Origin of the sequence: Amycolatopsis halotolerans (assembly GCF_042647905.1) — a bacterium.
GTDB classification, from domain to species: Bacteria; Actinomycetota; Actinomycetes; order Mycobacteriales; family Pseudonocardiaceae; genus Amycolatopsis; species Amycolatopsis halotolerans.
Genome location: NZ_JBHRWI010000022.1, coordinates 1 through 229,011, shown reverse-complemented (window position 1 = coordinate 229,011; position 229,011 = coordinate 1). Strand labels below are relative to the sequence as shown.

Annotated in this window: 204 protein-coding genes and 2 pseudogenes; 84 read left to right on the top strand and 122 right to left on the bottom strand. The window is 70.0% G+C overall.

Annotated elements, in window-relative coordinates; all coding sequences use genetic code 11:
• Positions 1–153 precede the first annotated feature (153 nt).
• Positions 154–2,121: a TIM-barrel domain-containing protein gene (locus ACFORO_RS19590; protein ID WP_377870763.1), complete on the top strand. Its 1,968-nt coding sequence runs from the start codon at positions 154–156 to the stop codon at positions 2,119–2,121.
• Between the two features lie 79 nt (positions 2,122–2,200).
• Here ACFORO_RS19590 and ACFORO_RS19585 read toward each other — a convergent pair whose 3' ends face one another.
• A complete protein-coding gene (locus tag ACFORO_RS19585) occupies positions 2,201–3,184 on the bottom strand; it encodes a S1 family peptidase (protein WP_377870765.1) in 984 nt (327 codons plus the stop codon).
• A gap of 650 nt (positions 3,185–3,834) precedes the next feature.
• Here ACFORO_RS19585 and ACFORO_RS19580 point away from each other — a divergent pair.
• Entirely contained in the window at positions 3,835–4,113 is a 279-nt protein-coding gene (locus ACFORO_RS19580) for a hypothetical protein (protein WP_377870766.1), read from the top strand.
• 18 nt (positions 4,114–4,131) lie between these two features.
• Here the strand turns inward: ACFORO_RS19580 and ACFORO_RS19575 are convergent, their stop codons facing one another.
• The gene (locus tag ACFORO_RS19575) at positions 4,132–5,073 is read right to left on the bottom strand and encodes a hypothetical protein (protein ID WP_377870767.1); all 942 of its coding nucleotides are present in this window, start codon (positions 5,071–5,073) and stop codon (positions 4,132–4,134) included.
• A 480-nt stretch (positions 5,074–5,553) separates the two neighbouring features.
• Between ACFORO_RS19575 and ACFORO_RS19570 the strand changes: the two genes are divergently transcribed.
• Entirely contained in the window at positions 5,554–7,068 is a 1,515-nt protein-coding gene (locus tag ACFORO_RS19570; protein WP_377870768.1) for a hypothetical protein, read from the top strand.
• Positions 7,069–7,281: 213 nt separating this feature from the next.
• Here the strand turns inward: ACFORO_RS19570 and ACFORO_RS19565 are convergent, their stop codons facing one another.
• Together ACFORO_RS19565 and ACFORO_RS19560 are read right to left on the bottom strand one after the other, a co-directional pair.
• The gene (locus ACFORO_RS19565; RefSeq protein ID WP_377870769.1) at positions 7,282–9,141 is read right to left on the bottom strand and encodes a hypothetical protein; all 1,860 of its coding nucleotides are present in this window, start codon (positions 9,139–9,141) and stop codon (positions 7,282–7,284) included.
• 365 nt (positions 9,142–9,506) lie between these two features.
• A complete protein-coding gene (locus ACFORO_RS19560; RefSeq protein WP_377870770.1) occupies positions 9,507–10,502 on the bottom strand; it encodes a hypothetical protein in 996 nt (331 codons plus the stop codon).
• A 213-nt stretch (positions 10,503–10,715) separates the two neighbouring features.
• Between ACFORO_RS19560 and ACFORO_RS19555 the strand changes: the two genes are divergently transcribed.
• Complete coding sequence (locus ACFORO_RS19555) at positions 10,716–13,649, top strand: AfsR/SARP family transcriptional regulator (RefSeq protein ID WP_377870771.1); 2,934 nt, start codon at positions 10,716–10,718, stop codon at positions 13,647–13,649.
• A 3-nt stretch (positions 13,650–13,652) separates the two neighbouring features.
• Here ACFORO_RS19555 and ACFORO_RS19550 read toward each other — a convergent pair whose 3' ends face one another.
• A complete protein-coding gene (locus ACFORO_RS19550) occupies positions 13,653–14,846 on the bottom strand; it encodes a helix-turn-helix transcriptional regulator (protein ID WP_377870772.1) in 1,194 nt (397 codons plus the stop codon).
• A gap of 114 nt (positions 14,847–14,960) precedes the next feature.
• Positions 14,961–15,134, bottom strand: a complete 174-nt coding sequence (locus ACFORO_RS19545; RefSeq protein WP_377870773.1) for a hypothetical protein — start codon at positions 15,132–15,134, stop codon at positions 14,961–14,963.
• Between the two features lie 236 nt (positions 15,135–15,370).
• Between ACFORO_RS19545 and ACFORO_RS19540 the strand changes: the two genes are divergently transcribed.
• Positions 15,371–16,273, top strand: coding sequence for a hypothetical protein (locus tag ACFORO_RS19540; protein ID WP_377870774.1), 903 nt, complete (start codon positions 15,371–15,373; stop codon positions 16,271–16,273).
• A gap of 57 nt (positions 16,274–16,330) precedes the next feature.
• Here ACFORO_RS19540 and ACFORO_RS19535 read toward each other — a convergent pair whose 3' ends face one another.
• The 5 genes from ACFORO_RS19535 to ACFORO_RS19515 all read right to left on the bottom strand — a co-directional run bounded on the left by ACFORO_RS19535 (position 16,331) and on the right by ACFORO_RS19515 (position 24,640).
• The gene (locus ACFORO_RS19535) at positions 16,331–19,504 is read right to left on the bottom strand and encodes a helicase HerA domain-containing protein (protein WP_377870775.1); all 3,174 of its coding nucleotides are present in this window, start codon (positions 19,502–19,504) and stop codon (positions 16,331–16,333) included.
• Positions 19,501–20,106 (bottom strand): hypothetical protein, encoded by a 606-nt coding sequence (locus tag ACFORO_RS19530; RefSeq protein WP_377870777.1) that lies wholly within the window; start codon positions 20,104–20,106, stop codon positions 19,501–19,503. The genes ACFORO_RS19535 and ACFORO_RS19530 overlap by 4 nt, the downstream gene beginning before the upstream one ends.
• A gap of 11 nt (positions 20,107–20,117) precedes the next feature.
• Entirely contained in the window at positions 20,118–21,767 is a 1,650-nt protein-coding gene (locus tag ACFORO_RS19525) for a KGGVGR-motif variant AAA ATPase (RefSeq protein WP_377870778.1), read from the bottom strand.
• Positions 21,764–22,357, bottom strand: a complete 594-nt coding sequence (locus ACFORO_RS19520) for a TIR domain-containing protein (RefSeq protein WP_377870779.1) — start codon at positions 22,355–22,357, stop codon at positions 21,764–21,766. The genes ACFORO_RS19525 and ACFORO_RS19520 overlap by 4 nt, the downstream gene beginning before the upstream one ends.
• Before the next feature lie 492 nt (positions 22,358–22,849).
• The gene (locus tag ACFORO_RS19515) at positions 22,850–24,640 is read right to left on the bottom strand and encodes a dihydroxy-acid dehydratase domain-containing protein (RefSeq protein ID WP_377870780.1); all 1,791 of its coding nucleotides are present in this window, start codon (positions 24,638–24,640) and stop codon (positions 22,850–22,852) included.
• A 303-nt stretch (positions 24,641–24,943) separates the two neighbouring features.
• Between ACFORO_RS19515 and ACFORO_RS19510 the strand changes: the two genes are divergently transcribed.
• Positions 24,944–25,489, top strand: a complete 546-nt coding sequence (locus ACFORO_RS19510) for a DUF2165 domain-containing protein (RefSeq protein WP_377870781.1) — start codon at positions 24,944–24,946, stop codon at positions 25,487–25,489.
• A gap of 230 nt (positions 25,490–25,719) precedes the next feature.
• Here the strand turns inward: ACFORO_RS19510 and ACFORO_RS19505 are convergent, their stop codons facing one another.
• Together ACFORO_RS19505 and ACFORO_RS19500 are read right to left on the bottom strand one after the other, a co-directional pair.
• Complete coding sequence (locus ACFORO_RS19505; protein WP_377870959.1) at positions 25,720–26,373, bottom strand: hypothetical protein; 654 nt, start codon at positions 26,371–26,373, stop codon at positions 25,720–25,722.
• A gap of 366 nt (positions 26,374–26,739) precedes the next feature.
• Positions 26,740–27,579, bottom strand: coding sequence for an outer membrane protein assembly factor BamB family protein (locus ACFORO_RS19500; RefSeq protein WP_377870782.1), 840 nt, complete (start codon positions 27,577–27,579; stop codon positions 26,740–26,742).
• 26 nt (positions 27,580–27,605) lie between these two features.
• Here ACFORO_RS19500 and ACFORO_RS19495 point away from each other — a divergent pair, with 26 nt between their 5' ends.
• On the top strand, positions 27,606–27,746 hold the full coding sequence (locus tag ACFORO_RS19495; RefSeq protein WP_377870783.1) for a hypothetical protein: 141 nt from the start codon (positions 27,606–27,608) through the stop codon (positions 27,744–27,746).
• Between the two features lie 104 nt (positions 27,747–27,850).
• On the opposite strand, the gene ACFORO_RS19490 is transcribed toward ACFORO_RS19495, so the two are convergent.
• The 3 genes from ACFORO_RS19490 to ACFORO_RS19480 all read right to left on the bottom strand — a co-directional run bounded on the left by ACFORO_RS19490 (position 27,851) and on the right by ACFORO_RS19480 (position 30,559).
• Positions 27,851–28,300 (bottom strand): DUF4240 domain-containing protein, encoded by a 450-nt coding sequence (locus ACFORO_RS19490; RefSeq protein WP_377870784.1) that lies wholly within the window; start codon positions 28,298–28,300, stop codon positions 27,851–27,853.
• A 157-nt stretch (positions 28,301–28,457) separates the two neighbouring features.
• Positions 28,458–29,903: a hypothetical protein gene (locus tag ACFORO_RS19485; protein ID WP_377870785.1), complete on the bottom strand. Its 1,446-nt coding sequence runs from the start codon at positions 29,901–29,903 to the stop codon at positions 28,458–28,460.
• Positions 29,904–30,262: 359 nt separating this feature from the next.
• A complete protein-coding gene (locus tag ACFORO_RS19480) occupies positions 30,263–30,559 on the bottom strand; it encodes a hypothetical protein (RefSeq protein ID WP_377870786.1) in 297 nt (98 codons plus the stop codon).
• Between the two features lie 239 nt (positions 30,560–30,798).
• Here ACFORO_RS19480 and ACFORO_RS19475 point away from each other — a divergent pair, with 239 nt between their 5' ends.
• From ACFORO_RS19475 to ACFORO_RS19465, 3 genes are all read left to right on the top strand, one after another.
• Positions 30,799–33,345 (top strand): Pls/PosA family non-ribosomal peptide synthetase, encoded by a 2,547-nt coding sequence (locus ACFORO_RS19475; RefSeq protein WP_377870787.1) that lies wholly within the window; start codon positions 30,799–30,801, stop codon positions 33,343–33,345.
• Between the two features lie 208 nt (positions 33,346–33,553).
• The gene (locus ACFORO_RS19470) at positions 33,554–34,855 is read left to right on the top strand and encodes a lanthionine synthetase LanC family protein (RefSeq protein ID WP_377870788.1); all 1,302 of its coding nucleotides are present in this window, start codon (positions 33,554–33,556) and stop codon (positions 34,853–34,855) included.
• A gap of 319 nt (positions 34,856–35,174) precedes the next feature.
• Positions 35,175–35,918, top strand: coding sequence for a hypothetical protein (locus ACFORO_RS19465; protein ID WP_377870790.1), 744 nt, complete (start codon positions 35,175–35,177; stop codon positions 35,916–35,918).
• Positions 35,919–36,070: 152 nt separating this feature from the next.
• Here ACFORO_RS19465 and ACFORO_RS19460 read toward each other — a convergent pair whose 3' ends face one another.
• The 5 genes from ACFORO_RS19460 to ACFORO_RS19440 all read right to left on the bottom strand — a co-directional run bounded on the left by ACFORO_RS19460 (position 36,071) and on the right by ACFORO_RS19440 (position 39,688).
• Positions 36,071–36,583, bottom strand: coding sequence for a hypothetical protein (locus ACFORO_RS19460; RefSeq protein WP_377870791.1), 513 nt, complete (start codon positions 36,581–36,583; stop codon positions 36,071–36,073).
• A 110-nt stretch (positions 36,584–36,693) separates the two neighbouring features.
• A complete protein-coding gene (locus ACFORO_RS19455; protein WP_377870793.1) occupies positions 36,694–36,918 on the bottom strand; it encodes a hypothetical protein in 225 nt (74 codons plus the stop codon).
• Positions 36,919–36,948: 30 nt separating this feature from the next.
• The gene (locus tag ACFORO_RS19450) at positions 36,949–37,989 is read right to left on the bottom strand and encodes an ABC transporter substrate-binding protein (protein ID WP_377870794.1); all 1,041 of its coding nucleotides are present in this window, start codon (positions 37,987–37,989) and stop codon (positions 36,949–36,951) included.
• A gap of 35 nt (positions 37,990–38,024) precedes the next feature.
• Positions 38,025–38,891, bottom strand: a complete 867-nt coding sequence (locus tag ACFORO_RS19445; RefSeq protein WP_354735297.1) for an ABC transporter permease — start codon at positions 38,889–38,891, stop codon at positions 38,025–38,027.
• The gene (locus ACFORO_RS19440; RefSeq protein ID WP_377870960.1) at positions 38,888–39,688 is read right to left on the bottom strand and encodes an ABC transporter ATP-binding protein; all 801 of its coding nucleotides are present in this window, start codon (positions 39,686–39,688) and stop codon (positions 38,888–38,890) included. The genes ACFORO_RS19445 and ACFORO_RS19440 overlap by 4 nt, the downstream gene beginning before the upstream one ends.
• 274 nt (positions 39,689–39,962) lie before the next feature.
• Here ACFORO_RS19440 and ACFORO_RS19435 point away from each other — a divergent pair, with 274 nt between their 5' ends.
• The 5 genes from ACFORO_RS19435 to ACFORO_RS19415 all read left to right on the top strand — a co-directional run bounded on the left by ACFORO_RS19435 (position 39,963) and on the right by ACFORO_RS19415 (position 44,529).
• Positions 39,963–41,564 carry an ATP-binding protein gene (locus ACFORO_RS19435; RefSeq protein WP_377870795.1) on the top strand — a complete coding sequence of 534 codons (1,602 nt, stop codon included), beginning with the start codon at positions 39,963–39,965 and terminating at the stop codon, positions 41,562–41,564.
• On the top strand, positions 41,561–42,232 hold the full coding sequence (locus ACFORO_RS19430) for a response regulator (protein WP_377870796.1): 672 nt from the start codon (positions 41,561–41,563) through the stop codon (positions 42,230–42,232). The genes ACFORO_RS19435 and ACFORO_RS19430 overlap by 4 nt, the downstream gene beginning before the upstream one ends.
• 203 nt (positions 42,233–42,435) lie before the next feature.
• Positions 42,436–43,575, top strand: coding sequence for an alkaline phosphatase family protein (locus ACFORO_RS19425; protein ID WP_377870797.1), 1,140 nt, complete (start codon positions 42,436–42,438; stop codon positions 43,573–43,575).
• 165 nt (positions 43,576–43,740) lie between these two features.
• Positions 43,741–44,211, top strand: a complete 471-nt coding sequence (locus ACFORO_RS19420; protein ID WP_377870798.1) for a hypothetical protein — start codon at positions 43,741–43,743, stop codon at positions 44,209–44,211.
• 3 nt (positions 44,212–44,214) lie between these two features.
• Positions 44,215–44,529, top strand: coding sequence for a winged helix-turn-helix domain-containing protein (locus tag ACFORO_RS19415; RefSeq protein WP_354735307.1), 315 nt, complete (start codon positions 44,215–44,217; stop codon positions 44,527–44,529).
• Between the two features lie 40 nt (positions 44,530–44,569).
• Here the strand turns inward: ACFORO_RS19415 and ACFORO_RS19410 are convergent, their stop codons facing one another.
• Positions 44,570–47,482 (bottom strand): AfsR/SARP family transcriptional regulator, encoded by a 2,913-nt coding sequence (locus ACFORO_RS19410; RefSeq protein ID WP_377870799.1) that lies wholly within the window; start codon positions 47,480–47,482, stop codon positions 44,570–44,572.
• 179 nt (positions 47,483–47,661) lie between these two features.
• Between ACFORO_RS19410 and ACFORO_RS19405 the strand changes: the two genes are divergently transcribed.
• Positions 47,662–49,359, top strand: coding sequence for a CHAP domain-containing protein (locus tag ACFORO_RS19405; protein ID WP_377870800.1), 1,698 nt, complete (start codon positions 47,662–47,664; stop codon positions 49,357–49,359).
• A gap of 65 nt (positions 49,360–49,424) precedes the next feature.
• Here ACFORO_RS19405 and ACFORO_RS19400 read toward each other — a convergent pair whose 3' ends face one another.
• Positions 49,425–50,237 carry an oxidoreductase gene (locus ACFORO_RS19400; protein ID WP_377870801.1) on the bottom strand — a complete coding sequence of 271 codons (813 nt, stop codon included), beginning with the start codon at positions 50,235–50,237 and terminating at the stop codon, positions 49,425–49,427.
• Between the two features lie 3 nt (positions 50,238–50,240).
• A complete protein-coding gene (locus tag ACFORO_RS19395) occupies positions 50,241–51,422 on the bottom strand; it encodes a cytochrome P450 (RefSeq protein ID WP_377870802.1) in 1,182 nt (393 codons plus the stop codon).
• A gap of 162 nt (positions 51,423–51,584) precedes the next feature.
• Here ACFORO_RS19395 and ACFORO_RS19390 point away from each other — a divergent pair, with 162 nt between their 5' ends.
• Positions 51,585–52,286 (top strand): helix-turn-helix domain-containing protein, encoded by a 702-nt coding sequence (locus ACFORO_RS19390; RefSeq protein WP_377870803.1) that lies wholly within the window; start codon positions 51,585–51,587, stop codon positions 52,284–52,286.
• A 33-nt stretch (positions 52,287–52,319) separates the two neighbouring features.
• Positions 52,320–53,132, top strand: a complete 813-nt coding sequence (locus ACFORO_RS19385; RefSeq protein ID WP_377870804.1) for a hydrolase — start codon at positions 52,320–52,322, stop codon at positions 53,130–53,132.
• Positions 53,133–53,242: 110 nt separating this feature from the next.
• Here the strand turns inward: ACFORO_RS19385 and ACFORO_RS19380 are convergent, their stop codons facing one another.
• From ACFORO_RS19380 to ACFORO_RS19370, 3 genes are all read right to left on the bottom strand, one after another.
• Positions 53,243–53,671 carry a BP74-related protein gene (locus tag ACFORO_RS19380; RefSeq protein WP_377870805.1) on the bottom strand — a complete coding sequence of 143 codons (429 nt, stop codon included), beginning with the start codon at positions 53,669–53,671 and terminating at the stop codon, positions 53,243–53,245.
• 275 nt (positions 53,672–53,946) lie between these two features.
• Positions 53,947–54,348 carry a hypothetical protein gene (locus tag ACFORO_RS19375; protein ID WP_377870806.1) on the bottom strand — a complete coding sequence of 134 codons (402 nt, stop codon included), beginning with the start codon at positions 54,346–54,348 and terminating at the stop codon, positions 53,947–53,949.
• A 31-nt stretch (positions 54,349–54,379) separates the two neighbouring features.
• A complete protein-coding gene (locus ACFORO_RS19370) occupies positions 54,380–57,070 on the bottom strand; it encodes a hypothetical protein (protein WP_377870808.1) in 2,691 nt (896 codons plus the stop codon).
• Between the two features lie 335 nt (positions 57,071–57,405).
• Here ACFORO_RS19370 and ACFORO_RS19365 point away from each other — a divergent pair, with 335 nt between their 5' ends.
• A complete protein-coding gene (locus tag ACFORO_RS19365) occupies positions 57,406–57,576 on the top strand; it encodes a hypothetical protein (protein WP_377870809.1) in 171 nt (56 codons plus the stop codon).
• 26 nt (positions 57,577–57,602) lie between these two features.
• Here ACFORO_RS19365 and ACFORO_RS19360 read toward each other — a convergent pair whose 3' ends face one another.
• A complete protein-coding gene (locus ACFORO_RS19360) occupies positions 57,603–58,328 on the bottom strand; it encodes an alpha/beta fold hydrolase (protein WP_377870810.1) in 726 nt (241 codons plus the stop codon).
• 217 nt (positions 58,329–58,545) lie between these two features.
• On the opposite strand from ACFORO_RS19360, the gene ACFORO_RS19355 reads away from it, so the two are divergent.
• Entirely contained in the window at positions 58,546–58,959 is a 414-nt protein-coding gene (locus tag ACFORO_RS19355) for a hypothetical protein (protein WP_377870811.1), read from the top strand.
• An 18-nt stretch (positions 58,960–58,977) separates the two neighbouring features.
• Here ACFORO_RS19355 and ACFORO_RS19350 read toward each other — a convergent pair whose 3' ends face one another.
• Entirely contained in the window at positions 58,978–62,094 is a 3,117-nt protein-coding gene (locus ACFORO_RS19350) for an AfsR/SARP family transcriptional regulator (protein ID WP_377870812.1), read from the bottom strand.
• A gap of 371 nt (positions 62,095–62,465) precedes the next feature.
• Between ACFORO_RS19350 and ACFORO_RS19345 the strand changes: the two genes are divergently transcribed.
• From ACFORO_RS19345 to ACFORO_RS19325, 5 genes are all read left to right on the top strand, one after another.
• The gene (locus ACFORO_RS19345) at positions 62,466–63,086 is read left to right on the top strand and encodes a hypothetical protein (RefSeq protein ID WP_377870813.1); all 621 of its coding nucleotides are present in this window, start codon (positions 62,466–62,468) and stop codon (positions 63,084–63,086) included.
• A 125-nt stretch (positions 63,087–63,211) separates the two neighbouring features.
• The gene (locus ACFORO_RS19340; RefSeq protein ID WP_377870814.1) at positions 63,212–63,706 is read left to right on the top strand and encodes a hypothetical protein; all 495 of its coding nucleotides are present in this window, start codon (positions 63,212–63,214) and stop codon (positions 63,704–63,706) included.
• A 218-nt stretch (positions 63,707–63,924) separates the two neighbouring features.
• On the top strand, positions 63,925–66,291 hold the full coding sequence (locus ACFORO_RS19335; protein WP_377870816.1) for an eCIS core domain-containing protein: 2,367 nt from the start codon (positions 63,925–63,927) through the stop codon (positions 66,289–66,291).
• 5 nt (positions 66,292–66,296) lie between these two features.
• Complete coding sequence (locus ACFORO_RS19330) at positions 66,297–67,751, top strand: hypothetical protein (RefSeq protein WP_377870818.1); 1,455 nt, start codon at positions 66,297–66,299, stop codon at positions 67,749–67,751.
• A 5-nt stretch (positions 67,752–67,756) separates the two neighbouring features.
• Positions 67,757–68,212 (top strand): hypothetical protein, encoded by a 456-nt coding sequence (locus ACFORO_RS19325; RefSeq protein WP_377870819.1) that lies wholly within the window; start codon positions 67,757–67,759, stop codon positions 68,210–68,212.
• A gap of 237 nt (positions 68,213–68,449) precedes the next feature.
• On the opposite strand, the gene ACFORO_RS19320 is transcribed toward ACFORO_RS19325, so the two are convergent.
• Positions 68,450–69,124 carry a DNA alkylation repair protein gene (locus tag ACFORO_RS19320; RefSeq protein WP_377870820.1) on the bottom strand — a complete coding sequence of 225 codons (675 nt, stop codon included), beginning with the start codon at positions 69,122–69,124 and terminating at the stop codon, positions 68,450–68,452.
• Positions 69,121–70,563 (bottom strand): MFS transporter, encoded by a 1,443-nt coding sequence (locus ACFORO_RS19315; RefSeq protein WP_377870821.1) that lies wholly within the window; start codon positions 70,561–70,563, stop codon positions 69,121–69,123. Before ACFORO_RS19315 ends, ACFORO_RS19320 begins: the two co-directional genes overlap by 4 nt.
• A 683-nt stretch (positions 70,564–71,246) precedes the next feature.
• Between ACFORO_RS19315 and ACFORO_RS19310 the strand changes: the two genes are divergently transcribed.
• Positions 71,247–75,200 (top strand): Pls/PosA family non-ribosomal peptide synthetase, encoded by a 3,954-nt coding sequence (locus tag ACFORO_RS19310; RefSeq protein ID WP_377870822.1) that lies wholly within the window; start codon positions 71,247–71,249, stop codon positions 75,198–75,200.
• Here the strand turns inward: ACFORO_RS19310 and ACFORO_RS19305 are convergent.
• A complete protein-coding gene (locus ACFORO_RS19305) occupies positions 75,197–76,033 on the bottom strand; it encodes an SDR family oxidoreductase (RefSeq protein WP_377870823.1) in 837 nt (278 codons plus the stop codon). The genes ACFORO_RS19310 and ACFORO_RS19305 overlap by 4 nt on opposite strands.
• A gap of 106 nt (positions 76,034–76,139) precedes the next feature.
• On the opposite strand from ACFORO_RS19305, the gene ACFORO_RS19300 reads away from it, so the two are divergent.
• On the top strand, positions 76,140–77,072 hold the full coding sequence (locus ACFORO_RS19300) for a LysR family transcriptional regulator (RefSeq protein ID WP_377870824.1): 933 nt from the start codon (positions 76,140–76,142) through the stop codon (positions 77,070–77,072).
• Between the two features lie 149 nt (positions 77,073–77,221).
• A complete protein-coding gene (locus tag ACFORO_RS19295) occupies positions 77,222–77,689 on the top strand; it encodes a hypothetical protein (protein ID WP_377870825.1) in 468 nt (155 codons plus the stop codon).
• A 47-nt stretch (positions 77,690–77,736) separates the two neighbouring features.
• Here the strand turns inward: ACFORO_RS19295 and ACFORO_RS19290 are convergent, their stop codons facing one another.
• The 4 genes and pseudogenes from ACFORO_RS19290 to ACFORO_RS19275 all read right to left on the bottom strand — a co-directional run bounded on the left by ACFORO_RS19290 (position 77,737) and on the right by ACFORO_RS19275 (position 83,182).
• Complete coding sequence (locus ACFORO_RS19290) at positions 77,737–77,895, bottom strand: hypothetical protein (RefSeq protein WP_377896602.1); 159 nt, start codon at positions 77,893–77,895, stop codon at positions 77,737–77,739.
• Complete coding sequence (locus ACFORO_RS19285; protein ID WP_377896608.1) at positions 77,886–79,871, bottom strand: WD40 repeat domain-containing protein; 1,986 nt, start codon at positions 79,869–79,871, stop codon at positions 77,886–77,888. The genes ACFORO_RS19290 and ACFORO_RS19285 overlap by 10 nt, the downstream gene beginning before the upstream one ends.
• Before the next feature lie 369 nt (positions 79,872–80,240).
• Positions 80,241–81,692: pseudogene (locus tag ACFORO_RS19280) on the bottom strand (nSTAND1 domain-containing NTPase); the annotation flags it as partial.
• A 515-nt stretch (positions 81,693–82,207) separates the two neighbouring features.
• On the bottom strand, positions 82,208–83,182 hold the full coding sequence (locus ACFORO_RS19275; RefSeq protein ID WP_377870826.1) for an alpha/beta hydrolase family protein: 975 nt from the start codon (positions 83,180–83,182) through the stop codon (positions 82,208–82,210).
• A gap of 95 nt (positions 83,183–83,277) precedes the next feature.
• On the opposite strand from ACFORO_RS19275, the gene ACFORO_RS19270 reads away from it, so the two are divergent.
• Positions 83,278–83,901: a transglycosylase SLT domain-containing protein gene (locus tag ACFORO_RS19270; protein ID WP_377870827.1), complete on the top strand. Its 624-nt coding sequence runs from the start codon at positions 83,278–83,280 to the stop codon at positions 83,899–83,901.
• 9 nt (positions 83,902–83,910) lie between these two features.
• On the opposite strand, the gene ACFORO_RS19265 is transcribed toward ACFORO_RS19270, so the two are convergent.
• From ACFORO_RS19265 to ACFORO_RS19250, 4 genes are read right to left on the bottom strand one after another with little or no spacing between them, the layout of a single operon-like run.
• Positions 83,911–84,624, bottom strand: coding sequence for a hypothetical protein (locus ACFORO_RS19265; protein ID WP_377870829.1), 714 nt, complete (start codon positions 84,622–84,624; stop codon positions 83,911–83,913).
• Positions 84,621–85,043: a hypothetical protein gene (locus ACFORO_RS19260; protein ID WP_377870830.1), complete on the bottom strand. Its 423-nt coding sequence runs from the start codon at positions 85,041–85,043 to the stop codon at positions 84,621–84,623. The genes ACFORO_RS19265 and ACFORO_RS19260 overlap by 4 nt, the downstream gene beginning before the upstream one ends.
• Positions 85,040–85,438, bottom strand: coding sequence for a DUF6389 family protein (locus tag ACFORO_RS19255; RefSeq protein ID WP_377870832.1), 399 nt, complete (start codon positions 85,436–85,438; stop codon positions 85,040–85,042). The genes ACFORO_RS19260 and ACFORO_RS19255 overlap by 4 nt, the downstream gene beginning before the upstream one ends.
• 23 nt (positions 85,439–85,461) lie before the next feature.
• Positions 85,462–87,117, bottom strand: a complete 1,656-nt coding sequence (locus ACFORO_RS19250; protein WP_377870833.1) for a hypothetical protein — start codon at positions 87,115–87,117, stop codon at positions 85,462–85,464.
• A 298-nt stretch (positions 87,118–87,415) separates the two neighbouring features.
• On the opposite strand from ACFORO_RS19250, the gene ACFORO_RS19245 reads away from it, so the two are divergent.
• Entirely contained in the window at positions 87,416–88,600 is a 1,185-nt protein-coding gene (locus ACFORO_RS19245; RefSeq protein ID WP_377870834.1) for an epoxide hydrolase family protein, read from the top strand.
• An 11-nt stretch (positions 88,601–88,611) separates the two neighbouring features.
• Here the strand turns inward: ACFORO_RS19245 and ACFORO_RS19240 are convergent, their stop codons facing one another.
• On the bottom strand, positions 88,612–89,502 hold the full coding sequence (locus ACFORO_RS19240) for a helix-turn-helix domain-containing protein (RefSeq protein WP_377870963.1): 891 nt from the start codon (positions 89,500–89,502) through the stop codon (positions 88,612–88,614).
• A gap of 38 nt (positions 89,503–89,540) precedes the next feature.
• Here ACFORO_RS19240 and ACFORO_RS19235 point away from each other — a divergent pair, with 38 nt between their 5' ends.
• Entirely contained in the window at positions 89,541–89,942 is a 402-nt protein-coding gene (locus ACFORO_RS19235) for a nuclear transport factor 2 family protein (RefSeq protein WP_377870835.1), read from the top strand.
• A gap of 3 nt (positions 89,943–89,945) precedes the next feature.
• On the opposite strand, the gene ACFORO_RS19230 is transcribed toward ACFORO_RS19235, so the two are convergent.
• From ACFORO_RS19230 to ACFORO_RS19220, 3 genes are all read right to left on the bottom strand, one after another.
• Entirely contained in the window at positions 89,946–90,449 is a 504-nt protein-coding gene (locus ACFORO_RS19230) for a hypothetical protein (RefSeq protein WP_377870836.1), read from the bottom strand.
• 214 nt (positions 90,450–90,663) lie between these two features.
• Positions 90,664–91,089 carry a hypothetical protein gene (locus ACFORO_RS19225; protein ID WP_377870837.1) on the bottom strand — a complete coding sequence of 142 codons (426 nt, stop codon included), beginning with the start codon at positions 91,087–91,089 and terminating at the stop codon, positions 90,664–90,666.
• 174 nt (positions 91,090–91,263) lie between these two features.
• Entirely contained in the window at positions 91,264–91,911 is a 648-nt protein-coding gene (locus ACFORO_RS19220) for a hypothetical protein (RefSeq protein ID WP_377870838.1), read from the bottom strand.
• 56 nt (positions 91,912–91,967) lie between these two features.
• On the opposite strand from ACFORO_RS19220, the gene ACFORO_RS19215 reads away from it, so the two are divergent.
• The 4 genes from ACFORO_RS19215 (at position 91,968) to ACFORO_RS19200 (ending at position 95,472) form a co-directional block, all read left to right on the top strand.
• Complete coding sequence (locus ACFORO_RS19215) at positions 91,968–92,447, top strand: hypothetical protein (protein ID WP_377870839.1); 480 nt, start codon at positions 91,968–91,970, stop codon at positions 92,445–92,447.
• A gap of 784 nt (positions 92,448–93,231) precedes the next feature.
• The gene (locus tag ACFORO_RS19210; protein ID WP_344273237.1) at positions 93,232–93,396 is read left to right on the top strand and encodes a hypothetical protein; all 165 of its coding nucleotides are present in this window, start codon (positions 93,232–93,234) and stop codon (positions 93,394–93,396) included.
• An 82-nt stretch (positions 93,397–93,478) separates the two neighbouring features.
• Positions 93,479–94,123, top strand: a complete 645-nt coding sequence (locus ACFORO_RS19205; RefSeq protein WP_354735415.1) for a carbonic anhydrase — start codon at positions 93,479–93,481, stop codon at positions 94,121–94,123.
• Positions 94,124–94,353: 230 nt separating this feature from the next.
• Positions 94,354–95,472 carry a glycosyltransferase gene (locus ACFORO_RS19200; protein WP_377870840.1) on the top strand — a complete coding sequence of 373 codons (1,119 nt, stop codon included), beginning with the start codon at positions 94,354–94,356 and terminating at the stop codon, positions 95,470–95,472.
• An 84-nt stretch (positions 95,473–95,556) separates the two neighbouring features.
• Here the strand turns inward: ACFORO_RS19200 and ACFORO_RS19195 are convergent, their stop codons facing one another.
• From ACFORO_RS19195 to ACFORO_RS19185, 3 genes are read right to left on the bottom strand one after another with little or no spacing between them, the layout of a single operon-like run.
• Positions 95,557–95,997, bottom strand: a complete 441-nt coding sequence (locus ACFORO_RS19195; RefSeq protein WP_377870841.1) for a GlcG/HbpS family heme-binding protein — start codon at positions 95,995–95,997, stop codon at positions 95,557–95,559.
• A gap of 25 nt (positions 95,998–96,022) precedes the next feature.
• Positions 96,023–96,343 (bottom strand): NIPSNAP family protein, encoded by a 321-nt coding sequence (locus tag ACFORO_RS19190; protein ID WP_377870842.1) that lies wholly within the window; start codon positions 96,341–96,343, stop codon positions 96,023–96,025.
• Between the two features lie 7 nt (positions 96,344–96,350).
• Complete coding sequence (locus ACFORO_RS19185; RefSeq protein ID WP_377870964.1) at positions 96,351–97,301, bottom strand: NADP-dependent oxidoreductase; 951 nt, start codon at positions 97,299–97,301, stop codon at positions 96,351–96,353.
• Between the two features lie 137 nt (positions 97,302–97,438).
• Here ACFORO_RS19185 and ACFORO_RS19180 point away from each other — a divergent pair, with 137 nt between their 5' ends.
• The 4 genes from ACFORO_RS19180 to ACFORO_RS19165 all read left to right on the top strand — a co-directional run bounded on the left by ACFORO_RS19180 (position 97,439) and on the right by ACFORO_RS19165 (position 101,930).
• On the top strand, positions 97,439–98,419 hold the full coding sequence (locus ACFORO_RS19180) for a GlxA family transcriptional regulator (protein WP_377870843.1): 981 nt from the start codon (positions 97,439–97,441) through the stop codon (positions 98,417–98,419).
• Positions 98,420–98,614: 195 nt separating this feature from the next.
• Positions 98,615–99,082 (top strand): DUF6193 family natural product biosynthesis protein, encoded by a 468-nt coding sequence (locus ACFORO_RS19175; RefSeq protein WP_377870844.1) that lies wholly within the window; start codon positions 98,615–98,617, stop codon positions 99,080–99,082.
• A 160-nt stretch (positions 99,083–99,242) separates the two neighbouring features.
• Entirely contained in the window at positions 99,243–100,856 is a 1,614-nt protein-coding gene (locus ACFORO_RS19170) for a M4 family metallopeptidase (RefSeq protein ID WP_377870845.1), read from the top strand.
• A gap of 108 nt (positions 100,857–100,964) precedes the next feature.
• The gene (locus tag ACFORO_RS19165; protein WP_377870846.1) at positions 100,965–101,930 is read left to right on the top strand and encodes a M28 family metallopeptidase; all 966 of its coding nucleotides are present in this window, start codon (positions 100,965–100,967) and stop codon (positions 101,928–101,930) included.
• Here the strand turns inward: ACFORO_RS19165 and ACFORO_RS19160 are convergent.
• Both ACFORO_RS19160 and ACFORO_RS19155 read right to left on the bottom strand, forming a co-directional pair.
• A complete protein-coding gene (locus ACFORO_RS19160) occupies positions 101,921–103,963 on the bottom strand; it encodes a hypothetical protein (RefSeq protein ID WP_377896601.1) in 2,043 nt (680 codons plus the stop codon). The genes ACFORO_RS19165 and ACFORO_RS19160 overlap by 10 nt on opposite strands.
• A 244-nt stretch (positions 103,964–104,207) precedes the next feature.
• On the bottom strand, positions 104,208–104,870 hold the full coding sequence (locus ACFORO_RS19155; RefSeq protein WP_377870848.1) for a FadR/GntR family transcriptional regulator: 663 nt from the start codon (positions 104,868–104,870) through the stop codon (positions 104,208–104,210).
• Positions 104,871–105,053: 183 nt separating this feature from the next.
• Here ACFORO_RS19155 and ACFORO_RS19150 point away from each other — a divergent pair, with 183 nt between their 5' ends.
• Genes ACFORO_RS19150 through ACFORO_RS19130 form a run of 5 tightly spaced genes read left to right on the top strand, consistent with a single transcriptional unit; the run spans position 105,054 to position 110,287 of the window.
• Positions 105,054–106,067 (top strand): ABC transporter substrate-binding protein, encoded by a 1,014-nt coding sequence (locus ACFORO_RS19150; RefSeq protein WP_377870849.1) that lies wholly within the window; start codon positions 105,054–105,056, stop codon positions 106,065–106,067.
• A 4-nt stretch (positions 106,068–106,071) separates the two neighbouring features.
• On the top strand, positions 106,072–106,875 hold the full coding sequence (locus tag ACFORO_RS19145) for an ABC transporter ATP-binding protein (protein WP_377870850.1): 804 nt from the start codon (positions 106,072–106,074) through the stop codon (positions 106,873–106,875).
• On the top strand, positions 106,876–108,465 hold the full coding sequence (locus ACFORO_RS19140) for an ABC transporter permease (protein WP_377870851.1): 1,590 nt from the start codon (positions 106,876–106,878) through the stop codon (positions 108,463–108,465).
• A 46-nt stretch (positions 108,466–108,511) separates the two neighbouring features.
• The gene (locus ACFORO_RS19135) at positions 108,512–109,732 is read left to right on the top strand and encodes an amidohydrolase family protein (protein WP_377870852.1); all 1,221 of its coding nucleotides are present in this window, start codon (positions 108,512–108,514) and stop codon (positions 109,730–109,732) included.
• Positions 109,733–109,762: 30 nt separating this feature from the next.
• A complete protein-coding gene (locus tag ACFORO_RS19130) occupies positions 109,763–110,287 on the top strand; it encodes a beta-class carbonic anhydrase (protein ID WP_377870965.1) in 525 nt (174 codons plus the stop codon).
• Here the strand turns inward: ACFORO_RS19130 and ACFORO_RS19125 are convergent.
• The 6 genes from ACFORO_RS19125 to ACFORO_RS19100 all read right to left on the bottom strand — a co-directional run bounded on the left by ACFORO_RS19125 (position 110,284) and on the right by ACFORO_RS19100 (position 116,139).
• Positions 110,284–111,450 (bottom strand): ROK family transcriptional regulator, encoded by a 1,167-nt coding sequence (locus ACFORO_RS19125; protein WP_377870853.1) that lies wholly within the window; start codon positions 111,448–111,450, stop codon positions 110,284–110,286. The two genes, ACFORO_RS19130 and ACFORO_RS19125, sit on opposite strands and share 4 nt — an antisense overlap.
• Before the next feature lie 94 nt (positions 111,451–111,544).
• Entirely contained in the window at positions 111,545–111,898 is a 354-nt protein-coding gene (locus ACFORO_RS19120; RefSeq protein WP_377870855.1) for a 4Fe-4S dicluster domain-containing protein, read from the bottom strand.
• Positions 111,895–113,472, bottom strand: a complete 1,578-nt coding sequence (locus tag ACFORO_RS19115) for an FAD-dependent oxidoreductase (protein WP_377870856.1) — start codon at positions 113,470–113,472, stop codon at positions 111,895–111,897. The genes ACFORO_RS19120 and ACFORO_RS19115 overlap by 4 nt, the downstream gene beginning before the upstream one ends.
• A gap of 14 nt (positions 113,473–113,486) precedes the next feature.
• Positions 113,487–114,320 carry an ABC transporter permease gene (locus ACFORO_RS19110; RefSeq protein ID WP_377870858.1) on the bottom strand — a complete coding sequence of 278 codons (834 nt, stop codon included), beginning with the start codon at positions 114,318–114,320 and terminating at the stop codon, positions 113,487–113,489.
• Positions 114,317–115,135: an ABC transporter ATP-binding protein gene (locus ACFORO_RS19105; RefSeq protein ID WP_377870859.1), complete on the bottom strand. Its 819-nt coding sequence runs from the start codon at positions 115,133–115,135 to the stop codon at positions 114,317–114,319. Before ACFORO_RS19105 ends, ACFORO_RS19110 begins: the two co-directional genes overlap by 4 nt.
• Positions 115,135–116,139, bottom strand: a complete 1,005-nt coding sequence (locus ACFORO_RS19100) for an ABC transporter substrate-binding protein (protein ID WP_377870860.1) — start codon at positions 116,137–116,139, stop codon at positions 115,135–115,137. Before ACFORO_RS19100 ends, ACFORO_RS19105 begins: the two co-directional genes overlap by 1 nt.
• A gap of 234 nt (positions 116,140–116,373) precedes the next feature.
• Between ACFORO_RS19100 and ACFORO_RS19095 the strand changes: the two genes are divergently transcribed.
• On the top strand, positions 116,374–117,300 hold the full coding sequence (locus ACFORO_RS19095) for a TauD/TfdA dioxygenase family protein (RefSeq protein WP_377870861.1): 927 nt from the start codon (positions 116,374–116,376) through the stop codon (positions 117,298–117,300).
• A gap of 49 nt (positions 117,301–117,349) precedes the next feature.
• On the opposite strand, the gene ACFORO_RS19090 is transcribed toward ACFORO_RS19095, so the two are convergent.
• Positions 117,350–118,291 (bottom strand): amidohydrolase family protein, encoded by a 942-nt coding sequence (locus ACFORO_RS19090; protein WP_377870862.1) that lies wholly within the window; start codon positions 118,289–118,291, stop codon positions 117,350–117,352.
• A gap of 74 nt (positions 118,292–118,365) precedes the next feature.
• Between ACFORO_RS19090 and ACFORO_RS19085 the strand changes: the two genes are divergently transcribed.
• A complete protein-coding gene (locus ACFORO_RS19085) occupies positions 118,366–119,127 on the top strand; it encodes a helix-turn-helix domain-containing protein (protein WP_377870863.1) in 762 nt (253 codons plus the stop codon).
• A gap of 178 nt (positions 119,128–119,305) precedes the next feature.
• Here the strand turns inward: ACFORO_RS19085 and ACFORO_RS19080 are convergent, their stop codons facing one another.
• On the bottom strand, positions 119,306–119,482 hold the full coding sequence (locus ACFORO_RS19080) for a hypothetical protein (RefSeq protein WP_354735460.1): 177 nt from the start codon (positions 119,480–119,482) through the stop codon (positions 119,306–119,308).
• 480 nt (positions 119,483–119,962) lie between these two features.
• Here ACFORO_RS19080 and ACFORO_RS19075 point away from each other — a divergent pair, with 480 nt between their 5' ends.
• Positions 119,963–121,063, top strand: coding sequence for a hypothetical protein (locus ACFORO_RS19075; RefSeq protein WP_377870864.1), 1,101 nt, complete (start codon positions 119,963–119,965; stop codon positions 121,061–121,063).
• Here ACFORO_RS19075 and ACFORO_RS19070 read toward each other — a convergent pair.
• Positions 121,003–122,340, bottom strand: coding sequence for a hypothetical protein (locus tag ACFORO_RS19070; protein ID WP_377870865.1), 1,338 nt, complete (start codon positions 122,338–122,340; stop codon positions 121,003–121,005). The genes ACFORO_RS19075 and ACFORO_RS19070 overlap by 61 nt on opposite strands.
• A 333-nt stretch (positions 122,341–122,673) precedes the next feature.
• On the opposite strand from ACFORO_RS19070, the gene ACFORO_RS19065 reads away from it, so the two are divergent.
• The 3 genes from ACFORO_RS19065 (at position 122,674) to ACFORO_RS19055 (ending at position 130,357) form a co-directional block, all read left to right on the top strand.
• A complete protein-coding gene (locus ACFORO_RS19065; RefSeq protein WP_377870866.1) occupies positions 122,674–122,874 on the top strand; it encodes a DUF5988 family protein in 201 nt (66 codons plus the stop codon).
• A gap of 97 nt (positions 122,875–122,971) precedes the next feature.
• A complete protein-coding gene (locus ACFORO_RS19060) occupies positions 122,972–129,910 on the top strand; it encodes an SDR family NAD(P)-dependent oxidoreductase (RefSeq protein WP_377896599.1) in 6,939 nt (2,312 codons plus the stop codon).
• Positions 129,911–129,922: 12 nt separating this feature from the next.
• Positions 129,923–130,357: a lipocalin-like domain-containing protein gene (locus ACFORO_RS19055; RefSeq protein WP_377870869.1), complete on the top strand. Its 435-nt coding sequence runs from the start codon at positions 129,923–129,925 to the stop codon at positions 130,355–130,357.
• A gap of 17 nt (positions 130,358–130,374) precedes the next feature.
• On the opposite strand, the gene ACFORO_RS19050 is transcribed toward ACFORO_RS19055, so the two are convergent.
• From ACFORO_RS19050 to ACFORO_RS19025, 6 genes are read right to left on the bottom strand one after another with little or no spacing between them, the layout of a single operon-like run.
• Positions 130,375–131,280, bottom strand: a complete 906-nt coding sequence (locus ACFORO_RS19050; RefSeq protein ID WP_377870870.1) for an acyl-CoA dehydrogenase family protein — start codon at positions 131,278–131,280, stop codon at positions 130,375–130,377.
• On the bottom strand, positions 131,280–132,347 hold the full coding sequence (locus ACFORO_RS19045; protein ID WP_377870871.1) for an acyl-CoA dehydrogenase family protein: 1,068 nt from the start codon (positions 132,345–132,347) through the stop codon (positions 131,280–131,282). Before ACFORO_RS19045 ends, ACFORO_RS19050 begins: the two co-directional genes overlap by 1 nt.
• A gap of 5 nt (positions 132,348–132,352) precedes the next feature.
• The gene (locus tag ACFORO_RS19040; RefSeq protein ID WP_377870872.1) at positions 132,353–133,141 is read right to left on the bottom strand and encodes an enoyl-CoA hydratase/isomerase family protein; all 789 of its coding nucleotides are present in this window, start codon (positions 133,139–133,141) and stop codon (positions 132,353–132,355) included.
• Positions 133,141–133,908, bottom strand: coding sequence for an enoyl-CoA hydratase family protein (locus ACFORO_RS19035; RefSeq protein WP_377870873.1), 768 nt, complete (start codon positions 133,906–133,908; stop codon positions 133,141–133,143). Before ACFORO_RS19035 ends, ACFORO_RS19040 begins: the two co-directional genes overlap by 1 nt.
• A complete protein-coding gene (locus ACFORO_RS19030) occupies positions 133,905–135,179 on the bottom strand; it encodes an MFS transporter (protein ID WP_377870874.1) in 1,275 nt (424 codons plus the stop codon). Before ACFORO_RS19030 ends, ACFORO_RS19035 begins: the two co-directional genes overlap by 4 nt.
• A 46-nt stretch (positions 135,180–135,225) precedes the next feature.
• Positions 135,226–136,401 carry a CaiB/BaiF CoA transferase family protein gene (locus ACFORO_RS19025; protein WP_377870875.1) on the bottom strand — a complete coding sequence of 392 codons (1,176 nt, stop codon included), beginning with the start codon at positions 136,399–136,401 and terminating at the stop codon, positions 135,226–135,228.
• A 100-nt stretch (positions 136,402–136,501) separates the two neighbouring features.
• Here ACFORO_RS19025 and ACFORO_RS19020 point away from each other — a divergent pair, with 100 nt between their 5' ends.
• Positions 136,502–137,407, top strand: coding sequence for a LysR family transcriptional regulator (locus ACFORO_RS19020; RefSeq protein ID WP_377870876.1), 906 nt, complete (start codon positions 136,502–136,504; stop codon positions 137,405–137,407).
• A 12-nt stretch (positions 137,408–137,419) separates the two neighbouring features.
• Here the strand turns inward: ACFORO_RS19020 and ACFORO_RS19015 are convergent, their stop codons facing one another.
• A complete protein-coding gene (locus ACFORO_RS19015; protein ID WP_377870966.1) occupies positions 137,420–138,244 on the bottom strand; it encodes a DUF72 domain-containing protein in 825 nt (274 codons plus the stop codon).
• Between the two features lie 76 nt (positions 138,245–138,320).
• Positions 138,321–138,620, bottom strand: a complete 300-nt coding sequence (locus ACFORO_RS19010; protein ID WP_350566903.1) for a hypothetical protein — start codon at positions 138,618–138,620, stop codon at positions 138,321–138,323.
• A 472-nt stretch (positions 138,621–139,092) separates the two neighbouring features.
• Here ACFORO_RS19010 and ACFORO_RS19005 point away from each other — a divergent pair, with 472 nt between their 5' ends.
• Together ACFORO_RS19005 and ACFORO_RS19000 are read left to right on the top strand one after the other, a co-directional pair.
• Positions 139,093–139,839 (top strand): GAF and ANTAR domain-containing protein, encoded by a 747-nt coding sequence (locus ACFORO_RS19005; RefSeq protein ID WP_377870877.1) that lies wholly within the window; start codon positions 139,093–139,095, stop codon positions 139,837–139,839.
• Positions 139,836–140,609 (top strand): GAF domain-containing protein, encoded by a 774-nt coding sequence (locus ACFORO_RS19000; protein WP_377870878.1) that lies wholly within the window; start codon positions 139,836–139,838, stop codon positions 140,607–140,609. The genes ACFORO_RS19005 and ACFORO_RS19000 overlap by 4 nt, the downstream gene beginning before the upstream one ends.
• Here ACFORO_RS19000 and ACFORO_RS18995 read toward each other — a convergent pair.
• Positions 140,606–140,923 (bottom strand): ANTAR domain-containing protein, encoded by a 318-nt coding sequence (locus ACFORO_RS18995; RefSeq protein WP_377870879.1) that lies wholly within the window; start codon positions 140,921–140,923, stop codon positions 140,606–140,608. The two genes, ACFORO_RS19000 and ACFORO_RS18995, sit on opposite strands and share 4 nt — an antisense overlap.
• A 162-nt stretch (positions 140,924–141,085) precedes the next feature.
• Here ACFORO_RS18995 and ACFORO_RS18990 point away from each other — a divergent pair, with 162 nt between their 5' ends.
• Positions 141,086–142,045, top strand: a complete 960-nt coding sequence (locus ACFORO_RS18990; RefSeq protein WP_377870880.1) for an NAD(P)H nitroreductase — start codon at positions 141,086–141,088, stop codon at positions 142,043–142,045.
• Positions 142,046–142,195: 150 nt separating this feature from the next.
• Positions 142,196–143,245, top strand: a complete 1,050-nt coding sequence (locus tag ACFORO_RS18985) for a LacI family DNA-binding transcriptional regulator (RefSeq protein ID WP_377870881.1) — start codon at positions 142,196–142,198, stop codon at positions 143,243–143,245.
• Positions 143,246–143,283: 38 nt separating this feature from the next.
• On the opposite strand, the gene ACFORO_RS18980 is transcribed toward ACFORO_RS18985, so the two are convergent.
• Entirely contained in the window at positions 143,284–143,751 is a 468-nt protein-coding gene (locus ACFORO_RS18980; protein ID WP_354735495.1) for a hypothetical protein, read from the bottom strand.
• Between the two features lie 170 nt (positions 143,752–143,921).
• On the opposite strand from ACFORO_RS18980, the gene ACFORO_RS18975 reads away from it, so the two are divergent.
• From ACFORO_RS18975 to ACFORO_RS18960, 4 genes are read left to right on the top strand one after another with little or no spacing between them, the layout of a single operon-like run.
• Positions 143,922–145,424, top strand: a complete 1,503-nt coding sequence (locus ACFORO_RS18975; protein ID WP_377870882.1) for an ABC transporter substrate-binding protein — start codon at positions 143,922–143,924, stop codon at positions 145,422–145,424.
• On the top strand, positions 145,421–146,359 hold the full coding sequence (locus ACFORO_RS18970) for an ABC transporter permease (protein WP_377870883.1): 939 nt from the start codon (positions 145,421–145,423) through the stop codon (positions 146,357–146,359). Before ACFORO_RS18975 ends, ACFORO_RS18970 begins: the two co-directional genes overlap by 4 nt.
• Positions 146,356–147,189: an ABC transporter permease gene (locus ACFORO_RS18965; protein ID WP_377870884.1), complete on the top strand. Its 834-nt coding sequence runs from the start codon at positions 146,356–146,358 to the stop codon at positions 147,187–147,189. The genes ACFORO_RS18970 and ACFORO_RS18965 overlap by 4 nt, the downstream gene beginning before the upstream one ends.
• A 1-nt stretch (position 147,190) precedes the next feature.
• Positions 147,191–148,948, top strand: coding sequence for an ABC transporter ATP-binding protein (locus ACFORO_RS18960; RefSeq protein ID WP_377870885.1), 1,758 nt, complete (start codon positions 147,191–147,193; stop codon positions 148,946–148,948).
• Here the strand turns inward: ACFORO_RS18960 and ACFORO_RS18955 are convergent.
• The 6 genes from ACFORO_RS18955 to ACFORO_RS18930 all read right to left on the bottom strand — a co-directional run bounded on the left by ACFORO_RS18955 (position 148,935) and on the right by ACFORO_RS18930 (position 153,989).
• Positions 148,935–149,525, bottom strand: coding sequence for a dihydrofolate reductase family protein (locus tag ACFORO_RS18955; protein ID WP_377870967.1), 591 nt, complete (start codon positions 149,523–149,525; stop codon positions 148,935–148,937). The genes ACFORO_RS18960 and ACFORO_RS18955 overlap by 14 nt on opposite strands.
• A gap of 121 nt (positions 149,526–149,646) precedes the next feature.
• Complete coding sequence (locus ACFORO_RS18950) at positions 149,647–150,870, bottom strand: hypothetical protein (RefSeq protein ID WP_377870886.1); 1,224 nt, start codon at positions 150,868–150,870, stop codon at positions 149,647–149,649.
• Between the two features lie 35 nt (positions 150,871–150,905).
• Positions 150,906–151,415 carry a DoxX family membrane protein gene (locus ACFORO_RS18945; RefSeq protein ID WP_354735637.1) on the bottom strand — a complete coding sequence of 170 codons (510 nt, stop codon included), beginning with the start codon at positions 151,413–151,415 and terminating at the stop codon, positions 150,906–150,908.
• A gap of 78 nt (positions 151,416–151,493) precedes the next feature.
• Positions 151,494–151,961: a DUF3291 domain-containing protein gene (locus ACFORO_RS18940; RefSeq protein ID WP_377870887.1), complete on the bottom strand. Its 468-nt coding sequence runs from the start codon at positions 151,959–151,961 to the stop codon at positions 151,494–151,496.
• A gap of 32 nt (positions 151,962–151,993) precedes the next feature.
• Positions 151,994–152,638, bottom strand: coding sequence for a helix-turn-helix transcriptional regulator (locus ACFORO_RS18935; RefSeq protein ID WP_377870888.1), 645 nt, complete (start codon positions 152,636–152,638; stop codon positions 151,994–151,996).
• 94 nt (positions 152,639–152,732) lie between these two features.
• On the bottom strand, positions 152,733–153,989 hold the full coding sequence (locus ACFORO_RS18930) for an alpha/beta hydrolase (RefSeq protein ID WP_377870889.1): 1,257 nt from the start codon (positions 153,987–153,989) through the stop codon (positions 152,733–152,735).
• 95 nt (positions 153,990–154,084) lie between these two features.
• On the opposite strand from ACFORO_RS18930, the gene ACFORO_RS18925 reads away from it, so the two are divergent.
• From ACFORO_RS18925 to ACFORO_RS18910, 4 genes are read left to right on the top strand one after another with little or no spacing between them, the layout of a single operon-like run.
• Positions 154,085–154,522: a MarR family winged helix-turn-helix transcriptional regulator gene (locus ACFORO_RS18925; protein ID WP_377870890.1), complete on the top strand. Its 438-nt coding sequence runs from the start codon at positions 154,085–154,087 to the stop codon at positions 154,520–154,522.
• Between the two features lie 58 nt (positions 154,523–154,580).
• Positions 154,581–155,279 (top strand): TetR/AcrR family transcriptional regulator, encoded by a 699-nt coding sequence (locus ACFORO_RS18920; RefSeq protein WP_377870891.1) that lies wholly within the window; start codon positions 154,581–154,583, stop codon positions 155,277–155,279.
• Positions 155,246–155,752, top strand: a complete 507-nt coding sequence (locus tag ACFORO_RS18915; RefSeq protein ID WP_377870892.1) for a pyridoxamine 5'-phosphate oxidase family protein — start codon at positions 155,246–155,248, stop codon at positions 155,750–155,752. The genes ACFORO_RS18920 and ACFORO_RS18915 overlap by 34 nt, the downstream gene beginning before the upstream one ends.
• Before the next feature lie 26 nt (positions 155,753–155,778).
• Positions 155,779–156,273, top strand: coding sequence for a nitroreductase family deazaflavin-dependent oxidoreductase (locus tag ACFORO_RS18910; protein WP_377870893.1), 495 nt, complete (start codon positions 155,779–155,781; stop codon positions 156,271–156,273).
• Between the two features lie 26 nt (positions 156,274–156,299).
• On the opposite strand, the gene ACFORO_RS18905 is transcribed toward ACFORO_RS18910, so the two are convergent.
• Entirely contained in the window at positions 156,300–156,761 is a 462-nt protein-coding gene (locus ACFORO_RS18905; RefSeq protein ID WP_377870894.1) for an Asp23/Gls24 family envelope stress response protein, read from the bottom strand.
• 190 nt (positions 156,762–156,951) lie between these two features.
• On the opposite strand from ACFORO_RS18905, the gene ACFORO_RS18900 reads away from it, so the two are divergent.
• A complete protein-coding gene (locus ACFORO_RS18900; RefSeq protein WP_377870895.1) occupies positions 156,952–157,155 on the top strand; it encodes a CsbD family protein in 204 nt (67 codons plus the stop codon).
• A 57-nt stretch (positions 157,156–157,212) separates the two neighbouring features.
• On the opposite strand, the gene ACFORO_RS18895 is transcribed toward ACFORO_RS18900, so the two are convergent.
• The 5 genes from ACFORO_RS18895 to ACFORO_RS18875 form a co-directional block, all read right to left on the bottom strand.
• Positions 157,213–157,932 carry an alpha/beta fold hydrolase gene (locus ACFORO_RS18895; RefSeq protein WP_377870897.1) on the bottom strand — a complete coding sequence of 240 codons (720 nt, stop codon included), beginning with the start codon at positions 157,930–157,932 and terminating at the stop codon, positions 157,213–157,215.
• A 273-nt stretch (positions 157,933–158,205) separates the two neighbouring features.
• Positions 158,206–159,576 (bottom strand): MFS transporter, encoded by a 1,371-nt coding sequence (locus ACFORO_RS18890; protein ID WP_377870898.1) that lies wholly within the window; start codon positions 159,574–159,576, stop codon positions 158,206–158,208.
• 37 nt (positions 159,577–159,613) lie between these two features.
• Positions 159,614–160,636, bottom strand: a complete 1,023-nt coding sequence (locus tag ACFORO_RS18885; protein ID WP_354735639.1) for an ADP-ribosylglycohydrolase family protein — start codon at positions 160,634–160,636, stop codon at positions 159,614–159,616.
• Positions 160,637–160,650: 14 nt separating this feature from the next.
• A complete protein-coding gene (locus ACFORO_RS18880; protein ID WP_377870899.1) occupies positions 160,651–161,586 on the bottom strand; it encodes a carbohydrate kinase family protein in 936 nt (311 codons plus the stop codon).
• A gap of 4 nt (positions 161,587–161,590) precedes the next feature.
• Complete coding sequence (locus tag ACFORO_RS18875) at positions 161,591–162,310, bottom strand: GntR family transcriptional regulator (protein WP_377870900.1); 720 nt, start codon at positions 162,308–162,310, stop codon at positions 161,591–161,593.
• A 536-nt stretch (positions 162,311–162,846) separates the two neighbouring features.
• Here ACFORO_RS18875 and ACFORO_RS18870 point away from each other — a divergent pair.
• Entirely contained in the window at positions 162,847–163,431 is a 585-nt protein-coding gene (locus ACFORO_RS18870; protein ID WP_354735533.1) for a helix-turn-helix domain-containing protein, read from the top strand.
• Positions 163,432–163,474: 43 nt separating this feature from the next.
• Here ACFORO_RS18870 and ACFORO_RS18865 read toward each other — a convergent pair whose 3' ends face one another.
• Positions 163,475–164,641, bottom strand: coding sequence for an LLM class flavin-dependent oxidoreductase (locus tag ACFORO_RS18865; RefSeq protein WP_377870901.1), 1,167 nt, complete (start codon positions 164,639–164,641; stop codon positions 163,475–163,477).
• 208 nt (positions 164,642–164,849) lie between these two features.
• Here ACFORO_RS18865 and ACFORO_RS18860 point away from each other — a divergent pair, with 208 nt between their 5' ends.
• The 7 genes from ACFORO_RS18860 (at position 164,850) to ACFORO_RS18830 (ending at position 169,821) form a co-directional block, all read left to right on the top strand.
• Positions 164,850–166,217: a purine-cytosine permease family protein gene (locus tag ACFORO_RS18860; protein ID WP_377870902.1), complete on the top strand. Its 1,368-nt coding sequence runs from the start codon at positions 164,850–164,852 to the stop codon at positions 166,215–166,217.
• Positions 166,214–166,621 (top strand): RidA family protein, encoded by a 408-nt coding sequence (locus ACFORO_RS18855; RefSeq protein WP_377870903.1) that lies wholly within the window; start codon positions 166,214–166,216, stop codon positions 166,619–166,621. The genes ACFORO_RS18860 and ACFORO_RS18855 overlap by 4 nt, the downstream gene beginning before the upstream one ends.
• Positions 166,622–166,643: 22 nt before the next feature.
• Entirely contained in the window at positions 166,644–167,432 is a 789-nt protein-coding gene (locus ACFORO_RS18850; protein WP_377870904.1) for a creatininase family protein, read from the top strand.
• Positions 167,433–167,465: 33 nt separating this feature from the next.
• Complete coding sequence (locus ACFORO_RS18845) at positions 167,466–168,038, top strand: NADPH-dependent FMN reductase (protein ID WP_354735542.1); 573 nt, start codon at positions 167,466–167,468, stop codon at positions 168,036–168,038.
• On the top strand, positions 168,035–168,649 hold the full coding sequence (locus tag ACFORO_RS18840; protein WP_377870905.1) for a 3,4-dihydroxy-2-butanone-4-phosphate synthase: 615 nt from the start codon (positions 168,035–168,037) through the stop codon (positions 168,647–168,649). Before ACFORO_RS18845 ends, ACFORO_RS18840 begins: the two co-directional genes overlap by 4 nt.
• A 169-nt stretch (positions 168,650–168,818) precedes the next feature.
• Positions 168,819–168,944, top strand: coding sequence for a hypothetical protein (locus ACFORO_RS18835; RefSeq protein WP_377896598.1), 126 nt, complete (start codon positions 168,819–168,821; stop codon positions 168,942–168,944).
• 145 nt (positions 168,945–169,089) lie between these two features.
• Positions 169,090–169,821 (top strand): twin-arginine translocation signal domain-containing protein, encoded by a 732-nt coding sequence (locus ACFORO_RS18830; RefSeq protein ID WP_377870907.1) that lies wholly within the window; start codon positions 169,090–169,092, stop codon positions 169,819–169,821.
• Positions 169,822–170,282: 461 nt separating this feature from the next.
• Here the strand turns inward: ACFORO_RS18830 and ACFORO_RS18825 are convergent, their stop codons facing one another.
• The 13 genes from ACFORO_RS18825 to ACFORO_RS18765 form a co-directional block, all read right to left on the bottom strand.
• Positions 170,283–170,960 (bottom strand): winged helix-turn-helix transcriptional regulator, encoded by a 678-nt coding sequence (locus tag ACFORO_RS18825; RefSeq protein WP_377870908.1) that lies wholly within the window; start codon positions 170,958–170,960, stop codon positions 170,283–170,285.
• A 12-nt stretch (positions 170,961–170,972) separates the two neighbouring features.
• A complete protein-coding gene (locus tag ACFORO_RS18820) occupies positions 170,973–171,374 on the bottom strand; it encodes an acyl-CoA thioesterase (RefSeq protein WP_377870909.1) in 402 nt (133 codons plus the stop codon).
• A 26-nt stretch (positions 171,375–171,400) separates the two neighbouring features.
• Positions 171,401–176,614, bottom strand: coding sequence for an SDR family NAD(P)-dependent oxidoreductase (locus ACFORO_RS18815; RefSeq protein ID WP_377870910.1), 5,214 nt, complete (start codon positions 176,612–176,614; stop codon positions 171,401–171,403).
• A complete protein-coding gene (locus ACFORO_RS18810; protein WP_377870911.1) occupies positions 176,611–177,543 on the bottom strand; it encodes an enediyne biosynthesis protein UnbU in 933 nt (310 codons plus the stop codon). The genes ACFORO_RS18815 and ACFORO_RS18810 overlap by 4 nt, the downstream gene beginning before the upstream one ends.
• Positions 177,540–179,459, bottom strand: a complete 1,920-nt coding sequence (locus tag ACFORO_RS18805) for a CRTAC1 family protein (RefSeq protein ID WP_377870912.1) — start codon at positions 179,457–179,459, stop codon at positions 177,540–177,542. The genes ACFORO_RS18810 and ACFORO_RS18805 overlap by 4 nt, the downstream gene beginning before the upstream one ends.
• Entirely contained in the window at positions 179,456–180,394 is a 939-nt protein-coding gene (locus ACFORO_RS18800; protein WP_377870913.1) for a DUF1702 family protein, read from the bottom strand. The genes ACFORO_RS18805 and ACFORO_RS18800 overlap by 4 nt, the downstream gene beginning before the upstream one ends.
• Positions 180,391–181,653 (bottom strand): ABC1 kinase family protein, encoded by a 1,263-nt coding sequence (locus ACFORO_RS18795; protein WP_377870914.1) that lies wholly within the window; start codon positions 181,651–181,653, stop codon positions 180,391–180,393. Before ACFORO_RS18795 ends, ACFORO_RS18800 begins: the two co-directional genes overlap by 4 nt.
• Positions 181,654–181,947: 294 nt before the next feature.
• Entirely contained in the window at positions 181,948–183,066 is a 1,119-nt protein-coding gene (locus ACFORO_RS18790; RefSeq protein ID WP_377870915.1) for a cobalamin-independent methionine synthase II family protein, read from the bottom strand.
• Between the two features lie 239 nt (positions 183,067–183,305).
• Positions 183,306–183,944 (bottom strand): hypothetical protein, encoded by a 639-nt coding sequence (locus ACFORO_RS18785; RefSeq protein WP_377870916.1) that lies wholly within the window; start codon positions 183,942–183,944, stop codon positions 183,306–183,308.
• A gap of 3 nt (positions 183,945–183,947) precedes the next feature.
• The gene (locus ACFORO_RS18780; protein ID WP_377870918.1) at positions 183,948–186,056 is read right to left on the bottom strand and encodes an acyltransferase family protein; all 2,109 of its coding nucleotides are present in this window, start codon (positions 186,054–186,056) and stop codon (positions 183,948–183,950) included.
• A 145-nt stretch (positions 186,057–186,201) separates the two neighbouring features.
• The gene (locus ACFORO_RS18775; RefSeq protein ID WP_377870919.1) at positions 186,202–187,224 is read right to left on the bottom strand and encodes an LLM class flavin-dependent oxidoreductase; all 1,023 of its coding nucleotides are present in this window, start codon (positions 187,222–187,224) and stop codon (positions 186,202–186,204) included.
• Positions 187,225–187,276: 52 nt separating this feature from the next.
• Positions 187,277–187,555, bottom strand: coding sequence for a DUF1905 domain-containing protein (locus ACFORO_RS18770; protein ID WP_377870920.1), 279 nt, complete (start codon positions 187,553–187,555; stop codon positions 187,277–187,279).
• 138 nt (positions 187,556–187,693) lie between these two features.
• A complete protein-coding gene (locus tag ACFORO_RS18765) occupies positions 187,694–187,837 on the bottom strand; it encodes a hypothetical protein (protein WP_377870921.1) in 144 nt (47 codons plus the stop codon).
• A gap of 110 nt (positions 187,838–187,947) precedes the next feature.
• Between ACFORO_RS18765 and ACFORO_RS18760 the strand changes: the two genes are divergently transcribed.
• On the top strand, positions 187,948–190,299 hold the full coding sequence (locus ACFORO_RS18760) for an alpha-L-fucosidase (RefSeq protein WP_377870922.1): 2,352 nt from the start codon (positions 187,948–187,950) through the stop codon (positions 190,297–190,299).
• Here ACFORO_RS18760 and ACFORO_RS18755 read toward each other — a convergent pair.
• The 3 genes from ACFORO_RS18755 to ACFORO_RS18745 are packed head-to-tail and all read right to left on the bottom strand — an operon-like array spanning position 190,280 to position 192,146.
• Positions 190,280–190,747, bottom strand: a complete 468-nt coding sequence (locus ACFORO_RS18755) for a hypothetical protein (RefSeq protein ID WP_377870923.1) — start codon at positions 190,745–190,747, stop codon at positions 190,280–190,282. The two genes, ACFORO_RS18760 and ACFORO_RS18755, sit on opposite strands and share 20 nt — an antisense overlap.
• Entirely contained in the window at positions 190,744–190,926 is a 183-nt protein-coding gene (locus tag ACFORO_RS18750) for a hypothetical protein (protein ID WP_354735576.1), read from the bottom strand. The genes ACFORO_RS18755 and ACFORO_RS18750 overlap by 4 nt, the downstream gene beginning before the upstream one ends.
• A gap of 2 nt (positions 190,927–190,928) precedes the next feature.
• Entirely contained in the window at positions 190,929–192,146 is a 1,218-nt protein-coding gene (locus ACFORO_RS18745) for a PucR family transcriptional regulator (RefSeq protein ID WP_377870924.1), read from the bottom strand.
• 215 nt (positions 192,147–192,361) lie between these two features.
• Here ACFORO_RS18745 and ACFORO_RS18740 point away from each other — a divergent pair, with 215 nt between their 5' ends.
• Positions 192,362–194,632 (top strand): FdhF/YdeP family oxidoreductase, encoded by a 2,271-nt coding sequence (locus tag ACFORO_RS18740; RefSeq protein ID WP_377870926.1) that lies wholly within the window; start codon positions 192,362–192,364, stop codon positions 194,630–194,632.
• Here the strand turns inward: ACFORO_RS18740 and ACFORO_RS18735 are convergent.
• Both ACFORO_RS18735 and ACFORO_RS18730 read right to left on the bottom strand, forming a co-directional pair.
• Positions 194,610–195,662, bottom strand: coding sequence for an FUSC family protein (locus ACFORO_RS18735; protein ID WP_377870927.1), 1,053 nt, complete (start codon positions 195,660–195,662; stop codon positions 194,610–194,612). The two genes, ACFORO_RS18740 and ACFORO_RS18735, sit on opposite strands and share 23 nt — an antisense overlap.
• A 127-nt stretch (positions 195,663–195,789) precedes the next feature.
• The gene (locus ACFORO_RS18730; RefSeq protein ID WP_377870928.1) at positions 195,790–196,746 is read right to left on the bottom strand and encodes a phosphotransferase family protein; all 957 of its coding nucleotides are present in this window, start codon (positions 196,744–196,746) and stop codon (positions 195,790–195,792) included.
• Positions 196,747–196,890: 144 nt separating this feature from the next.
• Between ACFORO_RS18730 and ACFORO_RS18725 the strand changes: the two genes are divergently transcribed.
• On the top strand, positions 196,891–197,460 hold the full coding sequence (locus tag ACFORO_RS18725) for a YbhB/YbcL family Raf kinase inhibitor-like protein (protein WP_377870929.1): 570 nt from the start codon (positions 196,891–196,893) through the stop codon (positions 197,458–197,460).
• An 18-nt stretch (positions 197,461–197,478) separates the two neighbouring features.
• Here ACFORO_RS18725 and ACFORO_RS18720 read toward each other — a convergent pair whose 3' ends face one another.
• The 14 genes from ACFORO_RS18720 to ACFORO_RS18655 all read right to left on the bottom strand — a co-directional run bounded on the left by ACFORO_RS18720 (position 197,479) and on the right by ACFORO_RS18655 (position 211,787).
• On the bottom strand, positions 197,479–198,561 hold the full coding sequence (locus tag ACFORO_RS18720) for a zinc-binding dehydrogenase (RefSeq protein WP_377870968.1): 1,083 nt from the start codon (positions 198,559–198,561) through the stop codon (positions 197,479–197,481).
• The gene (locus tag ACFORO_RS18715; RefSeq protein WP_377870930.1) at positions 198,561–198,845 is read right to left on the bottom strand and encodes a putative quinol monooxygenase; all 285 of its coding nucleotides are present in this window, start codon (positions 198,843–198,845) and stop codon (positions 198,561–198,563) included. Before ACFORO_RS18715 ends, ACFORO_RS18720 begins: the two co-directional genes overlap by 1 nt.
• A complete protein-coding gene (locus ACFORO_RS18710; protein ID WP_354735590.1) occupies positions 198,842–199,435 on the bottom strand; it encodes a glycerol-3-phosphate responsive antiterminator in 594 nt (197 codons plus the stop codon). Before ACFORO_RS18710 ends, ACFORO_RS18715 begins: the two co-directional genes overlap by 4 nt.
• Positions 199,436–199,572: 137 nt before the next feature.
• Entirely contained in the window at positions 199,573–201,135 is a 1,563-nt protein-coding gene (locus tag ACFORO_RS18705) for an FAD-binding oxidoreductase (RefSeq protein ID WP_377870931.1), read from the bottom strand.
• Positions 201,132–202,817 (bottom strand): glycerol-3-phosphate dehydrogenase/oxidase, encoded by a 1,686-nt coding sequence (locus ACFORO_RS18700; protein WP_377870932.1) that lies wholly within the window; start codon positions 202,815–202,817, stop codon positions 201,132–201,134. Before ACFORO_RS18700 ends, ACFORO_RS18705 begins: the two co-directional genes overlap by 4 nt.
• A 148-nt stretch (positions 202,818–202,965) precedes the next feature.
• Positions 202,966–204,444: an FGGY family carbohydrate kinase gene (locus tag ACFORO_RS18695; protein ID WP_377870933.1), complete on the bottom strand. Its 1,479-nt coding sequence runs from the start codon at positions 204,442–204,444 to the stop codon at positions 202,966–202,968.
• Positions 204,441–205,859 (bottom strand): MFS transporter, encoded by a 1,419-nt coding sequence (locus ACFORO_RS18690; protein ID WP_377870934.1) that lies wholly within the window; start codon positions 205,857–205,859, stop codon positions 204,441–204,443. Before ACFORO_RS18690 ends, ACFORO_RS18695 begins: the two co-directional genes overlap by 4 nt.
• Before the next feature lie 158 nt (positions 205,860–206,017).
• Complete coding sequence (locus ACFORO_RS18685) at positions 206,018–206,749, bottom strand: amino acid ABC transporter ATP-binding protein (protein ID WP_377870935.1); 732 nt, start codon at positions 206,747–206,749, stop codon at positions 206,018–206,020.
• On the bottom strand, positions 206,749–208,239 hold the full coding sequence (locus ACFORO_RS18680; protein WP_377870937.1) for an ABC transporter substrate-binding protein/permease: 1,491 nt from the start codon (positions 208,237–208,239) through the stop codon (positions 206,749–206,751). The genes ACFORO_RS18685 and ACFORO_RS18680 overlap by 1 nt, the downstream gene beginning before the upstream one ends.
• A 1-nt stretch (position 208,240) precedes the next feature.
• Complete coding sequence (gene hutG, locus ACFORO_RS18675; protein WP_377870938.1) at positions 208,241–209,176, bottom strand: formimidoylglutamase; 936 nt, start codon at positions 209,174–209,176, stop codon at positions 208,241–208,243.
• The gene (locus ACFORO_RS18670; RefSeq protein ID WP_377870939.1) at positions 209,173–209,916 is read right to left on the bottom strand and encodes an IclR family transcriptional regulator; all 744 of its coding nucleotides are present in this window, start codon (positions 209,914–209,916) and stop codon (positions 209,173–209,175) included. The genes hutG and ACFORO_RS18670 overlap by 4 nt, the downstream gene beginning before the upstream one ends.
• 193 nt (positions 209,917–210,109) lie before the next feature.
• A complete protein-coding gene (locus ACFORO_RS18665) occupies positions 210,110–210,706 on the bottom strand; it encodes a permease-like cell division protein FtsX (RefSeq protein ID WP_377870940.1) in 597 nt (198 codons plus the stop codon).
• 33 nt (positions 210,707–210,739) lie between these two features.
• Positions 210,740–211,264 carry a hypothetical protein gene (locus ACFORO_RS18660; RefSeq protein ID WP_377870941.1) on the bottom strand — a complete coding sequence of 175 codons (525 nt, stop codon included), beginning with the start codon at positions 211,262–211,264 and terminating at the stop codon, positions 210,740–210,742.
• A 7-nt stretch (positions 211,265–211,271) separates the two neighbouring features.
• The gene (locus tag ACFORO_RS18655) at positions 211,272–211,787 is read right to left on the bottom strand and encodes a hypothetical protein (RefSeq protein ID WP_377870943.1); all 516 of its coding nucleotides are present in this window, start codon (positions 211,785–211,787) and stop codon (positions 211,272–211,274) included.
• A gap of 74 nt (positions 211,788–211,861) precedes the next feature.
• Here ACFORO_RS18655 and ACFORO_RS18650 point away from each other — a divergent pair, with 74 nt between their 5' ends.
• Together ACFORO_RS18650 and ACFORO_RS18645 are read left to right on the top strand one after the other, a co-directional pair.
• Positions 211,862–213,271, top strand: a complete 1,410-nt coding sequence (locus ACFORO_RS18650) for a 3' terminal RNA ribose 2'-O-methyltransferase Hen1 (protein WP_377870944.1) — start codon at positions 211,862–211,864, stop codon at positions 213,269–213,271.
• Positions 213,268–215,823: a polynucleotide kinase-phosphatase gene (locus tag ACFORO_RS18645; RefSeq protein ID WP_377870945.1), complete on the top strand. Its 2,556-nt coding sequence runs from the start codon at positions 213,268–213,270 to the stop codon at positions 215,821–215,823. Before ACFORO_RS18650 ends, ACFORO_RS18645 begins: the two co-directional genes overlap by 4 nt.
• A gap of 67 nt (positions 215,824–215,890) precedes the next feature.
• Here ACFORO_RS18645 and ACFORO_RS18640 read toward each other — a convergent pair whose 3' ends face one another.
• Complete coding sequence (locus ACFORO_RS18640) at positions 215,891–216,364, bottom strand: hypothetical protein (protein ID WP_377870946.1); 474 nt, start codon at positions 216,362–216,364, stop codon at positions 215,891–215,893.
• Positions 216,365–216,533: 169 nt separating this feature from the next.
• Here ACFORO_RS18640 and ACFORO_RS18635 point away from each other — a divergent pair, with 169 nt between their 5' ends.
• Both ACFORO_RS18635 and ACFORO_RS18630 read left to right on the top strand, forming a co-directional pair.
• Positions 216,534–216,938 (top strand): hypothetical protein, encoded by a 405-nt coding sequence (locus ACFORO_RS18635; protein WP_377870947.1) that lies wholly within the window; start codon positions 216,534–216,536, stop codon positions 216,936–216,938.
• A 34-nt stretch (positions 216,939–216,972) separates the two neighbouring features.
• The gene (locus tag ACFORO_RS18630) at positions 216,973–217,575 is read left to right on the top strand and encodes an endonuclease (RefSeq protein ID WP_377870969.1); all 603 of its coding nucleotides are present in this window, start codon (positions 216,973–216,975) and stop codon (positions 217,573–217,575) included.
• Here the strand turns inward: ACFORO_RS18630 and ACFORO_RS18625 are convergent.
• The 3 genes from ACFORO_RS18625 to ACFORO_RS18615 all read right to left on the bottom strand — a co-directional run bounded on the left by ACFORO_RS18625 (position 217,572) and on the right by ACFORO_RS18615 (position 220,942).
• Complete coding sequence (locus ACFORO_RS18625) at positions 217,572–218,492, bottom strand: universal stress protein (RefSeq protein WP_377870948.1); 921 nt, start codon at positions 218,490–218,492, stop codon at positions 217,572–217,574. The two genes, ACFORO_RS18630 and ACFORO_RS18625, sit on opposite strands and share 4 nt — an antisense overlap.
• Before the next feature lie 831 nt (positions 218,493–219,323).
• Entirely contained in the window at positions 219,324–220,373 is a 1,050-nt protein-coding gene (locus ACFORO_RS18620) for a GAF and ANTAR domain-containing protein (RefSeq protein ID WP_377870949.1), read from the bottom strand.
• A gap of 164 nt (positions 220,374–220,537) precedes the next feature.
• On the bottom strand, positions 220,538–220,942 hold the full coding sequence (locus ACFORO_RS18615) for an STAS domain-containing protein (RefSeq protein ID WP_377870950.1): 405 nt from the start codon (positions 220,940–220,942) through the stop codon (positions 220,538–220,540).
• 363 nt (positions 220,943–221,305) lie between these two features.
• Between ACFORO_RS18615 and ACFORO_RS18610 the strand changes: the two genes are divergently transcribed.
• Positions 221,306–221,575 (top strand): hypothetical protein, encoded by a 270-nt coding sequence (locus ACFORO_RS18610; protein WP_377896596.1) that lies wholly within the window; start codon positions 221,306–221,308, stop codon positions 221,573–221,575.
• Positions 221,576–221,587: 12 nt separating this feature from the next.
• Here ACFORO_RS18610 and ACFORO_RS18605 read toward each other — a convergent pair whose 3' ends face one another.
• A complete protein-coding gene (locus ACFORO_RS18605) occupies positions 221,588–222,094 on the bottom strand; it encodes a type 1 glutamine amidotransferase domain-containing protein (RefSeq protein WP_377870951.1) in 507 nt (168 codons plus the stop codon).
• A gap of 93 nt (positions 222,095–222,187) precedes the next feature.
• The gene (locus ACFORO_RS18600) at positions 222,188–222,649 is read right to left on the bottom strand and encodes an SRPBCC family protein (RefSeq protein ID WP_377870953.1); all 462 of its coding nucleotides are present in this window, start codon (positions 222,647–222,649) and stop codon (positions 222,188–222,190) included.
• Between the two features lie 114 nt (positions 222,650–222,763).
• Between ACFORO_RS18600 and ACFORO_RS18595 the strand changes: the two genes are divergently transcribed.
• Positions 222,764–224,056, top strand: a complete 1,293-nt coding sequence (locus tag ACFORO_RS18595; RefSeq protein WP_377870954.1) for an NAD(P)/FAD-dependent oxidoreductase — start codon at positions 222,764–222,766, stop codon at positions 224,054–224,056.
• Positions 224,057–224,083: 27 nt separating this feature from the next.
• Positions 224,084–225,175 carry an Rv2629 family ribosome hibernation factor gene (locus tag ACFORO_RS18590; protein ID WP_377870955.1) on the top strand — a complete coding sequence of 364 codons (1,092 nt, stop codon included), beginning with the start codon at positions 224,084–224,086 and terminating at the stop codon, positions 225,173–225,175.
• Between the two features lie 66 nt (positions 225,176–225,241).
• Here ACFORO_RS18590 and ACFORO_RS18585 read toward each other — a convergent pair.
• Together ACFORO_RS18585 and ACFORO_RS18580 are read right to left on the bottom strand one after the other, a co-directional pair.
• Positions 225,242–226,200: pseudogene (locus tag ACFORO_RS18585) on the bottom strand (TIGR03557 family F420-dependent LLM class oxidoreductase).
• A gap of 126 nt (positions 226,201–226,326) precedes the next feature.
• Positions 226,327–226,698, bottom strand: coding sequence for an STAS domain-containing protein (locus ACFORO_RS18580; protein WP_377870956.1), 372 nt, complete (start codon positions 226,696–226,698; stop codon positions 226,327–226,329).
• Between the two features lie 331 nt (positions 226,699–227,029).
• Here ACFORO_RS18580 and ACFORO_RS18575 point away from each other — a divergent pair, with 331 nt between their 5' ends.
• On the top strand, positions 227,030–227,185 hold the full coding sequence (locus tag ACFORO_RS18575; protein WP_344272896.1) for a hypothetical protein: 156 nt from the start codon (positions 227,030–227,032) through the stop codon (positions 227,183–227,185).
• 66 nt (positions 227,186–227,251) lie between these two features.
• On the opposite strand, the gene ACFORO_RS18570 is transcribed toward ACFORO_RS18575, so the two are convergent.
• Positions 227,252–228,265, bottom strand: coding sequence for a Glu/Leu/Phe/Val dehydrogenase dimerization domain-containing protein (locus tag ACFORO_RS18570; RefSeq protein WP_377870957.1), 1,014 nt, complete (start codon positions 228,263–228,265; stop codon positions 227,252–227,254).
• Between the two features lie 60 nt (positions 228,266–228,325).
• Between ACFORO_RS18570 and ACFORO_RS18565 the strand changes: the two genes are divergently transcribed.
• Positions 228,326–228,808 carry an Lrp/AsnC family transcriptional regulator gene (locus tag ACFORO_RS18565; RefSeq protein WP_377870958.1) on the top strand — a complete coding sequence of 161 codons (483 nt, stop codon included), beginning with the start codon at positions 228,326–228,328 and terminating at the stop codon, positions 228,806–228,808.
• Positions 228,809–229,011 lie beyond the last annotated feature (203 nt).

The window sequence follows — 229,011 nt, the reverse complement described above, 5'->3', positions numbered from 1 at the left end:
CCGGCCGGGACGCCCTGGCTGCGCGAAGCCTGCCCACGCGCCGCACCGTTCCCTCCGGCCACGACGGCCCTTGACAAAGCCTCAGCGCGCTGTGCTTACTACTGCAGGTTCGAGCGTCACATTGAGCATATTCACGCAGAATAGGAGGCTCCAGTGCCTCGACGACTCGCGTACGCGGCGGCCGGGCTCATCCTCACCGGTTCCGTCGCGGCCCCTGCCTCGGCGGAACCGCCCTCCTCGATCTCGGTGCCGCGCGGTCCCGACTCACCCGGCTATCACCTGCGCATCGACACCGCCCGCCTGGGCATCAGCCTTTCTCGCGGCGGCGAACAGTTGCTGCGCACCGCGTCCGACGCGTTCACCTTCGACGGCGGCGTGGCCACGCGCGTGCGGTCGATCTCCAGAGAGGGCACGACCGTCGTCGCCCGGGCCGACAGCACCGCGGGCCGTCCGGTGACGCTGCGGATCACCCCTCGCCCGGACCGGTTCGATCTGAAGTGGACGGTCGACGGGCTCGCCGCCGGGCAGCGGGCGACGCATTTCGACCTGACGACGTCCGGCTATTGGTACGGCGGCGGCGAAACCAGCGAAGGGAAAGCCCAGCCGTACCCGCTTTCGGCAGGCACAGTGGACGAACCGGAGTTCTCCCCCGCCAGCTACATGATGCAGGAGCCCTACTTCTTCACCTCGAAATCGGTCGGGCTCTTCGTCCGCACCGCGCAGCCGATGAAGGTCGCGCTGGCCGGCGGGCGCGCCGACCTGGCCGTCACGAATTCCGCGGAATACTCGAGCACGGTGTTCGTGGAATCGAGCCGCCGCGCGGTGTACGACGACTACCTCGGCGAGGTCGGCAAGCCGGCCAAGAGCGACGCGACCGACAGCGAATACGCGAGTCCGCTGTGGAATTCCTGGGCGCAGTACTACCGCGACATCGACCAGGACAAAGTGCTTTCGTGGGCACGGGACCTGAAAGCGGCGGGCGTCGCCGGGCACACCGTGCAACTCGACGACAAATGGGAATCCAACTACGGCAACCTGACCTTCGACCCGAAGACTTTCCCGGACCCGAAGAAGCTGGCCGCCGACGTCCACGCGACGGGCCAGAAGTTCGGCCTGTGGACCACCTTCTGGATCAACCTGGACTCGGCGAACTACGCCTACGCCCGCGACCACGGCTATCTGGTGCGCGCCAAGGGAAACCCGGCCCAGCCGTGCACGGTGACCTGGTGGAACGGCACCGCGGGCATCATCGACCTCGGCAACCCGCAGGCCCGCGACTGGTACACCGGCAACCTGCGGAAGCTGATGGCGGACTACGGCGTCGACGGCTTCAAGTTCGACACCCGCTTCTTCGACGACCGCTGCGCCGCCACTGGGACGCTGACCCCGCAGGACTACCAGAAGCTCGGCGCGGACATGACCGACGCGTTCGACCAGCAGGGCGCGGGAATCCGCACGCACTGGGGCAACCAGCGCTACGGCTTCGTGATCCGGGCAGTCGACGCGGACACCACCTGGGACGGCCTGCGCACGTCGCTGCGCCGCGCGTCGGCGATCTCGGCCAACGGATACCCGTTCGTCGAGACGGACATGATCGGCGGCTCGAACAGCATGCCGCCGCCGTCGCGCGAGGTACTGGTGCGCTGGGCGCAGGCAGCGTCGCTGATGCCGCTCATGTACGCCTCGACGTCCCCGGTGACGACGGTCGACACCACGACAGGCAAGCCAGTCGCCTACCCGGCTGACACCGCGAAGCTGTACGCCGCCGCGGTCCGCACCCACGCGAAGCTGGCTGGCTACCTGAAAACCCAGGTACAGCAGGCGGTTGCGGACGGCACGCCGATCATGCGGCCGGTGTACTTCGATTTCCCCGCCGACCACCGTTTCGACACCGTCGACGACGAGTGGCTGCTCGGCCCCGCCCTGCTGGCGGCCCCGATGATCAAGGCGGGTGCCTCACGCGATATCGCGCTGCCGTCGGGGTTGTGGTTCGACCCGCACACTAAGCGGGTTGAGCTGGGCGGCCGGACACTGCGCGACTACGCGGCTCCGTTGGATACGACGCCTATGTTCGTCCGGATTGGTGCTCCGGGTTGGACGGATCTCGCGGCACACCTCTGAGCCGCGCCAACACTGTTACGACGCATGCGCGCGACCGTCGGGAGGACCGGCTCCGGTGCCTCCCGACGGCGCTCGCGGGTCAGGACTTGGGCAGCGTCACGCCGTACCTCTTGGCCGACAGCGTGGTCGGGAAGAAGCACGAGGTCTGGGTGTCTCCGCCGGAGAGGGTGCCGAGGCCCTTGCCCCCGTCGTAGGCCGGACCGCCGGAGTCGCCGTGGTCGGAGTGGGCGGTCGTGCAGAACTCGTGGTAGACCGTGTAGCCCTCCGCTTCGAAGGTGTAGTCGACCTTGGTGACCTTGCCCTCCGTCACACCGGAGGTGATCCCGGCGCGCTTCATCTGCTCGCCCACCGTCGCGTCGGCGAACTCGGTGATCTTGGTGCCGTCGTTGATCTCGCTCGGCCCCTCGCCCGAAGCGTTCTCCACGAGCATGTTGTCTTCGTCGGGGAACACCGCGTCGACGGTCTTCCCGTCGTTCCACGGGCCGCCGCCGCCGAGTTTCTCGCAGTGGCCGGCGGAGAGGAGCAGCTTCTTGCCGTCCTTCTCCACGTTGAATCCGTTGGAACAGGACGCCTGACCGTTGCTGATCTTGTCGCCGCCCTTGATGAACAACGACATGGCACCGGGATGGTGTTCGACGCGGACCATGTCGCCGTACTGGCGGGCGGTCTCGAGCAGCGTGGCCCGCTGCGCCTTCGGGGTGGCGTCGTAAACGTCGACGACGACCTGGTTGCGGGCGAGGTCGAGACCCCAGCCCGCGCTGGGCACGCCGCCGGTGGCGTCCAGGCGCTGTTTCACCGTGCCGAGCTGGCCCAGGCTGTACCGCACCACCTTCGCGTTCAGGCCGGAAGCGCGCACCTTGGCGGCGTCGGCGTTGTTCAGCACCGTGACAACCGAGGCGCCGCTGTCGTCGAGGTAGTGCCCGCCGGTCGCGGAACCGAGGCTGTTCATGACTGCGGCCGGTGTCACCGCCGCGGACGCGGCGGGCACGGCGCCCATGGCGAGAGCCAGCGTGCCGAACGAGCCGACGGCGAGAACGCTCAGCCTGAAACGTGTCGATCGCATGTGTTTCCTCCTGCGCGGAACGGGAGAGTCAGGACGTGCACCGAATGGGAGTCCGCATCGTGGCCTCCGGATTCGGCGCCGAGCTCGGCTAGGTGCGGAGGCATCTCCTCCCTGGGGCGTCGGATGGCCGGGTCGGGACCATGAGCCTCCAGTCCGGATCGTCTCGTCGTTGAAACGGAACGTGATCAACCTCAGGTTCGTGATTCTCGAACAGGATCGGGCAAGTCCGACACCGACGAAGGTAGGTTCACGTTTGTCGCAATCCCGCGCCCGAACGGCCCAGCGGCGGGGTGTGGTGCGCACAGTCCGGCCGATGCCGCCGTGCTCGCCCCGGCGGGCGTGGCCGTGTCGGGCACGAGTGTCCACTTGAGACTGTCGCTTCCGCCGAATCCCGGCACTCCGAATCCCACCGTGGGTGTGCCGTCATCACCGGCGGTACACCGGTCAACGGCTGACAGGGAATTTCCGATCTCGCCCCCGCCGCCTGGCCGCTGCCCCCAGGTCACCGATGCGGTCGACGTCGTAACAGCTCGCCACGCATCTAGGATCGCGTTCTTCCCGCCGTCGATGTCCACAGAGGACGGGTTGTCTCGGACCGCGGATCGGGCGTCGGCCGCCGAAGACCGCTCCCAGGAGCGAGGAGGTCGCTGATGTCCACGACACTCAAGCTGACGCACGAGGCGATCGAGGTCGAGGTCGACGGTGAACCGGTCGGGTCGGTCGCAATGAACAAAACGATCGAGACGCCCGTCGAACCGGGTCGGCACACTGTGCTCCTCCGCGACGGCCGGAACTCAAACCGAACGGAGACATTCGACGCCGCCGACGGCGAAACCGTCGCTTTCCGGTGCACTGGAAAGCGGTTCTTGCCGCTCTTTCTCGCGTCGTTCTTCTTCCGCGGACTGGCGATCAAGCTCATCCGCGAGTAACTGCGGCCGAGGCCCGGGCTACTCGCCGGTGCTGTCTCCGCGCCGGCCGCGGGCGCATCGGCTGGGCTCGGCGCGCAGGCACACGCTGCCGCCGTTCACGCGCAGTCCGGTGTCGTCGAAGGCGGTGGTCCAGGAGCGGGCGATGGCGGTCTGCGCGGTGGCGAGGGGGATCAGGCCGCCGCAGACGGCGTCTTTGAGCTTGTTCTCGACCGCGTCCTTGGCGTTGGGGATCTTCCCCGGCTCGACCCACAGGTTGCGGGGGTCGTCAGGCGCGCCCCCGAGTTCCAGGGAGACAAGGTGGTCGTACTCGCCAGCCTCGCCGGCGGGCAGGGTGTACGCCTTCGCCGTGGCGTCTTTCATGCGACTGGTCTTGCCGGTGGCCGGCCGGACGGTTTTGGTCCAGCCGCTCTTGCACACCGTGGTGGCGATGTTCGCTTGGGAGACCTGCGGATTCACCGCACCGGGGGTGCATGACGGATCGGGCGTCGGTTGCCCGTTGCGGTCGCCGAGACGGCAGGAACCGGCGGCAGGAAGCGGCGTCGAAGAGCTTCCGGCGGACAGCGCGGTACCGCCGGAAACCTGGGCAGGTGCCTTTCCGCCGCTCGATTGCTGCCCTGTCGCATGGCTGGGCGTGCACGCGGAGCACGCAACGATCCCCGCGGCAATGACCCCAGCTAGACGTACCGCCTGAAGCGGACGTAAACCCTTCTTCGGCACGTTCTTCCTTTCACCGCAGCAACAATCACGCGCGCCCAGATCCGGGCGGCGCACAGCTTCTCCGCTGCCGCCGGAAGTGAGCCGCAACGACACGCGCCATTCCGCGGAAATCCCCCGCGCGCCAGGACCGATCGCGCCGTCAGGTTCGGATGTTTCCGACGATGCAGCATCAACTACGCACACCAGGGCAGCCGACGCGTCGTCGGTGATGATGCGCAGCACGTTGAGTCCCGCTTCAGCCATGACCTGATGCTGATCGTCTTCGCAGAAGGCCCCTCGCCGCGGCACGTTTCATTGTCCCGCTTGGGTTGTCGCAGGGCGCGCGCTGAGTTCCCGACCTCGCAGCATCCGCGAGGGAGAATGTCTTCGCCACCCGGGGGATCCGCCCTCCGAAACTACTTTTCAAATCCTGCAAGCACTTTCGCACCGACATCGAGCGGCCGCGAGCCATGTCGAGGCTTACGCGTGCGGCAGGCGCTCGGACTCCGGGCAAGCGGAGATCAGTGCGCTGCCTCCGCGATCGCTGCTCCGTGCGCCCTTCCCCGCGCGAAGTCCGGGAGCTTCCTCCTGCCGGGTCCAGATCTCGTGCACCGTCTCACCGGGGCATCGGCGTCCAGCCACGTGACACTTTGCCATAGAAAGTCACAATCGTGCTGTTTTTGCTGTTAGCCTCGTTGCTCACCGGCCGTCCGGTTGGCGAAGCCGCTTCAGGAGGTGCCAGCAGTGAACAGCGGATATCTGGGCGATAGCCAATACTCGTCGTTGCTCTCCGCAGCGCTCAACGGCTACTGGCAGACGCTCGAACGCCGCTGGCTCCACGATGCCGGGCTCGCACTGCAGCACGGGACGGTCCAGATCGACGGCGCGCCGTCGGCGCTGCGGCCGATCCCGGTCCAGTCGATGATCCATCTGCGTACCTGCCCGATCGTCGCCTGGGCGGTCGACGACGGCACCCCGGCGAAGCGGCCGGGCACCTGCGACGGATGGGACACCTCGCGGCAGGCTTACGTCGAATGCCACGCCTCCGGTGCCTTCACCCAGGTCGGCGACTGGGCCTGGCAGCAACGCGAACATCTCGCGAACTCGATCCCGGACCTCGCGGGCGGGCCCGACCTGTCGTCCCTCGAAGAGGCCCGGACCAGCCTCGTCGCGATCAACGACGCCATGGACACCGCCGACTCGGTCGGCGACCACGCGCTGAACGGACTCGTCGACAAGCTCGCCATCACCAGCGACGACAACAACAACCGGGCCTGGATGGCCGGCTGGACCGGGCTCGCCGCGAACAGCCTCAAAGGAGGCTTTCTCTCGACTGTCGGCCCGGCCCTGAAGAACCAGCGCGTCCTCGTGCGATGGCTGGCCAACTGCTACGCGCTCCGGGCGACGACGATCAACGCCGCCCGGAACAACAACCTGCGCCTCATCGACCAAGCCACCAAGGAACTCTTCGAAACCGCTCCGCCGCCGCCGACCGACATCCAGCTGATCAAGCACAAGGTGAACGCCGTCAGCGAGGTGTGGGGCGTCGCCGAGACTGTCGTCAAGGCATTGGGGAAGTCGCTTCCCAGCGGCGTCGGCACCGCGCTGACGCTGGTCGACTTCGTGCTGAGTCACACCGAAGAGGTCAAGGACAACTTCCGGTTCCCCGCCCTGAGCACGTTCTTCTCGCATCTGGACGGCGCCGTCCGCACCCTCGGCAGCGAGCTGGACCACGCCGAAGCGGACTACCTCAAAGTCGTCACGGCGATCCAGGAGCGCATCGCGGGCGTCGACCGGACCCTGCTGGAACTCTACGACGTCACCCAGCACAGCCCGGACGGCGACGACAGCGACCCGCCCGCGTCGGGCAGGTACGCCGTCGACGTCAACCTGGTCATGGAAATCGCCCAGCACTGCTACGACGTCGCTGAAATCTACTCCGGCCTGCTGAAGAACATCGCGACCGTCTCCTACGCCGACGGCCAGCTCGCCGGCCGCGGAGTCGTTCCCATCGCGGCGGACACCGCCCTGATCGGGTTGCGCGGCGAGGTCGAGTCGTTCTTCCAGAAGTCCACCGCGCGCTACCTGACGGCGGCCGACCGCATCAAAACCGCCGCCAAGAGATACGCCGAAAGCGACGCTGAACAACGGGACCGGTTCAACGCAACGGTCAAAGAGTGGAACCTCCTCGGCGAAGGCGGGCCCCGCCAGCGCGGCCGCATCGACCTCGACCCGCACAAGGACGGCGTCCAGAACTAGCAATGCGGCCGCCTTGTCAGCGGCTGTCCGGCGCAGACGCGCTCCGCATGCCCCGCTGGCGGACCGCGTAGCGCTCCGAAACGGCTTCACTGGCTGCGATCGGGAATGTCGAGTGGTCAACCTGCCCGACGGCACTCGGTGATCAGCTCTGAGACAACCCGATGGCGCGCGATCCGGGCCGCGAGAAAGGCGAGGCTGTACCGCGGGAGGAGGTTACTCGCTGCCGATGACGGCGAGGTCGTCCCAGTGCGAGATAACGGTTCTCCGCGCGCTTCGGAGCAGGCCGTCCAATAGCGTCAGGCTGCGCGAGTCGCGGGTCGGCTTGCCTTCTTCGGCTGCTTGTCGGGCCGCATCGTGCACGGAGCGCAGCAGGTGTGGTTGCACGATCACCACCTTGGTCTTGTTCAGGGTGGTTCGCGCCCGCAGTGCGGTGACGAACCCCGACAGATCTGTGTGCCGGGTGCCGTCGAGCCAGGCCGCCGGGCGTGCGATCCGCGGTGTGGCGAAGCGTTCGACGAGCGTCCGATTGTCCAGCAAGCGCAGGTTCTTCACGGCTTGCGCCACAACCTCCTGGTACGCCGTCACCGCGATGTGCCGGGTCGACGAGATGCTTTGTGCCCCCTTGACGTGAATGGCGGTAAGCGTGCCGTTGACCAAGTGCAGGAAGTCGGCAACCTCACCCGCGCCATCGTCGCAGACGAGCCACCCGGTGGTGTAAGTCGTTGTGACCCAGGCGAACAACGAGTGGTCGTTGATCAGGCCGATCGCGTCGTGGATGGCCTGGTCGCCGCGCACCAAGGGCTTTTCCTGGTTCACACGGTGACTGCCGAAATCGGTGAAGTCCAAGTTGGCGAACGGCGGCGCGGTCTGGTTCTGCAGATTGATCTGGTACTCGTCGAACGTGTGCCCCGACTCGTAGTAGATCCTCAACAATTCACCGTTGCCGATCGCGTCCCGGATCTGCCGCGCCATCGCCTCGTTCGACGGCGTTCCGGCGAAGCGAACGTCCAGATCGAAGCCGACTCCCCGGGCGACCGGTTTGATCGACAGCGAGCCGACCTCGGCCCCCTCGCGACCGACGACCGCGGTGAACGCCGGGGACTTGGGGTGCCCGCGCACTTCGAGGAACGAGTTCCGCAACAGCTCCGCCCGTTCCGTCAGTTCTCCGTCCGGGTCCGCCGCGTCGGGGAGTTCATCCGGTTCGGCGATGGTGACGTCGTACGCCCCGTACACGTTGGCCAGTTCGGTCTCCGGCACCGCCAGCTGCCAGAACTGCTCCTCCGGCGGTTCGACCGCGAAAGACTTCTCGAACAGGGCGACGGTTTCGGTGGCGGCGGCGAGGAACGTCAGCAGATCGACCCGGAATTTCCAGTAGAGGTGCGACTTCGCCGGGCTGACGGTCAGTCTGCCCCGCACTACGGCGGATTCGTCCAGGGGCAGATAATCGATCACGGCCGCGCTCAACGCGAAGCTCCCGTCCTCATCGTCGAGTACCTCCTGGATCCGCAGACCGCCCAGGGTTTTGCTGTCGGCCTTGGTGACGCGGCGGCGATGGACTCCGCGCAGCCACAAGGTCTTCCCGTCACCCTGGAGCGTCCTCCGCAGGATCGCGCTCGGCAGATACCGATAGAGCTTGTTGAACTTCTGCGACCACTTGCGCAACGCCTCGTCGCTCACCGGCGCGTGTATCACCACGAAAGCTCCACGGCGCACCACGACCGTCAACTGGTTGGCGACATCGAGCACCTGTTGGTGTTCTCCCGACCAGCTCGGCATCGTGCGACGCTCACGAGCGGACGCGTACAGGCCATCGATGCCCAGCTCCAACAGCGATCCGATGCCGTCGATCTGGTCGGACTCGGCGAGCACGACCTCGCCGAGGCAGCGAACCGACTGTGCCCGGCCCCGCGACTCCAGTGTGGTCCGGAGGAAACTGACGAGCGAGTGGAACGCGGCCTTCGGGTCCGCGTCCGGGTGGCAATGCAGCACCGACACCGAGAAGGTCGGTGTCAGCTCGGCCAGACCCTCCAGCCGGGGCACTTGTGAGTCCACAAGGGATTTGTCGATGTCCATCGCACTGCCATCCTTTCAGCACCGTGATGGCGCCTTCTGGAAGCATGAATTCGCTACGTGTACCGAGTGTGGATCAGATGTGGACCACCTACGGGGACGCTGGCCTGGGTACCCTGCCGCCAGGGATGTCCGCCAGCGCACCGTGGAACACCGGCTGCGTGCGCGCCCAGTGCAGGTCGTCGAAGTCGCACCTCCCAGTCCGTTCGGCCGGGGCCATGGTGACGACACGGCCAGCGAGATACGGCAACAGCAGCTTCGTCAGCGCGAACGGGCCGACGTGATCTGAAGCTGATGGCCGGACGCGCGCTGCCCGGCCAGCTCGACCTCACCTCCGGCACCGTCCCGGTACCTGGAGAACACCCCGGTCAGCTCACGCTCCAGACCCGTTCTTCGGCGAAACCGGTGCTCCGCGGCGCGCTCCGATCCGCACACGAACAGTGGTGCCCGTCGAATTCGTTCCCCGCTTCATCACCGTCCCAGCGCGCGCCGTAGGAGCGGCCCGGCAAGAGCCGCTGGAATCGCTGATGTATTTCCCCCGCGCGATCCACCCGTTGTTGGTGACCGCCGCGCGGGCCGGTGACATCGCGCAATGTCCACACCTGGCGCGGAATGCGATACCTGGCGAAACGCACACGCAGATCGAACAGATCGCAGGGCTGTTCCAGTTCGCGCACCACGTACGACCGCAGCACCTGCGGCCGCGGAAGGCGGTACCTCATGGCGAAGGCGTGCGTGTCGCCTTTCGCGAGCGGCTCAGGCGGGGCGAGGGACAGGCGGCCCCGCGCCGTGCCACCGGCCCGCAGGGTCCCCCCATAAAGCACGTCCACGTCCAGCGGGCCCCGCAGCTCGAACGCCGGCGAGGCGAAGTCGAGTTCGTGCAGTCCGTCGTGGTCGGCGACGATGCGGTACTGCTCCAGCACCTCGTGCTGCGGCCGGTCCAGCGTCACCACGACGTGCAGTTCCGCGGTGTGCCAGGCCCCGTCCGGCCGGAGAGGGATGGTCACCACCAGTTCCGCGAGCTGGTCGATAGCCTCGTCGACCCGGCGGCGCACAGTACGCGCGTCGCGATCGATCCGGGGTGCCGCCCAGCCGACGCGGTCTCGGTACAGCGGCATGCGCACGTCGGCGGTGAGTGCGAAGGCGGCCACGGTGGCCAGGCGCATGTCCCCCGGCAACTGCTCGGCCAATCCGGTCAACCGCGCCACGAGCTTCTCCCGGATGGCGACCGGACCGTCGTCCTCCGTCACGCCGCACAGCACGCGCAGCGTCGGGCCGATCCGCTCCCCGATCCTCCCGGCGTGCACCCCGCGGCCCTTGCGCAACGACTTGAGTTCCCGCACCAGTTCTCCATGGCTGTTCATCAACGAGCCTCCCGGCCGATCTTCGACGACCGGCAGCTTGCGACGGGTTAGTGGACCAGAAGTGGACATGTCGTGGATCGGTCCGCGCCGCCCCGGAAACGAAGGTGTCCGCCCGATGCCATACAGGACGAAAATTGGCCATTTTCGGTGACACACGAACGGGCGCTTGCACGACCTAGTGATGGACATCAAGCTCGCAAACAGGGAGGCGGAGTGGATTTTCGGATGCTGGGCCCCATGGAGGCGTGGCACGACGGCGCTCCGGTGTCCCTGGGCGACCAGCAGCAGCGCTTCGTGCTCGTCGTGCTTTTGCTGCACGCCAACAAACCGCTTTCCGCCGACCGGCTGACCCAGATCGTCTGGGGAGCCAACCCCGAGCGCCGGGTCCTGGTCCGCGGATACATCAACAAGTTGCGCAAGGCCTTCGGCCCGGTCGACGACGTCGCGATCGAGACCACCGCGACCGGCTACTTGCTGCGGGTTTCCCCGGAACAGGTCGACCTCCACCGCTTCGACCGGTGGCGTGAGCAGGCCCGTCGGGAGCGGGATCCGCGCAGTCAGATCGAGCTGCTCCGCGCCGCAGTCGACCTGTGGCGCGGGCGATTCCTCGAGGACATCGACATCGACCGGGTGGGCGGCACGGACGTGATCTCGCCGGCCGACAGCTATTTCGACGCCGTCGGCGATCTCGCCGAACTGGAGCTGACCACTGGGGACCATCGATCGGCGCGCGACCGGTTGCGCCGCATCGTCGGCAAGGAACCGGATCGCCAGCGCCACGCCGAGCTGCTGATGCGCGCGCTGCTCGCCAACGGTGATCGGGTCGAGGCGATCCGGGTGTTCCGCAGCGCCCGCGACGCGCTCGCCGAGCTCGATCTCGAGCCGGGACCGAGGCTGCGCAACATCGCCGCCCGGGCCGAACGCGGTGAGCCCGCCAGCTCCCTGCCGTCCCGGCCCGGCGGTTTCACCGGCCGGAAAACCGAACTCGACCTGATCGCCGCGGCGGCGGGCACCGGCGAGAAAGCCGTGTGGGTCAGCGGCGCGCCGGGAGCGGGCAAGACCGGCTTGGCCGTGGAAGCCGCGCACCGGCTGCGGGAGCGATTCCCTGACGGGCAGTTGCTGTTACGGCTCAACGGGTTCACCCCGAACGTCACCGCGACGACTATGGGCGACGCGCTCACCCAGCTCCTGCTCGAGCTCGGAGTGCCCGCCGAACAGATCCCCGCCTCGCCGGGGCGCAAGATCACGATGTACCAGAACGAGTTGTACGGCACCCGGACGTTGATCCTGCTGGACAACGCGAAATCCGCCGAGCAGGTCCGCGCCCTGCTCCCGGACGCCCCGGACTGCTTCGCGATCGTGACGAGCAGGCGGGTCGGCGAGCCGGACACGGGACAGCAAGTGCGGCTGGCCCCGCTGCCGCCGGACGACGCCGCCGCGTTGTTCCGCACGCTGACCGGGCCGCTGCGGGTCACCGGCCGTGCCACCGAGGTGGCCGAAGTGGTCAAGCGGTGCGGTCACCTGCCGATGCCGATCCGCGTCTCCGCCGCGTTGTTCCGCCGGCACGACCGCTGGCCGCTGGAACACCTGCTCCGGTTGCTGGCCGAAAACGGGCCCTGGCACGCCGACACCGGCGACGACGCGGGCGCCGCGGCCGTCCGGGTTTCCTACCAGCAGCTGGGCGAGCATCAGCAGGAGATGTTCCGTCTGCTCGGACACGCACCGGGGCCGCACATCACCGTCGCGGGCGCCGCGGCGCTGGTGGACAACCCTCTTGCCCACGCCCGGTTGGTGCTCGACGAACTGCACGAGGTGTGCCTGGTCGAGGAGGTCACGCCGGAGCGGTACCAGATGCTGGACCCGCTCAAGGAGTTCGCCGCTGCCGAGCCCGGCGAGCGCACCGGCGCTGTGCTCCGGCTGCTCGACTTCTACCTGGTCACCCTGGCGGATGCGGCGGGGACGGCCTACCCGTTCGAGCGTGCTCGTCTGCCCGCGGTGACCCGCACGTCGCCGGTGGCCCGGACCTTCGAGACCGCCGACGCCGCGACGGCGTGGATCACCGCCGAGCGGGACAACCTGGTGGCCGCCATCCGCTACGCAGCAGCGCACGACTTGCCCGAGCACGCCTGGCGGCTGGCGGTGCTCATCTGGCGTTACTTCCACACGACGAGCCAGTTCGACGACTGGGCCGAGACGATGGAACTGGCCCGGCGGCTGGTGACCTCGGACGAGAACAACACGGCCGGTCAGGCGCACGTGCTGCTCAGGCTGGCCACCGTGCACAACCGCCGCGGCGAGCTGGCCGCAGCCCTGGATCTGGCGCGGCGTGCGCTGGCCTGCTGGGTGCGGATGGGCGATGCCGGGGGCGAGGCCACCGCCTTGTGCGCCATCGCCATCCCGACTATGGAACTCGGCAGGCACGAGGAGGCGATCACCCGCTTCGAGGCTGCTCTGGAGAAGTACGAGGAAGTCGGTGATCTGCGCGGGCAGGCACACGCGCTGAGCAATCTGGGCTACCTCAACGAGCTGCACGGCAAGCTGGACGTCGCGCTGCGCCAGCACCGCGCCGCGGTGCCGATCCTGCGCGAAACCCGGCACATGCAGGGATTGGCGCACGTGCTGAACAACCTCGGCTCGGTCCGGCAGCGCCTCGGGCTTCCCAGCGAGGCGCTGGTCGACCACCGGGAGGCACACCACCTCGCCGCCGAAGCGGGTGACGCGTGCGTCATGGCCTACGCGCTGTCCAACATCGGCAACGTGCACCGGTTGGCGGGCCGGATCCCCGAAGCCGAGCGCTACCAGGCAAAGGCCGCCGGCATCGCAGCCGGGGTCTTCGACGCGGACCTCCGCACCCGGCTCTTCCGTGACCGCGCGGCGACCGCCCAGGCCAAGGGCGACCACGTCGAGGCATTGCGCCTCTACGAGGCCGCGCTGGAATTGGCGGCGATGTCAGGGAACCAGGGGCATCGGGCTCACGCCGATCGGGGTGTCGCGCAGAGCTTGCACCGGCTGGGCCGATGCAGGGACGCCGTCGCGAACTGGGAGGCGGCCGAAAAGGAGTTCACCGCTCTGGAATTGCCCGAGGCCGGCGAGGTCCGGACCGAACGGGCGGAACTGACCTGCGCCTGCCGCGAGGGACTGCGCTGAGCTTCAGACTCGCTGGTGCAGCACGCGCCTCAGTTCCGGGTAGACCTCGCGGACCGAGGCGCGGTCATGCCACCGGCCGAGGTTCCTGGCCAGTTCCCGCAGGTCGAGCCGGATCGTCGCCGAATCGACGTGGGCCGCGTCCTCCAGCGTTCCGGCCAGGGTTTGGCAGCTCTGGTCGACCTCGCCCGCCAGGGCGTAGGCCAGCGACCTGCGGACGCCGAACCGCGCCCGCGTGCGCCGCGCGTCCGTGGGCAGCCGGGTCAGCTCCCGGTCCAGAAGTTCGGCCGCTTCACCGGGCCGGCCGAGGTCGCACAGCGACCAGCCCCGGGCCAGCCCGATCGGATCGGGGGCCGTGGAGCCGAGCACCGGGTACGCCGATGGGTCGGCGCCCGCCGCGTCGGCCTGAAACCGTGCCTTGTCCAGCGCGCGTTCGTACTCGCTGCGATCGCCGGCCAGAGCGTGGCCCTGTGCCTCCCGCCGCGCGGCCAGCGCGAGGGTGCGCGAACCGGCGGGTCCCGCCTGCTGTGCCCGGCGCGCCAGCTCGATCGTGGCGATCGGATCGTGCCGGTAAAGCGCGAGACCGGCTTCCCGCACGAAGGCATAGCTGACGATCTCGTGGTCTCCGCCCGCGACGGCCAGTTCCGCCGCCTTCCTCGTCCAGGACAGCGCGCGCCGGTCGTCGCCCGCTTCCTGCTGCATCCACCCGGTGTACTCGGCGATCCGCGCGGCCAGCAGCACCAGGTGCGACCTGGTCGGCTCCGGGTTCTCCCCGGCCAGCGCGCAGAGCATCCGCACCTGCGCTGTCAGCGATTCCAGCACCACCACCGGACTGGTCTGCATGCCGAGGCGCCGCAGATGCTCGAAGGTGGTGCGGATCCCGATGACCACCCGTTCGTCCGGCACCGGTCGCGGCCCGCCCGCGAGCGTCACGCCGAGCGCGGTGCCGACCAGCAGCACCTGGCGACGGTCGAGGGTCACCTCGCTCTCCTTCTCCGACCGAGCCGCCGCCAGCAGCGCGCCGCCCGCGCCGAGCTCCCCGTCGCAGAGCCGGGCCATCGAATCGTGAGGCGGTTTCAGCCCGTTCTCGATCTTGCTGAGATACCCCTTGCTGTAGTGGACGCGCTGCGCCAGCTGGCCCATCGACAAGCCGGCGGCGATGCGGTATTCACGCAGCAATTCCCCGAATTTTCCGGTCACCAGGGCCTCCCGCTCCGACTGCCTTCGAGTACAGCACCTGCCCTGAACCCGCGCAATCACCCGGTCGCCCCCGAGGTGATCGCGGGCGACCGGGGACGGGCTTTCGCCGACAACTCAGTCGTGCCAGGGGTTTCCGTCCGGATTCGGCGCGGAGGCGGTGGTCGGCGGTGCCGTGTGCGGTTCGTCCGAGGACAGGGCGAACCCGCTGGCGGAACCGGCGACGGCCAGGCACAGCACGGCCGTGGCCGAAGCGATCACGGCGGCGAAAGCGGGCATAAATTTGGCCATGACGAATCCTCCTGAGGAATTAGTGAATTGATTTCGAGCTTTTCCGGATCTGTTCCGGGGCCCATATCGAGGATTCATCAGAGCTTGGACGACCGACAAGGAGGTGACCGTTTCCCGCGCGGCGGTCAACGGGAAACGGGCGGGATCCACACCGCGTCCACGTCTGGTCGACAGCGGCGGTGAAGTCTCCCCAGTGCTCGCCGGTGTGGTGCCGGCGACGACCGGGAAGGTGGGTTATGAAGGAAAACGCTGTCTATGACGTCGCCGTTTCATTCACCGAGCAATCGCGGTCCGCGGTCGGGGAGGTGGTCGAGACGAGCCGGCAGCGCGGACTGACGGTCCTGCACGGGCCCGACCAGACCCACGAGTGGTGGGGGCACAAAGACCGGGGAGACCTGCCAGCCGCGCCGGTGCGGTTCTTCCTGCCTTTTCTCTCCACCGTGGACGATTTCGGCGCCGCGATGCTGCGCGCGGTCAAGAACGGGGACGAACACGTGTTGCCGGTGCTCGTCGGTGATCTCACCGTGCCCGCCGAACTGCGGCACCCGCACGTGAACTACCTCCGGTTCGACCCTGAGCGGCCCGACCTGCTCACCGACGCACTGGCCGCCCGGGTCGAGGCCGCCGAGTCGGCGGGGGCCGAGCAGGCATCGGTCGCCGAGGTGGTGACCGGCGCCCGGCGGCTCACCAACTCACCAGCCGCACCCGCCACGTTCAGCCGGTACGCCGAACAGGAAGCCACCCTCCGCTACCTCGGCGACCAGCTCACCGCGGCGATGCCGGCCCTGGAGCGCAGCGGGTTCGTCGGCACGGTGCACCGCGGTGACTCGCGCATCAGCGTCCGGGTCGAGCAGGGCGGTGACACCGTGTACGCGCTGGACATCCAACGCGGGGGTATCGGCGGGGACGAGACGGTGAACTTCGTGGTCGGCAGGCATCAGACCGACGCCGGCAGCGTGTGCAGCAACGGCTGGGCCCGCCCGGTGTACAGCGCCGAGACCGATGCAACCGTGCTCGAACTGCACGACTTCTCGGTGCTCGGCCGCAGCACCGGCGAGCCCCGCGTCTACCGCCGGGAAGACCTGTTCGCCGCGCTGTGGCAGCGCATCAACACCGAGGTCGCGGCCGTGGTGCGCTGACCCCACGCGAAAAGCGCCCCCCACCTGAACCGGGTGAGGGGCGCTTTTCGCGTGGGGTCAGCGGTGTCCGCGGGCCCGGTCAAGCACTTCTTCGAGCCGCAGCGGACTCGGCGGGTGATGGCTCAGGCACAGCGGCACCCGCATCCGGCGGAAGGCGAAGTTCTCGCCGGTGGCGTAGAACTGCCCGCGTTCCAGGCGCGAGATGTTGCCCACCGAACTGCCCTTCGCCCTGGCCATCTCGGTCGCGGCGGCCACCTGTGCCGGACTGTTCAGCCTGCCGAAGAATTGCGTAGTGGCATTGCCGACCACCTGGTTGTGCACACCCTTCGGCGCCTGGGTGGCCAGCACCAGGCCGAGCCCGTACTTGCGTGCCTGGGAAGCGAGCAGGATGGTGCTCTGCGTGCTGGCCGTCAACGCGGTCGAAGGCGCGATAGTCTGCGCTTCGTCCATCACGAACAGCCCGCCGAGCGGCCGGTCCACGGCCGGGTGGCGTTTGATCCAGGCGAACACCTCCCATTGGAGCTGGCTGACGAAGCCCTGCCGCTGCTCCTCCGACGGCAACCCGATGAAGCTGATCACCGAAATCCGGGCCCGCCTGCCCGCCGACGGCGTGAGCAGCATCCCAGGGTCGGTCGTTTCCCCCGGCCCGCCGAGGAGCGGGTCGTTGACCACCGCGGCCCGCAGGGTTTCCGCCAGATCGGCGGCCATCGCGGCACCGGTGCTGAGGTTGCTCACCCCCTCCGGCAATTCGGCGAGCAATTCGATGAACCGGTTGAGGTCCCGGTTCCCGGAACGGGCGTAGTGCGTCAGCGCCTCGCGCAGGACCGCCCGGCCGCGAACGGCGCCCTTCGTCTCGTTGGCGACCCTGGCGTGCGGCACCAGCCGAGCCACGGCGGCTTCGACCGAGGCCGCGAACTCGTCGGCGTCCTCGCGGACGTCGGCGAAGTCGGGCAGCGGATGGAAGCTGAGCGGACGTCCGCCCGCCCGGCCTGGAGTCCACACCACTACCTCGGTGCTGGCCAGGTATTCCGCCGACTTGCCCGCGTCCCCGGGCAGCCAGTCGTCAGGCGGTTCGGGCCAAGCGTCGCCCAGACGTGTCAAGTCGTTGTTGGGGTCCAGCACGATCGCCGACACCCCGCGCAGTGCGCACTCCTCGACGATCCGGCGCAGCAGCACGGTTTTCCCGCTGCCGGACCCCGCGAACACGATGACGTGCTTGCGCAGAGACTCCAGCCCGATGTGGATTTCTCCGTTGAGCCCGAGCACGAGTTCATCGCCCGCCGATGCGGACGGTTCCGCGGCAGGGGGTTCGACCGGTTCGGCAACCGGGGCCTTCGGCGTGGTGGGATTTGCCTCGGCGAGAGGCGGAATGGCGGGTCTCGCCGGGGCCGGTTCCGGCGGCGGCCGCGTTTCCTGGTGTCCGTTCCTGTTCTGGGCAGGCTGGGGCAGGACGTGGCGCAGCAGCGTGCTGCCGCTGGCAGGCTTGCGCGCCACCAGCCAGGTGATCAACCGGTGGGTCGGCTTGGCCAGCATTTCCCGCAGCGCGCTGAAGGTCCGCACGTCCTCGTCCGACATGTCGAGGCGCCGCACCCCCAGTCGCTCCAGTGCGGTGAACTCCTTGCGGGTGGTCGGCCCGGTCCAGCCGCGGTTGCCCCAGCGGATGAGCACGAGGTGCCGGTCTTTGGCTCCGGCCCGGATGCCCGCCGCGTCGCGGGCGTTGCGCATCCGGCGCAGCACCGTCGTGCCGTGGCCCCCGGAGATGACCCGGAACGTCCACTGCTCCTGGACGTCGAGCTCGTCGTCGAGGAGCCGGCGCAGGCTGGCGTGCAGCCTTTTCTCGTCCGACAGCGACTCCGGCTGCCACTTCAGATCGTCGTTGCCGAACTCGGTGATCCACGCCTTCAACCCGGCCAACAGCAATGGAGGAGCGATGTCGTTCTCGTTGTCCTTGCTGATGGCCAGTGCGCTGAGGTCGACCTCGCTGCGCAGCCGGGCGAACTCCTCGTCGAGTTCGTCGAGGGAATGATCCGGCACCGTGGCAACGGGCACGGTCTGGACCACTTTCTCGTCGAAGGAACCCAGTTCCCGGATCTCGCCGTGCAGGCAGGCTTCGGCGTGGGCGTGGATCCGTTTGAGCAACTGCCGCGGCGTGTAACTCGTCCAGCTCTCGCCGAACGCGCTGGCGGCTACGGGCCAGGTCGAATGCGGTGCTGCGACGCCGTGCTTTTCGTAGATCACCCGAAGCCACTTCTCGATCAGCTTCTTGCCCAGTGCCGGATCCTGGATCGCCCCGAGGAAAGAGGTCTGGGTGAACCGGTCGCCCACCGTGTCGCTGGCCACGTTCTTCAACCGCATCCAGGTGTAGGGCAGACACGCCACGATAGTCAGCGTCCGCTGGGTGGATTCACGCAGCGCCATCAGGCCGTCGGAGATCAGCGCGATTTCCCGGATCGCCTCGGCGTCGGTCTCCTGGGTGTCGAGGGCGTCCTGCCCCTTGTTGACCACGGTGTCCAGCTGGTCGACCCCCACGACGCACGGTCCGGTCAAGGCGAGGACGCGGGAGATGTCGCGTACGAGCACGCGGGTTGGCTTGGCGCGGTGCTGCATGCCCCAGGACCGGCGGTCCTCCTTGCTGCCTTCGTGGCCCTGCAGGTATTCCCGGCCGATGTCCGCGGCGTCGGAGCCGTAGAGCACCAGAGCCCGGATGGTGTCAGCGCATTCCACCGCGATGCGGCTGTCGGCCTTCCTGAGACCGTTGAGCAGTGCGCGCAGGTGGTCGGGCTGCAATGCCGACTCGCCCACAATGGCTGTGCTGACCTCTTCGGACACCGCCGCACCGGCGCACAACTGCCGAAGCAGCACGGTGAGCTGGCGCTCTCCCTCGTCGTTGGCCCGGTGCAGCTCGCTGCGCATCGCCTCGGCGACGTCGTCCCAGAACGCGTCCCCGGTGGTGAGCTCGACCAGGAAGAAGTAGCCGCCCTCGCGCTGCACCATGCGACGCACCGTGCCGAGCAGGTGGGTCTTGCCCACTCCCTTCTCCCCCTGCACGACCACGCCCACCGGGCTGGGGCCCGTGCTGGTCCTGGCGTCCTCGATGGCCGCCCTGATGTTGTGCTCGACCCTGGCGTGCAGGCCGTCGATGTGCGAGGGCGAAAGGTGCCAGACGTCGTCCGGGGTCTCGGCGGAGTTGATTCGCAGGACGGCCAGTACCTCGCGCAAGTCGTCGGTCATGATTCCTCGATCACGATGAGGTGCTTGTCCTCGCCGCCGACCCGGACGGCGGCGTCGTGGTCGGCATCGGTGAGCACCTTGCGGTTCGAGTCGGGGGCCAGGTGGACCGTGCCCGTCTTCGCCATCTTGACCAGCACTGCGTCCACCTCGTCCTTGTCCGCGCCGTTCAGCTTCGGCCGCAGCCGGGCCAGGCGGATCCAGTCCTGCACGCCCACCGACAGCTCGGCGTAGACACCGCGGATGAGCGATTCCAGGTCGCCGGACCGCAGCGCCTCGGCCAGCAGGCCGCGCCGGCGCAGGAACGGCACCAGCCGGCGCAGCAGGTCGAGCTGCTGCCGAGCCTGCGGCCCCGAGCGGGACGGCAGTTCCGAACGAACCAGGTCGGTCATGCACCAGTCGATCCCCTCGTCGGTGATCCGGTGCACGATCGGCCGGAGGTTCGTCAAGCTCTCGAGCAGCCCGGCGGCGTTCAGCCGATCGCGCTCGGCCGGACCGAGCCGGATCTTGTGGTCCTTGACCAGTTCGGTGTTGAGCATGTCCCGGTTGGCCAGCACCAGCGCCAGCAGTGCGGCTCTGGCGTTAGTGGAGTACTGCTCCGGCATTTCGCCGCCTTTCATTCGGTGAACGCGTTGATCCGTCGATCGATCCGGTTCAGCAGTGCCGTCGTCGCGTCGAGGAGTGCTCGGGGTGCGGGCACCCCGGCGCCGTCGCCGTGGGCTCTGCCGAGGAAGGTAAGGTCCGCCGACCGGTCGAGCAGCAGGGCCAAGTCACCGCGGTCCAGCGCGGTGGCCATCCCGCGCACGGTGTCCTCGACCAGCACGAAGCGTTCGGCGTAGGGCAGGGTGTCCGGCAGCGTGCGAAGCGCGTCCGCCGCAGTCCGCAGCGCCTCCTGATCCGGCCCTGCCCCGGTGGCAGTAAGCAGGCGGTGCAGTTGACTGGCCACCCGGACGGGCCGCACGTCCGGCGTGAATTCCAGGTGGTGCAGATTGCGCACGAAGCCCGGCAGTTCGTTGCGATCGATGCCGCGGGCGAGCAGGCAGAACAGTTGCCGGTGCCTGCCCTCCGGCCCGAGCGTGTGCCGCAGGAACCGTTCGGACTCGGTGATCTGCCAGCGGCTCAGCGGTCCCTCGACCACCAGGCACAAATGCTGGGCCGAATCGGTGGCCTCGGCCAGGAATCCCGGATCGCCGGACAACGACCGGTCGGCGCGCACGCCGAGCAGGTGCAGTTCTTCGATCAGTTCCGCCGCGACCTTGGACTGCCGTGCGCTAGACACCAGTACGTCCAGGTCGAAGTCGCGGCGCCGGTCCCGCGCCGCGGCCACGTAGGCGTCGCGGTTGTCGGCCAGCACGTCGGTGCGGTCGAAGTCCTGTGCGATGACCGACGCGACCGTTTCCAGCGCGTAGGAGATCTGGTCCGCCTTGGGCACCTCCTCCTCCAGGACCGGCAACTGCTCGCCGAAGCTCCAGTAGGAGACGTAGGGCACCGTGAGGTGGCGCATCATCAGGTCCACCGGGACTGTCTGCGCCAGCCAGTTGCCGAACAGCGGCGCCACGGTCTCGGCGCATTTGCGCTGCCACTGCTCGGCGCGCTCGTACTCGACTCGATTGTCCAATCTGGACAGAATGGGGAGCACCGAGTGCCGGGGCCGGTCGTAGGGCAGGCGGTCGCGGGCTCGGTCGGCCCGCTGGGCGACGTCCACCACGTCGTCGAGGTTCTGGTCGTTGGCAGTGAACACCACGACCAACCGGTCCGGCAGATGCGCGGTGCAGATGCCGGCGATGTCGGAGACACCGGTCCGGCTGTCGAGCAGTACGAAGTCGTAGTCCTCGGTCCAAGCCTCCCGGCACCGCTCCAGGTACGCGGCGAACCCGCGCCGGTACAGCTCCTCCCAGTTCAGCGCCTGCATCCGCTTTGAATAGGAGTCTTCCAGCTTGCCGGACACCACGCGTCCGGCGGCCAGCAGATCGAGCCGGCCGCCTGCGACGCCGACCCGGACGGCGTAGGACTCCAGGTCCCGCGGGGTCCCCGGCGATCCGCCGCTGTGCAGGAAGTCGTGCGCGAGGTCGACGATCCCGCGTTCCGGCTGCTCGACCAGCTTCGGCCCGAAGTAGTGGTGCAGCCCGGGCGCTTCGAGATCCCAGTCCACCGCGAGCACGCGGTACCCCCAGCGCGCCAGCAGCACGGCCACGTTCGCCAGCGTGAAACTGCGACCCACCCCGCCCTTGTACGAATAGAAGGTGAGCACGGCTCCGGTCGTCATTCGAACCTCGGCAGCGGAGGAGTCGGCAGCAGCACCGGTTCCGGTACTTCGACGACCGGCCAGTCCGGCCGCCACGGCGGCGCCTGCGCCACCAACTGCGCCAGGTCCCTGGCGAGCTCCTTGACCTTGTGGTGGAACTTGTTGTATTCAACGCTCTGCTGATAGCACGGATCCGGGTAAGCAACGTCCTTGAAATCCCGCCAGGCTCGCACCTTTCCCTCTTCGGGAAAATTTTCCGAGTCCGCGTACAGGATCGGATAGATCAACCCCTGGGAAGAAGCGCCGCGACCCGCGAGTCCGAGCATCTCCTCCCTTGCCTGCATGCTGCGCATCTCGGCCATGCACCAGGACGACTGAAAGTAAGGCGGGGTGAGCAGCTGAACCATGATCTTGCTGCGCTGCAACGCGTCCCGCAGATTGGACGGCCAGTGCACCGCGCTGGGCATCTGCCGATCCAGGTACACGTTCAGGCTGCCGTACTCGTCGGCCAGGCATTCACGCAGTCTTCCGTAAAAGTGGTTGAGCAGCCATTTCTGCACGCTGCCGTGACGGCTGTAGCTGATGAATAGATCGAACTCGTACTCGGACACGCCAACGATGATATGCGGCAGACAACGGGCGAAAATCGACAGATAATGGAAATTACCTGGACAACTGGCCAGTCAACTGGCCAGAAAGGGGACAACGGCCAGAAACTCCGTCGCAATTGGCCCGCACGAATACCTCGGCAGAATCCGGCACACGCGGGCCGAGAAGTGCCTGAAAGGTCCCACACACGACGGCAGATCGCCGGGTAGTCCGACAGAGGTGCTGGCCGGCCTTCACCGTTTCCGACGACATCCGGACCCGCCTGCTGCACGGCCGCGACGACATATCGCTCGCCCTCCAGCACGCGGACGCCATCCAGCGCTGCGAAACCACTCGCCAACGCGACCTTCCGACGGCCAGATGAGTCCGCTGAATCTCAGCGAGGAACCACCAGCACCAGCTCAGGGCCGCCGGACACCCCGCCCGTCAACTCCGTCGGGCCGGAGCTGGCCCCGCGACTCCTCGAAAACCGGCCGCACCCCAACCCGGCCGTGTCAGCGAACAGCCTCCGCCATCCCCCCACCATCGATCGCCGAGGCAGCGAGCGCACGCATCCGGCGGAGCAAACGAGTCGACACCGGACGAACCAGCGGATGAACACCCCCGTTCGCCGCGGCGGCTTCCTGCCACTTAGCGTTACGCGCCTGCCACACAGCAGAGTCGGCCAATTCCGCGCACTCAAGGGAGTCGGTGTTCAGATCGACGGTGATCGTGTCCCCGTCCTCGACGAGGGCAATCGGGCCGCCGAGGGCGGCTTCCGGGCCGACGTGTCCGATGACCAGGCCGACCGATCCGCCGGAGAACCGTGCGTCCGTCATCAGCGCGATGGAGATGCCTTTCGTCCGGCACAGCGCGGTGATGCGAGAGGTCGGGTCGAGCATCTCGGGCATGCCGGGAGCTCCCCGCGGGCCTTCGTAGCGGATGACGACCATGTCCCGGTCCGCGAACTCGTCCGGCGTCTCGATGAGCGCCCGCAACAGCTCCTGCTCGCTGTCGAAGACGCGAGCCCGTCCCTCGAACCGGCCGTCGACGACGCCGGTTTCGACTCCGGCCAGTTTGATCACCGCGCCGCCGTCGGGGGCGAGGTTGCCGGAGAGCAGGCGCAGGCCGCCGGTGGGTTTGAACGGTTCGGCGGCGGAGAAGACCACTTGCCCGTCCGGGGCGGGCGGGTCGAGCCGCTCGATCTGCTCGCCTAGTGTTTCGCCTGTGCAGGTCAGGGTGGATCCGTCGAGCAGGTCGTGCCGGAGCAGTTCCGCCACCACCGCTTGCAGGCCGCCGGCGGTGTCGATGTCCACCATGCTGTACTGCCCGAACGGCCGGGCGTTGACGAGCACCGGGACGGTCCGGGAGAGCCGGTTGAACTCCTGCTGGGTCATGACCTCGGACCAGAAGTCGACACCGGCCGCGCGGGCGATCTCCGGGGCGTGCAGGACCACGTTCGTCGAGCCGCCCAGCGCGATCGCCACGACGGCGGCGTTGCGGAACGCGAGCGGGGTGGCCAGGTCGCGCGGAGTTATCCCGCGCTGCGTCATGATTTCCAGGCAGTCCACGATCTGCTCGGGGAATTCCTCGACCCGTCGCGCGTCCTCGGACGCCGGCGACACCATGTGCAGCGGCTCCAGCCCCAGCACGGCGATGAAGGACTGCATCGTGTTGTAGGTGAAGATCCCGCCGCAGCTGCCGTGCCCGGGACACGCGTTGCGCGCCCACCGCTCACGTTTGGCCGCGTCCGGGTCCCCGGCGACCTGGAAGCAGCTCACCAGATCGATTGTTTCCCCGGTTTCGGGATCCGTCCCCGGACGGATCGAACCATCGGAGACCACCACCGCGGGCACGTCGCGCTCCAGGATCGCCGCCGTCGCGCCGACCGGAGGCTTGTCGCACGCCACCACGGCGACGATTCCCCGCATCTCACTGCCCTCGAAGTGCAGCGACAACCCGTCGTTCGTCGTCTCGCGGCCGATCAGCGAGTACCGCATCTGCGGCGTGCCGTTGCGCTGGCCGTCCGAGATCCCGCCCGAATAGTTCGGGGCCAGCAGCCGGACGGGCAGGTCGCGGTCGCGGATCCGCTGCGCCAGGGCCTCGTGGATCGCCGTGACTTTGTCCGCGACGCCGACATAGCAGACGCTGTCTCCCAAGGTCCCGACGACGCCCCACGCGTCCCCGTGGATCTTGTCCACGTCCTGGCCCAGCGACCGGGCCGTGGCCACCGCCTGGCAGTCCTGGCCCGGACGCCACACATCCCGGCGGCTCGACTCGTCCATCAGCTCTCCCGTCGTCGACACGATCGTCCCCATCGTCGCAGATCCGGCCAGGCGCGCAGCTCGGGCGAGGCGGCGGCCCCTTGCGCAAGCACTGCGACGACCCGCTGCTGGTGCGCGCAGCATGCTCGCGACCGGTAGTCCCGACCGAAAATTGCACCTATGGACCATCTCAGCGGAGTATGCGGCACCCCTAGGTCAACCGATTGGCACAGCTGCAGGCGTCGTCCACATAACACCCTTTAACTCTTCGATCCGCATGGGAAATCCTGGCAACGGGCGTAGAAGACGGCGCAGTCCTTCACGCTAAACAGGTAAGATCCAGACATGCGCATCTTCAGCAGAATCGGAACTCTCACCGCCGCGGCCACAGTTCTCACCGGGATGACAGCTATACAAATGACACTTGTCGCCGTCGGCAACATCACAGACTTCGAAACGAATCGAGAATTCGTCCATCACGTCCTGGCGATGGACACGACATTTCAATCACCGAACATGATGTGGCGTGCCATCACCAGCCCCGGACTTGCCGACGCCGTCTACGTTGCCATCATCGCGTGGGAGCTGCTCACCGCACTGGCGCTCATCGCTGGTTTTGTCGCTTGGATACGGACCCACCTGGCCGGTCGCCCGCTGTCGACAGCGAAGCAGCTGTCCAACCTTGGCTGGGTGATGCAGTTGACGCTTTTCGGGGTCGGCTTCATCGCGATAGGCGGAGAATGGTTTCAAATGTGGCAATCCAGCAAGTGGAACGGCCTCCAGCCAGCCCTGCAGAACCTCATCATCGCCTCGTTCGGCCTCGTGCTCACCCACCTGGCCACGAAAGATTCCAGGCGCGCGGCGGGTGTACCGGATGACAACGTCAGCTGACCGCTGGTTGGACCGGCGCACCTGCCACACACACCACGGTGATGCGCTTCAGGCTGCTCCATCCGCAAGCACGGCGATTCTTCCAGTCTCTCAACCGCTTACTGGGCGATTTAATTTCGCAGGATCGCTATTCGCAGTCCAGTCGCGACTGAGCCGGACCGGACCCCTCGCCTGTCGCCGCCAGTCCCCGGAGGGCCGATGACCGAAGCCGATGCCCCGTCTCTCGCCGGTCAGGACGTCGTCAGACTCCCGGCCGCGGACACAGGTTCAGGAGAAACAGGAAGGTCGAGGACCCGGGCGAGAGCCGCAGTGACTGAGGAAGCGCAGCGTGGCAGATTCCTGGCGGCCCAGTCAGTCGCCAATGCGAGGAAATCGACGAGGTCGTTTTCGACCGCGCCAAGCAGGTGCTGCAGTGCCACGGCCGGGAGTTCGATCACAGGGCTGTCGCTCCGCTCCGCGTCGACGGTCAACCGGACGAGGTCGCCGCGACGTTCGGCGCACGGGGCGGGATCGTGCCCGAACCAAGCCTGTCCGCCGATCTCCAGGACGCGGCTCCACTCGCGCCAGTCCTCCAGACCGTTGCAACAACCCGGCAGCAATACCACGCCCGAGGCGGTGTCCGTCACCCGCAAGCCGCCGGACGCAAACAGGGTGTCGAACGTCAGCAGGCCGTGCAGGAACGCCCCCAACTCGTCGGCAGGACGGGGCGGGCGGCCGTCGTCCTCCGGGTCGACGTCGTTGCAGCTGGCGATGCACATCAACACTGTCCCGACCTCATCAGGCGTCAGGTTGCCGCCTAGTGCGAAATAGCTACGCGGTTCGACCTTCGTGACTGGCCAGAGGCCAAAGTCTTCCCGCGCGCACACCTCGACAACCGGTTGCATCGTGATCACCTGCGCAGTGTCGCGCGAACCCGCTGTCCCCGCCCCTCATTTTACGCGGTCCGCCATCTGCCTAGCCTCGCGAAGGCCGTACAGCTCGGAGGTGGCTCAGATCCGTGCTGAGCGGGCAGAAGATCCCGTCCCGCTACGGGGGGCCTATTCCAACCACGCGCTATTTCCTGATCGTGATGGCGAGCAGGGCACCCTTGGTCAGCGCAAACAGCTGGTCAGTTGCAGCCCCGCGCAGCGCCCAGATCCTCCGTGCGACGCTGGTTCGCTTGGCGAGCCGTCCGTCAGAAGTCAGGTGAAACAGCGACCCGGAAGCACTGGCGACCAGGAAGCCGTCAGCCGTCGGGACGACATCGCCGACTAGTCGCTGGCCGACATCGACGCGCCACTGCAGGCGTCCCGCGGCGGATCCACAACGGTGTAGCCGCCGCGGTCTTCGGGCAACCACAGCAGCCCTCCCGCATATCCCGGTGCTGCGGCCGCAAGGCCGGTCTCGGCTCGGACGAACTCGCGGACTGTGTCGGCTGACAGGACGATCTCAGCCAGTGCGCGCGGGCCGCAGCGCAGCAGGAAGCGGTCGGGTCCTACCGTCGAGATGCTGGATCCGGCGTCGTTGTCCGCGAGCGGCTGTGGCAGCTGCCATGCCGACAGTTCCCGGCCGTCGTGCCGATCGATCAATCGAACACGGGTGTCCTGCGGTTCGCCGATCAGGAAGCCGTCGCCAGCGGGCACGGGCAGCACGGTGTCGATTCGACGTTCGGTTTCCCAACGGAGCTGCCCGGTCGCGAGATCGAATGCGCGCAGCGGCGTGTAACCGCGCCAGCCGCCCACGAGCACCACGTTCGCTGAAACGACCAGGTGTCCGGGGACCGCGGGAACGTCGGCGGACCAGATCTCCTGTCCGGTCGCGAGATCCAAACAGGACAGTCGAGGGTTGTCCTGCGGGATCGCCAGACAACGATCACCGACGACGACAACCGCGCGCGGCCAGGTGCCGACCGGGACATCCCACCGCACCGAACCATCTGCCGGGTCGAGGCTCACCAGCCTCGTGCTGCGCTCGTGAACGATGACATGACCGTTCGTCACCGCGAGTCCCGAGGCAACGCCGCGTTGGTGCAGCGGCCGCTCCCACGCCATTTCGATCACCGCATCAGACCACCACGACCACACGACCGTCGGCAACCGCATTCGTCGCATCGCCGACCAGACTTTGCTGTCGCCCGATGAACTGCATCTCACGGACCGCCCAGTCTGGGGGCACCACCAGGACTCTGTTCAGTTACGTCGGCCTCATCGCCGGAGTCGCCCCAGCCGCCCAGGAAGACCTCCCCGGCTGGATCGACTCGCCGGCGCGGAAGATCTGATCGGCCCCGAACCTGCTTCCAGGCTGGGGGCGGACGAGGGCCACCCCGGCCCTCTGGCGCTACGACCTCGTCGCCAGCCTCCTGCGCGTCCACACCGATCGTGCTCAGCTCCAGCCCGCCGGGTTCGATCCCGTCTCGTAGTCGACGGGGCTGACGTGCTCCCATTCTTTTCCTGTCAAACTCTCGTAGGCGTGTTGCGCGACGTAGAGCAGGAATTCGGCCTCGGGCGCACCGACCCCGGCGCAGGAACCGAATTTCTCCGGGTCTTCGAGAACGGACCGGTAGGCCTGCTCCCCCGCCAGCACCACCGCAGCCCGGTGGTACAGGAAGGAATCGCTCGAGAGAGGCAGACCGGTGGCTGCGGACGGCGTCGCGGCGAACTCTGCCCGGTCCAGGTCGTAGAGAAGCCGCGCGAGGATATCCTCGAACTGCTTGATTTCCGCTTCCCCGCGCCTGCCGAGTTCCTCTTCCAGCGGAGCGAAAGCGGCCTGGTCCGTCGCCGGAGGGTCCCGCCGCGCCAAGGAGACGAGCGCCCAGAACTCGCGGTCGTCCATCAGGGCCTGTTCCTCCCGGGTTGAGTTTACGGTGTTGCCGACCAAGTTCCACCCTATCCACGGCCGTTCTCCCCTGGAACCGCCCGAAGCCGTGTGGTGCCCGCTCGTCCATGCCAGCCACGACTCGCCGGGACCGGGGTTCGCAGTTCCGGCAATGCTATGAGGCAGAGAGGAAAAACCGTTCCTGGTCGAGCGGGTCCAGTGCGTTGTGGCGTTCGGGGACGAGCAGGTCGACGTCGAGGATCCGGTGAGTTTGGTACCAGGCGTGCAGGCGCTTGGCCGCTTCCCTGGTCTGGTCTTCGCCGACCCACCGGACCGCGAAGTCGTTCTTGTGCTTGTCCGGGTCGAGCCAGCCCGCAGCGCCTTCGTAAGTGGTCGCGTACGCGTAGTCGGCACAGTCGACGGGCGTGGGTTCGTCGGGCAGCGGTGCGGGCATCCCGGGCGCGGCGCAGGCGGCTTTCGCGGTGTCCCGGTTTCCGTCGACGAGGTAGTCGTGTCCCAGGCCGCGGGCCACCCGGTGCAGGGAGTCGGCGTGAGTGGGCAACCAGCCGAGCAGTTTCTTGTCCGCCTTGACCGGCCAGGTGGCTCCGGGATCGGCGACGGATTCCCGGACGAACTTGGCGTGCCGGGCGACCTTGCGGTCGTCGTAGGCGAAGGACAGGCCGGGTACGGTGCGGTCGAAAACGCTGCCCTGTTTGTCCCAGAGGTAGGCCGCGCTGTCGAAGCGCATGCTCCCTTCGAAACTCTTGGTGAAACTGATGTTGACGCCGTCGCCGGGCGCGAACTCGTACTCGATGCGGAACACCCCGTGCGCCAGTTGCTCGCCGCGCTCCGGACTTGCCGGATAGGCCTCCGACTGCAGGGTGAACCAGGTTTGCGGGTTGGCTTTCCATGCCGGGAGCGGATCCTCCCTGGCGCCGCGCCCGGCTTGCGGATGACACGCGTCCTCGTTGCCGAGGTCTCCGTTCTTGACGCGGTACTCGCCGGCGCAGGTGATGGTCGCCTTCATCCGTGCGGCGGGCTTGTCGAACGTGCCGTCGGTGACGATCTGCGTGGAGACCAGCTGGAAGTCGGCGAAGCGGCGCTCGGGTTTCGCGGGGTCGCCGCCGATCTTGCCGTAGCCGATGAGAGTCTCGCGGACTGTCGCGTAGCCGATCATCCGGCACCTGGTGCCCGTGCACTCCAGGTCCAGCGCCCAGTTGACCTTGACCTGGCAGTAGGAGAACCGGTTCTTGATCCACCCCGCCTCGTCGGACTCGGACGCATTGTGCCAGCACTCGGCCGGATGATTGATGTACTCGTAGGGATTCGCGGGCGCGCGTCCTCCCTCGAACTGCGCGCTGTCGACCAGATAGCGCGGTTCATAGCGCGGGTCCTCAGCGGCCCGCCGCGACAGCACGGTCTTCCCGTTCTCGGTCCGGGACACCGGTTTGATCCCCAGCGCGTCCAAGGAGCCGTCCCGCCGCGCTACCGCCGCCACCTTCTCGGGGTGCCGCGCCAGCTCCGGATCGGAAACGACGTAGCCCACCAGTGTCCGCGTCTCGGCCTGCGATACCGCGGCCCGCGCACTCCCGACCATGCACAACGACGCGAGCACGGCCACCGCCCCGGCCGCCCTCCTCGAGCGTGATCTTCTTCGGGACATAGAACGAGCACCTTTCCGCACATTCGGCGATCGAAACGACACATCCCTTCCTGACGTCCCGATGCGGCTTCGAAGGAAACCTCGTGCGCCATCGGCTGGCCAGCGCCCCGGCCGAGCCAAGCTAGCACCGTGCGCCAATCGGCAATACGACTGAACGGCCGCTTCTCGGCGAACTGTCCGCTCGGACGCTTTCGTCGACGCATCCGGAGGAGTTCCGGCGCGGGAAACGGTCGCGTCAGTTGCGACAGCCCCAGGCACGACATCCGCACCCACCCCGATAACCGGAAAAGGAATATTCACACTGCATTCACCCACATTTACCAGTAATCGACGAGAATTCCCCGGCGGGCGACGACGAGAGGATGAACTCTCGCAACGATCCAAGTTTCGGAATCCGCCGGAAGCGAAACCAACCCTTCCGAGATAAGCATCATTGCCGCAGCGGCAATCACGAAACGTCGCCAGCCGGACATCCCCGCCACCCAACCCCCGAGCAAGCGGTTGATCAGCAGCCAATCACTAGTCCGCACGGCAACCTTATCGATCGGAAGCAGTTCCGCGGCCCGCCTCGGCGGAACAGTTTCCAGCGACAGCACCGCAACCGTGGGGACCATCCGAGACAGCATCAGAACACCAGGTCAGAAGCTTGCGGAAATCGCATTAACGCCAGCACTCGACAGCGTTTCCAGTAGCAATTACAATCCCCGGCGATAAATATAACCCAAGCTATCTGGACCTTAATTTCCCAAGTTGAGTACTTTGTCATACCCATTGCACATCGAACAGATTGCGAAAGAGTCAACCTCCGCCGCACATCGGTGGCGCCGAAATCGCGTCATGCGATCGTGACGGCATGGATCTCACCGAATCCCCGGTCGTCCGTCCCTGCCCTCCGGACGAAACGGGGCGGGCGTTCGCGGACGTGATGGCAGAGTTGACCGGACGGGAGCAGGTTCCGGTCGACAGCAACTTCTTCTCCGATCTCGGAGCCAATTCGCTCATGATGGCCCAGTTCTGCGCCCGGGTGCGCAAGCGGCCGGAACTGCCGTCGGTGTCGATGAAAGACGTGTACCGCACCCCGACTGCCGCCGGGTTGGCCGCGACCGCAGCCGTCTCCGAACCTGTCGGACCTCCTGCGCCCCCCGGCCTCGAAGAGAGCAGACCGGCTGGGCCACGGCGAAGAGCGAGTCCGCTGGAATACCTCGGCTGCGGAGTGCTGCAACTGCTGCTCTTCGCAGCCTATTCGTTGCTCACAGCGGAAATCCTCGGCATCGGCACCGATTGGCTCATCGCCGGTTCCGGAATTCTGTCCTGCTACCTGCGTTCGGTCGCCTTCGGCGCCGCGGTGCTGGTCATCGGGGGCACGCTCCCGATCGCGCTCAAGTGGGTCCTCGTCGGCCGGTGGACGCCGAGCGAGATCCGCTTGTGGAGCTGGGGCTATGTCCGCTTCTGGCTGGTCAAGACCCTGGTCCAGCGGAACCCGCTGCTCCCGTTCTTCTCCGGCTCTCCGCTCTACTCGCTGTACCTGCGCGCGCTCGGGGCCAAGATCGGCCGCGGCGTGACAGCCTTGTCGGGTTTCGTGCCGGTGTGCACCGACCTGCTGACGATCGGCGAAGGCACAGTTATCTGCAAGGACACCTACTTCACCACCTACCGCGCCGAGGGCGGAGTACTCCGGACCGGCCGGGTCGACATCGGCGCGCACGCTTACCTCGGCGAGATGTCCGTGGTCGACATCGACACGCGGATCGGCGACGGCGCCGAGCTCGGGCACGCCTCGGCGCTGCATCCAGGACAGACGGTCCCGGACGGGGAGAGCTGGCACGGCTCGCCCGCGGTCCCGGCGGACGTGCGGTACCGGCGGGTCGAGCCGAGGTCCTGCGGCGGCGTGCGCCGGGCGTGGTTCGCCGTGCGCCAGCTGCTGTTCGCGGTCCTCGTCGCGGTCCCGCTGGCACTCGGCGTGCTCTACCTGCTGCTGGTCCTCGCTCCGCAGGTCAGCCCGGTCCTGGGACTGGGCTCGGCCGACCTGGACTTCACCGACGCGAAGTTCTACGGCAAGGCCCTCATCGTCTCCGCGATCCTGTTCGCCGGCATGCGGCTGCTCAGCTTCGCAGTCAGCGTCACGGTGCCCCGGCTGCTCAACCCGCTCCTGAAACCAGGCGAGACCTACCGCTTCTACGGCCCGCGCCACGCCGCGCACCGGGTGATCCGGCGGTTCTCCAACGCACGGTTCTTCAAGGACGTCTTCGGCGACAGCGCGGCCATCGTGCACTACCTCCGCAGCGTCGGCTGCAAGGTCTCCAAGGCCGAGCAGACCGGTTCCAACTTCGGGCAGCAGGAGAAGTTCGAGAACCCGTTCCTCTTCGCGACCGGGGCGGGCACGATGGTCGCCGACGGGCTGTCGGTCCTCAACGCCGAATACACCAGCACCTCCTTCCGCCTGTCCCGGGTGCGCGTCGGGGCGAAGAACTTCCTCGGCAACCACATCGCCTACCCGGCCGGAGCCAGGACCGGCGACAACTGCCTGCTGGCCACCAAGGTTTTGGTGCCCCTCGACGGCCCGCTCCGCACGAACGTCGGACTGCTCGGCTCGCCGAGTTTCGAAATCCCGCGCTCGGTCGACCGCGACAGCCAGCTCGACCATCCGAGAACCCCGGCCGAATTCCGGCGCGCGCTGGCCGCGAAGACCCGGCACAACACAGTGTCGATGCTGTTGTTCGTCCTGTGCCAGTGGCTGTTCTCCTTCGGGCTGATCCTGCTGGCCTGGGCGTCGAAGATCTACTACGCCAAGCTCGGCGCGCCGCTGTTCGCGCTCGACGTGGTGGGCATGACCCTCTACAGCGTCGCGTACTTCGTCGCCGTGGAACGGATCGCCGTCCTCGTCCGGCCCCAGCACCCGATTTCGTGCTCGATCTACGACCGGCGATTCTGGCGGCACGAACGATTCTGGAAAGCAGCGTCCGCGACCGATCGCATCCAGCTGCTCAACGGCACCCCGTTCAAGGCGATGGCCTGGCGGCTGCTGGGGGCCAAGGTCGGCCGCAGACTGTTCGACGACGGGTGTTTCATCGCGGAAAAGACACTGGTGCGGCTAGGAGACGACGTCACGCTCAACGCGGGCTCCGTCGTCCAGTGCCATTCGCAGGAGGACGGCGGTTTCAAGATGGACCGCATCGCCATCGGCAGCGACTGCTCCGTCGGGGTCAACGCCTTGGTGCACTACGGAGTGCGGATGGGTCAGGGCTCGTCACTCGCCGCGAATTCCTTCCTCATGAAGGGTGAAGAGGTCCCGGAGAACGCCAGTTGGGGCGGGAACCCGGCGCACTGGCACTCGCTGCCGGGGCCGGAGCAGCATTCCCCGGTGGACGCGCGGCCCGGTCGCCGCCGGACGCCAGGCTGAGGTCGCGGCGGCTTCGCATACGGCCGGGTTCGGTGTTGCTCGCCGAACCCGGCTCTCTCCCGTTGCCGAGGACGCCGAACCATAGGACGACGCGGGCCCGGCGACGGCGCGTGGAGGTCATGTGTTCGCGCTGCCAGGAAAGTCTTCTCCGGTCCGCGACAGCCAATACAGAATCAAGCCGTCAGTGGATCACGGCTAGTGTGGAACGATGCAACACGGCGAGTCGCTCCGCACCACGTGCGGCAGGATGGCCGAGGGCCTTGCCGTAGGTGCCCTGGATTGGCTGCTGATCGCCGCGCGGACCACCGATGCCGGCCTGGTCTGGGGCAGCACCGCGACCGACGACGAGACGGACCCGTCGCTCTACAGCGGTTCGGCGGGAATCGTGCTCGCGTTGCTGGAAGCCCAGCACCACTTCGACGACGACCGCTACGGCGACGCCGCCCAGCGAGGCGCGCGTGCCCTCGCGGCTGCGGTCGAGCGCGAAAAGGCCTGCTCGCTCTACTTCGGCTTGACAGGCATGGCGTTCGCCCTCCACGCCGTCGGCGCTCTGCTGAACGACACCTCCGCGACGACCGCCGCACAGTCCGCGCTGCGCCACGTGCGTTCTCGCTTCGACGGGCACCGATGGGGCGACATGTTCGAACTGCTGGCGGGCAACGCTGGCATCGGGCTGGGCGCGCTGTCCTGCGGCGACCACGACTTGGCCGTGCTCGCCGTCGAGCCCTATGTCCGCACCGCCGATCCGACGCCCGGCGGCGTGAACTGGGCGGTCCGGCCGAGTCCGCCGCGATCTCACCACATGGCCCACGGCACTCTCGGCATCGTGGTCGCGTTGGCCACGATCGGGAACGCCACCGGCCGCCGCGATCTGATCGATCTCGCACTGGCCGGTGCCGCCGATGTGGTCGCGCGTGACGAGGCCGGGCCGGACGGTTTTCTCGTTCCGCATTCCGACCCGCAACACCTGCCGGACCTGATCGCGCGCTACAGCTACGGCTGGTGCAACGGCCCCGCCGGTGACGCTCAGGCCTTTCGGCTGCTCCGTGCGATCACCGACGGCCCGGCGTGGGACGCGCTCGCCGATCGGTGCTGGCACACCGTCACCCGGTCCGGCTTGCCGCGCCGGATCCGCCCTGGGTTCTGGGACAACAACGGTTCGTGCTGCGGCACCGCCGGAGTGCTCGCGCTGGCGTGCGATCGGCACGTCGAGCGACAGGAGCGGTCCGGCTTCGGTGCCGGGCTGGTCGACGACCTCGCCGCTCGGGCCACCGCCGATGCCCAGGGCGTCCGCTGGTCCAACCACGAACACCGCGCGACGCCCAGCGTCCTGGAGCCTCGCACGGGCTGGGCGATGGGCAACGCCGGGATCATCCGCGAGCTGCTGAGGTTCGCCCGGATCAGTGCTGACCGCGATCCGGCCTACGCAGTGGCCTGGCCAGGACATCCGGTCGCCCGTCCCGCGAGCACGCGATCGGCCGGTTCCTCGACCCGGACAAGCTTGCCGTAGCCCGCGTAAAGGCTTGTCCACAGCCAAATCAGCCAAGCCGCCCGCGCCTGGTTGGCGGTCTCGTACGCATTCCCGACAGATCACAGACGGCACATCGGCGGTCCCGTCCCAAGATCGCCATCGAGCGCGTCCCGCTCACCGGCCCACGTGAGCACCAGCGTCCAGCTCGGACAGCCAAAGCAACTCGTCGCCTCGTTCGGTAATCAATTGGGGGCGCCCGCGGGGTCCGGTAAGTTATCCGTTATCGCGGGCCACCGGGAACGACGACCCGTTGAACGGGGTCCGGTACGAGGGGAATCAGATGCACAAGGGTTTTGTCATGTCCATCGGCCGTTCGGCCGTGGCGATCGCCACACTCACCGCGCTGGCGGCGTGTTCGTCGGGAGCCACCACTGCCCCGTCGGGCGCCGCGCCCGCCCGCGCTGAGGTCTTCGGCGCGGCCGGTTACCGCGGCATCGCCCCGGGGATGGCCAAGGAAGCGGCCCTGGCCACCGGGAAACTCGCCACCGCCCCGGTATCCATGCTGGACGGCTGCACGGTCCTGAGCTGGCAGGGCGGCCCCGCCCCGGACCAGGCCCGGCTGGCCGCCGAGACCGAGGCGCAGCGGAAAGCCGACGACCTCAACGCCAAGGCGGACGCGGCGGACCAGGAAGCGAAGCAGCCCGCGGGCAAGTCCGCCGCGGATTCGGCCAAATCCGCCGCCAAGAACGCGGAGGCGGCTCAGCTGGCAGCGGACTCCGCGATGGCGATTGCCGAGCTGGCCGGCAAGCGAGAAGAGCGCGACAAAGCGTTCGCCGCGGCTGGTGGCGCCTCGTTCGGCAAGAACGGCCTGCACGAGCTGGGCGCCCCGCCCGAGGCCAAGACCGCGGAGGGCATCGGCGCCGGATCCTCGCTGGCCGACCTGCACAAGGCGTACGACGCGCGCGGATTGAAGGAGAACGCGGCCGGGCGGTTCGAGCTGCCCATCGCGGAGAAGCCGGGCTGGCACTTCGAATTCACCCCCACGGCCGACGGGAAGGTCGGCGGAGTGGCGATCGCCGAAAGCGCCGCCAAATGCCGTTGATGTCGCGCCGGACGCGCTTCTGAGTCCATTGTGGATTTGTGGAGGCCTCCTTGCCGCTGCGGCAAGGAGGCCTTCGCTTTTCGCCAGCCCGCTCACTATCCCGTCGACCTTTCGGCCGGGATTCACACCTTGCCGAACTGCCGCGCTCGCCCTTACCGCAAATCCCAAGGCAGAAGCTCACCGGCAGCCACCCGAGCAAGGTCGAGTCGTTCTTCATCCTCTTCGATAAGAGAGAGTGTCTCGTACGCGGAGGCCGCGGCATCCGCCCGCCGTCCCGAGAAGATCTCCGCGTAAAGCAACCAGATACCGGGTTTCGCCGCTGCCGCACATTCGGCGGCAAGATCCCGCCCTTCGCGTTCGGCTCGCTCCGACCGGCCGTCATCGCCGACAAGGAACAGGAGCAATTCCAGGAACTTGGCCCGCGCGTAGTCCGAGACGTCGTCCGCCAGCGCGGCCAACACGACGGACACGACGGGAACGGCCGGTTCGTGGACGAACGAAGACACGAACACGTGTCCCTCGAAGATCTCGGTGCCGAAGCCGCTCGACTCGTCAGCCCGGGCGAGCCGCATCAGGTCGTCCGCGACGTGCGTAGCCGATCGGCCACAGGCACAGTGCTCCCGCGACCAATCGTGGCGCGTGATTTCGAGGTGCAGAAGTTTCACGGGCACACCTTATTTCCGTCGCCCGGCACCTGGCTCGGCCAGCCGTCGCCGATGGGCAAGGGGACACGACTGCGGGCAGGGGTCGACGCCTTCGCCACGCGCAGGATGATTCATCGATCAAGCAGCCTCAGCAGTTGCGCACGCAGCCCTCGAGCGGTGACCTGTTCGCGTTCCAGCACTAGATCGGCTCCTTCAGCGGCCAGCAGAGCAGCCAAGCCGGCCTTGTCCCACATGTTGCCCGGAATAACCAGTTCCGGAATTGACGACGGGGCGGGTGATTTCTGATCGGTGCGATCGGAGGAGACCTGGGCCGCCGAACTGCGGTGCCCGGGCACCGCGAGGCACCCGGGCACAGCGAGTCCGCATCAATGCGCGGCGCTCACGAACTTGTCCGTGTAAGTCTTCCCAAGATCGATCTGCTTGCCCTTGACATCAGGATTGAACGCCTGCAGAACCGTGAGATTGGTCTTCGGCCCATCCGGCGGCATGATCCCGGTCGGGTTGTAGATGCCCTTCTCGTTGTCGAATGCCTTGGCGTAGGCGTCTTTCCCGGACCCGGCGTAGTAGTCGGCAGGCATCACGTCGGCCAGTTGCGCACCGTTGTGGCCCTGGATCCATTTGAGGGCCTCGACATACGCGTTGACGAGCTTCTGCACCACCTGCGGGTGGCTGTCCACGTACTTCGTGGTCATGTACAGCGACGTCGCCGGATACTGGCCGCCCAGCTGCTGCTTCGTACCGGCCGCGGTGCGCATGTCCAGCAGGACGAAGGCGGAGCCCTGGGCAAGGGCGGTCGAGACAGTCGGCTCGGTGGTCATCGCGCAGTCGACGTTGCCGTGCTGCAAGGCGCCGATCAGGGTGGCCCCGGCTTGCACGCCCACCCGGTGGATTTTCGTCGGGTCGACGCCGTTCTTCTGCGCCAGGTACTGGGTCAGGAAGTCCGTGGAGGAACCGAGATCGGTCACTCCGAGGTTGCGGCCGGACCAGTCGGCCGGCGAATGGATCTGGCCGCGCACGTCGTTGCGGCACAGCTCGACTTCGCCCGGCGTCGTCAGCATCGACACCACCGATTCCATCGACTGGCCGAGGCCCTGCATGGCGATGGTGTGGTCGTAGAAACCGCCGACGCCGTCGACCTTTCCGGCGACCATGTTGGTCGTCGCGTCGACCCCGGCTCCCTCGTCCTGCAGGGTCACGTTCAGGCCCTGCTTCTGGTAGAGGCCGAGCCGCTGGGCGAGCATGAACGGCAGGTAGATCTGCTTGTTCAAGCCGCCGACCATGATGCTCACCGGGGTGCCGGTCCCGCCGGTGGAGCTGGTGCCGGCGTTCTGGCTCGCGGTCGAGGCGCAGCCGGCCACGGCGAGCAGCGCCGCCGCGAGCACGGCCGCCAATTTCTTCGCGGACACGGGGATCTCCTTTGTTCGAACGGACAATCGGGGGGTCACAGGTCCGGACCGGACAGCTGGGCCGGCCGCCAGCGCAGCAGCCGGCGTTCGAGGCGGGTGATCAGCCATTCGGCGATCAGCGCGACGACGCCCATGATCACCATCGCCGCCCAGACGCCGCTCGCGTCGAAGGTGCCCTGCGCGTTCTTGATCAGCACGCCGAGACCCGCGTAGCCGCCGAGGAATTCGCCGACGATCGCGCCGATCAGCGCGAAGCCGAAGCTCACGTGCAGGCTCGCGATGATCCAGGTGAACGCCGACGGCAGCACGACCTGCCGGGTCACCTGCCAGCGCGACGCGCCGAGGATGCTGGCGTTGGCGATGAAGGTCCGGTCGACCTCGCGGGTGCCCTGGAAGGCGTTGAAGAACACCCCGAAGAACACCAGCACGATCACCAGGAGGATCTTCGATTCCAGGCCGAGGCCGAACGCCAGCACGAAGACCGAGCCGAGCACGATCCGCGGAATCGCGTTGAGCACCTTGATGAACGGGCCGAACACCGCCGACAGGAACCGGATCCGGCCGAGCGCGATGCCGCAGACGATGCCCAGCACCGTGCCGATGGCGAACCCGATCAGCGCCTCTTCGATCGTCGTCCAGATCTGGCTGCCGAGCGAGCCGAGCGCGGTGCCTTCGGTGACCCACGACCGCAACCGGTCGAAGATGCCCGAGGGAAGCCCGTACAGCACGATCGCGTGCTGGTCTCCTTGCACGAGCAGTTGCCAGCCGCCCAGGATTACCACCAGCACTGCCGCCTGGACCGTGTGGACTAGGACGGTGTGTGTCCGGCGGCGCGAACGGCGAGCGGCTGCCGCTTTCACCCCCGCAGCGGGGTTCGCGGGCGAGTCCGCTTCGGTCGTCATGCTCCCGCCTCCCCGCTGATCCGGGTGGTCTGCGCGTACGCCAGGTCGACCTCGGTGCGCAGGGCGTCCCAGATCCGCTGGTACAGGTCGACGAACCGGCGCTCGAACCGGATTTCCTGCACCACCCGCGGGCGCGGCAGGTCGATGGCGAACCGGGCCTTGACCGTCGCCGCGGGCCCGGCGGTCAGCACGACCACCGTGTCCGCGAGCGCGATCGCCTCTTCGAGGTCGTGGGTCACGAACACGACGGCGGGCCGGGTAAGTTCCCACAGCGACAGCAGTTCGTCGGACATCTTCGCCCGGGTCTGCACGTCCAGCGCGCTGAACGGCTCGTCCATGAGCAGGATCCGCGGCTCGTTGATGAGGTTCTGCGCGAGCGCGACCCGCTTGCGCATCCCGCCGGACAGCTGGTGCGGGTACCGGTCCTCGAACCCGCTCAGCCCGACCCGGCGGATCCAGTCCCGTGCGCCGGAAACCGCCGCGCCCTTGGCGACGCCGCGGAACCTCGGGCCCGCGGACACGTTGTCCAGCACCGTTTTCCAGGGCAGGATCGCGTCCGTCTGGAACATGAACCCCACCCCGGGCGTGATGCCCGAGACGTCCGCGCCGTGCACCCGGACCGAGCCGGCCGACGGCTGCTCCAGGCCCGCGACGAGGGTCAGGGTCGTGGACTTGCCGCAGCCGGTGGGTCCGACGACCGCGCAGAACTCGCCGGGGGCCACCTCGAGGTCCAGGTCGCGCAGCGCGGTGTAGGGCTCCGGGCCCTCGGTGGCGAACTGCTTGGTGACGTCCCGCATGGCGATGGCGGCGCCGGGCGGTCCGGATCTGGGTGCGTGCACGGTGGCGTCCTCTCGATCGGGGCCGATTCCGTTCGAGGAGGCTAAGAAGCGCCGCGGCGCGGCGGAATGTTGCGTGCGATACCAGCGATCAGTGCGCTTTTCTCGGTTTCTGCTCGTTAAGTGCACGCCGGACCGGACGATCCGGGCGTACCGGCCGCGGTTTCTTGGCATCCGCGCGGTCTCGTGGTGTCATGCGGGACGCCCCTACGACAAGTGGCAGAGCGGAGCGGTCATGTGGCGGTCACGTCCCCTCGCCTCGCAGATCCTCGTCGCCGTGCTCGGGATCTTGCTCGCCACCGTCTCGGCCGGGGCCTTGCTCTACGTGAAGCTCGCCGGACAGACCCTCGACACGCAATACGGACAGCGCGCGCTGGGGATCGCGAACACCGTCGCGCAGATGCCGTCCGTCCGCGACGCCCTCGTGCGGCGCGATCCCGGCCACGCCATCCAGGCCGCCGCCGAGCAGGTCCGCCGGGCCACGGGCGCTTCGTACGTCGTGGTCACCGACCGGTCCGGGCTTCGCTACTCCCATCCCAACACCACGCTTGTCGGCGAGCGCATCGAGGAACCGGTAGCGGCCCTCGACGGACAGGGCCACCTCGGCATCGACAACGGCAGTCTCGGCCGGTCCGCCAACGGCAAAGCACCGATCTCCGGCCCCGGCGGCGGGATCGCGGGCCAGGTTTCGGTGGGCATTCTCGAAGAACAGGTCACGAGCGAACTGGTGAGCGACATCCCCTGGGTGCTCCTCTATTCCGGCCTGGCGCTGGCCATCGGGATGGCGGCGTCCCTGCTGCTTTCCCACCGGATCAAGCGCGCGACCTTCGGACTGGAAGTCTCCGAGATCGCGTCCCTGCTGCAGGAACGGGAAGCGATGCTGCACGGCATCCGCGAGGGCATGGTGGGCCTCGACCGGCACGGCCGCGTCGAGGTGATCAACGACGAAGCCCGCCGCCTGCTGTCCATTCCCTCCGCCGCCCGGGGTCGCGACCTCAGCGAACTCGTCCCGCCCGGCCGCCTCCGCGACCTGCTCGCCGCTCCCGCCGCCGACGACGAGGTCGTCCTCACCGACGAATTCCTGTTGGTGGTCAACAAAATGCCGGTCGTCCTTTCCGGACAGGACGCCGGTTCGGTGATCACCTTGCGCGACCGCACCGAGATGGAGGGCCTGGTGCGCGAACTCCACGCCGTCACCGGCCTGACGACCGCTCTGCGCGCGCAGGAACACGAATTCGCCAACCGGCTGCATGTCCTTTCCGGACTCCTGGGCCTGGGCGAAGCGGAGGAAGCCGGCCGCTATCTCACCGAAATCGCGCACGGTCCCGCCGCGCAGGCGACCGATCTGCGCGCCCGGTTCTCCCCGCCCGAACTCGCCGCGCTGCTTTCGGCCAAGGTCGCCATCGCCGCCGAACGCGACGTGCGCCTCGAGGTCGACCCCGGTTCCGGGCTCGACCTCAGCACCGCCGACCCCGGCGCGCTCGTCACCGTTCTCGGAAACCTCATCGACAACGCCGTCGACGCCGTGGCCGGGCAGCCGGGCGAACGCCGGGTGCGCGTTCTCGTCGACACCCTCGGCCCGGACGTCCGCATCGTCGTCTCCGACACCGGTCCCGGCATCCCGGAGGAAACGCTGCACGAGATCTTCGTCGACGGCTACTCCACGAAAACCCCTCGCCCCGGCATGCGGCGCGGCCTCGGACTCGCCCTCGTCTACCGGCTGGTGCGCCGGTCCGGCGGGTCGATCACCGTGGACGGTTCGGCCGGGGCGCGATTCGACGTGCTGCTCCCGAATTCCCGTTCCCGCGCCGCGCTCGAACCCGCGGAGTACGCATGACCATCCGGACTCTCGTCATCGACGACGACTACCGCGTCGCCGCGATCCACGCCGCCAGCATCGACCGCGTGCCCGGTTTCGCGTCCGTCGGCCAGGCCCACACCGCGGCGGAAGCCCGCGCCCGCGTCGAGGAACTCCGGCCGGACCTGCTGCTGCTCGACGTCTACCTGCCCGACGAGGACGGCCTCTCCCTGCTGCGCGACCTGCGCTCCGCCGGCGCCCCGCCCGGGTGCATCGTCATCACCGCTTCCCGCGACCTCGGCACGGTCCGTTCCGCGATCCAGCTCGGCGCCGCCTACTACCTGGTCAAGCCGTTCGGTTTCGAGCAGTTGCGCGAGCAGTTGACGGCGTACCGGAGCTGGTGCGAACGCGCGTCCGGAAGCGGCGACGTCGATCAGGCCACAGTGGACAGTCTGTATTCCGCGCTCCGCGGCCCCGCACCGCGCACGCACCCGCTTCCCCCGACCATGCGCAAAGTGCTCGACACGCTCCGCCGGGCCGGGCAGCCGCTCGGCGCCGAAGCGCTCGCGAGCACGCTGGGCATCAGCCGTCCCACGGCGCAACGCCATCTGAGCGAACTGCACCGTCGCGGTTTCCTCAGCCTCGAACTGGAATACGGGAGCGCGGGCCGCCCCACGCACCGGTACGCGGTCGCCGCCGAGCACTGACCCGGGCGGCCCGGACTCCCGGCGCGAACCCGGCGAACAGCCTCTTCCGCACAATCGGCGATATCCCGGGCAGCACAAGGGATTCCGGTTGCTCCCATCGGGGTTTCCCGGTGGCCGGGGCGCGGGCGGCGGGCGATCATTCAGCGGAACCGGCGCGACCGGAGCACCGGCCGCCCGCCCGCCGGAGCACCGAAGGGATCGCCATGGCCGCCACCGGCCCGATCGACCACGTCGTCGTCCTGGTCCAGGAGAACCACACCACCGACAACTACTTCCGCTCGATGGCCGCGTTCGGCGCGAACGTCACGACCGGCTGGCCGGTCTCCCCCAACCCGCCGAAGTCCGACCAGCCGCACGACCGCAAGGCCTATTACCGCTGGCTCACGAAGAAGAGCACCGGCGCGCACGTCCAGTTCGACACGGTCGCCGACCTGCCGTTCTACGCGTGGCTCGCCGCGAGCGGCGCGTTTGTCGAGAACCACTGCGCCGGGTACGGCACCAACTCGACGCCGAACCACCTGCTCATCGTCGGCGGCCAGACGCCCACGCTGCGCAATCCGCCGCGCGGCCAGGCCGACCCGGTGTGGGACCTGCCGTCCGTGCCCGGGCTCGCCGCCGACCACGGCGTGAGCTGGAAGGCCTACACCGGGACCAGCGGGTATCCGGTCGAGTTCTACCAGCAGCTCAAGGGGTCGCCCAATATCGTGCGCTCGGCCCAGATCATCGCCGACGCCCAAGCCGGCGCGCTGCCCGCGCTGTCGATGGTCTGGCACGACTCGCCCTACGACGAGCACCCGCCCGCGGATGTCGGCAAGGGCGAGGACACCGTGTGGCAGGTGGTCGACGCGATCGTGAAGGCCGGGCTCTGGGACTCGACGGTCTTCCTGCTGACCTGGGACGACTGGGGCGGCTTCGACGACCACGTGGCCACGCCGAACGTCGAGATCACCCCGGACGGCGTGCAGCTCGCCTACGGCCCGCGCGTGCCGCTGCTGATGTTCGGCGGACGGGTCAAACCCGGCATCGACCACCGCTGGTCCTGGCATCCGAGCATCCCGAAGACCGTCATCGACCTGCTGAAGCTGCCGAAGCTGGGCGTCCCGCGCGTCGACGGCGACCACGGGCTCGCCGACCTCGTCGACCTCTCCCCCAGCGCGAAACTGAACCCGCCGCCCCCGGCGCACGGCACCGCGATCACCCAGCCCGCGCCGCCGAAACCCGCCCCGACACCGACGCCGGTGCCGCCGCCCCCGGTCGCCAAACCGGCTCCGGTCGGGCCGATCCTGCTGCGCGGCGGGGGCACGCTGCCGCCGCCGAACGACGTTCCGTTGACTGTCCACTGAGGACTGACCGGACCGGCGTGGCCGTGCCGCTGGCTGCTCGCGACGCACGAGGGCCAGCGCTGGCTTCAGCGCTCAGGCAAGTACTTGCCTCAGGGGAAAGCGAGAGGTACTTTCTCCTCAGGCAAGTACTTGCCTGAGAGGTTGCGCCGCGAAGGAGTGGCAGCAGTGAGCGAACCAACGAACAAGCCGACGCCCGAAGAAGCGGCGGCGGCGCTGCGCACGGCCCGGGACAGCCGGGACCGGGTGCTCGCGTCCGCGCTGGGCTCGCGGTGGACTCCGATCGCCGCCGGTCTGGTCGTGTTCGGCTACACCGTGGCCACCGACCTGATTCCCTGGACGCGACCCTGGTTGACCTTTGTCGTGCTGGCCGTCGCCTTGCTGCTGGTATTCCTCCTGCGCACCAGGACCGGCGGCAGCCTGCTCGGGCGGCCGGTCTCGGTGTCGAGCCGGGCGTTGCCTCCCGCAGTCTGGCGCGTCGCGCCCGTGCTCGGCCTGGCGATCGTCGCGGCCGTCGCCGTCCCCGTGCTGCACATCCCGCACGGCACGATCGTCTACGGCGCGCTGGCCGGGCTCTATATCATCTTCCTCGGCCCCAGGTTCCAGCTGTGGCTGCTTCGCCGGCGAGACAAGGACTGAACGGTGGCCGAGCTCGACCAGCTCCTGTTGGACCCGACGAGACTGGCCATCGTGGCGCTGCTCTCCGCCGCCGAATGGGCGGAGTTCGGGTTCGTGCGCGACGCGGTGAAGCTGTCCGACTCCGCACTGTCCAAACAGGTCTCCACGCTTTCCCGGAACGAGTACGTCGACGTCCGCAAGGGCTACGTCGGCAAGCGGCCTCGCACGTGGCTCAACCTGACCGACAGCGGCCGCGACACCCTGGCCGGGCACCTCGCCGCCCTCCAAACCATTGCCGTGCAAGCACGTTCGGACGGCGCCCGGCAACCCCGCGACTGACCCGGCGCCCCGTTTTCGGGCGGGCACAGCGGAGACCGGGTCACGGCGACGACGGCGGCACCGGACCGTTCTCCTGGTTCGCGCCACCGATCGTCCGCCACAACCGCAGCGCCCTCTCGTGGTGCTGGCGCGCCAGGTCAGGGCTTCCGGCGGCGTCGTCGAGGTCGCCGATCAGCTGCCAGCACGCGGCCTCGTCCTGCCGGTCGCCGTGCCGGTGGAACACCTCCGCCGCGCGCTCCAGCGCCGGGCCCGCCCGATCCCGGTCGTGCTGGCCCGCATAGACGCGGCCGACTTCCAGCAGCGTGTACGCGGCGCACCGCTCGTCGGCGAGTTCCTCAAAGGCGGCCAGCGCCTGCCACAGACAGCGCAACGCCTCGTCCGGGTCGCCGCGCTGGTCGTGCAGTCGGCTGCACCGGCGCAGCACGACAGCCACCCGATGCCCGTCGCCGAGCGCCTCGGCCTGGCGCAGCGCCGCGTCGAACCAGAACTGCGCCTCGTCGAGGTCGCCCCGCACGAGCCGCAACACGCCGATCGAGCAGGACAGCTGCGCTTCGAGGTGCGGGTCGCCCTCGGCGACCACGATGGCGTGCGCCTGCTCGACCCGGTCGAGGGCTTCGGCGTAGTGGCCCTGGACGCGGCTGACGGTGCCCAGCATCGTCATCGACAACGCCTCGCCGCGCTTGTCCCCGCTGCCTTGGCACAGGCGGGCCGAGGACTCCAGAGCCCGGGTCGCCGCGTCGAACTCGTCGCGGTAGATGTGCAGCTGCGCCAACCCGCGCAACAGCACCGATTCGCCCCGGGCATTGCCCGCGGCCACGACCGCGTCCAACGCCAGCCGGTGCCCGTGCTCCCAGTCCTGATACCGGCACCGGTGGTCGTAGTAGGTGACCGCGGCGGCCGCCAGTTCCCAGGCCGGCTCGTCCATTCGCCAGTCCGCGGCCAGCTTCACCGCGGCGAGCAGGGTGTCGCGTTCCGCGTCGAACCAGCCGGCCGGGTCGGCCAGAAGCCGGTCCGCGACCGCGCCGGGCACCGGACGGCGCGGCGCGGAAGCGGGCACCGGGAGCAGAATCCCGGCGGGCAGCCGGGCGGCGGCCCGCCCGGCGAGGTCCAGCCAGGACGCCAGCACCCGGGCGATCGCGTCCCGTTTCTCCTCCGCGGGCAGTCCGGCGGCGATCTCGACGGCGCAGGTCCGGATCAGGTCGTGCAGGCGGTACCGCGGCTGGCCGACGGCGTCGGTGGCGGTCAGCCGGACCAGGTTGGCGTCCACGAGGAGGTCGAGCACCTCGTCCGCGTCGGCACGGTCCAGCAGCGGGCCGAGCACCCAGCCGGGCAGGGTGCAGGCGCCGAGCAAGCCCAGCAGGCTCAGCGCGCGCACCGCGTCGGGAGGCAGCAGCCGCAGGCTCAGCCCGACGCTGGCGCGCACGCTCAGGTCCCCGATCTTCAGCTCGGCCAGCCGCCGGGACTCGTCCTCGAGCCGTTCCCGCAGCACCCGCAGCGTCCAGGCCGGGCGGCCGGCGAGCTTAGCGCCCGCGATCCGGATCGCCAGCGGCAGATTGCCGCAGCAGCCGAGGATCGCGTCGGCCTCCTCGGGTTCCCGGTCGACGCGCCGCTGCCCGACGATGCCGGTGAACAGCTCCCGCGCCTCCGGCGGGCTCAGCATGTCGAGGTCGAAACGGCGGGCACCGGGCAGCTGCGTCAACAAGGTGCGGCTGGTGATCACCACGGCGCAGCCGCCGGCCCCGGGCAGCAACGGCAGCACCTGATCGGCGTGGCCCGCGTCGTCGAGCACCACCAGCATCCGGCGGCCGGCCAGCAACGACCGGTACAGCGCGGCCCGTGCGGACAGCCCGTCCGGGATCCCGCTGCCGGTGATCGAGAGCGCGCGCAGCGCCTCGGCCAGCATCAACGCCGGGTCCTGCGGCTCGTCCGAGGTCGCGGCGAGGTCAAGGTAGAGCTGACCGTCGGGAAAAGCGGCGCTCGCCAACCGCGCGGCATGGGTCGCCAGGCAGGATTTGCCGACCCCGGGACCGCCCGCGATGACCGCCACCGGGACCCGGTTCGGCTCCGGTGCCTCGAGCAGCCGGGCGAGTTCGGCGAGTGTCTCGGTCCGGCCGACGAAATCGGGGACGTCCAGCGGCAGTTGACGCACCGGCAGCGCCATGACCGGTTCGGGGGTTTCCGTTGGCGCGGCGGAGGATCCGCTCGCCGGGGCCGCCAGCGCGGGATCGGCGGTCAGGACGCGCTGCCGCAACGCCTGGATCGGCGGGGTGGGGTCGACGCCGAGTTCGCCGGTCAGGGTCCGGCGCAGCCGTTCGTACGCCTGCAGTGCCTCGCCCTGGCGACGGCACCGGTAGAGGGCGACCATCAAGTGTTCGGCGATCTGCTCGTCGTAGGGATGCTCGCGGGCCAGGACCCGCAGCTCCTCGACGACCTCGCGATGCCGTCCCAGATCCAGCTCGATGCCCAAGCAGCGCGCGTGCGCGGCCACGCGCTGGTCGTTCAGCCGTGCCGCTTCCGACTCCAGGACCCGGCTGGAGATGTCGGCCAAGGCGTTGCCGCGCCAGCAGGCCAGCGCCCGCCGCAGTGCGGCAGCGGTCTCGGCCGGGTCCGTGCTCCGTTCGGCGAGGCGGCGCTCGCGGTCGAACTCCAGCACGTCGAGCTGGTCCGGGGCAAGGCGGATCTGGTAGCCGCCGCGTCGTGTGCTGATCAACGAGGCGGGCGCCCCGCACCCGGCGAGGTTGCGGCGCAGCCCGGACACCGCGTCCTGGACTTGGCGCACCGCGGTGGCGGGTTCTTTCCCGTCCCACATCACGGCGACGAGCCTGCCCGTGGCGACGAGGTTGTTGGCGTCGAGCAGAAGCGCGGCCAGCATCTTGGCCTGCCGCGGCCCGTCGAAGCGGACCTCGCGCCCGGCGATCCGGGCGTGCAGGGGCCCCAAAACGCCGAATCGCATGTTCCCCCCAGAACACCGCCGCCCCGGCAGATATCCCGCTAGGACAAATCTAGGACGACCGGCGGGAGCGTGTCCATAGCGTCCCGCTCGCCGGCACCGAAGACCGGCAGGCGGGCGGTGCGCGGCGTCCAGTCGTACCAGCGCGCCTGAGGACTACCGACGGTTTTGGGGGAATAGTCATGTTTTCCGCGCACAAGCGCCTCAGATCCCGGTTCCTGGCCGGGCTGATCGGGGCGGTTCTCGGCGGGGCCGCGCTGGTCACTGTCAGCACGCCCGCTTCGGCCGCGACCGGCAGTCAGATCGTGGGCATCGCCAACGCGAACCTCGGCAAGGGGTACTGCAGCACGAACAGCGCCGGCGGCACCGGTTTCGACAACAGCTGCACGGGCGGCGGCGAGTTCTGGTGCGGCGACTTCGTCTCCTGGGTGTGGCAGCAGGCCGGGGTGCCCGTTCCGGCCAGCGCGCCCGCCTCGGTTCCCAGCTGGATGAACGTCTCCGCCTACCACTCGCTCGGCAGCGGATACGTCCCGCAGCCCGGTGACGCGGTCGTCTTCGGCGACGACCGCTACCCGACCGACGGTTCCCACATCGCCGTCGTCACCGGCTACAGCAATGGGCTGTTGTCCGACGTGGGCGGCGACGAAGGCGGCAGCGGAAGCGGAAGCGCTTTCTGGTCCAGCAGCAAGGTCCAGGCCGACGAGGGCAACGGCGGTCCCTGGAATCCGCACGACAAGTTGTTCCCCGGCAAGAGTTACGAGATGTGGGTGCTCGGCTACGTCAGCAGCGGCACGTCCACGCCTCCGCCGCCGCCTCCGAGCACGCTGCCGCAGGGCGGCTCCGGGATCGCGGCCGACACCAACGGCGGCTTCGCCACCGCTTGGCGGGGCCGCGACGCGAACAACAGCCTCTGGATCGGCACCGGCTCCGGCACCTCTCTGGCCGCCTACGGCGATCCGTGGGCGCTCGGCGTCGCCGCGAACACCAAACCCTCGATCGCGACGTTCCCGGACGGCAGCTGGGTCACCGCCTGGCAAGGCCGCGATGACGGCAACAGCCTGTGGATCGCCACCGGCAAGGGCAACTCCATCACCGCCAAGGGCAACCCGTGGGCGCTCGGCGTCGCCCCGAACACCAGCCCCTCCATCGTCCCGCTCCCGAACAACCAGTGGGAAGTGGCGTGGCAGGGCCGCGACGCCAACAACAGCCTCTGGCTGGCGACCGGCCAAGGTGCGTCCATCACGGCCAAGGGCGCACCGTGGTCTCTCGGCGTCGCACCGGGTACCAGTCCCTCGCTGGCACCGCTGGCCAACGGCGGGTTCGAGGTGGCGTGGCAGGGCCGCGATGCCAACAACAGCCTGTGGCTCGGCACCGGCAGCGGCGTCGCTCTGTCCTCCTACGGCGATCCCTGGGCGTTAGGCGTTGCCGCCAACAGCAGCCCGTCGATCGTCACGCTGCCCAACGGCGGGTTCGAAGTGGCGTGGCAGGGCCGCGACGCCAACAACAGCCTCTGGCTGGCATCCGGCCGGGGCTCGTCCATCACCGCCAAGGGCGACCCGTGGGCGTTGGGTGTCGCCCCAGGTACCAGTCCCTCGCTGGCACCGCTGGCCAACGGCGGCTGGGAGGTCGCTTGGCAGGGCCGCGATGCGAACAACAGTCTGTGGCTCGGCACCGGTGCTGGCACCTACTTCTCCTCCTACGGCGATCCGTGGGCGCTGGGTGTTGCCGCGGATGCCAGCCCGTCGATCGTCACATTGCCTAACGGCGGGTTCGAAGTGGCTTGGAAGGGCCGGGACGCCAACAACAGCCTGTGGCTGGCGACTGGCCGGGGTTCGTCGATCTCCGCGAAGGGCGACCCTTGGGCGCTCGGCGTCGGCTGACCCCATTCGCTGACACGTCCTCGTGTCCTGCGGGCGCACCCCCGCAGGACACGAGGCGTTCTCCGCTACCGGATCGAGCGGGTGACCAGTTCGTCGAAATCCCGGTCGGGCAGGGTTCGGTTGAGCTTCAACAGTTCCTCAGCGTGCAGGCCGACGGCATAGCGAGTCTCCGGCGGATCAGCTTCCACCGCCTGCCGGATGGTTTCGGCGACGACAGCGGGATCGGCGCCGTCCGCGAGGCCGGTTTCGGATTGGCTCGCCATCTTCTCGGCCATTCCCCCGTACGGGCCATGACCGGAGTATTCCCTCAGCTGCGCGGCGGTTTGGTCTTCGAATTCGGTCTTGATGATGCCGGGCTGAATGACCACGACCTCGATGCCGAAGGGCCGGACCTCCATGCGCAGCGTGTCGGAGTAGGCCTCGAGCGCGTGTTTGGAGGCGTAGTACCAGGCGCCGAACGGGAGGCTGATCTCCCCGCCGATCGAGGAGATGTTCACGATGCGCCCCGACCCTTGCGCGCGCATCGTGGGCAGGACCAGCTGGACGAGCCGGGCGGGCGCGAACAGGTTGACCTGGAACTGATCCCGGGCCGCATCGAGCGGGACGTCTTCGGCGGCTCCGTGCAGCACCGTCCCGGCGTTGTTGATCAGGACGTCGATCCGGCCCTGTTCGTCCAGGACGGTGCGGACGACGCGGTCGAGATCGGTCTCGCTTCGGGCGTCCATGGCGAGAGGATGCCCGCCCGCGTCGCGAAGTTCGTCCATTTTGGACAGACGACGCGCGGCTCCGTAGACGATGCAGCCCGCCTTCAGCAGCTCCCAGGCGGTGGCGCGGCCGATTCCCGCTGACGCCCCGGTGAGCAAGCAAACCTTCGGCACGGTTCAGGCCTCCCAGGCGACGGGCAGATGGTGGACGCCGTAGATGAGCATGTCGGAGCGCAGGGCGACGTCTTCGGCGGGAACGGCAAGACGCAGCGACGGGAACCTCGTCAGCAGGGCGGGCAGGGCGACACGCATCTGGACGCGCGCGAGCTGCTGGCCGAGGCATTGGTGGATGCCGTGGCCGAAGGCGACGTGCCCGCTCGCTTTGCGGCGCAGGTCGAGTTTGTCCGGGGCGGGAAAGTGCGCGGGGTCGTGGTTGGCCGCGGGCACCGAGACGGTGACCGACTCGCCCGCGGTCACCTGTTCGCCGCCGAGTTCGAGGTCTTCCAGGGCGGTGCGCACGGTGAACGGGATGATGCTCAGGTAGCGCAGCAGTTCCTCGACCGCGTTGTCGGCCAGGTCAGGGTCGTCGCGCAGCAGCTTGAGCTGGCCGGGGTGTTCGAGCAGCGCGAAGAGGCCCAGTGCGAGCATGTTCGTGGTGGTGTCCAGGCCCGCGGCCAGCAGGGAGAAGCCGATGTTGACCAGTTCGGTGTCGGTGAGATCGCTGCCGGTCAGGTCGCTGAGCACGTCGTCCGCGGGGGCTTTTCGTTTGGCAGCCACCAATTCGCCGATGACGCCGAGCACCGCGCCGTAGGCTTCGCCGATCTCCTCGGGCGTGTTGTCCAGCCGGAAGAGGGCGAGCGCGTGCTGCTGGAACCGGTCCCGATCGGCGTAGGGAACCCCGAGCAGTTCGCAGATCGTCCGCGCCGGCAGCGGTTGCGCCAGGGCGGGGACCAGGTCGGCCGGGCTGCCGCGTTCGGCCATGGCGTTCAGGCAGTCGTCCGCGACCTCCTGGATCCGCTCGGTCAGCCGGCGCATCCTGCGGACGGTGAACTGGCCGGCGAGCAGCCGCCGGTAGCGGGTGTGCTCGGGCGCGTCCATGCTGCCGAACATTCCCGGCGGCGCGGGCTGATCGCTCGCGGCGGCGCCGGGGATCGGCAGGTGCCGCAGTTCGGCTCGCGCGCTGAACCGGCGGTCGGCCAGCACCTCGCGGGCCAGGGCGTGTCCGGTCACCAGCCATCCGGCGTGGCCGTCCGGGTAGTCCAACCGGCTGACCGGACTCTTCTCGCGCAGTTCGGCCAGCCCCCGCGGCGGGTCGAACGGCAGGCCGGCCGGACGCTCGGTCGGCAGTGTCCTGGTCATCGCCAGCTCCCTTCCCGTGAACCTCTTGCGGGAAACGGTAGGGCGATGTTTCATGGACTCGCAAACTCAGCATTCGCGTCTGTGCAGGCAGAGGCCATATTATCGATGCACTAGCCTGCAGCTGAACGCATCGGCTGCGGGTCTGGTTCGAGGGCGAGGACGATGTCAGGCGGCAGGTTGAGCTACCCGGAACGACAGCGCGTCGCGGCCGGGTTGGCGGACGGACTGAGCTACGCCGAGATCGGCCGCCGGCTGGGCAGGCCGAAATCGACGGTGATCCGCGAGGTCGCCCGCAACGGCGGGGCGCACGACTACCGGGCCGACCGCGCGGAGCAGGCCGCCCGGCGACGAGCGCGCCGCCGCGTCCCCGCCGCGCCGCCAGCCCCGCCGGTTCGGGCAGCGGCTGATCCGCGAACGCGGGGCGACTTCGAGACCCGGTTCGCGCGGATGGCTGCCCAGACTGGAATGCCCTCGATGATGGCCCGGGTCCTGATCTGCCTGTTCACCGCCGAATCGGGCAGCCGCACCGCGACCGAACTCGCCGCCCGGCTGCGCGTCAGCCCCGCGTCGATCTCCAAAGCGGTGGCCTGGCTGGAAGAACGCGGCCTGCTGCGGCGCGAGCGGGACGGCCGCCGCGAGCGCTACCTGATCGACGATCACGTGTGGCAGCGGGCGTGGCTGGCCAGCATGGACGGCATCGCCCAGTGGGCCGACTTCACCCGCCAGGGCGCGGAACTGTTCGGCGGGGACACGCTGGTCGGCGCGAGGCTTCTCGAGACCAGCCACTGGCTTCAGCACATCCGGCAGGACATGATCGACGCCGCAGAGCATTGGCGGCAGGTTTCGCGCACCGCGCGGTCTTGACCTCCAGCAAACTGGAGGTACCAGGCTGCTCGAATGACCATCTGGATTTGCGGAACCTGCGGCGTCGAGCATCCCGACACCGCGGAGCCGCCCGCCGGGACCTGCCGGATCTGCGCGGACGAACGACAGTACGTCCCCGCTTCCGGGCAGCTTTGGACCACAATGGACAAACTGGCCGCCGACCCGCATGATCTGGTCCACGAGGAACCGGAGCCGGGCATCCACCGGCTGCACCGCGAACCGGGGTTCGGCATCGGCCAGCGGACCTACGTCGTCCAGACCGATGAGGGCAACCTGCTGTGGGACCCGCCCAACGCTCTCGACCAGCCCCTGCTCGACAAGATCGCCGAACTCGGCGGCGCCGCGGCGATCGCGGCCAGCCATCCGCACATGTACGGCTCGCAAGTGAGCCTGAGCCACCGCCTCGGAAACGTCCCGGTGCTGGTGCATTCCGCGGACCGGCACTGGGTGCGGAGGGAAGACCCGGTGATCCGCGAATGGCATGGCGCGGAACGGATTCTGCCAGGGATCACCATGGTCGAAGCGGGCGGGCACTTCCCGGGCGCCGCTGTCGCTCACATCGCGACGGGCGCGCTGCTGGTCGGCGACACCATCGTGCCGGTCGCCGCGCCGGGCTGGGTGACGTTCATGCGCAGCTACCCCAACCAGATCCCCCTTTCCGCGGGACTCGTCCAACGGCTCGCGGACCGGCTGGAGCCTTACGAATTCGACCGGCTCTACGCCCTGACCGGGGCCACCCTGCCGGCCGACGCGAAAGCCGCGGTGCGTCGCTCCGCGCAGCGGTATATCGCCTGGGTCGACGGCACGAACGACCATCTCGGCTGATCTGCGCCGTCTCGCTGGCCACTACGGGTCCTCAGCCGGCTTGTGTGAATGCGGTGCGGCATGCGTTCGGACTGGGGACGGTTCCACGACCGTCCCCAGTCCGAATCCGCTCAGCTTTCCGGCGTGACCGAAACGACCTTAATGGTCCACGGGCAGTACTGCTTCACTTTCCATTCCCCCGCATTGCTGACTTCGTGCGGCTGTCCGTCGCATGCTTCGATGGTGCTGTCGGCCCACTGGAATGTGGCGGGGTCGATGTGCCAGTCGTATCCGGTGTTGACACCGGAGGAACCCCGGACGATGTCCCCGACGGGAATTCCCGGATGCGTGACCTGGCCGTTCATGAGTCTGACCGCCTGGTCCGCGTCGGCCTGCTTGAGCAGTTCGACCCGGTAACTTTCACCGCTGGAGAAAACCTGGATCGTGGCGACGTAGGCAGCGTCCTGCCGGACGTGCGTGTCCGCCATCGCCGGGCCGGTTCCCAGCAGCAGTGCACTAGTGGCCGCCGTGCCCGCCAAAACCGCTGTGAGCTTACGCATGTGCGGATCCTCCTTTGTCGTCCTTCGCGGGGCGATTGCCGCCCGTTTCCGACCGTAGCGTCGGGACGACGGGGAGGAATCAGGCTTTCGTGCACTTTGACTGCATAATCGTCCCCATACCGAGAGCGATCAGCCTTGCCGGTTTCGGGAGCTTTCCGGTATACGCCGACCCCCTTCGGAAATTCCACCGCAATCGTATTGTTTGTTCATTCGGGCACCACGCGGTCCCGACGGTCCTTGCCTCGTCTCCGCTCCAATATTGCGGCAGCGCGTGTTCAGCTCCCGAAGCGGCGATGGAAGTCCGCGGCCAGAGTGTCGCCAGCGGCGCCGACCAGCCGGACCACTACCGGGTGCAGCACTGTCCGGCCGATCGCGGCGGCGAGGGCCGGGACGTGCTGGGAGAACCAGTCCCGGACCCGTTCCATTGTGGACAGATCCGGAGTCTCCGCGGTGATCGCCTCTTCGAGGTCGTCGAGCTGGGCGCCGCCGGGCTCGGCGAGATCAGCGGGCAGCGCGGCGCGGATTTCGGTGAGCAACGCGGTGACGGCGCCCAGATCGGCCGGGGCCGCGGCGTGGTGATCGCCTCCGGTGGTGATGTTGTTGTTGCCGAGGACCACTTGGCCGGACAAATCGTGTCCGACGTGAAGGGTGATCCGGTCCTGTCCCGGTTCGGTCATCGGGGTCTGGCCTTCCTGGGGGTCGCGGGAATCATCCGGTGCGGTGGATCGAGTGGGCGGTGATGGCGCCGCCGCTGACGGTGTAGGTGCCGGTGTAGGTCTGGCGGCTGTGGTCGGTTTGCACGGCGGTCAGGCTGATGGTGACCACGTTGCCCTGGGTGGCGACGATCGTCAGTTCGTCGTGGTCGGTGCGGGCGAAGCCGGCGACGAACTGGTTGTAGGTCTCGTGCAGTTTGTCGCCGCCCAGCGCCCACGCCTGCTGGTAGCGGCGGGCGTTGATCGCGTCGATGTAGTTCCGCACCACGGCGGCCGGTCCAGTCGGTGTCGGGTCGGCGGTGCTGGGCGCGGGCGTCGAACTGGTCGCCGGGCCGGTTCTCGCGGATGGGTTCGCCGCGGTGACATTGCTGATCATCCGCGAGAGGCCCTGCGGGACAAGGTAATCGAGGCCGTGCAGGGAGCCGACGAGGCTGTTGCGGCCGAATCCCTCGGCCATCGCGTACACGTAGTCGCCGTCGAGCACGTAACGCGGATAGGTCAGGCCGTACAGGTCGTAGCTGTTGGCCGTGCGCAGCAACGGGGTAAGGCCGACGGTGAACCCCGGATGCCCCTCGAAGGCGGCGTCGCTGAGCCGCGCCCCGCTCTGGTCGTCCGCATTGGTGCAGCCGGCCAGCACCCGGCGCAGGCCGGAGAAGAACGCCGACGCGGCGGTGGCCGAGGGAAACTGATAGATCGCCTGGTCCACATAGATGGACTGCTGGCGGTCCGGATCGGTGACATGGCTGTTCGCGGCGAACGCCGACTCGCCGAAACCCGGCACGAACGTGTTCTTCAGCAGCAGCACGGAAAAGTCGGTGCAGCTCATCGCGGCCGGATCGTGCTGGGGCCGCGCCGTGCTCACGGAAGCGCCGCTGGAGACCTCGCTGCCCGCCGCGACCCCCATGTCGTCGGGGAAGAAGGACTGCGGCACCAGCGCCTTCTCCAATTGGACGCCGGTCAGCTGCGGCGGCGCCGCCACCGCCGGACGTTCGGACGCGGCGGGGGTCGTGGCGGCGGGCAGGAAGGCCTGCACGCCCAGGTAACCGGCCCCGCCGACGACCACGGTCGCCGCCCCGGCGATGGCGAGTTTCGCGCTCAACCCGACCCCGGCCTTGACGCCGAGCGCGGTGCCTTTCGCCCCGCCCGCAGCGGCTTTCGCGCTCACCGCAGCGGTTTTCGCGGCTGGAGCGACCGCGTGCGCGCCCGCGGTGTGCGCCGCTGCCTGACTACCGACACCAGCGTGCGCGGCCGTGCCGGTGAGCGACGGGATCTGGTGGGCCAGCGCGGCGTGGGAGGCCTGCCCCAGTTCGTGCCAGACCGCCACCGCCGCTCCGATCGCGGCCGCCGCGGCCAGCCGTTTGCCCGTCACCAGGCTGCGGATTCCGTCCTCGTGGGTGAGATACGCGAGGATCGAGCGGTCCCCGGCGCGCTCGGCGGCGATCTTCCCGCGACCGAGGATGCGCTCCCACGCGCCCAGCCGCAGCGAACACGCCGCGAACGGTGCGGCCGCCTTGGCCAGCCGGGCACCCGCCCGAGCCGCTCCGGCGGCCACCGAGGCGTCAATGACCGCGGTGATCAGCTCGGCGTGTTCAGCGACCAGTTGCGGCGGCAGTTGCGGCGAAGCGACCCAGGACAGCAGACCGGCGGCCAGACGTTCCGCGGTGTCAGGAGACACGGCGAGGTCGGGCGGGAGCACGTCGGCGGGGGCCAGCCGGTAACCGCGGCCGTCCTCCAGCGCCAGGCCGTGCGCGGTCAATTCTGCCAATGCCGCAGGCAATGCGGCCGCGTCACCGACCAGCCAGGGCAAGACCACCGGAGAGAGCACCGGCTTCCCGGGGAGATTCAGCAGCGCGAGCGTTTCCCGCGCCAGTCCGCTCAGGCCGCTGAGCACCCGGGGCAGCAATTCGCCCAGCGACGCCGCCCGAGGCAAGGTTCCCTCGCCATGGGCACCCGTTGCCCCGGCCGCACGCAACAGCAACAAAGGAAGACCGTCGCTCGCCCGCCACAATTCCGCTGCGATGGCTTGTTCCTCGTCCCGCAACGGCCGCCCCAGCGCGGTGGCCAGCAGCGTGCGCGCGGACTCCTCGGTCAAGCCGGAGACGGGCAATGCCGCACCGTCGCTCCACACGCTGCGCTCAGTCGCCGTACACACCACCGTGGCCTCGGGCGCCCCGTCCAGCAGCACTGCCCGCTCGTCGGCGGACCAGTCGAGATCGTCGACCAGAACCAGCAACGGCACGTCGGCCATCAGCCGACGAAGCTCCGCCGGGGACGGCCGATAGCCGGGCGCTTCGAAGCAGGCCTCGAAAACCTCCTGCGCCAAGTCCGCGACGTCGCGGCCGCGGGCAGGCAGGAACACCACGTCCGAATGGTCCTCCGCCAGCACGCCGGCGGCGTAGCGCAACAGCGTGCTCTTGCCTGCCCCGGACGACCCGTGCAGCTGCACCAAGCTGTGCTCGGCCACCGCGGCGCGAACCGCGGCCACGTCCTGTTCCCTGCCGACCGGCGGGCTCGCCCGTCGCGGCAGCAGCCGCGCGCTGCTCCGGCGCAGCGGCCGCGGATGTTCGCCGGGCGGCACGATGGTGACCACCGACTGCTCGGCGTAGACAGTGATGTTGTGGTCGCCGATCACCAGTTGCCCGCGGAAATCCCCGGCGACGTCGACGTGAGTGCCCGGATCGGCCACCCGTCCTCCCCACTGTTGCGCCGGCGCCCGACCGGCTCGCACACGAATGGGTCGCCAGCCGTCGAACGGCGTTACAGGGTTAGACCAACCGAATGAAGATCCGTTCCGCATAGTCGCGTTTCCGGTCCCCCGCCGCGCGATCCGCACGCCGTCGGCGAACTGGACCGGGAAATCCGCCCGCACAGGCGCGACTTCCGCGGTGAATATTCCAACAGACCCTAAATGCTGCTCAACCGAGCCTAAATAATCCTCAAATCGCCCGCTTTCCGCTCCGCGTCGTCGTAGTGTTCCGATACTGGATTACGAGAAAGCACAGCTGTCCGTCAGGGGGAATCATGCTGGAAGCATTCGTCATTCTGGGCGGGGTCGTGATCGTTCTGCTCGCGGTCGGGCTGATCGTGGTTTCGAAGGACGTCGGCCGCAAGGCCAGGCGGGACACAGCGCGCCCGGGGCAGCACACCGGCGCCCAGCGCGGCTATCTGTTCCTCAATCAGCCCTGGAGCTGACGACCCGGCGCGCTGGCGTCCTCGCGTCAGTCCCGTCCGGCGTGGACGATCTTCTCGGCGAGCAACCGGGGACGGGTGAACACGACCTCGTGGCTGCCCGGCAACTGCACCAGCCGGTGCAGGCCGAGCCGTCTGGACATCCTCGGATGCCACCCCCACTCGCCGGGAGGCAGCGCCGTGTCGTCGGTGCAGTTCAAGAAGCTCTTGGCGATCTCCAGCCGGGAGAACCTCGACAGGTCGAGCCGGTCGAGGAAAGGCTGGTACGGCGTCGGCGACAGCTGCCGGTAGGCGGCCGTCGCCCGGTCGAGATCGGCGTCCTGGACGAACGCTTCGCGCCAGATCGGGAACGGCAGCATCACCGTGTTGTCGCCCGACCCGCGGGCCAGGTCCGCGAACAACTCGCGGTAGTGCGGCGGCAGATCGTCCTCGACGCTGGTGCCCGGCCGCGGCACGAACGCGTTCCAGAAGACCAGGCGCCGCACCCGTTCCGGGATCTCCTCGGCGACCCGGGCGATCACCGACCCGCCGAAACTGTGGCCGACCAGCACGACGTCCGCGAGATCCCGGTCCACGACGAACCGCTGGATCGAGCGCACGCAGTCCTCGTGCCGGACCGCTTTGTCCACGCCCTTGCCATGACCGGCCACCGTCGGGCTGTGCGCGACGTGGCCGAGTTCTTCCAGCCGGGGAACGACCGCGTTCCAGACCGAACCGTCGTGCCAGGAACCGTGCACCAGAACGAACGTGACCATGGCCGGACCTCCGTGAGCCGATGTGCGGAGCGGTGCGAGAGGCAGAAAGCTAATACCGGTCGCGGGGAGCGGTCCCGAGGCAACCGCCGTCCGGGCGCCGGAGCCGCCCAGGCGAACTGGACGCCCACTGAACATCCGCTGGACCCGCCGCCCCAGCGCCTTGCGGGGCCCACCCGGAGCCAACACATTGGGAGGACACGGAAACGAAGGGGTTCTCATGCGCAGAGCCGGTGCACTCACGGCCGTCGCGGCGGGCTTGCTCGCCGCTGTCCCGTTCGTCACGGGCGCGGCGGCGCACGGGTACGGGTGCTGGACCACCGGTCCGATCGAGGTGGCCAACGAAGGGGTGTGGAAGTACTTCAACCGGGTCTCGTGGTGTGTGCAGGACGCGAAGATCACGTCGGTCCAGCTGGCGGTCACGCACCAGGTCGTCAACCAGGCCTGCCGGTGGGTGGGCGTGCTCGAGCAGCATCAGGAGCCCGCGAAGGACGGCGTCGGCCGGACGGTCTACGACCGGGGCGAGTTCTCGTGTCCGGGCACGATCGGGGCCGACGGGGTGAACCCGTGGCTGGCCGTCACCATCGAGCCGGACGGCACCTACACGGTGGACGAGAGCGGCATCCACTGGTGACGACCCGCGGAACCGCCGTCATTCGCCACGGCGCAGCCGGGAAAGGAGAGCGAGCGTCCGGGTCTCCCCCGGGCCCTGTCCGGTCTCGCGGTGCACGGCGAGCGCGTTCCGGGCGTGTTCGGCCGCGGCCTCGGGCTCACCGCGGGCGAGCACGGCGCCGGCCAGCGCCGTCAAGGCCTGGCCCTCCAGCGCCCGGTAGCCCGCCCGCTCGGCGAGTGCGAGAGCTTGCCGAGCGGGTTCCGGGTCCGCGGTGACCGTGGTCAGGCCGATGAGCGCGTCGGCCTCGGGGTAGCGATCGCCGGTCTCGCGGATGAGGGCCAGGGCCTGTTCGTACCGGCGGATCGCCTCCGGCCGGTCGCCGAAGCGGGCGAGCACGGCTGCCAGAGCGGCCAGCGCTTCCGCCTCGGTGCGCGGATCACCTGCTTCCCGGGCGAGCGCGAGCCCCGTACCGGCGCATTCGAGTGCCATGGCCCGGTGGCCGCGATCGCCGTGTGCCAGGGCCAGCCGGCTGCGGGTTTCCGCTTCACCGCCCCGGTTTCCCGCCTCGCACTGCAGGTCGAGGGATTGGCAGAGCAGTTCCACCGCCTCGGCTGTCCGGCCGCGGGCCTGCTGGGTCTGCCCGAGGTTGGCGAGGCTGATCGCTTCGCCGTACCGGGACCCGATGCGGCGGTACCGGTGCAGCGCCTGGGTGTAGTGCTCGGCGGCTTCGGCCAGCCGGCCCATTTCCCAGTGGACGAGCCCGAGATTGCCGAAGGCGACCGCCTCCCCGGCCGCCTGGCCGATCCGCCTGCTGAGGGCCAGCCCGCGGCCGAACCGGTACGCGGCGGCGGCGAGCCGCCCGGACTGCCAGTAGACGCACCCCAGGTTGCCGAGCACCGCGGCCTGCGCCTCGACCCAGCCCGCCTGCCGCGCGAGCAGCAACGACGCCGTGTACTGCCGGACCGCCTGCTGGTACCGGCCCTGGCGGAAGCACAGGTCCGCGAGGCTGAGCCGGACGGCGGCCCGCGCGCGAGGTTCGCCGTCCGCGTCGGCGGCGGCCAGGCCCGCTTCGGCGACCGCGAGCCATTCGACCCGGCGCATGCACATCCAGAAGTACCCGCGCAACGCGTCGGCGAGCCGCCACGCCATCGGCCGCGGGCCGCTCTCCGAGGCAAACCGCACGGCGGCCACCAGATTGGCGCGTTCGGTGTCCAGCCACGCCGACGCCTCACCCAGCCCGGCGAACACGGTCGGGACGCCGGACATCGGCAGCCGCAGCATGTGCGGGTACAGGAGCCGGGCGGCACCGTCGACCGATGCCAGGTACCAGTCGTAAAGGCGGCGCAGCGCCCGTTCGCGGTCCTCGGCGGGCTCCAGCTGTCCGGCTTGCTCGGCGGCGTACCGGCGAAGCAGGTCGTGGAACCGGTACCGATCCGGCGCGCGTTCAACGAGGTTCGCGGCGGCTAGCCGGTCCAGGAGGACGGCCGCCCGCTCCGTCTCGGCTCCGGCAAGCGCGGCCACGGCCTCGGCGTCGAAATCCGCGCCGGGAATCAGGCTCAGCAACCGGAAAAGCCGCTGGGCGTCGGCGGACAGAGCGGCATGGGACAGGTCGAAAGCGACCCGCACCGCCGTCTGCTCGTCGCCCGGCACCGCGAGGGCGGCGAGGAGGTTGCCCTCGCGCAGTTCCGCGACGTAGTCCTCGATGCCGGAGCCGGGCCGGTCGGCGAGGTTGGCCGCGGCGATCCGCAAGGCGAGCGGGAGGTGGACGCACAGCTTGGCGAACTCGGCCGCCGCCTCCGGCTCGGCGCGCACGCGTCCGTGGCCCAGGACGCCCGCGAGCAGTTCGACGGCTTCGTCGGGACTGAGCACGTCGATCGTGATCCGGTGCGCGCCGTTCACGGCGACGAGACCCGTCAGGCGGTCGCGCCCGGTCACGACGGTCAGGCACCCGGGTCCGGCAGGCAGCAGCGGCCGGACCTGATCCGGGTTGACGGCGTTGTCCAGCAGGACCAGGATCCGCCGATCGGCGGTGAGCGTTCGATACAGGGCCGCCGCGGTCTCCGCGTCGGACGGGATGCGGGAGGGCGAAATTCCCAGCGCGGCAAGGAATTGCGCGAGAATTTCGGCCGGTGTCGCCGGGACGCCCGGGGCGTGGCCGCGCAGGTTCGCATACAGCTGCCCGCCGGGAAAGCGCGCCCGGACGCGGCGGGCCCAGTGCACGGCCAGCGCCGTCTTGCCGACGCCCGCCGTGCCGGAGACCACGGCGATGCCGCCGGCCGCCAGACTGTCCAAAAGGGACAGTTCGGCAGTCCGTCCGGCGAACCCGCGCGGTTCGGCCGGCAGCTGCTTCGGGACCCGGTGCGCCGCCCGGGGTTCGGCGGGAACCGCGGCGACCGGGTCGCGCAGCACGGCCGCGTGAGCCGCTTGCAGTTCGGGCCCGGGGTCGATGCCGAGTTCGTCGGCGAGCCGCGTCCGCACCTGCCCGTAGAGCCGGAACGCCTCGCCCCGCTGCCCGAGGGCGTGGTGCGCGCGGATCAGGAGGGCTTGCGCGGCTTCGTCGAGGGGCTGTTCCGCGGCGGCTTCCGCGATGCCGGGCAGGACCTCCGCGGCGGCGCCGGTGTCGATCATCGCCCCGGCGTAGCGGCAAAACGTTTCCCGGCGCTCGGCGATCAGCGAAACGACCTTCGGGTGGCCGACGAGCGGCGGCAGATCGGCCAGCGGCCTGCCGTGCCACAACCGGAGCGCCTCGCCGAGCGAAGCCGCGACGCGGGCGGTGTTGGCGTCGCGGTGCGCGTCGTTCGCCTCGGCGATGAGTTCGCGGAACCGCCACAGGTCGACGTCGACAGCGTCGTGGCGCACGGCATAACCCCCGCCGACATGCGGCAGCACCCCGCTGCCCGCTCGCGGCGCGCGGCCGGGTTCCAGCAATCGCCGGAGATGCTTGACGTGCGTCTGGACGACGTTCACCGCGCTCGGCGGCGACCGGTCGCCCCACAGGGCGTCCACGAGGTCCCGCAAGGCCACGGCGTCCCCGCCGGCGAGCGCGAGCAGCCCGAGAACCGCGCGCCTGCCCGGCGGGCCGAGATCGAGTTCGGCCCCGTCGCGCCAAGCCCGCAGCGATCCCAGCACTTGGATGCGTACCGCACTCGTTGCCACCGTCGCCCCCAGCTGTCGGCTGCGAGCCAAAACGCTCTCGGCTGCCCGCCAAAAGTAATGGCCCCGGCGGCCGGGGCACAAGAAAATGGCTCCGCCCGGGCTAAAGTGCCGCCGACGGCCGGGTGCACGCCAGGGCCGTCTTCCGGAATACCGTGCGGTTTCAGTCCCTTGTGGACTCATCGTGAATCGCCGGCGTGCTCGCGTGCTTTCCCGGATCTCGTTGCGAATACTCCGTTTCCGGCCCGGATTCGCTGTCCAATCCCCGTCCAGTCGCCGTCCAGTGCCCCCTGATGAGGTATTCGACGGCGGCACGCGTCGCCGAATGCCCGATTCCCGAAATGTGCCCCACATCGGACATGAAAGAGGAAGAAATGACCAATCGTGCCTGGAAGGCATGCACGCGGGCGGTGGTGGCGATCGCTGTCGGCGTCCTGGCCTTGACCACGGGGGTGACGGCGGCGTCCGCCTCCAGCTCGGCCCGCGCGTCCCTGATCGACGTGACCCACGGCCCGTTCGACCTCGTCCTCTCCGGCAACGGAGCCAGAACCGCCGCCCCGGCCGACGACCCGATCACCGCGTTCCACGGCTTCAGCACGTTCCAGAAGCTCGTCATCCAGTCCCAGGGCTTCGACCTCGAGGGAGAGATCCACGGCAGGCTCCGCAGCTACAACTTCAAGGCCCTGTACCAGGTCTACAACCTCCCGTCCTCGGACAGCTGGAAGGTGTGGGTGTTCAGCTTCAAGCACGACAGCAGCCGGAGCGTGCTGAAGGAGACCTTCCGCAACGAGCAGCTGATCGACGTCAACATCGACCTCAAATTCCACGTCGCCGCCGCCAACCTCCGAGGCGTCTCCTCCCTCCGGGTCGGCTTCGAGACGCTGCGCCTGGAATTCAACGGGACGACCAAGGACTTCACCGTCGTCAACGGCGCCTCCGGCGGCGCCAAGGACCAGAACAACAACGACGTCCCGGTCGACTTCCAGCCGGTCTGACCGGGAGCTGACGGCCGACCCGCGACACGTCGGCGACGGCGGCGACTGGTGCGGCTCCTCCCCGGCACCAGTCGCCGCCGGGTTCTTGCTTTGTCTTCCGCTCGAGTACCGGACAAGGAGTCGGCATGCTTTTCAAGGAAGCTCGCGCGCTGCTCGCCAGGCGTGCACCAGGGCGGAATCCGGCGAGAATCGCTGCTGCCGCCACGTTGACCGCGGCGTTCCTGGCCGCCGGCTCCACCGCCGCGCTGGCGGCCGAGGCGCGTTTCGTGCCGGAGGCCACTGTGGTCGGCTGGGACGGCACCGTCGCCACCGTCACGTTCCGAGAGGTGAATGTGGCGTTGGGACGCGGCACCACCACGATTTCCACCAAGTTGACCGGCGACGTGAAGGCCTTCTGCACCAACGGCGAGACGACTCTCGACGTCCACGCGTCCGCGACCGGCCGGACCACGGCGGACTACCCCATCAAGGACGGCACCGTCTCCGGGACCGCCAAGTTCCCGGTCCAGGTGAAGATCGAGCACGATCCCGGGTATACGTGCGTGCTGCTGCACAAGGAGATCACCGCGGTCCTCGAGGACTTCCGGACCGGCGCGACCCTGGTTCACCACCAGTCCTGACCCGTCGTTCGAGAGGCCCCCGCTCTGCCGGGTCCGGGTCGTTTCGCGCCGCGCCCTGTTCGCAGTCCCCGGAACCCGCCCGGGGACTGCGAACACGCGCGTGGGAATTCACTCCCCCCGGACCCGGCGCATTTCGTGTGACGCGGCGGTGACGGCACCCCGCGATCCTGACGGACGGCCACATCCCGGTGTTGCGACTGCCGAGCAGGTGATCACGGATGACCGCGCACGTCGCGCCGCAGACCGCGCCGACAGTAGCCGCGCCGGAACCGAAAGCGGTTCGCGCGGAGGAAGAAGCGACTGTCGACGACTCGGCCAGGTCTTGGCCCGGCGCAGACTTCAGCCAGGTGCCCGTTCGCACCGGTCGGGAACGGCGCGATCCGGACGAAGAGGGCCAGGTGTCCGAGGTGCTCGACTCCCCGGGCACCCCGTTGGACACCGAAGCTCGATCGCTGCTGGAACCCCGCTTCGGGCGCGATTTCAGCCGCGTCCGGGTGCATACCGGTGCCAAGGCCGCGGAGTCGGCGACGGCGCTCGCGGCCCGCGCGTACACCGTCGGCCAGGACATCGTGTTCGGCGCGGGCAGGTACGCGCCGAACACGACCGCCGGGATGAGACTGCTCGCGCACGAATTGACCCACACCCTTCAGCAGCCCGTCGCCGCACCCGGCGTCGCGCGGTCCGGGCTGCGGCTGGGCGACACCGCCGATCCGGCCGAGCACGAAGCCGAGCTGGTAGCCGATCAGGTGCTCCGGAATGCGCCCCTGGACTGGCCGATTTCCGTCACCGGCCACCGCATTCGCCGACAACCCACGACGGCGGCCGACCCCGATACCCATGCCGACGTGCTTCCGCCGCCTCGCACCGTGGTCTGGTCGACCGACCGGTTCACGGTGTCCTTCGCCCGCACCGGAAGGCCAGGCAACACGCAGCTGGAGATGACCATCCGCTACACCGGGCCGCGCACCGTGGTTTCCTCGCCGGTCGCCAAGGCGACCGTGTCGATCGGCGAGAAGCCGCTCGCCGTGCGGTTGCTCGACAACGGGCCGACGAGCCTCGCGCTGGACCTTTACGGCGACGGCAAGAAGATCGTCGAAGTCCGCGACGAGGCGCACCTGAGCCAGCTGCCCGGCGGCCCCGGACGCTCACACTCTTTCGACGCCGTCGTCGACCAGCAGACGGTCTTCGCCACCTCGCTCACTGTCCTGGACCCGCAAGCCAAGCAGGCGGACCTCGTGCCCGCCCCGCGGCCGGAGCACGCCGGGGAGAACCCTCGCGTCGAGGGAGTGCGGTTCGGCCGGGGCGGCTGGCGGATCCTCCTGGACGGCGACGGAGACCAGGACAAGGAACTCCAGGTCACCCTGTCGACGCCGACGGACGGAACGCTCTCGGTGGAAGCCGTGCAGCGGTCGACGCGTGCGACCCGGACGGTCACGCTGCCCGTGCCGACCGGATCCGGGCCGCTGTCCCCGATCGTCGAGGAGGTCACCGACGGGCACGCGCCCAACCGCATCCGGCTGTTCGCCGCTCCCTCCGGACCGGCGCTGCTGCTCGGGCCGGGAACGCACGTGCCCGCCGCCAGCACCTATCCGGCCGCAATCGGCAACGACACCGCGAATCTGCTGTTCCCGCCGGAACCGAAACCCCGCCGGAAGATCGCCGCCGCCGGCGAAACCCGGACCGCGGCGGGCATCACCGCCACCGACGTCGCCCTCGGTGCTTACCGGGACGTCTTCCGGTTGTCAGTAAGGCAAAACCCCGACGGCAAGACGGCGACCCTCGGGTTGTCCGCGCTCAACGACGGCACGGTCCGGGACACCGCGGGCACGCCGCTTTCGCTGTCCGGCCCTCTCCGCTTCTCGGTGCTGACCACCGGCACCACCGGCCTGGATCTCGACCTCGACGGGGACGGCAAAGCCGACCTGCGGATCTTCGACCGGCTGAGCACCCCGACGGACGCCGACGGCGGCGGCCCGCCCGCCCGCGCCCGGAACCACCAGATCCGGGTCGCTGGTCCGGCGGTCGGCGGCGAACGCACCTTCGACTTCCGCTACCGCTACGGCACGCTCCAAGACGCCAACGCCACCGCCGGACCGGTCAGCACCGAGGCCGCCCGCAACGCGGAGGCGGTCGGCAAGCTGGCCGGACACGGCCCGGCCGGACACGCTGCGGACATGCTCGACCAGGTCGAGATCGAGATGCTCGGCCTGCGCCGCCGGAGCGTCGACCTCGGCCTGGTGGCGCGGGCGGTGTTCGACAAGAACCTCGCGTTGTGGCAGGCGCTGGTCGAACTGCGTGCGCAACTGGCACAAGGGGTCTCCGCGCCGGCGCGGGCTCGGGCGGTCGCGGCGGTGGCCGGCTACGCCGGTGCGGTCCGCGCCAACGAGACTCAGCCGACCACCGAACAGTATGTGCTGCTCGCCGAACTGGCCAAGGCCGCCGAATCCGGCAACTGGCCGGCGCTGTTCGGCGCTTACAGCAACGCCATGGCGACGTTCGACGCGGTGCTGCGGGAGCGGCTCGAAAAGCGGGGCGGCCAGGACGCGAAGGCGGCCGGACAGCTGGCGAGCTGCGCCGGGAACTGAACAAGATGCCCGCCAACGCCATCCTGGTGCCCGCCACGTTCCACCCGGACGAACGGTTCCGCACCGAGCAGGGCTTCGCGTCGACGGTGTCGCTGCAGCTGTACGCGTGGCAGGACGACAGCGCGTGGCATCTCCGGGACCTCACCAACCCGGCCCAGCCGTTCGCCTACTCGATCCCCAAACGGGTCGACACCCCGCTGCCGCCGATGGCGCTGTTCGCCGCCCTCGACGATCCCGACCATTTCCCGGCCGGTGCGGTCAACGTGCAGGTCCCCGGCGGCGCGGGCGGGCAGGTCGCCGTCCGCGATCACTTGACCTGGAAGAAGTTCTTCGCTTATCTCGGGCTCGGCCTGGCCGCCGTCGGCGCCACCCTCGCCGCGTTCGCCTCGGCCGGGGCGGGCGCGCTCGCGGTGCCCGCGGCCTGGGCGCTGGCCGGATCCGCGCTGGCGGGCGCCACCGCGGCCGGGATCGACCTCGCCGAACGCATCACGCAGGACCGGCTCGACGCCCGCACGGCGCTGCTGGACATCGCCCAGATCGTCGCGGGTCTGTCCGGTGCCGGTGCGATCGCCGCCGGTCGGATCGTGCTCGCCGCAGGCACGGCACCGGCCGCGGCGCGTTGGGCCGGTGCGTGGGCGAACGTGGCCGTGCTCGCGCAGCGGGCCTACCTCCCGCTGACCGTCACAGCAGCGGCCAGCGACGTGGTGACTGTCGTGGTGCTGGCCCCGGAACTGGTCACCCAGTTCGACGAGATCGCCAAGAGCACGGCGAGCGACTCCGAGAAGGCCCGGGCCAAAACCCTGCTGCTGGTTCAGGCGGCGACGATGGCCGGTCTGACCCTGTTGCAGCTCAAGGGAATCTGCTCGCTCGGGCGCGGCGAGACGCTCGTCCTCTCCCCCGGCCCGGCCGGTGTGCCCGTGGTCTCGCCCGCGGTGCGGGCCGGCACGCGCATCATCGACTCCAACGTCGCGATCGCGCTCGGCAAGCGCGCCCGGGGTCTCCCGCTCCAGCCGAACGAACAGGCCTTGCTCAACCGGTTCGACTCGCTCGGCGCCGCCGACGTCCGCGTCCCCGACAAGACGATCGCCGAAGCGACGGCCAAAGGCGGACCGCTGCCGCAGCGGGGCTTCGCCGTCGGCGTCGGCCGGACGGGCCCCGAGTACCAGGCACTGCTCGCCGAACTCACCGCCGCCCAGGTCGGTGCGGCCAAAGGCGCGGCGGACCGGGAGATCGTCGCGGACGCGTTCTTCGCCGTCGGCGAGCCCGGCGCGAAACCCTCCTTCGCCACGGCCGATCCGGGCATCTTCAACAAGCTGTACACCATCAAGGTCGCCAAGGAGGGCGGTACCGCGCTGGCCAAGCTCGGCGCGGCGCTGCCGGAGGCCGCCGCTACCAAGTTCGGTTTCGACGTCACCATCAACGGCCGGACGCTCAACGTGCTGCCCCTGCCGAAAAGGTGAACGCCGTGCCCTATTCCTACGACTACCTCGCCGCCGCGCTGCGCTGTTCCCGATGCGGCCGGGAAGGCGCCGCGCTGGACATGATCACCCGGCTGCGCCCGATGCCCGAACTGGCCTCCCTCGGCGTCGGCGACCCGTTGCCGGTGTCGACGGACAATGCCGTGCGGAGTGGCTACCTCGCCTTGCACGAGCCAACGCCCGGCGAGCCGACCGTCCTGCTGCACGTCTGGACCTGCCCGCATTGCGCGTACGCGTTCAACTGGGCCGAGGTCGTGGTGCGCGACAACGTCATCGAAGCTATCCGGTCGGCCGACCTCACCCGGGCTGTGCTCGGGTCCGCTCACTTCATCGTGGACGACGCACGGGAAGTCGCTGCGGACCTCGCTGGGACGACGTCCTCGCTCGATCTCGACGACGACACCGTGGTGGCTGTCCTGCGCGACAAGCTGCCCCGGACTTGAGCAAAACGCTCAACAACGAGCGTCGCGACGGACAACTGGTGGTGATAGGGCACCTGCACGACGCCGAGCCCGAACCGGATCCGCAGCGCGCGGCCGACCAGCACGTCCGGAGCGGACAGGATGCCGCCGTGCGGCTGGAAATGATGCTCGGCGAACCACGCGCGGCCGAAGCCCAGCCCGTCCACGGTCCCGGCGAAGGCGGGGAGCGAGAACACGTCGGAACTGATGACCGCGGGCTCATCCTTTCGTCACTGCGAGAAGCCGCTTCGTCTGCTCGGCGCGCGTTCTCGCCAAATGGCGGCAAGCGCGGGCGATCACCCAGGCGGCTCCGGGATCCCCGGCCCATTCGCTGAGCGAGGCCAGGGTCAGGTCCGGATGGGTTTTGCTGATGTCGGACAGTGAATTGCCGACAGACTTGCGCACGTAGTCGCTGGGGTCGGCGCGCAATCGGCCCAGTAGTTCCAGAGCATGGTCGGGGTGGTCGGCGAAGTACGGGCGCTTCGTCCACACGCGCGGTCCCTCGACCGCCGCTCGGCGCACCTTGTGATGCTCGTGGCTCAGCCATTGCTCGATCACCGGCAGGGACTTCTCCCAGCCGCGCACGGCGCAGAACCAGTCGAACCCTTTGGCCAGCGACTCCTGCACGCGCCAGTCACTGTCCTCCGGCACGGTGCCGAGCAGGAATTCCATCGCCCCGGCGACGGTGTCCGCGGCGGGGCCGAGCGTCATCGCGACGCCCATCCGCAGATTGGTGTCGGCGGCACCGGTCCACAATCCGATCAGCGCGGTCGTCACGGTCTCGGGATCGGCTTGATGCCGTTTCCAGAACGCGGCCGTGTTCTTCCGCAATTGCGGCACCGACACGTCCGCAGTGGTTTCCTTGAACTCTTTTCGCAGCGACGCCGAACTCACGCAGCCACCGCCCTCACCGGCGCACCGCGAAGTGCCAAAGCCAGTACCACCGCGACCGCACCGGCACCAGCGAGCACCCAGAACCGGGCGCCGACGCCGACTCCCCGCACCAGCAGACCGCCGAATACCGGACCGAGAATGGCGCCGATCCCCTGGATCAGGCGGTTGGCGCCGAGCGCGGACCCGACCCGGCGCGGATCCGGCTTCAGCACCTCGCCGGTGACCATGGCGGTCGTCATCGAGATGGCCAGGCCCTCGGCCAATCCGACGAACGCGCAGATGATCGCGACGCTCACCACCGACACCCCGGCCAGCGGCAGCGCAACGCCTACCGCGAACGCTACTCCAGCGACCACACCGGACACCACGACGGTCCGATTGGCGAACCAGGCGAACGCCTTCGACAACGTGCTCGGTAGTTTCTCTTTCAAACTCTCCGGCAGCAAAGCGGCCGCCATGGTGGCAACGGCCAGCAGCGCCCCGTCCGCCCAAAGCACCAGCTGCCAATTACCGCCCGCGGACAGCAATCCGCCGAGGCCGTACCCGAGCACCGAACCCACGCCGATCGGCTTTCCTCGCCGCTGGAAGGAGAACAGGTCGGCGAGCACAGTGGACGTCGGCGACAGGAAGAGGCCACGGCCGACGCCGAACACCAGCCACCCGGCGATCAGCAAAGCCGGCCCGGCCGACGACACCGCGGCGAGGAAGATGCCAACCGCACTGACGCCGAGCCCGACGGCGATCGGCGGATTGCGGCCGTACCGGTCGGCGAGCACGCCAGCGGGCACGTTCAGCACCAGCGACGACACCGCGAGCAGCGCGCCGAGGCTGGAGGATTCGAGCCGCAGTTCGGCGGCGACGTGCGGCAGCGCCGGGAAGACCGACATCGTCACCGCCCACACCAGCACCACGCAGCCCGTCAGCACCGCGAGGGTGTTGCGGTGCGGCGACTGCCAGACGCTGCCGGGACGGACCTCGCCGGTTCTTCGCTCGGCCATGCTTTTCTCCTTTGCCACGAAGGCTTTTCCCGGCGGGCCGGACACGAAGCCCCTGATCGCCGAAGCGACCTCGGCCGGGTGTTCCAGGAACATGAAGCGACCAGCGTCGGAAACCACGTGCGGCCGCGCGCCGGGAATGCGCTCGGCGAGGAGTTCGGCGCTGCTGACCGGAGCGCTCCGGTCCTGCTCGCCCGCGATCACCGGGGTGGGCGCGGCGACGCGTTCCCTTAAATCAGGGTGCCGCAGCCGAATGAGATTGCGGTGCACGCAGAACGGCGCCCACGACCAGCTCGCGACGACCCTTTTCGCGACCTCGGGGTACTGCGGCAGCAAGAAGAACGGGCCCGCCCGTTCGGTGGATTCCGCGATGACATCCCGGTGGGTCTCCTCGATGACCGGCGGACGCTTCCACTTCATCTCGCAATGCACGGCCGCCCCCATCAGCACCAGCGAACCGAACCGAGCGAGTGTCCCACCGCGACGGCCCGGTGCCAACCCAGCACGGTCGCCAGGTCGTCGGCGCACCGCTGGGCGGACATGTAATAGGCCTTGGTTCCGGCGTTGCAGCCTGATAGCTCAGCCGACCTGCGTGCACACCGCTCGTATCCCGGCCCGGATTTCGTGTCCGACCCGGCTGACCGGGGTTGGCCCCGGAAAACGACGTGTCCCGCTTTCCCCTCGAATCGAAAGGGAAGCCCACGATCTCCCCGCGCCGTCACTTCCCCGTCGCCGCTCGGAAATGCCGTCACCGTGACCATCCACCGACGCGGGCATGACCTCGGCGGCGGCCACTGGCGAACAGCACCCAACACCAGCTGAAAAAACGGGAAAAAGCACTCAGCCGGACACCCGGCCGAGCGTTTTGTCCTGTGTTACAGACCACCGGATCGTGGTTACTCAGGCTTCTCACAGCGTCTCGTTCATAGCCTGCGACGCGCCTGGGGGTCCCGAACGAACGAGGAGCACGTGATCGTGACACCGGATGCCTGCCGGAAAACCGCGCGGGCCAGGCTCGCGGCGTCGTGTCCGATCGCCGGAGCCTGATCGCGGGCCGCTTTTGTTCTCCCCGAACGGATTTCCTGTGCGCTCCGCACGGCCCCCATCCCCCGCAGAAGGAAACCCTTGTGAGCGAGGAACTGTCGCTTTCCCTCGATGACACCGCGCAGCTCCGCCCGGTTCCGCGCCGCGCGCCCGTTCCGGCACGGTTGCACGAGTTCTTCGAACGCGCGTGTGACGAGACGCCGGACGCCGTCGCCCTGGAATGCGGAAGGGACCAGCTGACTTACCGTCAACTGGACGAACACGCGAACCGGCTCGCGCACGTGCTCATCCGCCGCGGCATCGGCCCGCATCGCCGGGTCGGCCTCCTGATTCCCCGGTCGACGCCGATGTACGTCGCGTTGCTCGCCGTGCTGAAGACCGGGGCCGCGTTCGTGCCGATCGATCCGGCGGCGCCCGCGGATCGCGTCGCCTATGTCGCCGCCGACTCCGCGCTCGACCTCCTGCTCGTCGCGCCCGAACTGGCCTCGGCAGCGGGCGAGGTCCGCTGCCCGGTGCTCCAGCCCGGGGAACTCGCCGCCGAGGCGATGCGGGCCAGCCCTGCCCGGCCGCAGCTCTGCCCGGTCGACGGCGAGCTGTGCTACGTCATCTACACCTCCGGGTCGACCGGGCGGCCGAAAGGCGTCGCGGTCGGCCAGGCGAGCATCTGCAATTTCATCGGGGTCGTCGCGGACGTCTACGGCGTGCGCCGCACCGACCGCGTGTACCAGGGCATGACGATCGCGTTCGACTTCTCGATCGAGGAGGTCTGGCCCACCTGGGCGGCGGGAGCCACGCTCGTCGCGGGACCGGCCGGCGCCGACCGCATCGGGTCCGGTCTCGCGAATTTCCTGGAACGGCACCGCGTCACGGTCCTGTACTGCGTGCCCACGGTACTGGCCACTGTGGACCGCGACCTGCCCGGCATCCGCACGCTGCTGGTCGGCGGCGAGGCCTGCCCTGGCGAACTGGTCCAGCGGTGGAGCAGGCCGGGGCGCCGGATGCTCAACACTTACGGCCCCACCGAGGCCACCGTCACCGCGACCTGGTGCGAGCTTCTTCCCGGCCGTCCGGTCACCATCGGCCGCGCACTGCCGACCTACCGGATCCGGCTGCTCGACGAGCGGCGGCGGCCGGTCCCGGACGGCGCCGTCGGGGAGATCTGCATCGGCGGGCCGGGCGTCGCGCTCGGCTATCTGAACCGGCCGGACCTGACCGCCGACCGGTTCCTCGACGACCCGCGGCTCACCGGCGGGGGCAGGCTCTACCGCACCGGCGACCTCGGGCGGGTGCTGCCCGGCGGCGAGATCGAGTACCTCGGGCGGGCCGATTCCGAGGTCAAGATCCGCGGCCACCGCATCGACCTCCAGGAGATCGAGAGCGTCCTGATGGAACACGCGGAGGTCGCGGTGGCGGCCGTCGCCCCGCATCCCGCCGCCCCGACCGAGGACCTCGTCGCGTACCTCGCGTTCACCCGGGGCGACCACGACCGGGACGCGATCGTCGCGCGGCTGAGGGAAAGCCTGCGGCAGCGGCTGCCCGCGCCGATGGTCCCCGGCTACGTCGACACGCTCGCCGAACTGCCCATGATGCCCAGCGGCAAGGTCGACCGCGGCCGCCTTCCCCGCCCGTCCGGGGCCCGGTTCCACGCGGTCGCCGCGGTGGCCCCGGAAACCGGCGCGGAACGGGCGATCGCCGCGGTGTGGGCAGAACTGCTCGGCACCGCCGAGGTGTCGGTCACCGCTGATTTCTTCCACGACATCGGCGGCCACTCGCTGCTGGCCGCACGCGCGGTTTCGCTGCTGCGGGAACGGGAAGTGGCCCCGGACGCATCCGTCGCCGACGTCTACGCCCACCCCACGATTCGCGCGCTCGCCAAGGCTTACGCGAACCGGACGCCCGCGCATTCGCGCCGCGAACCGGTCCAGACCGCACCGAGCGTCGGCCGGGCGCGGCTGTTCGGCTGGGGCACCGCGCAGGTCGGCGCGCTGTGCCTGCTCCTCCTGCTGCTCGGCGGACCGGCCGCGGCGATTCTGGGGCAGAGCGCGGGCGTCCTGTCGCTCAGCACCGTGTGGCTGCTGGTGGCGATCGCGCCCGTGCTGTACCTGACCGCGCGGTTCCTGCTGCCGATCGCCGGCGTCCGCCTGCTGTCGCGCGGGATCCGGCCGGGCGAGTATCCACTGTGGAGCGCCGCGTACTTCCGGGTGTGGCTCGTCAGCGGGCTGCTGGCGATGGCCCCGCTCGGCTCGATGAGCGGATCTCCCGCGCTGCCCTGGTATTTGCGGCTTCTCGGCGCCCGGGTGGGCCGGCACTGCCAGCTCGCGACCGCGAATCTGGGCCTGCCGTCGCTGCTGACGATCGGCGAGGACGTCAGCGTCGGCTACGGCGCGCACGTGCAGAACGTCCGGGTGCGCGGCAACCGGGTCGAGATCGCGCCGGTCGTGCTGCGCGACCGCGTCTTCGTCGGCGCGAACGCGGTCGTCGAGCCGGGCGCCCAGCTCGACGTCGGCTCCGGCCTGGCGGAAATGTCGGCCGCGGCGGCCGGGCAGCGCGTCCCGGCCGGGCAGTATTGGGCCGGTTCGCCCGCACAGCGCTGCGCGGAAACCGACCCGCTCGTCGCCGCGTTGCGCGCCCGGCCCGGGCAGGCGCCGTCCCGGGCGCTGCGGGCCCGGTTCGCGGTGGCCTGGCTGTGCGTCGAAATGCTGCCGCTGGTGTTCCTCGCCCCCGCCATCGCACTCGGCAGCTGGCTGTATCTCGCGCACGGCGCCGCAGGCGGATGGTGGGCGTGCCTGCTCGCCGGACCGGTCACCGCGGCCACCGTGTGCCTCGTGGTCTTCACCGGCAAACGGCTCGTGCTCCCCGTCACCCGCCCCGGCGTGCGGCACGTCGCCTCCTCGTTCGGGCTGCGCAAGTGGGTCGCGGACAAACTCCTCGGCGCGAGCCTCGCCGCGACCAACTCGCTCTACTCCACGCTGTACACGCCCGGCTGGCTGCGCGCGCTCGGCGCCCGCATCGGACCGCGCGCCGAGGTGTCGACGGCCTCCCAGCTCGACCCCGGATTGCTCACGCTCGGCGCGGAAAGCTTCGTGGCCGACATGGCCGCGGTCGGGGCCGCGACGTACTGCCACGGCCAGCTCGCGGTCGGCCGCACGACAGTCGGGACCAGGTCGTTCCTCGGCAACGCCTCGTTTTTGCGCTCCGGCGCCTCGGTCGGCGACGGCTGCCTGATCGGCGTGCACACCGCGGCGCCCGCCGACGGCAGCCCGGACGGCACGTCCTGGCTCGGCACCCCGCCGATCCGGCTCCCCCGCCGCCAGGACAGCGGCCGGTTCGCCGACGAGCTGATCTTCCGCCCGACCCGGTTGCGCGTCCTCGAACGGCTGGTCATCGAGTTCTTCCGGATCGTGCTTCCCGGCAGCCTGCTCGCCGCGGCCGGCTACCTCGTGCTGCTCGCCCAGCTGCAGGCCGGGAAATCGTCCGGCGTGCTCGCCGCCGTCCTCGTGACCCCGGCCGCGGTCCTGCTGAGCGGGTTCGGCGTGGTGCTCGCGGTCGCCGCCGCGAAATGGCTGATCGTCGGGCGGTACCGGCCGCGCGTCGAGCCCCTGTGGAGCCGGTTCGTGCGCCGCACCGAATTCGTCACCGCGCTGTACGAAACCGCTGCCGTGCCCGCACTTCTGGGATCCCTGGCGGGCACCCCGCTGCTGGGCCCGCTGCTCCGCCTGTTCGGCGCGCGGATCGGCAAACGCTGCTGGATCTCGACGACGTACCTGACCGAGTTCGACCTGGTCCGCCTCGGCGACGACGTCTGCGTCGGCCCGGCGACCTCGCTCCAGACCCACCTCTTCGAGGACCGGGTGATGAAAATGTCCACTGTGGACGTCCGGTCCGGCGCGAGCGTCGGCGCGCGCTCGGTGGTGCTGTACGACAGCGTGGTCGGCGATCGCACGGAGGTGGACGCGATGTCCCTGGTGATGAAGGGAGAACAGCTTCCCCCGGGGACCGCCTGGCGCGGCATCCCGGCGCGAGGAGCGTCCGGCTAGCCCGCGCGGACGCGCGTGTCCTCGACATCCGCAGTGGCAGCGTTGTCCCGCTGGGCCTCGACCTCGGCCAGCCGCTCCCGCAGCGCGCCGGTCATCAGACGCCAGGCATCCGAGCCCAGCACCAGGCGCCGCGGCGGATTCGGCGACACCGCGGCCCGGATGATGCCCTCGACCGTGCGTTCCTGGCTGTCGGTCATCTCCTCCACCGGGATCGGCTCCTGATCAGCGGGCCCGCCCCGGTAGGGCGCGCTGACCGGCACCCGGGCCGCCGCGTCGAAGAAGCCGGTGCGGACCATGCCCGGCTCGATCAGCGTGGTGCGGATGCCGAACGGCTCCACCTCGGCGGCCAGCGCGTCGAAGAAGCCCTCGATGCCCCATTTGGTCACGTGGTAGAGCGAGAACGACGGGAAGGCGAGCTGCCCGCCCATGCTCGACATCTGCGTCAGCAGCCCGCCGCCCTGTGCTCGCAGGTGCGGCACCACCGCGCGGGCGAGCTGGATCGAACCGGTGAGGTTGGTCGCGATCATCTGGTCGATCTGCGCGTCGGTCAGGTCCTCGGCGGTGGCGAACACTCCGTAGCCCGCGTTGGACACGACGACGTCGATCCGCCCGTGCGCGACGAACGCCTCCTCCACCACAGTGCGCACGCGCGCGGTGTCGGTCACGTCCAACGCCCGCACCCAGAGCCGGTCGCCGTACCGCGCCGCGAGGTCGTCCAACTGCTCGGGACGGCGCAACGTCGCCGCGACCCGGTCCCCGCGCGCCAGCACCTGCTCCACGAGTTCCCGGCCCATCCCTCGCGAAGCACCGGTCACGAACCAGCTTCTCGACATGATCGTCTCCTGTGTGTTTGACCTGCTGGAATCAACAACCTCAAGCATGCCAACAAAACTTCATGCGCGGGATGACACTTCCGGATCGAAGCCATACGCTTGCCGTATGGGTGAAGTAACCGTGTCCGGCCTGCGGGCAGTCCGGGAGATCGCGTTGACCGGATCGTTCACCGCCGCCGCGCGGTTGCTCGGCTATTCGCAACCGGCGATCTCGCGTCAAGTCGCCGCGATGGAGACAGCGACCGGATCCGCGCTGTTCCTCCGCGAAGGCCGCGGCGTACGGCTCACCCCGGCAGGCGCCGTCGTCATGGAACACGCGGGCCGGATCCTGGCCGGAGTCGAAGCGCTGCAACAGGATCTCTCGGCCCTGGACGACCGATTGTCCGGCCGGATCAAACTGGGCGCCTTCCCCGCCGCAACCGCCGTACTGGTCCCCCTGGCCCTCGCGCGCCTGCGCACCGAACACCCCGGCCTGGAAGTGACACTGGCCGAAGGACCGACACCCACCCTCCTGCGACAACTGCGCGCCCGGCGCTTGGCCCTAGCCGTCATCGGCGTCGGCGCAGGACTCCCGGACTACGACCTGTCCGGCCTCGGACAGGAGACTGTGTCCGACGGCGGCCTGTGCGTCGCGGTACCCGCCGACCACCGGCTCGCATCCGCCGCTGCCGTCCCTGTGGCGGAACTGGCTGGCGAAACCTGGATCGCCGGCGCAGGCACCGGCGGCGATCCCCAGTTCCAGGCCTGGCCCACCCTCACCGCTCCGCTCATCGGCCACGCCGTCCGCGGCTGGCCCGCCCGGCTCGGCCTGGTCGCCGCGGGACTGGGCGTATGCCTGGTGCCGGAAGTAGCCGCCCTGTCCATCCCGGCCGGAGTGACCACCATCGACGTCGACGACCCAACCTGGCTCGGCCGATCGACTGTGGCCGTCACTCCGCCGGACCCGGACGCCGAGACTGTCGCTGTGGTCGCCGCTCTGCGCCACGCTGGCGAGGAGATCCGGAGTCGCCGCCGGAATCTTGCGCGACTCGGGACGTAATGCGCGAACCGCCCAGCGCGTTGTTCACAACCGGTTGTTCACGTCTGCGTCTCCCGGCGGTGAACAACGGGGCCGCCCTACAACGAACTCCGGACGGACCCGAGGCCGTCGACGCGACGGCCGCGGCAACGGGTCCGGAAAGGGGAATCATGTTGCGGACAATCGTCATCCGGGCGATGGCTGTCGCCGCGGCGGGGATGCTGCTGGCGGCGCCCGCGGCCACCGCCACGACAGCGCACGCCCGGTCCGGCGACCACCTGAACGGCGCGTTGGTGAAGTTCCACACCACGGACAACGACAAGGACGGCGACTCGCACGTCACCGTCTTCGTCAAGGAGCGGGACGGGACCATCGCCGCCCGCATCGACAACGATTTCGGCCGGTTTCCGGACAACAGCGACAACGGCCCGTTCACCCTGGACGTCATCGACCCCGCCTCGCGCGACGACTTCGCCGGCGGCGAGGTCATCGTCCGGATGGACCCCAAGGGCCATGACACCTGGGAATTCACCATGTACGTCGAGCTGCAGTTCGACAACGGCAGGAAGAAGAACGTGCAGTCGGAAAACCTCCGGCTCACGCAGGACGGCCGCCAGCAGTCGTTCCCCATTCCCTGACGGTTCGCCGCGTTGTCCTCCCTCTCGGGGTGGGGAGGACAACGCGTTCAGGGGCAGGGCGGCCGGTAGTCCAGTTCGGGGAAATAGGCGTCCCATTCGGCGCGGCTGATCCGGGGGTGGCCGAGCGCGCAGGCCCGCGCCGCGGCCCGCTCGACGTCGGTCTCCCACTGCCGCACGGTGTGATCGCCCGACGCGGTCAGGGGCACGGCGGCCGGTAGTCGAGTTCGGGGAAATAGGCGTCCCATTCGGCGCGGCTGATCCGGGGGTGGCCGAGCGCGCAGGCCCGCGCCGCGGCCCGCTCGACGTCGGTCTCCCACTGCCGCACGGTGTGATCGCCCGACGCGGTCAGCGCGAACCGGCCGTCCGGGCTGAACGCCGCCCCGGTCACCCCGTCGCTGTGCCCGCGCAGCACTCCCTGTTCGACCGGCTTGCCCGGATCGCTGATCTCCCACAGCCGGACCGTGCGGTCCTGGCCGCCGGTGACGAGCCGGCGGCCGTCCGGGCTGAAGGCCACCCCGTAGACCGCGTCGGAGTGCCCGCCCACGACCGCGGTCGTCCGGGGACTCCTGGGGTCGCTGAAATCCCACAACCGGACGGTGTGGTCGTTGCTTCCGGTGGCGAGATGCCTGCCGTCGGGACTGAAGGCGAGCCGGCCGATCGAGTCGGCGTGGCCGGTTCCGGCCGCCACGAGCCGGGGCCGCCCGGGGTCGGCGACGTCCCACAGCCGGAGCACGCCGTCCTCGGCCCCGGTGCCGAGCAGCCGCCCGTCCGGGCTGAAGGCGACCGAGTCCGCACCGCCGGAATGGCCGGCCGCGACGCCCAGCGGCCGGGGCCGGGACCGGTCGGCGAGGTCCCACAACCGCACGGTGCCGTCCCAGCTCGCGGTGGCGGCCAGCCGCCCGTCCGGGCTCAGCACGGCCCGGCTCACCGCCGCCGTGTGTCCGTTGAGGACACTCAGCTCGCGCGGGCGGGCGGGATCGGCGAGGTCCCACAGCCGCGCGGTCCGATCGCGGCTCGCGGTGATCAGCGACCGCCCGTCGCGGCTGAACTCCGCGGTGAACACGGCGTCCGGCTGCCGGATCGTCGCCAGCGGCCGGGGCCGCAGCGGATCGGCCGCGTCGAGGAGGCGGACCGTGCGGTCCATGCCCGCGGTGGCGATCAGCCGGCCGTCGGCGGAGAACGCCGCCGAGACGACGGTGTCCGCGTGGTCGGCGAGCGGGAGGGCAGCGAGGTCCGTCAACCGGACCGTCCGGTCACCGCCGCCGGACGCGAGCGTGTTGCCGTCCGGGCTGAACGCCAGCGCGTAGACGGTGTTGGTGTGCCCGGCCAGCGCGGCGATCCGCGGCGCGCGGGCCGGATCGGTGACGTCCCAGAGCAGCACGGTGTTGTCGTCGCCGGCGGTGGCGAGCAGCTTCCCGTCCGGAGAGAACCGGAGCGTGTTGACTGCCGCGGTGTGTCCAGCGAGGACCGACAACCGCCGCGGGCGTTCCGGATCGCTGACGTCCCACAGCTTCGGCGAGTAGTCCCGGTCGTCGCCGGTGGCGAGCAGCCGTCCGTCCGGACTGAACACAGACCTGCTCCGGCCGTCCACAGTGGACATTCGGCGGGGCTGTGCCGGATCGCGCACGTTCCACAGCGCGGTGCCGTTGTCCGGGCCGGTGACGGCGAGCAGCGAACCGTCCGGGCTGAGTTCGGCGGAGCGGACCGAGCCCGCCGAGACGGGGACGGCACCGGCTGGCTTCGGCGCGCGAAGGTCGGTGATATCCCACAGCCGCACCGTTTCGCCGCCGGTGACGAGCAGCCTGCCGTCGCGGCTGAACGAGACGGCGGTGACGTTCGCGGTGTGTCCAGTGAGGACAGTCAGCCGTCGCGGGCGAGCCGGCTCGGCGAGGTCCCACAACCGCACGGTTCGGTCAGCGCCCGCAGTGACGAGCACCCGGCCACCCGGCCGGAACCGTGCCGCCCGCACCGCACCGGCGCTGTCGCCGATCGTGCCCAGCTGCCGGGGCTGGAAGGGGTCGGCGACGTCCCACAGCCGCACCGTGCGGTCGGCGCTCGCGGTGGCGAGCAGACGCCCGTCCTCGCTGTAGCTCGCCGAGTAGACCCGGTCGGTGTGCGCGGTGATCCTCGCGGCGTACGGCGTCGCGAACGTGCTGAGCAGGCCGTCGCGAGTCTCCGGCATCGGTGCCAGCCGGTACGCGGCGAGGCTCAGCTGCACCGAGAGCGCCGGGTTGGTCGCGCACATCGCAGCGGCGTCCGCGACCGCCTTGCGGGCGAGCGCGGTGTCGCGCCGTTCGGTCGCGGCGTTCTCCGCCCGCACCGCGATCACGATGGCTCCGGCGGCAAGCAGCAACAGCACCGCGAGCAGCCCGGCGAACTGCTGCAGCCTGCGGGTCCGGCGGCGCACCGCGGCCTGTTCCCGGGTCCGCGCGGCCAGGCTGGCAGAGAGGAATTCCCGCTCCGCCGGATTCAGCGCGCCGTCGTGCTCGCGGGCCCAGTCGTCGGCGAGGGTGAGCCGGGTGCCCCGGTGGAGGGCGCCGGGGTCGCGGTCGACCGCCTGCCACGCCTTGGCCGCCTCGGTCAGTTCCCGATGCACGCGCAGCCCGTCCCGGTCCTCGGCGAGCCAGTCGCTCAGCCGGGGCCAGTTCCGGATCAGCGCTTCGTGGGTGATCTCGACGGTGTCGCGGTCGATGGTGAGCAGCCGAGCCGCAGCCAGCACTTCGAGGACCGCGGCGTCGTCCTCGCCGGTGTCCGCTTCGGCTAGGCCGACCCGGCGTTTGGTGTCCTCGGTCCCCTCGCCCAGCGCTGTCAACCGCACGAACAGCCGCCGCGCGATCTCCCGCTGCCGCTCGGTCAGTGCGGTGTAGACCGTCTCGGCGGTGCGGGCGACCGCGTGCTCGATCCCGCCCGCCGTCTAGTACCCGGCCACGGTCAGCGTCGCGCCGCTTCGCCGCCGCCAGGTCTCCAGCAGCGCGTGCGAAACCAGCGGCAGCACCGAGGGCCTGCCGACCGCGTCCGCGACCAGCCGCGACACCAGCGCCGCCTCCACCATGCACCCCGCCGCGGCGGCGGGCCGGGTGATCGTTTCGCGCAGGTCCTCCGGCGTCATCGGCCCGACGAGCACCTGCGCGCCGCGCAGCGCGTCCACCAGCGCGGGATAACGGGCGCAGTGCCCGTAGAAATCCGCCCGGACGCCGATGACGACGCGGGCCCTGCTCGCCGGCCCGCTCGCCGCGGCGACGAGCGCGTCGATCAGCCATTCCCGCTCGTCCTCGGCCCGGCAGAGCGTGAAGACCTCCTCGAACTGGTCCACGACGAGCAGCAGGTCCGCGTCGGACGGCCGGTCCGCCATCGCCTGCCGGATCAGCAGACGCGCGTGTGCCGGGTCGGCGGCGAGCTCGGCCCGCAGCGCGGGCGCGGACCTCCCGGTCGGCCCGGCGAGCGCGACCGCGAACTCCTCCGCCGGATGCGCGCCGGGAGTCAGCACCGCCACCGGACTGCCGCCGCGCTCGGCCCGCGCCGCGAGTCCCGCCCGCAGCACCGAGGACTTGCCCGAGCCCGAGGCGCCGAACACCCCGGTGAACCGGCGCCGCGCCGCCAGGTCCGCCAGTTCCTCGACGACCCGGTCCCGGCCGAAGAAGCGGTCCGCCTGAGCCGCCTGGAACGCGACGAGCCCCAAGTACGGCGCCCGTTCCCCCGGCTCGTGCTCCTTCTCCGGCCCGGCGGACCGCTCGGCCGCGATCTCGGCGACCAGGGCGTTCCAGCGCTCGCGCCACTCCTCGACGTCCCCGCCGCAGCCGCGCACGTAAGCCAGCGTCACCACCAGGCTGGGCACCCGCCGGCCGCTCGCGGCCGTCGACAACGCGGCCACCGAGTAGTTCACCCGCCCGGCGAGCTCGCGGTAGGTGGGGGTGCCCGCTTTGTCCCGCAACCGGCGCAGCCCAGCGGCGAACCTCCCCAGCGCGCTGTCCTCCGCGTCCAGCGGGCGCTCACTACGCGGCACCGTCACGCTCCCTCGACCGATGCCATTGTTGACAGCCGCGTGGTTCACCGTCCAGCTTTCCGGCGGCAGACAACACTGTTGCCTTACCAAGATCTCCGGCGGCCGGAGATCCTCGAGCCAGGAAAGATTCGCGGCCGTCGGGCATGAGGTATCGCGATCGGCTGTTTTGCCGAATATTCAGTCAGGCGAAGTCTCCTCGCTCTTTTCCGCGGCAGAATGCACGCTTCATTGCCGGATCAGCGACGCTGTTTCCCTGGCGCAGACAGGTTTTCCGGTTCGCCCCGTGAGCGAGGCGAGGAAGGAAAGCCACGGCGCAACGGGAGCGGCACGGACCCGCACTCGCGGCCGAACTCGCTGCTGCCGATTTGCCAATGACCGCCGACGACGGCTCTCGGTCGCCCTGCGCCGGTCTTGCCGAGTTCGGCCGGGTGGGCCAGCTGGCCGGGCTGATTCGCGGCGAACTCGGCTGGGAAGCAATTCCCCGCGCCGGAGGAAAACCCCTGGCGCTTCGGCAGTTACCGCAGGCGGCTGGAGAAGAACGACACGATCTCGCGAACAGCGGCGCCTCGCTGCTGTCCAGGCGTCAGCTTGCCGACACAGCCCGCGGTCGTGTCGTCCTCTCCGCCGATCTTGCCGGGCGACCATTCGGTATTGAAGAAGTTGTGGTTCGCCCCGGTGAGCGTCACCGAGCTCGCGTCGGGGTTCTTTCCGACGACGTCCTTGACGTACTGCAGCCCTACGGTGCCGACAGCGCCGTCGCAGCTGCTGACGACCACCTTGAACGGCACGCGGGTCACCAGCACGTCGCTGTTGTCGTCCTCGGTGGAGTTGAAGTAGACCGGCGCGAGCGGGACGACCGCACGGATCCGGACGCCGGCGGGCCACTCGGGCGTGTGTTTGTCGGAGGCCTGCCACATCACGCCCTTGCCGCCTCGGGAATGGCCCATCGTTCCGACGCGGGAGAGGTCGACGTGGCCGCGAAATCGTCCGAGGGTGCTCGCCAGGGGGCCTTCGCCGCGGGCGAGGTCGCGCCAGAGCTCCAGGTGTTTGTTGACCAGGTGGGCACGGGCGAAGTAGCCCTCGTCGCCGAGGAGGTGCGCGTTGATGGCGTTGGCGCTGATGGAAACCACGACGAAACCCCGTTCGGCCAGCTTCTCGCCGAGGTAGTCGTAGCCGCGGTAGCTCGGCAGCGTCCGCTGTCCCGGCGGGCAGGGCCAGTCGCCGCCCGGGGTCTTCGCGACCGGGTCCACGCAGCTCCACCAGCTGCCGTGCTCCTGCACGATCAGCGGATGCGGCCGCCCGCCGAGATCGCGCGGATAGTGCACGACGGCGGCCAGCTCCATCGGCACGGACACGGTGGGATCGCGGAAAGCCTGGTCGCCGAGGTTGTACTCGACAACGCCGACGCCCGGCGCGGCTGCCGCCTGCGGCGCCAGGATCGTCACCAAGGCCAGTGCCAGCGCGGCGACGGCCATGCGGAGGAAGGTCATGCCGCACAGGGTGCCGAAGAAGTGTCAAAGACTCATGAGCGTCGGCAGCCCGTCTTCTGCCAAGGTGGAAGCACCGAGGAGGAAAGGCGGACACGATGCGGACTTGGCGAAGATGGCTGGCGGTGGCGGTGCCGGGACTGTGCCTCGCCGCCTGCACCGGCACCCTGACCCAGCCGGAAACCACTCCTGCGCCCCCGACCACGCCCGCCTCCTCCCCCGCACTCGGCGGAAACCAGGACACCGCGCGGTTCGCCCCGACGGCGCGGACGCGGGCGCGGGAGGCGGGCGTGTCGCCGCGGCTGGTCATGGCGATCCTGTTCAACGAGTCGTACAAACCGCACGACCCGGGTCTCGAACGCGCCTGGCAGCGGATGAAACCGGGGGCCGCGTTCGGGGTCGCGAACATGCACGAGGCGACCTTCGACGCCACGAAGAAGGGCCGGGCGTTCGCCGGGCGCTCCTGGGACCAGCTGCCGGACGATCCGGACCTGGCGATCCAGGCCGAAGCCTGGTACCTGCACGACCTGGCCGCGCAGCTGCCCGCGCACCGGTCCGGCCCGATCACCGCCGACGAACTGCTCGCGCTCGGCTACAACGCCGGGCCCGGTGCGATGAAGACCTTCGCGCGCGGGACCAAACCGGGTCCGCAGGCACAGTCCTATTTGGACACTTTGCGCGGGAATTGGGCCAAGGCCGGGCAGGCGCTCGGCGAGTCCTGACCAACTCCCTCAGCGGGCCAGGCGGTTCGGCGGCGGTGCACCAGGATCGTGCGGCGAGGGGATCTTGACCGACCGGTACCCGTTGCCGTCGCGGCGTGCCGTCCACCGGCGCCAGTGCTTGGCCGAGAGGCGAACCGGGGCGTGCTCCCGCACCTGCGCGGCCGCCGCGGCCAGCCGTTCGTCGCCCGGGAACGAGAGCCACAGCGACAGCGATGAGGACGCGGACCCGATCGTCGCCCGTACGCCGGAGGCGCCGAGCGTCCGGCCGTATCCGTCGACCGCGAATCCGCCGGTGTCCTCAGTGGACACTCCGGCGCACGGTTCGCGGGTGCCAGCGTCGACGAGGCGCACGGGGAGGTTCAGCACCAGGCAGGCGAGGGAACGGCTGTATTGCGTGACGTCCTCCGGCTCGGCAGCGTCGAGTGCATTGAGGACAGCGAACGCGCTGTCGTCCCGGACGCCCCATTCCCGGTGCGTGCGCTCGGTTCGCTTCGGGCCGCCGAGCAGATCGGTGGCAATTTCCTGCCAGCATTGGGTGCGTTCGGCGGGTCCGCCTGCCCAGAGCTGGAACGTCAGGGCGGGTGTGGCAGCGGGCTCCGTGCAGGCGTCGAGGAACGCGCGCACCTTCGAGTGGGCCGCCGAGGGCTTGCGGGTGCGCAGCGCGTGCGCGCCTCCGGAGGCCGCCGGGAGACCGTCGTAGGTCACGATGTCCGGGCGCGTCATGATGGCGCCGCATCTGAGGCGGTGTCCCGAAGGAAGGCGAACCGGGCTCGCTCGGATTCCGCGTCGAAGTCGGGAACGCGCGCCGCTACGCGTGTGACGAGTTCGTCGAGCGCGGCACGCACGGCCGGGCGCAGCAGCGCGGCCGGATCCGTCGTCCGCAGCACTTCCTCGCTGTTGAAGCGAAGCTCTCCGCTCACGGTGCGCTTGGCGAGCATCACCCGGGGCCGACGCAGTCCGGTCGGCTCGGTGACGACAGTGAGGTCGCCGCCGACGGTCACGAACAGGTCGAAGTCGAACTGCCATTCGAGCCGACCGAGTGCGGCGCGGATCCGGGTCAGTTCGGAGATCACGTCGAGCGGGATCGCCGGTCCGCCGTAGACAGTCCGGAAGGACAGGCGGCCCGGAAGCACGGCGCTCACGCGAAGGTTCCGATCCGCCAGAAGCCCTCGGGCGCGCCAGCGGGAATCAGCGGCGTGATCCACTCCGTGACGACCTCGACGACGGCCGCTTCGAGATCGTCGCGCGTCCACCCGCGCGGACGCGGCGGAACCGCGGGCACCCAGCCGTCTTCGTCCCACACCACCCCGAAAAGGTGCCGATCGTCGTCGAACCGGCGGTCGAGAGCGAACGCGTCGGCTCCTTCGAACCGGGCCCAGACGTCGAACGGGCCTTCGCCGTCCTGGTCCACGAAGACGTCGATCACGATGCCCTCGGCGCGCGCCTCAGTCCAGAACCGCTCCAGCCTGGCGGAAGTTTCCTGCGCCGCGGTGCCGAGGATCCCGGTCACCGCGGCCCGGTAGTCACCCGTGTCCACGAGAGCGAGCTTATCGCCGGAGGTCAGGAGCGGGCCAGAAGCGTCCAGTCCGCTGTGGACTCGGCCATCCGGAAGTGCTGCGCCAGGTAGCCGCCGTAGATGCGGGTCATCGTCTCGACGGTGTCCTGGCAGCAGCCCTGCCCGGCCCGCAGCTTGGGCACCATGACCCACCGCGCGTCCCGGAAAACCTGGTCCGCCGGCGGGTGCGTGCGCTCGTCGAAGCTGATCTCCAGGTCCCACCAGAGCGGGCCGCCGGTCACCGGGGCCAGGTCGAGCGCGAAGGCGAACGGGTTGGCCAAGGACATGCTGGCGACGCGATCTCCGGGCCGGATGTGGCGTCGCAGCAACGCCAGGCCGTCGTCGAGCATCGCTGGCACGTCGGAAGCGTTGCGGTACGCGGTCTGCCAGGTCGCGTCCGGCGGGATGACGAAGTCGCCGAGGTGCGGGCTGGTGATCCGCTGCGCCGGCGGGGGCGCTTCGACGAGGTGCCGGCGCGTCGCGCTGATGCCGAGTGCCAGCGCATCCTTCCCGGCAATCGGCGCGGTCGTCACGATGAGCAGCAGAACGAGCCCAGCGAGCAACGGCGCCGGAATCCGGCGTTGGCCGTCCCCTCCGGTCCAGCGCGGCAACTCCGGTTTCAGAGCCGCCACGAGCACGAGCGGGATGACGACGAGTGCGGCGAGGTCAGACTTCTCCGGGCTATTGGCGGCGGAGATCACGACACTCGAACCGAGCACGAACAGCGTGATCAGGAGCAGCCGCCATGGCCGAACCGGTTCTCCGCGCCGTCGGGCGAGGAAGAAAAGCCCGGCCACGACGAGCAAGGCGAGCGCGCCGACCGGAGCGTTGTACGCGACGGCGTGCAGCAGCATGCTCAGCCGTTTCCCGCTTCCCTGCGCGGCGAACGCCGTCGCGACGTCGCTCGCGTAGCCGATCGGACTGATCCCGAAACCCAGCCAGAACACCACCACGACCAGCCCGAAACCGGCGAACAGGCCAGGCATCTCCCGCGCGGCGAGGGTCCGCAGGAACAGTCCGAAGATGACGGCGACCACGCCCAGCAGGAAGAAGCTCACCTTGTCGTAGGCGAGCAGTCCGAGCACAAGGCCGAGGACGGCGCCGTCGGCCAGCGGTCGCCGCGTGCGCGGACGGATCAGCACGGCGAGCAGGAGAGTGGAGTAGAGCAGCCAGCCGAACTTGTTGTAGAGCATCGCGTACGTGGTCGTGCCCGGCGAGTAGCCCGGCGGCCGGACGGAAATGACCAGCAATGCCATGAAGACGGTGAATCCTGTCGCGTACCCGCCGGGCAACCGCCGATGGGAAACATATCCGGCGAGCACCGCCGAAACCGGAAGAAACAGCAAACAGCCGTATCCGACTGCGGCAAGCGAGGGAACCGCTTGCAGCTGAATGCCGAGCGAAGTGAGCACATAGACCAGCGGGCCGATGGCATTCGAGAAATCGGTGCCGGGAACTTGCCCCTGCGCGATCCGGTAACCGCCGTCCAGCAGGATGAAATTGTCCCACGGCGCCACGAGCGCGACCGGGCCGAGCCACCAGGAGTACAAGCCCAGCAGGACAACGCCGACCACGGTCAGCAGCGGCCACCGCACCCGGCGGCGCGCATCGCGCACGGAAGCATCGGAATCCTCGAGCCGGACATCATTTTCTGCCGACATGCGTTTCCCATCCTCGGGATTCGTTCGACTGATCATTTCGAGGCGCCGAAGACCCGGCCACCCCGCGATGCCTCGTAATCGAGACGGAAACACCAGGCGTTACATTCTATTTCCAGCAGGGAAAATTATCGACAAGATAATTGATGAAGCTCTTTTCCACTGCCGGCGCGGCGGGATAATTGACACCCGCGGGCCGCCCCGGTGTGCCGCCAACGCCGGGCGAGGAGCGCAATTATCGACTCGCGCACCGCAATCTCGGACATGGAGGCGGGAGCCGCCCGGCCCTACGGTTCGTCTCGTGGCTGAGATTTCCGAGAACGACCCGTCGCCCCGCCCCGAGCCGATCCGCGTCGCCGAAGAGGATCTTGCCGATCTGCGCGCCAGGCTGGACCGGGTCCGGCTTCCCGAACACGAGACCGTGCCGGACGCGGCCCAGGGAATCCAGTTGGCGCAGTTGGCGAAACTGCTGACGGCCTGGCGGGAACACGACTGGCCCGCGCGGCAGGAGCAGTGGAACGCCATCCCCCACTACCGGGCGGTTCTCGACGGCCTGGGCATCGCGTTCTGGCACGTACGCTCCCCCGAACCGAACGCGCTTCCGCTGATCCTGACGCACGGCTGGCCCGGCTCGATCCTCGAGTTCGAGAACGTCATCGGGCCGCTGAGCGACCCGGTCGCGCACGGCGGTTCCGCGCGCGACGCCTTCCATCTGGTGATCCCGGCGCTGCCGGGCTTCGGGTTCAGCGACCGGCCGCGGGAGCGGGGCTGGGATCCCGGTCGCACCGCACGGGCGTGGGCGCGGTTGATGACCGTGCTCGGCTATCCGCGTTTCGGCGCGCACGGCGGGGACTGGGGCGCGTTCGTGAGCACCGAACTCGCGCGGATCGTGCCCGAGCGCGTCGCGGGTCTGCACCTGACGATGCCGGTGGCCTCGCCGATGCCCGACGACCTGCTCGCGCCCAGTCCCGCTGAGCAACGCGTCCTCGACCGGCGCACCCTGCACCTGACCGACGGCTACGGCTTCGGGATGCAAATGAGCACGCGCCCGCAGACCCTGGGCTATTCGCTGCTCGACTCCCCCGCCGGGCTGGCCGCGTGGCTGGGCGAGAAATTCGCCGCGTACGCCGACAACCGGCCCGAAATCGGCGGCGGCGTACGCATTTCGCAGCAGGTCGACAACATCGCCCTGTACTGGCTGACCGGCACTGGCGCCTCGTCGTCCCGGTGGTACTGGGAGGCGATGCGGTGGGTGCCGCGCAGCGCGGAAGCGGAGAACGCGCAACCGGTGACCGTGCCGACCGCCTGCTCGATCTTCCCGGCCGATCCCTGGCCGGCCGTCCGGCACTGGGCCGAACGCCGGTACCTCGATCTGCGCTCCTGGCACGAACTCGACCGCGGCGGCCACTTCCCCGGTCTGGAGCAGCCGGATCTGCTGGTGTCCGAGATCAGGGAAGCGTTCCGGCACCCGCGAACCGGTTCCTGATGCCGTCCCGGTCAAGAATCGCGGTACGCCGAAGGCCGCATTCCCGTGTGCCGCAGGAAAGCCGTCGACAGCACGGCCGGGCCCGCGAAGCCGCATCGACCGGCGATCTGGGAGACCGTCAGGTCGGTGTCGCGCAACAGCCGCTTCGCCTCGTCGATCCGCAACCGGGTCAGATACCGGTACGGCGTCGCCCCGGTCGCCTCCTTGAAGACCCGCACCAGGTGGTAGACGCTCAGGTGCGCCTCGCCGGCGAGGTAGGCGAGGGTGATCGGCTCGGCGAGCCGCTCGCGCGTCGCCGCGACGACCGCCCAGACCCGCGGATTCTCCCGCTTCGGCCGCGCCCCGGCGGACAGCCGCGTATGGCGGGTGAGCAACTGCATCGTCAGGAACGCCGCCGCGGACTCGGCGTAGAGATCGTCGGCTTCGCCCGCGCCGCCGAGGGCTCGGATGATCTCCTCGACCAGCGGATCCCCTGCCGTCAACGAAGCGGCCATGGCAGCGAAGTCCACTGTGGTGCCGCCGAGCTGCGCTGCGGTCGCGTCCACAGTGGAGCGCGGAATGTGGACCTGCACGCTGTTCAGCACCCCGTCCGCCCGATAGCGGCGCACGGCGGGCTGATCCGGCGGCAGCAACTCGAGGCACCCCGGTGTCCAGGGGCTGCGTGCCCACCGGCCGCCTCTGCGCGTCTCCATGACCGCGCGTCCCTTGGTCGGCAACACCAGGTGCAGATCCGCCGCGGCCGGGAGTTCCATCTCCTCGGCCACGGGGACGTGCTCGAAGCGCTGCACGAGCAAGGACTCCCAGCCGGAGTCCTCCCAGCTGCAATACGTCCGCCGGACGTAACGGCCCATTTCGAACCCGGCGTACGGCCGGAGATCCAGCCGCGTGGAGTCGAACACCATGGTCCACAGGCTATCGACGCTCGACACCAGGAGGTTCCATGACCGCCGCACGCACCGCCGCCCAGGCCTTGCACGCCGCCGTCCGGAAGCGGGACAAAGCGGCTTGGCTCGGCCTGTTCGCCGCGGACGCCCTGGTCGAAGACCCGGTCGGCCCCTCGCAGTTCGACCCGGAAGGCACCGGGCACCGGGGCCGCGACGCCGTCTCGGCGTTCTGGGACCAGGCCATCGCGCCCAACGAGTCGATCGAGTTCCTCTTCGACGATTCGTTCGCCTGCGGGAACGAAGTCGCCTTCACCGGCCACGTCCGCAGCCAGCACGACGGACACGTGCTCGAGGCCGAGGGGGTGTTCGTCTACCGGGTGGACGAGGCGGGCAAGATCGCCGCCGTGCGGGCTTTCTGGGAGGTCGAGCGCACCATGCGGACGATGCGGCCCGCCTGACCGCTACGCACGGCCCGAGAGCCGGAGACGGGCGGCGGTCCTCCGCCAGGACAGCCAGAACACCGCGTACGGAATCCCCGCCAGCAAGCCGAGACCGGCAAGGGAGAGGCCTACTAGAAATACCGGGTAAGAGTCTCTGCTGCCGCTGCCCGCGTGGCCGTTGGCGAAAATCAATGCTGCCCAGCTCAGCACGACCGCCGCGGCAGCGATCAGGACCACCGCGGCCGCGGCCAGGCGCCGGAGACGGTGTTCCCAAGGCAGCAGAGGGGCGGCGGGGCCCCGCTCGCCTTTCGGGACCCGCAGCCAATCCACCGCCGCCACCACACCGAGGACCAGGCCCAATCCGGTGCAGCCCATCCCGAAGGTGAAAGCGGCGCCGGCACCGATATTGGCACCGCCATTGGGCGGCTCGGTGATCTCGGCGAGGAATCCCAGGCCCAGCAGCGCAACTCCGGCCACGAAGAGCCAGATCGCGGCGAACTTCAACGTCCTGACAGTAGTTCTCATGGTTCCTTCCGGCTGAATGACGCTTCCGCGAGGCGACCCGGCTGCCGGTTCGCCTCGCAGTCCCCCCTGATCACTCAGCCGCTCGTGTCGGACACCAGGAGTGAACGAAACGCATGAACAACTGATTTCAGGCAAACGCATCTTATCCGGTCGTAATCCGCCTGGCGGGGCCTGAGAACGGTGTCGCCGAATGGTTACCGAGCGCCGCTCCCGCTCACCCCTCGCGAGGGGCCGGGATCGCGACCCCGCCCGCGGGCCGGTTGCCGCGATAACGGGCCACCGCGACCCGGACGCCGTTGCGGAACGCGTCCGGCGTCGCCGCGAGGACGGTGCTGTGCGGCACCGGACGCGGCACGTCGAGCCCGGTCATCGGCCGCGCGAGGCCGATCCCGCGGACCGTCCACCGCGGCCGCCCGTCCTTGTCCAGGTCGGTGAATTCCAGCGAGACCGGGCGCATCGCCGCCACGCGCACGAGCCCGCTGTCCGGGCCGGTCGGGATCAGCACGTCGCCCGCGTCGAGAAGGAGGCAGACGCGCGGGACCGGCGTGCGGCCGTCGATCGCGACGATGCCGCGGCGGCCGCGTTCGGGCGACCGGAGCAGCCGGACGCATTCGCGGTGCGTCAGCTCCACGTCGTCCATCGCCCGGCTCCTCCCCTGCGCCCTGTCCCGATTCCACCCCGCGGGGGGCGGGAACGCCCACCGCCGGACGTCACTTCCTCAAGGGACTCAAGGCCTTCACTGAACTATTCGCCGGAAAAGTCGATCACGCCAGCCCTGTTCACCGGGTAGTGGAGCCCTCGGCCGCCCGCACCGCTAGCCGCGGCTGTCCCACGGACTTCCGACGCCCGTCCGGGTCGCGCTGCTGCCGGGCGGCAGGCCAAGGACGTCGAGCAGGCTTTGGTCCTCGTCGACGGCGTGGTGCAGATGCCCGGTCCTGGCGGTGCCGCGGTCGAGGTCCGAGACGCCGAGGAGATGCCAGACGCCGTCGCCGCCGTGCCGGACCCGCAGAATCGGCTCGCGGAGCTCGAAGACCTCGGCACTTTGAACGCAGGTCGTGCGCAGCAGCCAGTGCAGCAGCCACCGAGCCCGCCGGTCGCGCTCCATGACCAGGTCGGCGACCGCCCAGACGAACGGCAGGTCCCCGTGGGCGCGCGCCTGCTCCGCGGTCAGGTCCGGACCGCCTTCCGGAACGCGCTCGAACGGGTCGTCGGTCAGGGAGAACGCGTGCCCGTCCCCGTCGTCGAAGACGACCGCGTGGAAGGTCCCGCCGCCCGGGTTGCCCGCCCCGATCCCGACCGAAAGACGGGCGACGTGCGGGTCCGCCCCGGTGGTCCAGCCGAGCGCGTACGAGGCCAGCTCTCCCCGAGGCCCGACGAACTCGCCGAACGCCCGCCGGTCCATGCCCGTGACCGCTCTGGTCGGCACCTCGACCAGGGTGCCCTCCACCACCTCAATGTCCACGGGCGAAAGATAGCGGATCAGCTGGTCGGCCCCAGCGTCGTGAGTACGGTGACGCGATGGACTCCCGGGATTGGCACGCGCTGCCTGGACCGACGTGGTACCGGCCGGCGGAAGCCGCTGCCGCCGCGGGAGATCTGGACCAGCCAGCGTCTCCGGACGACGCTGCCTCGGCGGTCCGCCGCTTGGCCGCCGCAGTGGTCAACGACCACGCCGGGACCCTGTACCCGGCCGCCGTCCCGGCGGCGCGCGTCCTGCTCGCTGTCGTCCGGGACCTGCCGGGCAAGCCGCGCGGTGCAGTGCTGAATACGTTGCTGGACTGGTGGGGCTGTTTCGTCCCGGAGCCCGGATACGACCGCTACCGCGGCCACGACGGGGAGCCGGTCGACCTGATCGAGGCAATCGAACGCCAGATCCGCGGCGCGGCGGGAACGTTGCGGACCCTGGCCTGCTCGGATGGCGACGCCGGGAAGATGGCCGAGGACTTGCTGGCGCACCTGGAGGCGGGAAGCTGGTCGGACCTCGTCGCTGACGACTGACGGAGCGGATTTCGCCAGCTCCGGTCGACGAACCTCCGCTGGACGCCTGATCGTCCCCGGCGATCCACGCTGCGCGGCGGAAACCGCTGGGGCGACCAGGGCCCACGCCTCCGTTCCGCTGTGGATCAGGCGCAGTCCCGGCTGATGGCCGCGTTGATCCGCGCGCCCTCGGACCTGCTCACCGGATGCTGCGGAGTGCTGAAACTCTGGACCGCCTCCCCGTCCGGGTCGGCCAGGCGGGCGTTGAGCGCGGTGCACTGCCGGACCGCGCGCTGCGGGAAGTCGGGCAGTTCCTGCCGAAGCGAAGTCCTGTGCCACCGTGTCGGCCGGGTTCTCGGCCGCGTCCCGCATCCAGCTCGGCAGGTACTTCGGGTCCGCCTTGATCGGCGCGGGCGGCGGACCGGACTCCGAGGCAACTGGGCTCGTCGACGACGGTGCGCTCGCCGGGCTGCTGGCGGGCGCGGCAGCGGGCGGTGCTGAACCGCAGGCCGCCAGCACAGCCGTGGCGCCGACAGCCGTCAAGAGGACGCGAAGTGGCCGCCCCGCGAGCTGCGCCGGGGTCAGCCTGGTGAAGTGTCGTCGATCCACCCGTTCCGGCGGAGAAGTGGTTGCGCGTCGCTACTCCGTTCCTGAGCCGGGCTCGTCGGCGGCAAGAGTGCCCCGCCCCGCGCGGGAGGGGTCCCGGTGTTGTCAGCACGCCAACCGATCGGGGCCGCATGGTCCGGGCGCGCCGGGGTACCCGTCGGGTGAACCCCCGTTTCCCGGCGACGGTCAGGAGGACCCCATGCTGGCGCTGCTCGGTCTGCTTTTGGTGATCTGGCTGGTGTGCATCGTGCTCGGGGTGGTGATCAAGGGCCTGTTCTGGCTGATCGTCGTGGGCGCGGTCCTGTTCGTGGCGACCGCGCTGGTCGGGTTCGTCAAACGGGAGGCGCTCGGGCGCGGGCGCTGATCGCTCCGGCCCGCGTCGAAACCTCTCGGCGGCGAGACGATCGCAACACCCGGGCCGGCCCTTCCCGGCTTAGGCTGAAGCCATGGCCGACACGACACCGCCGACTCCGCAGGAAGCGTTCGACCTGCTCATGGCCGGCAACCAGCGCTTCGTCACCAGCGCCCCGGAACACCCGAACCAGGACGCGGCCCGGCGCGCCGCGATCGCACCGAACCAGTACCCCTTCGCGGTCCTGTTCGGCTGTTCCGACTCCCGCCTCGCCGCCGAGATCATCTTCGACCGCGGCCTCGGCGACCTGTTCGTCGTGCGCACTGCGGGCCAGGTGATCGGCGGCGAGGTCCTGGGCAGCATCGAATACGGCGTCGACCTGCTGAGCTGCCCCCTCGTCGTCGTCCTCGGCCACGACTCGTGCGGCGCCGTCGGCGCGGCCCGCGCGGCACTGGAGGACGGGCTCGCGCCGGTCGGCTACATCCGCGACGTCGTCGAGAAGGTGACCCCCAGCGTCCTCGCGGCGCGGGCGGCGGGCCGGGTCGAACCGCACGAGATCCTCGCCGAGCACGTCAAGCACACCGTCGACCTGCTGCTGGACCGCTCCCGCGTGCTCGCCGACCGCGTCGCGGACGGCCGGGCCGCCGTCGTCGGCCTGCGCTACCGATTGGCCGACGGCAGCGCCGAAGTCGTGGCCGCACACGGCATCGACGTGCCCGTCGCCAACTCCCCGGCCTGAGCGGACCGCTTCGCCGCCTCGCGATCCTCCTCGGGGCGGCGAAGCCCGTGCGTGAGTCTACTGTGGACAGACCGGCCTTTCGGGCAGCGTCCGCGCGCGCAACAGGCAACTCCGCAACGGATTCGCTCCTCGCCGTCCTTCACAAGGCATAAGGTCGTCGCTGAAGCCAGCGACGACCGCCGGAATTCCCTGCGACACAACGGGTGCCGCCTCGAAGGACGAACGATGCCATGAAACTCCTCTTCAGCGCGACCCCCGCGTTCGGCCACATCCTGCCGCTGGTTCCGCTCATGCAGGCGGCGGTCGAGGCCGGGCACTCAGTCGCTCTGCTCTCTGGCGCCGGATTCCAGGCCGCGATCACGGACGAACTTCCCCCGGAGGTCGCGTTCCTCGGCGCCGGGGCGATGCCGGGCGAGTTCTCCGAGGAAGCGGCCCGCCGCACCGGAGCCGACGTGTTCCATCCGACGCCCGCGGTCATCGGCGAAATCTTCGGCGGGGCGCGCATCGACCTCGGGCTCGCCGACAGCATCGACAAAGCCGCCGGCTGGCACGCGGACCTGGTGATCGCCGAGCCGTTCGACGCCGTCGCCCCCCTCGTCGCCGCCCGGCTGGGAATCGCCTGGCACCGGGCTGGACTCGGTCCGGCGCTCCCGGCGGTGATCAGCGACGAGATCGATCGCGCGGCGTCGGCCCGCCACGACCGTCCGGTCCCGGCCTCGAGTTATCTCGATCCGTGCCCGCCGCAACTGCAGGATCCGGACTGGTCCCCCGGCTCTCTGGTACGCCCGGTCCGGCCGCGGGCTCACCGCCGGGCGAAGGACGTCGCGCTGGAACTGTCCGAATTCGACACCCCCGGCAAGCCGACAGTGCTCGTCACGTTCGGCACCATCTTCTCCGACCCGGACGTGCTCTCCACGGCCGTAGCGGCGGTCGCCGACAGCGGGGCCAACGTCCTCGCCACGCTCGGCTCGTCGCTCCGGCATCCCACCGCGAGCCAGGAGATTCAAGCCGACCCGCGCGTGCGGTACGTGCCCTTCGTGCCGCTGAGCCAGTTGCTCGACCGGGCGGATCTGGTGGTCGGCGCGGGCGGCGTCGGCACCATTCTCGGCACCCTGGCGCACGGCCTCCCCATGGTGCTCTGGCCGCAGGGGGCCGACCAGCCGATCAATGCCGCCCGCGCGGCCGCGTCCGGGACGGCGATCACGGTGGATTCGGCGGCCGCGATTCGTGCGGCCGTGGCGGAAGCGCTCGAGAACAGCGTCTATCGCCGCGAGGCTCGGAAGGTCGCGGCCGAGATCGCCGACCGTCCCGATCCTGGCAGTGTGATCGCCGAGATTGCCCAGCCGTAGCAAGGATTCGCCTGCTGGACGGCGATCTTCCTGGCGGGTGCTGGCCTGACGCCATTCAGCCACCGGCCAGCACCCGACAGTCAGTCAGCGACCGGACACCTCGAAGCCGACCGCGGCCAGCGCTTCCTCGGCAGCCTTCCGGTCCTGCTCGTCGCTGCCGCCGGAAACGCCCAGCCCGCCGACGCACCGGCCGTTCTCCATGATCGGACAGCCGCCGCCCACCGCCATCATCCGCGGGTGGCCGCCCAGTGGCGCGACTCTCGGATCGGCGAGGCGCTCGTTCCACGTATGAGTCGGGATGCGGAAGGAAGCCGCGGTCCAAGCCTTCTCGAACGCGATTTCGGCGGTGAGGAACGGCGCGTCGTCAGCCCGTTCGAAGGCTTTCAGGTGCCCGCCCGGGTCGGTGATCGCGATGGCGGCCGAGAAGCCGATCCGGGCCGCGGCGGCCTGTGCCGCGGCGATGAGCGCGACGGCAGCGGTCTGGCTGACCGACGAGGCGGGCACCGATTTCCGGAGTGTGCTCATCGAACCTCTTTGTCCGGTCGCCGATTCATCGCAGCGGCGACGCTGGAGTCGGGGCCACGCGAGTGACGACACTCTTCTCCGCGATCAGCAACTCCCGGACCGCCGGGCCGATCTCGTTCTTCCAGCGATCGTGCTGGTACACGGCCTCGTAAAGCGCCTCGCTCTGGGCCTCGTCCTCGAAGCGGCGCATCCAGACGTAGCCGTCCTCGTGTTCAGCGTCCACAAAGGACGCAGTCACGTCCATGCCCAGCGAAGCCTGGAACGGGATGACCACGTCTTCCATGTAGCGCACCCATTCCGCGCGGCGTCCGGGCCTGGCCTGGTAATGGCGGATTTCGTAGTACACGGCCGGATCACTCCGCCACGGTGAGGACGAGCTTGCCGCGAGTGCGGCCCGTCTCGCCGCGGGCGTGGGCCGCGGCCGCCTGCTCGAGCGGGAAGGTTTCCTCCACCTCGACGACGACCGCACCGGCGTCGATCAGGCCCGCGATCGTGGTCAGCGCGGCACCGTCCGGCTCGACCAAGAACGGCGTGACGCGCACGTCGGCCGCCTTGGCCGCCTTGGCCAGTTCCGGCGACACCCCGGACGGGACGGCGACCAGCAGGCCGCCGGGACGCAGGACCTGGAGCGAACGAGTGCTGGTCTGATCCTGCGCGTCGCCGACCAGATCGATGACGACGTCCACGTCGGCGACGGCTTCCTCGAAGCGCGTGGCGGTGTAGTCGATGGTCTCGTCGGCACCGAGTTCCTTGAGCCACGGATGCCTGGCGGCGCTGGCGGTGGCGATCACGTGGGCGCCGAGGTGCCGCGCGAACTGGACCGCGAAGTGCCCCACCCCGCCAGCGGCAGCGGTGATCAGGACACGCTGACCGGCCTTTACGTGAGCGGTGTCGACCAAGGCCTGCCAAGCGGTCAGCGCCGCCAGCGGTACGGCCGCCGCGTGCACGTGGTCGATCGTGGCCGGTTTGCGGGCCCATTGGCGGGCCGGTGCCGTGACGTACTCGGCATAACCGCCCGCGGCGCGCGGGAACCACGGCATGGCGTACACCTCGTCGCCCGGCGCGAGCGTGGTGACGCCGAAGCCGACCTCCTCGACGACGCCGGACACGTCCCAGCCCAGGACCAGCGGGAACGTCTGCATCCCCGCCATTCCCCGGCCCTCGCGGGTCTTCCAGTCCACCGGGTTGATCCCGGCGGCGTGCACGCGCACCAGCACCTCGGTCGGCACCGGCGCGGGCCGCTCGATCTCCTCGACGGTCAGCACCTCCGGCCCGCCGAATTCCCGGATCGTGACTGCTCGCATGTGCTCGCTCATGGTGTTCTCGCTCATTCCCGTCCCACTCCGGTCTCGCGCCGGGACTGCGGCGCCGAGACCAGAGTGGCGCGCGCTCGCGGCAACGAGTGAGTGGCCGGGGAGACACCTATCGTACTATTCCAGCCATGCCGCATCGCGTAGTCGTTCTCGCCCTCGACGGAGTCCTGCCGCTCGATCTGGGCATCCCGGCGCGGGTGTTCAACGAGGCCTGCGAACCGGACGGGACCCGGCTGTACTCCGTCACGACCTGCTCTCTCGGCGGACAGCCGGTGCGCACGCACGAGGACTACCGGCTCGTCGTCGAGCACGACGAGTCGGCGCTGGAGACCGCGGACACCGTCGTCATCGCCACGCAGGAGCCCACCGAACACCTGCTCAAGACCGGCCGACTCCCGGCGGAAGTCGCCGCGGCGCTGGACCGGATCCGGCCGCGGACCCGCATCGTCAGCCTGTGCACGTCGGCGTTCCTGCTCGCCGCGGCTGGGCTGCTGGACGGCAGGCTGGCCACCACGCACTGGGCGCTGTGCGACGCGCTGGCACGGCGGTTCCCCGACGTCGAGGTCGATCCGGACGTGTTGTTCGTCGACAACGGGCGCATCCTGACGTCCGCGGGCGGAGCGGCTGGCATCGACCTCTGCCTGCACCTGGTCCGCCGGGACCACGGGACCGCGGTGGCTTCGGCCGCCGCGCGGCGCTGCGTGGTCGCGCCGTGGCGGGAAGGCGGGCAGGCGCAGTTCATCGAGCACCCGGTCCCGCGGGACACCGACCGTTCCACTTCCGCGACCCGGCAGTGGGCGCTGGACCGGCTCGCCGAGCCGATCACGCTGGACGACCTGGCCCGGCACGCGCACATGAGCGCACGCACCTTCACCCGGCGGTTCCGCGGCGAGGTGGGCAGCAGTCCGCTGAAATGGCTTGCACAGCAACGGCTCGCGCACGCCCGGCTGCTGCTGGAGTCGACGGACCTCCCCGTCGCGCGGATCGCGACCGCCTGCGGTTTCGGCGATCCGGTCGCCCTGCGCAAGCACTTCTACACGTATCTGGGCATGTCACCTCTCGCTTATCGCCGGGCTCACCAGGTGCCGGAGCCGTTGGCAGCACAGTGAAATCCGGCCGGTCCGCCCCGGCACCGAGCACCGGGAGATCAGCTGCTTCCGGGGGATCCGGCGGACTGGAGTCCCTGTCCGGACATCGCCAAGGCGTCGTCGTCGCAGATCGCGCCGCAGGGCGAATTCGACCGGGCGGGTCACAGCGTTGAGGCTCGTCTCACGTCGTCGCCCGGCTGGCGCGACGTAGCCGCTGTGGTGCACAACGAATACCCACCGGGTCGACATCGTCATGGCATCGAGTTCACGTGGCAGCAGTACCTCGCCAACCCCCGGCAGGCAGCTCACCTGACGGCATCGCACTCGTTCCTCGCGGCCGCCCTCCGTGCGCTGTATCCGTTCACCTCCCACGACAATCTCAGTTTCCGGCCTGCGGTCCGCTACGCCGAACTGGCGGGCCTCTTGACAGAGCCGCTGGGAGACGACCGTTACCGGGCGTACGGCCCGGGGCAGAAGGAAACCGGAGCGGCGGGCAGTGTCGAACTCGCCCTCGACGCGATCGCTCCGGAATGGCTCCCGGAGGCGCCGCGCCCGCGGCCCGGCCGGTCATTCCCCTGCGACCTTTTCCGACATTCGTACGGCACCCGGGACATTCCCTACGAAAGTCGGCTCGGCGCCGAACGCGCCGAGAATCCCAGCACCGGCAAGGCAGATACGAATTGACCGGCGAATCCTGAACATTCCGTTGGTCCGTTTGGAGCATTGACGCCCCGATCCGCCGATCCTTTACTCGACTGTGCTCGGCCGCATACCCACCGTAAGCGGCCGGGCAGGTTCCCTCTCCCCGCACCCATCGTCCTGCCTTCATGGAAGGAAGACCTCGATGCCCCATCGCGGATTCACCACGGGCCTGGCGGCTGCCGCCGGGCTCGCTATGACGCTCGTACTGCCGGCGGCCCCGGCAGGCGCGGCTCAGGAAGCCCAGCCCGCGTCCCCGGACGCGGCCGCCGCTCGCGCCGCTGATCAAGCGGTCGCCTCCGGGTTCGCCGCGCTCAGCCGCGGCCCCGCGGAGGCGTTCCGGCGCGTCGGCCTGACCGCGGGCGACGCCGGACTCTTCTACGGCGCCTACGAGCGCACCTACCAGGGCTTGCGGGTCGTGGGAGGGGACGCGGTCGTCGTCGCGGACGGGGCCGGGAACGTCCGCGGCACCAGCGCCGCGGAGAGCGCACCCATCTCCGTGGGGACGCAAGCTGTTCTCGACGCCGCGAAGGCCGCTTCCACCGCGCGTGCCCAACTGCCCACTGTGGACAGTGTGAGCACCCCGGAGAAGGTGGTGCTGGCCGGGACGAATCCGAAGCTGGCCTACGAGGTCGTCGTCTCCGGGCGCACCGCCACGGCGCCGAGCAAGCTGCACGTGTTCGTCGACGCCGCCACCGGCGCGGTGCTCGACAAGCGGGACGACATCAAGACCTTCGGCTCCGGCGCCAAGTCCCAGACCCAGTCGAACGCGGTGAACGCCGCGGGCACCGGCAACAGCTACTACGTCGGCACCGTCTCCCTCGACACGACGCAGTCCGGCTCCACCTACTCCCTGCGCGACCCCGGCCGCCCGGGCCTCAGCTGCGGCCGCGAGGGCGGGTCTGTCTACAGCGGACCGGACAACAGCTGGGGCAACGGCTCGGGCACGAATCTCGAAACCGGCTGTGTCGACGCGCTTTTCAGCGTCCAGACCGAGTGGAAGATGCTGAAGGACTGGCTGGGCCGCAACGGCATCAACGGCAGCGGCCGGGGCTACCCCGCGTCCGTCGGCCTCAACGACGTCAACGCCTACTGGGACGGTTCTTCGACGCACTTCGGGCACTCGCAGGACAACCGGCGCCAGGCCACCTCGATGGACGTCGTCGGCCACGAGTTCGGGCACGGCATCTTCCAGACCACCCCGGGCGGCGCGGGTTCCGGCAACGAGAACGGCGGCTTGAACGAGTCGACCGGCGACATCTTCGGAGCGATGACCGAAGCCTACGCGAACAACGCGAAGGACCGGCCGGACTACGAGGTCGGCGAGGGCGTCAACCTGGTCGGCCAGGGCCCGATCCGCTACATGTACGACCCGTCGAAGGTCGGCGACCCGAACTGCTACTCGTCGTCGATCCCGAGCACCGAGGTGCACGCCGCGGCCGGCCCGCAGAACCACTGGTTCTACCTGCTCGCCGAGGGCTCGAACCCGGGCGGCGGCAAGCCGGCCAGCCCGACCTGCAACAACAGCAGCGTCACCGGCGTCGGCATTCAGAAGGCCGCCAAGATCTTCTACAACGGCCTGCTGAAGAAGACCTCGTCGTGGAACCACCGGGCCGCCCGCAAGGCGACGCTGGAGGCCGCGATCGCGCTCTACCCGGGCAGCTGCACCGAGTTCAACGCCACCAAGGCCGCCTGGAACGCCGTCTCCGTGCCCGCCGTCTCCGGCGAGCCGACCTGCACGGCACGGCCCGTCCGCTGACCTGACGCGGCCGGGTCCCGCTCCCCGCCGACCGGCGGGACCCGGCCGCGCGGCAGGCAGTCCCCGTCCCCGAAATCCCCGCTCCCCCAACCGAAGGAACGCACCGCCATGAAGTGGAAGACAAAACTCGGCGCCGGGGTCACCGCCCTGGTGGCGATACTGGGCGTCGTCACCGTGCCCGCGGCCACCGCCGCGCCCGCCTCGACGCTCGCCGCGCCGGACATCTCGCTGGCCAACATCAAGACGCATCTCAACCAGCTGCAGACCATCGCCCGCAACAACGGCGGCACGCGTTCGCCGCGCGGCGGCGGCTACGCGGCGTCGGTGTCCTATGTGGAGAACCTGCTCAAGAACGCGGGCTACACCACGAAACGGCAGACGTGCACGAGCTGCACCGGCCAGTCGCAGAACCTGATCGCCGAGTGGCCGCAGGGCGACGCGAACCAGGTCCTCATGCTCGGCGCGCACCTCGACTCGGTGAGCGCGGGCCCCGGCATCAACGACAACGGCTCCGGCAGCGCGTCGATCCTTGAGGTCGCGCTGACGCTGGCCCGCACGAACCCGGCCATGGCCAAGCGCGTCCGGTTCGCGTGGTGGGCCGACGAGGAGTCCGGCATGGTCGGCTCGCGGTACTACGTGAGCACGCTGTCGGGCACCGAGCGCGCGAAGATCAAGACCTACCTCAACTTCGACATGATCGGCTCGAAGAACTGGGGTTACTTCGTCTACGACGACGTCGCTTCGGTCAAGGCCGTCTTCGACGAGTACTTCGCCTCCATCGGCATCGAGACCGAGGGAGACACCGAAGGCGACGGCCGGTCCGACCACGCCTCGTTCAAGCGCGCGGGCATCCCGGTCGGCGGCCTCGCGACCGGCGCCGGCGACATCAAGAGCTACGAACAGGCCGACAAGTGGGGCGGCACGGCGGGCGCACCGTTCGACAACTGCTACCACCGCGCCTGCGACACGACGGCGAACATCCCGGACACGCCGCTGGAGAAGAACTCCGACGCGATCGGGTACGCGGTGTGGAAGCTGGCGGCCGCGGCGCCTGTCGCGACGGCTCATCGCTGAACCTGATCGATTAGCCGCTCCGGGTCGTCGCCACGAAGAGGGCGGCGGCCCGGAGCGTCCGGCTGTCCGGGACCGGCCTGCCGGACGAGAATCGGTTCGACCAGGAACGGGCGGTATCCCGCGATCTCGGGCAGGTCGAAATGCTCGAACTCGTTGCGCTCCAGATGCCACCGGACGATGCGGCGGGTCGACCCGCGGTTCGGCTGGGAGAAGACCAGCGTGTCCGGGGTTTCCCAGATCGGCGAGGTCGACGGGGTGCCGCTCGCGTCGCAGCCGTCGGGGAGCGGGTATTCGGCGGTCGTCCCCGCGGCCAGGTCGAGCACCTGCACCACGGGCGGTTCGTGGCCGCCCGAATGCATCAGCGCGCCGCCCGGCACGAAGCGCCAGCGATGGGGTTCCGGCAGCGCCCGCTGCTCCCCCGACGCCGTGAACACTGTTGCCGCTCCGGCTTCTTCGCGCACTTGAGCGCCGGAAAGCGGGTCGAGCTGATGCACCGTCGAGGCGAACTCCACCGGTTCCTGGCCTGGGGTCCAGCGGGAAGCGGTGAACGTCATATATCCCGACCTGGTGGTGAAATAGACCGATCCGTCGTGGACGGCCAGGACGGTTCGGGTCAGCTCGTCTGATTTCGGCAGGCTCCACACTTCTTCCGTGGCCACGTCGAAGACATGCACCTGGTCCCAGGTCCGCCGGCCGACGTGCGTCTCCACCCCGGCCAAGCAGCGTCCGTCGACGCTGCGGACCGGCAGCATGCCCAAGTCAACCGGCGCTGGGCCGGCAGCACCGGTCCAGTCGATCAGTTGCCCTTGCCCTCCGGAGGAGGCGACGTAAACGCCTGTCAGGGTCTCGAACGCGCGGTAGCGATAGTCGCTCTCGACCCGGCCGAGGACTACCGGTTCACCCGCGCGCCACACGACAACTGCGCCGTCGCCGGAGACAAACCCCGCTTTCGGCGGCGAACCGGCCACGGTCGCGGGTTCCTCCCTGCGCACGGTCTCGACCCGCCTGCGTGCCGGCCGGGTCGGCGGCGGTCGGCGAGGAAGCGCTGTGACGGCACCGTTTTCCCGGTGGATCAGCTTGTCGCTGACCGCGTACGCGAGCAACGGCTCGACGGTTTCCTCCGGGACAGCCAGCAACCCGGCCAAATCCCTTACGTGCGCCGGATTCGACCAGGCCGCGATGGTGACAAGGTCTGCGGCGAGCCAAACGTAGACGGCGCGGACCGCGGCGGCATCTATCCGGTTCGCCAGTTCGTCCGGGAGGTCGAGCACTTCCGTGGCCCGCCGCGGCGTTCCCGCCTGGTACCCGCCGGTGCCGTCCTCCACGAGCAACCCCGCGGCGACCAGCAACGGAATCCCGTCCCGACGCGTGCGCGGCGGGTCGACGCCCAACTGGCCACACACGCTCTCCGATGGCTGCTCCCTGCCGGGCAACGGTTCGTCCAGCCAGCCGTCCGGGCGCAGCATGCCGACAAGCGTGAAGTACCACGACACTTCGATGACGTCGTACCCGAACACCTGCCGCCAGCCCGGCTCCTCCGGGTGAATCGCCGGACGCGTGCGTTTGAGCCACCGCGGCGGTTCCGGCACCTCCTCCGGCCAGAACTGGAACAGCCAGACGTCGCCTTCCTCGCCGGCGTCCGCCGGTCTCCGGCACACCCGGACGCGGTAAAACCCTTTCGCGCCAAGACTCAGTTCTCCGCTGAGCGTGCCGCCCATCAACCACCCCAGGCCCGCGATCCCCGAGCGGCTGCGAAAGGGCGACTCGACGATGTCTTCCCAGTTCCCGAGTCGCAGTTCCGGTGGCCCGTCGTGCGCTTCGCAGCGAATTGCCTGATAGAGGTGGTCGGCCGTGGCGTATAGCCAGCCGTCGCCCGCTGTCGCGACTGTGCCGGACACCGTCCCCGTCGCGTTTTCGCCGAGCAGTTCGTTGTCCAGCGCGGGCAAAGTCTTGTCGCGGTACACGTCTCGAAGCACGATGGTGCCGTATTCGGGCGAGTACTCGTCGTCCTCGCAGAACTCCAGAAGCGTCATGCCAAGAAAGGTAGCGGCGGGGTCCGACAATTTTCGGCGGCAGCGGTGTCCCGGCGAGACGGTGGCAGGGAGTCCACTGTGGTCAGTTCCACGCCATTCGCTGGAAAGCATCGATGAAAGAACGGAATCCTGCTGATCCCGGTTCGTGCGCACGTGATCTCGCAGGATGCCTTCGCGAACGAAACCCGAGACGTTCAGTCGCTTCCCGAGCAGCGGCTCACCAAACTCCTGACCCAGCCGCCCCTCAGCCGAGCAACCGGCGAAGGAAATCCCGATACGCCTCATGCAAAAACTGGCACACCTCAACCGCCGCGTCGACATCCCCGCCCAGCATTCCCCTCGCCAGCAAGCGATGCCGTTCCAGATCGTCCCGATCCATCACATGCCCCTTCGGATCGATCTGCACGATCTGGTCGATCTCCGCGGTGTGCTCGTCCCACAGCCGGATCAGCGACTCAGACCCGGTCGCCTGCATGAAAGCCCGGTGCAGCGCGTGGTCCGACTCGCTGAGTTCCTGCCCCGCCTCCACGGTCTTCTCCAGCCGGTCCAGTGCCTCGCGCACCGTTGCCTCCCCCTCGGCGGAGACCCCGCGCCGACGGGCCAGCTGCAGGGCTCCGACTTCCAGGACTTCCCGCACCAGGTCGATGTCGGTCAGCGAGCGCTGCACCTCCTGCGACTGCGCGGCGACGTCCTTCTCGGTCACGAACGCGCCCCGGCCGACCTGGATCTCGACCAGGCCCAGCGAGCTCAGCATTCCCAGCGCTTCCCGCACCACCGGCCGCGAGACCTCGAATTCCAGCGCCAGCCTCCGTTCCGACGGCAGCTTGCTTCCGCCCGGGTACCTGCCGTGCCGGATGCCCCGGAAAAGCTCGTCCGCCACCCGCGCGCGCTGAGTGCTGAAGGCCACCGCCTCCTCCTTCTCCCCTGTCGCGGCGGAGGTTCCCCCGCCACGGCAGCTTAGGCGGCTCCGGCCGGTCCGCGACCGGCGGAGCAAACTGGTATTACCGGTATTGCCTCTGTCCGGGTTTGAGCTTAGCCTTCCGGGACGGCACCCGCGTATCCCCCGAACAAGCCAGGCAGAGGAGCAAGCGTGGACGACAACCTCCCCCGCGCCGGGATCAGCCGGCGCGACGCGCTCAGACTGGCCGGAAGCGGCACACTCCTCCTCGGCGCCACCTCGCTGCTGAGCGCTTGCGGCGGCGGCAGCTCAGGCAGCCAGGACTTCAGCCTTCAGCTCGGCTGGGTCCCGGACGCCGAGTACTCCGGCTTCTTCATGGCCGCCGAGAACGGGCACTTCGCGAAAAACGGCCTGACCCCGAACATCCTCCCGGGCGGCCCCACGACCAGCCCGGAACCGATCGTCCTCACCGGAAAGGCGCTGCTCGCGGTCGAGCCGGTCCCGGAGAACGTCGCGAACGCGGCGCAGCGCGGCAACGACCTGAAGATCGTCGGCGCGCAGTTCCGGCGCAGCCCCGAATGCTGGGTCTCGCCGGCCAAAGCACCGGTCAAGACGCCGGGCGACATCGTCGGCAAGAAGCTCGGCATCACGCTGTCCGGCAAGAACACGGCGCTGGCGTTCCTCCGGAAGAACGGCGTCGACCCGGCGAAAGTCACGCTCGTGCCGATCAGTTTCGATCCCGCTCCCCTGGTCGCCGGCGAGATCGACGCGCTGTGGGGCATCGCGACCAATCAGCCGGTGACGCTCGGCGAAAAGGGCGTCCAGACGCACACCATGCTGCTGGCGGACTACGGCTTCAACCGGATGCAGGACGTCCTCGTGACCACCGGCGCCGCACTGAAAGATCCGGACAAGGCGGCGCTGCTGAAGAAAGTCGTCGCGGCGAGCCAGCACGGATGGCAAGACGCGTTGGGCAATCCGGCCGCTGCCGCGCAAACGACCGTGACGAAGTACGGCAAATCCCTTGGCCTGACTGCGACTTCGCAGGTCAAGACGCTCGAAGCGATGAAGCCGTTCATGCGGCCCGCGGCGGGCGGCCCGGTGCTCACCATGTCCGACGCGCTGATCAAGGACACCGTCAACGCGCTGCAGAACATCGTCGGTGTCAAGACTTCTCCCTCCTTGTTCACCAATGAACTCTTCTGACGCCATGGCCGCACAGACCCTTCCCGCCCGTCCGGACGACCAAGGCGGCCTCGACCTGTCCGGCGTGACGAAGACCTTCCACGACGGCAAGCAGCAGGTCGAAGCGGTCCGCGAGTTCTCCCTGACCGCGCCGAAGGGAGCGTTCGTCGGGATCATCGGCCCGTCCGGCTGCGGCAAATCCACCGTGCTGCGCATGCTGGCCGACCTGGACACGCCGACGTCCGGCACGATCTCGGTCAACGGCACCGCTCCGCGGGAACTCCGTTCGCAGCACGGGATCGGCGTCGCTTTCCAGGACGCGGGCCTGCTCCCCTGGCGCAGCGTCGAAGCGAACATCACCCTGCCGCTGCAGGTCGCCCGGCGAACGCCGGACCCACGAGACGTCGCCGAACTCATCGACCTGGTCGGCCTGTCCGGCTTCGAGAAATCGCGGCCGTCCCGGCTTTCCGGCGGCATGCGGCAGCGGGCCGCGCTGGCCCGGGCGCTGATCAACCACCCGAGCCTGCTGCTGCTCGACGAACCGTTCGGCGCGCTCGACGATCTCACGCGGCAGCGGCTGAACTTCGAATTGCAGCGGATGTGGCTGGACCGCGGCACCACGACCGTCCTGGTCACGCACAGCATTTCCGAGGCGGTGCTGCTGTGCGACACCGTCGTGGTGATGAGCCCGCGACCCGGCACGATCTCGAAGGTCATCACGATCGATCTCCCCCGCCCGCGCACCGCCGCGACGCTGCGCGAACCGAAGTTCCACGAGTTGTGCGACGAACTGTCGGCGGTGCTGTTCGAGAACCCGGCGGGCAGCTGAATGCCCCGGCGCACGATCCGCAGATACGGCGGAGCCGCACTCGCCGTTGTCGTCGTTCTCGCGCTGTGGCAACTGATCTCGCTGTCCGGACCGTACTCCAGCGTCGTTCCGTCACCGGTCGAACTCCTCCGGCAGATGTGGGGCGACCGCGGCTTCTACGGTCCCAACATCGCCGCGACGATGAGCGAAGCGGCGCAAGGGTTCCTGTGGGGCAACGTCCTCGCGATCGCCGCCGCTCTGCTGACGTCCCGGTACCGGATCCTGCAACGGGTGCTGGAACGGTTCGCGGTCACCGCGATCGCGCTGCCCCTGGTCGCCGTCGCGCCGATTCTGTCGATCCTGTTCCCCTCCGGGACTCCGAGCGTGATCCTGGCCGCCCAGTCGGTGGTGTTCCTGACCGTCGCGTCCGTCCTCTTAGGACTCCGGTCGGTCGGTGCCGGTTCGGTCGACGTCATCCGCGCCGCCGGCGGCAGCGAATGGACGGTGCTGCGCCGCGCCCGGATCCCCGCCGCGCTGCCGAATCTGGTCGGCGGACTGCAGATAGCCGCGCCGAGCGCGCTGCTCGGCGCGATCATCGGCGAGTACCTGGGAGCCGACCACGGTCTCGGCGTGGCGATGATCCAGGCGCAGGGCGCGTTCCAGGTGGCCCGGCTCTGGGGCTTGCTCGTCGTGACGTCGCTGCTCGCCGCGATGTGCTACGCCGCGATCCCGCTGATCGCGAAACTGCTGGTCCCCGCGTTGCGCTCGGTCGAGACGACCCTTGGCGCAGCCGAACGCGCCACGCCGAAACCCAGCGCGGTATGGCGATTGCTCAGCGGCGTGCTCAGCCTGGCGAGCACCCTCGCCGTCATCCTCGCCGCGTGGTGGGGCATGGCGATCCTGCTGCCGGGCGCGTCCTCGATCGCCCCGGCCCCGGACCGCGTCATCCCGTATCTGCTCCACGGGCACACCTCGCTCGGCACCACGGACGCCGAGTCGGCCCAGGCGCTTCCGTACCTGCTCGGCCAACTGCTCCGGACGCTCGGCGACACCGGGCTCGGCCTGTTCTCGGGCGTCGCGCTCGCGGTGCTGGTCTCGATCGCCGCCTTCGAGTTCAAAGCGATCGAGAGCGCCGTCCTCGGCGTGTCGGTCGCGCTGCGGTCCATTCCGATGCTCGCGATCATCCCGCTGCTCGCCCTGGTCTTCGGCCGGGGACTGGTGGCGGTCACCGTGCTCATCGCGGTGATGACCTTCTTCCCGACCGTCGTCAACGTCCTGCTGGCCATGCGGGCGATCCCCGCCGCGGCCGAAGACATCCTGCGCTCCGCCGGCGCACCGCGCTGGCAAACGATGCTGCGGCTGCGGATTCCCTATGCCCTGCCGGGGCTGCTCGCGTCGATCAAGATCGCCATTCCCGTTTCGATCGGCGCCGCGATGGTCGCCGAGTGGCTGTCGACCGGGAGCGGACTCGGCGCGACGCTCACCGTGGCCGCCGCGGTCTACGACTACGACTTCATCTGGGGCGCGGTCTTCCTGATCCTGCTGACCTCGCTCGCGGCGTATCACCTCGCCGCCGCGGCGGAAGCCAGGCTGGCCGCCCGCCGCTCCTGAATCCCGCTGACCCCGCGTCCCCCGACGCGGGCAGAGAGGAGAAGCAATGCCACGCACCGTGCTGACGAACGGGCGGCTCAACGGAGCCCCGGAGGCACAGACGCTGGTGATCGAGGACGGACGGATCGCCAAGGTCCTCGCCATGGCACCGCCCGCCGAGCCTGGAGAGGAGCGCATCGACCTGGCGGGCCAGATCGTCCTCCCCGGTTTCGTGGACGGGCACGCCCACCTGGACATGAGCCTGTGGGGCGAACCGTGGGTCCGGCGCACGTCGGAGGCCATCACGATGGAGCAGATGTTCGCCGACACGCTGCAGGACTGGCGCGAAACCACGACGCCCAGCGCGCTGCGCGGCGGCCGGTTCCTCGCCGAATGCATCCGCCACGGGTCGACCAACGTGCGCACTTTCGCCAATGTCGCACCGGAAATCGGGCTCGAGGGCGTGCACGGGATGCTCGAGGTGCGCGCGGCCTTCGCCGAGCAGGTCGACCTGGAGATCATCGCGTTCGGGCAGATCGGCGTCCTCAGCCATCCCGGAACCGCCGACTTCCTCGACGAAGCGCTCAAAGTCGGCATCGACGGCGTGGCCGGAGTCGACCCGGCCGGAATCGACGGAGACGCCAAAGCCTCCCTCGACACCATTTTCGGGCTGGCGGGCAAGTACGGCGTCGCGGTCGACTTCCACCTGCACGAGACCGGCGAACTCGGCCGGTGGCTGATCAGGCAGATCGCCGAACGCACCAAAGCGCTGGGGTTGCAAGGGAAAGTGTCGCTGTGCGACGTCTTCTGCCTCGCCGATCCCTGGCCGACACCGGACCAGCTCGCCGAAACCAGCCACGTCCTGGCCGACGCGGGAGTCGCCGTCGCGGTCGGCGTGCACGGCCTCCTGCCGGTGCCGGACGTGCGGCGGCTGGCCGAGTTCGGAGTCCCGATGTGCCTCGGTTCGGATTCCTCGCGAAGCCGCTGGTCGCCGTGGGGCGACGGCGACATCCTCGCGCGGGCGATGATGCTGTCGTACAAGTCGTACTTCCGCCGCGACGAGGATCTGGAGTTCGCGCTGTCGATGACTTCCCAGCGGGGGCGGGCTGCTTTCGGTTACGAGAAGGCTGATCTTGCCGCGGGCGATGTCGCGGATCTTCTTGTGCTGCCGGGCGAAGCGCTCGGCGAGCTTGTGGTTCTTCCGCCTCCGCGCAGCCTGGTGATGAAGCGGGGAAAGATCGTCGCGCGCGACGGAGCGCTCACGCAACGCCCATCCCTGATCGGGTAACGCGCAATCAGCAGAAACCGTCTCGCTTCACTGGCGCGGGCCTCGGTCGTACCCGAGGTCCGCGCTGAGCGCCGGACGGTCGAGCTTCTGGCCAACACCGCCGCGTACGCCGCGAGTTTCACCGGGCCGCTCCCTCTGCCGCCCGCCAAGCACGTCGCGGTGCTCGCCTGCATGGACGCCCGCCTCAACGTCTACGGGGTTCTCGGCCTCGACGAAGGCGACGCGCACGTCATCCGCAACGCGGGCGGCGTCGTCACCGAGGACGAGATCCGTTCTCTCGCCATCAGCCAGCGGCTGCTCGGCACCACGGAAATCATTCTGATCCACCACACCGACTGCGGCATGCTCACTTTCGGCGACGACGAATTCCGGAACTCGATCCGGCGGGAAACCGGCATCAAGCCCGCTTGGGCCGCCGAGGCGTTCACCGACCGCGAGGAGGACGTCCGCCAGTCCCTCGCGCGGATTCGGACCAGCCCCTTCATTCCGCACCAGGATTCCGTCCGCGGCTTCGTTTTCGACGTCGCCACCGGGAATCTCGCCGAGGTCGGCTAGGCGAGGAACGCGTGCGGGTCGGTGTAGAGCGCGTCCAGTTGCACCGCCCCCGCGGCGACGCCGAGCAGGTCCTGGCCGGGGAAACTCGTCGGGAGCACCCGGCTCGCCGCGTCGACGCGTCCCCGGGACCGGGCCGAGACCTCCGCGCGCACCGCGTCCCGGCAGGCGGGCAGATCCGCGATCCCCGGTTCGGCGACCACCAATACCTCGGGGTTGACCACGTCGAACAACAGCGCCGCCGCCCGGCCAATCGTGCGGGCCCGGCCGAGCAGGACGTCGAGCGCGGCCGGATCGCCGGACCCGGCCGCCTCGACCACGTCCGCGATGGACACTCGTCCGGCGCGAGCGGTGACCGCCCATTCGGCCGCGTCGGCTTCGAAACAGCCGGGGCGTCCGCAGGCGCATCGCGTGCCCGGCGCGCCGAGCGGGAGGTGCGCGACGGTGCCCGCCGCCGAGCCCGGGCCGCGGTACAGCCGTCCGCCGGACACGATCGCGGCGTCGACCACGTTGCCGACGAACAGGTGCACCAGCGATCCGCAGCCGCGCGCGGCGCCGAACATCGCCTCCGCCGAGGCCAGCGCGCGGGCGTGCCCGTCGACCCGGGTGGGCAGGCCGGACAGCTCCGCCAGGATCGGCCCGGCGGGCACGTCGTACCAGCCGAGCGAGGAATGCTCGACAAGCACGCCGGCGTCCGGGTCGACCCAGCCGCCGCTGGCCACGCCGAGTCCCACCGGAATGCGGCCTTTCTGGTGGTGCTGCCGGAATTCCCGCAGCCGCGCGGCTGTCCCGGCGAGGATCCGCTCGGGCTCGCCGCCGGGATGCGGCACCTGTTCCGAGGCCAGGACGCGGCCGCGCAGGTCGAGTGCGGCGAGCGTGGCGAAGTGGTGGGCGATGTGCACGCCGAATACCACGTGCCGGTCGGCGGCGATGTCGAGTTCGGTCCGGGGCCGTCCGGCCCGGCGGTCCGGCGGCTGGGCCGCCGGGCGTGTGGCGAGGAGGCCGAGGCCGACGAGGCTCGCGCACTGCCTGCTGACACCGGCCGGGCTGAGACCGGTCAGTTCCGCGATGGCGTCGCGGGCCAGCGGGCCGCGCGCGAGGACGGTCCGGAGCACGGCCGCGGCGGAGGTGATGCCGGGATCGCGCGCGAGAACACTCGTCGTCATCGATCAGCTCCCGGCTCGCTCTTCACGCCCGTGAGGGGAACTCTGAGTCCGTCAGGGTTCCCCTCACGGACCGCACCAGCGCCGGTCTCACCGTTCAGCTCGTGATCGGATCCGCGCCCGGGCGCAGCGGCGGGCCGATCGCCAGGCTGGACGCCGGTGCGCGGCCCTTCCCCCACCCGAGCCGTTCCCGGTAGCTGCCCAGCAAGCCGCCGTCCGTCAGCAGATCGGCGTCCTTCGCCATCGCCCCCTCCGGTTCCGGCGACGTCCGCGGCGAGACGAACAACGCGTCGACCGGGCAGTTCGCCTCGCAGTGGAAGCACGTCTGGCAATCGTCGTGCCTGCTGATCACCGGGATGCCGTCGGCGCCGCGGTCGAAGACGTTCGTCGGACAGACCGTGACGCATTTGTCGCAGGCGATGCAGCGTTCCGCGGACACCAACTCGATCACGACACCGCCTCCACGACTGTCCTTTCCGGACGAACCCAAACCGTGTCGAGACCGCCGGAGTGCAGGCGATGCCGCTGCGCCGGGTCCTGCGAGCGGAAATCGAGCCGCTTCGCCATGCCCCGGGTTTCGGTACGAGCCAGCGCCGACCGGTACATCCACCGTGCGTGCGCGGCCATCGCCGCCGCCTGCCGGGTGCGGACGGACAGTTCGCCGGAGCCGCCGAGCGACGTTCGCAGCCGCGTCCAGATGTCGTCCAGCGAGGCGAGCGCCGGGGTCAGCACGTTCCCGTGCCGCAGGTAGTTCTTGTCGTAGGGCAGGACTTCGCGCTGGATCGCGGCGATCACCTCGCGGTGGTCTCCGTCGACACGTCCGCTCGGCCGGAGCCCGGCTTCGCCGAGCGCGAGCGTCCGGCGGTGGTGCGCACGGGAACCCAGCGACCGGGCGTAACGAGCGGCTCCCCGCCCGGCCCAGGTGCCCGACGACATCGCCCAGGCGGCGTTGTGGCTGCCGCCGCCGGTGAAACCGCCGCAGATCAGTTCGCGGGTGGCCGCGTCGCCCGCCGCGTACAGGCCGGGAACCGTGGTGGCGCAGTCGTCCGAGACGATCCGGATGCCGCCGGTTCCGCGGACCGTGCCCTCGGCGATCAGGGTGATCGGGAACCTCTCGGTGAACGGGTCGATGCCCATCCGGTCGAAAGCGAGGAAGAAGTTCGGCTGGGCCAGCCGCATCGCCGCGCGGGCCTGTTCATCGGCCCGGTCCAAGCGGCAGTACACCTTGCCGCGCAGCAGTTCCCGCGCGATCGGCGAGCGCCGGACGCCGCTGGCTCCCTCGAGCACGCTGCCGTCGGCCCGGAAGAACGTGGCGAAGTGGTAGAACGCGGTCTTGGTGACCGAGGTGCCTTCCGGCGCGATGCCGTAGGCGTTGGAGAACTCCATGCCGGACAGGTCGGCCCCGGCCTCGGCGGCGAACAGCGCGCCGTCCCCGGTGTTGACGTCGCAGCCCAGCGCCTTCGACAGGAACGCGCAGCCGCCGGTGGCCAGCACGACCGCGCCGGCCCGCACCCGGTAGTCCTGCCCGCCCTGCCGCTGGTGGCCGGCCGCGCCCGCGACCGCCCCGGAGGGACCGGCGAGCAGTTCGGTCACCGGGCTGTGGTCGAGGATCCGCACCCCCGCGCGCCGGACGAGAACCCGCATGCGGCGCAGGTATTCCGGGCCGTGGAGGCCGTTGCGGAGCTGGCGTCCGTCCGGGCCGACGGGGAACGGGAACCGGGCCGAGACCGCGAGTTCGTTGACCCGTTCGTAGGTCTCGTCCAGCACCCGGGCCGCCCACCTCCGGTCGGCGAGCCTGCCGCCGAGTTCCTCGCGCGAGTCCATCGCCGCCTCCCGCGCGGCCGGGTCCGGGGGCACGTACCAGACGCCGGTGCCCGCGGCGGCCGTCGCGCCGCTGGTTCCGCAGTATCCTTTGTCCGCCAGTACGACATCCGCGCCGTCGCGGGCCGCGTGCAGCGCCGCCCACGTCGCGGCCGGTCCGCCGCCCGCCACGAACACGTCGGCGGTCAAGTCGAGCGTTTCCATCAGGTGGTCCCTTCTCAGCGATCCGTGCGCCAGGACGTGAACCGCCGTTCGACGGTCACGAGCAACTGGTTGAACGCGACGCCGAGAACGGAGATCGCGACGATTCCGGCGTACATCTGCGGGATGGCGAAGTTGTACTGCGAGAAGTTGATCAGGTACCCGAGCCCGGCCTTCGCGCCGACCATCTCCGCGGCGATCACGACGACGATCGCCGCCGCGCCCGCGAGCCGGATCCCGGTGAAGATCGTGGGCACCGACGCGGGCAGGACCACCCGGGCGAACAACCGCGGCGCCGACAGGTCCAGCGAGCGCGCCAGTTTGAGCAGGGTCGGGTCGACGGAGCGCACCGCGCTGATGGTGTTGAGCAGGACCGGCCAGGTGCAGGCGTAGAAGACGATGGCGATCTTCGAGGTCTCGCCGATGCCGAGGATCAGCACGAACACCGGCAGCAGCGCCAGCGCCGCGGTGTTGAGGAACACCTGCACCAGCGGGGTCAGCACGTCCGAAACCGGTTTGTACCAGCCGATCAGCACGCCGAGCGGCACCGCGGTCACGACGGCGAGGGCGAATCCGGCCAGCGACCGGGTCAGGCTGGCCCCGGCGTTGGAGGCGAGCTGCCCGTTGCCCGCCAGGTCCGCCAGCGCGCCGAGGACGGTGTGGAACGGCGGCAGGAAAACCGGGTCCACCAGGCCCGCGCGCGGGGCGATCTCCCACGCCGCGAGCAGGAGGATCAGCGCGATGCTCTTCACGAAGGCCGCCTGGAGCCGGCCGCGTCCGGCTCCAGGGCGGGTTGCCGCGGGCTCCGTCCGCTCGGTTCTCGTGGTCTCCGGGACAGTGGTGACGCTCATGCTCCGACGGCCTCCTTCTCCAGTTCGCGCGCCCGGGCCACCTCGTCGTGCAGCAGTTCCCAGATCGCGTGCCGGTACCGGGCGAACTCGCCGGTCGAGCGGACGTCCGCCACGTCGTCGCGCCCCGGCAGATCGATGTCGACCACGCTCTTCACCCGGCCCGGCCGCGACGTCAGCACCACGACGCGCTGTCCCAAGTAGACGGCCTCGTCGATGCTGTGGGTGATGAACAGGACAGTTTTCCCGGTACGCCGCCAGATCCGCAGCAGCTCGTCCTGCAGCGACTCCCGGGTCTGGGCGTCCAGCGCGGCGAACGGCTCGTCCATCAGCAGCACGTCCGGGTCATAGGCGAGGCTGCGCGCGATGGCGACTCGCTGTTTCATGCCGCCGGACAGCTCGTGCGGATGCCGGTCGGCGAACTCCAGCAGGCCGACGAGATCGAGGTACTCCCTCGCCCGCCGCGCCCGGTCGGCCCGGCGCACCCCGGTCGCCTCCAGGCCGAATTCGACGTTGCCCCGCGCGGTGCGCCACGGCAGCAACGCGTACTGCTGGAACACGATCCCCCGGTCCCGGCCGGGCCCGCGCACCGGCGCTCCGTCGAGCTGGATCAGCCCGGTGTCCGGTTCGGCGAGCCCGCCGAGCAGATCGAGCAGCGTCGATTTGCCGCAGCCGCTCGGCCCGACGATCACCGCGAACTCGCCCGCGCCGATCTCCAGGTCGATCCCGGCCAGCGCGGTCAGTCCGCCGCCGGAACCCCGGACCGGAAAGGTCTTGCCGACATCGGCGAACCTGATTCCGCTGTGCACCCCGCTCATCACTGGCCCTTCGCGTACGAGTTGAACTTGTTGGTGTAGAGGTCGCCCGCCTTGACCGAACCCGGCCGGATGTCGCCGCGCCCGCCCAGCCAGTCGATCCAGAGCTGCAGTTCCTTGTCGGTGATCACGCCGCCGTTGTCCGCGACGCCCCAGGAATTCCAGTACTTCAGCGGGTCGGTGTCCTCGTTCCGGTTGCGGCCCTTGACGATCTTCGTGAAGCGTTCGATGACCTTCTCGCGCGGCGTGGTCTTGCTCCATTCGATGGCCTTGGCCACTCCGCTGACGAACGTGCGCACGGTGTCCGGATTGCGTTCGATGAAGTCCTTTCGCAGCACGTAGGTTCCGGCGGTGAACGCGCCGAGCAGCTCGTAGTCGGTGAACAACGGCCGGATGCCGCCGCGCGCGAGCGCCTTGTCGCGCAGGATGCCGTCCAGCACGGCCACCTCGATGTTGCCCTGGCGCAGCGATAGTTCGGTGTTCACCGGGGGCAGCGCGACCGGTTCCGCCTTGGCTATGTCCTCTTTGGACAGTCCGTGGCGCTGGAGGTAGATGTCGAGCATCGCCTCGGAGTGCGCGCCGAGGGTGTTCATGCCGATCTTCTTGCCCGCCAGGTCGTGCGGGCCGCGGATCGGACTGTTTTCCAGCACGTAGAAACCGTTGAACTCCAGCTTGTCCACGCCGTAGTAGCCGAGCACGGAGGTGATCGGGGCCCCGGCCGCGGCGAGTTTGACGACCGCTCCGTTGAACGCGCCGCCGAAGTCCACCTGGCCGGTCGCCGCGGACTGGATGTCCTGCGGCCCGCTGATCGTATCGCCCACCCACTGCAGCGTCACGTCGCCGAGATAGCCCAGGTCGGCGGCGAGTTCGGGCGGCGTGACCTGGCCCGCCCAGCCCTGGTAGCGCAGGGTTTTCGTGGTGCCGCCGCTCGCCGCGGCGCAGCCGGCCGCCGTCGCCGCGAGCCCCGCGAGGGCAAGTCCCAGAAAGTTCCTTCGGCTCGTGGTCACGGTGGCACGTCCTTTTTTCGCACAGGGGAAAAGGGAGCACGGAATTGCCGGAAGCGGCGTGCGGATCAGGCTGGCAGCAGGCTTTCCGGCAGGCAACGACGTCCCACATCCCGGACTCGGGCCCGCTGCCCGGATTCTGGGACGAATTTGTTTCACCCTGAGCGCAATCTTGCTTTCCGGGCGCGCGGGCGCCCAGTCTTGAAGGCAGCCGAGCACACCGAATGGGAGTACCTGATGACCCTCGCCGACGCAGTGGACACGCGCCTCGCCGTACACAAGATCGGTGCCGACATCGGCGCCCGCATCAACGGAATCCGGCTCGGCGGCGACCTGCCCGCCGACACCGTCGCGCGGATCCGGGACGCCTTGCTCGCGAACAAGGTCATCTTTTTCCGCGAGCAGCACCACCTCGACGACGAAGGGCAGCAGGCGTTCGCCCGGCTGCTCGGCGGGCTCACGCAGCCGCATCCGACCGTCCGCAGCACCGGACTGGGGAACATCCTGCCGATCGACGCGCAGCACGGAAAAGCCAACAGCTGGCATTCCGACGTCACGTTCGTCGACCGGATCCCCGCGATCAGCCTGCTGCGCGCGGTCACCCTCCCCGCCTACGGCGGCAGCACGACGTGGGCGAACACCGCGAACGCGTACGCCAAGCTGCCCGCGTCGCTGCAGTCGCTGGCGGAGCGGCTGTGGGCGGTGCACACCAACGCCCACGACTACGCCGGCCGCGCGGACGAATACCGCGTCGGCGGGGTCGACGTGAAGGAACAGTCCTATCGCGACGAATTCCGGTCCGAGATCTACGAAACCGAACATCCGGTCGTCCGGGTCCACCCGGAAACCGGCGAACGGGTCCTGCTGCTGGGGCACTTCGTGAAGCGGCTGGTCGGCTTGTCCAGCACCGAATCGGCGGCGATCTTCGAACTGCTGCAGGCCCGCGTGACCCGGCTGGAGAACACTGTGCGCTGGCAATGGGCGCCGGGCGACGTCGCGATCTGGGACAACCGCGCCAGCCAGCATTACGGCGTCGCGGATTACGACGATCTTCCTCGCCGCTTGCACCGGGTCACTGTTTCGGGCGACGTGCCGGTGAGTGTCGACGGGGTCCGCAGCACCGCGCGGGTCGGTGACGCGGCGGCGTATTCGCCGCTGGCCTGAACCCGTGTCCGGCCGTGCTGCGGTTCAGCACGGCCGGACACGTTCGTTTTCAGCCCAGTCGCGGGAAGAGGGCGCGGGCGTTGGCGGAGTCGATCGCGCGGGATTGTTCGGCGGTCAGTCCGCTCTGGGTGTCGAGGATTTCGGTGAAGCGGGTGGCGACTGGCAGTGGGGCGTAGGGGAAGTCGCTGCCGTAGAGGATCTTTGCGGGGTCGGCGAACCGGGTGAGGGCGCCGAATGCGTATTCGCCCGAGGACAGTGCGGTGTCCCAGTAGAAGCTGCGGAACCGGGCGAGGAGTTCGTCTTCGGTGGGTCCGGCGGGGTTGAGCGCGGTCTGGATCTGGCAGAACCGCAGGGCCGCGTAGGGGACGAAGCCGCCCGCGTGGGAGAGGATGATGCGCACGTTCGGGTAGCGTTCGGTGATCCCGTGGACCACCATGTGCACGGCGTTGCGGGTGGTGTCGAACGGGTAGTCCACCATCGGTCCGGGAACCTCGGGCAGCACCGGGAGGAGCGGGTGCGCGGGGTGGATGAACACCACCGCGCGGTGCCGCTCCAGCGCTTCCCACAACGGCGCGTAGCGGTCGTCGCCGAGGTAGACGCCGTCGTAGTTCGACAGCAGCACCACGCCGTCGACGCGCAGCTGGTCGAAGGCGTAGTCGGCCTCGGCGACCGCGCCGTCGACGTCCGGCAGCGGGAGAGTCGCGAAGTTCCCGAACCGGTCCGGGCGCTCGCGGACGAGTCCGCCGGTGTAGTCGTTGACCCGCCGCGCCATCTCGCGACGCGCCGTGCCTTCCCAGCCCGCCACGCTCGGGGCGGTGAGCGACAGTACGCTGGTGGCGATGCCGTTGGCGTCCATGAATTTCAGGTGGTCGTCCGGCGTCCATTGTGGAACGGTCCAGCCTGAGGGGTCGCCGCCGTGCTGGGCGAGGGCCTCGCCCCAGAAGGGAGGGACCAGGTGGGTGTGGACGTCGATGCGTTCGTGTTCGCTCATGACTCCACCGTCTCTCCCCGGCGCCAGTGGCGGGAGGGGGAGGATCCGATCCCCCTCCCCCGGAGTCTTTGCTGATGGCGCGCGATCCTCGGCTGGCGCAGCTCGGGGCGTTCCTGCACGCCCGCCGCGACGAAGCCCCGCCGCCCGCCTCCGAGACGGGCCGCCGGCAGGTGCCGGGTCTGCGCCGCGCGGAGGTCGCGGCTCGTGCGTTCGTCAGCGACGAGTACTACACCAGGATCGAGCAGGGCCGGGTCCTGCCCAGCGCCGACGTGGTCCGCCGCGTCGCCGCGGCCCTGGAACTGGACGACGACCAGACCCGGTACGCGCTGGATCTCCTGGCCGAGCCGGTCGCCCTGCCGGAGAATCCGGAGCCGAGCGATCCGCTGCGCCGCCTGGTCGAGCGGATGGGCGACGTGCCCGCCCTCCTCGTCGGACCGGCCACCGCGATCCTCGCCTGGAACCCCGCCGCCGCCCGACTGCTCACCGACTTCGGAACCGTCCCGCCGGAGCAACGCCGCTTCGTCCAGATGGTGTTCACCGACCCCGTCCTGCAAAGCCGGTTCACCGACCTGGAAGCCATGCAGCGCACCGTGATCGGCGTCGTCCGCGCCAGCACCCCGGCAGGCCCGCCCACCGGAGACTGGATCGACGACCTGCTCCGCACCAACCCCGACTTCAAGACCCTATGGGAACGCAACGACGTCGTCCGCCCGCACACGCACCTCCGTGTGCGGCTCCGGCTGCCGGGCGGAGTCGAGGAGACGGTGGACCAGGTGGTGCTGCAGGTGGTCGACGATCCCCATCAGCGGCTGATCGCGTTCGTCCCGGCCGGGTAGAAAGCCTCCGCCGGAGCCAGGGCTCACGGGCCGGGACAGCCGCCGCGGACGCGCAGTCGGCTTCGCCGCCCGGGTCTCGCTCGCGAACACCGCTTCCGGCGGGTGCCCGGTCAGGTCCGCCGCGGGCCCGTCGGCGGCCGCCTCCCGCACCGGCGGGCGAAGACGGCGGCGATGCCCGTCAGGCGCCAGGCCGGTCCTCGCCGTCGGCCGGCGCCGAGTCGGCGATCCTGTTGATCGCCTTGGACACCGCCAGGGTCGCGTGCACCTGGGCCTCGGCGGTCTTGTTGCTTTCCATGGCTTTCACCGCCGCTTCCTCATGCCCTTCCGAATCATTGCGAATTTTCTTCTCGTTCATTTCCTCTCCAGATTTCCGGCCCCCGGTACAAGTTTTCCAGAATGTGCTTCGGCAAACCACTCAGCCTTCGCTTTCACGCAAAATAACGCCCGCTTCACCCGGATGGCCGCACCCGGACGCAAGGAAGCTCACAGTAAGGCGCGGCGACCGCGCAAGCGAAAGAGCCGTACCGCCATTGCGGGAGCAGAACCGCGCGAGGGACACCGCAACCGGATGGCAGACGCACCCGAAAACGCTCACAGTCTCGATTTCGCCGAATTTCTCCCGGCAACGGTTCCCGCCCCGGGCCTAGGCGGATTTGCATTCCCGCGTCGCCCGCAATTCAGTCGCGCATCCGTGCGCGCGGCAGCCGCCTCGAAAGAGTGGCGCTTCGATTGATTCGTTGTGGCGGCCGGCGGTCCCTTGCCATAGTCGGCACGCTCGACGATCACCGAGGCGTCTCCGCGGAAGCGGGCCCTTTTCCGGATTTCTGGAGTGGTTATGGTTGGCAGATCCCTGGAACTCGTTTCCTTCCGCACCAGCGGCGTCGCCGCGGGCGAAATCGTCGTGGCCGACCGGTTCGGCCATCCGCGCCGGGGCGCGGTGCGATGCCCGACGGCACCGCTTCTCGCCGAGCTCGCCCGCGGGCTCGGGTTCCGGGCACGGGTGGCCGATGTGCGCGCGGAGGAAGCGGAGGAGGCGGCCGGCGACGCGGTCGTCTGCGCGATGTCGTATCTGGACCATGACGGCAGACCGGCGGGATCGGCGGTGGCGGCCCGGATCGCCGACGAGCACGGGCGGGCGGCGGCGCGGGATCTGATCGGGCAGTGGTCGTCAGCGGTCCGCACCAGGCGGCTTCTGATCGCGGTGTCCGAAACAGGAGAGGCAACGGAGCGGGCGGTGGCGTCGGTGGCGGCCTCGGCGCGCGGATTCGCGCTGCTCGGCGACACCGTGCTCGTGGTCGGGTCGCCGGAGACCGCCGCGGCGGTCGTCGCGTGTGCCCGGCGGGCCGAGGTGCGGGCAGCCGCGCCGGACCGCCCTGGGCCCCTGAGCGGGATCGATCCCGACCGGGTCTCCTATGTAGTGGCGCCGGAGACACCCGTCGAGGACGCGGCCGAGACAGTGAAGGCGTTGCGGCGCCGGTTCCCGCGATTGCGCGGACCGCATCCTCGCGAGTTCGGGTACGCGGCTTCGGATCGGCGCGAGGCGGTGCGCTCGGTGGCCGCCGCCAGCGACGTGCTGCTGGTCTGCGGTCCGGAAGGCGCGCGGGCGGGCGAGGAACTGCTCGGATGGGCCGGGGGAATCTGCCCGGCGCACCGGGTCGGCAGGCTCGCGGACTTGCGCGCCGGGTGGCTGTCCGGCGCGGCCACCGTGGGCATGGCCGTGGCGGGTCCCGCCGGGGCGGAAATCGCCGACGAGGTGGCGACGGCTTTGTCCGGTCTCGGGCCGCTCGCGGTCGTGCGCCGCCGCGTCGTCACCGAACCGCTCCGCGGCGCCGGGGAGATCCGGCCCCGAACCGGCACCGCGACAGGCCCCGCGCGTCACGCCGCCGCCCGGCAGAGCTCGGCCGCTTTGTACGCCACCGCGCGGGCGGCGGAATAGCCGGCGTGCGGCCGCAGGCGGGCCCGCAGCGTGGCCAGCGCGGTGTCGGCGCGCCGGGAGCACAAGTGGGGGTAATCGTCGAGGAATTCGTTCCATGACTGGCACGCGCGGTCCAGCTCGCCGGCGTCGAGGTGCAGTTCGGCCAGCCGGGCCAGGGTGATCGCCCGGGCCCGGCGCTCCGTCGCGGACCGGTGGCGCAGGGAGCGGGTCAACGCGGAGACCGCGGCACGCCGCTCCCCCAGGCAGGCCCGGACGGCCGCGTGGTGGTGCGACAGGGCGGCGGAGTGATAGGAGCCCACCGGGACCGCGACGTCGCTCGCCTGGCCCAGGTAGGTTTCAGCGGCCCGCAGATGAGCCACCGCACGGCGATGGTCGGCCGTCGCGGCCTCGGCGACGGCGACTTGCCCGGTCAGGAAGGCCCGGGCGCGCGCGGGAGCGTGCCCGGGCAACGCGCGCGCCGCCGCGGTCGCCAGGTTCACCGCCGGTGTCCGGTGGCCCAGCATCCGGGCCTGCACGCTCAACGCCCGCAACGTGATGGCGTACTGCACGGCGTCCCCGGCAGCGCGGGACAGGCGGGCGGCGACGAGGTAGTACCGCTGGGCGGCGCCGTGCGACTCGTCGTCGAAGCACAAGAAACCGCACAGGTAACACAGCTGGGCCGCGGTGACGAACAACTCGGTGCGCACGGCCGGCGCCGCGTCCGAGCGCAGCCAGGGTGCGACCGTGGTCTGCAAGTAGCGCACCAGAGCCGGGCGGGCGTGCCCGCCGCCGAACATCAGATCGGCGGCGGAGAACAGTTCGAGCATCGCCTTCGCGGCGTCGAGTTCGGCGCGTTCGAGCTTGCCCGCGCCGTCCGCCGGGCGCGCCGTCGCCGCGACACCGGCCAGATCGGCCCAGCCGGGGACGGACAGAGCCGCCAGGCTGTAGACGCAGCCGGCGACGGTGCGACGGCTGGCCGCGCCGTCCTCGCACAGGTTCACCAGCTCAGCGGCGACGCCGGTGTGCCATCCCGGCGGAGGCGCGACGGACGCGGCGCGTTCCAGCCCGGTGTCCGCCGCCGTGACGCGGCGGCCCAGGCGGCGGGTGAACGCTTCGGCCACCAGCTCCGGCACCGGAGGGCGGGGCCGCGTTCCGGAAAGCCAATGCGCGACCCCGGTGCGGTCGTACCGCAGCCGCAGCCCCATCTCGGCGCCCAGTTCGTTGGTGTGGTTCGCCAGCGTCTGACCGGTCCATCCGGATTCGGCGAGCAGATTCCGGAGCACATGGTTCGGCGCCACCCAGGTCCCTTCGTCGACGACAGTGCCACAGCGTCCGGAGCCCCGGACGGTCTCGCCGGATACATCCGCCGCTTCGCGCTCGTGCGACCGGCGAAACAGGGTTCGGCGAAGTGTTCTGCCGGAGATTTACCCGCTGGAACTCCGGTTCAACTGCGCCATCCGGGTGTGTCTCGCCGGGCGTTCGCCGTCGCGGCGAGATTTCGGGCGACGCCCGCCGGGGCCGTTCAACAGCGTCCGTGCGTGCAACAACCCGGGCACCGTCGGCGTCTTGGCCGGCGATGCCGTCGCGGGCTTACTGGGAAGGGCAGTCCCGCCCGGCATTGAGGAGTTTCGATGACCACGATCCTGCTGGCCGGCGGGCCGGCTTCCCTCGACCCGGTCCGCACGCTGCCCGACGGGCACCTCCCGCCGCGGCTGTCAGTCGACCACCGCAGCGGGCACGAGCATTTCGAACGCACCGACGGGCGCGACGTCGTCCGGGGCGAACTGGTCCGCGTGTTCCGCTGGAGCTACCGCACCGCGATCGCCGAATAGCGCGGAAACCGGTTTTCCCGCACAACCGCCCGAAATCGGGACACAACGCGGTCCTGATCTTTCCGACCGTTTCCGTCTACCCGAGGAGTTCATCGCAGTGGCCAGCCGCCCGCAGCAGCACCCGGTCGCGATCGTCGGCATGGACTGCCGGTTCCCCGGCGGAGCCGACTCCCCCGGCGACTACTGGGCAGTTTTGGCCGAGGAGCGCCATTTCTCCGCTCCGCTGCCCGCGAACCGCGGCTGGGACCTCGCGTGGCTGAACGATCCGGAGGCTTCCGCCACCGGCGCGACCCCGATCCGGCGAGGCGGGTTCTTCGACGACGTGAGCGGGTTCGACGCCGGCTTCTTCGGGCTCGCGCCCCGCGAGGCGACGCTGATGGATCCGCAGCAGCGGATGCTCGCGGAGAGCGTGTGGCGGGCGGTGGAGTCCGCGCGCATCCCGCCGCGTTCCCTCCGGCGCTCGCGCACCGGCGTCTACGTGGGCATCAGCGATTCCAACTACCACGCGGTCGGTGAGCCGGGCGGCGGAGCGAACGCGGACCTGGCGACCGGAAGCTCGATCAGCGTCGCCTCCGGCCGCATCTCGTACCTGCTGGACCTCCGCGGGCCGGCCCTTTCGGTGGACACCGCGTGCTCGTCGAGCCTCGTGGCCGCCCACACGGCGGTGCGGGCGTTGAGATCGGGCGAATGCGATCTCGCGATCGCTTCCGGCGTGTGCGTGCTCGCGACGCCCGACCTGCTGGTCAGATACGGCCGCGCGGGCGCGCTGACCGGGGACGGCCGGTGCAAGGCGTTCGCCGCGGAGGCGGACGGGTTCGCGCCGGCCGAAGGCGTCGTCTCGGTCGTGCTGATGCCGCTCCGGCGAGCGATGGAGACGCGACGCCCGGTGCTGGCGGTCGTCCGCGGCAGCGCGGTCAACCACGACGGCGCCGAGGCGGGGCTGACCGTGCCCTCCGGTCCCGCCCAGCGGGCCCTGATCGCCGAGGCGCTCGACGACGCCGCGCTGAGCCCCGGTCAGGTCGACCTGGTGGAAGCGCACGGCACCGGCACCAAGGTGGGCGACCCGATCGAAGCCCGCTCGATCCAGCTCGCCTACGCCGCTTCCCGCGCCCCTCGGCTGCCGGTGTGGATCGGGTCGGGCAAATCCAACGTCGGGCACACGCAGCAGGCGGCGGGACTCGCCGGTCTGGCCAAGGTCGTCCTCGCGATGGCCAACGAACGCATGCCCGCCACCCTCCACGCGGGCAACCCGACGTCCGATGTGGACTGGTCGGCGGGAAGCATGGTGCTGCTCCGGGAAGCACGGGATTGGCCGCGCGGCGACCGGGTGCGCCGCGCGGGCGTCCTGTCCTACGGCATCGGCGGGACGAACGCCCACCTAATAGTCGAGGAACCGCCGGAGACCGCCCCGCGCCGCCGCGCGCACTCCGCCGGCGGCCCGGGACGGGCGCCGACGCTGTGGCCGTTGTCCGCGGCCTCGGACCGTGCTTTGCGCGAGCAGGCCGCCTCCCTCGCCCGGTGGGTGCGCGCCGCTCCCTCCGCTGTTCCCGCCGACATCGGGCATTCCCTGGCGACCACCCGAAGCGCGTTGCCCGAGCGGGCCGTCGTGCGCGGCGAGGACACGCCGGAACTGCTCGCCGGGCTGAATTCGCTGGCCGCCACCGGAAACGTGCCCGAGCGCGGCGCGCGGGCCCGGGCGCACGACAACGCTTCGCCGGTGTTCGTGTTCCCCGGGCAGGGAGCGCACTGGGCGGGCATGGGCGCCCAGTTGTGGGACGAGTCCCCGGTGTTCGCCGAGGCGCTGCGCCGCTGCGCGAAGGCACTGGCCCCCTGGATCGACTTCGACGTCGTGGACGTGCTGCGCGGAGCGGGCGGCTCGGCGCTGGAAAACTCCGAGGTGGTCCAGCCCGCACTGTTCGCGATGTATGTGTCCCTGGCGGAAATGTGGGCGGCGCAAGGGGTTCGTCCTTCCGCGGTGATCGGGCACAGCCAGGGCGAGATCGCCGCCGCACAGGTCTCCGGCGCGCTCTCTCTCGCGGACGCGGCCCGGGTGACGGCCGTGCGCAGCAGAGCGCTCCGGGCGATCGCCGCGACCGGTGCCATGGCTTCGCTCGCCCTGCCCGCGCAGCGGGCCGAAGCGTTGCTCGGCCGCTGGCGCGGGGCGCTGGAAGTCGCGGCGGTCAACGGCCCGGCCGCCACGACCGTGGGCGGGGACGCCGACGCCGTCGACGACTTGCTCCGGCACTGCGACGAGGAAGGCGTCCGGGCACGGCGGGTGGCCGTCGACTACGCGTCGCACTGTTTCCACATGGAACCGCTCAGCGAAGAACTGCCCGCGCGGCTCGCCGGCCTTCGGCCGCGCGTCCCCGACGTCCCGGTGTTTTCTTCGGTGCCCGGGGAAACCGGGACCGGCCCGCTGATGAATCCCCGCTACTGGTACCGGGGCCTGCGCCGCACCGTCCGGTTCGACCAGGCCGTCCGGCGCGCGCTGGAGAGCGGGCACCGGCGGTTCGTCGAGGTGTCCCCGCACCCGATGCTGGTGAGCCCGATCCGGGAGATCGCCGCCGATCTCGGGGCCGACGCGAGCACGGTGCCGACGCTGCGCCGCGGCGCGGGCGGCGGCGAGGAGTTCGCGGACGCGGTGGCGGCGGCGTGGACCGCCGGCGTCCGGGTGGACTGGTCCCGGCGGTACCCGGACGCCGAGGAGGTGGATCTGCCGACCTACCGGTTCCAGCGGACCAGCTACTGGATTCCGGGGAAGTCCCGCGCGCCCGGCCTGGCGCCGGCCGGCGGGCACCCGTGGCTGACGGCCCCGACCGACCTTCCGGACGGTTCCGCGGTGCACACCGGGCAGCTGTCCTCGGCCGCTGAACCGTGGCTGGCCGACCACGCGGTGTTCGGCGGAGCCCTGCTGCCCGCCGCCGCCATGGTGGAACTGCTCCTCCACGCCGCTTCCGAACGCGGGCTCAGCCGGTTGGAAGACATCGCGCTGGACGCGCCGCTCCCGCTGACCGACGATCCCACGGACATCCAGGTGCATGCCGGAGCACCGGACCGGCACGGGCGGCACCCGCTCAGCCTGCACTCCCGCGCCCGCCACCCCGGGGTGCCGTGGATCCGCAACGCCGTCGCCGTCGCCGTCGAGCACGAAGACTCCCAGCACGACGACGCTGTCCCCTGGCCGCCCGGCGACGCCGCTCCCGTCGACCTGGCGGAGCACTACCGGACGCTGGCCCGGAAGGGTTACCAGTACGGACCGTCCTTCCGCGCCATGACGGCGGCCTGGCGCACCAGCGAGCGCGTCTCGCACACCGAGGCCGCATTGTCCGGCCGGCAACCGGCAGGCAGCGGCTTCATCATCTGCCCGCCCCTGCTGGACGCCGCCCTGCACGGCTTGGCCCTCGACGGGAACGACCGGCAGATCCTGCTGCCCTCCGCGATCGACTCGATCACCGTGCACCGGCCGGGCGCCACGACGTTGCGCTCGGTTCTCGTCGAGAACTCCGGCCGCACGGACGTGCACTCCGCCGACGCTTCCGGCAGGGCTGTCCTCGACATCGAGGGCCTGCGGCTGCGCCCGGTCTCCGCCCGCGCGCTCCGCGCCGCGCACACCGCGGGCGACGCCCTCGCCTTCGACGTCTCCTGGCGCACCGTCGAACCGCCCGCCGCCGCTCCCGCGCCGAATCGCTGGGAAGCCGTCGGCTCTCGCGACGATCTGCCCGCGTCAGCGGTCCACGGCAGCATGGCCGAGCTGATCGCCGCGCTCGCCGCCGGCGGACCGCCGCCCGAGGTGGTCTGGCTGGACTGCCGAGGCCCGGTTCGCGAGGCCCCGGACGCGGCGCGGGTCCGGGAACGGCTGAACCGCACGATGGCCGACGCCCAGGCGTTTCTGGCCGAACCGGCGCTGGCGCGCTCCGTGCTGGTCCTGCTGACCCGCCGGGCCCACAGCACGTCGTTCGGAGAGCCGGTCGACGACCTCCCGGCGGCGGCCTGCGCCGGCCTGCTCGGCTCGGTCCAGAACGAGCACCCCGGCTCGGTGCGGCTGATCGATCTCGGCGACGCACCCCCGGACCCGGCGGTGCTCGCGGCCGCCGTGGCCGCGGACCGGCCGCGGATCGCGGTGCGCGGCAAGCAGTTCCTGGTACCGCGGTTCCGCCGCGCGGACCACGACGCGCTGGCGCTCCCGCCCGGCGGCTCGCCGTGGCGGCTGGCAGCCGCCTCCTCGCACACTTTCGAGGACATCGCGGCGGTCGGCGCGGCGGAGCTGTGCGCCCCCGCGGGCGAAGGGAAAGTCCGGGTGCGGGTCGCGGCGGCCGGCGTGAATTTCCGCGACACGCTCGTGTGCCTCGGCATCCTCCGCGCGGACCACCTCGGCTGGGAGGTCGCGGGCACGGTCGCCGAGACCGGCCCCGGCGTCGCCGGAACGCGCGCGGGCGACCAGGTCATGGCTTTCACCGGGCAGAACGGCGGCTACGCCTCCACTGTCGAAGTGGACCACCGTTACGTTTTCCCGATCCCGCGCGGGTGGACTTTCGCCCAGGCCGCAAGCGTCACGGTCGCGTTCGTCACCGCCTATCACGCGCTGCACGACCTCGCCGGGGTACGCCGCGGCGACAAGGTGCTCGTGCACGCGGCGGCCGGCGGAGTAGGCGCCGCCGCTGTCCAGCTCCTTCGTGCCTGCGGCGCGGAGGTTTACGCCACGGCCAGCCCGGCGAAGCACGATCTCGTCGCGGCGGAGGGTGTCCCGCCCGGCCGCATCGCCGACTCTCGCTCCCTCGAGTTCGAACCGCGGCTGCGCGAAGCGAGCGGCGGCACCGGATTCGACGTCGTGCTGGGCAGTCTCGCCGGAGAATTCGTGGACGCGTCGCTGCGGCTGGTGCGCCAAGGAGGCCGGTACGTCGAAATGGGCGCGCGGGACGTCCGCGATTCCGACGAGGTCGCCGCCCGGCACCCCGGCGTCGCCTACCACGCGTTCCGGCTGCTGGACCATCCGCCGCAGACGTTCCGGCGGGCCTTCGCCGCGCTTCTCCCGATGTTCGAAGAAGGGATCCTCCGGCCGCCGCCCGCCCAGCGGTGGGGCGTCCGCTACGCGCGCCAGGCACTGCGCCGGCTCAGCCAGGGCCGTACCGCGGGCAAAGCGATCCTGGCCCTGCCGCGAGAACTCGCCTCGGACGGGACTGTTCTCGTCACCGGCGGCACCGGCGCCCTCGGCGGGTTGCTGGCCGGTCACCTCGCCGCCGCGCACCGCGTACGACACCTGCTGCTGGTCAGCCGCCGCGGCGCCGAAGCGCCCGGAGCCGAGGACCTCCGCCGCAGGCTGGCCTCGCTCGGCGCCTCGGTCTCGTTCGCCGCCTGCGACACGGCCGACCGGGCGAGCCTCGCCGCCGTGCTCGCCAGCGTTCCCTCCGCGCACCCGCTGACCGCGGTCGTGCACGCCGCGGGAGCGCTGGACGACGGCCTGTTCGCCGAGATGACGCCCGAACGGCTGGACACCGTGTTGCGCGCCAAGACGGACGCGGCTGTCAACCTGCACGAGCTGACCCGGGACCTGGACCTGCGGGCGTTCGTGCTCTACTCCAGCCTGGTGGGCGTGACGGGCGCGCCGGGACAGTCCGCCTACGCCGCGGCCAACGCCTTCCTCGACGCACTGGCCCACCACCGCCGACAGCTCGGGTTGCCGGCCGTCTCCATCGCCTGGGGCTACTGGCGCGAGGAAACCTCGCTGACCGCCCGGCTCGGAACCACGGACTGGGCTCGCGTGGCCCGGCAAGGGTTCGCCCCGATGGCCGCCGAGCAGGCCCTGAGCGGTTTCGACGCCGCGGTCGAACTCGACCGGCCCGCGGTGGTCGTCACCGCGCTGCGAGAACTCGGCCGAGAAGCATCGGAGCTGCTCTCCGACCTGCCCCGGCCAACCCGGCGCGGCGCCGCCGTCGACAGCGAAAACGACGACGACACGGACCTCGCGGCTCTTCTCGGCAAACCCGCCGGAGAACGGCTGGAAGCGCTCAGCGAACTGGTGCGCACCCACGCCGCCGCCATCCTCGGCCACTCCGGCCCCGGCGACGTGCGGCCGGACCAGCCCTTCCCGCAAGCCGGTTTCGATTCCCTCGCCTCGGTCGAACTCCGCACCAGGCTCGCCAACGCCGTCGGCGCCCGGGTCGCGGCCACCGCCCTGCTCGACCACCCCACGCCCGTGTCGCTGGCCCGGCACCTCGACACCGTTCTCGGCGGCGCCGCTGAACCGCGGAGCACCGCCGCCCAGCCGGAGTCATTCGTCGCCACCGTCCTGACCGCCTGGCGCGACGGCGACGAGGCGCGGGCGCGCCGTCTGCTCGACGCGGCGGCGCGGCAGCGGCCGGCCGGCGGGCTTCCCGCGCCCGCTTGGCAACGGCTCACCTCGGCTCCGGCTCCGCTCCGGATGGTGTGCGTGCCTCCCATCATCACCTCGGACGTCGCGTCGCCCTACGACCGGCTCGCCGCGGATCTCGAAGGCTCCGGCGAACTGTGGACCGCGCGGCTGCCGGGATTCCTCGAAAACGAACCGGTGCCCCGCAGCCTCGCCGACCTGTGCGAGACGTGGGCGCGGGCGCTGCCGGGAGACCCGGCCGAGCCGCTGTTCCTGCTCGGGCATTCGTCGGGCGGCCTGCTCGCCCACTGCCTCGCGGAAGTCCTGCGGCAGCAAGGAACAACAGTGCGGGGGCTCGTCCTGCTCGACTCCGTCAGCCCGGCCGCGGCGCCGGACTCGGTCGTGCGGGAGACCCTCGGCCGGCTGGCCCGGGCCGCCGCCGCGCTGAGCCCGGCCGCCCTGACCGCCTTCCACCGCTACGAACGGCTGCTCAACGACTGGTCCCTCGCACCGTCGAAGGCGCCCGTCTTGTTCGTCCATCCGCACGACAGCCGGCTGCACGATCTCTGGCCGGGCCAGCGGGACGCGCACGCCGTCAGCGGCACCCACCTTTCCATGATCGAGGAACACGCACCGGAAACCGCGCGCGCCATCCGCCACTGGCTCGGCCGCCAGCGCCCCGCCGCATAAGGAGAAGACCCCATGGGAACCCCTGATTCCGTTGCTCCGCACAGTCATCCCGCGAAGCCGGACCTGCTTGCGGAAGACCTGATCGGCACCTGGCTGCTGGACGAACTGTGCCTCTCGCGTCAGCGGCGGAGCGTGCGGCCGCGCTGCCGGGGAACGCTGCTCTATACCTCCTCCGGGCACTTCTCCGCCACGATCCACGTTTCGTCCCGCCGGATGCCTCAGGTCGGCAAATCCCTCGGCTACACCGGGACCTACACCGTGGAGCGAGGAGTCGTCACCCACCACGCCCTGGTCGCGACCTGGCCGTTCGGCGCGGGAAGCAGGCAACTGCGCTGGGCCGCGCTGATCCCGGGCGACGCTTCGGCCGATCTGCTGCGGCTCAGCGGCGATCCGGAGCGGCCAGTGCAGTTCCTGCTGACGTGGCACCGGGTCGCGCACGCCGGGTGACGAGAACGTGCCTTCCGCTACGGGCGCGTCCCGCCGCCGGGGCTTCCCGGAGCGGTCAGCGACCACAGGGCCGATTCCTCGACCGGCACCGCGTCGGTGCCGTCGTCGCCCCATCGCGCGCCTTCGTCGCAATCCGCCCACAGCAACCTGGTTCGCCAATGCAGGGCGGCCTCGTACGTGACGCCCATCGCGCCGTGCAGCTGGTGCGCGGTTTGAGCGATGCGCGGGACCGCAGTCGCGGCGACCTCGCGGGCGGTGGCCAGTGCGAAGGCGAGTGCGCCGTCGTCGCCGAAAAGGCGGGACCGCACCTCGTGCGTGACCGTTTCCAGTTGCCGGACATCGACTTTCAGCTGTCCCAGCGTGGTCCGCACCGCGGGGATGGCGGTCAGCGGCTTGCCGAACTGGACGCGTTCGGTCACGTACCGCCGGGCTTCGGCGACCGCGCCCTTGGCCGCGCCGAGCATCTCCTGGAGCCGGAGGACTTCGGACAACGCGGTGAGCCGCAACGGGATTTCCGTCGGTGGCACCAGGGAATACGGCCGGTCCGCGAGATCTCGTCCGGCTTCGGCGAACGCGCTGCCGTCGGCGGCGACGCGAACGTCCGCGATCGGCGCCCAGATTCCTTGCGCGGCCGGGTGCACGGCGATGGCGTCCACTGTGGACAGCGGACTCCCGGCGCGGGCGACCAGCGTCTGGCGGAGCGGGAGCGCGATCCCGCCGCGGCCAAGGGCCGTGACCGCGCCGCAGGCCGCATCGATGAGGTCTCGTTCCGGTGCGTCGGCGCGGAGGTCGTCCAGGATGGCGGTCCAGCCGAGCCTGGCGGCGATCCGCCACTGCTCGCGCAGGTCGCCGGGCCGTTCCCAGCCCGCGATCACCTCGCTGACCGAGGCGTCCAGGTCGGCTTCCAGGGTGTGCGTGGTCATCAGTTGTCCCTAGCGATCATCGACAGCATGACGGGGGCGGCGCCGCCCCGGATGCCTGAGGCGGGCGAGGCGGCGAGCGCCTGGTCGTAAAGCGCGCGTACGGCCGGAGCGGCACGCGGCATCAGTGGCCGAGCCCATTCGATGACGCTCAGCTCGAACTGGTGGCCGAGGTATTTGCTCGTCGCGGCGGGCACGACCGGGGAGCCGCCCGCGTCGAGCACCTGCGCGGTTTCCAGCACCCAGGCGCGCAGGATCTGCAACCGCGCGGCCAGTGCGCGCAGTCCACGCCGGGCGGCGTCGTCGGCTAGTCCCGCGGCGAGCACGGCGGACAGCAGCGGATAGGTCGAGAGGAACCGTTCCGGACCGCCCCGCTCGAACGCGAGCTGCCCGACGACCTGCCGCCAGCCCTCGCTGACGCGGCCGATCGCCCACCGTTCCGGAACGGCCACCTCGTCCAGGACGACCTCGTTGAAGTGGTGTTCGCCGCGCAAGTCCAGGATCGGCGTGACGGTGATCCCCGGGGAATCCAGCGCGACGACGAACTCCGTCAATCCGTCGTGGCGGTCGACTTCCCGGGAGGTGCGGGCGAGGACGTACAAGTGGCTCGCCCGGTGCGCGCCGCTGGTCCAGATCTTGCGCCCGGTGATGCGCCAGCCGTCGCCGTCCCGGACGGCGGACGTGCGCAGCGACGCCAGGTCCGAACCGGCGTCGGGCTCGCTCATCCCCAGCGCGAAGGTGCATTCCGCGCGCGCCAGCGGCGGGCAGAACTCCTCTTGCAGCTCGGGGCCGCCGTGCCGGAGCAGGGTCGGCCCGATCTGCCGTTCTCCCACCCAGTGCGCCGCCAGCGGAGCACCGGCGCGCAGCAGTTCCTCGGTGACGACGAGCCGGTCGACCGCCGTCCCGCCACCGCCGCCGAGGCGCTCGGGCCAGGAAACGGCCAGCAGCCCGGCTTTGCCGAGTTCGCGGCTGAAATCCAGGTCGTAGGAGCCCGCCCAGGAATCGCAACGCGGAGTGAACGGGTGGGCGGCGAGGAAATCCCGCACGCGGCGACGAAGCTCTTCGGTCATCTGGCTCACTCTCCGAGGTAATGTGCCGGACGCTTGCCGGCGAACGCCGCGAGCGCTTCGGCGGAGTCGGCGGTCGACTGGACGACCGCTTGGTGCGAGGCGATCAAGTCCAGCGAGGTCCGCAGGTCCGCGTGTTCTCCCGCGCGCACCGCACGTTTGATCAGCTCGACGGCGACCGGCGGCCGGGACGCCAGTGTCGCGGCGAATTCCCCGGCCCGCACCAGAAGCCGGTCGTGCGGGCAGGTCTCGTCCGCGAGCCCCCAGGCCAGCGCCTGGTCCGCGTCGACGAACTCGCCGGTCCACAGCAGCCGCAGCGCACGCGACCGGCCGACGATCCGCGGCAGGTAATGGCAGCCGCCGTCGCCGGGGACGAGGCCGACCCGCACGTACCCTTCCGAAAACCGGGCGCGCTCGGAGGCGATCCGGTAATCGCACATCAGGGCCATGTCCATGCCCGCGCCGACCGCGGCCCCGTTGACGGCGGCGATCAGCGGTTTGGCCAGGTCTTCCGCGGCCATGGCCACCGGGTGCACGTGCTCGGTCATCAGCCGCCTGCTGCCCAGCGGGGTGCGCGCCTGGCCGAGATCGCCCAGATCGGCACCCGCGCAGAAGGCGTCGCCGGTTCCGGTGACGACTACGGCGCGAACCTGTTCGTCTGCTTGGAAAGCGCGGTACGCCTCGGCCCAGGCGCGCAGCATTTCGCCGGTGAAGGCGTTCTTCTGCCGCGGCCGGTCCAGGACGATCCAGCCGACATGGTCTTCGACGCGGACTTCGAGACCGGGTGTGGACGTCATCACGACTCCTTCCTGATGGTGAAACGGGTTGCCGCCCAAGCAGGGCTTCGGCGTTCGAGGAAGGACGCGATCCCTTCCCTGGCCTCGGCACCGTCGCCGAGCCGCGCGGCGAGGTCGGCCAGCTCGCTCGCGTGGGTGCCGAAGAACTGTCGCGCGGCGGTCGTGGTCAGGTGCTTGGCGGCGGCGAGTGCCCCGGGCGCGGCGGAACGCAGCCCGGCGAGCACCGGTTCGAGCGCCTCGTCGACGTCGTCCGCAGCGAGCGTGATCAGGCCGATGCGAGCGGCCTCGGCGGCGTCGAAGCGTTCTCCGGTCAGGTAATAGCGAGAGGCGGCCCGCGAATCGACGCGCGGGAGCACGGTGGTCGACAAAACGGCCGGGGCGAGCCCGATGCGCACCTCGGTGAACGCGAAGCTCGCGGCCGGGCTCGCCGCGACGATGTCGCACGCGCCGAGCAGCCCGAGCCCTCCGGCCCTGGCATGCCCGGTCACGCGGGCGACCACGGGCTTCGGCATTTCGACGACCGTGCGCAGCAGACCGATCAGCTGCTCGGCGGCGAGCCCGGTGCCCGCGCGGGCTTCGGCCAGGTCGATACCCGAGCAGAACGTCTCGCCGGTGTGCGTGAGCAGCACCGCGCGGACGGCCGGATCCTCGGCGGCTCGGCTCAGCTGCACAGTGAGTTCGCCGACCAGCTTGACCGACAGGGCGTTGCGGTTGTGCGGCGAGTCGAGGACAAGGGTGGCGATTCCGTCCTCGTCGGTACGCCTCATGCGGCACTGACGCTTTCCCGGGACAGCGCGGGCAGCCGCCGCTGGTCTCGTTCCGGATTGATCAGCACCGTGCCCACGACCGCGCCCGCCAGCAACAGCGCGCCGCACACCCCGAATCCCGCCGCATAACCGTTTCGCGCGGTAAGGAAACCGCCCATCACGAGCGGCGCGAACACCCCGGCCGAAGTGGCGACGGCGGTCGTCGCGGCGGTCACGGCGAGCCGGCGTTCCGGCGGAACCAGCTCTCCGATCAGCAGCCACACCATCGGATAAAACGCGCTCGGCAGGCCGAACGCGACCGCGATCAGCACGATGGCCGTGACCTTTTCCGTGTGCGGAAAGAGAATCATCGCGATTCCGGAGACGGCGAGCAGCGCCATCCCGGGCAGGCAGTACGCGCGGCGGCTGCCCGCTCCCCGGCGGCGGAACCTCGTGGAAACCGCGCCCATCGCCAGGATCACGACGGTCGCGAGCAAGGACGGCAGCGCGGAGAGCGTGCCCGCCTGCTGAGGCCCGATCCCGAGCCCGGAAGACAGGTAGCGGGGCAGGAAACCCAACGCGGTGGTAGTCGCCCAGAACGCGACGAACCCCGCCAGAACCGCGCCAATCACGGTTCCCGACCGGAAAAACACCCAGTACGGCACCGGTTCGCGGCGCGCGCCGGACGGCACGGCCGACTTGGCGTAAGGACCGTCATTCGCGAACAGCAGCCACGCCGCAGCCCACACCACCGAAAGAGCGAACAGGACGCCGAACGCGGTCCGGTAGCCGAAGTCCGCGATGATCCAGCTCAGCAACGGCGCGCTCGCCACGACGCCGAGAGTCGGTCCGATGTGGACCAATGCGTTGGGCAGGGCCCGGTCGCGCGTGGGGAACCAGCCGTAGACGGTGTGCGTCGCCGCGGGCACCGCAGGCCCTTCCGCCGCGCCGAGCGCGATCCGCGAAGCGATCAAGGCGCCGAAGCCGAGGCCCGCCGCCATGGGCAACGCGGTCAGTCCCCAGATCAGAGCGAGCACGGCCATCACCCGGGTCGTGCGGCGTTTCGCGGCGGCGAACCCGACGACGATGCCGGAAACGCTGAACAGGAAATAGAAACTGGACTGCACGAGGGCGTAGTGCTCCTCGCCGAGGCCGAGGTCTTTCATGATCGGCACGGCGGCGAGCCCGACGACGGTCTTGTCCGCGTAGTTGATCAGCAGGAACAGCAGCACGAGCGCGGTGACGGCCCACGCCCTCCCGGGACGCGGGGCGAGGGGTTCGGATGACGCCATGGATTCTCCGTAAGGGACGACGACGTTGTCGTGGGACGGGCCCGGTTCAGCCGAGCCGGGCCGGGTCGAAGCCCGCTTCGGCCAGCACCTGCTCGGTGTCCGCGCCGACGGGCGGAAACTGCCGGTAGATCCCGGGCGGGGTCCGGGAGTAGCGCACCGGCGGGGCCACGAGACGGCAGGCGCCCTCGGTCGGGTGCCGCACCGTCCGGACGAGACCGCCTTGCCGGGCGTACTCGCTCTCGGCCGCCTCCTGGAGGCTGTACACCGGATGCGCGGGAATGCTGACCCGGTCGCAGAACTCCTGCCACTGCGCGGAAGTGAACTGCGGAGTGAGTTCTCGGACCTGGCCGTACAGGTCGTCTGCGTGCGCGACGCGGGCCGGCATGGTCGCGAAGCGCGGATCGGCAGACAGCTCGGGACGGCCCGCGTGGGCGAAGAAGTCGCGCCAGTTGCGGTCGTTGTAGGGCAGGATGCACATCCACCCGTCGGCCGTGCGGCACGCCCGCCGCTGCTTGCTCAGCACACGCGGGTAGCCGTAGCCGGGCTCCTCCGCCGGTTCCAGCGAGGCTCCGGCGAGGTGCTCGACGAGGTTGAACGCGATCATGGTGTCGGCCATCGGCACCTCGACGTGCTGGCCCTCGCCGGTGCGGTCGCGATGGCGCAGCGCGGCCAGCACGGACTGGACGATGAACAGGCCGCACACCTTGTCCGCCAGCACGGTCGGCACGTAATAGGCCTCGCCGGTGACCTGCTCGTTGAGCCAGACCAGCCCGGAGGCGGCCTGGAGGATGTCGTCGTAGGCGGCGTTGTCGCCGAGCGCGGAATCGCTCCGGAAACCCTGCGCGTTCACGTAAACGAGCCCGGGGCGACCGGCCGCCACGTCGTCGTAGGCCAGCCCGAGCCTGCGCAGCGCGCCCGGCCGGACGTTGGTGATGAACGCGTCGGCAGTGTCCAGCAGCGCGAGTAGCGCGTCCCGCCCGGCTCCGGTCTTCAGATCGAGGCACACGCTGCGCTTGTTGCGGTTGAAGTTCAGCGCCGCCCCCGCCATCCCCGGGTGGCGGCGCGGCTCGAAGTGCCGGGTCGGATCCCCGCCGGGAGCCTCGACCTTCACGACGTCCGCGCCGAGGTCGGCCAGCTGCGCGCCCGCGTACGGGCCCATGATCACCGTCGCCAGCTCGACGACCCGCAATCCGGTCAGCGGGCCGGTGGGCGTCCCGTCCATCCCTCGCACCTCCTGTGTCCTCGGCTGCTGGACCCAGTCAAGACGAGGTCATTCATCTGCCGCCAATACTTCTTCACCCGTTATCCATATGCTTGGGGATATGGATCTGACGACTCGCCTGCTGGAGCAGTTCGTCGTGCTGGCCGAGGAGGAGCACTTCGGCCGGGCCGCCGAACGCCTTTCGATGAGCCAGCCGCCGCTGAGCCAGGCGATCCAGCGCCTCGAACGCGGCCTCGGCGTGCGGCTGCTGGAACGCAGCACCCGGGCCGTGCGGCTGACCGCGGCCGGCGCCGCGTTCGCCCGCGACGCCCGGCATCTGCTCGAAGCTCAGCAGGCCGCCGTCGGCCGCGCGCGGCGGATCGCCGACGGCGCCGAGGGCGAACTCCACCTCGGCTTCATCAGCGGCATTTCCTACACGTTCCTGCCGCGCGTGCTCCGGCTGACGCGGGACCGTTTTCCCGGGCTGCGCCTGCACCTGCACCAGAACACCTCGGCCGAACTGGCGTCGATGGTCCGTTCCGGCAGGCTCGACCTCGCCTTCGTGCGCGGCCCGCTCGCCGATCCGGACGGGCTCGACCTGCGCACGGTGGCGGCCGAACGGCTCGCCGTCGCGCTGCCCGCCGGACATCCGCTCGCCGAGCGCACCGCCGTGGGGCTGGCCGACCTCGCGGGCGAAAACTTCGCGCTGCCCTCGCTGACCGCGCTGGCCGGGCTTGCCGAACAGGTCGCCGCCGCGTGCCGCGCCGCCGGTTTCGCCCCGCGCGACGGCGCCCGCGCGGACAGCCTCCCCGGCTTGATCAGCCACGTCGCCGCGGGAAGCTGCGTGTGCCTGGTGCCCGAACAGGTGCCCGCCGGGGCGCTGCCCGGGGTGGTGTTCCGGACGCTGGAAACCACCAGCCGGGACGACGGCCTCGCACTGACCGTCGTCGCGGCCGTCCGTGCGGGACAACGGGATCCGGCCGTGGAACGGGTTCTGGCCCTGGCACGGGATCCCGCGCCTGGCTGATTCCGCCTTCGCTCAGAACAGCGTCGCGGGCTCGATCGGCTCCGGCTCGGGCAAGGCGTCCAGATCAGGCACCAGCGCCCGGACGTCGTCGTGGAACCGGCGGGCGAGTGCCGGTGCTTCGTCATTGTCGGGAGTGTGCAAGAAAACCGTCGGCGAACGACCTTCGCGCAGCCAGCCCGCGACCACCTCGGTCCACGGCCGCCATCCCTCGACGGTCTCCTCCACCGAGTCCCGGCCCAGATAGCGGACGACCGGCCGGTCGGTCAACGCCCGCGTCCGGCGCGGCAGCCGCGGTTTCTTGGCCCAGGCGTCCTGCTCGGCCTCGCTGGTCGGCGGACTCCGGAAAAAGACGGTGGTGTCGAACGGCACCCATTCGGCATCCGCGGCGGCGAGCGTCCCCTCCAGCGCCGAGGTCGCGCTGGCGTCCGTGAAGAACTCAGGGTGCCGAACCTCCACCGCGCGCCGGAGATTGCCGGGCAGACGGCGCAGAAAACGGCCGAGCGCGTCGACGTCCGAAGGGCCGAACGAGCCGGGCACCTGGGTCCACAGCACCGCCCGCTCGCCGAGGGGCTCGATCGCGTCCAGGAAGGCCCGCATCTCGGTCTCGACCCCGGCGAACCGGCGCTCGTGCGTGACGGTCTTGGGCACCTTGACGACGAACCGGAAATCCGGGCCGGTCTGCTCCGCCCAGGTCTCGACGGTGGTCCGGGCGGGAGTCGCGTAGAAGGTGGTGTTGCCTTCGACCGCGTTGCACCAGCCGGCGTAGGCCCGCAGGCGCTCCTTCGCGGGCAGCGACTGCGGCAGGAACCGCCCCGGCCACGCCTTGTGCGTCCACATCGCGCAGCCGACATGAAGACGTGCCACTTCTCGTCCGCTCCCCTCGCTCGCAAGGGAAATTACTACCCGCGCGCGGTCACCCGTGGGTCCGGGGCCGGTAGTCGCCGTACTGCTGCCGGCGCGCGGGCCCCCGGCGGCGCAGCAGATGCGCGGGCACGTAGTGGCTGACCGGCCGCGACCACTGGTCGTCGGCGGTGACGAGCTGGTAGGTGACCCAGCCGAGCAGCCCGCCGTCCTCGCGGCGGGCCCATTCGAACAGCAGCCCGGGATGCTCGGTCTCGATCCGCAGCCCGGCCCGGTCGCGCGGAGCGAGGATCTCGGTGCCGAGCACGAGCAGCTTGCGCACGCCCACCCACACCGGAATCGGCGGATCCACTCTCCGCACGGTCGACGGCCACTCGCTCACCTCAGGTCACCCGCTCGCTTCCCCGTTCTCAGGCCGCCTTGGTTCCCGGCGGCCCGAGACGGGAGTCGAACATGTGTTCGCACGGGAAGTCAAATGGGACTGGACAACGAAGCGCGGCCGGGAGCTTCGCGCATCCGCGCCCGCCCTGCACGGCCGGGGATTCCGGGAGGACCGCGATGTGCGCGACGGCACACGCGGGAGCACCCGGCGGCGCCCGCCGCGACCGGGGGCAGTTTTGTCCATTGTGGACCCACCGGTTGCGGCACCGTCGATCGCGACGCGCCGGCGCCCTCCGGTTCCCTCGGCCACGCGGCTGCCCCGCTTGATTTACCCCGCACGGTGCGGGCAAACTTCGGGCTGCCGCCAGGTCCCCGCGGCGGCCCGGCCGAGTTCCGCCCGGGCTGCTTGCTCCCCGAGCGTCTCGTAGGGTGGAGGGTCTGGGATGTCCGGCGGCGCGAAAGGGGCCACGACGGTGGAGGGCCAGCACCGGCAGCCGCTGTGGAAGGCGATCGCCGCCGCGCCCGACGCAGCAGGCAGCCGTGACAGCTGGGCCCAGGGCGTGTGCCTCGCCTGTGTGGAGACGATGGACCAGGTCGACGCGGCGATCCTGTCGCTGCGCGCGGACCGGCGGTCGGAAGAGGTGCTGGGAGCCAGCGACTCGTGGGCGGCCCGGCTCGCGGAACTGGAGTACACCGCCGGGGAGGGGCCGGGGGCGGAGGCCTTCGGGACCGGACGTCCGGTGCTGGTTCCGGACCTGCTCGCCGATCAGGTGCGCTGGCCCGGGTTCGCCCAGAGCGCGCTCGCGGCCGGTCTCGGCGCGGCGTTCGCCTTCCCCTTGCAGATGGGCGGCATCCGGCTCGGCACCCTCGAACTCGCCCGGCTCCGCCCCGGCGGGCTGACCAGCGCCGAGACGAGAGACGCCGCGCTCGCCGCCGACCTGGCCACCGCGGCGCTGCTGCAGCAGTCCCGCGAGGCCGAGCGCGACGGCCGCGAATTCGCCCCGCGCACGGTGCTGTCCTACCAGGACGTGCACATCGCCACCGGCATGCTCGCCGCCCAGTTGCGGATCAGCCTCGACGACGCGTTCGCCCGGCTGCGCGCCCACTCCTACAGCACGAACCGATCGCTCCTCGACGTGGCCAGGGACGTGATGGAGCGCCGCATCACCCTTGAGGAGTCGTCCGAATGAACCATCCCACCGACGAGAACGCCGGACGCCGGACGCCGTACCGGCGCACCGGCCTCCTGCCCGCGGACGCGCCCGCGGCGCTGGCCGAGATCACCTCCCGCGTGGTCGGCAACCCGGACAACGCCGCGGTGCTGCGCCTGATCACCGAGGTCGGCACCGGGCTGCTCGGCGCGCGCGGCGTCGGGGTCCTGCTGAAGGACCCGCGCGGCGAGCCCGCCGTCGTCGCGGCCTCGGACGAGTCCACGCAATTCGTGGAGCTGCTGCGAACCGACCTCCGCCAGGGACCGTGCGTCGACTGCATCGCGACAGCCGCCGTGGTCGCCGTCCCCGACCTGACCCTCGAACGGGACCGCTGGCCGGGCTTCGCCCCCGCGGCGCTGGAGGCCGGGTACCAGGCCGTGGTCGCGGTGCCGCTGCGCTTGGACGGCGAAGCGGTCGGCGGGTTCACCCTGCTGTTCGCCGCGCCGACCGAACCGCAGCCGTGGCAGCTGGCGCTCGCGCAGGTCGTGTCGGACCTCGCGGTGCTGGCCCTGGTCCAGGAAACCGGCCCGCGCCGCGCGGACCGGCTGTTCGAGGCCACTCTCGCCACGCTGAACGACCGGATCCAGCACAGCCAAGCCGTCGGGATGGTCGCCGGGGCCCTCGGCACCGACCCGGACACGGCCCGCGCACTGGTCAGCGGGTACGCGGTCCGCCACGCCCGGCCGCTGCGCGACGTCGCCTGCGCGCTGACCGACCGCACCCTCGACCCGGCCGACCTCGCCGGCTAGGCCCAGCCCCAGTAGTCCGGATCGGCCTCGCTCTCGGCCGCGTCGTCGGCGACCGCGGTCACGCGCGCGGCTTCCGCCCCGTTCCCGCCCGCGCCGCGGGCCAGGACGCGCACCGCCTCCCCGGCGTCGCATCCGTGTGCGCTCTGGAGAATGCCGACCGCCTCGCCGATCGTCGTCCGTTCCGCCAGCGACGCGCTCAGCAGCCGGGCCGCCGCGGTGCACGCGGCGTCATCGAGACGCTGAGGGGATCTGCCCCTACCGTCCTCTCCCGTTCCGGCGCACGCCAGTACCCCGCGAGAGCGGACGGAGCGCACCGCCGTCGTCCCGAATGCGAGGACCGCGAACTTTGCGGAACGGGGACCCGCGGGTTGCTCCGAATTGATGAACCTTGAACCCTATCTCCTGACTGCGCGGAGGAGCACCATGGAGCCTGGCACCGACCGGACGTACTCCCCCGACTCCAGCGGGAAGCAACCATGCCGAATTCGCGGGTTCCCAGTCCCGCCGCCGTCGAGGCGGCAGTGGCGGCAGCACTTCTCGCCCCAGGCGCCTCCGACACCCCGCTCTGGCAGTGGCGCGTCGGCTACCGCACCCTTCACCTGTGCGCGGAGCCGAGCCGGCAGCGAGCCGCCGACGACCCCGCCGGGCAATGGCAGACGTTCAGCAGCGGCGCGGCGCTGCACCATCTCCGGATCGCTTTCGCCGGTCTCGGCTGGGCCTGCGCGGTGGACCGGTTGCCGTCCCCGGGCGAACCGGATCGCCTGGCCGTCGTGACGCCGCAGCCGGGCGAGCCGAATTCCGGCGAAGCCGCGCTGGCGACGTCGATCGCCCGGCGCCGGGAAGACTTGCGGCCGTGCGGCGGACGGCCGGTGCCGTCCGACTGCCTAGACCGGCTTTCGCAAGCAGCGGCGCGCGAAGGCGCGGTACTGCACCCCGTGGAAGACCGCGCGGTCCGCAGGTACCTCATGACCGCGGTCGGCGATGGCGCCAAGGTTCCCGCGCAGATGCGTCGCGAAGAGGTGTACGCACGGAGCGCGTCCCTTGTCGCTTCGCAGGGCGTTCTCGTCCGTACGGCTGCGGGGAACCGGCTGCCGCTCGCGCGAAGCGAAGCGGAACCTCGCAGCGACGGCGCTTCGCTGCTGGTGCTCAGCACGCCCGGCGACGATCGCCTTGACTGGCTGCGCGCCGGAGAAGCGCTGAGTTCGGTGCTGCTTACCGCGACGGGATATGGATTGTCGTCCGGACGGCTGAGCCGGACCGGGCCGCGACTGCGCGAAACTCTCGCGGAACGAGTCACGCTCGGCCAAGCCCCGCAAGCGGTGTTGTGGGTGGGACGGCCGCCGGTCGGAGTGAAGCGGCTTCAGCTGACGAGGTCGCAGGCGACCGTCGACGACGTGCTCGAACCGCTTCAGGCACCGGCGAAACACAGCTGCTGAAGTCCGTGAGGGGAACCCTGAGGGACTCTGATTCCCCCAGGGTTCCCTTCACGGACGCGCCGTTCGCACACCGGCCTGCCGCCAACGGTCGTCCACTTCCCACTGTGCCGAATGGACGCCGCCTGTGCTCCGGTGCTTTAGAGTGGCACCGTGGCAGCGGAAACCGGGGAATTTCGTAACGCCGGGCGCCGGCCTGTGCTTTCCGATGTCGCGCGGCTGGCCGGAACCTCCACCGCGGTGGTCAGCTACGTCCTCAACGACGGGCCCCGCCCGGTGGCCGACAAGACGCGGCGCAAGGTCGAGGACGCCATCCGGATGCTCGGCTACCGGCGCAATCCGCTCGCCGGGGCGTTGAGCGGCGGCCGGTCCAATTTGGTCGGACTGCTGGTGCCGGACACCGCGAACGCCTTCTACGGCGAGATGTCGCGCTGCCTCGAAGCGGAGGGCCGCCGCCGGGGATTGCTGACGCTGCTCGGCAATACCGATTACCGGCCGGGGCTCGCCGACGAATACGGCGAGGCCTTCTCCGAACTGCGCCCGCGCGGGATTTTCGTGACGACCGGCGAAAAACCGCGGCTGTCGGCCGAAACTCCGTGCGTATTCCTGCAGTGGGCCGCGCCGGACGACAGCTCGCCCAGCGTGGTGTTCGACGACTTCGACGGCGCGCGGCTCGTCACCGAGCACCTGCTCGGCCACGGGTACGAGAATATCTTTTGCGTGGCAGGCGAAATCGCGGTGGGACCGGCCGAAGGCCGCGAAGGCGGCTGGCGCCGGGCGATGGCGGACGCCGGTCTGCCCACCGAGGGCAGGCTGGTCCGGACGTCCTTCGACAAGGTCGAGGCGGGCCGTGCGGTGCGCGACGTGCTGACGAGCGGCCGCCGGATCCGCGCGGTCTACGCGACCACCGACGAACAGGCACTGGTGACCATCCGCATCGCGCACAGCCTGGGTTTGCGCGTGCCGGAAGACCTCGCGGTCGTCGGCTTCGACGGAACGAGGGAAGCCCGCCTCGGCAACGTTCCGCTCACCACCGTCCACGTGCCGCTGGAGGAATTCGCGGTGCGCGCCTTCGACGCCCTGGACGGCCGGCCTGATTCGTCGGCCGTCCTGGACGGAACGCTCAGCATCGGCGTGACCTGCGGCTGCCAACCCGGCACCGCCGAGGAAGCCGCGCACGCCGGAGCAGCCGTCAGCGGATAACCGCCCCGCCACGACGAATCCGCGACAGGGCGGCTTCGCTACCGCGCGAGAGTGTTGTGCTCGTCCGAGGCGTACTCCGAATTCAGCGACAGCGCGCTGAACCGGAACGGCCGGTCCACCCGTGTGAAGCCGAGCGGGCAATGCCGGGTGCCCGCGGGCAGGTAGACCGAACCGCTCGTGGTGATCACGTGCCGGACGCCCTCCACGTCGAGGTAGATCTCCGCGCCCAGGTCGTCCGGGTCCGCCGGGTTGTTCCCGTGCCAGATCAGGACCTCGTCGTAGTCGTGCCGGTGCTCCTTCACCCACTGCACCGGAGTGTCGCATTCGCTGATCCACGTGTAGGTGAGGTGGATCTTGCTCTCCGGCACCTCCTTCGCGCGCATGAGGGCGAGCGATTCGCCGACGTTGGGCGGTTCCACGACGCCTGCCGCGGCGCCCTCGTTGACGAGGTCGTCGAGACAGTTCGGCATCTTCCTCACGAACAGGTGCTCGTACGGACTGGTCATGCGGCTGCTTCCTCCTCTGCTCCCGGACGGGGCCGGGCCGGCCGCAGATCACTCTAAACGATTAGCTTCTCCACTTGTAGACTCTTCCATCCGGCCGGAACTGGCCGTACCCTGTGGCGACGCCGGGCAGATCTAACGGCTTAGATTTCTGGCTTCCCTGGAGGTTCCCAGTGTCGCGCAGACCCCGATGCCTGCCAACCCTCCTGCTCGCCGCCGCGCTGCTGGCCGGCTGCGGCCGTCCGGACGACGCGGCCGCGGGCGGGGCCGGCACGCTCCGCATCTCCGTCTCGACCGACGCGGGCGAGGTCCTCAACCCCTACGCCAGCAACCAGGGCCCGATCCAGGAGCTGCGCAGTTCCCTGGTCTTCGAGGGGCTCACCGCGCTGGACCCGGACGGCAGGACCGAATGGCGGCTGGCCACCGGCATGACGCCGAACACCGACCGGACACAGTGGACGATCACGCTGCGCCCCGGCGTGAAGTTCAGCGACGGCACCGAGTTCACCTCCGCCGACGTCGTCTCGAGCATCGAATACCTGCGCGATCCCGCACACGCCGCACAGGGCCTGGCGCTGATCCAGATGATCGACCCGGCCACCGTCCGGGCGGTGGACAAGCTCACCGTCCGGGTGGGCCTGACCGAGCCGTTCAGCCCGTTCAAGGACATCTGGACGAGCGTGCTGCTGCCGATGACCAAAACCGGGTCGGCCCCGGCGAGGCCGATCGGCACCGGACCGTTCGCGGTCAAGTCGTTCGCCGCGGGCCGGGAGTCCACAGTGGAGCGGTTCGACGGCTACTGGGGCAGGAAACCGAAGCTCGCCGCCGTTCAGCTGATCGAATACCAGAGCCAGCAGGCGCAGGCGAACGCGCTGCTGTCCGGCCGGGTCGACATCGCGTCGAACACGACGCCGACGATCGCGAAGTCTCTTGTCGGCCGCGGCGGCATCCAGTTGCTCGACAGCAAAGGGACCTTCAGCCTGCAGATCGGGCTCGACACGGCCGTCGCGCCGTTCCGCGACGTCCGGGTGCGCCAGGCCCTGCGGCTGCTGGTCGACCGGCAGCAGGTCGTGTCCAACGTCTTCAGCGGCTACGCCCGGATCGCGAACGACTACGAGACCACCACACCGCAGTGCGCCGCGCCGAACCTCCCGCAGCGCGCGCCGGACATCGCCGCCGCGAAACGGCTGCTGGCCGAGGCCGGGCAAAGCGATCTGTCGTTCGCGATCACCACCGACGGCCTGCTGCCTGGCATGTCGGAGCTGGCGCAGGTCTTCGCGCAGAACGCCGCGCTGGCGGGCGTCAAGGTGACGGTCAACGTCGTCCCGACGCCGGAACTGCTGGCGAAATGGGGCCAGTGGCCCGCTTTCGTCGACTACAACCCGGTCCCCTACCTGCCGTCCGTGCTCGGCGGGCTGCTGCCGGACCGGGTCGGCAACGCCGCGCACTGGAACGACGCCGCTTTCACCGGCCTGGCAGGGGAACTGTTCAGGTCGCCCGAGCCGCGGCAATGCCCGCTCATGAACCGGATGCACGAAATCGAATACACGAACGGCCCGTACATCATCCCCGCGTTCTCCGACGTGCTCCTGCCGCACCGGGCGGCGGTGCAGGGGCTGGTGCCGGATGTGAACGGCCGTCCGCTGTCCTTCCTGACTGACGTGACCGTCGGATGACCGCGCGCTGGCTCCTGCGCCGCCTCGCGCTCGGCGTGCTCGTGCTGTTTCTGGTCTCAGTGCTGGTTTTCCTGGTGACCCAGGCATTGCCGGGCGACGTGGCGCGGATCGTGCTCGGCAAGGACGCCACCGTCGAGCAGGTGGCGAACCTGCGGCACCAGCTCGGGCTCGACCAGCCGCTCCTGGAGCAGTACGGCCGCTGGCTCGGCGGACTGCTCACCGGCCACCCGGGAGTGTCGCTGCAGAACAAGGAACCGGTCGCGGAAATCCTCGGGCCGCGGATCGTGAACTCGTTCACCCTCGGCTTCGTCTCGATGGTGCTGATCCTGCCGCTCTCGGTCGTCGCCGGAGTGCTGAGCGCGGCGCGGCGCGACAGTTTCGCGGACAAGGCCTTCGTCGCGGTCACGTCGCTGAGCATGGCGCTGCCGCCGTTCGTCGTGGGGATGCTGCTGATCGCGCTCTTCGCCACCTCGCTGCTCGGGGTGCTGCCGGGAGTCTCCGACATCCCGCCCGGCGACCTGCCGTGGTGGCATCCGGCCGAACTCGTGCTGCCGGTCGCCACGCTCACGTTCATGGGGGTGATGTACTTGGGCCGTTTGGTGCGCGCTTCGGTCATCGACGCGCTGGACAGCGAATACGTGCAGATGGCAGTCCTCAAAGGACTCAGCCGGCGGCGCGTCCTGTTCCGGCACGCGCTGCCCAACGCCATCGGCGCGAGCCTGCCCGCGGCCGGTCTGGTCGCGGCCGTCACGATCACCGGCGTCGTGGTCGTCGAATACGTCTACTCGTACCCCGGGCTCGGCACGGCGCTGGTCAGCGCGGTGAACGCGCACGATCTGCCGGTCCTGCAGGCGTGCGTGCTCATCCTCGCGGCCACGTACTACCTGTGCAATCTCCTCGCGGACGTCCTCGCCGCGGCAGGGCGGACCCGATGAGCGTCTCGGTGGTGCGACGCGCGGCCCGGACCGGTCGGGCGCGGCTCGGGCTGGGGTTGCTTGCCGCGATCGCCTTCATCGTCGTCCTCGGCCCGCTGCTCGCACCGTGGCCGCCGACCGCCATCGTCGCGCCTCCGCTGGAGGGACCGAGCGCGGAATTCCCGCTGGGCACCGACCTTTTGGGCCGGGACGTGCTCAGCCGCCTGCTGTCCGGCGGCGGCACCCTCACCTGGATGACGCTCCTCGCCACCGGCATCGGCGTGGTCCTCGGGGCACTCATCGGCTTGGCCGCAGCCTACCGGGACGGCCTCGCCGACACCGTCCTCATGCGAGCGATGGACATCGTGCTGAGTTTCCCGGAGACCATCTTCGTGCTGGTCTTCGTGGCCGCATTCGGCCGGCACCCGCTGCTCACCGCGTCGCTCGTCGGGGTCGCGTTCGCCCCCGGCGTCTCGCGAGTGCTGCGCGGCGCGGCCCTGCCGGTGCTCGACAGCGAGTATGTGTTGTGGGCCAAGGCAAACGGCCTGCCCGGACGGCAGATCGTCCTCGGCGAAGTGCTGCCCGGCGTGACGTCGCCGCTGATGGTGGAGACCGGGATGCGGCTGGTGTGGGCGGTCACCGCGATCGCGTCGCTGAACTATCTCGGCTTCGGCATCACGCCGCCCGCTCCGGATTGGGGGCTCATGGTCAGCGAGAACCAGGACGGCCTGGCCGTCGCGCCGCTGCCCGTGCTGGCGCCGATCGCGCTGATCCTCATGATGGCGCTCGGCGGCAACCTCGTGGCCGAGTCCGTTGCCAGGACTGTCAGCCGCACGGAAGGAAAGAGCTGACGTGGCCAAGGAAGTCGCGGTGTCGGGCGTGACTGTTAAAGCCGCCGGACACGCCATCGTGCGGGACATCGGCTTCGAACTCGGCCGCGGCGAGGTCCTCGGCGTGGTCGGCGAATCGGGCTCCGGCAAAAGCACCCTCGCGCTCGCGCTGCTGGGTTTCGCCCGCACCGGCGCGACCATCACCAGCGGTCAGGTCGTCGTCGACGGAGTAGACCTGCTTTCCTTGCCACCTGCGGAATTGCGCCGCGCGCGAGGCCGGAAAGTCGCGTATGTGCCGCAGGATCCGGCGACCGCGCTCAACCCGAGCCTGCGCGTCTCGACCCAGCTGACCGAGGGTTTGGACCCGCCCGCGCTGCCCCGGGTGCGGCAGCTGCTCGACACCGTCGGACTGCCCAGCGACGACGCCTTCCTGCGCCGCCGCCCGCGCCAGCCTTCCGGCGGCCAGCAGCAACGGGTCGCCATCGCGATGGCCATCGCCGCCGGTCCGCGGCTGATCGTGCTCGACGAACCGACGACCGGACTCGACGTCTCCACCCAGTCCCGGGTGCTCGACCTGGTGCGGGAACTGTGCCGGACCCGCGACCTGGCCGCGATCTACGTCTCGCACGACCTCGCGGTGGTCGCCGACGTCGCCGACCAGGTGATGGTGATGTACGGCGGCGAGGTCGCCGAACACGGCCCCGCCCGTTCCGTGCTTACCCAGGCTGCGCATCCCTACACCCGCGCCCTGCTGGCAGCCGTGCCGTCCGCGACCCACCGGCACCGGCTGGTCCCCATCCGCGGCCGGGCGCCCGGTATCGATGATCCCCGTGCCGGGTGCTCCTTCGCGCCGCGCTGCGACTATGCCACAACTGCTTGCAGCACAACGCATCCGGCGTTGGCGGCCGCGCCCTCCGGAACCCTCGCACGGTGCCTTCACGCGGAAGGAGTCGCCCGGACTTTTCTGAGCGTGCCGCGCGCTCCAGAACCGGACGCGCCTCCCGCGGACCAGGCGGCCCTGTTGTCGGTCTCCGGCCTGAACGCCAGCTACCACGGACGACAGGTCGTCTTCGACGTCTCCTTCGACCTGCGGCCCGGCCAATGCCTCGCCGTGGTCGGCGAATCAGGCAGCGGCAAAACCACCATGTCCCGCTGCCTGGCCGGACTGCATCCCGAACAGCAAGGCGACGTGACCTTCGACGGCAAGCAGGTCCCGCCCGCCGCCGCCCGGCGAGACTCCCGTACCCGGCGCGAACTGCAGTACGTCTTCCAAAACCCCTATGGCTCGTTGAGTCCACATCGGACAGTCGAGGACAGCTTGCTGGTCGCTCTGCGCCACTACTTCGGCGTGACCGCACGCGAAGGCCGTCGCCGAGCCCGCGCCGCACTCGACCGCGTCGAAATCCCGTCGCGGCTGGCCGACCGCTACCCGGCGGAACTGTCCGGCGGACAACGCCAGCGAGTCGCGATCGCCCGGGCCCTGGTGTGCGAACCGAAACTGATCATCTGCGACGAGGTGACGTCCGCGTTGGACGTTTCGGTGCAAGCGTCCGTCGTCGAACTCCTGCGGTCCCTGATGGACGACGGCCCGTCGATGATCTTCGTGACGCACAACCTGGCGGTGGTGCGCAGCATTTCGGACGAGGTCGTCGTGCTCAGCGAGGGCCGGGCCGTCGAATCGGGACGAACCGACCAGGTGCTCACGTCGCCGTCGCATCCGTACACGAGAAGCCTGCTCGCCGCGACGCTGGACGTCCCCGAGCAGATCAGCCCTCGCTGACGCGGCGGTAACGGATGTGCGTGGTCAGCGGCGAATGCAACACCTCGACGGGCTCGAAGCCGAACGACTCCACCCCGTCGAACATGCGCTCGCCCGACCCGAGCAAGACGGGCGCGATGTCGAGAGTGAGCTCGTCCACCACCCCGGCGTTCAGCGCCTGCCGAACGGTCGACGCCCCGCCAGCGATGTCGACCCCCTTGTCCCCCGCGGCCTCGGACGCTGCCGCGTAGGCGGCGTCGAACCCGTCGGTGACGAAGTAGAACGTCGTCCCGCCCTCCATCGGGATCGGCTCGTGAGCGTGATGAGTCAACACGAAAACCGGCGCGTGATACGGCGGTTCGGCGCCCCACCAGCCGGACCAGTCCTCGTCCCAGCCGCCGCGGACGGGGCCGAACATGTTCCGCCCCATCACGTACGCGCCGCGCGGACGCATGAGCCATCCGGTGGCGGTCTTGTCGGCGTCGTTCGCCCGGGGATCGCCGATGTGCCAGCCATGCAACTCCTGCCCCCGCACCCCGAGCGGCTCGTCCCGGCTCTGCCCCGGCCCGGCGACAAAGCCGTCCAGCGAAATCGACATATGGCAAGTCGTGTCCGGCACGGCGGGCCTCCCGAGTGATTGCGGTTTGCAAGCGGTTGGAAGGAAGATAGCAGGAGAGGCGCGGTGAGCGCTATCCGCGGCGGAGGAGATTCTCCGCGGGTCAGCCCGCCAGGTGGCGCAGGAACGTGGTCGAGCGATGCCACGCGAAGTACGGTTCGGACGCTTCCCGATGCGCTCCGCAGCGACGCCCGGCCAGATGCTGCATGCGGAGTTTCAGGCTCCCGGCGGGAAGCTCGTCGATCCGCACGGTCTGGATGCGCCCGGTTTCGGCCACGGTGACCCAGCCCGCTTCGTACAGGAGATCGCAGCCTAAGCCGCAGGCGAGCATGGCGATGTCGCGGAGGTTCCGTCGTTCGTCGTCAGTGCAGGCCGCGCGTTTCTTCACGTGCGCGGCGACCAGGAACTCCAACGGGAACTCGTCGCCGCACAACGCGCAGGGAGCGGAAACGCGTCCGTCGGCGAGCAGCCTGCGGAGGCGGGTCTGCTCAGTCCGGACTTTGACCTGGGTCTTCACGTCCAACTCGCCGAAGTGGACGTCCGCCGCCGGTTCGGCGCCGGAGATGTCCAGCGTCAGCGTCGTCGGAGACTCGACCCTGCTGACGTGCGGCAAATTCTCCAGTAGCCCCCCGACGAAAGCGCTCTCGTGATCGAGTCCTTCAACCGAAACCTCGAGTGCGCCTCCCCCAGCGAGCACGTCGAGCCCGCGTTGGATCTGGTCAAGGGGGACGGGTTGCCCTTCCGGCGACTGGTCGGTTCCTACCAGCACTGACTCGTCGTCAACTTTGAGGATCCGGTTCTTCTCGCCGGCGGCAGTCGAGATCGTCTCGCCAGTGAGGCCCCGGAGCAGGTCCTTTGCTTGCAGCACCTCGTCCGGGGCGGGCTCCGCCAGAACGGCCGCAAGCCGGGCCGCATCGTCCGGCCCGTAGCCCGGAACCTCCAGCCGCAATTCGATCCGCTTCTGGTTGTTGCCCTCCTTCGCGCCGTCCTTCAGGCCGACCTTCCCCTGCGCCCGGGTGATCTGCCGCCGCACCTGCTCGATGTCCCGTTCGTCGGCCAAAACGATCGGAGCCGGGACAATGCTGCGCTCATCCTCGGACAGGTGAGCGGTCGGCCTTGACGCCACGACGCCGGACACCACCACCGCCTTCCGGTCGCGAAGGCGCTTGAGCAACAGTTCCAAGGCGGCGTTGTACTGGTAGTTCCGCGGCTTCGGCCCGGCTCCCTGGCCGCCCGCACTCTCCATGACCAGGCTCAACCGCCCGCCATCGGACACCACGGAGAACCCAGCGTTCAGCTCATTGCCCTTGTCATCACTTGCGAACACCAGCCCAGCCTGCCAGAAAGGCCCGCCGGCCACGATCAGAAAAGCGACCCCACCGCGACCGCCGCGCACACCGACAGGAACAGCCCGCCCACCGCGAAGCCCAGCGGTTTCTGCCGCCACGCCGTGTGGCGGTCCAGGGCGTACCAGCCCGGGCCGGTCAGCAGCAGGGCCAGTGCCATCGCCGCGAGGGTCAGTTCCAGTTCGAATCCCGGGCCGGTGCTGCCGAACAGGCCGCCCGACCACTTCACGCGGACCGCGCTCAGGGCCACGCCCAGGAGGCCGGCCGCGGCGAGCGGGGTCAGCAGGCCCAGTGCCAGCAGGACGGCGCCGCCCACCTCGGTGATGCCGGTCAGCCAGGTCAGGAACTCGATGTTGTGGCTGAAACCGTAGCCCCGCAACAGGTTCTCGAAGTGCGCCATTCCCGCGCCGCCGAACAGGCCGAAGACTTGCATCAGCCCGTGCGCGCCCATCGCGACCGACAGCATCAGCCGCAGCACCAGCAGACCGAAGTCCAAGCCGCCATTCTCATCCGACCAGCGGGACATGTTCGCCACGCCGACACCCTAGCCATCCCGCGCGCCGGTCCGGGCGACCCACCGGACGTGTCGCTCGACAAGACCGCTTCACGACGCGGAGGCGGCGCCCTCGGGCAGATAGCTGTCCCGGAAACCGAACGCGCCCGGCGAGGGCCCCTTCCCCCGCAACAGTTCCAGCCGCTCGACAGCCTCCTCGACCGTCGGGATGTGCCCGGCGGGAACCCACCACAGCACCTGGAACGGGGCCTTCGGCAGTTCGAACCACTCCGAGCGGCGGCGCAGCACGTCCAGGTGGCCGCTGCGGTAGACGTAGTCCCACAGGGCGTCGCGGGTTTCCCACACCGACATGTTCACCAGGACGTCGTCGCCGAGCGAGGACCGGATCGCGGTGGCGTCGTTGCCGCCGTCCTCGACCAGGCGCCACACGAAGCCGGGCGCGTTGTCGGCGACCTCGTTCAGCGTGTCGAGCATCGAGGTGAAGCCGTGCATGCGGGCGTCCGCGAGCGGGAATTTCAGGATGCCCACGTTGAGCTGGGCGAGGTGATGTTCCGTCACTCGTTCACCTCACCATCGCCGGACCTTCTATGTCAACTCTCATTATTTTTAGAACACTCGACGACGACGCAGCACAGCCCGGGACGCGGATCCATACGAGCCGTCAGGCCGTCGGCGTCTTCGAGCAGCCCTTCCAGCAGCGCCAGATTCATGCCGCACACCAGCCCCGGATGCCGCTGAGAGAGGACATGGAAGGGGCAGTTGACGAGGCGCAGGACGTCGCCGTCCACGCGGGGCTCGTAGCCGCGGGCGGCCAGCAGTTCCTTCGCGGCGGCGAGGTCTTCGACCGGGCCCGCGGCGGCGCGGCCCTCCCGCCGGGCGGCGGCCTGCAGTTCGGTGTCCAGCCGGGCGACTTCCGCGACCTCGGCCAGCAGATCGGCGGCGGTGCGGTAGTCGCGCGCCGGGACGGAGAACTGCCGCTCGGCGCCGGACCGGCGGTAGAGCTTCGCCGGACGGCCAGCACCCGGGCCCGAACGCCCGCTCAGCCGCTTGCTTTCCGTCTCCAGCAGGCCCGCGTCCACGAGTTTGTCGAGGTGGAAAGCGGCGAGCGTGCGCTGGATCCCGGCGCCCTCGGCCGCCTCGTTCCGGCTCACGTCGTGCTCCTGGGAAACCACGTAGTCGTACAACCGCCGCCGGACGGGATCCTGCAGGACGGCGATCGCCTCGATGTCTTCCACGCCGCCATTCTAAGAACAACGAGGATATGCGTTAGAGGTGCTCGCCCCTCGCCGAACTCCGGCGAGCAACCTTCGGTGCTCGAACCGCGCCGCCTCAGTTCCGCGCTTCCGCCAGACCAGCCGGAGTCGCGCCGAGCCACCAGCGCGGATCCGCCGTCCCGTCGGTGGTGCGGCCGTCACGGTGAACGAAGAACCGCTCGTCCCGGCCCGGCGTGTCGAACTCCCCGTCCAGCCCGCGCGTCAACCACTCCGCGCCGAACGCGAACACCTCCGCCGCCGTCCCGCCCAGCGGATGGAATTCGTCCTCGTAGACCCGCATCTCTTTGGGAGCACGGATCTTCTCGTAAGTCTCGAGCGCGTTCTCCACCGGCGTCAGCTCGTCGAATTCGCCGATGCCCAGCAGCACCGGGCACCTGATGCCCGTCACCAGGTCGCCCAGCGGCATCTTTTCCTTGAGGTCGCGGTCGAACGCCACCTCGTCGGTGTAGCCCGCCATGTAGAGATAGTTGTTCTTGAAACTCGGCTGCGCCCGTTCGAAGATCGTCTCGAAATCGCCGGACACCGCTTCGAACGCGGCCACCGCGCGCAAACGGGTCTCCGGCGACGCCGCGGCGCGCAGTGCCCAGTAGCCGCTCATGCTGATGCCGAACATGCCGATCCGGTTTTCGTCCACTTCGGACAGACCAGCGAGATACGCCGCATACGTTTCGAGAGCGCGTTCATAGTTGTCCAGGGTCACCGTCAGCCCGCGCGCCCGGGTCTCCCCCTGCCCCGGCCCCTCGATCGACAGCGCCACGATTCCGCGCGAGGTGTAGTAGCGCTCGGCCGCGAAGATGTAGTCCTCCTTGATCATGTCCATGCCGGGACCGAGAATCACCGCCGGGGCACCGGAAACCGGCTGCGCTGGCAGGTGCAGGAGACCGAAGATCTTGCCGCCTTCGAAGTCCAGTTCGACCCGCCGGACCGTGTTGCCGCGAAGCTCTCCCAGCCGCGCCACGCACGAATCACAGCGCTCGCGCAACTTCGCCTTGCGCCCGTCGCCGGAGTCGAAGATCGAGTACTGCGCGCGGCCGTACATCACCGCTGCCCGCAGATACAGGTCCGACGCCGTCCTGCGGTAACCGAGCCGCTCGTGGTGCACGGCCCGTTCTTCGGCCTGACCAGCGACAACCGCCCACGCCTTCGGCAGCATCGCTCCGGCGCGCACCATCGCGAACACCTTGTCGAAGTCGGCGTGATCGTGCCCGAGCTGTTCGAGCGTGCCCTTGCCTTCCGGGTGCAACGCGTCGAAGCCGCCTTGCGCCAGCGCGATGTCCAGGGCCCAGCTCTGCCCGGCCGAACGTGTCGTCATGCCCGCCTCCTCAATTAACTAAGTACTTAGCTAATGTGCCACGGCTAGACTCCGCCCGGCAAGGAATGCGGCGGGCACCACAGGAGAGCGAACCGATGGGCGACGAGGCGATCACCCGGCTGGCGCGAGCCGCTTACCGGCTCAGCGCGGCCGATTCCCGGCTGCGCGGCCGCGCGACCCGCAGCGCCGAAGCCCTTTCGCTCGCGCACGCCCGTGCGCTCAAAAGCCTCGCCGAACACGGTCCGATGACGGTCAACCAACTGGCCGGACACGTCGAAACGACTGGAGCAGCGGTCACTCAACTGGTCAACGGCCTGGCCAACGCCGGCTATGTCACGCGCGAACGGGCCGCCTCCGGAGACCGCCGCACGTCGATCGTCGCCCTCACCGACGCGGGCCGTCGACGGCATGAGGAGCGCGAGGAAATCCTTGCCACAGGGTTGCGCGAACTGACCCAGGACCTCGACGAACACGCGATCGACGCTGCGGGCGTGGTGCTCGACCGGCTGGCCACGCTGTACGACCGCCTCTGACGATCAGGGTCGCGGCGAACTCTATCAACTGATTGAATCGGCTGATAGAGTCCGCGCCATGGGCACCGAGGCCGCGCGGATCCCCGCCAGTCGCGGGGCGGCGACCGAGCAGCGCCTGATCGCCGCCGCGGAACGGCTTTTCGCCGAACAGGGCGTCGGCGCGGTGTCGTTGCGGACCGTGATGCAGGCGGCGCAGACGAACGTCGCGGCGATCCACTACCACTTCGGTTCCAAGGAAGGGCTGCTCGACGCGGTCCTGCGCAGCCGCCTCGGCCAGGTCACCGGCGAGCGGAACGCGGTGCTGCGAGAAGTCCCCGAGAAGGACGTCACCGCGCGCGAACTGGCCCGCGCGTTCGTGCAGCCGGTGGTCGCGGTGCTCGAATCCGGCGGCGAATGCTGGATCCGGCTGGTCGGCCGGCTGCTGGCGACCGGCGGCGACGGGCTCGACGCGGTCGCCGCGTCGTTCTTCGAGCGCAACGCCGCGTTCGTCGAACTGCTGGACCGCCTGAGCCCGGGCGTCCCCCGCCGGACGCTCGATTTCCGGCTGTCCCAAGCGATGACCGTGACGTTGAACGTCCTCGGCGACGTCGGCCGCACCCGCCGCCTGCACGGCCCGGACGCGGCGGACTGGACCGCCGGCCAGATCGTCGACGACCTCGTCGACGTCGTGACCTCCGTACTCGCCGGCCCGCCAGGGGCCCCGCCGCAGGAAGTGAGGAACCGATGGGAACCAAACAGCGAGCGCAGATCGAGATGACGCCCGAGGAGGTGTCGGCCTGCCTTTCCGCCCAGCGCACCGCGACGCTGGTGTCGCTCGGCCCCGGCGGGCATCCGCACGCGGTCGCGATGTGGTTCGCGGTCATCGACGGCGTGCTGTGGTTCGAAACGAAAGCCAAGGCGCAGAAGGCGGTCAACCTCCGCCGCGACCCGCGCGTCACGGTGCTGATCGAGGACGGCCTCACTTACGACGTCCTGCGCGGCGTCTCGCTGGAAGGCCGAGCCGAGGTCGTCGACGATCCGGAGGCGCTCTGGGCGGTCGGGGTCAACATCTGGGAGCGATACCATGGCGAGTACACCGACGAGGTGAAACCGATGGTGGAATTCATGCTCAGCAAGCGGGTCGCGGTCCGCGTCGACGTCGAGCGGGTCCGTTCGTGGGACCACCGCAAGCTCGGGCTGCCCCCGATGCCGCTCGCCGGATCGACCGCCGCGCAACCGCCCGCTCGCTGACGCGTTCGCCCCGCCAGGAGGTCACGATGGGACGCTTTTCCCTTCCCGAACAGGCGCCGAAGGGCCTGGATTCGCCGGTGACGGCGGCGATGATGAAGTACATGGCCAGGGTCCAGACCAAGGTCTTCACCCTGACAGGTGGCCGGGTCGGCAGCAAATGGCGCGTCGGAGCCGGCTTCCGCAAGCCGGTGCCGACGCTGCTGCTGGAACACCGCGGCCGCAGGTCCGGCCGGTTGTTCACCACTCCGCTGCTGTACCTGCGTTCCGGCGACGACCTGGTCATCGTCGCCTCCCAGGGCGGCCTGCCGAAGCATCCGCAGTGGTACTTCAACCTGCTCGCGGAACCGGAAACCCGCGTGCAGTTGAAGGGCCGCCGCGACGTCCCGGTCACGGCGAGGGTCGCGCCGTCGGACGAGCGGCGCGACCTCTGGCCGCGGCTGGTCGATCTGTACCGCGACTTCGCGAAATACCAGGAGTGGACGGACCGCGAGATTCCCGTCGTGGTGCTCACCCCTCGCTGACCGCGAGCCTGGCCTTCAGGCTCAGCTCACTGCACGCGGCCGCTGTCGCCGGACGCGTCCTCCTCGTCGTCGGACGGCAGGTACAGGTCGCCCACGTTGATGTTGACCTCGACCACCTCGAGCCCGGTCATGCCTTCCACCGCGCTGATCACGTTCCGCCGGATCGAGCGCGCGACGTCCGCGATCGAAACGCCGTACTCGACCACGATCTGCAGGTCCACCGCGGCCTGCTTCTCCCCCACCTCGACCGAAACGCCCTGCCCGGCCGACGCCGTCGCACCCGGGATCCGCTCGCGCAGCGCGGAAAACGCCCGAGCCGCGCCGCCGCCCAGGGCGTGCACCCCGTGGATCTCCCGCGTCGCCAGCCCGGCGATCTTCTGCACCACCACGTCCGCGACCGTGGTCGTCCCCTGCGAACTGGTCAGCGGCCCGGCGTTGACCTTCTCCACGTCCTGGGACTTGGCCGCCGCGTCAGTCGTCGAAGCCATCGATTCTCCTCCGGTCGTTCCCGTTGTTGCGGTTCACCGGGTTCGACTCCGGAACCGCGCGAAACTCACTCCCCGAACGAGTGGCGACGATCACATCATCGGGTGAGTGACGATTCCGGATCCGCGTTGTCCTTACCCCTGACGCATTCTCGCGTCCGTTGTTCGGCGATGAAGGAGGACATCCATGTCGATGGGCGACAAGATCGGCGCCAAGGCAGACGACTTCGGCGGCAAGGCCAAGGAGGCGGCGGGTTCGCTGACCGGCGACGAGAAGCTCGAGAACGAAGGCAAGGCCGATCAGGCGAAGGCCGGGATCAAGGAAGCCGCCGAGAATGTCAAAGACGCTCTCGGCGACGCGGCGGGCAAAGTCAAGAACGCACTGAAGAAAGACTGACTTTCCTCCAGAGGACGCGGGGTCGCGGCGCCATTGCCGAGGCCCCGCGTCCGTTTTTCAGCGCACCTGTTTCAGCAGGTTCTCCACCGCTGTGCCGACCACGTCCGGACGGTCGAGCGGGACGTCGTGGGAACTGTGCTCAGCGGTGACGAGAGTCCGGTTCGGCGCGGCGTGCGCGAAGTCTTGCTGGGCCTGCCGCCACAACTGCGCGTCCTCGGGAGTCGGAAACGGCGTCTCGGCGGACACGATCACCGCAACGGGAATGCCGGACGGCCAGGTCAGCTTGTGGTACGCCTCGTGCACCGGCCCGTAACCGTCGGCTTGGGCGAGAAGCTGACGCGTCTGCCGGGTCGAAGGCGCTTTCTTGAGATCTTCGACCTGCTTCTCGTTCAACGCCACCAGCTTCGCGGTCTCGCTCGGGGTGAAGAACTGCGGCAGGTTCGCGTCCACGAGCACTGCCCCCGCTACCCGGTCCGGGTGGCTGCGGGCAAAGGAAAAAGCGACTTCGCCCGCCAGCGAATGCGACACCAGGACCACGTTCTTGGTGACGCCCAATCGCGTCAGCCCGGCAGCGAGATCGGCGGCGGCGTTGTCCGCTCGCCACGGGCCGGGCGACTCGTCGCTTGTGCCCTCCCCCGCCCGGTCGTAGGCGATGATCTCGGATCCGGTCCGCGCGGCGAGATCCGGGGCGACTGTGCCCCATTCCGACGAATCCATCCCGCCGCCCGCGTCGAGCACAATCGCGGGCAGCCGGCCCGGCGTAACGGAAAACGCCACCTTGCGGCCATTCACCGTAACCAGGTGCGTTCCGGCGGACGGAGGATCAGCCGCACCGGCAGCGCACCCGCCCACTCCGCCGACCGCGACGACCGCCGCCGCCAGAGCAGCCAGCGGCCGACTCGATCTTCCCCGCCGCACACGAGAATCAGTCACCGAATCCCCCTCCACGCAACGGACCTTCCGTTGTGACACCAGCGTGGAGAACAACCCGGTCGACCGCGATACCGCTGACTACCCGAGCGCGGTAGGGACAACCCCACCTCAAGACCGTTACGACGCGATTCCAGCCGACGCACGCCGTTCGGCCAGGTCCTTCTCCACCGCCGGGTAGATCCGCTCCAGCCGGTAGGCCCAGAACAGGACGATGAGCAGCACGAACAACACCATCGGCACGTACACGAACAGCGCGTTGATCGCGGCCAGCGCCGAATCCGGCTGCGTGTGGTTCAAGCCGTTGTAGCCCGCCGCTCCCATGACCCAGCCCAGCACCGCCGCGCCCAGGCCGTAGCCGAGTTTCTGGCCCATGCTGCCCGCGCTGTACAGCACGCCTTCCAGCCGGCGGCCGTTCTTCCACTCGCCGTACTCGATGGTGTCGGGGAGCATGCCCCAGATCGCGCCGAAGATCGGGATGCGCCCGATGCCGCGCAGGATCGAACCGGCGACCGCCAGGGTCATGTTCGTCGGGTCGATCGCGATGACCAGGGAACCCGCGACGAAGATCGCCGCGCCCACGATCATCGGGGCGATTTTGCCGAAACGGTTGTACACCGGCTGCATGAACAGCATTCCCAGCAAAGCGGGAATGTAGAGCATGAACGACATCAGCGCGGCGAAACCGGCGTTGCCGAGGAAGTACTGGGCGAAGTAGGCAGTCGCCCCGGTGTAGAGCGATTCCGCGACGCTGAACACGATGAAGATCGCGAAGAGCAGCAGCCAATAACGGTTCCGCGCCGCGAGCTTGAGCGATTCGCCGATCCCCGGCTGCTCCTTCGGCGGAGCGGTGTCGACGATGCGCTCCCGCGTATTGCGGAAGGTCACGAAGAACAGCACCGCCGCGAGAGCGCCGAAGAGGCAGAACGTGATGATCCACGCCCGCTGGTCGTCGCCGAGAGCGCTCACCAAGGGCAGCGTGAGGACGGTGACGACCAGCGAACCGAGGGTGGCGCCGAACATCCGGGTGACGTTGAGCCGGGAGCGTTCGGTGAAGTCCCGCGTCATCCGGGTGTTCAGCGTTCCGTACGGGATCACCGCGGCGCTGAGGGCGATGTTCATCAGCGCGTAGGTGATCGCGATGTACACCAGCGTCGGCGTCGATTCCATGCCCGGCACGGTGAACACCAGGATGAGCGCGATCGCGAACGGCGCGGCGGCCCAGAGCACCCAGGGACGCGCCTTGCCCCAGCGGGTCGACGTCCGGTCGACGATCGCGCCCATCCCGACGTCGACCACGCCGTCGAACAGCCGCGCGATGAGCACGATCGTGCCGACCGCCGACGCCGCCGCCCCGATCACGTTGGTGTAGAAGAAAACCACGTAGGTGGCCAGCGCGCCCCAGGCGATGTTCGTGGCCAGGTCACCGCCTCCGAAGGAGAGGCGTTCCTTCCAGCTCACCGTGGCGAATTCTTCGCTGCCTGCGCTCATCGTCGAGCGTCCCTTCGGATCGGGGTGGGGAGAGGGGTCAGTGCTGGGTCGCGGCCAGGAGTTCGTCGGCGAGCGCGGCCAGGTCGAGATCGTTCGCGCGTTCCACCTCGGCGACGGCGGCCTCGTCGATCGCCTCGATCCCCCGGTAGGCACCGGCGATCGCGGCCGCCATGCAGCCGATGGTGTCGCTGTCGCCGCCCGCGTTGGCCGCCAGCCGCGCGACGCGCACCGGATCCCCGCCCGCGGCGACGAAGAACCCGAGCGCGGCAGGCACTGCCTCCGCGGCGGGCAAGCCGACGCCGATCTCCCCGGCGATCAAGTCGATCGCGTGCTCGTCGTCGCGAGCCGTGATGGCCAGCGCGACCGCACGCTCGATCCGGCGTTCGACCGACGCGCCCGGCACGTCACGGCCTTCGGTGCGGCCGAGTTCGGCACCAGCCCGTGCGCCGTCGACGGCGGCGCGGACGATGTCGACGATCTCCGCGCCAGGAGTGCAGGCCCGCGCGACCGCGGCCGCGATGGCCGCGGCACCCGCGACGCCGGGCGGCGTGTTGTGGCTGGGCACGCAGGTGGTGAACGCGGTCCGGACCGCCGCTTCGGGGTCGCCGTGGTGGAACAGCCCGACCGGCCCGACCCGCATCGCGGCGCCGTTGCTGGCGCCCTGGGTCATGATCGTCCCGGTCCGGCCGACCTCGCGGGGGTCCTCGCCGCGCTCCAGCCGGGCGATGGCCTCGCGGGTGGTCGGCCCGGCGAAGTGCGGGAAGTAGTTCTCGTTCTTGGACCATTCGATCAGCAGCTTCGCCATGTCGTCCGGGCTCAGCGCGGCTCCGGTGCGGGCGAGCAGCCGGGTCAGCAGGATCATCTGGCTGGAGTCGTCGGTGATCTGCGCGGCGGCGCGGCCCTTGGCGTACGGCGCGCCGGGGAGCGGGGCGTGGAATTCGGTGACGTAGCCGCCGAACGCGGCGCGGATCTGGTCCCGGCTCAGTTCCTCGGTCGGCGCGCCGAGCGCGTCGGCCAGGCAGGCCGCGGCGAGACTGCCGTGGATCTTGGAACGCAGCACAGAATTCAACTCGGTTACCTCTCAGTCGTGATGGTGATCAGGTCGTCTGGCCAGTCGCCGCGCTGCGAGCCGGACAGATAGGTGCGGCCGCCGACGGCGGTGACGCAACGGGTCGCCTGAGCCACAGCTCGGCGAAGGCTTTCGCTCGCTTCGGCCCCGGCCAGCAGCGCACCCAGGAACGCTCCCGCCAGCGCGTCCCCCGCGCCGGTCGTGTCGACGACGGTCACCTCGCCGCGCAACCGTGCGCGATGCACGACGCCGTCGCGGTCCACAGTGGACGCTCCGTGCGCTCCTTCGCTGATGACCACGAGCTCCACGCCGAGTTCGATCAGCCGCTGGGCCGCGTCGCGCGGCGTGGCAGCGAGTTTGGTCGCCGAGGCGGCGTTGAGGAAGACGATGTCGCTGAGCCCGAGCAGCCGCGCGAACTCCGGCTGATCCGGCTCGAACGCGTCCGGTTCGAGGTCGACGGCTACCCGCGCTCCGCGTTCTCGGGCGAGTTCGGCGACGGCGGCCGCCCACTCGAGATCGTCGGCCAGCGGCGCGACGATGTCCGCGCCCGCCAGGACCGACGCGTCGATCTCCTCGATCGCCGGAATCTTGATCCCGGTGTCGGCGCCGGTCAGCGCCTTCTCCCCGCTCGCGTCGAGCTGGACGAAACACATCCAGGTCGGACGGTCGGGGTCGCGCAGGGAGTGTTCGAGCGACACCCCGAGCCCGCGGAGTTCGGCCAGCGCTTTGTCGGTGTCCGGCCCGGCCCCGGTCTTCGTGATCAGGTCGACCGCGATCCCGTGCCGCGCGGCCGCGGCGGCGAGGTTGGCGCTCATCCCGCCGCCGTAGACGCCGGACAGGGAGCCGATGGCCTTGTTGTCGTTGCCCGCGATGTGCGGGACCTGGACGAAGTAGTCGATGCTCGCGTCCCCCACGACGACGAGCCGCGGCCCGGTGCTCATGTGCTCATCGCTCGCTTCTGAGGTCGATGTCGAGGTGGTAGCGATCGCCGCGCAGGATGTAGCGGGTGAACTCCAGCGGCCGCTGATCCGCGCCGAACGACGTGCGCTCGCGCAGCATCGCCGCGACCCCGGGCTCGACCTGGAGCCGCTCGGCCTCCGCCGCGGAGAGGTTGACGGCGCTGACCCGCTCCCGCGCGTGCGTGGGCTGCGCGTCGCGGCCGGCGAGGAAGGCGTACAGCGAATCCCCGGTGAACTCGCCGAAGTCGATCCCGGGCTGCTGCACGAGATAGTGGTCGAGGAAAACGAACGGATCGTCGCCGATCCAGTAACGCCGCTCGATGTGCCGCACCGGGTCGCCGGGTTCGAGGTCGAGCGCCTTGGCGACCGCTTCGTCGGCGGTCTCCTCGGCATTGCCGAGCAACTCGGGCCGGATCGCGAAGCCGCGCTGCCGGAGCTCGCGGCCCAGACCGAGCATCGGACTCATCGCCCGGATCTCGTTGGACGCGACGATGCTGCCCCGGCCGTGGAACCGCTCCACCAGCCCGAGCCGCTGCAGCTCCTGGAAGGCGCGCCGCACGGATGTCTGGGACACGCCGTACTGCGCCCGGAGCTGACTCTCCGAGGGGAGCCAATCCCCGGGCTTGAGCCTGCCGCTCAGGATGTCGCGCTGGATCTCGCCCTGAATCGTGCGATAGAGCGGCGCACGGCTTGGTCGACCAGTCATGCAACTTAGTGTACTAAGTGTGTCAACCAGCCTCCGCGACGCCTCGGCCCGAAGTCCGCGAAGGACTCCTTGAGGGACTCTGATTCCCATGCCGGGGACTTGAGCTGCGCAGCCCACGCCCGCCGACCGTCCACAAAGGACGTCAGCGCCGCCGGAATGCCCGATTTTTCGCCATGTGGCCGAGTCTTGAGGTCCGTGAGGGGAACCCTGAGGGACTCTGAGTCCCTCAGGGTTCCCCTCACGGACGCCTGGCCCCGCCCAGGTCCTTCGACCTGGGCAAACCGCACCCGCAGCGCCGCCGTAAGTCCTCGGCATTGACCTGGCATTCCCTCAAGGGGCCCCTCACGGAACCAGATTCCCTCAAGGAGTCCTTCACGGACCTCTGCGTAAGCTGAGAGTTACGTCGCCGCGCTGCCGCGGACTGCGGCGGCCACAGTGCTGTCCGCCCAATTCGCCGAGCTCTTTCCCTTGCCCATTACGGCGTTTCCCCCGCACAGTCCACTTCGGAACACTCCAGCTCCGGTATAGTCGGACCAATGCGAACCCCTCCCTCCCCCGATTCCGGATCCGCGCCGGATCCGGCGCGGGTGCTCGGGGCGCGGGTGCGCGAGCTGCGGCGCGGCCGCGGGCTGACGCTGAAGCAAGTCGGCGAGGTTTCCCGGCTGTCGCACGCTTTTCTCAGCCAGTTCGAGCGCGGGCTGGCCGCCGCGAGCGTCAGCACGCTGCAGCGGATCGCGGTCGCGCTGGACACCACGGTGTCGGCCCTGCTCGCCGGGCCCGCGGAGCAGGGCGTCGGATTGCTGCGCGCCGACGAGGGAATGGTCATGCCGGGGGCCGAAATCCCGACCGGTTCCACGGCGCGGGCGTTGTCCCGGGCGGGTTTTCCGGTGCAGCCCATCGAATACACCGGCGGCCCAGCGGAGTTCGGCGAGTATTTCGAGCACGTCGGGCAGGAGATGCTGTACGTCGTCACCGGGCGGATCGAGCTGGATTTCGCCGACGGGCGCCGCGAGCAGCTGGGCGAGGCCGATGTCGCCACGTACCCGGGGTCGCGGCCGCATCGCTGGCGCCGGCTGGGCGACGAACCGGTCCGGGTCCTGCTGATCAACACCGGGGAATGACCGACCGCGCGGCCCCGGGAGAGCCGCGCGGTCCGGGAGCGGGTCAGCGCAGCAGCGGCACGACCTGTTCGGTGTAGCGCCGCATCTGCTCGGCGGCCATGTCGTAGGTGTGCCCGGGGAAATGCGGGAACACCACCAGATGCTCGAGGCCGAGCGCGTCCTTGTGGTGCTGCACGATCTCGGCCACCTCCTCCGGAGTGCCGACCGCCCAGCACTTCTGCTTCGTGGACTGCTCCAGCGTCGGCACCAGACCAGCCGGAGCCCGGTTGCCGTCATCGCCCTGGTAGCCGCTGCTCCAGCCGAACGGCGCGAGCAGGTTCCAGAACTCGTCGTGCCCGATCCGCCCGGTGCGCCAAGCCTCTTCGTGCGTGTCGGCGATGTGCGTGGGCAGCACCAGAATGCGGTTCCGCCCCGGAGTCAGCCGGACGCCGTGGCGCTGTTCGTACAGCTCGCCGTAGCGCTCCCACTGGTCGCGGATGTACCCGTGGTACTGGTTCCACCACACGCATCCGTGCCCGACCTCGGCGGCGTAGTCCAGGGTCGGCGGGCTGGTGACCGCCTGCCAGATCTCGACCGGGTGCAGCGGGCCCGGCACCAGCGTCAGCGTGTCGGCCTCGTGGTCGGGATCGCGGTTGTCCGGCGGCGGAAGCTCGAAGAACTTTCCGTTGTACGAGAAGGTTTCCTGACCCAGCGCCGTGCGCACGATGTCCATGTACTCGGCGAAAACCTCGCGGTTGTGCGCGTCGATGACCTTGCGTTCCTCGCTGGACGACAGCACGCCGATGTCCGCCTGATGCGCGGTGAGGCTGCGCAGTTCGCGAGACACCGTGCCCCGGCCGACGCCGAGCACCGCGCGTCCGCCGGACAGGTTGAGCAGGCTGCTGAAATCCTCGGCCAGCCGCAGCGGGTTCCACTGCGGCACGATGCTGAACATCGACCCCAGCCGGATCCGCGAGGTCCGCGCCGCCAGATGCGCCTCGAGCATCATCGCGTTCGGCACGACCTCGTAGCCCTCGTGCTGAAAATGGTGCTCCGCCAGCCAGTAACTGTCGTATCCGAGTTCCTCGGCCAGCACGCCCATCCCGACCAGCCGCTCGTGCGCGTGCCACACCTGCTCGCGGGTGGCGCGGCGCCGCGCGGCGGGCACCGGGTTTCCGGCGAGCACGTCCGGCATCTCGACCGAGCCGAAGAAGAACACTCCGTGCCGCACAGGGCCTCCATCCCGCCCGGCTCGGCCGGGCTGTGAGCAGACGCAAAATGTAACTAATATCAACACTGTGCGGCTCGACCTGCGGAGTGTCAAGCCCAAACAAGCTCTTGACATCCCCCGAAGGCTCAGCGCAGGCTGTGGCAGCCGTGTTACCTATATCAACATGGACGGTGAATCCGCCGCAGGGGGTTCTTCCGCTGGAGGACAGATGGTCAAAGACGCCCACGCAGTCCGAGCACCCGCCGTATCCGTCGAACACCACGGCATCGAAAGGATTCCCGACGACCAGCGCCACGGTTCGCCGCGCTCCGCGTTTTCCCTGTGGTTCGCGGGAAACCTCCAGTACTCGGCGCTCGCGGTCGGCGCCATTCCCACCGCGTTCCTCGGCCTGGGGTTCGGCGAAGCCGTTCTCTCGCTGGCCATCGGCATCCTGATCGGCAGCGTGCTGCTGGGCTTCGCCGCCTCGATGGGCCCGCGCGCCGGGGTGCCGCAGATGATCCAGTCACGCATCCCGTTCGGCTACTACGGCAATTTCCTGCCGGTCCTGCTTCTGTGCCTGACCGGCCTCGGCTACTTCGCGGTGAACACCGTGCTCGGGGCCTACATCGTCCGCGAACTCTTCGGGCTGCCGTTCCTGGTTTCGCTCGTCGCGGTGGCCGCGGTGCAGATCGTCATCGCGATCGTCGGGCACGATCTGGTGCACCAGGCCGAACGCTTCCTCGCGATCGTCGCGTCCGCGCTGTTCCTGATCCTCACCTGGTACGGCCTGGCGAAAGGCAACCTCGCCGCGTCCGGCGACGTCCTGCACCGAGGCGCGGGCGGGGTCGCCGGGGGCATGCTGACCACCGTCGCGCTCGCTTCGACCAGGACGTTCGGCTGGTGCATCGGCGGTTCCGACTACACGCGCTACCTGCCGCGCGACACGTCACGGCGTCGCGTGCTGGTCGCGGCGTTCTCCGGCGCCTCGCTGGCCGGGCTGTGGATGGCTGTCGTCGGAGCCGCGATCGGCACCGTGATCACTGTGGACAGTCCGACCGACCTGGTGGCGAAGCTGATCCCGTCCGGCCTGGCCGCCGTGATCCTGGTGGCGCTGCTGGCGGCCTCGATCTCCGGCAGCGTCCTGGACATCTACACCGCCTCGCTGGGCCTGCTGATGGTCGGCGCCAGGGTGCGCCGCTGGATCTCCGCGGTCATCATCGGCGTGCTGGGGACCGCGGTCGGGTTCGTCGCCGGGCACAACGCCGGGTCGGTGTTCGGCACCTTCCAGAATTTCCTGTTCCTGATGGGCTATTGGATCGGCCCCTGGCTGGGGATCGTCGTCGTGGACACGCTGGTCTTCGGCCGCCGGGAGATCGACCCGCGGCGGTATTTCGACCGCACCCGGCGGTTCCGCCCGGGCCTGGCGGCGTTCGTGATCGCCATCGCGGTCTCCGTGCCGTTCATGGACCAAAGCCTCTACACCGGCGCGTTCGCGGCGCGCTTCCCGCAGTTCGGCGACCTCACCCCGTGGGTCGCGGGCGCGGTGGCCGCCTTGGCCTACTACCTCATCCGACGCTACCGAAAGGCCGACGAGTGACGAAACAAGCGCTTGGCCCGCTGAAATACGGCACGACGGTCCAGCCCTGGGGAAGAGGGGCCGCGGCGGGCGGCTTCGTCTTCCTCAGCGGAATCGACGGCGTGACCGACCAACACGGCCGGCCCGCCCACGACGTCGCCGCGCAGACCCTGGTCACGCTCGACCGGGTCCACCGGCTGCTCGCCGACGCGGGCGCGGAGTTCGAGGACATCGTGCAGTTCGACCAGTTCCTCGCCGATCCCGCCGACCGCGCGGAGTACATGCGGGTACGCGACGCGTGGCTGGCCGAGCACGCGCCGAAGCTGCTGTCCGAGCGGTCGTACGCGTCGCTGCTGATCTATCCCCCGCTGGCCACGCCCGAGATGCGCGTGGAAATCCGGGCCGTCGCCTACCTCGGCTCCTGAACGCACTGGAAGGAGAATCCTGATGGCTTCCCGGTTTTTCGCCGAGCTGAGGGCCTCACAAGTCGAGGCCGCCCGCGGACCGTCCTCGGTCGCGGTGCTGCCCGTCGGCGCCATCGAACAGCACGGCCCGCACCTCCCGCTGGCCACCGACGCGCTCGTAGCCGAAGCGGTGTCGAAGGAAGTCGTTGCCACACAAGGCGAAGACCTCGACCTGTGGCTGCTGCCGACGATCAGCTACGGCCGATCCGTCGAACACACCTGGGCGGCAGGAACCCTTTCCCTGTCCACCGCGACCTTCGCCGCGACCCTCGACGACATCGGACGCTCGGTCGCCGCCGCCGGAATCCGCAGGCTCGCCCTCGTGAACGGCCACGGCGGGAACGTGTCCGAAATCCAGACCGCGCTGCGCGATCTGCGCCTGGCCTACGGTCTCCTCACCTTCGCCGTCAACGTTTTCCTCCCCGAGGAGCACGACCCGGCCTGGGCGGCGAGCGAAAACGGGCTCGGGATCCACGGCGGGGCCGCGGAAACGTCCCTGGTGCTGCACCTGCGCCCCGACCTGGTCGACCTCGGCTCCGCGCAGCGGCGGATCCCCGCGCAGATGGCCGACAAGGTCCACGCCCGATTCGGCGGCAGCGTCAGTTTCGGCTGGCTGGCCAACGATTTCGGCGCCGAGGGCTACCTCGGCGACCCGACGCTCGCCAGTGCCGAGGCGGGCGCGCGCGGGTTCAAGTCGCTCGTCGGCACTCTGGGCGACCAGCTCGCGGAAGTCGCGCGTTTCGACTTCCCCGATTCCCCCCGGACGCCCTAGCCCAGTCCCTTCCCCGCAGGAAGCCGGTCCACCATGCACAAACCCCTGATCGTGGGCATCGGCGGCACTGTCCGCCCCGATTCCTCTTCCGAACGAGCGCTGCGCGCGGTCCTCGAAGACGTGCGGGCGCACGGGGCCCGCACAGAACTGTTCACCGCACGAGACCTCGGATTCGCCATGTACGAACCGGATCTCGCGCATCGTTCCCCCTCCGCGACCGCGTTCCTCGACGCGATCCGCCGCGCCGACGGCGTCCTGATCTCGACCCCCGGATACCACGGCGGCCTGTCCGGTCTCCTCAAAAACGCACTGGACTACCTCCAGGACCTCGCCGACGACGACCGCCCTTACCTGCACGGACGCGCCGTCGGCTGCATCGTCAGCGCGTACGGGCCGCAGGCCGGGGTGACGACACTGACGTCGCTGCGCTCGACCGTCCACGCCCTGCGCGGCTGGCCGACCCCGCTCGGCGTCGTGGTCGATTCGACCGGCCAGCCGTTCTCCGCCGACGGCGGTGTCGCCGACCGGAAACTCGCCGCGCAACTCGCCACCGTCGCCGAGCAAGTCGCACGGTTCGCGACCGCGGAGATCCGGACCGTCGCATGACTGCTTCCCTCGACGTGCTCCCGCTCGGCACCTTGCTCGCGCCCGGACGGCCGCTCGTGCTCTCGTCCGCCGACGACGCCGCCCTCATCCTGCCCGCGGCCGAAGCGTCCACGAGCACGCTGGCGTTCGTCGTCCGGCACTCGTCCGGACTGGTGGGCGTCGCACTGCCCGGCGACCGGTGCGACGCGCTCGAACTGCCGCCCATGCGCCCGAGTTTCCGCCGAGGCCCCGGCTGGTGCGTCGCGGTCGACGCCGCGACCGGCGTCACCACCGGAATCTCGGCCGCGGACCGGGCAGAGACGATCCGTCGCCTCGCCTCCCGCGGCACCCGGCCGGAGGACCTCCACCGGCCCGGCCACGTGCTGCCCTACGCCACGCACCCGCGAGGGATCCGCGGCAGGCTCGCGATCCCCGAAGCGGCCGTCGAACTGTGCCTGCTGGCTGGAATGCCCGCGGCGGCTGTTTTTGCCGCGCTGGTCAGCCCTTCGGATCCGAGGGGAATGGCCACGCCGGATGAAGCGGCTGCCTTCGCCGCCGCGCACGGGTTGCCGGTGCTCGACACGGCTGCGGTTCTCCGGAGTTGCTCGCGTGTTCCTGAATATGGAGGGTGACTGCCCGGCTGCGTCCACCCGCTGGCGGAGGACTTTGCCGGCCTGCTGGGCGACGGCGTAGCGCTTCGGCTCGGGCCGCGCCGTCTCCTGGATCATCGCTCCCCAGACGGTGGCTGCCTCCGCCATGCGCAACGACCTCACCCGCGAATTCGGTGCCACGCTCCCTCGAATGTCCTTTGTGGACACGTGGCACGCCGTCTTGCGAGCCGCGGTTTCCCTGCTGTCGGGGCTTTTCGCCGACGGCCCCGGGGCGGGCGACACCCGATCCGACGACCGGTGTCGCCTGTCCGGCTGACCCGGTCCCCCCGGCCCGGTCGCCGTGGGTCATCGGCGACGGACACGACCAGGTCGATCTTCCCTCGCTCTCTGGCCGCTCCGGCTGCCACTACCCTAAATTCAAGCGAGACGGAGTCTTCGACACGCACCTGCGGAGGTAGAGGATGCCTGCTCCGAACGACGAGAAACCCGAGGAGCCCGGTTCCGGCAAGGACCGGCGGGACTTCCTGAAGGGGGCCGCCGCCGCGGCCGCGCTGGGGGTGGGCGGGGTCGCGGCCGGCGGTCTGCTGGGCGGGCAGCAGGCCCAGGCTTTCCCGCAGCAGACCGGGCTGCCGCCGATCGGGGCGGAGATCCCGTGCAGCTGCCTCGCGATCAACACTCCGCTGCAGATCAGGACGTCCCTGGTCAGCGTTGACTTCCGGGGCGGGATCAAGGTCCGGGTGGACGTCAACCCGGATGATCCGGTCAACTCGGTGCGGCTGCGGGTCGTCGGCCACCGCGTGTCGGCCGAGTTGCCCGGCGGCGCCGGCATGGACCAGGGCGGCGGCACGATCACGATCGAGCAGAACGACATCGACGTCGACGCCAAGAGCCTGCTCAAGCTGACCCAGCGGTTCCCGCCGCGCTACGAGCAGATCATGGTGCTGAGCTTCACCATGACGATCGACCAGCCCGAGGGCCTGCTGCGCCGGGCGGGCATCCAGTCCCGGAAGGCGTACGAGCCGCTGGTGCTGACCACGAAGGACCCGGCGATGCTGGTCGGGAAGCTGACCCAGTTCCCGCCCCGGGGCGACCTCTACCAACTGCAGAACCCGGTGGACCTGGTGCTGCCGGACGACCCGGACACGACGATCGCGACGATCCAGAAATTCCCGGTGAAGGTGGGCGGACTCTGAGATCCGGCCTTGCTGAGCGGCCCGGTCCCCCTCGTGCGCGGGTGGGCCGGGTCGCTTCTTCGGGTCTGGTGCCGTCTCCCGCGGCGGGCTCTCCGACGGAGGCGAGCTTCCCGGTCTTGAGGTCGAGGCGCCCGCACGCGGACGGGGGTGGCCGCGCCTTCTAATCCCGCATCTTCGATGTGGAACGTGAGCCACCCGGCTCCGAAACCATCAAGGTCCGGCCCACCGCCCGCATTGCGGGCCGCTGCACAAATCCAGCACCGTCGGCACCACGCTGCGAGGCTCGGCTGATCGGCGAGAGCGCAGCCCCAGCCGCGAATTCGCGGGAAGAACCGCCACCCGCCCGCCGCCGGACCAGCCCGCGTCATCAGGCACCAGCGCCGCCGAACTCCACACCCTGAGGCTCGCATAACCGGCGAGGGCGAAAGCCCCCAGCCGCCGATTCTCCGCAACAGCCACCCTCACCCCGCGGCCGGACCGGGCCGTTCCATCAATCCCAGCACCGTCGAGCATCGGACCACCGCGTCCGCGTCTCCGGCAAACGTCAGCTTCCCGGTCGCCAGCGCTTCGAACGGCCCGAGCGCTCCGGCGCCGATCCGGACGAATGTCGTCGCGTCGGTGCGGATGCTCAGCACCGGCGAATCGGCGGGTCCGCGCGCCGTGGTCACGGCACCGTGGTCCAGGGTCAGGTGGAAGGTCTCCTCGTCCACCCGGAATTCGTACGTCTCCGCCACCTCCGGCAGCCGGCTGGCGTCTGCCATTGACTGCACTGCCAGCAGCGCCCAGTGCGGCCGCGTGATCATGTCGGCGCTTGGTTCGCCTAGCAGTCCGATGCCCCACTTCGACAGCGCCAGCACCGGTTCCCGCAGCTGCTCGCCCAGCGGGCCGAGCCGGTACGCGTGTCCGGCGCCGGTTTCGGAGCGTTCGACGATTCCGGCGGCGCTCAGCTTCTTCAGGCGGTCCGCCAGGAGATTGGTGCCGATGCCGGGCAGGTCCGCGAGCAGCTCGGTGTAGCGGCGCGGGCCCAGCAGCAGTTCGCGCACGATGAGCAGCGTCCAGCGTTCGCCGACGGTGTCCAGAGCGGCGGCGAGCCCACAGTACTGGCGGTACTGCCGCTCCCCTCTTGCGGTGGTCGTCACCGCCCCAGCGTACTACTGGATTTTCAAGTACGGCGTGAGGGCTGTCCGGAGTTTCCCAGGGACGGGGACCGGCTCCAGTCCGGCGGGGCCGCGGGTCATGCAGGCGACCGACTGATGTCCGCGCGCCACGAGTTGCGGCACCGCGACCTCGGTCCGGTAGTAGTCGAACGCCATCGCGACCCGGTGGCCGTCGAGTTCGGTCAGGGTCATGCGCAGTTCGACGACGTCCCCGGCGGTCAGTTCGCCGAAGTATTCGCAGCCGCAGCCGGTGGTGACCACGGCGAAGCCGTCGGTGAGCGAGGCGAGGACGTCCGGGGCGTGCTCGGCGAGGAACCGTTCCCGGCAATGTCCTTGCCAGCGAACATAATGCGCGAAGTAGACGTTGCCGACGAGGTTGGTCTCCTCCAGCGTCACGGGATGGCGGTACCGGTAGGCCGGGGTCATGCGGTGCCGCCAGCCGTGAGCAGGGCGATCGCGACGGGCAACCGGTATCCGTCCACGGTGAACACGGCGGAGGCGATCCGGGCGCTTCCGGCGGCGAGGACCAGCCATCCACCGTCGTACGCGCCGGAAAGCCTTGCCTCCGCAGGGCTTGCGCTCACCTGGGTCAGGCACCGGGTGACTGTCGAGGCTCGTGCGGCCAGGAATTCGGCGGGCTCGTCGCAGGGGCCCGACATCACCCGGAGCAGTCCGGGATCCGGTGGCTCGTGCGGTTCGACGAATTCCCAGGCACAGGCGACCGGGCAGGAGCTGTCGGCGTCCACGGTGAACGGTTCGCCGAGCGACACTCGCAGCGACGGGTCGAGCCCGAGCGCGACGGCCGTCCGGGTGAGCGCCACGGACAGCAAGGCCGGGGGCCAAGGCCGGTCAGCTGGCAGGGGTCCGGTGTCAGCCAGGCGCAGGCCGGTCCATCGGACGGCGGCCCGGCCTTCCGCGTCCGTGGCCAGGACGTCCCAGGTGTAACGGCCGTCGACGGCGTGTTGTTCGGTGCCGCGGAGTTCCCATCGCCCCCTGGCGCGCGGGTCGAAGTCGACGCGGTCGCAGGCGACGGGCAGGAGCCGACGCGTTGGCACGCATGACTGCAGGACGTGCACGGTGGCGTCGTGGGCGGCTGGGTCGCCGAGCACCGAGGTGTACCAGGGCTCGTCGTTCGGGGTGATCGCGGCTCGGCAGGACCACGGATCCGGGACGGCGACCGCCGAGACCCGGCGGAACTGTCCATTGTGGAACAGCAGCCGGTCGTAGAGGTCGGTCGGCTCGATCCGGCCGCGGTCGGGAACTTCCGGCGGTACGGCTTCGCTTTCCGTTGAGGACAGAGGGAACGTGGCGCTGAAGTGGTCCACGAGGAAGCCGGATTCGGCGCAGCGCAGCACGGTGGTGACGACGTCGCCCTCCCGCAGCGCGCACACGCGGATGACGTGCTCGCCGGTGTCGGGGATGACGACCGGACGATCGAACCTGACGTCGCAGGCGGTCGTCAAGGCCCGGCCCGCGACTGTCGAAGCGGCCTGCGCCAAGGCTTCCAGCCCGACGACTGCGGGCAGCAGGGCCGCCCCGTCGACGCGGTGGCCGTCCAGCCACGGGTCCGTGCGCAGGGAGAACGTCGAGTCGGCGACGAGTTCGACGCCTGGATGGCCTGCTCGGATCCGCTGGAGGAACCGGCCTGTTCCCGTCGGGAGTACCTCGCCGAGGCGTCCGTGCACTGACACGTCGGCGGGCGTCGACGGCGTGCGCAGCAGGCGCAGGAACAGCTCCGTTCCCTCCTCGACCGGGATCGGCGTGGCTCCGGAGCGGGCGAGGGCCCGCGCCGCGCCCATCCGTTCGGCCATGCCGGCTCCCGACCACGCGGACCAGGCGATGTCGAGCACCCGGCAGTCCGGCAGTTCCCGCGCGAGCCGCCGGGCTTCGGCGCGCAGCAGGCCGTTGGCCAGCGCGTAGTGGCACTCCCCCGCCATCCCGGCCGACCCGATCACCGACCCGAACGTGACCAGCAATTTCAGCGATTCAGGCGGGACGGCCGCGAGCAACGCGCGAAGCCCGGTGACCTTCGGGCGCAGGTGCGCGCGGGTCCGGTCAGCGGTCAGATCGGCGAATCGGGCGGGTTCGTTGATACCGCTCGCGTGCAGCAAAGCGGTCACCGGCCCGGTTTCGGCGGTGAGCTTTTCCACGGCCAGCGCGACAGCGTCGGGGTCGCCGACGTCGGCGGCCTCGTAGGCGACGCGGATACCGTCCGCCCGGAGCCGGTCCAGATTGGACTGGAGGAGTTCGTCGGTCTCCGGATGGGAGCGGCCGAGGACAGCGAGGGCGATTCCCGTGGTGCTGGCCAGTGCGTGCACGCACTCGTAGCCGATGCCTTTGCCGCCGCCGCTGACCAGGAGCACATCTCGGTCGTCGAGCGGCGTTTCGGCGGGCACCGCGGGCACAAGCTGCTCACGGGGTTCGTACCAGGTGCCGTCCTCGCCGAGGACCAGTTCGCGGAATCGGCCGGGTTCGGCATGGAGCGAGGAGAAGTCCTTCGCGCGCACCGGGACCTGGGCGAGGGTGATGCCGAGGTCGGGATGTTCGCGGTGCAGTGAGCGGAAGAAGCCGGTGATCGCGCAGTCGTGCGTCACCACTACGAGTGCCTTGTGATGCAAGGCTTTTTGCCCGGCATCGAGCAGCGCATCGATGTCTTCGGGGTCGGCGAGGTACACGGTTTCCGTCGGACGCCAGGGTTCCGGCCGGGACGGGACCAGCGTCTCGGTGAAACAGGCGAGCCACGGCCGCGCGCCCGGTGCCTCCAGGTCGGGTTCCGCGGTCTCCGGGAGTCGTTCGATCTCCGCGATCACCTCGCCGACCGAACTGTCGGCGAACGCCATCGACACCGACGGCAGCGTCCGCCCGAGCGCCGAGGCCGCCTCGACGACGAGTTGGGTGGCCCGCAGCGAACTCAGGTTGAGGTCGGCGAGCAGGCGGGCGTCGGAGCCGATGAGTGCCGCGTCGAGTTCGGTGGCCTCGGCGAGCAGGCCGGTGACCGTCGCGGCGGCGTCGCGGGCCGGAGCGGCGTCCACGGCCTCCCTCGGGGCCGGGATCATCGACGGCGCCGCGGAACAGGGGTTCGTCAAGAACTCCGGTTCGCGGTCGAGGTCGATGGGGCGCGCGGCCCGTCCGGCGAACCAGGGAACGAGGTTCGCGGCAGCACCGGCGGCGAACAGCGCGGCGGCGCAATCGGCGGCTGCGCGGTCGCCGGATTCGCCGATGTCCAGGCTGACCGTCGGGGTCTTCCCAGCGGCCAGGGTGCTCAGGGCACGACCGGGACCCGCTTCGCAGAACAAGTCCGCGTCGACGGCCTCCACCGCGCTCCGGAACTGGACTGGCGCGCAGAGTTGCGTGACGAGCAGTTCGACGAGGTCATCGGTCTCGGTGAGGTGCCGACCGTACACAGTGGACATCACCGTGCGCCGTACTGGAGCAAGCTCGATGCTGCCGAGGAATGTGCGCCACGGGGCGGCGCAGGCGGCCATGGCGGGGCTGTGGAAACCGTGAGATACCGGAAGCCACGTGACCCGGAAACCGTGCCGCTCGGCCTCGCGAGCCACCTCCTGGAGTTCGGCCACCGTGCCGGAAAGCACCTGTGACTCGGCGGAGTTGTCGGCGGCGAGCACGACGTCTGTCCCTGCTCGGAGCTCCTCGGCCGCACTCGTCGCGACAGCGAGCATCCCGGTGCCGGACGTACCGTATTCGCTCATGATCCGGCCGCGTTCGACGGCCAGTCGTTCACCGTCCTCGGCGGACAGGCAGCCCGCCCACGTAAGCGCGGTCAGTTCGCCGAGGCTGTGCCCGATCGCGACGGTGGCGGTCACGCCCAGTTCCTCGAGCCAGGACAGCGCTGTCCGGGACGCGCGGTAGATCGCGGGCTGGGCCAGCGCGGTGTCGGCCGGTTCCGCGCCGCTCGCGCCCTGCCCGGGGAACAGCAGCGCGACCCGGCCCGGGACGGCGTTTCCCAGCCAGGAGCCCGGTGACGTCGAGAGCCGCCCGCTTGCCAGCGAAGGCATCTCAGCAGCTGCGCGGGTGGCGAGAGCGGCGAGTTCGGCCGGGGTTCGGGCGACGAGCGCGGCCCGGACTGGCCCGGCTGGGTTCCGGCGGCCGTACTGGCAGGCGAGGTCGTGCAGTTCGGCTCGCGACAGGCGTGACGCGACCTCGGCGATCCGGCCCAGTTCAGCGGCGACGAGAGCGGAGTCCGCACCGCTGACTGCGATGACGTCGTACTCCGGCGTGGACCGGTCCGTCACCGGCGACCGCACCGAGCGGGGCCGTGCCGGGGCGCCCAGCACGACGTGGGTGTTGATGCCGCCGAAGCCCATCGCGCTCACCCCGGCGAACCGGCGACCGCCCGGCCAAGGCTCCGGAGCACGCAGCACCCGCAGGGTCTCTCCGAGCGCCGGATGCGGCATCGCGCAGCCGGTGGTCGGCGGCAGAAGCCCGGACGACACGCTCAGCGCGGCCTTGACCACTCCGGCCGCTCCGGCAGCCGCCTTCGTGTGCCCGATGTTCGCCTTGACCGAGCCGAGCGCCGCGGCCGAAGCGGCCGTGGAACGAGCCCGGTTCAACGCGGTCAGCTCCACGACATCGCCGACCGCTGTCCCGGTGCCGTGTCCCTCGTACAGGCCGATCTCCGCGTGCTCGATCCCGGCCATCTCGCCCGCCCGGCGCAGCGCGAGCAGCTGCCCGTCCGCCTCGGGCCGGGTGATGCCGCCGCGGCCGTCCGAGGAGACGCCCCAACCGAGGATTTCCGCGTACACCGGCAATCCCGCCGCGTGGGCGTCCTCGGCGCGGGCGAGCGCGAGCATCCCGCAGCCCTCGCCCGGCCAGAATCCCGCCGAACGCTCGTCGTAGATCCGCATCTCCTCGGCGGCGAGCGCGCCGGTCTTGGCGAATCCGACCAGCTCGAACGGGTCGAGCGACAGGTCCACTCCCCCGGCCAGCGCGAAGTCCGCGCCGCCGTCCCGAAGTGCGCGGCAGGCGGTGATCACGGCGAGCATCGACGAGGCACACGCGCCGTCCACTGTGTACCCGCCGCCGTGGAAGCCGAAGTGATTGCAGATGCGGCCCGCGATGGTGTTGGCGAGGCTCCCGGCCAGCGTCTCGTCCCCGACCTCGGGAAATGCCGCCAGGTAACGCTTTTCGACCGCCGTGAGGTCCACGTCGTCGAGCGTCGCGCGCAGGACGTCGCGGACGTAGGGCCAGCGCAGCCGGAGAGCCCGGGCGCGGGTCACCTCGCCGGTGAGGCTGTTGCCGACGACGACGGCTACCCGGTCGGCGTCCAGACCGGCACCCGCCGGGTGACCTGCGTCGGCCAGCACGCGATCCGCGGTTTCCAGCGCGAGCCAGTGCGCGGGGTCGGCGGCGCGAAAGGTCGAACCGGGGATCCGGAACGCTTCCCGGTCGAACTCCCAGTCGGCCAGCACCGCGGCCTGGCTGCTGTAGGTCCGGTCCGGGACGCTCGCGTCGGCGCTCCAGTAGTCGGCTAGGTCCAGCCGCCCGGGTGGCAACTGCCGGAACGCGCGGCGTTGGTGGAGCACGGTTTCCCACAGTTGTGCGGGGTCGTCCGCGTCCGGGTAGCGGCAGGCCATCCCGACGATCGCGATCGGCTCGCCGGGTTCGCGGCGGGTCACGCGGGTTCCCGGGCCGGCACGGGCTCGGCGGCGGTGCGCTGCGCCGGGACCAGGACAGTCCACTGAGGACTCTTCCGGGCGGCGACCGCGAGCACCGCGGCCCGCAGCGCGCAGGTGATCGTCAGCGCGAAGAACAGGCCGAACACGACGTGGAATTGCACCAGGACGCCGTAGAACGCGGCCGTGGCGAGCCCGAAGCAGACCTGGTTCCGCCGGGAGGACGGCGTCGTGCCGGGGTCGGTGATCATGTAGTTGGTGAACAGCACGAACGCCGTGCCGGTGATCGGCAGCACCGCGCTGACCAGCGAGATGTCGGTGAACAGCGCGCGCAGCACGGCTTGGGCGAGGAAGCCGCCGACCCAGCCCAGGATGAGCGGTACCTTGCCGGTGAGCTTCGCGTTCAGCATGGTCCCGGCGATCAGCAGCAACGCGGGCACGACCGCGCCCCACCAGCCGGTGACCCATTCGGTGAACTCGTACGGCGGCGCGATGCCGACCCAGCCGAACAGCAGCAGGACCGCCACGATCCCGACGTTGCTCGGGTTGAGCACGTGCCTGCTCTTGCCGCCGATCCGCACCCGCACGATGTACTTCGACGCGACGCCGACGACCGAGGCGAGCACGGTCGGCATGAACCGGTCGTTGGCGTACAGGAGCATCGCGCACGCCATGCCGGTGATGTAGGCGGGAAGCAGGAAGTCGACCACCGCGCCCAGCTTGCCGAGGTACCGCGGACGGCGTCCGGAGGTCGCGGCCTCCACCGACTCCAGCACGATCTCCGCGGTCAGCGCGGCGAACACGGCGACCACCGGCGTGAGATACGCCTGTTCGAAGCCGAGCACGGTGTGGCCGAGCACGGTCAGCACGGTGATCGACGCGCCGAACCGGCGCAAGGCAGCGGAACGGCGTTCGCTCGGAGACTTGGTCACCGGTCCTCCTCGATGGTGCCGTCGGGGTTGAGCCGCAACTGGTGCCATCCCGGCGCGAGCGAAACCGAACCGTCGTGGCGGTGTCCGCAGCCGTCCCGCCACGCCAGGCGGACCGGTACGGAGGACGGCGGTTCGCTGCCCAGGCCGAAGTGCAGGTCGGGAGCGTTGACGCCGTTGTGCCCGTTCGCCGGGTACACCTGCTGCAACCGGTTCCCGCCACCCGGCGCGGCGACCTCCGCTTCGGCCCCGATCGCGGGTGACGTCGGACCCGGTGCTCCCGCGCGGCACGCGTTGTCGCCGACAGGCTTTCGCAGGCGCAGCCCGAGGAACGCACCGGCTGGCGAGGTGTTCCGATACAAAGTGGACGGTGCCCACTGGTTCGCCACGACGAAATCGAGCCGCCCGTCTCCGTCGACGTCGCCGACAGCGAACGAGCGGCTGACCGCGTCGGTGCCGACGCCGATCCGGTCCGCGACGTTCACGTAACGGCCGTCCGCGTCGCGGGCGAAGAACGTGTTGTGGTCGTGTCCGGACAGGTCGGTTCCCTCGGTGAATCGCGGCCACAGCGCGGGACGGCTCAGCACGAGGTCGTTCGACATCGCGGTCTCCTGCAGTTGCGCCCACCGGTTCACCTCGCCGGCGACGAAACCGGTCGCGTGCATGACTTCCTCGGAACCGGAATTGCCGAAGTCGGCGGCTTTGACGTCCCACGACCATCCGGTGCGAGACAGGCCGAGGTCCTCGCTGTGGTCGTCGTAGGGCGCCACGCCGTCGCGTAACCGGGCGGCGGTTTCGGCGCGGCCCATAGTGGATTGATAGGCGAAGTTGCTTTCCTGCAACGCGTACGGCTCGGTGATGTTGCTGACCAGGATGTCCGGAACGCCCTTCGCGTCGAGGTCGGCGAAGGCGACGCCCATGCCCTTGAACGAATCGTTGCCCAGCACCTTCGACTTGGGCGTCGTCGCGTGCCGTGTCCCGGTCGCCGTGCGGAACGCTACGCGGCCCGGGGCGGATTCGTTGACCAGCAGGTGGTCGGGGCCGAAATCGTTGGCTACGTAGAGATCTGGCAGCCCCCGGCCGCCGATGTCCTGGGAGGCGAGCGCGAGCGCCCACCCGGTCCGGGTGTCCGGCGGGAAGGCGTCGGGCGCTTCGGCGAACCGGCCGGAGCCAGCGGAACGGAACAGCCGGAGCGTGCCGCCGTTCGCGGCGTGGGACAGCGAATCGTTCATCGTCAGCTCGGGCTGGTGCGCGGTCGGGTCGAGCACGCGCGCGCCGTCCGGGAAGTAATTGCCGAACACCAGGTCGGGGTGCCCGTCGCCGTCGAAGTCGCCGATCGTCGCGGCGTTGGTGTTCCAGACCTGCCACGGGCTGACCAGCTCGCGCGGCCGGAACGCGGCCGCCGACGGCGTGTTCCCCGGCAGGCGCTCGAAGATGACCGGGGAACGGCCCCAGTAGTAGACGACGACGTCCTGGCGGCCGTTCTCGTCCACGTCGGCGGGCAGGCAGCCCATCGGAGCGGCGTAAGACGGCATCTCCAGCCCGGACGGGGCCAGCGTGAACGGCTGGTACCGCGCGCCCGTGCCGGGCGCGGGTTCGACGGTGACCGTGTCCGTGCGGGGATCCACCAGGCAGACGTCGTGCGCGACCGGGCCGCCGTCCGCGGCGAACAGCGCGGTCGCCGCGCCTACCGACGAGATCCACGACCGGATCTGGTCGTAGGCCGGGGCGACGGTCCGGAGGTGCCGTCCGCCGGGTGCGTTATCCGGGCTGATCTGGGCGGCGGTGAACGAAAACTGGTTCGCCAGCTGGGTTTCCTCCGCCGAAGACGGCTGCGGAACGACCGTGAACGCGAACACCGCCGCGCAGCCGAACAACGCGACCAGGCGGGCCAGATGCCGGCGCAGAAAGGGTCTCATCGGCTCTTCCTCTCCCACAGGTACCGGATGTCCGCGCGCCAGCGCTGGTAGTGCGCGAGCGTCGACGGATCGGGCGTGAGCTGTCCGAGCGCCTGGTCGGTCCAGTCCGCCGCGACGTCGGTACTGGCTCCGGCCAGCACTTCGGCCGCTTTGTCGGTGTGCGCGGGCACGATTCCGCTGACCCGCCGCGCGGCGCAGGCGAACGCGCAACCTTGTGCGAGGTGCGCGCGGAACGTGCCGGACAGGTCGGCGAGCCGGGCGAGTTCGGCGGCGTCGGCACCGCCCGCGTAGGTCGCGGCGAGGCCGATCCCACTCCACAGGTCTGCTCGTCGCGCTGCGGGGAACTCGGCGATTCGCAGGGCGACACCGTCGGGGTCGGCGCATTCGCAGAACCACAGCGCCCGGCCGAGCCCCTGGTCGCGGATCTGTCGCGGTCCGGGACCGAGCCCGGGTTCGACTCGATGGCGTCCGACAACCCGGTCGGTGTGGAAAAAGCCTTGGTGGAAGCCGTATCCGTCCCAGGCCAGCCAGCGCAGCAGCGGATCTGTCGCGGTGCTTCGGAAGGGGCGCAGCCGCAGCCGGGCGTGGGCCCAGCCGACACCGACGTGCACGAGGTGCGGGTAGTCCGCGGCCGGTCCGTGCACCAGTGCCGCGACCCGGGCGCGCCGGAGCGGGAGGAGCACGTCCAGCAGGGCGCAACCCATTCCCGCGCCCTCGAACGCGAACCCGCGCGATTCCGGTTCGAGCGCGGCGACCTGCTGGCCGAGCGCCTCGCTGTCCGGCTCGATCGAGGCGTTCAATCCGGTCAGGAACGCGCGTCCGGCCGATTCCAGGACGCCGCGCGCCGGGCCGGGCCGCAGCCGGAACCGGCGCAGTCCGAAGTCGGCCTGGCTCAGGTCCTGGCGCAGCGCCCTGGCCAGGATTCCGGGGCTCACCTCGCTTCCCGCGGCGCGGCCACGACGTGTTCCATCAGGGCGGTGACCAGCAAGGGCCGGGCCTCCCGCTGGAAATCGACGCCGGGATGGAATTTCCGCACGGTGCCCTCCAGCACCAGCAGGGACAGGATCGGGAACACGAACTGCGGATCGGCGTGGAGGCCGCGGCGGCGCTGGATGTCGAAGAGCTTGGCGGCGAAGGAAACCAGGTCGAAATCGGCCGCGTTGCGTCCGGTGTGCTTCTCGACCAGCGCGGCCAGTTCCGCGCGGAATCCCGCTGTGTCGGAGCCGGGGTGCGTTTCCGCGGTCGACAGCACGATGTCGGCGCAAGCCTCGCCGTCGCCCTGGCTCATGCAGTAGAAGAACGCGGCGAACTTCTCCCGCGCGGACTCCGACAGCCGGACAGTGAAACCCGCGTCCAGTACGACGATCGAGCCGTCCTCGCGGAAGTAGAGGTTGCCGGGGTGGAGGTCGCAGTGCACCACTCCGTCCAGGAAAAGCATCCGGTACACCGCCCGCAACGCCCGCACGACCGCGTTCTCGCGCTCTTCTTCGCCGAGATCCTCCGGACGGCGGCGAGCCAGCCCGTCCAGGAAGTCCATCACCAGAATGTCCTCAGTGGACAGTTCAGGGCGGACTCCGGGAACGGTCACTCCGTCCGCGACGCTGAGCGCCTTTCGGAAACCTTCGAGCAGCTCCGCTTCCCTCGCGAAATCCAGTTGCGCGCGAATGCTTTCGGCGAGCTGTGCGGCGACAGCGTTGACCGGCACGCCGCGCAGCATCGGCAGCCTAGCCGCCAACCCGGCACCCCGTTGCAGCATCGCGAGATCAGCCGTGAGCGACCGGACGATGCCCGGCCTGCGCACCTTCGCCGCGACAGCTTGGCCGTCCGGGAGCACCACCCGGTACACGCAGGCGATGCTGCCCGCGCCGACCAGTCGCGGCTCGCCCGCGGCGATCCTCAGCGCGGGCGGCATCGTGCGCAGCGGAACCGGACGAACTTGGTCGTGCAGCCGGGAAAGCGCGCGGCACACACGCGGCGGCAGGATGTCCGCCCGCGTGCTCAACAGCTGGGCGGCCTTCACGAACGCCGGGCCCAGCGCCACGACCGTGTCCGCGAGCCAGACGTCTCGCTCGAACCGTTCGCCGCGCAGCCACGCCGCCGCCGTCGCCGGTCCCAGCAGCAGCGACCGTCCGGCGAGGACCGCGAACGCGCGTGCGGTCCGCAGCGCCACCGTGCCACCCCTCGAAAACGTCATCTCTCCCCTTCGCCGCCCGGGCCGGATGCCCGACGACCGACGTTACAAGCGGTAGCGCGGGATGTGCTCCACGTGACCGCAAGACCATCCGTTTCAGCGAAACCGGGGCGGAAACACCCGGCCGGGCAAGGTGTTTCCCTATCGGGGCAGGGAAACCGGCCGGGCTCGCTACCGCCCCTAGGCCGCGGGTCACGGCCGCCGCCTCGGTCGTGACCGCGACTGGCACGATCCAGGCACGGTGAACCACCCTGCGTAGCCGTCGCCCGGCCGCTTTCCCCTTACGCCGCGCAATACTCAGTCGACAGCGGCGGCCTGGTGCGCTTCCTGGCTGTCGCGGGCCGCGGGAAAACCGACCCCGAGCTGTTCCGCCGCGAGCGCGGTGCCTTCCAGCCGCGCGCGGATCTTGGCGAACGCGGTCTGGCGGGACGTCGACTGGTCGTCGGCGAACGGGGAAAACCCGCAGTCGTCACAGGTTCCCAGCTGCTCCACCGGGATGTACCGTGCCGCGCGCAGAACGCGGTCGCGCACCTCCTCGGCGGACTCCACCCGGGGATCGATCGGGTCGATCACCCCGACGAACACCCGGATCCCCGGCCTGAGCTGATCCGCGATGACGCGCAAGACCCGGTCCGGGTCGGACTCGCTGGCCAGCTGAAGATAGAAATTTCCTGCGGTGTGCTGGAACAGCGCGGGAAGCAGGTCGGCATAGTCGACGTCGAGACTGTGCGTGGAGTCGAGGTCGCCGCCCGGACAGGTGTGGACGCCGATGCGCGCGCGTTCGGATTCGCTGAACCTCTCCAGGACCCGGTTGTTCAGCTCGACGAAATCGCGCAGGATCTGCCCGCTGGGATCGAGTTTCAGCGACAGGCGCCCCTCGGTGAAATCCAGCTGGACAACGTGCGCGCCCGCGTCCAGGCACCCGCGGATATCGGCTTCGGCGCCGTCGACCAGATCGTCGAGGAAATTCTCGCGCGAATAGCCGTCGATCCCGGATGCCGGGTATAACAGAGACAGCGCGGAAGGCGCGATGACCGCCTGTTTCACCGGAATTTTCGTGCACTCCCGCGCGGCCCGCACGTAGCGCTCGGCGTGCTCCTGGTAGCGGAACGGCCCGGAGGTCAGGCAGGGCAGCTGCCGCTGATGCCCGTCGGCGAACGGGATGACGACGCCGTCCGCGGAAAGGTTCGCCGAGCCCGCGATCGGGTAGGTGACGAAGCTGGGTTTGCGCTGCTCGCCGTCGGTGACCACGGTCGCGCCCATCGCCGCTTGCGCCTCGATGGTCTCGCGAACGGCCCGGTCGAGAACGGAGGCGAAAGCCGCGTCGCCGAGCTGCCCGCTTTGCCGCGCGGCGAGGGCGCCGAGCAATTCGGGTGAACGGGGGATGCTGCCGATGGGCTCGGAAGGAATGGTCATGCGGCGAGCCTAGAAGCGACCGGGGCCGGGCGACACGGGAAAGAACACGGGAGGACGCTGCAATCCTTCTTTCGTGCCATTACCGGCTTGAGGGTGTTGACACGGTGGAGCGGTGTTGTGAGTTCACTTTATTGGCGGAGTGTAAAAAAAGGTTTTTATCCGGCGATGACGCCGCGTTCCGCACTCCCGGCCAGGTCGTCGCACCGCCAGGTCGCACACGCGTCTGCCGTACGCGGTCCTCAACCTTCAGACACGCTTGTGTCGGGATCAGGCTGTGTGCTGCGACGACGCCGGAGATCAAGCATCGGAAGGACGACAAAAGGGGACAGCGTCAAGACAAGCGTCAGCGCCGCCCATCCGCTCGGAATTTCTTTGCCGCCAGCCGCGACAGCGCCGCTTAAGAACGGAAGGACCGAAAAGAGGAGCAGGAAGCAGCTGGGAAGCATGAGCCAGGGATGAAGAACGTGACTCGGCGCTGAACCGGCCGCGGCGTCGAAAGACCGTGGATCCCGGCCGTAAAGGCGCATCCGGAGCTGTCTTCGCGATCTCTCGGAAGGGTCGAGACCGCGCCAGGAGTCCGCGAGAACACGCCCGGCTTCGCTGATCGCGCGAGTAGCCCAGTAGTTCGAGAACAAGCAGGACGCGTTGCTGATCGTTCCCATCACAGAGGCCACCAGGAACACCCCGGAAACCACATAGGAACCAGCCGTCTTTTCAGCGTTCGCCGCCACGACCGCTATCGCGCCGACAAGGATGCTGTTCAAAGTCATCAGCCAGGTGACTCGCTGCCCGATCAGCTCGTGTTCGAATTTGAGCCGGTCCGCGAAGACTTCTTCCATTTCCTTGCCGGCCGAGCTCGCGTTCCCGTCGGTTGCCATCTCCTAAGCCGGGATGCCCGCGGCCGCGGCGATGCCCTGGTCAAGACTCAAGCTGTAGTCCAGATTCATATGGTCGGCGTCGTAGTACACGCTGACCTTCCCGATCACCGCGTAGCAGCGCTGCCGGTCGCAGAAGTAGTCGGTCAGGTCGAGCAGCCGGACCTTCGGGTCGGTGCTCGCCTTGGCCGCCGCGGTCAGCGGGTCCGCCGGTTGCGCGACCGACCGGGCGACCGCGCACTGCTGCGGGTCGTCCGGATTCAGCACTACGCAGTCGGTGGCGCGGACGAGTCCGTTGAGCGGCGGGTCGGCCATGACGAACACCGTCGCGCCGGCACTGGTCCACTGTGCCCAGTACGAGTTCAGCCCGTCCTGGTACTGCTCCGCCTGCGACCGTCCACTGTGGTCTTCGGCACGCTCGTGCCTGCTGTAGAACGACGTGAACACGTACGTGGGCCGCGTTTTCGCGATGTCGCCGGCCATCTGCTTCGTCCAGGCCATGCACCGCCGGTCGAGGGCGGTGCCGTGGTAGTTCAGGGCTTGGATTCCGGCGAACGGGCAGCCGCCCAGGTAACTCGTGTACATCAGCCAGTGGTTTTTGCGGGCGAGGCTCAGCAGCGGGCCCTGCCATTGCTGGGCGTGCGAGTCGCCGACCAGCCACACCACCGTCGGATTGACTGCGCCCTGGCTGAAATCGCATTTGGTGGTCGTCTTCGTGCCGTCGCTCGCCGAGTACTGCGACAGCGGCGGCGGGCAGTCCGCGGGCGCCGTGTAGTACCGGTTGGCCGGGCCCATCTCGACGCTCCTGGCCGGGCCGAACGGGTCGGCGCACGCATTGCCCGCCATCAGCGCCCTCGCACCGTGGCAGGGGCCGGTCATCTCGGCGGTCAGGTCGCGCGCCGCTTGGTCGACGTGCCGTTCGTACGTCCAGGTCAGGCCGCCCGCCGCAGCGCACACCACGAGCATTCCGGCCGCCATGGCGGCGAAGGTCGCCCCGGCGGTGCGGCTCAACGGCCGCCAGGTCCGGAGCGGGTCCTCGACGAGCCGCTTCGACGCGTACGCCGCGATCAGGGACGCGGCCACGATGCCGGCCTTGACCTGCCAGGTCAGCATGCCGGCGACCAGCGCGCCGGGGAAGGCGAACGGGGCCAGCATGATCAGCGGCCAGTGCCACAGGTACAGCGAATAGCTGACATTCCCGAGCCACTGCACCGGAGGCGACGAGGACAGCGGGGTGTGCCATTGCCGTCCCTCGCGGCTGCCGCCGAAGATGACCAGCGCGGTGCCGACGGCAGGCAGCAACGCCGTCGCGCCGGGGAATGCGGTCTGGTCGTCGAAGAGGATCGCGGCGACGGCGATAGCGGCGAAACCGGCCAGCGCGGCCACGTTCGCGGCGATCTTCGGCAGAAGGTATTTCGCGCCGCCGAAGGCCAGCAACGCGCCGAGCGCGAACTCCCACACCCGCACCGGAGTCACGAAGTACGCCTGGCTCTTGGACACGTCGGTGAACCAGATGCTGAACCCCAGCGAGGCGGCCCCGACGATCGCGACACCGGCGATCCGCGCCCGTCGCGCCCGGATCTTGAACAGCAGCAGGAGAAGCAGCGGCCAGAACAGGTAGAACTGTTCCTCGACCGACAGCGACCAGTAGTGCTGGGACAGGCTCGCCGACTGGGTGAAGTGCGAATAGTCGACGGAATGCGCGGCGAGCAGCCAGTTTTCCCAGTAGAGCGCGCTCGCGATGACTTCCTGCGCGTTGGACTCCCAGCGCGGATAGGGCATCAGGAAGTACGCCGCGACGATGATGAAGGCCAGTACGAGAAACGCCGCGGGCAGCAGGCGGCGCACGCGGCGGGCGTAGAACTTCGCGAGCCGGATCCGCCCGGTGCTCGCGACCTCGCGAACGAGATGCGAAGTGATCAGGAAGCCGGAAATGACGAAGAAGACGTCGACGCCGACGTAACCGCCGGTCAATCGCGAGGGCCAGAGGTGGTTCAGCACGACCAGCCCGACAGCCACGGCGCGCAACGCCTGGATGTCCGGCCGGAACGCCGGTCTTCGCTCCCCTGACGACTGCGAAGGCCGCACCGGCCCGCTCAACGTCCCCGTGCCCATTTCCGCCCCTTATGTCCCGCCCCGCTGAAAACTCAGTGATGCTAGCGGGACCGGCCGACGGGCTCGGCACGGGCTGGCCGAATCGCCGACGCGAGATGCGGAAAGAGGGGGCGGCAGCCACGCCGTCCCCCTCTTCGGTCCGCGGTCAGCGCCAGCCCAGTTCCGGGGCGACGTGAGTCAGGATGCTCTCCAGCACATGGGCGTTGTAGTCCACGCCCAACTGGTTCGGCACAGTCAGCAGCAAAGTGTCCGCGGCCTGCACCGCCTCGTCCTCCTTCAGCTCCCGGACCAGTTCGTCCGGCTCGGCCGCGTACGAGCGGCCGAAGATGGCGCGGGTGTTTTCGTCGATCATGCCGATCTGGTCGCGCGAGTTGCGGTCGCGGCCGAAGTACGCGCGGTCCTGGTCGTTGGTCAGCGCGAAGATGCTGCGGCTCACCGAAACCCTCGGCTCGCGCGCGTGGCCTGCTTCCTTCCACGCTTCGCGGTAGGCCTCGATCTGCTTGCGCTGCTGGACATGCAGCGGTTCGCCCGTTTCGTCGTCTTTCAGCGTGGAGCTTTGCAGGTTCATGCCCAGCTTCGCCGCCCAGACGGCCGTCGCGTTCGAGCCCGAGCCCCACCAGATGCGGTCGCGCAAACCTTCGGAGTGCGGTTCCAGGCGGAGCAAGCCGGGCGGGTTGGCGAACATCGGGCGCGGGTTCGGCTGTGCGAAGCCCTCGCCTTCGAGCAGCTTCAGGAAGACCTCGACGCGGTCGCGGGCCATGTCGGCCTCGGTCTCGCCGTCGGCGGGGGCGTAGCCGAAGTACCGCCAGCCGTCGATGACCTGCTCGGGGGATCCCCGGCTGACGCCGAGCTGGAGCCTGCCCCGCGAGATGAGGTCGGCGGCGCCCGCGTCCTCGACCATGTACAGCGGGTTCTCGTAGCGCATGTCGATCACGCCGGTGCCGATTTCGATCTTCGACGTCCGCGCGCCGATCGCCGCGAGCAGCGGGAACGGGCTGCCCGCCTGGCGCGCGAAGTGGTGCACGCGGAAGTACGCGCCGTCGACGCCCAGCTCCTCTGCCGCGACCGCGAGGTCGATCGACTGGTGCAGGAAGTCGGAGGCCGACCGGGTCTCGGAGTGCGCGCTCGCCGACCAGTGGCCGAACGAGAGGAAGCCAATCTTCTTCACAGATGCTCAAACGTTCAACTACCCGGCATCATTCCCGGACGCCCGGAGAGGCTCAGCGGGCGAGGCGTTCCCGCAGGACGACGGTCACCGTGTCCCCGGCCTCCTTGCCGATCGCCTTCCGGAGCCCGGCGTTGACCGGGAGTTTGTGGGTGCCGTCGCCCAGCGCCATGAACGAGCCGCGGAACGGTTCGCCGTCGACGGTTCCGCGGACTTTCACCAGGCCGCGGGTGCCGAAGAACTCCGCCGAGCCCGGCCAGACCAGATAGGTGTGGCCGCCCTTGGCCGGGCTCTTGCGCAGGGTCGCGGTGAATTCCTCGTTGAGTTCGCTCATGATCGGGTGCTCCTTCGCCTCGGATGACTGTTCATCCCGAGGTACGAACCTGGTCTGCGGATTTCGACACCGGTCCGGGATCCGGATCGTAGAACTTCAGCCGCGGGTGCGTCGATCGGCGAGAAACCGGAGCCCGGGCTACGCGGACGGCTCCCGCGGTGCGACCAGTTCGGTCAGGGTGCCGACGAGGTCGGTGCGGCGCGATCCCCGGGCGAGACCGAAGCAAGTCCCGCCTTCGCATGCTTCGCTGAGCGGGACCTCCTTGACAGCACCCCAGTGCACGCCGACGATGATTCATCAGATGTATCGGCCACTCGCTTGCCTCGATTCTCCTGATGATCGAGAAATCCCCCGCTAGGCATCGGACCACTGGACTTCACTGTGGAGGTTCCATGACGACCTTTCCTCGTCGGCACGCACTCGGCATGGCACTCGGCGGCGCGGTGCTGCTCGGGACAGCGGGCACCGCGGCGGCCGCGAGCGGGCCAGCGCAACCGGTGGTCACGGACGGCGCGGGCGCACCGGTCGTCCCGCCGCCTCCGCCGGTGCCCGTCCCTCTCGACGCCTGGTTCGACAACGACGGCATCGACTCCGCGAGCGCGCACGACGGGAACTTCGACGGCTCCGGCTACACCTTCCCGGCGGAGCAGATCCCGGCCGGAACCACGGTCACCGCGGGCGGCGTGCCTTATCTGCTCGGCTCGGCCGCCGCCGGGGCGAAGAACAACGTCATCGCGCTCGGCCAGCGCATCGACCTGCCGAAAGGCCGGTATTACGGGGCCGCGTTCCTCGTCGCGTGCAGCTACGGCAGCACCGGAGGCGACGCGACCGTCCACTACGCCGACGGCAGCACCAGCACCGCCAGCCTGTCCGGTTCCGACTGGTGGGGCTCCGGCGGAGCCGTCGTCTCGACCTTCCGCTACGGCCCGGGCGGGGTCGCCGACCAGAACCCGGTGTCGATCAGCACCGCGCAGGTGTGGATCGACCCGGCGCGCGAAGCGGTCGCCTTGACCCTGCCCAAGACCGCCCCGCCCGCCGCGAATGTGCCGAGCCTGCACGTGTTCGCGCTGACAATGCAGCCGATCGCCCAAGGCCGTTCGGCCACCGTCCTCGACGCCCGCGCCACCGCCAACCTCCTGCAAGACGGCGGTCCGCAAGCCGTCGAGGCGACGATCGTCAACACCGGCACCGTCTGGCTCGAAACGCGCGACCGGATCACCGTCACGCTCGACGTCCCCGGCGGCCGGGTCCGCACGCCCGCACCGATCCCCCGCCTCGCGCCGGGCGAGCAGACCACCGTGCGGCTCGGCCTCGCCCCCGACCGCGGCCTGCCCGCCGGGACCCCCGCGACCGGCCGGATCCGCGTGCTCGCCGACCGTTCGACGATCGCCACCCGGTCGCTGCCGGTGCCGCTCGGCATCCCGGACTTCCGGCCGACCGACGAGTCGCTGTCCACGCATCGCGCGCCGTATTGGTTCTGCGACGCCAAATTCGGGATCTTCATCCACTGGGGCGTGTATTCGGTGCCCGCGTGGGCTCCGGTCGGGCAGCAGTACGCCGAGTGGTACTGGAACAACCAGCAAGATCCCAACGGCCCCACCTACGCCTATCACGCGAAGACGTACGGCGAATCGTTCGTCTACGACGACTTCATCCCGAAATTCACCGCCGCGCGGTTCGACCCGCGTTCGTGGGTGCAGCTGATCGAGGACGCGGGCGCACAATATTACGTGCTCACGTCCAAGCATCACGACGGTTTTGCCTTGTGGGACACCAAAGTCAGCGGCCGCAACGCGAAGAAGCTCGGCCCGCGCCGGGATCTCGTCGCCGATCTGTTCGCCGCCTCGCGCAAGTACACGCCCGGTCTGCGCAACGGTCTCTACTTCTCGCTGCCGGAGTGGTTCAACCCGGACAACCCGTGGATGGGCCACCCGCCGCGCAACCCGTACACCGGCGCGCCGGTGCCCTACACCGGCTACACCGCCGGACGCGATTTCGTGAAGGACCTTCAGGCGCCTCAGGTGTTGGAGTTGATCGACGGCTTCGACCCGGACGTGCTGTGGTTCGACATCGGCGGCGTGAACGACAGCCGCGACGTGCTCACGGAGTACTTCAACCGGGCCAAGAACCGGCGTCGCCCCAAGGACGTGACTTACAACGACCGCGGCGGCATCCCGGATCATGACTTCACCACGCCCGAGTACACGACGTACCCGAACACTGTGGTCGCGAAGTGGGAGTCAAGCCGGGGACTGGACCCGTACTCCTACGGCTACAACCGCGCGACGCCGGACGACAAGTACATGACCACCGACGACGTGGTGCACACGCTGGTTGACGTGGTGTCGAAGAACGGCAACTTCCTGCTGGACATCGGCCCCGACTTCGACGGCACCATCCCGGCCGTGATGCAGCAGCGGCTGCGCGAGACCGGGGCTTGGCTGCGCACCAACGGGGAGGCGATCTACGGCACGACTTACTGGTCGCGGATGGCCCAGCTCGGCGACCTGCGGTTTACGGTGCGGCCTGGTTCGGCTTTCTACCTCATGTCGCTCGTCGCGCCCGGGTCGCAGCTCGTGGTCGACGCCCCAGTCCCGATCCGCCCCGGGGACCGCGTGTCGATGCTCGGCTACGGCGGTCCGTTGCACTGGAGTCAGAGCGACGGCCGTCTGGTAATTGACGTCCCGGCGGCGGCGCGGGCGGCCGGGAAGCACTCGTGGGTGTTCAAAGTGGACTGGCGCTGACACTGGCCGGGGCGGTCCGCGATTGGCCGCCCCGGCAGCCGCTTTCCCCGTCCCGCGCACGGGCCGCGACATCGGCGTCCGAACAGAAGCCGCGGCCGCTGCGCTTCAAACACAACAGGCCGAGCAACCGACCGCTCGAGTCCACCACCGCCAGCCTGCGCCGGGACATCCCCAGCCACGTCGCATAGAGATCCGCCTCCGGGCCAACGACCCGCCCAGTCAACCGACCTGCCCGATACGCCGGAAGCGCCTCCGCCAGCCCGTCAAGATCCGGTCGCTCCACGACGCTCAGCAAAGTCTCCCCGGAGACGACCAGCGCGGCATGCACATGATCGTCCTCGAAAAGCCCTCGCACCTCACCAACGGTCGCCGATGCTTCGAGCACCTTCGGCACCCGGAGCATCGCCTCGCCGACGGTCGACGCGCCGCGGAAATCCGGGGACGTCACCGCGGGTTGTTCCACTCCGCGTCGGACCGGTCCTCCGCCGCCGTACGCTCCCGCGCCAGTTCCAGCGCCCGGCGCGCGGTGGCCTCGTCCGGGTACGGGCCGAGGCGGTCGACGCCGCGCGCTTGGCGGCCGCGTTCGACCTCGTTCGTTCGCGTGTTGTAGAACCATTCCTCAGACATCGTCAGCTCCCCGAAGAATCGATCGAGCGGGCCGAATCGACCCGCAGCGCCTGCATCGCGGTCACCAGTTCGGCCAGGTCCCGCGGATCGGTCAGCGTCCGGTCGGTGAGTTCCCGGATCCGGCGCAACCGGTACCGCACCGTGTTGGCATGGCAGTGCAGCACCTGCCCCGCGCGCTCGGACGAGCCGCCGTGCGCGAAGTACGCGTCCAGCGTCTCCAGCAGCACGTCGCGTTCCTCGGCGGGCAGCTCCAGCACCGCCCCGAAGACCTGCTCCCCCAGCCGGCGGCCCTCGTCCGGGTCGTGGGCGACGAACGCCGCCAGCGGGCTCGGGTCGAACGCGCGGACCTCGCCTCGTTCCGGCGGGATGCCGGACAGGGCGGTCCGTGCCAGGTGGACCGCGCGCGGGGTTTCGGCCAGGGAGCGGAACAACGGGCTGACGCCGGTGCGGGCCAGCGCCAGTTCGCGCAGCAGGGCGAGCATCGCGTCGTACTGCTCCTCGCGCAGCGACACCACGCCGGCCTGCAGCGTCGGCGAGAGATGCCACGCCGACACGATCCCGAGCTGCCCGAGCCGCCGTTCGATGCCGACCAGGCTCTCCTCGGCCAGCCCGCGCGTTTCGGCGGCGACCACGGTCAGCTTCCCGTCCAGCGACAGGCCGAGCAGCCGCCCCGCCTCCCACGGCCCGGTGTCGGACCCGCGCGCGCCGGTCAGCAGCGCCTCGGCCAGCGCGGACCGTCGCCGCTGCTGCGCGACCAGCAGTTCCGCGCTCGCCGCCCGGTACGCCTCGGTCACGCGGACCGCGTGCTCGTCGGTGACCTGCCACAGCAGGCTGGCGACGTCGACCAGCACGTCGGTGCTTCCGGTTTCGCGGGCGCGGCCCACCAGCAGGTCCCACAGCATCGCGCAGGCGATCCGGTACACCTGCAGCACCTCGGGCAGCGGCGCGCCCTGGTGCGCCCGGCGGCGGCCGGTCTCCTTCGGCGCGCGCTGGTCCGGGACCTCGGCGCCGCCCAGCGCGTCGACCATGAACCGGAGGTTCACCGCGATCGAGCGGTGCAGGTCGGCGCGCGGGACGATCTTCTCGTCCCGGTACATCCCGATCCGCTCGCAGCTCGCCGCGCAGACGTCGTCGATCAGCCGGGGCAGCCGTGCGTCGGCCCAGGCGACGAGTTCGGTCAGGGCGGCGGTCCGCACAGCGTTTTCCTCCCGGTCGGCCACGTCCGGGATCGTACCCGCGCCTCAGACCTGCCGCCCACGCGGATTTCCCCCGCCCGAAAACGCGCGACGATTTACCGCGCATTTTGTGGGCCGCTACAGAAATGTTTGTCGGCGCCCACAATGGCACTGTTCGCATTCTCCGCCCGGATGCCCCGCACGGTCCGCTGTGCTTGAATCAGGGAAGAGAAGCACAGATTCGGGCCGAGAGGGTTACGGTGGACGAGCAGCGCGAGGACCAGCCGGAGTTCAAGCCTTACCACCATCCGGCCGCGGGCTGGGGCGCGGCGAAAAGCGTGACGCAGTTCCTCGTGCGGGAACGGGAACTTCTCGCCGGGCCGCGCGCGATCGTGAAGATGAACCACGAGAACGGCGGGTTCGACTGCCCGGGCTGCGCGTGGCCGGACGACACCAAGGGGCTGCATCTCGACATTTGCGAAAACGGGATCAAGCACGTCACCTGGGAGATGACGCGGAAACGCGTCGGCGCGGAATTCTTCGCCGCGCACACCGTGTCCGAACTGGACGGCTGGAGCGACACCGCGCTGGAGGCGCAGGGCAGGCTCACCGAACCGCTGCGCTACGACGAGAAGACCGACCGGTACGTCCCGATCTCGTGGGACAAGGTGTTCCAGCTGGTCGGCGACACGCTGCGCGGCCTCGACTCCCCCGACCAGGCGGCGTTCTACACCTCCGGCCGCCTCGGCAACGAAGCGACGTTCCTGTACCAGCTGTGGGCGCGCGAGTTCGGCACGAACAACCTGCCGGACTGCTCGAACATGTGCCACGAGGCGAGCGGCCGCGCGCTGCAGGCCGCCATCGGCACCGGCAAGGGCACCGCGGACATCCACGACTGGGAGGCCGCCGACGCGCTGTTCATCATGGGCGTCAACGCGGCGTCGAACGCGCCCCGGATGCTCACCGCACTCGCCGAGGCCCACCGGCGCGGCGCGCAGGTCGTGCACATCAACCCGCTGGTCGAGGCCGGTGCCACGCGCACGATCATCCCGCACGACTTCGCCCGGATGGCCACCTTCCGCGCCACCCCGACGTCCACGCTCAACTTGCAGCCGCGCATCGGCGGCGACCTGGCGTTCATCCGGGGGATGGCGAAAGCCCTGCTTGAGATGGCGGAAACCGATCCCGAGGCGATCAACTCGGACTTCCTCGAGACCTACACGACGGGTGTCGAGAAGTACCGCGTCGTCTGCGAAACGACGTCCTGGGCCGTTTTGGAGCGGCAGTCCGGGCTGTCCGAGGCCGAAATCCGGGCTGCGGCGAAGATCTACCGCGACGCCGACCGGTCGATCATCAGCTGGTGTCTCGGCGTGACCCAGCACGAGCACGGCGTCGGCACCGTCCGCGAGATCGTGAACCTGTTGCTGCTGCGCGGAAACATCGGCCGCCCCGGGACCGGGCCGTCGCCGGTGCGCGGGCACAGCAACGTGCAGGGCAACCGCACCTGCGGCATCGACCACCGCCCGGCGCCGGAGTTCCTCGACAAGCTCGCGCAGGTCTGCGGCATCGACCCGCCGCGCCACCACGGGCTCGACACCGTCGGCACCATCGAGGCGATGCACCGCGGCGACGTGCGGGTGTTCGTCGGCATGGGCGGCAACTTCGCCCTCGCCGCGCCGGACACCCCCTACACCTTCGCGGCGTTGCGCAAGTGCGAGCTGACTGTGCAGGTCAGCACGAAACTCAACCGCAGCCACCTCGAACACGGCAAGCAGGCGCTGATCCTGCCCTGCCTCGGCCGGACCGAAAAGGACTTCCAGACCGCCGGGCTGCAGTCGACGTCGGTCGAGGACGCGATGAGCATGGTCCACCTGTCGACCGGCATGAAGAAACCCGCCTCGCCGCATCTGCTGTCCGAGCCCGCGATCATCGCCGGGATGGCGAGCGCGACGCTGCCGGAGAGCGCGACGCCGTGGGCGGACTACGTCGGCGACTACGACCGGATCCGCGACACGATGGCCCGGGTGCTGGACGGTTTCGAGGACTTCAACACCCGCGTCCGGGAGCCGCTGGGCTTCCGCATCCACCAGGCCGCGCGGCAACGCGTCTTCCACACGCCGTCCGAACGCGCCGAGTTCTCGACCGCGGACCTGCCGGACGTCGTCCCCGCCGCCGGCACGCTCGCGCTGGGCACGATGCGCTCGCACGACCAGTGGAACACGACGATCTATTCGGACGACGACCGGTATCGCGGCATCAAGAATCTCCGCACGCTGGTGTTCCTGAACGCCGAGGACATGCGCGACCGAGGCCTGGGCGAGTTCGACGAGGTCGACATCACGGCCACCGCGAAGGACGGCACGACGCGTTCGGTGCGGCGTTATCGGGCGATTCCGTACGACATTCCGCGCGGGTGCGCGGCGGGGTACATGCCGGAGATGAACGTGCTCTGCGCCATTGGCGACTACAGCACGCAGAGCGACCAGCCGCTGATGAAGCATCTGAAGGTCACGGTCGAACGCTCTGCTTGAGCGCAGCGGTCCGGCACGGGGCGCGGACCAGCACCGCGGCCCCGATGCCGGCCGCCACCCCCACCAGCGTGTCCGCCACCCGCGCCGTCAGCAACGTCTCCGGCGCGGCGGGCGCGGCCAATTCCGTCATCACCAGAATCAGCGGGGTGAAGAACCCCAGCGCGATCCCGTAGTGGCGGGACATGAACAACTCCGTCGGGAACAGCAGCACGATCACCGCCAGCGCCAGCGGCGCGGCCCCGAATCCCGGCAGCAGCAGCAAAGCCGTGACGACCAATCCGGCCAGCGTCCCGAGGACTCGGTGCGCGCTGCGGTCGAGCACGCTGCGCAGTCCCGGATGCAACCGGCTGCGCGGATCGGCCGCCGCCAGCGGAACCGCCGCTGAGGCCATCGCCCAGTTCGCGTGGTCCACGCCGAGCAGCAACCCGACAGCGCCCGCGGCGGCGATCGCCAGCGCGTACCGAGTGGCGTGCACAACGGCGCACGCCGTACCGCAACCTGGCGCGCATCCCGAGGTTCCCGGTGCGGCCGAACGTTCCGGGCCAGTCAGTCCAATCAGGACACATCCGGCGATTGTGCCCGCGCACAAGGCAATCCCCGCCCACGGTTCGACCCGTCCGGCAGGCACCAGCGCGATCGCGCCGAGTGCGAAGATTCCGAAGAACGGCCCGCGCGGGCTCAAGTCCAGGCGATTCGTCACCAGGGCACAGCCGAAAGAGAACGCGGCTTCGGTGACCACCAGCAGCCACGGCGGTGCATGAGACGCCGACAGCAGGACGCCCAGCGAGACGCCGCTCAGCAGCACCGCGCCCGCCTGGAGCTGATGTCGGAACCGGAGCGCCCGCGTCTCCGCGCGGCCGTACATCCCGGCGAACGAACCGAACGCGGCGAAAATGATCAAGTCCGGACGGCCCGCCGCGAGCAGCGCCAGCCCCGGGATCAGCAGCCCCGCCGCGACCCGGCCGGCATGCCACCATTCGCCGCCGCCGCCGAACGAGCGCGCGGACGCGGCCGAGGTCGCCACCGGCACGCTGTCCTCCGCTTGGTTGTGCTGACGTCGGCTACCGGGATCCGCCGGTCGTCCCACGATACCCGCGCGAAGGGCGGCACTGGCCCGGATTGTGGCGCGCCACAACGAAGTCTGCGCCCGGCGCCAATCAGCCGAGCTGCCCGAGCGCGCGGGCGACGTTCTGGTCCACGATGTCCAGCATCGCCGCCTGGTGCGGGAAATCGCCGTCCAGCAAGCGCAACGGGCCCGCCACCAGCGACAGATACCTCGCCAGGCGATAGAGCCGCATCCGGTGCCTGTCCAGGTCGGGTTCGCGGAAATGGCGGTAGTGCTCGCCGAAACGCAATTCCAGGAAAGCGTGTTCCCATTCGCTGTCGAAGAACATCGCGCCCTCGATGTCGATGAGCACCGGTTGGTCGTGCTCGTCGACGAGGACGTGGTCGGGACCCAGTTCGCCGTGGATCAACCCGTACTCGGCGCGTGGCTCCACGGCAGCGTGCCGTTCGCTGAGAAGTTCTGCGAGGCGGTGCTCGACGGCCGCGATCTCCTTCACCCGGGCGGCGGCCTGGGCAAGGTGGTCCAGCGCGCGGCGCAACACGATGTCTTCCACCGGATCGCCAGGCCGGTCGGCACCAGGGCGGCCGTATCGATCGCGCAGGGTGCGGTGCAGGGCCCGGACAGTGTCGCCGAGACGAGCCAGCACATTCTCTCGGTCCCCAAGGGTTTCCAGCGTGCCGCCGCGCACGTCCTCCACCACTGCGACGTCACCGTCGAGGTGGCTTTTGCTGCTGTCGAGCAGGACGACCTCGGGCACCCGGGCTCCGGCTTCGGACAGTGCGGCGTGCGCGGCCTGGAACAGCCCGAGACCGGTGCTGTGCCCGAAGGGATCGTTGTGTTCGGGAGATGCCGCGTCCGGCCAGTAGTCCTCGTCGGAGTTCCAGACGTAGGCGATGCCGGTCGTGCGATTGTCCAGGAACAGCCGGTAGACGCCCTTCTTCGAACCGCCGCGCAGCCGTCGCACCGACACCAGTTCGCGCGCGCCGAACGCCGCCCGCACCACCCCGGCCAAGTCCTGATTGCCGAGCCGCCCCCGGGTTTCGCTCACTTCCGCACCCTACTGCCGCGCGGGATGTCACTCTTGGCGGGAAACGTGGTACTCACTGCCGCTGACGCGACGGTCCCCGCCGGTTCCGGCGCACACTCTCCCCACGAACGGACACGAGACCACCAGCAGCCTCGGGAGCCTCCAGTGAGACGCACCAGAATCGCTCTCTTCGCCCTGCTCGTCCTCTGCGCCGCGGGTTCCGGCCCCGCCGCCGCGTCGGCGAACCCGAGACGCGACGCCTTCGCCCTCTCGAGCACCGCCTTCGCCGACGGCGGGATGATCCCCAAGGTCCACGACTGCGCCAGCAGCGGCGACGGCGACCCCGAAAAGAAGGACGAGTCGCCGCCGCTGGCCTGGTCCGGGGCGCCGGAGCAGGCCAAGAGCTACGCGATCGTCATGCACGACCTCGACAACGGCATCATCCACTGGGTCGTCTACGACATCCCGGCGAACGTCGCCGAGCTGCCGCAGAACGTCGACCACGCGTACCAGCCGACGGTCCCCGCCGGGTCACGGCAGGCCTACTACCGCGGCAGCGCGAACTTCTTCGGATACCAGGGGCCGTGCACGACGAATCACACGTACGAGTGGGCCGTGCACGCGCTGAACAAGGAGTCGCTCACCGAGCTCGACTCGAACTCGACTACGCAGGCCGCCGAGACTGCCATCGACGCGGCGACCGTCGCGACTGCTTCGCTTCGGGGCAACTCGTAGCCGGGCTGGGGCGCGGGTTCAGAAGGTGATCACCTGACGGACCGCGCCCCCGTCCCGCAGCCGGGCGAAACCCGCGTTGATCTCCTCCAGCGCGATCGAATGCGTCAGCAACGCCTCCACCGGCAGCAACCCCGCCTGGTACAGCGCGACGAACCGCGGCACGTCGCGCCGGGGCACGCACGAGCCCAGGTAACTCCCCCGCAGGGTTTTTTCCTCCGCCACCAGGCTTTGCGCGGGCAAGGTCAGTCCAGCGGACGGATCCGGAAGGCCCACGGTGACCGTCGTCCCGCCCGGCCGGGTCACCTCGTACGCCTGGCTCAGGGCGGCGACCACGCCGGTGGTGTCGACGGCGTAATCCACCCCGCCGCCGGTCCGCTCGCGGATCTCCGCGATGTCACCGGTCAGCACCGTGGCACCCAGCGACCGCGCCAGCTCCCGCTTGCTGGGCACCGGATCGATCGCGAGCAGCGTGCTCGCACCGGCGGCCTTCGCGGCAAGCAGCGCGGACAGACCGACTCCGCCGAGGCCGAACACGGCCACGCTGTCCCCGGGGCGCACGTGCGCCGCGTTGAACACCGCGCCCGCGCCGGTCAGCACCGCACAGCCAAACAGCGCCGCGATTTCGAACGGCAGTGCCTTGTCGATCCGCACCGCCGACCGGTCGGACACAACGACCTGCGAAGCGAACGCGGAAACCCCGAGGTGGTGCAGCGGGCGGCCGACCGGCGACGACCACCGGACGTCGCCGCCCAGCAGTGTGCCCTCGCGGTTCGCTGCCGCGGCCGGACCGCACAGCGCGGGGCGGCCTGCCGTGCACGGGGCACAGTCGCCGCAGGAGGGCACGAACGTCAGGACCACATGCTCGCCGGGCTGGAAATCGCTGCCCGGTCCGGCTTCGACGACTTCGCCGGCCGCCTCGTGGCCGAGCACCATCGGCACCGGACGGGGGCGTGATCCGTCGATCACCGACAGGTCCGAATGGCACAGCCCGGCCGCGCGCACGCGCACCAGCAGCTCGCCGGGTCCCGGCGGGGCCAGTGTCAGCGTCTCGATCTCCAGCGGTTTCCCGACCTCGCGCAGGACCGCGCCGCGAACCTCCATCACGCGCCGACCGGGACGCAGCGGGTGACGAGCCGCTCGGACAGCAGCGGCACGACCTCGCCGAGCACGATCCGCGCGAAGTGCTCCGACGCGCAGTGCGCGGTGAAGTCCGCTTCGCTGTCGTACTCCTCGACGATCACCACGACGCCGTCCTCGATTCCCGTGTGGACGGTGTACCGCCGGCAGCCGGGCTCGCGCCGCGACGCCTCCGCCATCGGGCCGAGCAGTTCGACGACCCGGTCCCGTTCCGGGGTCGTATACCGGGCCACCACTACGAAACTCATTCTTCTCCTGTACGCAGCCGGGACCGGGTCAGCGACCACAGCCCCGGATCGGAGGACGCGGCAGCCGCCGCGCCCATCGCCAACGAATGCGCCACGCCGTCCCGGTCGGTGACGAAACCGGCCGCGACGAACGGCGACATGACCTCCCTCGCCGACTCCGACATCCACGGGATGATCGGGGCCGGCATCAGCTCCACCAGGTCGGGCCCGCTGCGCTTGACCGCCTCCAGGCTCCGGTTGAGGTTCGACCGGTCGGTGACGAACACCTTGTGCATCGTCAGCATCGACAACGCCCGCGCCCGTTCGATCGGGGCGACCCGGGTGCTGACCACCCCGGCCGCCCCGATCTCCTGGAGGAAGTCCACGCCCGCGCGGTCGGTGGCGAGGCCGGGGCACGAATCGATGTTGACGAACACGAGCTTGTCCCGCCCGGCCAGCGCCGCCACGATCTTCGGCAGCTGCCCGACCGGGACCGACGCCAGGATCCCGACCCTCGACGCGGCGGTCAGGAAATCCGGCACCTTCGCGACGCCGACCACCGACGCGCACACCGGCACGTCTTCGAACGCCGCCGTGATCTTCTCGTTCATGCCGTCCACCGTTTCATGCCTTCCGCGGCCTCCCTCTCCCGTCCCGCCGCATCGCCCCGGTGCGTGAGGGGAACCCTCACGGACTCAGAGTCCCTCAGGGTTCCCCTCACGGACGACAACCCAGCCTCGCCGCCCGGTCAGCGGGCCGAGTCCAGCGGGTTCGGGCCCAGCTCCGTCGGCAAGCCGAGCTTGCCGGGGTTCAGCAATCCATCCGGGTCCAGAGCGCGCTTCACGTTCACGAACGTGCCGAACCCAGTCCCGAGCGCGTCCGCCAGATAAGGCCCCCGCAGCAGCCCCGAACCGTGGTGGTGGCTCAATGCCGCCCCGTGCCGCACCAGAACGGCATTAGCCGCGTCCCACGCCGACCGGTACCAGTGCCGCCGCTTCTCCGGCTCCACGTCCCCGCGCAGCGAGAAGTACAGGCAAGCCCCATCGGTGTAGGCATGCGACTGGTGCGCCGAAGCAGCCAAAGTCCCCGGCACGGCCTCGATCGCGGCCACCACCTCGTCGTAGATCGCCGGGAGCGCGGACCACGAACCGGCCATCTCGAGGGTGTCGGCGACGAAGCCCGGGCCAGGCGTGAACCCGTCGGCGGACTTGCCGACCAGCATCCGCTCGTCCAGCCAGCGTTCGAACACCGGCTGGCCGTCCAATTCGGACCCGCCGGCCGCGCATTCCTCGGCGCTGACCTTGATCATCGCGTCGACCAGCACCGGGTCGCCCTCGTCGGCGATCAGCAGCAGGTTGGTGCCGGGCTGCCCGAAGTGCGTGCCGCTCTCGTGCTTGTCGTACAGCCGCATCGCGGCGGGAGTCGCGCCGCGCTGCATGATCCGGCGGCAGGCGTCGAGCCCGGCGGCGAAGGTCTCGAAGCCGTACGCGATGGCCTTTGAGTACGTCGGCAGCGGGTGCGTGCGCAGCCGCACCGCGGTGATCACGCCGAGCGTGCCTTCCGAGCCGACGAACAGCTGCCGCAGGTCCGGGCCGGTCGCGGCGCGCGGGTAGTCGCCGAAGCGGGCCAGCGTGCCGTCGGCGAGGACGACGTCGAGGCCGACGACCATGTCCTCGATTTTCCCGTACCGTGTGGACAGCTGACCGGCGCCGCGGCAGGCCACCCAGCCGCCGACCGTCGAGATCGCGAACGCGGACGGCCAGTGCCCCGTGGTCGCGCCGTGCGTCTCCTGCAGTTCCTTCTCGAACAGGTCGCCGAACATGCCCGCCTGCACTTCGACGATCTGCGATTCGGCGTCGAACGACACGATCTTGTCGAGCCCGCACACATCCAGCACCACCCCGCCGTACACCGGCAGCGCGGCGCCGGTGACGTTGCTGCGTCCCGCCGACACGGTCAGCGGCACCCGGTGCTCGCCGCACAGCCGGACCGCGGCCTGGATCTGCTCGACGGTGCTCACCTCGGCGATCACCGCGTCCGGGGTGGCCGGGGCGCCCGCGGTCTCGCCGATCATCGAACCGGCCCACCAGTCACGGGTGCGCAGCACGACCTCGTCGCGTTCGGTGTGCACCGCGTCCGCCAGCTCGCGCAGCGCCTCGGTCAGCGCGGCGGGCACGGCCACCGCCGCCGTCTGCAGTGACGCGTCGCCCTCGCCCGGCTCGGTGCGTCCGCCCCAGCGCGGCGGCGTCGGCGCGCCGACCACGTAATTGCCCCGGTTGAACGGGTGCGTGACGGTCTGACGGCTGATCATGCGTTGGCTCCCAACAGGTTGTCTCCGAACAGGATCGACTTCTCCCGGGCGACGTCCGCCCGGTACTGCTCCACTTGCGCCGCGACGGTTTCCGGGCTGAGGCCGAGTTCCGCGCCGAGCAGTTCGCCGACGAGCGGGGCGGCCTCGACCGACGCGTCCCGCGCGAACAGCCGCAGCCGGGTCCGCCGCGACAGGACGTCGTCCACCGAGCGCGCCATCTCCGAACGCGCCGCGAACACGACCTCGGCCTTGAGGAACGGCTGCCCCTCGATGAGCGGCTCCCCCAGCTCCGGGTTCTCGTCGACCAGCGCGCTCACGAACCGCGCCTCGGTCCCGTACCGGCCGCCGAGGTGCGCGGCGACGCCGCCGGTCGCGGCGGTCGCCTCCGCGTCGTATCCGGTGCCGCCGATGAGCGGCAGGTTCTTGGTGCGGCACTTGGCTTTCCGGCCCAGCAGGCCGAGCGCCTCGTCCACGACCAGCTCGCCCATGTGCCTGCTCGTCGTGAGCTTGCCGCCGGTCACCGTGACCATGCCCGCGGACACCGTGATGTGGTGGTCGCGGCGCATGTCCAGCGTCGCGCCCTCCTTGCCGCCGACCAGCGGGCGCAGGCCCGCGTAGCTGCCCAGCACGTCGCTGGCGTCCAGCTTGGTGTCGAAGGCGATCTGGGCCCCTTCGAGGAGGAAGTCCATTTCCTCGCGGGTGCAGTGCACGTCGTCGGTCGAGCCGGTGTAGTCGGTGTCGGTGGTGCCGACCACGACGACGTCGCCCCACCGCGTGCAGGTGGCCCGCCGCGCGCGGCCCGGGATCGGCACGGTGACCGTGCAGTCGTTGCGGATCTTCGACCACGGCAGCACGATGTGCACGCCCTTGGCCGGACGGACCTGCGGCTGGTGATCGTGATCGGCCATGCCCTCGACCCGGTCGGCCCACACGCCGGTCGCGTTCACCACGACGCGCGCCCGGATGTCGATCTGCTCCCCATCCGCCTGCACCGTCGCGCCGGTGACCCGTCCGCCGGCGGTGCGCAGTCCGGTCACTTCGGCACCGTTGACCACCACCGCGCCGAGCCGGGCGGCGCTGCGCACGATCGCCAGTGTCAGCCGGGCGTCGTCAGCGCGGCTGTCGTAATACATCAGGCCGCCCTTGAGGTTCTCCGCGCGCAGCGTCGGGGCGTGCGAGAGCACTTCGTCGACGGTGAGCCGCTGGTGCAGCTTCCCGATCCGCCAGCCGCCCGCGAGGTCGTATGTCCACAAGAGACTCTCGAAGGCCTTGGCGATGCGGGCGTCGAACACCCCGTCCTTCGCCAGGATCGGGAACAGGAAAGGCAGCCGCTGCACCAGATGCGGCGCGTTGCGGCGGAACCGCTGCCGCTCCAGCAGCGAATGCCGGACCAGGTCGAGGTTGCCCTGTTCGATGTAGCGCAGCCCGCCGTGCACCATTTTGGACGATTTGGACGAGGTTCCGGACGCGAAGTCGTCGCGCTCCACCAGCGCCACTTTGAGGCCGCGCGAGGCGGCGTCCAGCGCGGTGTAGGCGCCGGTAACGCCGCCGCCGACCACCAGCACGTCGAACGTGCCGGTTTCGAGATCGGTCAGTGCCGCGCGGCGGTCCAGCCGCAACGGCGCGGACAGGGTCGCCCTCGCGGCGACGGCATTCGGCCGTCGGGACGGCAGTGTGAACATGAGCTTGTCTCTCCACTCAAAAGTTGACTGTGCCGATTGTTACTAATCCGACCACAGCCACGGCCGAATGCCTTTGCTGCAACGGTTGCGTGCCGCTTCAGGGGCGGCCTACTTTTGGTCGGATTAGTAAAATGTCCACTGAGGACGGTCAGGACAGCGAGGCCGCGAGCACGTCCTGCCAGCGGGCGCGCAGTTCGCGCCGTTCGTCCTCGGGCAGTTGAGGTTCGAAGACCTCGCCTTTCCCCAGGTTCGCAACGGCTTCGGCCAACGACGGCCACACGCCCAGCCGGACGCCCGCGAGATACGCGGCGCCCCGCAGGCTGGCGGTCGCCGAATCGGCCGCTCGTTCGATCTCGACACCGGCGAAATCGGCTTGGCTTCGCAGGAGGACGTCGCTGGCGGCCAACCCGCCGCCGGCGCGAAGACGGGTCACCGGCCGGTTCATCGTCGTCCGCAGCGCGTCGACGGTGTCGCTCACCGCGTGCGCGATTCCGTCGAGCACCGCGCGCGCCACCACGTCGCGGGTGGTGGCCAGGCTCAGCCCGGTCAGTACGCCACGCGCACCAGGTCGCTGCACCGGCGTGCGCAGCCCGGCCAGCGTCGGCACGAACCAGGTCGAGGTGCTCCTCGGTTGGGCCGCCGCCAATTCGCTGATCTCGGCGGCGGAACGAAACAACCCGAGATCCTCGGTGAGCCACCGCAAGGCAGAACCGGTGGTCGAGGTGTAGGCCTCGAGGCTGAACCGGCTGTGTCCGGAGCTGCGCCAGCCGACGAGACACAGCACGCCGTCCACCTTGCCGAGCCCGTCCGGCGGTTCGTCACCGGCCAGCGCGCCGACGAAGGTGCCGGTTCCGTGCACGCACGTGCCCTGGCCCGGAGTCAGCGCGCCGAGCGCGATCAGCGAGGCGTGCTGATCGCCCATCACCGCGGCGATCGGCACCTCGATGCCGAGCAGCTTCGGATCGGTGTACCCGAAATCGCCGTCGTCATCGACCGGCAGCGGAGCCAACTCGGCCGGGAAACCCAGTGCTGCCAACCATTCTTGGTCCCACTCGTGCTCGCGCAGCCGGTACCCGCCGAACGCGACGGCATTGGTCGCCGACATGACGTATCTGGTGCGTCCGCTGAGATGCCAAACGAGCCAGGTGTCCACCGAACCGAACAGCACACGCTCGGCAGGCACGTCGAGCTGGTCGAGCTGCCGCGCGGCCCAGAGGAATGGGGCGCGGGTGCCGACCGGGCGGCCGGTCCGCTCCCACAGCACCGGATCCCACTCCGGAGCGAGCTTTGCCAGTTCGTCGGCGTACCGGGTGTCCTGCCACACCACGGCCGGAGCCAGCGGCTGCCCGGTCTCGCGGTCCCACAGGATCGCGGTCGCCCGCTGGGTGCACACCGACATCCCGACGATCTCGACGCCGTTCTCCCCCGCCCACGCGATCGCCTGGCAGGCGACGTCGACGGTGCGCTCCAGCAGTTGCGCCGCGTCCTGTTCCACTCGCGACGGTTCCGGATGGACGACGTCGACGGCGGTGTAGAACGACGGCCCGGACACGCCGTCCTCGCCGACGATTGCGGCTCGCGTGCCGGTCGAGCCCTCGTCGACGGCCAGGATCCCGCGCCGCGTCACGCCGTCCTCCCGAGCAGCGAGACCTCTTCGTCGTCCGGGTCGACGCCGCTGCGGGTCGGGTCCCAGCGCACGATCAGGCAGGACACCAGGCCGAGCAGCGGCACGGCCGCGAGCAGCGCGATCGTCGGGCCGAGGCCCATCGCCTCCTTGATCTGCGGGAACACGTAGAGCCCGACGACGCTGCCGAAGCTCCCGAGCATGCCGGTCACGCCGGTGCCGAGGGTGCGGATGTCGCTGCGGTAGGACAGCGCCGCGATCGACTTGCCGTTCGCGCCCGGTCCGGCAGAATGGAAGAAGATGAACAGGAACGGCAGCAGGAACCCGATCGCGATCGGCAGCTTCCCGAAGCCCAGCCCCATCACCAGCAGGATGGCGAACGCGAAGGCGTAACCGATCGCCGAGCTGACCCGCAGCCCGATCTTCCGGCCGAAGTAGGCCGACAGCGCGCCGCCGACGATCCCGGCGACGTTGAAGATCATCGACCCGAGCGTGGCCGTTTCGAATTTGTCGCCGAAGATCGCGAGACTGATCACCGGCAGGTACCAGCCGATCGCGAAGTACTGCATCGCCTGGGTCAGCGAGATCGCCGTGGACAGGAAAGTGCGCTGGAGGTAAGGCTTGCGGAACAGCACGCCCGCCTGCCGGAACCCGATCTTCTGTTCCTCGGCCGCTTCGCCGCTCGCGGTTCCCGGCGTCACCTGGAAACCGTAGATCCGGCGAAGGCTGCGCGCGGCTTCCGGCAGCCGTCCCTTGGCCGCGAGCCACGACGGGCTTTCGGCGAGGAACGCGATCTGCAGCACCAGCAGCGCGAGCGCGAAGACCCCGGCCGAGCCGACCGACCAGCGCCAGATCTCCACCGACACGCCGGCCTGGTAGAACGCCAGCGTCAGCGCGAGGTTCACCGTGGTGGCGACGTACCAGACGGACTGCCACAGGTTCAGCCGTCCGCGCAGCTTCGCCGGGGTGTACTCGGCGAGCAGGGCCATCGCGACCGCGAAGTCGATGCCGTAGGCGACGCCGACCAGGCCGCGCCCGGCCCAGACCGCCTCGAAGCTCCCGCCGGTGGCGGTGAGCACCGCGCCGAGCCCGGCGATCGCCTTGGCCGCGATGAGCGGTTTGACCCGGCCGATCCGGGCGGCCAGCCAGCCGCCCGCCGGGTTGAACAGGATCGCGACGGCGGGCGCGGTCGCGGTGAGCAGGCCGACCTGGCCCGCCCCGAGGCCCAGTTCCTTGGTCATCGGCGCGAGGCCGGCGCCGAGCGCGGCGTTCGAATAGGCGTCCAGGAACAGCCCGCCCAGGACCAGGTACCACAGCAGGTTCGCCTTGCGCGGCAACTTCGACAACGTGTTGATCAGCGCGGTGACCTGCGAAACATTCGCGATCGATCGCGGCGCTGCGACCGTGGGAGAACTCATGGACCGCCAACTTTCTGCGCTGGCTGTCAGCGATCCCGGCATACAAAAAACAGACACGACGAAGACCGCTGACAGTGGCTCTTCGTCTGTGCCTGTCTGAGAACGCAAGATTAAGCGGCGCGCTCGCGGGCGTCAAGCTGCCCGCGAGCGCGCGTTCGTCAAAGCACCTTCTTCAGGAAAGCCTGGGCACGCGGGTTCTCGTTGCTCTCGGAGAAGAACTCCGAGGGCGGCAGGTCGGCCGCGATCTTCCCGCCGTCCACGAACACCACGCGGTCGGCAACCTTCCTGGCGAACCCCATCTCGTGCGTGACCACCAGCATCGTCATCCCGTCCTTCGCCAGCTCCGACATGATGTCGAGGACGTCCTGCACCACCTCGGGATCCAGCGCCGACGTCGGCTCGTCGAACAGCATCAGCTTCGGGTCCATCGCCGCCGCACGGATGATCGCGACGCGCTGCTTCTGCCCGCCCGACAGCCGGTTCGGGTAAGCGCCAGCGCGCTCGATCATGCCGACCCGCTCCAGCAGGGCGCGTGCCTTCGCCTCGGCCTCTTCCTTGCTCCGCTTCAGCACATTCATCTGCGGCAGCACGACATTGCGCAGCGCGGTCATGTTCGGGAAGAGGTTGAAGTGCTGGAACACCATGCCCATCCGCGACCGCAGCCGGTCGAGGTCGACGCCGCGGCCGGTCAGTTCCTCGCCGTCGAACGAGACGCTGCCCGACGTCGGGGTCTCCAGCAGGTTCAGGCAGCGCAGGAAGGTGGACTTCCCGCCGCCGCTGGGCCCGATCACCGCGACCACCTGGCCGGGCTCGATCGCGAAGTCGATTCCGTCGAGCACCTTGACGTCACCGTAGGACTTGGTCAGGCCGCGGACTTCCAGGAGTGCCATCAGATGTACACCGCCATCTTCTTCTCGAGGGTGCGCGTCGTGAAGCTGATCAGGTTGGTGAGCAGGTAATAGAGCAGGCCGATGAACAGGTACACGGTCAGCGCGTCGAAGGTGCGGGAGATGATGGTCTGGCCCACCAGGAACAGCTCGTGAATGGTCACGAAGGACACCAGCGCCGAGTTCTTCGTGAGCGACACGAATTCGTTGCCCAGCGGCGGAAGCATCCGCAGGAACGCCTGCGGGATGATCACGTGCCGCATCGCCGACACCTGCGACATGCCGCACGACCGCGCCGCTTCCAGCTGTCCGCGGTCGATCGATTGCACCGCGCCGCGGAAGATTTCGGTCACGTACGAACCGCTGTAGAGGCCGAGCGAGATGATTCCCGCTGTCATCGGCGGAAGTTGCACGCCGAGCTGCGGCAGTCCGAAGTAGATGAAGAACAGCTGCACCACGAACGGCGTCCCGCGGATCACCGACACGTAGACGTTGCCGATCCACCTGATAGGCGCGATCTTGCTCAGCTTGGCGAATCCGCCGAGCGTGCCGAGCAGCAGGCTCAACGCCAGAGCCAGCAAAATCACCTGGAGGCTCACCAGCAGGCCCTGCCAGAGCTGTCCCGAGGAATCGACGATGGTGGAGAAGTTGAACAGCGAGTGCCCGCCCGGCTTCGCCGCGGTGCTCTCCGCGCCGAACCACTTTTCGGTGGCCTGCTTGTACGAACCGTCGTCGTGCATCTGCTTGAGCGAGGTGTTGAACGCGGTCCGCAGTTCGGTGTCGGCCTTCTGGAAGGCGTAGCCGTAGTTCTCCTCGGTCAGCCGGTCGCCGACCTGTTTGAGGCCGCCCTGCTGCGCGATGAAGTACTTCCCGGCCGGAGCCCCGGTCACGACCGCGTCGGCCTGGCCCAGCTTCACCGACGAGAACATCTGCTCGTTGGTCTGCGCCGTGATCAGCTGCGCGGCGGGCTGGTGCTGGGCGAGCCAGTCGACCGACTTCGTGCCCACCTGGACCGCGACCCGCTTGCCGGCGAGATCCTTCAGCGAGGTGACGGAGTTGTCCTTGTCGCTGACGAAGACCGCGAGGCCGCCCGGGTAGTAGATGTCCGAGAAGTCGACGGCTTTCTCCCGCGCGGGACTCATGTAGATCGCCGACGCGCCGACGTCGATCTGGTTCGCCTGGAGCGCCGGGACGATGTTGCCGAACGGCATCTGGACGAAGTCGACCTTCTTGATGCCGGCCCGCTGCGCGAGCGCCCGGACCAGGTCGATGTCGAAGCCGAGCTGGCCGCCCTTGGCGTCGGTGAACTCGAACGGCGGGAACGTCGCGTCGGTGCCGACCCGGAGCGTCGTCTGCCCGGACCGCAGCGCGGCGAGCTTCCCGCCTTGTGGTTCGGCCGCGTTCGCCGTGCTCGCCGCGCTCGTCGGCAAGAACGCGAGCAGGCAGGCCAGCAGCACGGCGCCGAGCCGCGGCCAGATTCGCTGAGGGGGCATTTCAGTGTCCTTCCGGGACCGGACGGCTCGTCACGAGCGTGTGCGCGAGGCGGGCCGCGATCCGGGCTGTGCGGGTGTCGACGTCGTAGACGGGGTTCAGTTCGGTGATGTCGGCGAGGGCGAGCTTCGGGTCTCTCGCGACCAGCCGGCACACCTCGAGGACGACCGCGGCGGGTACGCCGAGGGTCGAAGGAGCGCTGACCCCTGGCGCCTGCGCGGCGGGGAGCACGTCGAGATCGATCGACAGGTACAGCGCGTCGACGTCCGCGACGAAGGCCCGGACGAAGTCGAGAACTCGCTCGAGATGGCGTTCCTGGCAGTCGAGGTCCAGGAGGTGGCGGACGTTGAGTTCGGCGGCCGTCGCGAACAACGCGGCGGTGTTGCCGGGTTCGCTGATCCCGACCACGGCGTAGGCGAATTCCGCGCCGCGCTCGGCTTCCCGCGCGGCGATCTGCCGGAACGGGGTGCCCGAGGACGCGCGGTCAGCGGTCCGCAGGTCGAAATGCGCGTCGAGGTTGAGGATGCCGAGGCGTCGGCCGTCCAGCAGGCCGCTGCGGGCGAGGCCGAGGTAGGAGCCGTACGCCGTTTCGTGGCCGCCGCCGAGCACGAGCGGGAGATGCCCGTCGTTGAGCTGCTTCGCGACCAGCTCGCCGAGGTTTTCCTGCCCCGCTTCCAGTGCGTCGCCCTCGACGGAGACGTCCCCCGCGTCGCTGATGACGAACTCGGGCTGAATCGCGAACGACGCCAGCGCCTTCCGGATCGCTTCGGGCCCGGCCTGTGCTCCCGGCCGTCCGCCGTTGCGCCGGACTCCGGCGTCGCTGGCGAAGCCGATCAGCGAAACGCCTGGGACACTGGAGAATTCGTTGACGGCGTGGTGCCATCGGCGATGTTCGGGACCGTTGCCGTCGTCGCGTCCGGTCCATGGGGTGGTGCTCACACGTGCTCCTGCAATCGGCTGATGTCCTGCGCGGCGGCGTGGGTGAGCGTGACGAGGGAATCGCGGCGCGGGCGCACGCGGAAATCCGGGGCCATCGTGCTCACCGTGCCGACAAGGCGGCGATGCCGGTCCAGCACCGGCACGCTCACGCCCCACACCCCCGGATCGACCTGGCCGACGCTCTCCGCGAAGCCCTGGTCGCGCACCCGCCGCAGCTCGCTCTCCAGCTTCCCGACTTGCTCGCCGTCCAGCCCGTGCGCCTCGGCCGTCGCCGCGACCCGGTCCTCCGGCAGGTACGCGAGCAAGGCCTGCGCACTCGCCCCGAAGACGAGCGGCTTGCTCAGCCCCGGCGAGAAACTGCACCGGATCACGCGGGTCCCCTCGGCCGCTTCGACGCAAAGCACGTGGTTGTCGCGAGCGATGAGGAACGCGGCGAGTTCGTCGGTGTCCGCCGCGAGCTGCCGCAGCCGCCGCTTGACACCGCCCTGGCCGAGCGCCTCGCGGCGGTAGTTCTCGGCCATCTGGACCGTGAGCGAGCCCGCGCAGTACCGGCCGCGGGTGCGCGCCTGATGCACCAGGCCGATCTCGACGAACGTCGTCAGGTAGCGGTAAACCGCGCTGGAGGGAATGCCCGTGCCGACGGAGATCTCCTCCGCCGTCGCGCTCTCCCGTTCGGCGAACACCGCCAGGATCCGCGCCGCCCTGGTCCCGGCCTTCCGGTTGGCATCCGCGCTTGTCATGGCGCGCACGCTACGTCGCGGCCGGGCGGGTTCCTAGCGAGTATTCCCAGTTAATGGGAAGTTTATTCCCGGTGATTGGCTGTGTGCGGAGCGGAGCGGGCGGACGCGCCCACTGCCGGGCACGTTCGACGTCGACCGGCCGAACCGCACCGCTCAGCGAACTGGCGGCGCCGTCCGGGTCCGGGGCGTGTGGTCAGCGGGAGTGCTCGCCGTTGGGCAGGCACGTCGGATCCCGGTAACCCGGCCCGGTGAACCTGCCGCGGACCTCGTTGTCGTCGCTGACCTTCCGCGCCGCCGGGAACTGGACGCGGAGCTGGTCGGCGATGCCCGCGGTGGCGTTCTGGTCCTTCGGCACCACGATGACCGAGGTGGGCATGGCGTCCGCCCCCGTCGTCTTCAGCAGCTCCGGCTGGCTCGCGAAGATCCGCCGGAACCGCACGTAGGCCTGCTGCTGAGTCTCGGTGTAGGACCGCAGGACCCGAGGATCGCCGCGCAACGCCCGGGCGACGGCCGCCATCTCGGCGTCGGTTTTGAGGCTGACGGTCACGGTGCCGGCACAGACGTCACGGGCGCCGAGCGGGATCGGGCCGTCCGGCAACGCGTACCCGTCCACGGCGCGTCCGTAGACCAGCCACCAGCCCGAACCGCCCAGCACCGCGACGGCGGCCAGCACGAGCGCTGCCATCGCCAGCCGATACCAACGAGCCGGGCGCGGCACCGGGGGCAACGGCGATGCGGCCGTCTCCGGGCTCTCGGGCTCCTGTCCTGCACCGGGGTCCTGGTCGCTCATCATGTTTCCTTGATCTGCGTTCGGCTGAGCGCGTTACACCGGTGCGGGCGGATGGTCGCGGTCTTCGCGGGCGATGGAGGCGAAGTCGCCGAAGACAGGATACGGCTCCCAGTTCGCGTCGATCGGCACGTCCCGGTAGTCCTCGGCGTGGACAGTGTTTCCGTCGTCGACCCGCCTGCGCACGACGCCGTCAATCTCCTCCCAGAAGAGAACTTCCACGATCGTGGACTCGTTCATCGGATGGAACTTCCCGTCGTCGGGATACTCCCATCGCGTAACTTGCTTCAAGAACAGCCTTTCCGGCTCCACCAGGTAGAACCGGTAGGTCAAACGCACGCTGCCGTGGTTGTCGAAGAACTTCGCGCCGATCCGGTACGGCTCGCGGGGGTTGATCTCCAGGACGGACACCGGGTCGGACACGTCTCCGATCACCGCGGTGAACCATTTCCCGCCCTGTTCGTAGCGACGCTTCGCCGTCCGCTCCGTCAGCGGTTGCGCCATGGTGCGGCTCTCGTCGCCCCACGCCTGGCAATAGTGCGCCTGCAACACCCGGTTCATCCCCGTCTCAAGACTGCCTGGGCGGATGGTCGCGGTCTTCGCGGGCGATGGAGGCGAAGTCGCCGAAGACAGGATACGGCTCCCAGTTCGCGTCGATCGGCACGTCCCGATAGTCCTCGGAGCTCACGGAATTCCCTTGCCGAAACACGCGGCGCACGACACCGTCCGGCTTCTCCCAGAAGACGTCCTCGATGAAGACCGCTTCGTTCATCGCGTGGAACTTCCCGTCGTCCGGGTACTCCCACCGCACCACGTGCCGCAGAAACAGCGTGTCCGGTTCCATGCGCCAGAACCCGTAGGACAAGCGGGTGCTGCCGTGGCCGTCGAAGAACTTGACGGTGATCGGGTACGGCGCTTGCGGGTTGATCTCCAGCACACAGTCCGGATCGGACACCTCCCCGATGACCGCGCTGAACCACCTTCCGTTGTTTTCGTAGCGGCGCTTCACGGTCCGTTCCGTGAACGGCTGCGTCATGGTGCGGCGCTCGCCGCCCCACGCCTTGCAGTAGTGCACCTGAGCCACCCGGCTCCACCCCTCCCCTGCTCGACCGAAACTCCCGCGACACGGACAAATGCCGTACGGAATACTCCCCTCTCGTGTTCCTGACAGTCACCACGACCCACCAACCCGCCTCGGACCTGGGATTCCTGCTGCACAAGCACCCAGGCCGGGTGCAGTCGTTCGAGCTTTCCGCCGGGCAAGCGCACGTCTTCTACCCCGAGGCGTCCGACGAGCGGTGCACCGCCGCGCTGATGCTCGAGGTCGACCCGGTCGCCCTCGTGCGCGGCAAGGCGGGTTCCGGCGACGGGTTCACCCTCGGCCAGTACGTGAACGACCGTCCCTACGCGGCGTCGAGCCTGCTTTCGGTGGCGGTGAAGGAAGTCTTCCGCACCGCGCTCACCGGCCGGTGCAAGTCGCATCCGGAGCTGGCGGCCAGTGCGATCCCGCTGGACATCCGGGTGCCCGCGTGCCCGGGCGGCGTCGACCTGGTGCGCCGGATGTTCGAGCCCCTCGGCTGGACGGTCGAGGCGACGGTGCTCCCGCTCGATCCGGAGTTCCCGCAGTGGGGCGATTCGCGCTATGTCGACCTCCGGCTCACCGGGGAGCTCCGGCTGGCCGACGCCCTCAACCACGTCTACGTGCTGCTGCCGGTCCTGGACAACGCGAAGCATTACTGGGTCGGCGAAGAGGAGATCGACAAGCTCGTGCGGGCCGGCGGCGACTGGCTCGCCGGGCATCCGGAGAAGGAACTCATCACCCGCCGCTATCTCGCGCACCGTCGTGCCCTGACGACCGCCGCGTTGACCCGGCTGGCCGAAGTGGACGATTCGGAGCCCGAGGAGATCGACAACGCGCTCGCCGCGCCGACAGTCCTCAACGCGCCGGACCGTCCGGTGCCGTTGGCCGAGCAGCGGCGCGGCACGATCATGGCCGTGCTCCGGTCGCTCGGTGCCCGCTCGGTCGGCGACTTCGGCTGCGGCGAGGGCGCACTGGTGCGCGACCTGCTGGCCGAGCGGTCGGTGGAGCGGATCGTGGCCGCGGATGTCTCGGCTCGCGCGCTGCAGGTCGCGGCGCGGAAGCTGCGGCTGGAGCGGATGTCCGAACGGGAGCGAGCCAGGCTGGAGCTGCTGCAGTCCTCGCTCACCTACCGCGACGATCGGCTCGCGGGCCTCGACGCGGCTGTGCTGATGGAGGTCGTCGAGCACGTCGACCCGCCTCGGCTTCAAGCACTGGAGCGGACGGTGTTCGAGTTCGCCGCCCCGGGCGCGGTCGTCGTGACCACGCCCAACCGCGAGTACAACGTGCGGTTCGAGTCGCTGCCCGCGGGCAAGCTGCGGCACCGGGACCACCGGTTCGAGTGGACCCGTGCCGAGTTCCGCGCGTGGGCGGACCGGGTCGCGAACAACCACGGCTACAGCGTGCGGATGCTGCCCGTCGGCTCCGACGACCCCGAAGTCGGCCCGGCGACGCAGCTGGCCCTGTTCACGAAAGGCGGTGCGGCATGAGCACGCTTGAGATCCCTGACCTGTGTCTCGTCGTGCTGGTCGGCGCGAGCGGGTCGGGCAAATCGACGTTCGGCCGCGCGCAGTTCAAGGCGACCGAGGTCATTTCGTCGGACTTCTGCCGCGGTCTGGTGTCCGACGACGAGAACGACCAGTCGGCGACCAAGGACGCCTTCGACGTCCTGCACTACATCGTCGGCAAACGGCTCGCCGCCGGGCGGCTGACCGTGATCGACGCGACCAACGTGCAGCCCGACGCGCGCAAATCGCTGGTCGCGCTGGCCAAGGAGCACGACGTGCTGCCGGTGGCGATCGTGCTGGACATGCCGGAATCGCTCTGCGCCGCGCGCAACGAAAGCCGCGCGGACCGGACCTTCGGCGCGCAGGTGATCCGGCGGCAGCGCGACCAGCTGCGTCGCGGGTTGCGGAGTCTGCAGAAGGAGGGCTTCCGGACGGTGCACGTGCTGCGCACCCCGGAGGAGGCCGCCGAAGCGACGATCACGCGCGTCCCGCTGTACAACGACTTGCGGCACGAGACCGGACCGTTCGACATCGTCGGCGACATCCACGGCTGTCGTGTCGAACTCGAAGCGCTGCTCACCGAACTCGGCTACGCCATCGAGCGCGACGATCAGGGCCGCGCGATCGGGGCACAGCATCCCGGACGGCGGGCGGTGTTCGTCGGCGATCTCGTCGACCGCGGCCCGGACACGCCGGGCGTGCTGCGGCTCGTGATGGGCATGGTGCGCACCGGGAATGCCTTCTGTGTCACCGGAAACCACGAGCACAAGCTGCTGCGTGCGCTGCGGGGCCGGAATGTGCAAGTCACGCACGGGCTCGCGGAGTCGCTGGAGCAGCTCGCCGCCGAACCGGCCGAGTTCCGGGCTGAGGCGCATGACTTCATGGACGGTCTGATCAGCCACTACGTCCTCGACGGCGGCAATCTGGTCGTCGCGCACGCAGGGCTCACCGAACGCTTCCAGGGCCGCGCGTCCGGACGCGTGCGGAGCTTCTGCATGTACGGGGAGAGCACCGGCGAGACCGACGAATTCGGCCTGCCCGTGCGCTATCCGTGGGCGAACGAGTACCGCGGCCGCGCGATGGTCGTCTACGGCCACACTCCCGTGCCCACGCCGGAGTGGGTGAACAACACTCTGTGCCTGGACACCGGTTGCGTGTTCGGCGGAACCCTGACTGCGTTGCGGTATCCGGAAAAGGAGATCGTCTCGGTCCCGGCGGCCGAGGTCTACTACGAGCCCGCCAAACCGTTCCCCGCCAACCCGGGGGCAGCGGAACCGGTCGCGCACCGCGATCCGGGAGTGCTGGACGTCACCGACGTCCTGGGCCGCCGGGTGATCGAGACCGCCTACCAGAAGCGGATCGGCGTCCGTGAGGAGAACGCCGCGGCGGCGCTGGAGGTGATGTCGCGGTTCGCGATCGATCCGCGCTGGCTGGTCTACCTGCCGCCGACGATGTCGCCGGTCGCCACCGCGACGGCCGACGGGCTGCTGGAGCACCCGAGCCAAGCGTTCGACTACTTCCGCGCGGAGGGCGTGGATTCCGTGGTGTGCGAGGAAAAGCACATGGGTTCGCGTGCGGTCGCGCTCGTGTGCCGCTCGCGCGACGCGGCCCGCGCCCGCTTCGGCGCGCCCGGCGACGCGCTCGGCGCGGTGTGGACGCGGACCGGACGGCACTTCTTCACCGAAACGCTGACCGCCGAAGTGGTCGACCGGATCCGCGCTGCCGCGGAAAAGGCGGGCCTGTTCGACGAACTCGGCTCGGACTGGTTGCTGCTCGACGGCGAACTGCTGCCGTGGAGCGTCAAAGCCGAGCAGTTGCTGCGCGAGCAGTACGCGGCTGTCGGCGCTGCCGCCCGCTCGGCGCTCCCGGCTGCCGCGCACGCGCTGGCCGCCGCTGACGCGTCCGGCCTCGACGTGTCGGCGTTGGTGGAGCGCACGAGTTCCCGCACAGCCAACGCGGACGCGTTCGCCCAGTCGTACCGGCGCTACTGCTGGCCGACCGACGGCCTCGACGGCGTGCGTTTCGCGCCGTTCCAGGTGCTGGCGTCGGCTGGGCACGCGCATCACCGGCAAAGCCACGACTGGCACCTGGCGCTGGCCGACCGGCTCGTCGAGGGCGGCGACGGTTTCCTCGCCCCGACCGGGCGGGTCTCGGTCAGCACCACCGACCCCGCCTCCGTCGCGGCGGCCGTCGGCTGGTGGACCGAACTCACCGCGCGGGGCGGCGAGGGCATGGTGGTCAAACCGGCCGCCAACCTGGTGCGGGGATCGCGCGGCCTCGTGCAGCCGGGGCTGAAGGTCCGCGGCCGCGAGTACCTGCGGATCATCTACGGCCCCGACTACACCGAGGAACGCCACCTGTCCCGGCTGCGGCAACGAGGCCTCGGTCACAAGCGCTCGCTCGCGCTGCGCGAGTACGCTCTCGGCCTCGAAGCACTGGACCGGCTCGCCCGCGACGAGCCGATGTGGCGGGTGCACGAGTGCGTTTTCGCTGTGCTGGCACTGGAATCCGAGCCGGTGGACCCTCGCTTGTAGACAGTGCGGACGGCATAAACCGGTGCGTTTTCGCGAACACCGCGAGAACGCACCGGTTCGCCGTCGCTCAGGCCGTGTACGGAGACCGCTGCTCCAACGACGGGCTCACGTCCGGATGCCGACCTTCCTGGCCAGGCACCGGCGTGATCGTCGGAGCCTGCAGATCCGTCTCCGACCGCCGCGCCAGCCGCTCGTCGCGGTGGGCGATCGCGTCGGCCACGTCCTGCTCGCCGCGGATCCGGGCCAGCGCGCCGAGCGTCGCCGCGTGGGCCAGTGCCAGGATCAGCAGCAGCACGCCCAGCCGTCCGACGACGCCGGGCAGGTCGCTTCCGCCGATGTCGACCGTCGAGACCAAGGCCAGGATGCCCAGCGTCCCGAGGTGGAACAACACGGTCACCAGGCGGGTCATCGAGGCGCCGGCTCCGGGGTCCCCGTAGGCGTTCGCGAGGTACCGGCGGCCGCTGCGGTAGATGATCTGGCCGTCCACCAGGACCAGCGCGATCCCGATCGCGAGGAACGAGAGATAGGCGTTGGTGCTCATGCCGGGTGCTCCTTTCCCTGCCGTGCTCCGGTCCCCTGGTTACCCGCGGCGCAGCACCGGAAACGGGGCCTTTCGGGTGCTCCGAATCCATCCGGCGGGCGATGATTGGCCCGCCGCCGGGCCGGGTAACCCGGAACGCATGGTTCAGCGCGAAGCGGACGGAAGAGACATGCTCACCGCGGCTGCGCCAGTGGTCGAACTGCGTCTGCCGGCGAACGGGGAACTGTTGTTCCTGGCCAGGCTGGTCGCCGAGGACGTCGCCTCCTCGGCCGGGTTCCGGCTCGACGAGGTCGCCGACCTCCGGCTGGCAGTCGACGAGGCGGTCGCCGCGCAAGCGCGACGGGCGGACGAGGGCGCGTTCCTGGAATGCGCGTTCCGCTGCGCCGGGCGTATGACAGTGACCGTCACTACTACGACGACGTCCGCGTTCCCGCCCGGACCGGACGAGGTCGGCTGGCACATCCTGCGCGCGCTGACCGATTCGCTCGACGCCTGGACCGAACCCGCGCCCGGTGCGGACGGCTGGCGGCTGTGCGTCGAATTCGCCAAGGAGCCCTTCCCCTGGGAGTACTGAGTTTCGCTTGCCTCCGAACGGGAATCCGGCCCGGATGCGCCGAGCGGACGAACTTCTCGCCGACCGCGGCACGACTTTCGCCGAGGACGCCGGGATCAAGCTGGCCGACAAACCCCAACCGCTGTACCGGTTGCTGGTCCTCACCACGCTGCTGTCCACGCGGATCAGCGCCGACATCGCCGTCGCCGCCGCGCGGGAACTGTCTCGGTCCGGCTGGCGATCCCCCGCCGCGATGCGCGATTCCACGTGGCAGCAACGCGTCGACGCGCTCGGCCGCGCCCACTACGTCCGGTACGACGAAAGCACTTCGCAACACCTCGGCGAAGGTGCTGATTTCATCCGCGACCGTTACGGCGACGACCTGCGCCGCATGGCCGACGCCGCCGACGGCGACCCGCAACGGCTGGAGAAGCTCATCACCGAGTTCCCCCGGATCGGCCCGACCGGCGCGCAGATCTTTTGCCGCGAAGCACAGGCAGCGTGGCCGTGGCTGCGGCCGTATTTCGACCGCAAGGCCTTGGACGGCGCGAAGAAAGCCGGTCTGCCCGCCGACCCGAAACGCCTGGCGAAGCTGGTGCCCGGCGACGATTCGGCCCGGCTGGCGGCAGCGCTGGTGCGGCGGAGCCTGCGGCGCTAGGCCGGGTGCTCCTCGACGCCCTGCCGCACGATCGCGACCGGGCACGGCGCGTGATACGCCATCGCATGGCTCACGGACCCGAGGAACGCACCCCGCAGCGCACCGCGGCCGTGCCCGCCGACCACCAGCAGCGTCGCCGCCTCCGCGTGGTCCAGCAGCACCTCGGCCACGCTGCCGAGCGCGACCTCCCGCCGCACCACGACGTCCGGATGCCGTTCGCCGAGACCGGTCAGCGACTCCGCCAGCAGCCGTTCGCCCTCGTCCTGCGGGCTCTGCTGCCCCTCGCCGCCGGAGCGGGCCGGGCCGAAGACGTCCTCCGGCGGCTCCGACCACACGTGCACCGCGTGCAGGGCGCACCCGTGCCGGTCGGCGAAGTCGTACGCGTACCGCACCGCCGCGACGCTGGACGGCGACCCGTCCACCCCGACGACGACCCGCCGCGTCTTCTCCTTCGCCGGCCGGACCACGACGACCGGACGCGCGCACGTGTGCACCACCTGCGAGGCCGTCGACCCGAGCAGCAGCCGGGGCAGCCCGCTCCGCCCGGACGCGCCGACGACGATCAGCTCCGCCCGCCGCCCGATGTCCGCCAGCTCCCAGCTCGCCCGCCCGAACCGCACCCGGGTGCGCACCGCAAGCCCCGGCCGCGTCCGGCCGATCCCGGCGGCGACCTCGGCCAGCTCCTTCTCCGCGTAGTCCACAATGGACTGATCGGCCACGATCTCGCCCGCGACCGGGGCGATCACGCCGGGCACGAAGTCGGCGTTCGGCATCGGCAGCGTCATCGTCCGCACGAGGACCAGGCACGTCCCGAGCGCCTCCGCCTCGGCTGCGGCCCAGTCCACGGCCAGGCGGGCGCCGTCGGAGCCGTCGTCCCCGACCACGACCCCCGGCTCGGCCCGGTTCGCCTCGTCCATCACCGGCCTCCGTTCGCGCGCGAAACTTTTCCGGTAGGTACCCGGTCGCCTCGGACGGCAACCGGGGTGGCGGCTGGTCAGCGAGGGTCGGGCGGGACGGGCGGTTCCGGCGGCGGCAGCGGACCCGGCCCGGGACGCGGCGGCGGAGCCGGGTCCGGCGGGAAGGGCGGCACCGGCCCCGGCGGCGACGGGACAGGCTCCGGTCCGGGCGGCACGGGGTGCACCATGACGGGCTCCTTCCTCAGCCGGGTCGAATCCGCGGGTTACCCGGTGCGCCGGCGCCGGACACCTCGGATCCCGGGAACTGCGCCGAGCCGGTCTCGCACGCTCGGCAGGCACGAGCCCGGCGCACGCGACGTGGCCTGACCGTGCTCGCCCCGGACAGGCGTGAACCCCACCGACCCGGCCGCACCTCACACGAGACCAGACTGTCCGTGAGGGGAACCCTGAAGGACTCTGAGTCCCTCAGGGTTCCCCTCACGGACGCCCGGCCCCGCCCAGATCCGCCGACCTGGGCAAACCGCACCCGCAGCACCGCCCTAAGTCCCTGGCATGGGGATCAAGGTCCGTGAAGGGCTCCTTGGGGGAATCTGATTCCCCCAAGGAGCCCTTCACGGACCACAACCCGTCTTCCGCTCTCGGGGCCTGGGGCCCGCGGCGACGGGCGTTCAACCGGATCGAGCCAGCTGAGCTGGGGAAACACGCCAGCAGCGCGTCCGCCTCACAGCCTGGAGTTCCCGGCATGGAACTCTGACTCCCTCACGGCCCCAGGCAAACAGCCACCGGCTCAGCGGGCCGAGGTCACACGGACGAAGGTCCCGGCATCGCCCCTCACACCGGGTCCGGCTCCCCCAGCTGCGCGACCGGCCCGTCCAGCTCCTCGTGCCGGGAGGCGAGCGTCCCCGCCAGGTGCACCAGCTTCACGTTCAGCTGCTGCGAAGTCCGCCGCAGCAGGTCGAACGCCTCCTCCGCGTCCAGGCCCCGGCGCGCCATGATGATGCCCTTGGCCTGGCCGATCACGTCCCGGCTGTCCAGCGCGCGCCGCAGCTGCGCCTGGTGCAGTTCGCTCCGGGTGACCGCGTCCGTTTCGGCCACCGCGAGGGCCGCGTGGCTGGCCAGGAGCAGCACGACGTCGCGGTCGGCGTCCGTCAGGCCGCCGGGGGTGCGGGAGTAGAGGTTGAGCGCGCCGGAGAACCGCGACACGGCGTCGTCGACCAGCGCGGTCGCCAGCACCGCGCGCCAGCCGACCTCGGCCGCCGCCGCGGCCCATCGCGGCCACTGTTCGTCCTTGCGCAGGTCGGCGCATTCGAGGAATTCGGGCCGGTTCGGGATCGCGGCGTCGTGGCAGGGGCCCTCGCCCAGGCGGTACTGCAGCCGGTCCAGCTCGGCGGCCGCCGGGTCGGTGTAGGCGGCGGTGTGGAAGTTCCCGTCCGGCGCGCGCAGCGTGATCGACACCAGTTCGGCGGCGGGCACCAGCGACGCGGTCGCGTCCACGATCAGCTGCAGGACATCGCCCACGGACCGCGCGGCCAGGAGCATCTCGGTGAGCGTCCGGAACTGCTCGCCCGAGGGCCGCAGCGACTCGTCCTCGAAAGCCAGCGCCGCGGACGCGGAATCGGCGACCGGCACGCCCTCGTCTTCGAGCACCTGGCGGGCCACCCCGCCCTCCTGACAGGCGAACACCGCTTCGCTCCGCCCGGCGGTCTCGCGCAGCGCGGCGAGGTCCTGGCTTGAGAACGAGGTGAGCTCGCTCAACTCGAAGACCACCATCCGCGGTTCCGCGGACAGCGCTTCGCCCACTTCTCCGCGCAATTCGGCCGGATCGCCGCTCAGCCGCACCACGGCCGAATAGTCGACCGACGCTCCGCTTCCGCCTTTCACGATTCCCTCCCCGCCGGCCCGGGCAGCCAGCAAGCGCCTGCCAAGGTACTCGGATCCCGGACCGGACGCGCCACTGTGCCTGGTCGCGTTTTCACCGCGCTCGCGGGCACAGTTCCGGTCCGGCCCCACCGGTTTTCCGGAGGGGCCGGACCGGAACGGGACGGCTAGCCGACCTCGGCCGCGAGACTCCGCGCGGCGGCACCCGGTTCGACGGCGTCGGCAAGGCGTTCGACCACCCGGAACTCCCGGTCGAGGCCGAGAACGCGCAGCGGCCGCAGCACCGCGCGCTGCCCGGCCACGACGACGAACGCGATACCCGCCGCGTCCGCCGCCCGCGCGGCGTCGGTCAGCACTTCCAGCCCGCTGACCGAGCAGAACGTCAAGGCGGAGACGTCGGCGATCAGGGCAGGCGGACGCAGCGCCATTTCCTCGGCCAGCACTTCGCGCAGCCGGGCGGTGGAGCGGACGTCCAGTTCCGCGGAGACCGCGACGACGGTTTCGCCGGCGGTGGCGGTGATCAGTGTTCTGGCCGGTGTCCCCGGCAGATACGAAAGCGTTTCATGCACCATGGAGCCCTCCTCGCAGATGCGAGACCGGGCCGACGCTCACGGCCCGGCCCTGGGCCCGGAGCAACGGGCCGCATTGGGTCAGGCGACGGCACGTGGGCTGAACCGCTCCTGCCCAGACCCTACCGCAGTGTCGCGCCCGCCGCACTGCCCTCGACCTGCCGAAGCATCGATCTCGCCGGGGGCAAGGTGAACAATGGACAGTCCTCGGTGCCCGGACACAAGCGACAGCGCAGGAACTCCCGTGAGGTTGAACCGTTCCTCGCCAGGATTCGCTCACTGTCCATAATGGACTCCACTGCTCGCGCCGGAGCGGAAACCAGCGCTCCCCGGTTTCACCCGAACTGAACCGAGTACCCAGACAGCATGGCGACCACCCGCGCCGCCGCGAGCCCGGAACTGCTCCCGGCTGGCCAGCACGCCCGCGCTGCTGCGCGAAAGCACCTGACGTTCCTGAGCTACACGCCGTTCTTCCACCGCGACCCGGAAACGTTGCCGTACACGGATTCCTTACGCTTCGACGCTGCTCGCCGCACTGTTGCAGCAAGCGGGCTTCGCGCCGCGAGGCACCGCCGCCGACCTGCGGCCGGGGCGGCTCCCCACGACGCTGAACCACTTAGGTACGCGCTGTCCTGAGACTTACCGGCGTTACTTCAACCGCTCGAGCAGCGCGTCGCAGAACGCGGGCAGGTCGTCGGGATTGCGCGACGTGATGACGCCGTCGTCCGTCACGACCTCGCGATCGACCCACTCCGCGCCGGCGTTGCGCAGGTCGGTTCGCAGCGACGGCCAGGAAGTGACCGTCCGGCCGCGCGCGAGTCCGGATTCGGCGAGCAGCCAAGGGCCGTGGCACACCGCCGCGACCGGCTTGCCCGCGGCGGCCGTTTCCCGCACCAGCGCGACCATCGGCTCGCTGGTGCGGATCTTGTCCGGCGAATACCCGCCGGGCACCACGACCGCGTCGAAGTCCGCCGCGCCGACCTCGTCCACGGCCTGTTCGGTGGTGATTTTGGTGCCGTGCAAGGCGGTCAGCTTCCTGCCCCGCTCGAGGCCGACGACCACCGCCTCGTGCCCGGCGGAGCGCAGCCGCTCGCACGGCACCAGGAATTCGTCGTCCTCGGTCATTTCGTCCACGAGCACTGCCACGCGGGCCATGCTGGTCTCCTCTCTGAAAGGCGTCCGTTGCCGCCCGGTTACCCGCGGTCCGGCCGGGCCATGCCGCTTGTGCGGTGTCCCACGACAGCCGCGTCAGCCCGGAGTCTCGACGTCGCCGCGCCACGCCCCCGTTTCGCGTCCGCGCTGTTCGATGAACTGCTTGAACCGCAGCATGTCCCCCTTCACGAGCCGGTCAAGGATGCCGAGCTTGTCGGCGGCGTTCTCGGCGAGCCCCTCCGGGTCGATCTCCATCTGCGCGGTGACCCGCGTCACCGTGTCGGCCAGCCGGTGGAACGTGATCACCCCGGCGTGGTCCGGCCCGGAATCCGAGCGCCACGCGACCCGTTCGTCCGGGTGCTGCTCGGTGATGGTCGCGGCGAACTCCCGGCCGACGCCGCCGAACCGGGTGACCCAGTGCGTGTGCGTCGCGTCGAGCTGGCGGATCTCCTCCACGCCCTCCATGAACTCGGGGAAGGATTCGAACTGCGTCCACTGGTTGTACGCGGTCGACACCGGGACCTCGACGTCCACTATTTCGGTGATCGTGCTGCTCATCCACTCCTCCTCGCAAGCGGGTACCGGCACCGGGTGCCCGGGGCGCGGCGGGACGAAACCGGCGCGATTGCCCGGCCGCGCGCCGGGTACCCGTGCGGAGGAAAGGAGGCGCCCATGCGAGTCGTGATCGTCGGCGGCGGATTCGCCGGATACCACGCGGCGCGGAAGCTGCTGCGCACCCTCGGCGACCGCGCCGAGACCGTCGTGCTGAACCCGACCGACTATTTCCTGTACCTGCCGCTGCTGCCGGAGGTGGCCAGCGGGATCGTCGACCCCCGGCACGTCGCGGTGTCCATTCCGGACACGCTGCGCGGCGTGCGGCTGGTGCTGGGCACCGCGGAGTCGGTCGACTTCGACGCCCGCACCGTGACCTTCACCGACCCAGAGGACCGCCAAGGGACCCTGGGCTACGACCGGCTGGTCCTCGCGGCGGGCAGCGTCAACAAGCTGCTGCCGATCCCCGGGGTCGCCGAATGCGCGCACGGTTTCCGGGGCTTGCCTGAAGCGTTGTACCTGCGCGACCACGTCACCCGCCAGATCGAACTGGCCGCCGCGACCGACGACCGGGCCGAACGCGACGCCCGGTGCACGTTCGTCGTCGTCGGCGCGGGCTACACCGGCACGGAGGTCGCCGCGCAGGGCCCGGAGTTCACCGCCGACCTCGCGCGCCGCCACCCCGAACTCGACGGGCAGCCGATGCGCTGGCTGCTGCTGGACATCGCCGAACGCGTGCTGCCCGAATTGGACCCTCGGCTCGGCGCCACCGCCGACCGGGTGCTGCGCGAGCGCGGTGTCGAGGTCCGGATGAAGACGTCGGTGGACCAGGCGGATGTCGAAGGCGTCACGCTGACCACCGGCGACGCGGTGCCGACGCACACGCTCGTGTGGTGCGTGGGCGTCCGTCCCGATCCGCTGGTGTCCGGCCTGGGCCTGGAAACCGTGAAGGGCAGGCTGGTCGTCACGCCGGAGCTGAACGTGCCCGGCCGCGACGACGTGTTCGCGTGCGGCGACGCGGCGGCGGTGCCGGACCTGACCCGTCCCGGCGAGACCACGCCGATGACCGCGCAACACGCGCAGCGGCAAGGGAAACTGGCCGGAAACAACGTCGCCGCTTCGCTCGGGGCCTGCCGCTCGCGCCGGTACCGGCACCGCGATCTCGGCTTCGCCGTCGACCTCGGTTCGGGCCAGGGCGCGGCCAATCCGCTGCACATCCCGCTGTCCGGCCTTCCCGCCCGGCTGGTGACCCGCGGCTACCATCTGCTGTCCCTGCCGGGAAACCGCCTGCGCACGGCCGCCGACTGGGCGCTGCAGAAGATCGGGCGGCGGCAGACCGTGCAGCTGGGGCTCGTCCGCTCCGGCGCGGTGCCGCTGGACACCGCCTCACCCGAGTTGCCTCGGACCCGGTGAGACTTTCCCGAACGTTGGGAGGAAGAAATGGACACACACGAACTCCGCGCGCTGCTGACCGACGGTCCGTTCGTCTCGGTGCACTTCGACGAATCGCACGACACCGAAGACGCGGCCAAGCAGTTGCGGTTGCGGCTCAAGGAAATCGAGGCCACGCTCGAAGACCAGGGCGCCGACCGGCCGACTGTCGAGGAAGTTCTCCGCGCGGTGGAGGAAAGTCCGCCGCCGGTCGGACCGGCCGGCCGCACCGTCGTCGCCGCGCACGGCACCGTCCTGCTCGACCGGCGGCTCGCCGCTCCGCCACCGGCGCAGGAGGCGCGCTACTCGGCGCTGCCGTACTTCCTGCCGACGGTGAGCCATCTCGAAGAGGCCCCCGCGCACCTGGTGGTGCTCGTCGACCGGACCGGCGCCGACATCGAGGTGCACCGGCCCGACGGAAGCGTGGAAACCGAGACCGTGCAGGGTCAGGAACACCCGGTGCACAAGGTCCGCGGCGGCGGTCCCGCGCACCGCGACATCCAGTCGCACGCCGAGCAGACCACGCGCCGCAACCTCTCGGAAGTCGCCGACCGCATCGCGAAGGCCGCCGAACGCGTGCGGCCGCGGGCGATCGTCCTGGCCGGTGAAGTCCAGGCCCGCACCGAACTGCGCGAACGCCTTCCGGAACCGGCCCGCTCGCTCACCGCGGAGGTCGACGCGGGCGGCCGGGCCTCCGGTGCCGACCGCGCCGAACTGGACCGCGCCGTTCACGAACTGCTTACCGGACAACGGTTGCGCGAACTGGACGACCTGGCCGACCGCTTCCGCGCCGGCGCCGGGCGCGACTCGGCACTGGCGGTCAGCGGATTGTCCGCCGTCACCGCCGCGCTGGCCGAGGCGAACGTGGCGACGCTGCTGGTCGGAGGCTCCGGCGAGGCCAGCGTGTACACCGGCACGGAACCGACCCAGGTCGGCGTGGCGAAACCGCGACTGGACGCACTCGGAGCGGACGACCCGGCCCGCCGCCGCGCCGACGAAGCCCTGCCGTACGCGGCGGTGGCCGTCGGCGCGGACGTCGTGGTGATGGACGAACGGCTCGACCTGGCCGACGGATTCGGGGCGTTGCTGCGACATCCGTGACGTGCGTGCGCGGCTGGGCCCGGGTGCCTCGACACCCGGGCCCAGCCTTTTGTCTACAGTGGACTTTTACCGCAACGCAGGCAGCAACTCCCGCTCCGCGAACTCCGCAAACCCCGGCTGCTGCTCCGCACCGCCGATCTGCACCAACGCCACATCCGTGAACCCCGCCCGCGCGAACTCCTTCACTGCGTCCACAATCGGCCCCGCATCCGGGCCGCACGGAATCCCCGCCGCCACATCATCTTCACGCACATACTGCGTCGCCGCGTGGAACGCCCGCGTGCCCGGCAGCTCCGCGTTCACCGGCCACCCCGAGCCGAACCAGCGGAACTGCTCGTGCGCGCGCCGGATCGCCGCGCCGCGGTCCGGGTCCCAGCTGATCGGCAGCTGGCCGATCTTGCGCGCCGGCGGCCCGAGCCGGTCGTGGTCCCATTCCGTGCACAGCTCCGCGTTCGGCTCGACCGCTACCATCGCGTCGGCCACCGGAGCGAACCGCTGCACCGATTTCGGGCCGGACACGGCGATCGCGATCGGCACCCGCGTCGGCGACAGGTCCCACAGCTTCGCGCCGTCGGCCCGGTAATGCTGGCCGGTGTAGGTGAACGTGCCGCCGTCGAACAGGCCGCCGATGATCTGCACCGCTTCGGCGAGTCGTGCCGCACCGACACCGACGGCCAGCCCTGGCCCACGACGTGTTCGTTCAGGTTCTCCCCCGACCCGAGCCCGAGGGTGAACCGGCCGTCGGACAGCAGTTGCACGGTCGCGGCCTTCTGCGCCACCACCACGGGGTGGTACCGCATGGTCGGGCAGGTCACGAGCGTCATGAGTTCGATCCGCTCGGTCGCCTGCGCCACCGCGCCGAGCACACTCCACGCGTACGGCGCGTGCCCCTGTTCGGCCAGCCACGGCGAATAGTGGTCGCTGCAGGCGGCGAAATCGAATCCGGCCTGTTCGGCGGCGGTCGCGCAGCCGACCAGCTCGCGCGGTCCGGTCTGTTCAGTCATCAAGGTGTAGCCGATGCGCATGCTCTCCCCGTTCGACGGGCTCTTCTCAGGGCGCGTACTGCCGCCCCGGAACCTCTTTCCGCCGCCCGGTTACCCTGTCCCGGCCCGGTTCACCCGTCGCGTCTGTCCGAAAGAGACGCCGGGCGGTCAGGACCCGGCCAGCGCCGCCTCGACCGTCGGGTACAACGGGAGGCTCTGCTCCAGTCCGGTGAGCTGGATCGGCCGCACGGTCGCCCGGCCGGACGCGACGATCCGCAGGACGGCGCGCGACGCCCGGGCCCGCGTCATGGTCACCAGCGCGGTCAGCCCGGCCGAAGCCAGGAATTCCACCGCGGCGATATCCACCACCAGCACCGGCGGAGCCGCAGCCAGCACCTCGTCGACCGCGGCGGTCAGCAACGGCGCGGTGACCATGTCGACCTCGCCGTACACCGTCAGCACCGCGGCCGGGGGCCGATCGGCCCGCTCGACGCGGAACTCGCGCACCGGGTCGCTGCCGGGAGCGGTCGGCTCGTCCATCGTGATGGTCCCGTCGTCGGTCGCCCCTGCCCGGCCGGGCAGGCGGGAGACACCCCACCATGATGCCCGTCCCTCGGCCGCGACGCAGGCGAGCGGCGATCAATCCGCTTCGTCCGGTTCGGCCCGCGGCATTAATGCCGACGCTCTTCCTTACGCCATTTGCCTGATCTCCTGCCTTCTCGCCGAGCAATGTGGTGACAAATTCACACCGCGCGAATGGCCGCGGCCGCAGAATTGCCCGCCGATCCCATGTTTCACTCGACCGAGTGAGGGTATCCGGTTGTGAGCACGCCTCATTCCCCACTGAGAGAAGGAAGACGAGGTTTTCCCCGTGATTGTTCTCGGCGTCATTCTGCTCGTGATCGGGTTCGTCGCCTCGATCCAGATTTTGTGGAGCATCGGGATCGCGCTGGTGGTGATCGGCGCGATACTGGCGGTGCTCGGCGGGACCGGACGCCGAATCGGCGGCCGCGCCCATTGGTACTGATCCAGCGGCAACGGAAAACACGGGCTGAGGCCCCGGGAGGCGTCCCGGGGCCTCAGCCCGCTTCGCTCAACCGAGCAGCCCGGCCGCCAGTTCCCGCGCGGCTCGCACCGTCGTCAGGCCCCGATCGCGGGCGCGCGACAGCACCGCGCCTGCCGTGTCCGCGATCGCGTCGATCTTCGCGTTCGCCGCGGCCTCGTCCATCCCGAGTTCCTCGCGGCCGACCGCGTGGATGATCCCGCCCGCGCTCGCGACGACGTCCGGGATCCACGTGATCCCCCGGTCCCGCAGCACCGTCGCGACCTCCTCGGCGGCGAGCTGGTTGTTCGCCGGCCCCACGATCAGCGACGCCCCGCACGCCGCCGCCGACTCCGCCGTCAGCAGGCCGCCCGTCGCGGCGGGCACCAGGATGTCCAGCCGCTCCCGCACGAGGTCCTTCGTCGTCCAGGTCGCGCCAAGCCGCTCCGCGACCGGCCGGAGCCCGCTGTCGACGTCCGTCACGACGACGTCCGCCCCGCGCTCGAGCAGCGCCTCGCAGACTAGCCGCCCGACGCTCCCGAATCCGATCACGCCCGCCCGCAGCCCCGCGACCGAACCCGGCGCGACACCGGCCTGAAGCGCCGCCACAACTCCCCGCGCGGTCGCCGCGCTCGACGTTCCGCTGCCGCCCTGGGCTTCCGGACGGCAGAACGCCCAGCCGTGGGCGAGGCGGTGGATGTCCGCCATGTCCTCGGACGTCGACCCGATGTCCGGCCCCGTGCGATACCGCCCGCCGAGTGCGGCGATCGCTTCGGCGATATCGACGATCAGGTCACGCCGCCGCACTCCTTCCGCAGGCAGGACGGCGACAGTTTTGCCGCCCCCGTAGGGAAGTCCGGCCAGCGCGCACTTCATCGTCATCGCCGCCGACAGCCGCAGCGCGTCGTCCGCCCCGTCCCGCCACGACGGATACTCCTTGATCCGGCACCCGCCGATCGCCGGTCCCCGCGCCGTCGAATGGATCGCGACGGCGATCGCGACTCCCGACCTCGCGCCGCGGACGATCTGAAGTGCTTCCCCAGCGAAACTCTCTGTTCGGTTCACGACGCCACCCTTCCTCTTCTGTCGCGCACCTGGACGCGCTGGCAGTGATATGTTCGGCAAATGCCCGAACTTCCGAACCTGGATCGGATCGACAGCCTCATCGTCCACGAACTCCAGCAGGACGCCCGGATCCCGATGCGCGACCTCGCCGAACGCGTCGGAGTCGCCGCGTCCACCTGCTCCGAGCGCATCGGCAGGCTGCAGGCCCGCCAGGTGCTGACCGGTTTCCACGCCGAGGTCGACCTGCCCGCGCTCGGCAGGTCGGTGCAGGCCATGGTGTTCGCGCAGATCCGCCCGCTGAGCCAGCCGATCATCGACCGTTTCCGCCGCGACGCGCTCGCGATGCCGGAGGTGATGGCCGTCTTCGTCCTGGCCGGCGGCGACGATTTCCTGCTGCACGTCGCGGTCCCGGACGTCTCGCGGCTGCACACGTTCCTCGTCGAGGATCTCAGCAGCCGCAAGGAGGTCGTGCAGTTCCGCAGTTCGATCGTGTTCGACCACAGCCGGAAACGGGCGATCGAAAACCTCGCCGGGGATCAGTGACAATGCCGGGAACTTGAGTTTGCGATGTGGACGCGCTGCTGGTGTGTTTCCGCAGCTCAGCTGGCTCGATCCGGTTGAGCGCACGTCGCTGTGGTCCCGGGCCCCGGGAGCGGAAGCCGGATTGTGGTCCGTGAGGGGAACCCTGAGCTTGAGTTTTAACCTTTGGTGTCCGTTTTCTTGGTGTTGCCGGGGTTGTGTGAGGG

Bases quoted from the DNA above. Each gene is read 5' to 3' on its own strand.
- ACFORO_RS19585 (WP_377870765.1), bottom strand. From the start codon at position 3,184: ATGCGATCGACACGTTTCAGGCTGAGCGTTCTCGCCGTCGGCTCGTTC.
- ACFORO_RS19580 (WP_377870766.1), top strand. From the start codon at position 3,835: ATGTCCACGACACTCAAGCTGACGCACGAGGCGATCGAGGTCGAGGTC.
- ACFORO_RS19575 (WP_377870767.1), bottom strand. From the start codon at position 5,073: ATGGCTGAAGCGGGACTCAACGTGCTGCGCATCATCACCGACGACGCG.
- ACFORO_RS19565 (WP_377870769.1), bottom strand. From the start codon at position 9,141: ATGGACATCGACAAATCCCTTGTGGACTCACAAGTGCCCCGGCTGGAG.
- ACFORO_RS19560 (WP_377870770.1), bottom strand. From the start codon at position 10,502: ATGAACAGCCATGGAGAACTGGTGCGGGAACTCAAGTCGTTGCGCAAG.
- ACFORO_RS19545 (WP_377870773.1), bottom strand. From the start codon at position 15,134: ATGGCCAAATTTATGCCCGCTTTCGCCGCCGTGATCGCTTCGGCCACG.
- ACFORO_RS19540 (WP_377870774.1), top strand. From the start codon at position 15,371: ATGAAGGAAAACGCTGTCTATGACGTCGCCGTTTCATTCACCGAGCAA.
- ACFORO_RS19535 (WP_377870775.1), bottom strand. From the start codon at position 19,504: ATGACCGACGACTTGCGCGAGGTACTGGCCGTCCTGCGAATCAACTCC.
- ACFORO_RS19530 (WP_377870777.1), bottom strand. From the start codon at position 20,106: ATGCCGGAGCAGTACTCCACTAACGCCAGAGCCGCACTGCTGGCGCTG.
- ACFORO_RS19525 (WP_377870778.1), bottom strand. From the start codon at position 21,767: ATGACGACCGGAGCCGTGCTCACCTTCTATTCGTACAAGGGCGGGGTG.
- ACFORO_RS19510 (WP_377870781.1), top strand. From the start codon at position 24,944: ATGCGCATCTTCAGCAGAATCGGAACTCTCACCGCCGCGGCCACAGTT.
- ACFORO_RS19505 (WP_377870959.1), bottom strand. From the start codon at position 26,373: ATGCAACCGGTTGTCGAGGTGTGCGCGCGGGAAGACTTTGGCCTCTGG.
- ACFORO_RS19500 (WP_377870782.1), bottom strand. From the start codon at position 27,579: ATGCGACGAATGCGGTTGCCGACGGTCGTGTGGTCGTGGTGGTCTGAT.
- ACFORO_RS19495 (WP_377870783.1), top strand. From the start codon at position 27,606: ATGAACTGCATCTCACGGACCGCCCAGTCTGGGGGCACCACCAGGACT.
- ACFORO_RS19490 (WP_377870784.1), bottom strand. From the start codon at position 28,300: ATGGACGACCGCGAGTTCTGGGCGCTCGTCTCCTTGGCGCGGCGGGAC.
- ACFORO_RS19480 (WP_377870786.1), bottom strand. From the start codon at position 30,559: ATGGTCCCCACGGTTGCGGTGCTGTCGCTGGAAACTGTTCCGCCGAGG.
- ACFORO_RS19475 (WP_377870787.1), top strand. From the start codon at position 30,799: ATGGATCTCACCGAATCCCCGGTCGTCCGTCCCTGCCCTCCGGACGAA.
- ACFORO_RS19470 (WP_377870788.1), top strand. From the start codon at position 33,554: ATGCAACACGGCGAGTCGCTCCGCACCACGTGCGGCAGGATGGCCGAG.
- ACFORO_RS19465 (WP_377870790.1), top strand. From the start codon at position 35,175: ATGTCCATCGGCCGTTCGGCCGTGGCGATCGCCACACTCACCGCGCTG.
- ACFORO_RS19445 (WP_354735297.1), bottom strand. From the start codon at position 38,891: ATGACGACCGAAGCGGACTCGCCCGCGAACCCCGCTGCGGGGGTGAAA.
- ACFORO_RS19440 (WP_377870960.1), bottom strand. From the start codon at position 39,688: ATGCGGGACGTCACCAAGCAGTTCGCCACCGAGGGCCCGGAGCCCTAC.
- ACFORO_RS19435 (WP_377870795.1), top strand. From the start codon at position 39,963: ATGTGGCGGTCACGTCCCCTCGCCTCGCAGATCCTCGTCGCCGTGCTC.
- ACFORO_RS19430 (WP_377870796.1), top strand. From the start codon at position 41,561: ATGACCATCCGGACTCTCGTCATCGACGACGACTACCGCGTCGCCGCG.
- ACFORO_RS19425 (WP_377870797.1), top strand. From the start codon at position 42,436: ATGGCCGCCACCGGCCCGATCGACCACGTCGTCGTCCTGGTCCAGGAG.
- ACFORO_RS19410 (WP_377870799.1), bottom strand. From the start codon at position 47,482: ATGCGATTCGGCGTTTTGGGGCCCCTGCACGCCCGGATCGCCGGGCGC.
- ACFORO_RS19405 (WP_377870800.1), top strand. From the start codon at position 47,662: ATGTTTTCCGCGCACAAGCGCCTCAGATCCCGGTTCCTGGCCGGGCTG.
- ACFORO_RS19395 (WP_377870802.1), bottom strand. From the start codon at position 51,422: ATGACCAGGACACTGCCGACCGAGCGTCCGGCCGGCCTGCCGTTCGAC.
- ACFORO_RS19390 (WP_377870803.1), top strand. From the start codon at position 51,585: ATGTCAGGCGGCAGGTTGAGCTACCCGGAACGACAGCGCGTCGCGGCC.
- ACFORO_RS19385 (WP_377870804.1), top strand. From the start codon at position 52,320: ATGACCATCTGGATTTGCGGAACCTGCGGCGTCGAGCATCCCGACACC.
- ACFORO_RS19380 (WP_377870805.1), bottom strand. From the start codon at position 53,671: ATGCGTAAGCTCACAGCGGTTTTGGCGGGCACGGCGGCCACTAGTGCA.
- ACFORO_RS19375 (WP_377870806.1), bottom strand. From the start codon at position 54,348: ATGACCGAACCGGGACAGGACCGGATCACCCTTCACGTCGGACACGAT.
- ACFORO_RS19365 (WP_377870809.1), top strand. From the start codon at position 57,406: ATGCTGGAAGCATTCGTCATTCTGGGCGGGGTCGTGATCGTTCTGCTC.
- ACFORO_RS19360 (WP_377870810.1), bottom strand. From the start codon at position 58,328: ATGGTCACGTTCGTTCTGGTGCACGGTTCCTGGCACGACGGTTCGGTC.
- ACFORO_RS19355 (WP_377870811.1), top strand. From the start codon at position 58,546: ATGCGCAGAGCCGGTGCACTCACGGCCGTCGCGGCGGGCTTGCTCGCC.
- ACFORO_RS19345 (WP_377870813.1), top strand. From the start codon at position 62,466: ATGACCAATCGTGCCTGGAAGGCATGCACGCGGGCGGTGGTGGCGATC.
- ACFORO_RS19340 (WP_377870814.1), top strand. From the start codon at position 63,212: ATGCTTTTCAAGGAAGCTCGCGCGCTGCTCGCCAGGCGTGCACCAGGG.
- ACFORO_RS19335 (WP_377870816.1), top strand. From the start codon at position 63,925: ATGACCGCGCACGTCGCGCCGCAGACCGCGCCGACAGTAGCCGCGCCG.
- ACFORO_RS19330 (WP_377870818.1), top strand. From the start codon at position 66,297: ATGCCCGCCAACGCCATCCTGGTGCCCGCCACGTTCCACCCGGACGAA.
- ACFORO_RS19315 (WP_377870821.1), bottom strand. From the start codon at position 70,563: ATGGGGGCGGCCGTGCATTGCGAGATGAAGTGGAAGCGTCCGCCGGTC.
- ACFORO_RS19305 (WP_377870823.1), bottom strand. From the start codon at position 76,033: ATGTCGAGAAGCTGGTTCGTGACCGGTGCTTCGCGAGGGATGGGCCGG.
- ACFORO_RS19300 (WP_377870824.1), top strand. From the start codon at position 76,140: ATGGGTGAAGTAACCGTGTCCGGCCTGCGGGCAGTCCGGGAGATCGCG.
- ACFORO_RS19295 (WP_377870825.1), top strand. From the start codon at position 77,222: ATGTTGCGGACAATCGTCATCCGGGCGATGGCTGTCGCCGCGGCGGGG.
- ACFORO_RS19285 (WP_377896608.1), bottom strand. From the start codon at position 79,871: ATGCCGGAGACTCGCGACGGCCTGCTCAGCACGTTCGCGACGCCGTAC.
- ACFORO_RS19275 (WP_377870826.1), bottom strand. From the start codon at position 83,182: ATGACCTTCCTCCGCATGGCCGTCGCCGCGCTGGCACTGGCCTTGGTG.
- ACFORO_RS19270 (WP_377870827.1), top strand. From the start codon at position 83,278: ATGCGGACTTGGCGAAGATGGCTGGCGGTGGCGGTGCCGGGACTGTGC.
- ACFORO_RS19265 (WP_377870829.1), bottom strand. From the start codon at position 84,624: ATGACGCGCCCGGACATCGTGACCTACGACGGTCTCCCGGCGGCCTCC.
- ACFORO_RS19250 (WP_377870833.1), bottom strand. From the start codon at position 87,117: ATGTCGGCAGAAAATGATGTCCGGCTCGAGGATTCCGATGCTTCCGTG.
- ACFORO_RS19240 (WP_377870963.1), bottom strand. From the start codon at position 89,502: ATGGTGTTCGACTCCACGCGGCTGGATCTCCGGCCGTACGCCGGGTTC.
- ACFORO_RS19235 (WP_377870835.1), top strand. From the start codon at position 89,541: ATGACCGCCGCACGCACCGCCGCCCAGGCCTTGCACGCCGCCGTCCGG.
- ACFORO_RS19230 (WP_377870836.1), bottom strand. From the start codon at position 90,449: ATGAGAACTACTGTCAGGACGTTGAAGTTCGCCGCGATCTGGCTCTTC.
- ACFORO_RS19225 (WP_377870837.1), bottom strand. From the start codon at position 91,089: ATGGACGACGTGGAGCTGACGCACCGCGAATGCGTCCGGCTGCTCCGG.
- ACFORO_RS19215 (WP_377870839.1), top strand. From the start codon at position 91,968: ATGGACTCCCGGGATTGGCACGCGCTGCCTGGACCGACGTGGTACCGG.
- ACFORO_RS19210 (WP_344273237.1), top strand. From the start codon at position 93,232: ATGCTGGCGCTGCTCGGTCTGCTTTTGGTGATCTGGCTGGTGTGCATC.
- ACFORO_RS19205 (WP_354735415.1), top strand. From the start codon at position 93,479: ATGGCCGACACGACACCGCCGACTCCGCAGGAAGCGTTCGACCTGCTC.
- ACFORO_RS19200 (WP_377870840.1), top strand. From the start codon at position 94,354: ATGAAACTCCTCTTCAGCGCGACCCCCGCGTTCGGCCACATCCTGCCG.
- ACFORO_RS19195 (WP_377870841.1), bottom strand. From the start codon at position 95,997: ATGAGCACACTCCGGAAATCGGTGCCCGCCTCGTCGGTCAGCCAGACC.
- ACFORO_RS19185 (WP_377870964.1), bottom strand. From the start codon at position 97,301: ATGCGAGCAGTCACGATCCGGGAATTCGGCGGGCCGGAGGTGCTGACC.
- ACFORO_RS19180 (WP_377870843.1), top strand. From the start codon at position 97,439: ATGCCGCATCGCGTAGTCGTTCTCGCCCTCGACGGAGTCCTGCCGCTC.
- ACFORO_RS19170 (WP_377870845.1), top strand. From the start codon at position 99,243: ATGCCCCATCGCGGATTCACCACGGGCCTGGCGGCTGCCGCCGGGCTC.
- ACFORO_RS19165 (WP_377870846.1), top strand. From the start codon at position 100,965: ATGAAGTGGAAGACAAAACTCGGCGCCGGGGTCACCGCCCTGGTGGCG.
- ACFORO_RS19160 (WP_377896601.1), bottom strand. From the start codon at position 103,963: ATGACGCTTCTGGAGTTCTGCGAGGACGACGAGTACTCGCCCGAATAC.
- ACFORO_RS19145 (WP_377870850.1), top strand. From the start codon at position 106,072: ATGGCCGCACAGACCCTTCCCGCCCGTCCGGACGACCAAGGCGGCCTC.
- ACFORO_RS19140 (WP_377870851.1), top strand. From the start codon at position 106,876: ATGCCCCGGCGCACGATCCGCAGATACGGCGGAGCCGCACTCGCCGTT.
- ACFORO_RS19135 (WP_377870852.1), top strand. From the start codon at position 108,512: ATGCCACGCACCGTGCTGACGAACGGGCGGCTCAACGGAGCCCCGGAG.
- ACFORO_RS19125 (WP_377870853.1), bottom strand. From the start codon at position 111,450: ATGACGACGAGTGTTCTCGCGCGCGATCCCGGCATCACCTCCGCCGCG.
- ACFORO_RS19115 (WP_377870856.1), bottom strand. From the start codon at position 113,472: ATGGAAACGCTCGACTTGACCGCCGACGTGTTCGTGGCGGGCGGCGGA.
- ACFORO_RS19110 (WP_377870858.1), bottom strand. From the start codon at position 114,320: ATGAGCGTCACCACTGTCCCGGAGACCACGAGAACCGAGCGGACGGAG.
- ACFORO_RS19105 (WP_377870859.1), bottom strand. From the start codon at position 115,135: ATGAGCGGGGTGCACAGCGGAATCAGGTTCGCCGATGTCGGCAAGACC.
- ACFORO_RS19095 (WP_377870861.1), top strand. From the start codon at position 116,374: ATGACCCTCGCCGACGCAGTGGACACGCGCCTCGCCGTACACAAGATC.
- ACFORO_RS19090 (WP_377870862.1), bottom strand. From the start codon at position 118,291: ATGAGCGAACACGAACGCATCGACGTCCACACCCACCTGGTCCCTCCC.
- ACFORO_RS19085 (WP_377870863.1), top strand. From the start codon at position 118,366: ATGGCGCGCGATCCTCGGCTGGCGCAGCTCGGGGCGTTCCTGCACGCC.
- ACFORO_RS19080 (WP_354735460.1), bottom strand. From the start codon at position 119,482: ATGAACGAGAAGAAAATTCGCAATGATTCGGAAGGGCATGAGGAAGCG.
- ACFORO_RS19075 (WP_377870864.1), top strand. From the start codon at position 119,963: ATGGTTGGCAGATCCCTGGAACTCGTTTCCTTCCGCACCAGCGGCGTC.
- ACFORO_RS19065 (WP_377870866.1), top strand. From the start codon at position 122,674: ATGACCACGATCCTGCTGGCCGGCGGGCCGGCTTCCCTCGACCCGGTC.
- ACFORO_RS19055 (WP_377870869.1), top strand. From the start codon at position 129,923: ATGGGAACCCCTGATTCCGTTGCTCCGCACAGTCATCCCGCGAAGCCG.
- ACFORO_RS19050 (WP_377870870.1), bottom strand. From the start codon at position 131,280: ATGACCACGCACACCCTGGAAGCCGACCTGGACGCCTCGGTCAGCGAG.
- ACFORO_RS19045 (WP_377870871.1), bottom strand. From the start codon at position 132,347: ATGACCGAAGAGCTTCGTCGCCGCGTGCGGGATTTCCTCGCCGCCCAC.
- ACFORO_RS19040 (WP_377870872.1), bottom strand. From the start codon at position 133,141: ATGACGTCCACACCCGGTCTCGAAGTCCGCGTCGAAGACCATGTCGGC.
- ACFORO_RS19035 (WP_377870873.1), bottom strand. From the start codon at position 133,908: ATGAGGCGTACCGACGAGGACGGAATCGCCACCCTTGTCCTCGACTCG.
- ACFORO_RS19030 (WP_377870874.1), bottom strand. From the start codon at position 135,179: ATGGCGTCATCCGAACCCCTCGCCCCGCGTCCCGGGAGGGCGTGGGCC.
- ACFORO_RS19025 (WP_377870875.1), bottom strand. From the start codon at position 136,401: ATGGACGGGACGCCCACCGGCCCGCTGACCGGATTGCGGGTCGTCGAG.
- ACFORO_RS19020 (WP_377870876.1), top strand. From the start codon at position 136,502: ATGGATCTGACGACTCGCCTGCTGGAGCAGTTCGTCGTGCTGGCCGAG.
- ACFORO_RS19015 (WP_377870966.1), bottom strand. From the start codon at position 138,244: ATGTGGACGCACAAGGCGTGGCCGGGGCGGTTCCTGCCGCAGTCGCTG.
- ACFORO_RS19005 (WP_377870877.1), top strand. From the start codon at position 139,093: ATGTCCGGCGGCGCGAAAGGGGCCACGACGGTGGAGGGCCAGCACCGG.
- ACFORO_RS19000 (WP_377870878.1), top strand. From the start codon at position 139,836: ATGAACCATCCCACCGACGAGAACGCCGGACGCCGGACGCCGTACCGG.
- ACFORO_RS18990 (WP_377870880.1), top strand. From the start codon at position 141,086: ATGCCGAATTCGCGGGTTCCCAGTCCCGCCGCCGTCGAGGCGGCAGTG.
- ACFORO_RS18980 (WP_354735495.1), bottom strand. From the start codon at position 143,751: ATGACCAGTCCGTACGAGCACCTGTTCGTGAGGAAGATGCCGAACTGT.
- ACFORO_RS18970 (WP_377870883.1), top strand. From the start codon at position 145,421: ATGACCGCGCGCTGGCTCCTGCGCCGCCTCGCGCTCGGCGTGCTCGTG.
- ACFORO_RS18965 (WP_377870884.1), top strand. From the start codon at position 146,356: ATGAGCGTCTCGGTGGTGCGACGCGCGGCCCGGACCGGTCGGGCGCGG.
- ACFORO_RS18955 (WP_377870967.1), bottom strand. From the start codon at position 149,525: ATGTCGATTTCGCTGGACGGCTTTGTCGCCGGGCCGGGGCAGAGCCGG.
- ACFORO_RS18945 (WP_354735637.1), bottom strand. From the start codon at position 151,415: ATGTCCCGCTGGTCGGATGAGAATGGCGGCTTGGACTTCGGTCTGCTG.
- ACFORO_RS18930 (WP_377870889.1), bottom strand. From the start codon at position 153,989: ATGACGACACGTTCGGCCGGGCAGAGCTGGGCCCTGGACATCGCGCTG.
- ACFORO_RS18925 (WP_377870890.1), top strand. From the start codon at position 154,085: ATGGGCGACGAGGCGATCACCCGGCTGGCGCGAGCCGCTTACCGGCTC.
- ACFORO_RS18920 (WP_377870891.1), top strand. From the start codon at position 154,581: ATGGGCACCGAGGCCGCGCGGATCCCCGCCAGTCGCGGGGCGGCGACC.
- ACFORO_RS18915 (WP_377870892.1), top strand. From the start codon at position 155,246: ATGGGAACCAAACAGCGAGCGCAGATCGAGATGACGCCCGAGGAGGTG.
- ACFORO_RS18910 (WP_377870893.1), top strand. From the start codon at position 155,779: ATGGGACGCTTTTCCCTTCCCGAACAGGCGCCGAAGGGCCTGGATTCG.
- ACFORO_RS18905 (WP_377870894.1), bottom strand. From the start codon at position 156,761: ATGGCTTCGACGACTGACGCGGCGGCCAAGTCCCAGGACGTGGAGAAG.
- ACFORO_RS18900 (WP_377870895.1), top strand. From the start codon at position 156,952: ATGGGCGACAAGATCGGCGCCAAGGCAGACGACTTCGGCGGCAAGGCC.
- ACFORO_RS18890 (WP_377870898.1), bottom strand. From the start codon at position 159,576: ATGAGCGCAGGCAGCGAAGAATTCGCCACGGTGAGCTGGAAGGAACGC.
- ACFORO_RS18880 (WP_377870899.1), bottom strand. From the start codon at position 161,586: ATGAGCACCGGGCCGCGGCTCGTCGTCGTGGGGGACGCGAGCATCGAC.
- ACFORO_RS18875 (WP_377870900.1), bottom strand. From the start codon at position 162,310: ATGACTGGTCGACCAAGCCGTGCGCCGCTCTATCGCACGATTCAGGGC.
- ACFORO_RS18870 (WP_354735533.1), top strand. From the start codon at position 162,847: ATGCGAACCCCTCCCTCCCCCGATTCCGGATCCGCGCCGGATCCGGCG.
- ACFORO_RS18860 (WP_377870902.1), top strand. From the start codon at position 164,850: ATGGTCAAAGACGCCCACGCAGTCCGAGCACCCGCCGTATCCGTCGAA.
- ACFORO_RS18850 (WP_377870904.1), top strand. From the start codon at position 166,644: ATGGCTTCCCGGTTTTTCGCCGAGCTGAGGGCCTCACAAGTCGAGGCC.
- ACFORO_RS18845 (WP_354735542.1), top strand. From the start codon at position 167,466: ATGCACAAACCCCTGATCGTGGGCATCGGCGGCACTGTCCGCCCCGAT.
- ACFORO_RS18840 (WP_377870905.1), top strand. From the start codon at position 168,035: ATGACTGCTTCCCTCGACGTGCTCCCGCTCGGCACCTTGCTCGCGCCC.
- ACFORO_RS18835 (WP_377896598.1), top strand. From the start codon at position 168,819: ATGTCCTTTGTGGACACGTGGCACGCCGTCTTGCGAGCCGCGGTTTCC.
- ACFORO_RS18830 (WP_377870907.1), top strand. From the start codon at position 169,090: ATGCCTGCTCCGAACGACGAGAAACCCGAGGAGCCCGGTTCCGGCAAG.
- ACFORO_RS18805 (WP_377870912.1), bottom strand. From the start codon at position 179,459: ATGAGACCCTTTCTGCGCCGGCATCTGGCCCGCCTGGTCGCGTTGTTC.
- ACFORO_RS18795 (WP_377870914.1), bottom strand. From the start codon at position 181,653: ATGACGTTTTCGAGGGGTGGCACGGTGGCGCTGCGGACCGCACGCGCG.
- ACFORO_RS18790 (WP_377870915.1), bottom strand. From the start codon at position 183,066: ATGACCATTCCTTCCGAGCCCATCGGCAGCATCCCCCGTTCACCCGAA.
- ACFORO_RS18785 (WP_377870916.1), bottom strand. From the start codon at position 183,944: ATGGCAACCGACGGGAACGCGAGCTCGGCCGGCAAGGAAATGGAAGAA.
- ACFORO_RS18780 (WP_377870918.1), bottom strand. From the start codon at position 186,056: ATGGGCACGGGGACGTTGAGCGGGCCGGTGCGGCCTTCGCAGTCGTCA.
- ACFORO_RS18770 (WP_377870920.1), bottom strand. From the start codon at position 187,555: ATGAGCGAACTCAACGAGGAATTCACCGCGACCCTGCGCAAGAGCCCG.
- ACFORO_RS18760 (WP_377870922.1), top strand. From the start codon at position 187,948: ATGACGACCTTTCCTCGTCGGCACGCACTCGGCATGGCACTCGGCGGC.
- ACFORO_RS18750 (WP_354735576.1), bottom strand. From the start codon at position 190,926: ATGTCTGAGGAATGGTTCTACAACACGCGAACGAACGAGGTCGAACGC.
- ACFORO_RS18720 (WP_377870968.1), bottom strand. From the start codon at position 198,561: ATGGAGGTTCGCGGCGCGGTCCTGCGCGAGGTCGGGAAACCGCTGGAG.
- ACFORO_RS18715 (WP_377870930.1), bottom strand. From the start codon at position 198,845: ATGAGTTTCGTAGTGGTGGCCCGGTATACGACCCCGGAACGGGACCGG.
- ACFORO_RS18710 (WP_354735590.1), bottom strand. From the start codon at position 199,435: ATGAACGAGAAGATCACGGCGGCGTTCGAAGACGTGCCGGTGTGCGCG.
- ACFORO_RS18705 (WP_377870931.1), bottom strand. From the start codon at position 201,135: ATGATCAGCCGTCAGACCGTCACGCACCCGTTCAACCGGGGCAATTAC.
- ACFORO_RS18700 (WP_377870932.1), bottom strand. From the start codon at position 202,817: ATGTTCACACTGCCGTCCCGACGGCCGAATGCCGTCGCCGCGAGGGCG.
- ACFORO_RS18690 (WP_377870934.1), bottom strand. From the start codon at position 205,859: ATGAGTTCTCCCACGGTCGCAGCGCCGCGATCGATCGCGAATGTTTCG.
- ACFORO_RS18685 (WP_377870935.1), bottom strand. From the start codon at position 206,749: ATGGCACTCCTGGAAGTCCGCGGCCTGACCAAGTCCTACGGTGACGTC.
- ACFORO_RS18680 (WP_377870937.1), bottom strand. From the start codon at position 208,239: ATGCCCCCTCAGCGAATCTGGCCGCGGCTCGGCGCCGTGCTGCTGGCC.
- ACFORO_RS18670 (WP_377870939.1), bottom strand. From the start codon at position 209,916: ATGACAAGCGCGGATGCCAACCGGAAGGCCGGGACCAGGGCGGCGCGG.
- ACFORO_RS18665 (WP_377870940.1), bottom strand. From the start codon at position 210,706: ATGAGCGACCAGGACCCCGGTGCAGGACAGGAGCCCGAGAGCCCGGAG.
- ACFORO_RS18660 (WP_377870941.1), bottom strand. From the start codon at position 211,264: ATGAACCGGGTGTTGCAGGCGCACTATTGCCAGGCGTGGGGCGACGAG.
- ACFORO_RS18645 (WP_377870945.1), top strand. From the start codon at position 213,268: ATGAGCACGCTTGAGATCCCTGACCTGTGTCTCGTCGTGCTGGTCGGC.
- ACFORO_RS18640 (WP_377870946.1), bottom strand. From the start codon at position 216,364: ATGAGCACCAACGCCTATCTCTCGTTCCTCGCGATCGGGATCGCGCTG.
- ACFORO_RS18635 (WP_377870947.1), top strand. From the start codon at position 216,534: ATGCTCACCGCGGCTGCGCCAGTGGTCGAACTGCGTCTGCCGGCGAAC.
- ACFORO_RS18630 (WP_377870969.1), top strand. From the start codon at position 216,973: ATGCGCCGAGCGGACGAACTTCTCGCCGACCGCGGCACGACTTTCGCC.
- ACFORO_RS18625 (WP_377870948.1), bottom strand. From the start codon at position 218,492: ATGGACGAGGCGAACCGGGCCGAGCCGGGGGTCGTGGTCGGGGACGAC.
- ACFORO_RS18615 (WP_377870950.1), bottom strand. From the start codon at position 220,942: ATGGTGCATGAAACGCTTTCGTATCTGCCGGGGACACCGGCCAGAACA.
- ACFORO_RS18610 (WP_377896596.1), top strand. From the start codon at position 221,306: ATGGCGACCACCCGCGCCGCCGCGAGCCCGGAACTGCTCCCGGCTGGC.
- ACFORO_RS18605 (WP_377870951.1), bottom strand. From the start codon at position 222,094: ATGGCCCGCGTGGCAGTGCTCGTGGACGAAATGACCGAGGACGACGAA.
- ACFORO_RS18600 (WP_377870953.1), bottom strand. From the start codon at position 222,649: ATGAGCAGCACGATCACCGAAATAGTGGACGTCGAGGTCCCGGTGTCG.
- ACFORO_RS18595 (WP_377870954.1), top strand. From the start codon at position 222,764: ATGCGAGTCGTGATCGTCGGCGGCGGATTCGCCGGATACCACGCGGCG.
- ACFORO_RS18590 (WP_377870955.1), top strand. From the start codon at position 224,084: ATGGACACACACGAACTCCGCGCGCTGCTGACCGACGGTCCGTTCGTC.
- ACFORO_RS18580 (WP_377870956.1), bottom strand. From the start codon at position 226,698: ATGGACGAGCCGACCGCTCCCGGCAGCGACCCGGTGCGCGAGTTCCGC.
- ACFORO_RS18565 (WP_377870958.1), top strand. From the start codon at position 228,326: ATGCCCGAACTTCCGAACCTGGATCGGATCGACAGCCTCATCGTCCAC.